Below are 230686 nucleotides of genomic sequence, written 5' to 3'. Positions count from 1 at the left end.
TCGATGGTCATGTTGTCGGTGTTGGCGCCCCAGTAGAGGCACACCATGTGCTCGACCCAGACGTTGTCGATGGTGATGTTCGCGACGTTGGAGAAGTCGAACACCTTCCCCGGGCCGTCGATGCGGGAGGTGTAGTTGCCGAGGTAGGTGAAGCCGGCGAACGTCGAGCCGTTGGCCGTGGAGTCGGCGCGGAAGCCGATGTCCGTGTTCTCCTGCGAGGAGGGTGCGTGGAAGCGGGTGAACCAAGGGCCCGCTCCGACGACCTTGACCGCCTTGCCGTAGACCTGGAACTTGCTCGCGGTGTCGTAGTCGCCGGCGGGCAGATAGACACCGACGAGCTTGCCGGTGGTGTCCATGCGGACCTTGTCCAGGGCGTTCTGCACGTCCTGGTGACCGAAGCCCGTCGGGACCGTGTAGGCGGCCGGATCCGGGTTCGGGATCGCCGTCGCCTGCTCGGTGTTGATGAAGTCGATCGCGTACGTGGAGGAGTTGGCCGCGTCCTTCTGGAGCCGGATCTTGGAGCCGGCCTGGACGGTCTTGCCGAGCTGCAGGCTCGCCTCGTCGTAGATGTGGCGAGGGGCACCGGAGCCGGGCGAGTTGCCGGGCGCGGTCTCACTGCCGTACAACCAGGCGTACTTCGAGGTGAGGTCGATCGCCTTGAGGAACTGGCCGTCCACATAGACGTTGAGCGTCGAGTCGGTGCCGTCCGGGATCGAGAAGCGGGTCACCAGGGTGTTGGTCGCGGCACGGGTGGTCCATTCGACGTACTGGCCGGTTCCGTCGAGGGTCACCGCCTTGCGGCCGCTCGCCTCGCCGGCGATGTCGCCGATGGTCCGGTTCGGGCCGACGACCTTGGCGCCGCCGCCGAGGGTGCCGTCCTCCGCCTCGTACATGTCGTACGGCATGTCGGCGCCGCGTCCGACGAACAGGGCTTGCGTGGTGGTGTTGTTGGTCCGCTTGACGGGCAGTTCGTTCGCGTCGTCGGCGATGACCGACTTCACGGTGTACTTGCCGTTGACCGCCGTCCACGAACCGAGACCGACCGGTGAGGTCGTCTGGCCCGCGGCGATGGCGCCGGAGTAGGAGCCGCTGAGCGTCTTGACCGTAGCGCCCGTCGAGTCCTGGACCGTCAGCGTGACGCCGTGGGCGCCGGAGGCCGAGGCAACCGTTCCCTGGTTCTTGATCGCCACGGTGAACGTGACGTTGTCGCCCGCCGAGGCGCTGGACGGGGTCCAGGCGACCGGTGCGGCAACCAGGTCGGAGCTGGAGACGGGCTTGACGACGAGGGCGTCGGAGCGGGTGAAGACGTTGTTCGCCTCGCTCTGCTCGATGACCTTGTTCGACGGGTCCACCTCGGCGCCGACCGGGTAACTGCCCGCGTCCCGGGTGCCGATGCTCGCGGTGACCGTCGTCGACTGACCGGCCGCGAGGGCCGGGACGTCGGCAGTGGCGGCCTTGGTGCCGCCGAGCGTGAAGTTCAGGTCGGTGGCCTTGGCCGCCTTGCTCCCGCTGTTGGTGACGGTCGCGGTCAGGCTGATGGCGTCCGACTCGACAGGGGCCGCGGGTGTGTTGGTGATGCCGGTGACCTTGAGGTCGGGGTTGGCGGCCGGGGTGCCGATCACCTGGACCTCTGCGACCTGCGCGCCCGGGGCGCCGGTGTTGGAGGCGAACTTGAGCTGGATGTCGGCCGCGGCGCCGGAGACCGGGATGGTCACGCTGTTGCCGCCGGCCGGGTTGAACGTGTAGTCCTTCGCGGCGGCGAGGCTGGTGAAGGCCGTCGCGTCCTGGTCGCGCCCGAGCACCTGGATGTTCTGCGTACGCGTGGACCAGGCGGCATCGGGGTTGAGCTTGACGACGACCTGGCTGAGGTCGGCGTTGGCACCCAGCTTGGTGGTGAGGGTGGCCGGGTAGGCGCCGCCTCCGCTCTCCCAATAGGTGCCGATCTGCCCGTCGTTGGCGTTCGCGGCGACGTAGGTGAAGGTGTACGAGGAGGCCTCGATGGGCTTGCCCTGGGCGAGGTCGGAACCGGCGCCGGATCCGGGCCGGGTGACGCTGTTGCTCGCCACCGACACGTTCCCGGCGGCGTCCTTCGCCTTCACGTAGTAGGTGACCGTGGCCGTCGCCGACGGGGTGTCGGTGTACGTCGTGACGTCACCCGCCACGGATGTGACGAGTTGGTCGTTGGCGTAGACGTCGTAACCGGTGACCTTGACGTTGTCGCTGGACGCCTGCCAGGTGAGCTTCACGTCGCTGCCGGACTGCGTGTAGGCGAGGTTGCCGGGAGCGGTGGGGGCCTGGGTGTCCCCGCCCGATGCCTGGCGGGTGACGCTGTTGCTGTTGGAGGAGACGTTGCCCGCCGCGTCCTTGGCCTGCACGAAGTACGTGATGCCGCTGCCGGCCGGCTGCGTGTCGGTGTACGTCAGAACGTTCCCCGCGACGCTCGCCCGGAGTTGGCCGTTGGCGTAGATGTCGTAACCGGTCACGGCCGTGTCGTCGCTCGCCGCGTTCCAGGTCAGTTTGATCTGCCCGGTGGCCGGTTCGGTGAAGGCCAGGTTGGACGGCGCGGTCGGTGCCTGGGTGTCGCCGGTGGCCGGTCCGTAGACTTCCAGCTCGGACACCTGCCCGGCCGGCCAGCCGGTGTTGGCGGTGATCAGCACCCGCACGTACCGCGTCGTGGTCGTGTCGAGGGCGATGGTCGCCGACTGATCGTCGCCGCTGTCGAAGGTGTACGCCTGCGAGGCCGTCAGGTCCGTGAAATTCTGGTTGTCGGTGGAGCCCTGGATCTTCAGCGTCTGGCTGCGGCTCGGCCATCCGCCGGGCAGCCTCAGCGCCACTTGGTTCACCTTGACCGATGATCCGAGGTCGACCTGGAGCCACTGCGGGAAGGCGTTGTTCGTGCTCTCCCAGTAGGTGGCGCGATTGCCGTCGCCGGCGTTGGCCGCGCCGTACACGTCGGCGTGCCCGCTCTCGCTGAAGGGCTTGCCCTGGGCGAGGTTGGGGGTCGAGGCGGCGGACGTGAGGACCTGCATCTCGGCGAGCTGGGCGGTGGAGGCGACCGAGTTGCGGCTGAAGTCCGCCCGTACGTACCGGGCGAGGGTCGCGGGGAAGGAGACCTTCACCGTGTTGCCGTTGCCGGGGCTGAAGACGTACTGCGCCGACGACTTGAGCGTCGCGAAGCTCTTTCCGTCGGCGCTGCCCTGGAGCGCCAGGGACTGCGTGCGGGTCTGCCAGTGCTCGGGCAGTCGCAGCACGACCTGGCGGACGCGCTCGGTCCGCCCGAGATCGGTCTGCACCCACTGGGCCGACTTCTTTCCGGCCTGCCAATAGGTGTCGGCGTCGCCGTCGGTGATCTTGGCGGCCGTATGCGCGCCGCTGACGCTGCCGGCCCTGGTGGCGGCGCCCGCGGCGGCATCGGGACCACCGGCGGCCTGGGCGCCGACGGCGGGCAGGCCCAGAACCATGACGGTGGAGGCGAGCGCCGCGGTCACGGCGCGGCGTCTCCAGGATCTCGGCTTGTGTGGAGTCATACGGGGTTCACTCCCTGCGGAGGTTCGCGCGCCGGAGGGGGCGGCGAGGTCGGCTCGTTCCTGGGCAGAGCGGTGGCGCGGTACGACAGAACGGACTGCACTGACTGCACTGACTGCACGGACTGCATGGCAAGGGCTGTCTGTGCAGACATGCGTGATCCACGAAAAGGGATCGTGCGCAGTTTCTTGCGTTGTTTCATCGCAATATTGCAGAGCGGTGCCAAGTCGTCTACGGCCAGGACGCCACAAGTTTCACCATCAACACCCGCGTCTCAACGTCGAGAACCTGGCGTGCACTGCCGACGGCCCGACCAACCGGACGACGCGCGAGCCCCGACAGGCCGAGGCAAGCCGGCGGGGCACCCCCGGAGCGCCCTTCTCCGGGGTCAACTTCCTTATGTGGCCTACCGAAAGCCTCGCGCCGCCGCTTGAGGGACGGGCCTCGCCCCGCTCCGGCATCACCCGCCGACAGCACCCGCGCGCGCCGATCCCGACCTTGGACCCTTCCATGCAAGCCGACGAAAATCACGCAATTTTTTGCGCACCCCAGACATCGGCGCAACCGCCGAACATCCCGCAGACCATGTCGCATCCCATGGCCGACCTGGCCCATCGGGATGACCGCCCGGATGCATCACTCGCTCACAGGGGTGCGCAAAGCACGGGAGAAGGCGAGCCGTCCTGCCGGGCCCGGTGGCTACGACGCGCGCGGAAGGACTCCTTCCATGGGTTGACCGGGGCGGCTGCTTAGCGTGACCCCATGACCACTGTCCAAGTCCGGCCCGCTCCCGACAACCGGCGCTGGAAGGCGCTCGCCGTCTGTCTGACGGCGGGCTTCATCTCGCTGCTCGACACCTCGATCGTGAACGTGGCGCTGCCCTCGATGGAGCATGGGGTGGGCGCCTCGGAGGCCGCCCAGTCCTGGGTGGTGTCCGGGTACGCCCTGACCTTCGGGCTGGTGCTCGTGCCGGCGGGCCGACTGGGCGACATGCGCGGGCGGCGCCAGGCCTTCCTGCTGGGGCTGGCCTTGTTCACGCTGGCCTCGGGGGCGTGCGGCCTCGCTCCCAGCGCCTCCTGGCTGGTGGTGTTCCGGCTGATCCAGGGCACGGCCGCGGGAATGGTCGCCCCGCAGACCTCGGGGCTCATCCAGCAGATGTTCCAGGGCGCCGAGCGGGCCAAGGCCTTCGGCCTGCTGGGCAGTGTCATCGGGATCTCGACGGCGGCCGGCCCGCTGGCGGGCGGTCTGCTGATCAACGCCGTGGGCACCGACGACGGCTGGCGCTGGGTGTTCTTCGTCAACCTGCCCATCGGCGTGGCCGCGTTCGCCGCGGGACTGCGGCTGCTCCCCCGATTCCCGGCGACCGGCAAGCGGGAGGAGTTCGACCCGTTCGGCGTGCTGCTCCTCGGCGGCGCCGTACTCGCGCTCATGCTGCCGCTGGTGCAGATGCAGCAGTGGACCGGGCGGCTGAAGTGGGCCATGCTGCCGGTTGCCGCGCTGCTGCTGGTCGCGTTCTGGGCGTGGGAGCGGCGGCAGGGACGGCGCGGGCAGGCTCCTCTGGTCGATCTGGACCTGTTCTCCCTGCGCTCCTTCACGCTCGGCTCCCTGATCAGTCTGACCTACTTCGCGGGCTTCACCACGGTCTTCTTCGTCTACTCCCTGTTCCTGCAGAACACGGCCGGATACAGCGCGCTGGCAGCCGGTCTCTCGGTACTGCCCTTCGCGGCCGCCTCTGCGGTCGGCGCCGCCATCGGGGGCCGGCTGGTGATGCGTCACGGACGCAAGCTGGTCGTCTTCGGCCTCATGGCAGTGGTGGTCGGGCTGCTCGGGGTCGTCGTGGCGGTGCAGCTCGTACCCCTGGACAGTGTCGGGTGGGCCACGGCCCTGCCCATGGTCGTCAGCGGGATCGGCTCGGGCCTCACGGTCTCCCCCAACACGACGCTCACGCTCACCCGCGTTCCCGTGCACCGTGCGGGTGCGGCCGGCGGGGTGCTGCAGACGGGGCAGCGCATCGGGTCGGCGGCCGGAATCGCCGTGGTGGGAGCGGTGTACTTCGCGCATCAGGCCAACCCCGGACGCCCCGTGACGGCCATTCAGCTCGGCCTGCTCACCGCCGTCGGGATGAGCGTCATCGCCATGCTGCTGGCCGTCGCCGACGTGCGCGTACGCCGGACACACCCCGATCCGGAACGGACCGTGGAAACCCTCGGGCGCGGTTTCGAGGAGGGTGACGCTCCCGAGGCGGTCCGGCGCGGCGGCTGAGAGGTCCCGGCTTCCCTCGCGGCTCCCCTCACCGGGCCGGCTCAGCGAAAGTCTGATCGGCAGCGCATCCGAACCCCCTTCCGCACCCGCCTGTACGGGGGAATGAGGGAGGGCACATGAACGCCGACGAGGAACGCCACCTCCGGCTCGACAGCGGCTGGTGATCCGCGGACGCTGTGACCTGGACCGACAACCACTCCGCGAATGTGCGCGGAGCGGAGCCGGACGAATCCCGCGGTTCAGAATCCGATGGCCTCGCGCCGGAGCAGGACTGTGCCGCGTCCGGGCCGGTGTTCCGCGTTGAGGATGAGCAGGCGGTTGACGGCGCTGGGCGTGAGAGCACCTTGCAGGCGCCGTCAGTGCCGAGTGCCCCTTCCCCGGCCGGGACCCTCCTGTCAGAGCCGATCTCCTGTCGGAGCCGATTCACAGCCCGTGCCGGTCAAGGACGGTCATCAGTTTGCGCCTGCGCTTCAACTGCGCCCGCAGATCGGCGAGATATCGGGGGAACGCGTCCGCTGTCCCCAGCGCCAGGTGGCAAGAGCGGACGTCGAACAACAGCCTGGCCATGCACTCGTAGACCCGCTCCCCTGTCGTTTCTTTCAGGAGCTCGACCAGCCGCAGATACACCGCGAGCGCGTCGGCCGGGCGCGTGTCGCGCGAGGTGTCGGCGAGCTGCCGCCACTGCCGGTCGTCGGCACGGCCGGGGGCCTCCCGCCAAGCGGTGTCCAGATCGCCGTCGTCGAGCAACGCGTCGATCAGTACGGGCCCTCGGTACCGACCGCCGCGCTCCTGAGCGGCGTCCTCGCGCAAGGCGGCCAGCGCCGTCGCCCGCTCCGTCTCCCAGCGGTCCGTCGACCGGGCAGCGACGCGCAGTCGCTGGTACGCGGCGAGGGTGCGCTCGGCCAGGAAGCGGACCCGGCGGAGCGCGACGGTCTCGGCCTCTCTGCCCGCCCGGGTGTAGCGGGCGCACACGTAGTCGACCAGGCGCCCGTCGACGTACGCCTCATCGGCCGTGTCCCGAAGTCCCCTTTCCGCCCACGCGAGCGCGTCCTCGGTGCGGCCGGCCGCGTCCAGTTCCTCGGCGATGCGCAGATGCGTCGCGCCGGACGGAACCAGGTCCTTCGCGCACAGGGCGACCAGCGCCTCCACATCGCGTTCCGCCCGGACCAGGCGCTCCATCAGATACTTCTCCGCCCAGCCACGCGGACTGCGCCGCCGAGCCTCGGCCGCCAGTTGCCGCAGGCGAGCCAGCCCAACTGGCCCCAGCACGTGGGCGTAGTCGAGTGGATCGAGGTCCGTCGCGTCGTTCCCGTCACCGAGCACGTGGCCTGCCAGCCACTCGGCCAGCCGCTCCGGGTCGGGGCGCGCGACCGAGCAGGCTTCCAGGTGGGCCTCGGCCACCGCGGTCACGGCCTGACCGACCATGCCGTCCGAGTCGTCGATCTCCCCGTACGCCTCGCCCAGCGCCCGGATCGCCTTCTCAGCCAGGCCGACCGCGAACGCCGCCTGCCCACCCCCGCTAAGGGCGCGCAGCGCCTCGGCCGCCTCCGCCACCTGCCGCGCGTACCCGGGAGCGGCCGCGTACTCGACGTACCCGTAGCGGGCGAAGGACCGTGGATCGAGCAGCGCCGGGACCCGGTCCCGGACCGTGTCCAGGTCCGAGCGCGCGGACGCGGCCCGCAGCTCCAGCCGTCGGCGCACCTCCCGGTCATCGGTGACCTGTTCCCGCACCAGAGCGAGGAGCTCGTCCCGGGACAGCGACGTCAGCCACGCCTGGAGGCCGGAGGCGCGCGCCCGGGCGGCGGCCCGCTGACGCGGGATGCCCTCCGCCTGCCGCAGCACGGTCAGCCCCACGGCCACACAGTGCTTGCAGAAGTTGTCCTCCAGCCCGTACGGGCAGTCGCACCGCCCGGAGAGCCCGGTGCGTCCGCCGAGGGTGAGCTCCACCTCGTAGACGTCCGTACCCTGCACCACGCCGGTGATCGTGTCGTCGCCCACGTCCAGCCCGCTCACCGCGTCCAGATACCCCAGTGCCCGCTCGAAGGACCGGCTCCCGGCCAGGGCCCGCAGGTCGTCTTCTCCGAATCCCACCGCATTTCGTGCCACACCGGCATTCAACCGCTCCCGCGGCGCGCCGGGTGTCAGGATCCGCCCTCCGCCGACGGTCATACGAAGTGAACCTCCGCGACCCGGGTGAGGTGCTCACGGCGGCCTTGGACGCGGCGTAGGCGGCCATGCCGGGGCGGAGCCCGTGGTATCCGATGTTGGAGGCGGTGTTCACGATGACGCCGCCGCCGTGCGCGCGCATGCGCACGATCTCCTGCTGCGTGCTGTACAGGACACCGTTCAGATTGATGTCCAGCACGGAGTGCCACACGGACAGGTCCAGGTCGCCGACCGGAGCGGGCCTGTCGAAGACGCCCGCGTTGTTGTGCGCGACGTGCAGGCCGCCGTGACGCTCCACCGTGGTGCGCACCAGGCCCTCGACGTCCTCGGGCCGGGTGACGTCGGCGACGACGGCGACGGCACTGGCGGTGCCGCCGTCCTCGTCGACGAGTCGCACGGTCTCCTCGATGGACTCGCGCCGGACTCCGGCGGCGACCACGATGGCGCCCCCACGTGCGAAGGCCCTGGCACCGCGGCCCGGCCGATACCGCATCCGGCCCCGGTGACGATGACGACCTTGTCCTTGAAACGGGCGGTCACGAGGTGACTCCTTGCTCGGTGTCGTCAGGGATCGAAACCCAGGGTGCCCGACCGGCCGGGCATGCCCAACCAGCCGCCGGTCCAGGGCCATTCGGCCGCCGATGCGGCGCGGGCGCGTAGGCGGCGGCCGAACTGCACGTGCAGAAGTGACGGCCGGGACCAGCTCGGTGTCGCGGACCGGGCTCCATGTGGCGGTCGTTGCCATACCTTGGACCTATGGCGCTGCATCATCACAGTGACCGTCCGTGGCGCGTGAGGGTGGACGACGAGGAAGGAACACCCTGTGGCGCCGGAGTGCTGCTCGACGACCGGCATGTGCTCACCTGCGCGCATGTGGTCCGCTACGCCGGAGCAGAACCCGGGGGCACCACGCCTCATGTCCGGATCCGCAGTGTGGTGTGCCGCCCGGAGTGGACCCGCACCGCGCAGGTGGCCCCGGGCACGTGGGTGCACGACCGCGGCACGCAACGCGGCGACGTGGCCCTGCTCGAACTCGACGAGCCGGCCGGCTGCGGCACCCGGACCACGCTGTGGAAGGCACCGATCTCCGGCGGCACGGTCCGGGTGTACGGCTTTCCCCACGACGAGCCGTTCGGCATGGGGGCGGACGCGCGGCTGGCGGGATCGGGGCACCGACAGGGCGAGTGGGGCCTGCTGAAGCAGCTCCGCGTGGGCGACCCATGGATCGAGCGGGGGTACTCGGGCGCCGGGGCGATGGCGGTGGGCGGCGAGTTCGACGGCCGCGTCATCGGCATCGTGGTGGCCGACTACGTACACGGCGACGCGAAGGCGGCCTGGATGCTGCCGACCGAGACGATACTGAAGCATCTGCCCCGGATCGAGGAGTTCACCGGAGGCGTCCGCAATAACGAACTGGGGCCCTCGCACGACGAGTTGCGCTGGGACGTGCTGGGCGACCCGCTGCGGCTCGCGCTGACTCAGGAGCTCACCCGGCTGCTCGACAGCGAGTGGTCAGGCACGGTCGTCGTCGGCACCGGCGGAACGACCGCCGTGGGCGACTCCTGGCTCGTCCGTCTGGTGCGGACGGCCGATCCCGCGGCCCGTGTCTCCGTGACCGACGCCGAACTCTCCGACGCCCCTGGGGACACCGTCCTCGGACTCGGCACCATCGACGCGGCCTACGACGCGCGCGGCAAGTCGGTCGCCGACGTCACCGGCTACCTCACGGACCGGTTCGGACTCCACGGCGGCGACCCACACGAGGTGCGGCGACAACTGCTGCGCCGCAAGCCGCCCGCCTGCCTGGTGGTGGGCGGCGTCGACCGGGCCCAGGACCCCGAGGCCCTCGTAGCCGACCTGCTGGGGCAGTTGGCCGCCCGCGCCCGATCACGCGGAATCCGCCTCGTCCTCGGCTTCGAGGGCGTGCCACCGGCCGGCCTCGCCTTCGACGTCTCCCTCGACCCGGAACCGCTGCGCGGGGACGCCGGCCGGCGCGTGACCGCCGCCGAGGTCCGCACGGTCCTCGGCCGGCTCACGGCGGAGGAGGACGCCTCGTCCGCCCTGCAACAGGACTGGGGCTTACGGTTCTTCAACGCGCCCCGGCTGCCGCCCCGCGCCGCACCCCGGCTACGGGTCCGGCTGGCTGTGGCCAGGGCGACGGAACCCAACCCCGAACTCACCGCGATCCACGACCTGGCCGGCGCGGCCCGCGCCGCCCTCGCCCGCTTCGATCACGACCTGCGCCGGCTGATCTCGGCCCACGAGGATCTCACCGCCGACCTGGAGCTGCACCGCCTCCGGGCCGCGCGGCACTTCGGTGCCGAGGACCGACGGCTCGCCGACCGGCACGCCCCCGCCGCGCGCGCTCTGCGCACCGAGCCGGTCGACCTCGGGGCCGCCCGCACGCTGGTCAGGCGCTACATCGACGAGGTCAATCGACGGCTCGAGGAAGGGTGACGCATGGGGACGAGCCGTCAGGAGTGCAACCGCCCCGACTGCGGGCGCGGCACGATCGACGAACAGGGCTTCTGTGACGTGTGCGACCGGCAGCCGCTGCCGCGGGACGCCACGCAGTCGCCGCCCCCCGGCCCCGGCCCGGAACCGGCGACGCGGGTCGGCGCGGACGTGGGCGTGGGCGTGGGCGTGGCGCAGGTACGCCCGGATCCCTGGTACGGCCTCGACCTGGTCGACTCCGATCAGGTCCCGCGGACCCCCGACGCGCCTCTGAGCTCGTCGGACCCTGTCGCCGAGGCACACCGCTTCTGCCGCAATCCCTCGTGCAGGCAGCCGGTCGGCCGTGGCGACAACAGTGAGGAGGGCCGGACCGCCGGTTTCTGCCCGCACTGCGGCACCCGTTTCGACTTCGCCCAGCCCGACCATTTCACCATCGCCGGTCGGTACGACGTCCGACGCGTCCTCGGTGCGGGGGCGTTCGGCGCCGCCTATCTCGCCCACGACCGCAATCTCGCGACCGAGGTCGTCCTCAAGGCCCTGCGCACGTCGGTCGCCGAGACCGCCCTGCACGAACGGGACGTGCTGGTCGGGCTCCGGCACGACAGCATCGTCCGCATCCTGGGCTACGAGGCCGAAGGGCCGTATCTCGTCCTCGAATACGTGCCGGGCGAACCGCTCTCGGCCGGCCACGGCGACCGCCTCGAAACCCTCCTCGCGCACGGCGTCCGCGTCCTCCAGGCACTCGACTACCTGCACGCCCGGGGCCTGTTGCACTGCGACGTCAAGCCCCTGAACATCATCCGCTTCCGGGAGGAGGGCCCGGCGGGCGCCCTCGACCGGGTGCGGCTCATCGACTTCGGCGCGGTGCGCAGCCACGCGAAGGACACCGGGCCGGTCGTGGCGTTCACGAGTGCGTACGCGCCGCCGGAGACCGATCCGGAGCACATGCACCCCAGCTCCGGCTTCGACCTCTACGGACTGGGGATGACCCTGCGCGAGGTCTGCCGCTCTCGTTGGACGGACCGCTCCGCACCGGGCGTCGACTCGCTCCATCTGCTGCTGGACCGGGCCACGGACCCCGAACGGCCGTGGGGTCGGTTCGTGTCGGCACGGCAGTTCGCCGAGCAGCTCAGCGGTGTCATCCGGCAGGTCGTGGCAGCCCCTCCGACGCGTCGTCAGGTGGCGCGTCCCTCCGCCCTGTTCGGCTCGGCGCCCGAGGCACTGGACGGCGGGCTGGGTGCGGCCAGGCCCGTTGCCCATTGGGTCGAGGCTCGGCCGGTCGAGAACGGTCTGCTGCGCATGCCCGCGCCGTTCTCCTCACCGGACCCCGGCGACGTCGCGGCCGCCCTTCCGGCCCCCTTGTCCGATCCCGACGATCCCGATGTTCCCGACGAACCGGGCGTCACCGGCTCGTCCGACAGCGCGCTGGCCGGGTGCCGGCTCGCCCTGCGCAGAAAGGACGCCGTGTCGGCGGCACGACAGCTCGCGGCGGCGGGCCTCCCCGACTGGCACTGGCTGCGTGACTGGTACCGCGGCCTGATCGCGCTGGCCGACGGGGACCCGCAGCGGGCCACCGTCATGATGGCCCAGGCGCGCAGGACGCTCGCCGGTGAGCTGATACCTCAGCTCGCCCTCGGCCTGTGTGCCGAACTCCGCGGGGACCACGCCGTGGCGCGGGCTCACTACGGCACGGTGTTCGACACCACCCCGGCGCTCGGCGCGGCCGGTTTCGGCCTGGCCCGTGTCCATCTCCTGGCCGGCGAGCGCCAGAAGGCGGTGGACGTCGTCGAGCAACTGGCCAAGGAGTTCCGCTACGAGCGCGAGGCCCGCGTGGCAGCCGTACGTCTGCGGGTCATGGTCCTCTCCGAACCGGGCCACCCGGCGCCGACCGAGGACGACGTGGCCCGCGCCAGGGCGGCGCTGCCCGGCCTCGACGTGGACGAGGCGGCGGCCGCCGGACTGTGTGCCGAGATCGAGTACGCGGATTTCCTGCGCACCCACGACCGGCTGAAGCTGTCTAACGCTATCCGCGCCCTCGGCCCCCACACGTCGACCGAGCGCGAGTACGTCGCCCTCGTGGACCTGGCGAACCGGCTGCGTCCGGCCCTGAGATGGAGATGGCCGGGAAAGCGCGGAACGAGTCCTTCCCGTTTCGGCGCAACACCCAGCAGGCTAGGCTCCTGACACGTTCCGTCGAGGAAGCGAGCACGTTCCGTAGGAGAGCAGGCAGCGACACGGACGGGTGGTGCCGGTGGGGGACAGATCACCGTTAGGGCTGACCTTCGCCCTGGAAGTGGACGCACCCTCGGATCTGCCGTACGACGGGCGACGCCTGGACGCCCTGATCACCGTCTCGGCACAGTCCGCCGCGGCCTCGGCCGCCGACACTCCGCGTGCCGAGATCCTGATCATGGACCGCTCGTTGTCCATGTCCGGCTACAAGCTGGGGGAGGCGAAACGCGCTCTGTGCGCGGCCATCGACACACTGCGGGACGGCACCCTCCTGGGCATCGTCGCGGGCAACCACCAGGCCGACGTGATCTTTCCGACGACGGGCGGCCTGGCCCGCGTCGACGCCTGGACCCGGGAGGAAGCCAAGAACCGGGTCGTCGGCCAACTCTCGGAGGGCGGCACGGCGATCGGCCAGTGGCTGGCCCGCGCCCGCCGCCTCTTCGCCACACTGGAATCCCCCGGCACGGTGCGCCACGCCGTGCTCTACACCGACGGCAAGAACGAGCACGAGACACCCGAGCAACTCGACGAGATCCTCAGGACCTGCACCGACCGGTTCATCTGCCACGCAAGGGGCTTGGGCGAAGACTGGCACTACGTCGAACTGCTCCGCGTCACCGAGGCCCTGCACGGCACCGCCGAGGCGATCGTCACCATCTCCGACCTCACGGAGGACTTCACCGGCCTGATACGCGAGGCGCAGCGGATCATCGTACCCCGGGTGTATCTGGGCCTGCGCCTCAACAGCCGTTTCCAGCTTGAGTTCGTACGGCAGACGCGCCCCGTCGAGGCCGAACTGACGGCGCGCCAACAGCGGGACAGCGAGACGCACATCGCGCTGGGCTCCTGGCCCCCGGAGAGCCGCCAGTACCAGATCTCCCTCCGCTTCGAACCCGCCGAGCTGACCGTCGACGAGATCCTGCGCGCCGCCCGCGTCACCCTGCACGCCGAGTTCCCGGACGGAACGCGCCACCCTTGCTCAGAGACCTCAGCCATGATCGTATGCCGCCGCTCGACCCCGGGCTCCGGTATTCCCCGCTCCGCCGACCTCACCCGCGTCGAGGACGAACGCGATCTCGGCATGGCCATGCGCGCCTGCGCCGACGCCCACCGGCTCGGAGAGCTCGACCGCGCCGACGCCGAACTGCGCCTCGCCATCGGCCTCGCGGAATCCATCCCGGACACCCGGCGCCTGCAACTGCTGCGCGAGATCGCGGCCGAGGGCCCCGACGGCCGGCTCGGGGTGCGGCGGAACGTCCCCCGAGGCCAGATCCAGAGACTCGGCCTCGACTCGACGAAGACCACCGGAGGACCGGTCGACCCGCTCGACCTCCCGTCCCACGCCCCCGGGACACCGCGCGTATGCCCACAGTGCGGTACGACGTCGACGCTGCCCACCGCCAAGTTCTGCCAGGAGTGCGGGCGTCGATTCGATGACACGGGTACGGCCGGTGGCCCACTGGACGCGTCGTGACCGGCTTCCGGCCGCGCGTACCCCATCCGATCGTGGTCCTGCGATGGCTCAGAGCGGGCGTGCTGGGCATCGTGGCGGTGACGGCGCTGCTCTACCTGGTGGTGGCGAACCGGGCCGGAGCGCAGGTCGCCGCCGCGCACCGAACGACGACGGCCATCCAGCACATCGGCGCGGCCTATACCGAGACGGGGGAGGCGAACGCCTCGCTCCTCGCCGTCTCGCGGACCGAGGCGGTCAACCTGATCGGCACCGGCGCGGACTTCGCCAACGCCACCGCCCGCGTGAGTTCGCACCTCACCTCGGCGACGCAGGGCAACGCGGCCGGGGAGCAGGGGCTGGGCCATATCCAGTTCGTCCAGGGCCAGTTGGCCACCTGCGTACAGATGGCCAACACGGCGGTCATCGACGGGGCACCGGCTCTGGCAAGGGCGCGCGACGCCCTGGACAGCGCACCGGAGTACGACGGGAAGGACCCGGTTCCCTTCACCGGCGGTCTCAGGCAATCGCTCAGGGATCTCCAGGAGCTGGAGGTCCGAGCCCGCCACGACCAGCTCCGGTCGGGCTGGCGCAGCCCCGATCTCCTTTGGCCCCTGTTCATGGCACCGGTGGCGGTCATGCTGCTGCTGGTCTGCACGACCGGCTACATCGTCGCCCACCACTTCCGGCGGTATCCCGGCCCGGCACTCGTCGTGGCCCTGCTGGCCACCGCGTCGATCGGGGTCGCCATGTGCACGACCGACCCGCTCCCCGCGGTGATCGCGCTGCCCGTTCTCGCCGGCGCCGGTGCGCTGGCGTACCTGGCCTACCGCCCCCGTCTCGCCGAGTACAGGTTCCCTCACTCATGAGAAGACTCACGGCACCACTCCTGCGCTGCGCTCTGGCCCTCGGGCTGCTCCTGGGGCCGGTCGCGTGCGGCAAGCCGGAGAGGGACAAGGTGACGATCATGGTTCCCTGGTCCGGCACCGAGTTCAGGGCGTTCTACGCGGTCGTCAAGGCCTTCGAGCGCGACCACGACATCGACATCGAACCGCAGGTCACCCGTGCCCTGACCCAGCAGCTCGACGCCGCGGTGGCCGCGGACGCGAAACCCGACCTGGCGGTGCTGCCCAGTGTGGGAGCGATCGCCAAGTACCGGAAGGAAGGGGTGCTCCTGAAGCTCGGCGTCGACACGAAGGCGTACGTGCAGCCCTTCCGCGGGCTCGGCATGAACGGCAAGGACGTATACGCCGTCCCCGTCAAGGCCGACGTGAAGAGCCTCGTCTGGTACGACGCGAGGGTCACCCCACGGCCTCCCGAGAGCTGGACCGCGCTGCGTACCCGCTCCCACCGATGGTGCCTGGGGCTGGAATCCGGTCCGACCTCCGGCTGGCCCGGCGCCGACTGGATAGCGGACATCGTGCTCGCCGACAAAGGCGTCGGCCCGTACGCCGCCTGGGCCTCGGGTGACGCGGAGTGGGACAAGGGGGCCGTCAAGGACGCGTGGACCGCGTGGGGGCAGCTCGTGGCAGGTGCTCGCAAGGGCGCGGCCACGTTCAACTTCCGCGCCGCCGCCGAGAAGATGACGAAGAAGGGGTGTTCCCTGAGCCACGGCGCCCTGTCCGCGATGGCTTTCGACTCGGCCCAGGTGAAGGACGACGGGTACACGTACGTACCGTCCTCTCGTGAAGCCCTGCAGGTCTCGGCGGACTTCGTCGGAAAGTTCACCCGGAACAAGAGCGCCGACGAGTTCATCACGTACCTGGCAAGTGCGCAGGCCCAGCAGGGATGGGTGAACGAACCCGGCTTCGCGCTCTCCGCCGACAACAGCGTGACGGAGTACGACAACGCCACACAGGGCCGGATAGCCGGAATGCTCCGCTCCCCCCGCTACACGCTCTGTTTCAGCGCCGCCGACGCGATGGATCCCGACGTGTCCGCCGCCTTCTACCGAGCGGTCCTGGACTCCACGAACGGCAAAGATCTGACCCCGCTGCTCGCGGCACTCAACAGGGTCCAGACGGCACTCGGATACGCGCACCCCGGATCCCCGCCACCACCCGCACCACTCTGCAGCCACCCGAACCACCCCTGATCGATCCAGGAGCCTTCATGCCGGACGCCATCCAGTTCACCCTCGACGACGGCACCGTGGTGCTCGTAGCCCCACCCGCTCGCACGGGCACCGGCGCCGTGGGCCTGGGAACCCGTCTGGAGAGCGCGGGAGGCAGCCTGCGCGCGGCACTGACACCGATCACCTCCGCCGCCTCCGAGGTGATCGGCCAGTTCCGCCGTGTCGCCCAACGGCCCGACGAGGTGGAGATCACCTTCGGCGTCGTCCTCGACGCCAAGCTCGGCGCGGTCCTGACGAGCGCCAACGCGAGCGCACATCTCGACGTCACACTCCGCTGGAGCGGCACGGAACCGGCCCAACCGAACTGATCCCGGACCCGGCGCCCACCCGCCGGCGAGTCGGTTCGTACCGCGCCGTTCGGCTGTTCGCCCGCATCGCGGCGAACGCGTCGGCGCGGGACGGCGCGGTCACGGCTTGCGGGCCACTCCGCCGTAGAAGCCGGCCTGGGCGTCGGTGATGTCGGCCAGCGGCTGGTCCGGCTCCGGGTGCCAGCGATGCGTCACGGCCAGCCCCGGCGGCAGCAGCTCCAACCCGTCGAAGAACCGGGCGATTTGGGTCCCGGACCGCAACTGGATCGGGATGCGGGCACGGACGTACACCTCCTGTGTACGGGCCATGCCCTCCGGGTCGAAGTCGGTGGTGCCGTGGCTGAGGGTCAGAAAGCTGCCGGCCGGCAGCGCGTCGACCAGCTCCCGCGCTATCTCGTACGCGCCGTGCCCGTCCGGCACGAAATGCATCAGGGCACACAGGCTCAGCGCGATCGGCCGGTCGAAGTCGAGCGTCGACCGGGCCTCGTCGGACGCCAGGATGGCCTTCGGTTCCCGCACGTCCGCCTGAAGGTAGGCGACTTGGCCCTCGGGGGTGCCGTGCAGCAGGGCTCGCGCGTGGGCCAGCACGATCGGATCGTTGTCGACGTAGACGACCCGGCACTCCGGGGCCTCCGCCTGGGCGACCTGGTGCAGGTTCGGCTCGGTGGGCACCCCGGTGCCGATGTCGAGGAACTGTCGGACCCCGTGATCGCGGGCCAGCACGCGCACGGCCCGGTGCATGAACGACCGGTTGGCGCGCGCGAAGGTGCGGGCGTCCGGGGTGTGCCCGAGTACCTGCTCAGCCGCCTCCGCGTCCACCGGGTAGTGGTCCTTGCCGCCCAGGTAGTAGTCGTACATGCGGGCAGGGTGCGGCTTGCTGGTGTCGATGGGCGCCGAGCCTCGACCTGACTCAGGTAACAACGTGTTTCTCCTCGGCTACGCGTGACGGGTCTTCGTCCTGGATCAACAGCGGTTCATCGCGACATGAAAAGCCGGTCCGCACCGGCTCCCGTCACGGGGACCTGCGTCGCCGACGCGAGCATCGCCGTGCCGACCTCGCGAGCGTCCGGGGAGCGGCTCCCCGGAACGCCTCGATATTCCGCACGACGACATAGTAGATACGCCGAAACAGCAGGCGGACCCCTTCGCTCGGATTGGGCCGGCCCGGCTGCCCGACGCACAGACGGTCGGCATGCCACCGGGTGGCCGGCCCCCGCGATCCAGCCGTGCCCCGTACGGAATGCCCTTCTTTTGCCTGTCCGCTGCCTCGTTGCCGGGCAGGACCGGTGCGCATACTTCGGGACGCCGGGGCTGGGGAGGATCGCAATGGGCAGGCTGCTCGTCGTACCCGTACATCTGGACGCACTGTGCCTGGCGGGGGAACGCCAGGTCGCTGAGCCTTTCACGGACTTCACGCGGCTGCCGTACACGGACCCCGCGGACGGGCACGACCATCAGGCGGACATGCCGTACGTCAGCGAGACGCTGCTGTCGGTGCCGTTCCAGGACCAGGGCTTCCTCCTGAAGACGGGAGTCCATCTGCACTGGTCGCTGCCGGACGCGCTGACCCGGCTGGCGTCGCGGGGCGGGGCGGGCGCGGTGCCGGTGGTGCCCAACCGGTGGCTGGTGACCCGCGGTTCGGGCGGTGCCGTGGCGCAGCAGTGGGTGGTCGAGAGCGACTTCCTGGCCGAGGACAACGCGGGAGGAGTGCCCTACCCGTACATCGCGGACCAGATGGACGGGCCCGAGCGGCTGCCGTACCGGCTGCTGGGGCGCAGGGTGCCGCTGACCGCCTGGCGGCCTGCGGGACGCACCACCTCGGCCGACCCGGCGGAACGGGCGCGGTACCTGCGGGCGCTGACGGCGGTGGGCTATGGGGAGCCGACCTTCGCGTCGTTCTATCCGCACTGCCACAGCGTGTTCGGGCTGCACGACCCGGCGTTCCCGGGGGTGCCGCCGCAGGACGTGACGTACGACGTGCTGGGCTGGTACGAGGATCCGGGCCAGGACGTACTGACGGCCGCGCTGGAGGCGCCACGGGAGACCGGGACGGGCTGGGCGGACGTGCTGCGCGCCGCCCTCGGCTGGACGGCGGACGACAGCGGCGCCGAGCCGGACCGGATGGTGTGCTGGGGGCGGATCGCGTTCGCGCCCGGAGCGGGGAAACCCCAGGACACCCCGGGTGACGACACCGGGGTGTGGGTCGGCAACACCCCGACCGAGGCATTGGCGGCCCATCTGGGCGCCGTGCTCGCCGACACCGGCCCGGCGCCGGACGACCTGGAGAACCTGCTGGAGGCGCTGGCCTTCGCCGAGGAACTGGAGTCGGCCCCGCTGGACGTCGACCTGAAGCTGCTGGAGGCCCGGCACGCCGACACCTTCGCGGCCGTACCGTCCGGGAACCTGTGGACCGTGACGGACGACCGGTCAGGCCAGGCCGCGGACGCCGACCTGACCGCCCTGCCGCGTGCCGCCGGAGCCGCGCTGAACACCCTGAACGCCGCACAGGCGGCCTGCGACCGGGCGGGCGCCGAACTCACCGGGCTGCGCCAGGAGCTGTACGCCGACTGGTACCGCTACATGCTGTGCGTCTACCCGCCGGACACCAGCCGGGACAGCTATCCGAACCCCGACCAGGTGCTCTTCCATCTGCGTCGCCAGGCCGCCCTCATCACCCGTCGGTCCGCCCGCGTCGATGCCCTGGGCCAGAACCGCGACGCCGCGCGGGCCGCCGCCGAGGCCGTACTGCCCGACGGCTACGTGCTGCGCCCGGGCCCGGGCCCGCAGTACTACCTGCCGAACGAGCCCGTGGTGCTGCTCACCGGCACGGACGCGACCCCCTCCGACCGCTTCGGGCAGGACGGGTTGCTGGGCTGCCAGTCCACCGATGGCGACATCCCCGGCGACGCAGAGGCCGTCCGGACCCTGCGGGACGCGGTGGCCGGCCTCCCCGGCGTGGCCGCGCACACCCGTGCCTGGGAGACGCAGCCCTGGCATCCGCTCATGCTCCAGTGGGAGGCGGAGTTCTTCCCGGTCGGCCCGAACGGCAACCTCGACCGTGCGACGGACCGCGATTTCCGCACCGACTTCGTCACCTCCGCCTACACGCTGCCGGCCGACCAGGCGGAGCTGCGCCCCCGCGCGGCCGGCGGGGCGGTGCTGGCCAAGGCCGCCAACGTCTACACCGGCGCCGCCGTGCTCTCCCCCTCGGCCCGTCCGCTGCTGGCCGCCCGGATCCTGCGCTACCTGGCCAAGCCGGTGCTGGCCGCGCTGGACGGCACCGTCACCGAGGAGGCGTTCAGCGCCGACCCGGATCCGGCCCTGGACCGTTTCCTGGCGTCCGGCGCGGCGGATCAGCGGGCGGTCACCCTGGTCGCGGTCTACCGCCATCTGGCCGCCCACGAACAGAACAACCTCGCCCAGGCGCTCGGCGGCTTCAACGACGCCCTGCTGATGCGCCGGCCGGCCCGCCAGTTGCCGGTCGCCGACCCGCTGGGCTTCCCCGACCACCGTGCGGTGACCGAGACGGAGGTCGCCCCCGCCGTGGCGGGCGAGAGCCGGTACACCCCGCAGCCGCTCAGCGACTTCAACCCCATCAGGGCCGGAGCGATGCGGCTGCTGCGGCTCCGGATGGTCGACACGTTCGGCACGGTACGGGACATTCCCGTGGAAACCGTCGGGACGACCAGCCAGTTGCGGGTCGAGGGGCATCCCGGCTGGGTCGCCCTGCCGCCCCGGCTGGCCCAGCCGGCCCGGCTGTCGCTGCGCTGGCTGGACGCCGACAGCGACCTGGCCGAGATGAACGCCGTCCCCGCCACCTCACCCGTGTGCGGCTGGCTGCTCGCCAACCACCTCGACGGCAGCGTGGCCGTGCACGCCCCCGACGGGAGTGCGGTCGGCTCGGTCTACGCCCTGCCCGGCGACCCCGAGCCGACGGGCGTCCCCGCCCTCTGGCAGCCCGCCCCCGGCCGTGCCCCGGTGCCGGTGGACGGCATCGGCAACCCGCACCTGAGGGCGGTCGTGGCACGGCTGCGCGGCTCGGGGCCGGACGGGGTGGCCGCCTTCCTGGGCACCCTGGACCAGGCGCTGGCCGCCATCGAGCCCGAGGACTACGCCCTGCACCGGAACCGGGCCCTGCTGGTCAGCCGACCGGTGGCGGTGGTCCGGGCGACGGTGAGCCTGGAACTGGCCGGGCGCCCGGCGGTGCACCAGGACTGGAACGTCTTCCGGCAGGACCTGCGCCGCAGCGGCTGCGAGACCAACGGCTTCACCCGGGTACGGTTCCCTGTCCGGCTGGGCGACCACGGACGGCTCGGCGACGGGCTGGTCGGCTACTGGCCCGAGGAACCCGACGGGCGACTCGGTCCGGTGCTGCACTCGGTGACCGACGGCGACGAGACCGAGGACGCGGCGCTGTTCCAGGCGATCGACGCCCCGGCCCGGGCGCTGACCCTGCTGGTCGACCCGCGCGGCGCCGTGCACGCCTGCTGCGGCATCCTCCCGGCGAAGGCGCTGCGCATCCCCGACGCCCACTACCGGGACGCGTTCGCCGCGATGGAGATCGCCTTCCTCACCGCCCCTGTCCTCGGGGACGGCACCGCCGCGGCCCCCGATCTCCCGCTGCCGGCCGAGCCGGGCTTCGTATGGTGCTGGCTGGAGCGTGACGGCCCGTCAGGCACCGGCTGGCTGCGCACCGGCGGCGAGCCGCTGATCGACCGGGCCGCGGTCGAGGCCGCCTTCCCCGGCGAGACGGCCCTGTGGCAGCGACTGTCCGACGCGGGCTGGCTGACGCCGCTGGACGACGACACCGCGCTGGTCACGCCCGCCGAACAGCGTCCCCCGCTGCCCACCACCACGCCGGCCGTCGACGCCGACGCGCTCGCCACGCTGCTGGAACGGCCCGCGCTGACCCAACCGCGCCAGGACGCCTCCTTCGCCGCCCGGCCCACCGCCCGGGAAGGCTGGCTGACCCTGCGGCCCCGCCCGACGACGAACGCCAACCGACAGTAGGGACGCACACCACCCATGCCCGCGACGCCGCCACAGGACACCGCCCCCCGTATCACCCTCACCCTCGGCCTGGACGAGACCAACCTGGTCCTCGAAGCCCTGGGCCAACTGCCCTTCGCCCGCGTCTACCAACTCATCGCCGCCGTACAGGAGCAGGCCCACAAGCAGCTTGTCGACCAACCGTCCGACGGGGGGACCCCGGCATGACGACCGCCGATCTCATCCTGCACTGGCACCTGGACGAGGTCCTTGCCGCCGACGGCGTCATCGACGCCTCCGACAACCACCTCAACGGCACGCCCGAAGGCGCCCCCAAGAGCCTTCCCGACGAGCGCTTCGGCAGCTGCCTGGCCCTGGACGGCGCCGCGGACGCCCTGACCCTGGGCCGGACACCCCGGCTGACGCTCACCACCGGCTACACCGTGGAAGCCTGGATCAACCCCGGCCACTTCCCCGCCACCCGGGCCGGGATCGCCGCGACCGGCGCCCAGGTCTTCTCCCTCGCTCTTGCCGCCGACGGCTCCGTCGACCACGTCAGCGCCGCGGGGGCCGCGACCGCGACCGCCCCGCCCGGCTCCGTACCGCCCGGCGCGTGGACGCACCTCGCCGCGACCTCCGACGGGCAGGCGGTGCGTACGTACATCAACGGCACCCTCGTCACCGAACGCCCGCTGCCCACCGGCACCGCCCCCGGGCCGGCCGCCGACGCCCTGGTCGTCGGGCGCTTCGCCCAGAGCCCGTCCGGCTACTACGACGGGCGTCTGGTCCACGTCAGGCTCTACGACGGCCCGCTGACCGCTGCCGAGATCCGCCTCGACATGGCCGAGGACGAGGCGGAACTGGCCGCGTTCGTCCGCAGTCACCCGGTCGACTTCGAACTCGCCGACCAGGACCAGCACCCGGTTCTGTTCATCGACGACGGACCTTCCGGCCGGCCGATGACGCTGACCGTGACCAACACCTCCCGGCAGGAGTTCACCTTCCGCCCCCTCACCGGTCCCGTCTCGGCCGGCAATCACCACCTGGCGCTCCGGTTCCGCCCGCAGACCCTCGCCGCCACCCCCGAGCCGGCGCTGACCGCCCCCGGCTGGCAGCTGCTGCGCGGCCCCGACATGGGCACCGGCGGCGACACCCTCTACTTCCTGTGCACCGCCCCCGCCCCGCTCGGCCCGGGCGCGAGCCTCACCCTGCCCCTGACGGGGATGAACGCCGACGGCCGCGGCGGTACCCGCGGCACCCGCGTCGAACTCGGCTACCAGCAGCTGTCCTTCAGCGGCGAGACGGACGAACTCAGCGGCTCCCGGCTGCAGTTCCTGGACATCGTCAACCACCGCGGCCGCACCGACATCCCGTTGCGCGCCGGCTTCTCCGGCGGCAACCGGGTACTCAGCGACGGCTCCACCCTCAACACCCTGCGCCTGCGCGTCGCCAACGCCTCCCATGACGAACCCATCACCCTCACCGGCACCGGCGACGGGGTGGACGGGGCCTCTGCCATCGTCGTCGCCCTCGATGTCGAGCATGCCGGTGAGTCCGACGACTGGGCCCTCCTGACGGCCGGTGCCGCGCCCGCCGCCACCCTCGCCGTCCACGGCACCTCGGACGCCGTCGCGCTTCCCCTCGCCGTCTTTCCCCAGCCCCTGCGGGAGATCGGCGCCCAGAGCCTCCAGTGGAAGCTGACGGCGTCCCGCACGGTGACCGTGCCGCCCACGGGCTGGCTCGAACTGTCCCTGGGCGGCCTCGTCGCACCCGCCTCCCTGGGCCAGTCCCAGGTCCAGGTCAGCTACGTCAACGTGCCCGGCTATGCCGACACCTCCACCGCCGTCACCGTGGAGAAGTCGCCCCTGCTGTTCGCCGGGCAGCGGGCCGGACTCGGCACCACGGCCCCGCAGGCCAAGCTGCAACTGGTCGACGCGCCCGGCGCCCCCGACACCGGCTGCCTCATCCTGGGCCCGACCGACGGCTACAACTCCAACCTGCGGATGGGATACAACACCGCCTACAGCTGGATCCAGTCGCACGGCCTCAAACCGCTGGCCCTCAACCCCATCGGCAACAACGTCGGCATCGGCACGACGACGCCGCCCAACCCGCTGACCGTTTCTGCCGCCTCCGCCCACCTGCAACTGCGCCGCGACATCGTGAACGCGCCGGCCGGCAACCTGCTCTTCCTGGAGCTCTTCCAGGCCCAGTCGACCACCCAGACCAACCTCAGCATCCGCTTCCACCAGTCGAACAACTACTGGCACCGCATCGAGGCACGCCCCGAGGGCTTCCACCTCAAGACCGGCGACCTGACCAGCGACGTGCTGGTGGACCTCTACACGTCCACGGTGTACGCCCAGCAACTGAACCTGGACGGACTGCTGTTGCGCCTCCACGACGCGGAGGTCCTCAACCAGTTGTCGTCCGGCGAACTGCAGGTCGAGCTGGACGACATCCCGAACGGCCGGAGCGGGGGCACCTGGACACTGAGGCTGGTGGCGTCATGATGCCGGGGACCAGGTCCCGCAAGCGGGGAGCGCCGCCGTCCGTCACTGTCGCTCGCGACCGCGTCGAGGCGAAGAAGCTGAAGGAGGAGGTGGACACCGCCGAACTGGAGGAAGCCTCCGAGGACGCCGAAACGCTGGTCGCCGAGGCCGAGCCGATCGTGACCGACGCGGTCGTCGACGGGGACCTGAGTGTCCACTGCCTGGACGCGCTCCAGGGCGACTGCACCCTGATCACCACCCCGGCGGGCCACCACGTCATGATCGACTGTGGCCTCTTCGCCACCACCCTCAACGACCCCGGCAACCTTGTCAAAAGAGCCCGGGTCAAGGCCCTTGCGGACGCCGTACGCGGATTCCTCGGAGCCGACAAGCGTCTCGACATCCTCATCCTCACGCACTCGGACAAGGACCACCACAACGAGATCGTGCGCTGCCTCCAGACGGGCATGGAGGTCGGCAGTGTCTATATCAGCGGCACGGACGGCGACTACCAGCGGCAGGCCCGGAACCGCCTGGCCGGCATCATGGAACCGAGCAGCGACGACCCCACCCAGTCGGGACTGCCGAAACAGGTCGCCTGCCGTTGGACCACCACCGACCGTACGGCCACCGAGGTCGTCCTCAGGACCCTCGATGGGGAGACCACCTACGGGGCGGTGAACGGAACCATCGATGTGCGGGACACCGCCAACTGCCTGATCAAGATCCTCGTCGAGCCGAACTGCACCGTGTCCATCCTGGCCGCCGGGGTGCTGCGGGACACCTACCCCAAGGTCCAGGACACCGACGACCTGAAGATCGACGACGGGGACGCGCTGGGCAGCAACTGCGGAAGCATCGTGACGCTCATCGAGGCGTACGGCAAAAGGCTGCTGTTCTGCGGCGACGCGACGGTCAGCACCGAACAGTTCCTGGTCGACAAGCACCAGGCCCGCATAGCAGATCTGGACCTGCTGCGGATCGCCCACCACGGCAGTGGGGAGACCTCGTCGACCAAGAGCCTCATCGAGACGGCGAAGGCCAAGACGGCCGTGATCAGTTCGGGGCGGCAGTACAGCACCTTCCACCACCCGCGCTGGGCGGCCGTGCGCCGGTACCTCAACGAGTTCTCGTCGAGGGTGCCCAGTACGCCGCCGGACGCGCGCGGAACGCTGCCGCTCCAATTCTGGCACGGGTTCTCGGCCGAGGAGAACAACGAGGTGAACGAGCCTCCCGAGGAATCGGAGAACCAGCAGCCACTGGGAATCAACAGCCTCGTCGAGGCGCCCGCCGGCCGCGGCACCCTGTACAACGCGACCCTCGGCTACCCCCTGCGCCAGACCCCGTACACCCACACCGTGACCAAGCCGACCGACGGGCTGCGGGACGCCGCCGTGGCCACGGCCGACGCGATCGAGGAGGGCGTCCGGTGACCCCCGACGACCTGCGGGCCACGGTCGCCGCCGCGCTCCAGGGCGGCCGCCTCGACCTGGACCTGGCCGGACTGCTGCCGACCGCCGCGTCCGGCTACTTCGGCCAACTGCTCGACGGCGGGCGGCTCGTGCTGACCGGAGCCACCGCCACCCCCGCCCCGAACGGCGTCACGCTGACCGGCGCGGGCGCGGCCACGCCGTTCCTGGGCATGCCCACGGTCACCGCCGAACTCTCCGTGGGCACCCCGTCGGACAGCGGCGCGGTCGTGGCCGTGCTGGACGGTCAGGGCGACGACACCTGGGCCTTCGTCGTCAACTTCCCTGTTCTGCGAGGCACGTTCTTCGAGGGCCAGCGGTTCACAGCGCCCCGGCTCCAGGTGGACTCCGCCGCCGTGGCCACGGCCGAACTGGCCGAGGCGGGCAGCGGCTCCGCCGCCTTCACCGGCACTCTCGTCGTGGGCACCCGGCTGGCGGTGCTCGACCTGCTGCTGCCCGGTGCCGTGCACGCGCTGGACGGTGGGATACGCATGGTCTCCGGGCTGCCCGGGTCCAAGGTGCCCACCTCCACCGTGCCGGACATGGTCCTGGACGGGCCGACGGGCGGCCGGGCCGACCTCGGCCTGTTCACCGTGGAGCAACTGCGCTACGAGATCTACGCCAACCCACAGTTCGACTACGCCCGCATCGACCTCGTCGTGCCGACCTTTCTGCGCGTCACCGGAGTCATCCCGTTCACCACCGCCTCCGGGCAGAGCCACCAGGTGCTGGTGTACACGGACATCTCCGGTGACGGAAGGACGATCCGGCTGACCGCCGACTTCAGCGACGTCGGCACCCTCGCACTGTCCGACGTGGCGTCTCTGGCCGGACGCGGGGGCCTTTCCCTGCCGGTCGGGCCCGACATCGTGTCCCCGGTGGTGCTGGCCGAGACGACGGTGACCCTCACCCCCGGCGGCGGCCAACTGGTGGACTCCGTACGGGTTCTGCTGGAGACGCAGGAGGAGTGGACGATCGTCCCGGACCTGCTGACCCTCCAGGCCGTGGACATCGCCTTCCAGGTGGACCGGCCCCTGGCGTCCACCCGCGCGGTGCGGGGTTCCGTGACCGGGCTGGTGGCCATAGGCGAGTACGGAACACTCGAACTCAGCGCCGTCTCCGAATCCCGCACGCTCTCCGGCGGACTGCGCGAGGACGACCCGCCACTCAACGTCCGTGAGGTCTACAAGCACTTCACCCAACAGGACGCGGGGCATCTGCCCGACATCACCGTCCAGACGTTCACCTTCTCCATGACCCTGCCGGACGGCCAGCGGCAACTGGCCTACGAGGGCAAGATCGTGCTCGACGCGGACTGGCAGATCGCCGAGTGGCTGGTGCTTTCCCAGGTCGCCTTCGAGATGCGGCACCAGGACGCGGCCACCACGTTCTCGGCCCTGGCGTACTTCTACGTGGGGTCGACCTCCGTCCTGGTCTCCGCCGCATACGACTCCGACCCCGCCAAGGGCTGGACCTTCGCCGGAGAGACCGGCCCGGGTGTCGCCGCCCCCATCGGCGACCTGGCCGACGACCTTGCCCGCCGCTATGCCGGTCTCGCCCTCCCCGCACCGCTGGCCGGGCTGACCGTGCAGAACCTCGGCGTCCGCTACAGCACCGGCACCAGCGCCCTGTTCGTCACCGCCGAGGTCACCCTCCCCATCGACAAGTCGACCGAACTGGTCCTCACCGTCACCATCGACACCGCCGAACGGCGCTACAGCGGCGACTTCACCGTCACCGTGGACGGCAGGGCCTACGCCTTCACCGTCCGGTTCGCCGACAGCCCCGACGCCCAGCGGTTCGTCGCCACCTACCGCCACGGCACCGGCACCGGCCCGGTGCCCACCCTCGGCCAACTGGTCGGCGCGCTGTCACCGGCGGCCGCCCGGTACATACCCGACGGCATCACCGTCGACCTCAAGGACGCCCTGTTCGCCTTCGACAAGACCGGGCTCACCAACGTCTACGTCCTCGGCGCCGATCTGGCAGCCACCGTCGACCTGGCGAACCTGCCGCTGGTCGGCGAGCGGTTCGCCGGCGGCGGCGGGACCTTCGGCGTGGACCCGCTGCGACTGCTGGCCGTGTCGGGACCGCTGCCGATGGCGGAAACCACCGCGCTGAACGGCCTGCTGCCGCCGGAGGTGGCCCCGCTGCCCGCTGCCGCCGACCTGGCGGCCGGGTTCACCGCCGACGCGGTGCTGAAGCTCGGCGAGATCACCCAGCCACTGAGCCTGCCCGCACCGGGCACCGGCACCACCGGCAAGAGCCCCGCACCCACTCCCACTCCCACTCCCGCTCCCGCTCCCGCTCCCGGGCAGCCGAAGGCCACCGACGACAACGTGCTCTGGTACAAGGTGCAGCGCACCTTCGGACCGGTCACCTTCCAGCGCGTCGGCTTCGCCTACCAGCGCCCGCCCGATGGCTCCGCCAAGCTGGCCTTCCTGCTGGACGCCTCACTGAACGTGGCCGGTCTTGCGCTCACGCTCGACGGCCTCGCGGTCGGCATCGACCTCGCCGACCCGGCCGGCGGGCCGCAGTTCGCGCTGCGCGGGCTCGGGGTGTCGTACAGCTCGGGCGAAGTGGAGATCAGCGGCGCGTTCCTCGCCGACACGATCACCTACCAGGGCCGTGAACTGCCTTCCTACAGCGGCAAGGCGGTGCTGCGGACCAAGGCCTTCTCGCTCGGCGCACTGGGCTCGTACGTCCAACTGCCCGAAGGTCCCTCGCTGTTCGTGTACGCGTTCCTGGACTACCCGATCGGCGGGCCACCGGTCTTCTTCGTCGAGGGACTGGCCGCCGGGTTCGGCTACAACCGGCGCTTCATCGCCCCGGACGTGGCCGCTGTCGCGACCTTCCCGCTGATCGCCGAGGCCGCCGGGACACAGGCCCCGGGGGCGCTGGCCGACGAGTTGAGGGCGCTGCAGGACTATCTGCCGCCCTCACCGGGCGACTTCTTCCTGGCGATCGGCGTGCACTTCAGTTCGTTCCGGATGATCGACTCGGTGCTGCTGCTGTCGGTGGGCTTCGGTCACCGCTTCGAGGTCGACCTGCTGGGGCTGTCCACCCTGGTCCTGCCGTCGCCGGACGCGGTGAAGGCCGGGGCGACACCACTGGCGCAGGTGCAGTTGGCGCTGCGCGCCTCACTCGTGCCCGACGAGGGGTATTTCTCGCTGCGGGCCCAGCTCACCGAGAACTCCTATCTGCTGTCCCGGGACTGCCGGCTGACCGGCGGTTTCGCGTTCCAGGTGTGGTTCGGCGACGACCACAACGGCGACTTCGTGCTCAGCGTCGGCGGCTACCACCCGCGCTTCACCGTCCCCTCCCACTACCCGGCGGTCCCCCGGCTGGGGTTCACCTGGCAGGTCACGCCGCAGCTGTCGATGAAGGGATCGGCGTACTTCGCGCTGACCCCGTCGGCCCTGATGGCGGGCGGCAGTTTCAGCGCGACCTTCGACGACGGCTCGCTCAAGGCGTGGTTCAGCGCGTCGATGGACTTCCTGATCGGCTGGAGCCCGTACCACTACGAGGCGGACTTCTGGGCGAACATCGGGGCGTCGTACACCTTCAGCTTCTTCGGTACGCACACGGTCTCGGCCCAGGTGGGGGCCCAAGTGAGCCTGTGGGGACCGGAGTTCACCGGGCGGGCCGCCATCGACATCGGCATATGCTCCTTCACCCTGGCCTTCGGGACAGGGGACGCCGGCGCGCCCCAGCCGATCGACTGGACGGGCTTCCGGAAGGCGTTCCTGCCGGCGGCAGACGACGCCATGGTCACCGTGGTGCTCCAGGGCGGAGCGAGCGGCCCCGGCGGGGCGGACCCGGGCGACCTGGGTACCGTCAACCCGCTGGAGCTGGTGCTGCGCACCGATTCGGTCATCCCCAGCCGCGACGCCTACCGCGGCCCGGCACAGGGCGGCCAGGCGCTGGACACGACGGGCGCGGCGACCGCCTTCGGGATCGCACCGCTGGGCCGGGACCGGAGCCACCCGGTGGCGGCCACCCAGCGCATCGAGATCCGCCGGGCCGACGGCACCCGGGCCGACGACGGCTTCCGCTACGAGCCGGTGACCAAGAACCTTCCGGCGGCCATGTGGGGGGACCGGCTGCGGCCGTCCGTGACCGATCCGCCGCTGGTCGGCGACCTGCTGACGGGCTATACGATCCGGCCGCTGCCGCCCGCCGAACCGGCCGCGGCACCATATCTGCCGCGCGATGTGCTGCGCGCCGCCACGGCCCTGGAAACCCAGCAGGACGCCTACCGCTGGGTGGTCCGGCAGCAGTTCACCCCGGACGGGCGGGACGCGACGGCCCGACGCCGGGCGATGGCCGACGGCATCACGGCGCCCGGGACGGCCGCGGTGCGGTCGGCCGTGGCGGCGGCGGTTCTGGCCGATGCCACCGGTGACGACGCACTGGACCTCGGTGGGTTCGACGCGGCCGGGTTCCTGGTCGTGCCGCAGGTGGGAATGGAGCCGTGAGCGCGATGTCACCCGACCGGACGCTGTTCGTCGACTACCAACTGGCCTCGCTGGCAGCCGGGGACTACCGGGTCACGGTCACCCAGACCATCGGCGTCGACCCCAAGGCGTACACCTCGACCCGGACCTTCTCCGTCGCCGGGGAGCGGTTCGTGCTGCCGCCGACGCTTGTCGAGGCGGCCTTCCCGCCGGACGGCAGCCTCGGCGACCACAGCCATGTCCTGCCGCACGTGGTGCTCAGCCGTTCCAGCCTTCCGTGGGAGCGCGGTCCGGAGGCGGTCCGCGGCCCTGGCGCGCCGCTGCCATGGCTGGCGTTGCTGCTCTTCGCCGGGAACGAACAGCCCGAGCCGAAGGTCCTGCCGCTGTCGGCGGCGGCGGGCACCTCGGACGCGTATTTCCCGGCGCCCGCTGCCCTTCCGGCCGACGACGACCCCAAGGTGACGGTCATCGACGTGCGCCGGGCGCTGCTGGCCGACCTGCTGCCGACCCGCGCCGAACTGCCGCTGCTGGCACACGTGCGGCGCGGCGACGGGGACACCCCGGACGGCGCGGTGGTGGTCGGCAAACGGCTGCCGCCGGCCGGCACGTCGAGCAGCGTGCATCTGGTCTCGCTGGAGGGGCGGTTCCCCGCGGGCAAGGAATTCGACCTGGGGCCGGGCGGGCCCGACTCCCTGGTCCGCCTGGTCTCGCTGGCCGGCTGGCGGTTCGCCTGCCTGGACGAGGCGGAGACCTTCGGCAGACTGGCGGCCCGGCTCACCGACTCCGGAAGCCCGCTGCGGCTGCCGGACAGCGGCGAGGAGCACGCCGACGCGTATCTGCGGCAGGGTTACGTCCCGATACGGCACCGGCTGCGCGGTGGCGGCCGGTCGGTGGCCTGGTACCGGGGCCCGTTCGCCACGGGCCCGGCCGCCGCGGGGCCCGACCCTGACCAGGGCCCGGCCCGGGCCGCCGACGAGCTGCTGCGCTATCACCCGGGCGTCGGCATGTTCGACGTCAGCCATGCCGCGGCCTGGGAGGCCGGACGGCTGCTCGCACTGCACAGCACGGGCTTCGCCGGGTCGCTGTACGAGTGGAAGCGCCGCCGCGACCAGGCCGGGAAGCGCACCGTGGCGGCCGCGCATCCCCTGGCCGTGGCGCCGATCGACGACGCGCTTCCGGTGGGCGTCATGGAGTGGCTGACGGGTCTCTCCCGGCTCGACGGGGTCCCCTTCGGCTATCTCGTCCCCGACGAGCGATTGCTGCCGGTGGAGACCGTACGGTTCTTCCACCTCGACCAGGAGTGGATGCGCCACCTATTGGACGGCGCCTACAGCCTCGGCCGGGTGGGCTCCGCCGACGCCGAGCTCGACGCCGCGCATCCGCTGCCGTTGGACTATCCGCTGATCACGGGTGCGCTGATCCGTTCGGACGTGGTCTCCGGCTATCCGGGGCTCCTGGTCGACGGCTATGCCGACCCGGCCGGGGTGGATCTGCTGACGCCGGTACGGGTGGAACGGTTGGCGCCGAGCGTCCTGCTCTGCCTGTACCGGGGCGACGTGGGCCGTCTCGACCTCCATCAGCAGCCGGAATCGCTGCACTTCGGGGTCGTGCCACAGCCCGGGGGCAGCTTCACCAAGCGGCTGCGGGGCCTGGCCGACACCGCCCCCGACGCCGGTGAGCTGGAGCCTGTGCCGCTCGGGCCGAGCGGCACGGTGCCGGTGCGGCGACTGGCCGACGCGATGGCGGCGCGGCTGGGCGCGGCCCCGGCGGCGTTCACGGCGGGGGCGCTGGCCCGGCAGATGATCGAGTCCGGCGAGCGGGTCACGTTTCTGCGGGGCTGATCCGGAGAGGTCCTTTCACGGGCGTCGCGTCCGGCGTGGGCGGACGGTGACGAGGTCCTCGATCTCCGGCGCGGACAGCGTTCCCGCGACCTCGTCCGGGCGGAGGTACGAGCAACTCGCGATCTTCGACGCCGCCGATCAGCTCGTCGAGCGGGAGGGTGGGGCATACGGCCTCCCTGCCACCTTCCGGCGGCCCGGCTGGGGACTGCTTCACGGCATCCTCGCCGGGGAGCAGTCCATGGACGGGCGGGCCCGGCGTTCCGTTCTCGCCCGGATCCTGCCGCACGCCTCGCGCCGGGATCCTGGCCGTGATCTCTGAGCGCCCTATCTCAGCTGCGGCCCTGTCCCCCGGGCGTCCGCCGCCACCGGGCCCACATCGACCGCGGACAGCGGAAGCGTCGGGTGCGTCAGGGCGGCCTCGGCGGCGGCGCGCAGCGGGAGCGGCAGCCGGCCGCACCGTTCGGCGAGGGCGGTGGCGCCGTGCCGGTCGGCGCCGACCCGGTCCCCGACGAGGGTGCGCAGCAGGCGCAGCGCGTCAGTGGGCGCGAGCGGGCCGAGCCCTATGCGGTGCGCCCCGTACCGGACGACCAGATCCGCGAGGCGGCCCCGGCCGGTGGCGAGCACGGGGCAGCGCGGGGTGCCGGGGAGCAGCGGCCGTATCTGGTCCGCCGACGCGATGTCGTCCAGCACCACCAGCATCCGGCGCCCGGCGAGCAGGGTCCGGTAGCGGGCGGCCCGCTCGTCCGGTTCCTGAGGCATGTCGTTGCCGGGTACGCCGAGGGCGCGCAGGAAGGCGGCGAGTATGTCGGTGGTGGCCGGGCCCGGGCCCGGTGCGGAGCCGCGCAGGTCGGCGTAGAGCTGCCCGTCGGGGAAGGCGTCGCGCACCCGGTGGCCCCAGTGCACGGCCAGAGCGGTCTTGCCGACTCCGGCGGGACCGCACAGGAGGCAGATCGCGGTGGCGGTGGCCAAGTGCTCGTCCAGGGCGCGCAGTTCGGTGCTACGGCCGGTGAACGCGGGGACATCGGGCAGCAGTTGAGCAGGCACCATCTCAGGAGCCGGGGCCGCCGACGGCTGGAGAGGCAGGTCCGCCAGCGCCATGACGACCAGACGTCGGGTGTGCGCCCGGCCGGCGCGTCCTGCTTCCACGTTACGGATCGTGCGCACCGACACGGCGGCCCGTACGGCGAGTTCCTCCTGGGTCAGCAGGGCGGCCGCGCGGCGCGACCGGACCCACAGGGCGAATTCCTCGTCGGCTAACACGGATTCCCCGGCATCGAACGGCACCGCGCCACCTCCCCGGAATCTCCCCTGAATCTCCCCTGATCCGGTCTTGATCGTACGGACAAGAGCCCCTCCCGCGCGCCTGGTTGGGCCGCGGCGCGGGGCGGGCTACCAGGCCTTTGTCAGGCCTTTGCCGTTCGGTTGACCAGTGACGAACTTCCACACCGCGTGTCCCACGTGACAACCCGGCGCGGATGGTTGACCAGACGTTCGTGCGCCTGGGGTGAGGCTGCCTGCCGGTACTCGTCGATGAGGCCGCCGAGGCGTGAAATGCCGCGGCATGAGGGTCGATGGTGGTGCCGCGACCGGCTTGCCCGACCGTGGCGCACGCAGTCTCCGTGCTGCGCATGTCGCCCGTGCCCCATGGTGGCCGCGTCCTTCCCGCAAGCTGTCCGCCCGTGCGCGGGCAGCTCGTGCGCGGGCAGCTCGTGTCCTACGGCTGGAGCACCAGGTCGCGCTGATACCAGGTGCCCGGTTTACCGCCGAGGTCGGCCGGCCCGACGGGGACGAACCCCGCTTTGGTCAGCACCTTTTGGGAGGCGACATTCTGGCGGGCCGCGGCCGCTCGCACAGTGCGCAGCCCGTGCCGGGACGCAGCCAGCCGGCACACTTCCCGGACGGTCGTCGTTGCCACGCCGCGGCCGGCGACGTGCTGCGCGACCCGGTAGCCGAGTGTTGCGGTGTGGTCCTCGATGTCGATCAGATTGAACCGGCCGAGTACCGAGCCGTCCTCGGCGACGAGCACGTGGAAGGCGCAGATGCCCGCCTCCTGTTCCGCCAGCAAGGCGCGGAACCTCTCGGAGAACTGGGCGAAGAACTTGTCGCCCCGGTCGGGGATCGAGGCGGCGAAGTAGGCCCGATTCGCCAACTCGAAAGCCAGGACCGCCGGGGCATGGCCGATATGCAGCCGCTTCAGCTCGGGCATTGCCCCACCCTACCCAGGCGGCGCGCCGAGGCCGACCGGATTTCCGTCGACGGAGAGGACGGCGCCATGCCGTCCGCGCCGGTCGTGCCGGAGGCGCGGTCGGCGGAGGTCCCTCCGTCTCGTCCTTGTCGCTTCGTCCTGGTCGCGTGCGGTGAGGTGCCCGGCCGGTGGGTTCGCGAGAACCCGGTCCGGTGAGGGCGGTACCGCGCGAGACACCCAGCCCGGTGGCGACGGGCAGCCGTCCTCGCCGTGCACCCGCAGGGAAACGCCCGGCTCGGCTGCCGGACACGCCACGCGTTCTCGGCCGGCCCCGGGATGCCGACCGATTCCTTTTCGGGCCGAGCCCGGTCTCTTCATTCCACAAGGCCGGAACGGCCGGCCCGAGGACGGAGACCATCATGCGCAAGCTCATCGCGGGAGCGTTCGTCACACTCGACGGTGTGGTCGAGGATCCAGGCGGGTTCGGGGAGACCGAACGCGGCGGCTGGGCACTGGAGTACTTCGACGACATCGCACGCCAACGGGCCACCGACGCCTTGCTGGCCGGCGACACCTTCCTGCTGGGCCGGGTGACCTACGAGACCCTCGAGAAAGCCTGGTCCAACAACACCGGACCGTATGCCGAGGCGATGCACAATCTTCCCAAGGCCGTCGTCACGAACACGCTCAGCGGCCCCCTGCCCTGGAACGCCACCGCCCTCACCGGTGAAGCCGCGCAGACCGTCGCGGAACTCAAGCAGGAACCCGGCGGCCCCATCATCATGTACGGCAGCTTCGCCCTGATGCGAACCCTGCTCCAGCACAACCTGATCGACGAACTGAACCTCGGCGTCCACCCCGTCGTCGTCGGCACGGGAAAACGGCTCTTCGACACCGTATCGCCGCGCTCGCTGCGGTTGACGGCCGCAACCCCTGGCTCGACCGGAGTCGTCACGCTCACCTACGCCCCGTAATCGCGAGCGCCAGGCTCGTTGAAGGCGCCTGTTGAAGGCGCCTCAAGAAGCACCGGTTGTGCGGACCCCGAGCCGGTCAGTGTCCGTCGTTGTTCGCCAGGTGCTCACGCAGGACCGAGGAGCCGGCCGTGCAGGACTCGGGACCGGCAGGCGCCGCCCGCGCCCTGCACGCCGCGTTGCCCGAACAGAGCATCCTCAGCGGCGCGGAACAACATCTGCTGAGGGAGTGGCTGGACCACATCGCCTCCGACAGTTGAGGCGCTACGGCTGCGGGGTTGTCGAGGGCTGGGTCCGGCGTAGTGGCCACTCCCCCGGCCCGAAAGCCCGACTACCGAACCGGCGCCCCATGGCCGGGCGCGTTCATCGTGGCGACGGGCCCGTTGCCCCCGCGGGAAACTCCTCGGTACCGATGACCCGTAGCAGTTCCAGCCGCTCGCGGGCCTCGGCGTCCGCCGGTGTGAGCACCAGCAACTGCTGCCCCTGGTCGGGCGTTACCAGGGTCTCGCAGTCCATCACCAGACGGCCGACCTTCGGATGCAGGAAGGTCTTGCGGTCGGCGCGCCTGACCGCCACCTCGTGCTCGGCCCAGAGCCTGCGGAAGTCGGGGCTCGCGGCCTGCAAGCGGTCGACGAGTCCGGCGACCAGGGAGTCGCCGGTGCGGCGGCCGGCGGCCGCACGCAGGTCGGCCACGAGCTGGCGGGCGTGACGTTCCTGTTCCTCGGACGGGCTGAGGGCGCGGGCTGCGGGGTCGGTGAACCAGCGGAACGCCAGGTAGCGCCGGTCGCCGGAGAAGCCGGTGTGGTCACCGGTGAGCAGGAGTGCGGCCCGGTTCTGGGCGAGGATCTCGCCGAGGTCGGACAACACCAGGGCCGGGGTGTCGCCGAGCAGGTCGAGCATCCGGATCAGACCGGCGCGGGCCAGACGGGCCACTCCGTCGGCAGGAGGGGGCTGGTGGCCGGCCAGGTGGAACAGGTGGTCACGCTCGTCCTCGGAGAGGCGCAGTGCCCGGGCCAGCGCACCGAGCAACTGGACCGAGGGCCGGCTGCTGCGGCCCTGCTCCAGGCGTACGACGTAGTCGACCGACATGCCCGCGAGCGCGGCCACCTCTTCCCGGCGCAGGCCCGTGGTACGGCGTCGAGGACCCTCGGCGATGCCGACCTCGGCCGGGCGCATCGCCTCGCGGCGGCGGCGCAGGAAGTCGGCGAGTTCGTCACGTTGCATGCCTCCATGGTCCTCGCGGCGGGCGAGGCGATCCAGGGAGCGGCACTCCCAGGATGAACGCTCCGCTCCCCTGACTCGCGATGCGGGCGCACAGTGGGTGGCAGATCCACAACGAAGGAGACCACGATGCGCACACGAACTCTGGGCACCACGGGCCCTGCCGTTTCCGCCCTCGGCCTGGGCGCCATGGGCATGTCGGGCGTATACGGCACGGCCGACCGCGCGGAGAGTATCGCCACCGTGCACGCCGCGCTGGACAGCGGCGTCACGCTGATCGACACCGGCGACTTCTACGCGATGGGCCACAACGAGCTGCTGATCGCCGAGGCGCTGCGCGGCCGGAATAGGGACAGCTACCGGCTGAGCGTCAAGTTCGGCATGCTGCGAGGGCCGGGCCCCGGCTTCGGCGGGGTGGACGGCCGCCCCGAGGCCGTGAAGAACTTCCTGGCCTACTCACTGACCCGTCTTGGCACCGATCACATCGACATCTACCGCCCCGCCCGGCTGGACCCGGCGGTACCGATCGAAGAGACGGTTGGCGCGATCAAGGAGATGATCGACGCCGGGTACGTCCGGCACCTCGGCCTCTCTGAGGTCGACGCGGCGACGATCCGCCGCGCGCATGCCGTGCATCCGGTCGCCGATCTTCAGATCGAGTACTCGCTGATCTCCCGTGCGGTGGAGGCGGACATTCTGCCCGCGCTGCGGGAGCTCGGCATCGGTCTCACCGCGTACGGCGTCCTCAGCCGTGGGCTCATCTCCGGGCACTGGTCCGCCGACCGTAGCGCCGGCCCTGGCGACAGCCGCGCCTTCAGCCCGCGATTCTCGAGCGGGAACGTGGAGCACAACCTCGCCCTCGTGGAGGCACTGCGCGGGGTCGCCGACAAGAAGGGGTGCACCGTTGCCCAGCTCGCCATCGCCTGGGTGAGCGCACAGGGCGACGACATCGTGCCGCTGGTCGGCGCCCGCACCCGCGAGCGACTGGCCGAGGCACTGCCCGCGATGGAGCTGGACCTCACCGCGGACGACCTCGCCGAGATCGAGAAGGCGGTACCGCCGGGTGCGGCGCGTGGCGACCGTTATCCGTCCGCGTTCATGTCCAGCCTCGGCGCCGGCAACTGAGTCCGGCCGCCCGGTCCGTCGCGCTCCTGGACCGGGTGGACGGTCGGGCCGCCCCGCGAGCGACCCCTCCCACGAGGCGGAGTCGCCCCGCCGCCCGCGGCTGACGCACCGGGAGCGCCGCGCGTCCAGGATCTAGGCTCCTCCCATGACCGACGAAGAAGTGATGACACGCGTCGTCGCGATCCTCACCAAGACACGTGAGTACGTCGGGGACGACGCGCCCGAACCCGACAGCGAAGGCGATGTCCTGCTCAACGAGCTGGTGAAGGACATCTTCCCGAGGAGCGTGGACATCGACGACGACGCCACCCCGCAGGAAGTCGCCGACGCCATCGCCCAAGCGATGAGCGGCCCGATCTTCACAGCCTTCGGGGCATTCGCCGCCGCCTTCCACCAACTCGCCGCGGAGCACGACCGCGGCGACCCCGAAGTCCCCTCCGCCCAGGTGCTGCGCGACCTCGCCCTGCGCGCCAGCAGCGAGTGAAGCGATCCGCAGGCCCACCCGCAGGAAGCTTCCACCGCCTCGGCGATCCATGGCATCAGCACCACTACAGTGCCCGCGCTGAGCACCACTGAGCCTCGTCAAGGACTACATCGAGAACCAGAAGGGCCCGGCATGACCGTCACCCCACAAACGCAGTGACCTCGGCGCTTCGCGCCTCCAGACCAAGGACCGCGTCCCCGCCCGGCCTGAAGGCCGGGATTCCCCGCGAAGAACAAGAGATGGGCATCCTCGGCAGCGGTCGAATGGACCAGACGATCGTCGAGGTCGGCGACGGATCCCGCACGGTCGTGGGCAGCGAGATCGCGGCCGACCCCGAAGCGCTGCGCGCCTTCTGTGCGCAGGAGCGGGAGCGGAACCGGATACTCAAGCAGGAGCGGGACACGCTGAATGGCATAGAGGCCGCTTCCAGCTGACGGGGCGCAGCTCCGGCTCTGTTCTGCGGTTGCGCCGGTGAACGGACAACCCCGGGCACGGGCACGCTGCCTGTGCCGGGACCTGGGCCTGGGCTGGCCTGGGCCTGGGCCTGGGCCTGGTGTCAGCGTTCGTAGACGCCGGTCAGGCGGCCGCGGGCGAGGACGGGTGCGGTGACGGCGGGCAGGAGGGCGCGGGGCCGTACTCGGTCCACCGACGTTGTGCCGGGGGTGCTGTCCACGGGCGTGGAGAGGGCGAACAGTTGGAAGACGTAGCGGTGTGGTCCATGGCCTTTGATGGGTGCGGGACCGTGGTATCCGCGCCCGATGGTGGACCGCAGCGCCTGCACTCCGGGGGCGGACTGCCGTGCGTTGAGGGCGCCGGGGTCAAGGTGCCGGGATGCGGGGTCGATGAGGGCGACGCAGTGCACGGCAGGCTTGGCCATGGGAACGTCGATGTCTTCGACGACCAGGAGGAGTTGGGCGGTGCCGGGAGGCGGCGCGGTCCAGGTCAGATGGGGGGACGTGTCGCCGCCGCCGACGTGCTTCGCGCAGTGCTCCAGCGGCATGACCTCGCCGTCGCCGAAGTGTTTGCTGGTGAGGGTCAAAAGGTCGGGGCCCCGCAGGTTCGGCATGTGCCACGCCGTGCCGGTCTCGCCCGCTCTGCGGTTGTTCAGGAGTCGTCCGAGCAGGGTCATCGTGTTGCCTCGATCATGTCGATGACCTCGGCGGTGGTGGCGGTTTCGCCGAGCTTGGGGAAGACGCGTTCGATGGTGTGACGGTGCGCGTCGCGGTCGGGGTCGCTCATGGCGTCGGTCGACAGGACGATGTGATAGCCGTGGTCGGAGGCCGAGCGTGCGGTCGACTCGACGCCCGAGCTGGTCGAGATGCCCGCGAGCACGACCTGGGTGACGCCCAGGTCCCGCAGAAGGGTGTCGAGACCGGTGTCGTGGAACGCGCTGCGCCGCCGCTTGGTGATCAGGTGATCGGTCGGCTGGACATCGAGTTCGTCGATGAGGTCGGCCCAACCGGCAGGCAGGGCAGTGCCCTTGCCACTGCCCGCCCCTCCCGTATCGGTGCGCCCCGGCGCGCGTCCCGTGACGTTGACCAGCACCACGGGTAGACCGCACCGGCGGAATTCGGTGGCCAGATCGGTCGCCTGCTTGACCGCGGCGGTGGCCGGAGAGTCGGTGTGGGCCGAGACCACGCCCTTCTGAAGGTCGATGACGACGAGCGCCACCGTGGGATCGATCGTTGTCAGTGCCATGCTTGCTTCTCCTGGGGGTGTGGACTGGTTGCCGGGCTCGGGGGCTCGGTGGACTCGACGACGGGCGTCCCTGTCCGGTCGTCGGTGGCGGTGGCGGTGGCGGTGACCAGGTCGTCGCCGGTGGTGGCCGTTCGTGGTCCTGGGGTCTTGGCCGTGGGTCCGGTGCCGCGCAGGAGGGACGCGATGGCGGCGAGGAGGGCGAGGGTGGCGCCGAAGGCGAACACGATGACCAGGCCGGAGTGGAACGGTCCTGCGATCAGGTTGGGGAAGAACTCGCGTCCGGTCAGCGCCTGTTGCTGTGCCGCCGTGAGGTGGGCCAGGACTCCGCTGGGCTCGAGCAGATGCTGGACCGGGTTGACGCCCAGTTGCGCGGCGAACAGGGAGGAGACCGGGGGCAGGCTGCCGATCTGGGTGGCGACGTGGGCCGGTACGCCCTGGTGTTGCAGTCCGCTGGTCAGGCTGTGCGGAAGACTGCCTGCCAGTCCGGCGATCATCAGGGAGAAGAACACCCCGATGGAGACGGCGGTGCCGGAGTTCTGGAAGGTCGCGCGCATCCCCGAGGCGACGCCTCGCAGGTGTGCCGGGACGCTGCCCATGATCGAGGAGGAGTTGGGGGAGGCGAACATGCCGCTGGCTATCCCGTTGAGCGCGATCAGCGCCGCGAAGATCCAGTAACTGAAGTCGATCGGCAGGAGCATCAGGCCCAGGAAGCTGGCACCGAACAGCACGGCACCGCCGGTGGCCAGCCCCCGGGAACCGAGCCGGTCGGACAGATACCCGCAGACGGGTCCGGCGGCGAGGAAACCGGCGGTCAGCGGCAGCATGAAGATGCCGGCCCACAGCGGTGTACTGCCGTAGTCGTAGCCGTGCAACGGAAGCCAGATGCCCTGCAGCCAGATGATCAGCACGAACTGCATCCCGCCTCGGCCGATCGAGATGGCCAGGGCCGCCAGATTGCCGAAGGTGAAGGCCCGCAGGCGAAAGAGACTCAGTTGGATCATCGGCGCGCCGACGCGGTTCTCGATGGCCACGAATGCCGCCAGGAGGAGCAGTCCGCCGACGATCAGCCCGTCGGCCAGCGGGTTGGTCCAGCCCATGGTGTGCCCGCCGTAGGGCTGCAGGCCGAGAGTGACCGCGACCAGGACCGCGCTCAGTCCCACCGCGAAGGTGATGTTTCCCCACCAGTCGATCCGGCCGCCGCCGCGCTGACCGCTCTCGCGCAGGGTGCGGTACGCCCACACCGTGAAGAACACGCCGACGGGCACGTTCACCCAGAACACCGCCCGCCAGTCCCATGCGGCCAGCAGGCCACCGGCGACCAGGCCGATGAACATCCCGGCCAGACCGGCGACCTGGTTGATCCCCAGGGCGAAGCCACGCTGCTCCTCGGGAAAGGCGTCGGTCAGGATCGCGGCCGCGTTCGCGGTGAGCATCGAACCGCCGACGGCCTGCGCCAATCGCCAGGCGATCAGCCACATCGCTCCGTGTCCGCCGTCGAAGGGGTCGAAGGACAGCAGGATCGAGGCGAAGGTGAAGACCGCGAACCCGGAGTTGTAGAGGCGGACCCGGCCGTACATGTCTCCCAGCCGGCCCACCGTGACCACGAGGACGGCTTGGACCAGCCGATACCCCATGATCATCCACAGCAGGTAGGCGATGTTGCCCGGAGCCAGCGGGTCCAGGTGCACGCCCCGGAAGATCGCCGGCAGGGCGATCAGCACGATGGAGCCGTCCAGCGCGGACATGAAGACGCCGGCGGTCGTGTTCGTCAGTGCCGTCCACTTGTACCGGTCGTCGGCGGACGAGCGGCTCGGGTCGCGCGTCCCGGGAGGATCCGTCATCAGCTTGCTTCCTCGTCCTTCTGTCGGCGTCAGATGTTCTGAGCCAGCCGCTCCAGCAGCGGCGCGGCCGCCGCGAGCTGCTCCAGCTCCGTCGGGGTGAACGAGCCACTGGTGAGGGCCCGTGCGATGAGTTCGGTCCGCGCGTTGCGCTTGTTCTTGAGCGCCTGCCGACCAGCGTCGGTGACCGTCAGCACGACGCGTCTGCCGTCCTGCGGATCGGGGCGGCGCTCGACCAGGCCACGAGCCCGGAGCGCGCCGAGCGTCGCCCCCATGGCCTGTGCGGTGATCTGTACTTCCCGGGCCAGCGCCGAGGAGGTCGTGGGGCCCGAGCGGTCCAACCGAGACAGGGCGGTCCGCTCCGGCATCGTGAGCCCGCCGTCGATCGGTACTTGACGTACCCGTCGCACCAGCACGCTGAGACTCGCCAGCAGCGCCGCGGCGACTCCGTCAGGGTCCAGGTCATCACTCATGCACTAAGGCTACTTTATCAATCTGCCTTAGTAAATCGAGGCGGTCGGAGGTCACCGCGATCGCCCGAACACCATTGGCGCCGTCCCCCGCCGTGCGAGCCGCCGTGCGAGCCGCCGATAGGAGCCGGTTCGCGGAAGGTGAGCCGGAATCCGACTGCGCGAGCCGTCCGCCACCGCCACCGCCAGCCATAGGACCGGAATGCCCCGCCCCTGCCTGCATCGGCACTCTCTCCCCGGAAAGGAAGCGAAGGAGAGGCGAATTGCCAGCACCTCCCGGGTTAACCACAGGAAAATCAAGGTTGCCTGCGGAATCGAGCGAAGTTCCGGCACAACCTCCGCTCGCGATGCGGTGTCTAAGCCTGTGATCGGAGACCACTACCCCGCACAGAGCTGCGGGTTCACGACTCGATCGCCGCTCGCTGGCCACCGTGATGACGGTGGCAGCGGTGACGACGAATTCACCGGCGCCTTTCTTCGTCGGTCCTGATCATCACTGATTCCGTGAAGGGTTAATTCCGCATGCGCACGTTAAAAACCATGGCCGCCACCACTTCTCTCGCTCTCGCCCTCGGCGGAGGCGTGTTCGCCGCGTCCACCGCCCAGGCGGCCACGGCGAGTTCTGCCGCGCTCGTCCACGCCGACGGAGAGCTCTGGTACAAGGCCGGCACCGGACAGACCAACAACCTGACGGTCACGGCGAAGGTCGTCGACGTCGACCCCTCGCAGTTCGGTGAGGACTACCTCCTCACCTTCCGCGACAAGTTCAACATCACCATCTCCACCAACGAGTGCAGCTACCCGTCGGCGTCCGACCACAAGGTCGCCCAGTGCACCGTGGCCATCCCGCTGGGCTCCGACGACTCGGACGACTACGACGTCGACCTCGGTGACGGCAACGACACCGCGACGGTCACCGGCTCCGCGTACACCTCGATCCACGGCGGCAAGGGCAACGACGTCCTCAAGGGCAGCCCCGCCGCCGTGTTCTACGGGGACGACGGCAACGACCGCCTCGACGGTGGCGGAGGCGTCTGGGCCGTAGGCCCCTTCGGCGGCGCGGGCAACGACACGATCACCAGCTGCAACGCCGCGTGCCACGGCGGTCCCGGCAACGACACGATCACCGGCACCGCCTCGGGGCAGGAGTTCGGCATGTACGGGGACGACGGCAACGACGTCATCCACGGCGGCTCCGGCGCCGACCTCATCTACGGCGGCAAGGGCAACGACAAGCTGTACGGCGACAACGGCAACGACAAGATCTACGGCAACAGCGGCAACGACCTGCTGCACGGCGGCGCCGGCACGGACACGCTCTCCGGCGGCCCGGGCACCGACAAGGTCTACCAGAACTAGACCAACCAGAGCCCAGGGGCATCAAGACCTTCAGGGGCGTGGGGGAGCGCTGTCTCCCTCACGCCCCTGCCCGGCATCTCGGACGGAGCCCGGCTGAACGGCCCCTACGAAGTGGGTCCGCTGCCCTCCGAACTCACCTGAGATGACACGTAGGGGACTTGGCCACCCGGAGGCCGCGTCGGCCCGTCACGTCGCCGGGTGCCCTTCCAACTCCCGCCGCCTGGCGGCCAGTGCCCTCGCCAGCACCTTCGCCCGGTAGGGATTCGCGGTGCCGAGTGCCGTCGCCACTGTCACCGCCTCCTCCAGCAGGGCCAGCCGTCGCTCGGGCAACTCCCGTACCAGGGGCGAGGCGCCGGCCTCCACCAGGACGTACGCCAGCTTCGACCCGTACACCTCCGGCTCGACCTGTGTCAGAAGGCGGTAGATCCACAAGCCCTCCGCGCCGCGCACCACCCGTCGGTTGGCGCTGAGCAGCTTGACCCTCGCCAGTACGACCATGTCCTGATCCACCGATCCCCCTTCGTTCCCCAACTCCCGATCCGCTCCCGTCCCATGACGAGGCAGCACAGCGAACGCGTCGGCAGCCGAGAACGGATGCCGACACGAACGCCGGAGAGTGGATGACGACGAGTCTGCGGGCGGACCACCACCTGCGACAACCCTGAACGGACGTGCGCTCCGTCCTACCGCACAGGGCCCCCGAGCAGGCATGATGGACCTGACACTCCCCCGGGCTCGGCCCAACCGACGGCCGCCCCTGGGGTACGCGTCCGGCGGAGCACTTCGCACAACCCGAGCTCTCCACCCAAGAGTTGCCCTGTAACTGCTGGTCGCAGTGAGCCCGTAGGGCCGACCGGCCTCGGCCGAAGAGGAAGGACGGGCTACTCGCCTGCGGCGCCGTCGATGGCCTCGCGCAGGAGGTCCGCGTGGCCGACATGGCGGGTGTAGTCCTCGATGCAACCTACCGCGCGCCCCCTTCATGCTGCTCCCCTGGAGGTCCATCGCTCCCAGGAAGGACGTGGCCGTCACGTGCTCACGACACAGGCCGAGTGGAACTCCAGTTACGCCGGGGGTCGGCGCCATGACCGACTCAGCGACCGCGGAAGGTCCTTGCTCGCCGTCCATGCGCCTGCCCCGGCTGTGCGAGGGGCCCTCGACGTCGGGTGCGGAGTCGGTGGACGGCGGCCCATCTGTCCACGCCGGGCTACCGACGGACCCTGCGCGCGCTCGGCCGTCGCCTGCGACCTGGAGGCGCCATCGTGGTCATCAGGCCTCTTGCCTGGTGTCCATTGTCCGAGCCCGGCGGCTGTGCCGGCGGTCGCGCCGTGCGACCGGCCCTTGCCCGTGGCGCGCGCATGACGTGCTGCGAGACGAGCCGCCGTCGTCCATCCGGATGCGGGTTCCGGCACCTCGGTCGTGGGAGACGAGCATGAGGTTTCTGGGTCGCGTACGGATGGCCGAGCCGAAGGTCTCCGATGCGGAGCGGGAGTTGTTCGGCGGTCCGCTTCGTTACGACATGGGCTGGTCCGAACACGAGCGCGCACGACTCGACTTGACCATGATGTCCGCTCTGCGCTCCATGCCGGCGCTGGTCGGTGCCACCCTGCGGATGGCATGGAACGCCGACAGGCGAGCGTTGTCGGCTGTGGCGATCAGTGAAATCGGGCAGGGCATCGCCGCTGCGGTCAGCCTGCTCGCGGTGAACGCCGTCATGCACGCGCTGCTGGGCTCGGGCACGCCGGTCGAGCGCTTGCACGGGGTCCTGCCCGGCCTGCTGACCGCGGCGGGAATCGCGGTGGTCAACTCCGCGCTGGCCGGATGGTCCACCTCACGGGCGGGCCGCCTTGAGCCTCTGGTCGAGCGGATCGCCACCACCCAGTACCTGACCGCGGCCACAGCGGTCGAGCTGGAGGCCATCGAGGACCCGGACTTCCGGCGGCTGATCGACGTCGCCCAGTACGGTGCCCAATCCGCTCGCGACATGATCGGCGCCTGCGTGGCCGCCATGAACGGCACCATCTCCCTGATCGCCACGGCCGGTGTCCTCACGGTCCTGCACCCGGCCCTGCTGCCGATGCTGATCCTCATCGCGGCGCCACGCGGCTGGGGCGCGATGCGGGTGGCGCAGGAGCGCTACGTGTCGGTGATGAGCTGGATCGAGCACGTGCGCGCCAGTCGCCTCATCGGCAACCTGCTGACCGAGCGCACGGCGGCCCAGGAGGTACGTATCCACGCCGTCGGCCCGTTCCTGCTCAGCCGGTATCAAGGGATGGCCGAGAGCGCCGAGGCCGAGCAGGGACGCCTGGCGTCCAGCAAGGCCGTGACCGAGTGGGTCGCCTCCGCGTTGTCGGGGCTCGCGCTGGCCGCCACGTACGGAACGATGTTCTGGCTGGTCATCAGTGGGCACATGAGCCTGGCGGTGGCGGGCACAGCGGTCATCGCCGTCCGTTCCGGCTCGGCGAGCCTGGGCGCGCTGGTGATCAACGTGAACCAGCTGCACGAGGAATCCCTCTACATCCGCGATCACGCTCGTTTTCTGGACGAGGCGGCGAGACGCGCCATCCCCGGCGGGGGCGAGCCCGTTCCGCCACAGGTCGAGCAGGTCGTCCTCGACCAGGTGAGCTACCGCTATCCCGACCGCGAAGACGCTGCCCTGGACAGGGTGTCGCTCACCCTGCCCATGGGCTCGATCACGGCCGTGGTGGGCGAGAACGGCTCGGGCAAGAGCACGTTGGTGAAGGTGCTGTCGGGTCTGCTGCTGCCGCAGAGCGGGAGCGTGCGGTGGGGCGACGCCGAGGTGACCTCCCTGGACCGCTCCCAGGTTTTCGACCGGGTCGCGCTGCTCACCCAGGATTTCCAACGCTGGCCCGTGACAGCCGCGTTGAACATCCGGATCGGCCGGCCCGCACGCGAGGCCACCGAGGAAGAACTGCAACCGTCCGTCGACTACGCGGGAGCCGAGGCGGTCATCGCGAAACTGCCGGACGGCCTGCGGAGCCTGCTGGCACGGATGTTCCGCGGTGCCAGCGAACTCTCGGGCGGGGAGTGGCAGAAGGTCGGCCTGGCCCGTACCCACTGGCGCAGCGCCACGTCCACGGCGGACGGCGTCCTCATCGTGGACGAGCCCACCTCGGCGCTCGATCCGGAAGCCGAGATCGCCGCCTTCAACCGCATCCGCCGTCTCGCCGCCCCCAACAGGGCGGTTGTCCTGGTCACCCACCGCATGTCCGGCGTCCGTCATGCCGACCGCATCTACGTGCTGCACCGGGGCCGACTGGCCGAGTACGGAAACCACGACGAGTTGGTGGCGGCTCAGGGCCGCTACGCCGCGATGTTCGACGCCCAAGCCGCCCAGTACGCCCCTGCCCCTCCCCTTCCGCGCCCGTCTTCGCCCTCCGTCGCAGATCGCACCTGACCGCCGTGCCCCCAAGCCTGCAGCACCGCGCCCGCTGCGGGTCGATTCCCCATCCGGCGTCGGCCCGGGGTACGGCTTCGGAGAATTCTGGGGAGCCTCGCGGTGGAGAGTTTCGCTCGGTGACAGAACTGGTCAGTGGAGCGGGGGCGGTGTGTGGGTTGCGGCGTCGGCGTAGCGGCGGGCCAGGTGGGCGAAGGCGTCCTTGAGCTCGGGTGGGCCGACGACTTCGATATCGGCGTCGAACCTGCCGATGGAGGCGGCCAGGCCGGGCCATGACCACGAGCCCAGGATGAGCCGGCAGCGGTTCGTGCCGAGTTCCTCGACGATGCCGTCGCGGGCGTGGCCGGAGACGGTGGCTGCGGGCAGGTCGAGGATCACCTCGCCGCGACAGGGCCAGTCGCCGGAGCCGTCGGAGCCCCGGAACCTCCCGGCCACGAAGGCGGCCACATCGCGTCCGGGCAGTTCGCGCGGGGTGAAACGGGGCCCCGTAGGGATGCGTGGGGTGATCCGGTCGGCGCGGAAGGTGCGCCAGTCCTCGCGGTCGAGGTCCCACCCGAGGAGGTACCAGCGTCCGCCCCAGGTGACGAGGTGGTGGGGCTGCACCCGGCGGGGTGGGCTTGCGGTGGGCTCGTCGTCGCCGGCTCGCGGCGCGGATGCGGATACGGATGCGGATACGTAGTCGAAGCGCAGCAGCTCTCGGGCGTGGACGGCGGCGCTGAGCGTCATGAGGACAGCGCTGTCGACCTGTGGGTCCGGCCGGATCGCGGGATGCTCGACGGCGGTGACGCGGAGGACGTCGATACGGCTGCGCAGCCGGGCGGGCATGACCTGCCGGACGGTGGTCAGCGCGCGGGCCGCGGCTTCCTCGATGCCTGCACCGGTGGTGGTGGCGATCTGGAGCGCGATCGCGAGGGCGACGGCCTGCTCGTCGTCGAACAGCAGCGGGGGCAGCTCCGTGCCGGCGTCGAGCCGGTATCCACCGTCGGGCCCCTTGAAGGCCACGATGGGATAGCCGAGTTCACGCAGGCGGTCGACGTCGCGGCGCACGGTGCGCGGGCTGATGCCGAGGCGCTCGGCCAGGAGCGCGCCCGGCCAGTCGCGGCGCGCCTGGAGCAGGGACAGCAGGGAGAGCAGTCGCGCCGAGGTCTTCTGCATGACCCCCATGGTGCCCGGAGAAGCGGACACACCCTGACCGCTTCCCCTGCGATCGTCGTCCCGTACCCGAGAGCAACCGGAAGGACCTGAAGACGATGACCACCACGACCGGCACCACCACGTCCCCGACCCTCGACGCCGAGCGGGCCGATCTGCTGGACCAGCTCGGGGCCGCGCGGTCCGCCCTGCTCACCACCGTGCACGGGCTCGGCGACGAGCAGGCGGGCGAGCGCCCGACGGTCAGCGCGCTGTGCCTGGGAGGCCTGGTCAAGCACGTCGCGTCCATGGAGGACGCGTGGATGCGCTTCGTGGCCGAGGGACCGTCGGCCCTGCGCTACGACCTGCCCGAAGGCGTGACCTGGGGAGACTTCGCGGCGGGAACCGCCCGTGAGTACCCGCAGTGGGCGATCGACCACCAGAACGACTTCCGAATGCTGCCCGGCGACACGCTGACCGGCATCCTCGGGCGATACGAGCAGGTCGCCGCCCGGACCGCGGACGTCATCGCTGCCGCACCGGACCTGTCGGCCACCCACCCGCTGCCGGAGGCGCCGTGGAACGAGCCGGGGACGGTACGCAGCGTGCGCCGTGTACTGACGCACCTGATCGCCGAGACCGCCCAGCACGCCGGGCACGCGGACATCCTGCGCGAGACGCTCGACGGGCAGAAGTCGAGCTGACCGGCGGACTCCGCCGCATCGGGGCGGCGACCCGATCCGGCGCAGCGCGCCGAAAGGGTTGGGGCCGGGAGACGGACGACCGGCCCCAACCGGCCCGGTGTGCCGTGCCCGCGATCTCCGCGGTCTCGCTGCGCGCGCACCCGACGATGGCCTTCGGCACCACCCGCCCTCGCATCCGCGCGGCCATCATCGGGCTCGCGCCCTGGAGCAGCTGGAGGACCTCATGGCCCGCGCCGCAACCGTTCTGGACACCCGGGCGCTGAACCGTGCGGCGCTCGCCCGGCAACTCCTGCTCGATCGTTCCGACCTGCCGGTCCTCGACGCGGTCGCGCACCTCGGCGGTCTGCAGGCACAGGAGCCGCAGGAACCGTTCACCGGGCTCTGGTCACGCTTGCGCGCGTTCGACCCGGTGGCACTGGACGGCCTGTTGACCGGGCGGAGCGCGGTGCGGACCCACCTCATGCGCCGCACCGTCCACCTCGTCACCGCCGACGACGCCCTGGCCTGGCGGGCTCGCCATGACACCATGCTGCGCCAACGGGTGATGGGCACGTACCGCGACGAGCTCGGCGGGGTGGACCTCGATGAGCTCGCCGCGTCGGCCCGCGCGGTGCTGTCCGACGGCGAGCCCCGATCGATGACCGAGACGGCGCGGGTACTCGCCGACCGCTGGCCCGGGCCGAGCGCGAGGGCACTGGGCGAGATGGTGATCGCCGCCCTCGTCCCCGTGGTGCAGCTACCGCCGCGCGGGCTGTGGCGCGTGAGGTCGGGGGTGCGCAACACTCCGCTCTCCCACTGGCTGGGGCGCGAGATCGATCCGCCCGCCCCGATGGGCACCGACCCGGTCGGCGAGGCGCTGGTGCGCCGCTACCTGGCCGCGTTCGGCCCCGCCGCCTCGGCCGACCTGCGCGCCTGGTGCGGGCTCGCCGGACTGCCGGCCGCGGTCGCCGCCGTCCGAGGGGAACTGGTCGCCTTCCGCGACGAACGCGGCCGCGAACTGCTCGACCTGCCCGACGCACCGCGCCCTGACCCCGGCACACCTGCCCCGGTGCGGTTCCTGCCGGCGTTCGACAACGCGATCCTCGGCTACCACGACCGCAGCAGGATCATCGACGACGCCCACCGCGGCCTGTCCGTCGCAGGCGCCCGCGTCGTGCTCGTGGACGGACGCGTCGCCGCGACCTGGACCGTCGACACGGGCACCGTCATCGTCACCCCGCTGCGCGCCATCACCAGAGCGGAGCACACCGCCGTCACCGAAGAGGGCCAAGGTCTGGCGTCCTTCCTGTCGGACAACGACAGTTGCCGCGTACGGGTCGCGGCGACTCCCCGCTGAGCGACGCACCCGCGATGCTTGCCACGGCCTCGGACACCCTCGAACTTCGGATACGCCCTCGGTGACCACGCACGCCGAGCTGGCGACGTGGGTGCTGCCGCGGGTCAACCTCCCGGAACCGACGTCGGTTTCGATCTCGGCGGGCGAAGTCCAGCCGTACCTCGCCGGGCGGGAGGCCATTCGTCCGGCATGGGCCGGTGTGCATCTCCCAGCCGCGGGTACGCGCTATGTTGTCGGCTCCAGCAGTCGGCTGCACGGGGGTTGGACCATGTGGGAGGGGCCCGACATGAAGGTGACCGAGGCGACGGCGGAGCTGACGGTGGTGCTGCCGGACATCGCAGACCCGTCACGCGTCACTCCCAGGGACGCCCGCCAGTTGTCCAGGCTGTTCTTCGACCAACTCGCCGTTCTGGAAGAGGGCACGCCCGAGTACCAGTACGCGCGCAACACCCTCATCGAAATGAACATCACCCTCGTCCGCTTCGCGGCCGCGCGCTTCCGCAGCCGCGGCCAGGACGAGTTGGAGGACATCGTCCAGGTCGGCACGATCGGACTGATCAAGGCCATCGACCGGTTCGAGCTCACCCGCGAAGTCGAGTTCACCTCCTTCGCCGTGCCGTACATCGTCGGTGAGATCAAGCGCTTCTTCCGCGACACGAGCTGGGCCGTCCACGTTCCGCGCCGCCTGCAGGAAGCCCGCATCCAGCTCGCCAAGGCCACCGAAGAGCTCCGCAGCCGGCTCGGCCGTACCCCCACCGTCAAGGAACTCTCCGAGCTGATGTGCCTCAGCGAGGAAGAGGTCAACGAAGCACGCCTCGCCTCCAACGGGTACGCCTCCTCCTCCCTCGACGCCACCATCGGCTCCGGCAACGACGGCGAAACCGCGCTGGCCGACTTCATCGGCACCGACGACAACGCCCTCGAACTCGTCGAGGACTTCCACGCGCTGGCCCCCCTGATCGCCGAACTCGACGACCGCGCACGACGCATCATCCACATGCGCTTCGTCGACGAACTCACCCAGGCCCAGATCGGCGAGCACCTCGGCGTCTCCCAGATGCACGTCTCCCGCCTGCTGAACCGCACCCTCACCAAACTGCGCACCGGCATGCTCACCACCGACTGAAAACGCCCACGAGGCAAGGGTCTTCGCGCGCCGCCGCCCCGCCCTCGTACGGCGTCAGCGCCCGCGGCCGGGCAACGAACGGATCGGCCCGCAAGAAAACCGTGCCGGCCTCTCAGGAACGGTCGTGAGGTGGGGTCTGCAGGAAGAGCGAGACGAGTTCCGCCTTCTCGTGCCATGGATTGGTCAGCCGATGAGGTGTCGTCGCGGGGAACGTCAGGGTGTCACCGGGGGAAAGCTCATGACGCTCGGTTCCGACCTCGATGACGAGGCGGCCGGAGACGAGGTAGTTGAACTCGTGGCCGGCATGGCGCACGAACTCGTCGTTGGGCGGCGATGAGGCACCGGGTTCGTAGGTGAGGAGCAGGCAGTTCGCCCCGGGGAGGGACGGGCCGCTGAGCACCCTGAACGACTCTCCGCCGTGCAGGCTGACGGTCCGTTGGGCGCCGTGGGGGATGAACTCGACGGCGTGGCGCAGGTGGACGGCCAGGCCGTCCGGCTCGGGCCCCTGTTGGTCGGGGACGGCCGAGGGCGGCCCTGTCGCGGTGTGCGGCCTGTCCGGATCGGTGGAGAGTTCAGCGAGGGTGACGCCCAGGTTTTGGGCGATCTCGTAGGCGGTCTTGGCGCTCGCGCGGGTCTTGCCGGTCTCGATCTGCGAGAGGGCGCTCGCGCTGATGCCCACACGTCGGGCGAGCTCCCGCAGGGACAGGTCCCGCGCCTGGCGCGCTGCGCGAATGTTGTGCCCCAGGTCGGTGACCGGACTCTCAGAGGTCGGAAACGATCGGTCCGTCATGTCCAGCAGCCTAGCGCGCCACTTAACACTCTGGCCATGATGTAGCTCCTACCTTGCCAAAGAGTGTTAAGCACTGTGCAGTAAGTGCTTGACGGCCCGGCGGGCAGGTTGTTAGCTACCGCACAACGGAATGAAGTTTCCGTGAACCGGAATAACGTGCGCTGGACGCCTCCTTGCCGGGAAGAGAATCCACATGATCCAGTTACACCGACTTCACTGAACGGCAGGGCGCGCGGTCACCCGCCTCACGCTCCCCGCCGACACCTCGCACGGCTGCCGGGCCGGTGGCGCCAGGGGAGCACCGGCGCAGCCCGGTGAACGCCGAACCCCGTAGCGCTCGCCATCGCCGAACCATCCCGCAACGGCGCCGGGCAAACGGGTGAGCGACGAGATCTCCCCCCTCAACACCCCTGTCGGAGAAGGCCACACACCCTCGGCCTCCGCCGATGTCGTCGTGGCCGGAACCGGGACCGACGTGCTCACGTTTCGCAGCCTTCTCCAGACGGGTCCCTGACCCGGCCGATCCGCCTTCCAGTGCCCCGAGGGACTCGACGAAGTCCGTCACGGGCCGCGAACACCAATCGCCATCAGGCGCACCCTCCGGTCAGTCATGACCGCACACAGTCCTAGGGAGTTGCCATGACCGGTAACACCGGGTTTGCCCATTCCTCCGACGCATCCGTAAGCCCCGGCCAGAGCGCATCAGGCGCCGAATCGGCGCAGGACTACACCGACAGCGTGGTTCCGGCCTCCGAGCGCCGCTCCAACTTCCGCATGTTCCTGACGTTCCTCTCCATGCAGGCGACCTTCGGCGCCGCATACGTCGGCTACACCGCGCGCTTCGAGGGACTGAGCTTCACCCAGCTGATCATCGCGATGGCGATAGCCACGGTGGCGATGTCCCTGTACTGCATCGGCTCGGCGAACGCCGGCGCCGCGGTCGGGCAGACCACCTCGCTCATGACACGCAGCGTCTTCGGACGGCTGGGCAGCCGACTGGTCTCCGTGCTGCTGCTGATCAACGGGATGGGCTTCTACATCTTCACCGTGCTGTTCGTGATGTCCCTGCTCGGCGGACTGTTCACGGTACCCGCGGTCCAGGCGGTGACGGTCGGCATCGCCTTCGTCATGATCACCAACACGTACTTCGGTTTCGACGGCGTCCAGAGGTTCGCCCAGTACGTCGCCGTGCCGGTGGTGATGATCTGGGGCCTCTACGCGACGATCCGCGGGCTTGCGACCGTCTCGGGGAGCCAGCTGCACTCACAGCTCCACGTCGCGTCGCCCTCCTCGATACTCTTCGTGACGGGCGCGATGGTGGGCCTGTCGACCTGGGGCAACGAGGCCGATGTCTTCCGATACGCCAAGACCCGCCCGCGGTGGAACCTGCCGACGATCATCGTCTCCTACGCGGTCGGCTCCTTCATGTTCCCGATCATGGGATACGTGGTGGCGGTGCTGGCCAACCAGGCGGACTTCGGCCCGAGCATCAAGTACTTCGTGAACTTCTCCCTGTTCGGGCTGGTGGCCCTGGGGTTCGTCTTCTTCATCGTGAACCAGGCCGCGGTCAACGACGGCAACCTCTACATCGCGGTCAACGGAGTTCAGAACCTGACGTCCGAGCTGCCCCGGTGGCGTCGCAAGTACACCGTCCTGCTGCTCGGCGCCATCGCGGCGGGCCTGACCCTGATCCTGCCGAGCCTCCAGCAGACGTTCAACATCGTCACCGGCATCGGTGCCGTGACGGTGCCGACCGCGAGCACCGTCATGGCGATGGACGTCTTCGTCCTGCCGCGTCTGTTCGGCCTGCGCCGCCCGATGGACCGCGTCGCGCACTGGAGGCACACCGCACGGGCCAACTGGCCCGGCGTGGTCGCGGTGGTCGCGGGCACGGTCGTCGGCACGGTCACCGGCGGCCTGATCCCGGGAACGGCCGGGTTCCAGCACACCTACATCGGCTTCCCCGCCCTGCAGGCGTGGCTCACCGGCGCGGTTGTCTACCTCATCGGGGTGGCGCTGGTCCACAAGCGGGCGAACGCCACGGTCCTGCTCGGCTTCCCGCGCTTCGAGCCGGAGCCCGCCGAGGCGCCGGACGGCAGCCACGAGGTCCCGTCGGAGCTGGTGCCCGAGCTCTCCTGAGCCGGCCGGCAAAACACACACACGTACGGACGAGGGACGAGGAACCGGCATGGAACAAGTGGACACGGTCGTTCGCGCCGAGCGCGTGATGACATCCGAAGGGGAACGAGCCGCCTGCATCGGCATCGTGAACGGGCGGATCCGGTTCATCGAGGACATCGAAGCAGCCGTTCCGGCCCGGGAGGAAGTCCGCGTCGAAGCCGACGTGGTGGTACTCCCCGGGCTGGTCGACACCCACGTGCACCTTCAGGACCCGGGACAGTCCGCCTGGGAGGGCTTCGACTCCGGCACCCGGGCAGCGGCGGCGGGCGGCATCACCACGGTCGTCGACATGCCACTCGACAGTCTCCCGGTGACGGTCGACGTACCGGCCCTGGAGATCAAGCGCAAGGCGGCGAGCGACCGGAGCCATGTCGACGTCGGCTTCTGGGCCGGCGTCACCCCGTCCAACATTCCTCAGCTGGGCGAGCTTCACCGTGCGGGAGTACTCGCGTTCAAGTGCTTCCTCGCCAACACGGGCCTTCCCGAGTTCCCGCCCGTCTCCGTCGACGAGATGAAGGCGGCCCTGGCCGAGCTCAAGAAGTTCGGCGGCGTCCTCGCGGTCCACGCCGAGGACGCCGCCGAAATGGCCGCGATCCCGATGGTTCCCGGCCGCTCGTACCAGGAATTCCTGGCGGTACACCCGCCGCACATCGAGGACCTGGCGGTGAGCGCGGTGATCGAGGCGACGCGCGCCACCGGTGGGCGCAGCCACATCGTTCACATCTCCAGCGCTCGGGCCGCCGATCTCATCCACGCGGCGCGGGCCGACGGGCTCGACATCTCCGCCGAGACCTGCCCGCACTACCTCACCCTCACCTCGGTGGAGGTGCCGGACGGCGACACCTCGTTCAAGGTCTGTCCGCCGATCCGGGACGCGGCCAACGCCGACCGGCTGTGGGCGGCCCTGCGCGGCGACTCCCTCTCGATGATCGTCTCTGACCACTCGCCCTGTGCCATCGAGCACAAGGCCCTGGACAAGGGCGACTTCGCCGAGGCGTTCGGCGGCATCTCCTCGCTCCAGATCGCGCTGCCCGCCGTGTGGACCGAGGCACGGCGCCGCGGCCACTCGCTCGCGGACGTCGCCAACTGGATGGCCCGGCAGCCGGCCGAGCTCGTCGGGCTCGCGCGCAAGGGGGCGATCGCCCCGGGATACGACGCCGACCTGTGCTTCCTGGCACCCGACGACAAGTTCACCGTCGAACCGACAGCCCTGCACCACCGCCAGCCCATCACCCCCTACGCCGGGCGGGAACTGTACGGCGCGGTCCGCCAGACCTGGTTGCGGGGTCAGCGCATCGATTTCTCCCGCCCCCGAGGTCAACTGCTGACGCCGCACGGCGTCGCCCGCTAGCCGCTGTCCACCCACCCGATCTTCGATCGTGAAGGAGTGCCTGATGCGCATTCTGGTCGTCAACCCGAACACCACCGAAGCCATGACCGAGTCGATCGCCCAGAGCGCCCGGGACTGTGCTTCGCCCGGAACCGAGATCGTCCCGCTCACCCCGCTCTACGGGGCCGACGGCATCGACTGCAACTTCGAGAGCCTGCTGTCCGCCGTCGCGGTCATGGACCGCGTCGCCACCTACGACGAGCCCTATGACGCCGTGGTCATGGCCGGGTTCGGCGAGCACGGGCGCGAAGGCCTCCAGGAGCTCACCGACGTCCCCGTCATCGATATCGCCGAGGCGTCGGCCCACGTCGCCCTGATGATCGGCCGCCGCTACTCCGTGGTCACCACCCTCGCCCGCTCGATCGGATCGATCGAGGACCGCCTTCTCACCGCCGGACTCGCCGACCGCTGCGCCTCGGTCCGCTCCGTCGGCATGGGCACTCTGGAGTTCGACCAGAACCCCGAGGCCGGGATGGCCGCCATCGTCGAGGAGGCACGGCGAGCCGTCGAGGACGACCGGGCCGAGGTCATCTGCCTGGGCTGCGGCGGCATGGCCGGACTCGACAAAGCGATCACCGACGCCCTCGGCGTACCGGTGGTCGACCCGGTCGCCGCCGGAATCCGCCTGGCCGAGGCGATCGTGGGCCTGGGCCTGAGCACCAGCAAGGTCAGCACCTACGCGGCACCCGAGTCCAAGACGATCATCGGATGGCCGCTGTCCGAGCGCCTGGCGCTCTGAGCCCCTCGCCCCCGCCGGCCGAGCCGACGGGTTGAGCAACCGACCCTCGCACCCCGTACATCACCGACTCGCGGGCTGATTCCCGCGCCCTTGTTCCACCTGTGGAGGTTGTCCCCCATGTCCACCGATCACCCGTCCTCGACGGACCTGGCATCGCGGCTCGTCGGCGGCAGCGTCATCGCCGCAAGCGACGAGTCCTTCGGCGAGAAGGAGAATCTGCTCGTGCCGGGGGCCGCCGACTTCACTCCCGGCTCCTACGGCCACAAGGGTGAGATCGTCGACGGATGGGAGACCCGCCGCAGGCGCACTCCCGGACACGACTGGGCCCTGATCCGCCTCGGAGCGCCCGGAGTGATCCACTCCATCGACGTGGACACCAGCTTCTTCACCGGGAACTACCCCCCGGAGTGCCGCATCGAAGCCTGCGGTGTGGAGGGCTACCCCTCGCCGGAGGAACTCGCGGGAACCGATGTCACCTGGGAGGAGATCGTCCCGCGTTCCCCGCTCAAGGGCGACTCCCACAACGAGTTCACGGTGACGGAGCGGACCCGCTTCACCCACCTCAGGCTGTCCGTCTACCCCGACGGCGGCGTGGCCCGCCTGCGCGTGCGCGGACAGGCCGTTCCCGACCCCCGCCGCTTCGAGGGCCTCACCCCCGACCTCGCCGCCCGCGAACTGGGCGGCGTGGTGGAGACCAGCAGCGACACCTTCTACTCGTCGGCCGAGGTCCTCAACCAGCCCGGACTCGCCCGGCACATGGGCGACGGCTGGGAGACCCAGCGTCGACGCGGCCCGGGACACGACTGGGCAGTCGTCCGTCTGGCTGCCCCCGGGCGTCTGCGCCAGGTCGAGGTCGACACCTCCTACTACAAGTACAACGCGTCGAACAATTGCGCCTTGTACGGGGCCAACGCCGAGACGACGCCGGAGCCCGACTCGTCCGCCTGGTTCCCCCTGCTGCCCGACACCAGGCTCCAGCCCGACACCAGGCACTACTTCGACGTCACCGGCACCAAAGAAGTCACCCACGTACGCCTCGACGTGTTCCCCGACGGAGGTATCTCCCGCCTGCGCCTCCTCGGTTCGGTCGACGCCGCGGCGCGACTCGCCCTCGCCGTACGGTGGTTCAACTCTCTGCCCGCCGAACAGGCGCGGGCCGTCCTCACCTCAACAGGCACACCGGTGGACGCCGCGGCCGCGCTCACCGCCCGGCGGCCGCTCAGCGAGAATGATCCGGCCCTCGCGGAGATCCCCGCTCTGTTCGGCGAGTGAGGTCGCCCCGGCCGGCGCGGCACGCGCTCCCGCCCGGCCGGGACCCGCACCTGCCGCTCTTCCGTCCGAAGGCGCCCAACCCCCACCGCACGCACGTCGGTCTGCGGCTGCCTGCCTGCTCAGGGACGGCTCCTGCGGGCTGTTTCCCGTCGCGGTGCAGATCTCCAGCCGGACGTCGCCGGGCCGTTCCCCTTTCGACTCGCCGTCGGGTCCCGCGGCAGGATGGGTACCGGCCCTTCGTCCGGACCCAACTCGGCCCGGGCCGAGTTGGGTCCGGGCCGACTTGGGTCCGGGCCGACTTGGGTCCGGGCCGAACCTCCCCGTCCCGGGATCCGGCGAGCCCCGGCAGGGCCTGTTGCGGGCGGCGGCAGCAGGAACCTGTCCGGGGTGGCACGCCGAGCCGTGTTGCCGTAGGCCGGTCAGCAGGAGAGGTTGACTCCCGGCGTGACGCCGAGGATCGACGTGAAGCGCTGGTAGGCGTCCACGCGGCTCTGCACCTGCGCGGGGTTCCTGCCGTCGCACTCCAGCGAGCCGTTGATGCTGCGGATGGTCTGGCCGAAGCCCGCGCTGTTGACCATCGCGTTGTGCGGGGTCATGGTGCCGGGGCCCGACTGGGTGTTCCAGTACCAGAGGCCGGTCTTCCAGGCCACCGCCGAGTCGTTCTGGACGAGCCAGGGATTGCCCAGCAGGTCGATGCCGAGCGCGTCACCCGCGGCCTTGTAGTTGAAGTTCCAGCTGAGCTGGATCGGGCCGCGCCCGTAGTACGCCGCCTGTCCTGCCGGGCAGCCGTAGGACTGGCTCCAGTCGCAGTAGGTGGGGTAGTTGGCGGTGTTCTGCTCCACCACGTAGACCAGTCCGCCGGTCTCGTGGTTGACGTTCGCGAGGAACGCGGCGGCCTCCTGCTTCCTGACCGTGTCGCTGCCGCTGTTGGCGAAGGCGGGGTAGGAACTCAGGGCGGCCTTGAGGCCGTTGTAGGTGTAGAAGGAGTTCCGGTTCGGGAACATCTGGTTGAACTGGGCCTCGGAGACGACGAATCCGTCGGAGGGGTTCGTCGAGCCGCCGTCGCAGGAGTAGGGATCCCAGTACCAGGTGCTGATGACCGGGTCGTAGCCCGGGTTGTCGTGCTCGGCTATGTAGGCCTTGCCGTCCGTGTACCGGACGATGTTGCCGGTGGCGTAGGACTTTCCCGCCACCCAGTTCGGGTAGCTCGAACAGGACGCGGCGGACGCGCTCGCGGCCGGCAGCACTACCGGTGCGGAGGTTCCGATCAGAATCGCGGCCAGGAGGGAAGCGGCGCGAGCTTGTGACACAGGATCAGTCCTTTGCGGAGCAAGGCAGCGCCGGAGGCAGGCAGAGCCATGCGCGCACGTCGGCGGAGGGCCGACGCCGCAGAGTCCGGGCGGCCGTGGTGGGGGGTGTGGGCCACACTCAACCGCTTTGGTCTGTACCAGTCAAGGGTGTAGACCAGTCAGCCCCCGGCGACGGTGGCAGGAAATCGCCGCGGGGCTCCCTTCGGGCCTAAGGCTGTCCGAAGAAGCCAAGTCTTGAATGCGGGGCACGACACGGGCCCCGTCGAGCCGTCGGGGTCCGAAGGCTCCGGGCGATCAGGCGCGGCACAGGAGGCACCAGGCGGTACTCAGCCGTGCCGGACACCCGAACTCCCTCCATTTCGGCTTCAGTTGTTGACGTCTTGAACGTCCGGGGATACAACCCGGAGAGAGCGCTCTCCGTCTGCTGTTGCTCCGCCCCCACACACGCCTACCCGGCACGAGGAGACCCCGCATGCAGTCCTTGACCAGCGCCCCTCCCCATGGACCATCAGGCATGACCGTACGGGCAGGCATGACCGCACGGGCCCGTACGGCTCTCGGCTCGGTCGTCGTCCTGCTCGCCGCCTGTGTCGCCTTCCTGACCTCGTCACCCGCGCACGCCGCCGACCAACTGCTCTCCCAGGGACGGCCCGCCACGGCGTCTTCGGTCGAGAACGGCTCCTTCCCGGCGACGGCCGCGGTCGACGGAAACACCGGGACCCGGTGGTCCTCGGCCTTCTCCGACCCGCAATGGCTGCGCGTCGATCTCGGTTCCGTCCAGCAGCTCACCCGCGTCACCCTGAACTGGGAGGCCGCCTACGCCACGGCCTTCCAGATCCAGACCTCCACCGACGCGAACACCTGGGCCACGGCGTTCTCCACGACGACCGGCACCGGTGGCACCCAGAACATCGGCCTCTCCGGCAGCGCCAGATACGTGCGCGTCCTCGGAACGACGCGAGCGACCCCGTACGGCTACTCCCTGTGGGAGTTCCAGGTGTACGGGCCCGGCAGCACCACCCCGCCGGACGCCTTCTGGGGCACGACCAGCGACATACCCGCCGCGAACAACGCCGTCGAGGTGAAGATCCTCAACCGCACCAACGGCAAGTACCCCGACAGCCAGGTGTACTGGAGCTTCAACGGACAGATCCACTCCATAGCCGAGCAGCCGTACCTCGACATGCCGGCGAACTCCGCGGGCCGCATGTACTTCTACCTCGGTTCGCCGAACGGTCCGTACTACGACTTCATCGAGTTCACCGTCGGCAACAACGTCTTCAACGGCAACACCACCAGGGTCGACGCCTTCGGCCTCAAACTGGCCATGCGTCTGCACACCAAGGACGGGTACGACGCCGAGGTCGGTGAGGACCGGGCGACCTTCGCCGAGGACCGCGCGACCACCTTCCAGCGGTTCACCGCCGCCGTTCCGGACCAGTTCAAGGTGCTGGCCCAGAGCCAGGCCCCGTACCGGATCATCGCGCCCGGCAGCGACCCGAGCTTCCGGGCGGGCGGAGCCAACGCGAACTACTTCACCGCCTACGCCCAGTCCGTGGGCGTCGGCGCGGCCACTTCCGACATCTTCGGCTGCGCGGCGGCTCTGGCGGGCAACCCCGACATGTGCGCCGCCCTCAACCGCCATGTGGCCACCCTTCCGGCCTCCCAACAGGGCGACCCGGCCCAGTACTACAAGGCGGCGCCCGCGAACTACTACGCCAAGTTCTGGCACGACAACGCCATCAACCACCTGGCCTACGGTTTCCCGTACGACGACGTCGCGGGTCAGTCCTCCTTCATCTCCCACGCCAACCCGCAGTGGCTGCTGGTCGCCGTCGGCTGGTAGCCGTCTCGCGGATCACGGGGGCCGTGCCGGCTCGACACCCCCGTATCGGCGAAGGGGATCGATCACGACGCCGGGATTGAGGGTCCCGGACGGGTTCAGCACGGCCCCGCCCGCAGGGCGGCGGCGAAGAGGTCGGGGCGTGCCGGTCGCACCAAGGCCGGTGGTCCCGGCCCAACGTGTGGCGCGGATGGTGGCGCCTTGCGCGGCCAGGACTCCGGACCGTACCGACTCCTACAGGGGGATCTCGTCCAGGAGGTGGGGGCCGTTGTTGCGGACGCTGTTGACGGCCGGGGAGACGGGCCGGGCGTCGAGGTGGCCGTCGGCGGGCTGGGTGAGCAGGGCGCGCAGGTCGTGCGTGTCGTGGTGGTGCGGGTCCAGCCAGGCGTCGTAGTGCTCGGGGGTGAGTGCCAGCGGCATGCGGGGATGGACGCGGCCGGCCGCGTCGGTGGCCTCGGTGGTGAGGATGGTGCAGGTCGTCAGCCAGGCGGCGGGGTCGTCGTCCTGTTTGACCTCGGGATCGCGCCAGTACTCGTACAGCCCCGCGAGTGCCATCACCTGCTCGTCCTCGGGGTGGATGAAGTACGGCTGCTTGCGGGGCTTGCCGCCGGCCTCGTCCTTGATCTGCTGCCACTCGTAGAAGCCGTCGGCCGGGAGCAGGCAGCGGTGTTTCGCGAATGCCCGGCGGTAGGCGGGCTTCTCGTGCACGGTCTCCACCCGCGCGTTGATCATCCGCGCGCCGGCTTTCGGGTCCTTGGCCCAGGACGGCACCAGGCCCCAGCGCAGCGGCCGCAGCTCCCGCTCCGCCACCGCGGCATCGGCCTTCCCGCGGGGGGCGCGTTCGAGGACGGCCCATACGTTGTCGGTGGGGGCGACGTTCCAGTTCGGCGCGAGGGCCTCTTCGGCACGCCAGTCGGTGACCTGGAACAACTGGACCAGGTCCTGAGGACTGCGGGTGGAGGCGTAACGACCGCACATGCCGACCACTCTCCCACCCCTCCCCTGCGGTCCTCGCCGCGCCTGTGCCGTGTCGCGCCGACGAAGCCGGTGACGTCGCCCTGGCCGGGCGGACGAGCGGTCCCTCGACAGGAGAGGGCGCATTCCAGGGGCTTCCCGGCTCCGCGCGGGTGACGTGGGTGGGTCAGTGGCCGGCGGTGAGCTCGCCGCTGAGACGCTGGTGGATCCGGGCACTCGGCTGGTTCAGGCCGATGATCTCGACGCGCTCGGCTGGTTCAGGCCGCTGATCTCGACGGACTTGCCGCGCTGTGCGTACGTGGCCTCGATCGCGTCCAGGGCCGCGACGGAGGAGGCGTCCCCCGCCCGGCGGTCGGTCGCACGACCTCTGGTTCCCCGCTATGGGAGCGGGGACGGCTTGGAGCCGACCCCGACGATCACTTACCTTACCCTAACGTTAGAGTAGGGTTTGGGTCCCGAGGACCGAAGGCCATGGCCTGAGGGCCAACGGCCTTGGCGACAGCAGGGAAGGGCGTCCGCGTGAGCAGCGAGCACATGCAGATCGGCGAAGTCGCCGCGCGGACCGAGCTGTCGTTGCGCACCATCCGGCACTATGAGGAGACCGGCCTGGTCACTCCCTCCGCCCGCTCCCAGGGCGGCTTCCGCCTCTACACCGAGGCCGACGTGGCCCGCCTCATGGTCATCCGCCGGATGAAGCCGCTCGGCTTCACTCTGGACGAGATGCGCGACCTGCTGGACGCCACGGACCGCCTGGACTCCGGCGAGGAACTGCCCGCCGACGAGCGCGAAGCGCTCATGGGCCGCATGAGGGCCTACGAGCGGGCCGCCGCCCAGAAGATCGAGGATCTGCGGGTGCAACTCGCCCGTGCCGAGGACTTCGCCGCCACCCTGCTCACCCGCCTGGATCACCCGGATCCGGCCATCCCCCGTACCCGCTGACCGCGACGCGGTGCACGGAACGTCGTACGACCGTGCCGAGAAAGGTCACTCATCCATGACGAACCCGGACCACCCCGGCATGACGACCGCATGCCGCCCTGACCACGGCCGCCTTCACTCCCCCGTCGACCACCGGACGGCGGTCGCCACGGAGACCGCCCGGTTCGTCGCCGCGGTCAAGAACGCGGACCTGGTCACACCGGTGCCGAGCTGCCCGGGGTGGACGCTCGCCGACCTGGTCAAGCACACCGGCAGTGTCCAGCGCTGGTTCTCCGTGCTCCTGCGGACGCGCATCCAGGACCCCCCGCGCACACGTGAAGTGGACTTGCAGCTCCCGGAGCGGGAGAACGCATACGCGCACTGGCTGAGCGAGAGCGCGACCGTGGCCGCGGACGCGTTCGCGGCCACCGACCCGAACCTGCCGATGTGGGCGTGGGGGGTGGACCAGCACGCTCGCTTCTGGGCACGGAGGATGCTCTTCGAGACACTGCTGCACCGGGCCGACGCCGAACTCGCCCTGGGCGTTCGGCCCGCGATCGACGGACCGGTCGCGGCGGACGGAATCGATGAGTTTCTCGTCAACCTGCCCTTCGCCGCCTCCTTCGCCCCCAAGGTGGCCAACCTGCGCGGTCCCGACCAGAGCATCGTCTTCCGGGCAACGGACCAGGACGGTGCCTGGCTCGTCCGGTTGCGGCCCGACGGCTTCGGCCTCGACACGGCCCGGCCCACCGCGGACACCTCGGATATCGCAGACACCGCGGACGCCACGGTCCGAGGAACCGCGGCGGACTTGCTGCTGCTCGTGTACGGCCGCCTTCCCTACACCGCGCGAGCCCTCACGCACGAAGGGGACGAGCGCCTGCTGGCGCACTGGTTCGCCAACTCCGCGTTCTGACGCTCCACTTGTCCACGACGCCGAGGTGGTCCACGGATCGGGATCGCCGTCGTGCGGGCCGATCGGCAGCGCGTGTCCGCCCGGCCCGCACCACGTGCTCGGCTACGGCTGGTCGGTCACGAACTTGTCGACCACGGCGGTGAGTTCCGCCGGCTTCTCCACGGGCAGTTCGTGGCCGGCGTCCACGATCCGCACCACGGCGTCCGGGTAGGCCTTCGCCATCCGCAGCATCTGCGAGACGGGCAGTTGGATGTCGTGGTAGCCGTGGACCAGGAGGGTGGGGGTGCGGATCTCCCCGAGCCGGTCGAGGACGTCGAAGGACCGCATGGCGCCGTAGCACGTCATCACCACCTCGCGGGGCGTGTCCGCCGAGGCGCTGATGTACTCGCGGATCTTCTCGCGCGGGTAGCCGGGGGCGAAGGCCCGCTGGATGTTGGCGGCCACGAACAGCTTGAACGGCACCCTGGTGGAGACCGCCATCAGCAGGCCCCTCCCCCGGCTGTAGGTCATCCTGCTGATCGAGTTCACCAGCACCAGCCGCTCGACCCGCTCGGGATGGGCGAGCGTCAGGGTCTGCGCGATCATCCCGCCCATCGAGTGGCCGACGAGGACGAACCGGTCGAGCTCCAGGTGGTCGAGGACGGCGAGAACGTCACCGGCCAGCTCCGCCACGGTCCGCCGCCCCGACCCGCCGCTCTCCCCGTGCCCGCGCAGGTCCAGCCGTACCACCCGCCGCTTCTGGGAGAAGTGGTCCATCTGGTGGTCCCAGCGGTGCCGGTTGGCCGTCCAGCCGTGGATGAACACCAGGGGCACACCGTCACCGTCGCGGGGGCCCTCGTCGTCGTAGGTCAGCGCGGCGCCGTCGACTTCGAGCTGCGGCATGGGGCCTCCTGGAGTGCGGTCCGGTTACTCGCGGGTGCGGTTACTGGTCGGTACGGTATCCGGGCGCGGGGCCGCCGTCACCGTCGTTCGCCGAGGAATTCGAGGATGTGCCCGAACACGTCGAGGGCGGCGCCCCGGCCCAGGAACGTGTCCAGGTGGCCGTAGGCGGGGATCTCGGTGTACGACACGTCCAGTTGGGGCTGGCGGTGCGCCAGGACCTCGTGGCAGAGCTTCTGCGAATCCAGCCACAGTCCGTTCTCGCTGCCCGCGAGCAGCAGCACCGGGGCGTCGATCCGGGCGGCCGCGTCCAGCGCGTTGGGCGGCAGCGCCCGGTAGCGGTGATCGGTGTCGTGCCAGCGGACGACACTGCGGGCCAGTTCGATCCGGCGCAGGTGCGGCAGGATCCACAGGGGCGCCGGCCCGAGGAGCTCGGCGAGCCGGTCGTGGGTGGCCTCGGACAGGTTCTCGTGCAGGAACAGCGAGGCACCGGAGCCCCAGGCCGAGTTGTGGAGGATCTGGCAGGTCGGATCGGGGCAGCCCGCCCCGCGGGAGGCCAGCGCGAACAGGGGCGTGTACTTCGACCGGAGACCCACCTTGCGGAAGTCGACCGGGATGTGGTCGATCCGGTTCTTCAGCAGTTCGCCCGCCACCGTCATCCGCAGCGAGGTGCGCCCCGCGAGCTTCGGCGTCAGGAACACGCCCTGGGAGACGACTCCCGCAAGCCCGGGCACCAGCCCCGCCGTCATGCTCAGCGACAGGGTGAGCGAGCCGATGCAGTGGGCGACCACGAACAACGGCCGGTCGCCGATGCGTTCACGGATGCGGGAGACCGCTTCGGGGATGTCGTGGAGAGCGACGTCGTCGTAGGTGTACCGCTGGCCGGTCTCGTTGTACGGGAGCCGGCAACTGCCCCGCCAGTCGAGCAGCCAGGGCTCGTAGCCGTCGTCGAGCAGGACGTCGACGAGGTTGCGGGTCTCGGGCAGCAGGAACATGTCGGCGGACGCGGTGTGCCCGTGCAGGAGCAGCACGGCGGGCCGGTCCCGCTCGCCGCTGTCGATGCGGGTGAGTCCGAGGCGTACACCGTCCCCGGCGTGGAAGGGGATCTCCTCGACCCGTGCCGGGTCGAGGCGGTGGCGCAGCGGCCGTAGGGTCGTGCCCGTCCTGACCTTGCGGATCGCAGGCCTGGTGCGGGAGTTGGTGGTTCTGAGGATCATCGGTGGCGCTCCGAGGGGGTCTTGGTGCGGCGCAGGTCGAGGAGGTCCGCGGCGGCGCGGGCGAAGGGACCGAGCAGTCCGCGGCCCATCTCCACGCCGAACCAGGCGAGCCAGGTCAGCTTGGCGGCGCGCTTCTCCTGGCCGGTGAGTCGCGGGTCCACCTTGATGCCGTCGATCTGGTCGCGTACGTAGCTGTCCGCGGGCACGACCAACTCGCCCGCGAGACCGGCCGGTTCACCCTCGCGGCCGATCTCGACGCTCAGCGCGCGGGTCTGCCGCCATACGTCACGGCGGGCGCGGGCGTACTTGTGGCCCTCCAGCCACCAGCGGCCCCCGTCGGCGTCGCGCAATGTCAGTCGGTAGCGCAGGAGTTGGTGGCGCGTCCCGTGCCGCTGCGGGATGCCCTCCTCGGGGCGGATCCAGACGTCACCGCGTTCCACGAGCAGCGGCGCGGGATGGGCCGCGACGCACACCAGCTCGCCGCCGACGTCCACCCGGCGCTCCTTGACCAGTTGGTACATGCTCGCGATGGAGAGGGTGAGTGCCATCGAGCAGGGGGTGTCGGGGACGGCGCCGACCGGGCCCACGGCGCCCTCGGTCGTCTCGGAGAACCACAGGTACGGCTGGTCGTCCTTGTGCGGCAGCCGGGCCAGGCCGTCCTGGGCGAGCCGCTCGAACGTCCTCAATTGGGCCTGGGCGTCATAACGGGCCGCGGGGCGCAGTCCGAGCGCCTCGACGAGCGCGGCGGTGCGTTCGCCGGTGGCCGCGGGCCCCTTCAGGGTCGCCTCGCACAGTTTCAGGGCGGTGGGACTTCGCAACACCCGTGTGAGGAAGCCGAGTTCGGGAACAGGGTCGGCCTCCAGGCGGGCCAGGGCGTCGGTGCGCCATTCGTCCCAGTCCTGTACGCGCACGTGCATCCCGCCGTACGCCATGTCCTGCACGACGTCGTCGAGGGTGTTGGGTACGCCGGTCAGGTTGTAGTCGAATCCCCAGGCGTCGGGTTCGCAGATGACGCCTGCCGCGACCCGGCTCACCCAGTCCACCGGGGCCGCGTTCAGACAGCGGAAGGCGGGCACGGTGCGGAAGCGGCCGAACGCGGAGATGAGGCCGCTGCTGAGATCCTGCGGGTTGTGGGCACCGGTGCGGGTGTGGCCTCCGATGCCTCCCGGACGCATCGCGGTGACGATCAGGCCGTGGTCGCGGGCCCGCCGCAGGGCGACCTCGGCTGCCCATTTCGTCTGGTCGTAGCCCGCGACGAGGCGGTCGACATGGGCGAGCGGGTCGTCCTCGCCCATGGAGGCGATGCCGACCTCGTTGAAGACCGCGATCGAGGAGATGTGGTGCAGCGGCTTGGGCGGGCCGGTCGCCGCCAGTTCGGCCAGGGTCAGCGCGCCGATGACATTGCTCTGCCGCAACGACTGGTAGCCGCGCAGGAAGTCCACGGCCGCCGCCACGCCCACGACGCTGTCCATTTCGTGGGCGAGCTTGTTCCAGACGTCGTCGGACAGGCCGAGGTGCGGACGCCTGATGTCGCCGGGGACCACGGTCACCCGGCGGCGGATCTCCGACGACCAGGGCAGTCGGTAGCTCTTCAGTGCCTCGCCGAGGCGGGCCGTGGCCGCCTCCTCGTCGGCCGCGCGAACGAGGCAGTGGACGTGCGCGTCACTGTGCCTGAGCAGATCGAGGAGCAGATGGCTGCCGAGGAACCCGGTGGCGCCGGTGAGCAGGATCCGGCGGGGCGGCACGGGCTCGGGCGAGCCGCTCCAGGGCAGGCGGTCGGCGAGAGCGAGGTCGGCCAGGATCTGGTCGAGGTCTTCGGGACGGGCGGAAGGGTGCGGGGTGGCACCACTGGTGGCCCGAGCGGTGACCGTCGCCCCTGGCGGGATGCGGGGCGACGGGATGGACGGGGCGTCGGTGGCGGGGGCCGGACGGGAACCCGGGGCGAGAGCGGGGCTGAAGCCCGCAGCGGGAGCCGGGGCGGGGAACGGGAAGGTGTCCGGGTCCTGCGTGGTGCCGAGCATGTCGGTCGCCGGGACCGGGTCCAGGGTCCGTGCGGCTGTCGGGCTTGCCGCCACACCCGGTGCCGAGAGCGCCGATGTGGCACCAGCGGTCGCCAGCCAGCGCAGGGCGAGGCTGAGCGGCCGGGCGTCGGCGAACACCTCGTCCAGGTCGATCTCCATGCCCAGCTCGTCCTCAAGCGCCGCGACGAGTTCCACGGCGCCTACGGAGGTGCCCCCGGCGTCGAAGAAATCGGTGTCGGGCGACAGATGCCCTCCGGGCACGAGGGGACCGGCCGCCGCGGCGACGACAGCGGCCAGCGCGTCCGCGTCGGGCACGGCCGGTTCGGCAGAGGCGGCGGGTACGCCAGGTACGGCGGGTACGCCAGGTACGGCGGGTACGCCAGGTACGGCGGGTACGCCAGGTACGGCGGGTACGGCGGGTACGGACAGGGCGGCGGCCCCGCCGTCCGCCCCGGTACCGGTGTCGCCGGCAGCACCCGCGCCGGAGGCCACGGCTGTATTGCCCGCATCCGCATCCTGGTCCTCACCGGCGCGGTGGGCGGAGGTGTCTGCCCCCACCCCCACAACCGACTCCGTGCCGGTTCCGGTTCCGGCCGCTGCGGGTGCGGGCGTGGCTGTGGGGGCCTGCCTGATCCTCGCCAGCAGGGCTTCCACGCTCGGCCCGCCGTCACCCCGCTCGATCGCCTCACCGGTCGCCCGCTGTCCGGCGTACGCCGTCGCTTCCTCGTTCACTTCACGCATGAGAGCCCTTCACCCTGTGCACTGTCCTTTCCGCCCTGCCCTTTCGCACCACTTCCGCGGGGCGACCCGCCGGCCCGCTCACTGCCGCCGCCACGAGCGGAAGGCCCGCAGGTGTTCCGGCGTGACCACGGTCTCCAGGTGCTCGTCGTCCTGGTCGCCGCCACCGAGCGCGGCCAGCAGACGCCGGGCCGGTACGTTGCGGTCGGTGCGCTCCGCCGTCAGCCGGACCTTCACGCAGCCCAGTCGGTCGGCCCGGTCCGCGAGCCAGTGCAACAGCCGTTCCTCGACGCCTCGGCCGAGCGCGCGGCAGCTCAACATCCAGGCGAGGACGTCGAGTCGATCGCCGTCCACGCGCAGAGCGAGCAGGCCGATCTGGCCGTAGTCGCCGAAGCGGTCCCGCGCCGCGGCCGTCCACACCTCGCCGTGCTCCCGCCACCGCCCCAGGTCGCCGCCGTCGGCGGACCGAGGACGGAGGGTGAACTGATTGGTGCGGCGGACGAGTTGTTCCGCCCGCTCGACATCGGTCCCGGACAGCGCCCGGATGTCGACCTCCAGCTCCAACCCGGCGAGGAACTCCTCGAAACCGGCCTGCTCACGCACGGCGTCCCGCTCCCGCTCCTGCGCGTAGAACCCTGCCCGCAGTCCGTCCTCGGCCGTCGCCGCCGCTGGGACGAGCGGCCACAACCGGCCGAGGAATTGCTCCAGTTCGTCCGCCGGAGGGCAGGTCACCGACAGCACCTCCGGCAGCGCCGACCGCACCCCCGCGATCTCGACCGGGTTGTCGTCGAGGAACAGGAAGCTGTCAAGACCCAGGTTGAGGACGCGCGCCGCCTCAGCGAGACGGGCCGGCTTCGGGCCCCAGCCGGCGGAGATCACGCTGAAGTGCTCCGCCTTGAGCAGGCTTTCCGGACGGTTCAGGACGGCCCGTACGGTGTCCTCGTCGTTGTTGCTGACCAGCGCGAGCAGCGTGCCCGCGGCACGCCATCGCGCCAGGCTGCGTGCCAGCAGGGCGCGCGGTCCGGTCAGATCGACCGACTCGGGGCCGATCTCACCGGCGACCCCGCCCCACAGGGTCTCGTCGCCGTCCACCGCGATCACCTTCGGCGCGGGGCGCAGTACCGCTCGTACCACCTGGGCCAGCCGCAGGGCCACCGCCGCCTGGAAATGCGGGGTGAAGGGGAGATGGGCCAGCCGTTCGGTCCGTTCGTCGAAGCGTTCCGCGACGGGATGGTGGCGCGTCCAGTCGTCCGGGCCCAGCACCGCGATGCCGGGCGCATCGGCCAGCTCGGCGAGGACGGCGCTCTCCCATCGCGCGAAGCGGTCGTCGTGTCGCGCCGAGGGCAGGACGCCCACGATCAGTGGTCTGCGGGTCCGCTCGGACAGGGCCCGCAGCGCCGCCGGGTAGGCGGTGCCCAGTTCGGTGAGCACCGTGTCGGCCAGCGGGCCGAACCGTTCCAGGTCCGCCGCCCGCAGCAGCACCACGCCCACCGCCGTCGTCGGATCGGTGAAGACTCCCGAGGGATCGCGCAAGGCGGAGAGGACTTGGTGGTACGGCGCTTCCGCGACCGTCGGCCCCTCGTCCCGCTCCCGCTCCCCCTCCCCTTCCCGCGTGCCCTCCTCGAGCGCCGCCTCGCACAGCAGCGGCAGATTGCCGAGCGCGAAGGTCGCGGCGAGAGCGAGTGAGCGGCGCGGGCGGGCACCAGGCGCCCACACGAACGGAGTTGCCGACGCCACCGGTGCCGCAGTCGCACCTGGCGCAATCGGAGCCGCTGTCCTTCCCATCGCGAGGGACGTAAGCGTCGTGTCCGTCGCGGGAGTTGGCGTGCTCCCCGTCGTACGGACCGCCGTCGTCGGGTCCTCGGCCGTCATGGCGAGCAGTCGCAGGAACCCCTCCGCCAGCTCGGTGGAGGTGACCGCGTCCAGGATGTCGAGGTTGTGGTCGAGCCGTACGCGGCCCGCGTCCGGGGTCATCGTGACCATGAGGTCGAGGTCGGAATATCCCGTCCCGGCCGGGAGCACCTCCAGCCGGCCGAGGCGGGCCGCCGAGGAGCGTACGTAGTTGAAGTACACCTCCACGAACGGGGCGTTCGCCCGGTGCAGCCCCTGGCCGGCAAGTGTCGACAGCACGTCCGAGAACATCGCGCCCTTCGCGAGGATCCGGTCCAGGCGGGCGTCCGTCCGGCGCAGCACCTCCTCGATCCGCTCCCCCGCCGCCGCTTGCGCCGGGAACGGCACCGGTACGCCGAAGAATCCCACCGCGTCGTACGCGTCGGCGTGGATGCGCGTGTCGACGGGCACGGCGAGCACGAAGCGCTCCCGCTCCCGCATCCTGGCCAGCAGGACGGTCAGGGTGCCGAGGCAGAAGGCGGCCGGCGTGACGGCCAGCCTGCTCGCGGCCGCCGACACCCGCTCCATCAGCCCGTCGGGTATCGCCACGGTCACGCTCCCGGCCCGGTACGAACGTGTCGAGGGGCGCGGCCGGGCGAGCGTCAGGTCGAGACGCTCGCTGCCGTGGAAGGCCTCGCGCCACTCGGTGGTGGCGGCACCGGGGGCGTCGCCGGTCCGCTGGGCCTCGATCAACAGGTCGATGTCACGGTTGGTGACGGCGGAGCCGAGCGAGGTACCGGACAGTTCGGCGTCGATCTCCCCCGCGACGAGCAGCAGCGACTGCAGATCGCTCACCGCGTGGTGCGCGCCGAACACCAGGATCTGGCCCCGCGCACCGGCGTCGAGCAGCTCGAACCGCCACAGCGGCACCCGCGCCAGGTCGAACGGCGGCTCCAGCAGCCGGGACAACCGGTCGTCGGCGTCGAGTACGGCGTCGGCGGGCACGTCCGTCCAGCGCAGCAAGGGTTCGGTCGACCGCCGCTCCACGCGCAGTTGTCGGCCGCGTCCCTCGCCTGGGGCCATCGCCGTACGCAGGGCCGCGTGCCGTCCGGCGAGCCGGGTGACGATGTCGGTGAGCGCCTCGCGGCTGGTCGGCGCGGTGAGCCGGACGGCCAGGCCGACGGCGTGCGCCGCGTCCGGCATGCCCGGCTGGGCGCTGCGCAGCAGCCGTACGACGTCGCGGGTCGCGGGCCTCAGCTCGCTCTCGGGCACCTCGGCCGGGGCGTCCGGCTGTGGCTCCTCTCCGCGTGCCCCGGTGGCGCGTTCGGGAAGCACCTCGGCCAGGGCCCGCGCGAGGCCCTGGATGTCGGATGCCGAGAAGACGGCCGCGGCAGGGAGTTCCGCACCGAGGTCGCGGGAGAACGCGTTGCGCAACCGGACCAACATAAGTGAGTCCAGGCCCAGTTGCTTCAGGGCCGTGGTCGCGGACAGCTCCACCGCACCGCCGGAGACCTGGCCGACCTTGGCCCGTACGTAGGCTTCGAGGCGAGTGGCCCGGTCCTGGTCCGTCGTCGCCGCGAACACCCGGGCGACGAGGTCGTCCGTGCCCTCCGGAGCCGCGGCGGCGGTGATCAGGTCGCCCAGGATCGGGCGCGTGCGGGCCGCGTCCGGGTCGAGCTCCAGCGCCTCCCGGTCCAGGGCGAGGGGGGCGAGCTGGCGGCGGGAGGTGGCGAGCACCCGCTCGAACAGGTCGCCGCCTTCCGCCGGGGTGAAGGCGATCAGCCCCGAACGGCTGGTCTCGGCGGCCCGGGTGCTCGAACCGGCGACCATGCCGACCTCCGTCCAGGCGCCCCAGTCCAGGCTCAGCGCCCGGCGGTCGGTGCGGGAGAGGTGGTGGGCCCAGGCGTCGAGGAAGGCGTTCGCCGCCGCGTAGGGACTCTGGCCGGCCGAGCCGAGGACACCGGCCGCCGACGCGAAGAGGACGAACCTTTCGGCCTCCGGGGCGAGTTCGGTGAGCAGGGCGGTGCCCAGGACCTTGGGGGCGAGCACGCGCAGGACGCGTTCGTCGGTCAGGTTCGCGACCGTGGCGTCGTCGAGGACACCTGCCGCGTGGACGACCGCGGCGATCGGTCCGGCGTCACGTCGTACGGCGTCCAGGGCGGCCGTGAGCGCGGCGCGGTCGGCCACGTCCGCGCGGGCGAGGTGCACGGTGACACCACGTGCTTCGATCCCCTTGATCCAGCTCTCCGCGGCCGTATCGGGCCCGCCCCGGCTCAACAGGGCCAGTCGGCGGGCACCTTGGCGGACCAGCCGCTCGGCGGCCACCCGGCCGAGGCCGCCCAGACCGCCCGTGACCAGGTGGACGCCGTCCGCGGTGATCCCGCCGTGCCCGCCGTCGTCCGGGCGGGTGCGGGCCAGCCGGGGCACCAGTCGGCCCGATTCCCGCAGTGCGACGAGCCGTTCGTCGTCCGCGTGCCGGAGCTGCGTCCACAGGTCGTCGCCGCCGTCGGTGGCCGGCAGGTCGATCAGCGTGGTGGACAGCTCCGGGTACTCCTGGGCCACCGAGAGTCCGAAGCCCCAGGCGAGGGCCTGCTGAGGGTGCGTCACCTGGGTGCTGTCACCGGCGGCCTGGCTGCCTCGCATCACCACGAACAGGCGCGGAGCGCGGCCCTGGGGACGGTCCGCGAAGGCCTGTACCAGGTGCAGGGTGTTCAGGCAGCAGCAGCGCGCGGCCTCTTCGGCCGTGGTGGCGTCCTCGACGGCCGGAGCGTCGAGGGCGGACAGCTGCACCACGAGCTCCGGTGGGCCGTCGGCGAAGGCCTCGTCGAGCAGACGGGTCAACTGCCGTGGATCGGACGGATCGAGGACATAGCGTCCGGGGCCCTGGGCGCCGAACTCCGTGCCCCTGCGCACGATCACATGGGGCACGGCCGCGGAGGCCAGCCGCGCCGCGAGTGCCTCGGCCACCCCGGTCTCGTCGGCCAGGACGAGCCAGCCGCCGTCGACGGGCCGCTCCTGTGCGGCCGGGCGCGGCTGCCACCGGGTCTCGAAGAGCGCGCCGTCCAGCGGCGAGAGAGCGGCGAGTTCGAACTCCGATGCCTCCAGGACCAGTTGCTCATTCTCGTCCCAGAGCCGTAGGTCCAGGAGCGCGGTGTCGCCCTCGACCGAGCGCAGTCGGCAGGTCGCCCACGCGGGCGCGGAGCGCAGGCCGGTGAAGCGCAGCCGTCCGACACCGGCGGGCACGAAGGGCCGGCCCGCGGGTGCGTCGGCCGGCAGGGCCGCCGTGTGGAAGGCGGCGTCGAGGACCGCGGGGTGCAACAGATGGCCGGCGGCGTGCTGCCGGGCGAGTCGGCCGACGGCCGCGGTATCGGTGCGGTGGCCCTGCTCCAGGAGCCTGAAGGCGGGGCCGTAGTCGATGCCGAGTGCCGTGAGCCCCGCGTAGACGGCGGGCAGGTCGGCCTCCTCGTCGCACCGCTCGCGCAGCACGGCGGGCCCCTCGCCCGCGTCGGGTACGTCGGGCGAGGGTTCGGCAGCGCCGTCGACGACCCGTCCGGTGACATGGTGCTCCCACGCGGCGTGCCGTTCGCCGGTGGCCGCCGAGGCGATGGTGAAGTCCCGTGAGCCGTCCGGTCCGGCGGGCTGCAGAACCAGTTGCAGCCGTGCGGGCTTGTGCGCGTCCAGAGCCAGCGGCCGCAGGAACCTCACGTCGGCCAGTCGTACCTCGCCGCCGTCCCGCAGCGTGGACGCGGCCTCCAGGGCCAGGTCGAGGAAGGCGGCGCCGGGCAGCCAGACCTCGCCGGTGACCCGGTGGTCGGCGAGGTAGGCGAAGCGGCTGTCGCGCAGGTCGATGTCGCTCTGGAAGATGTGCCGGCCTGGTGTGTCGCTGGCCTCGACATGGGTGCCGAGGAGCGGTGAGCTCCCGGTCGTCCCGTTGGCCTGGGCGGGTGCGCGCCAGTGGCGTTCGCGGGTGAAGGCGTACGTGGGCAGGTCGATGCGGCGGCCCTCGGGGAGCATCAGCGGCCAGTCGGGCGTGTGCCCGGCCTCGTACAACTCCCCCAGCCGGCCGAGCAGAACATCCCGTCCGTCCCGTCCACGGCTCAGCGAGCCGACGGCGACCGCGTCGATCCCCGCCTCGGCCGCCACCGCCTCGACCGCCGCGGTGAGCGAGGGGTGCGGGCTCAGTTCGACGAAGTAGCGGTAGCCGTCGTCCAGCATCCGCCGGATCGTGTCCGCGAATCGGACGGGGCGCCCGAGGTTCGCGTACCAGTGGTCGGCGTCCAGTTGGTCGCCGGGCACCGGTTCGGCCGCCACCGTCGAGTACAGCGGGGTCGTCGTGCGCGTGCCCCGGATGCCGGAGAGCCGGTCGAGCAGATCCGCCCGGACCGGGTCCATCAAGGGGGTGTGGGAGGCGAACGGCGTCGACAGTCGCCGTACCGGGATGTCCCGCGCTTCGAGGTGCCCGCGCAGTTCGGCCAGCGCCTCGGTGTCGCCGGAGACGGCTGTGGAGTGCGGGCTGTTGACGGCGGCGACGAACAGCCGGTCCTGGTAGGGCGCGAGGAGCTTCTCGGTCTCCGTGCGCGGCAGTTCCAGGGCCAGCATGCCGCCCTGTCCGACCAGCGGGGCGACCGCTCGGGCGCGCCCGGTCACCACGGACACGGCGTCGTCCAAGGTGAGGGCACCCGCGCTGTACGCGGCGGCGATCTCGCCGAGGCTGTGCCCGATCACGGCGTCCGGGCGAACGCCGAGTGCTCGCCAGGCGACCGCCAGGGCCGCGTTGACCGCGAACAGCGTCGGCTGAAGGAACTCGGTGCGGTCGAACGGGGCGAACTCCTCGGGTGCCGACAGGACGTTGCGCACCGACCAGCCGACGCGGCGGTTCACCGCCGCGTCGATCCGGGCCAGCTCCTCGCGGAATGCCTCTGACTCGGCCGCCAACTCCACGCCCATACCGGGCCATTGGCCACCGTGCCCGGCGAAGACGAAGGCCACCTTGCCGGATTGTTCCGCGCGGGGCGCGGCCAGCGGCATCCGTCCGGCCGCCAACGCGTCGAGCCGTGAGCGCAGTTCGTCCCGGTCGCCGGCCACGATCGCCGCTCTCCGTTCGAAGTGGCTGCGGTGTCGCGCCAGGGTGTGGGCCACGTCGGGCAAGGCGACATCCTGGTCCAGGTATCGGGCCAGCCGTGCGGCCTGCCCCCGTACGGCGGCCTCACCGCGCCCGGAGAGCGCGAACAGTCGTTTGCCCGGGGCGGTTTCGCCCTGCGGCAGGGCCTGGGCCGGTTCGGCCTCCTCGACGATCAGGTGCGCGTTGGTTCCGCTGATCCCGAAGGCGCTCACGCCGGCCCGCCGTACGCGTTCGCCCGAAGGCGGCCAGGCGACCGTCTCCCGCAGCAGGTGCAACCCGCTGTCGTCCCATTCGACATGGCGACTGGGCGTTCCGGCGTGCAGGGTGCGTGGCAGGCAGCCGTGCCGCAGGGACTGCACGACCTTGATCAGACCGGCCACGCCCGAAGCCGCCTGCGCGTGACCGATGTTGGACTTGAGCGAGCCGAGATACAGGGGGCGGCCCTCGGGGCGCGAGGTGCCGAAGACCTCCGCGAGGGCGTTCGCCTCGATCGGGTCACCGAGGGTGGTTCCGGTCCCGTGCGCCTCGACGTGGTCGATGTCGGCGGGTTCAAGACCGGACAGCCCCAACGCCCGCCGGATCACCTGTTCCTGGGCCGGACCGTTCGGCGCGGAGAGGCCCTGACTGCGGCCGTCCTGGTTGACGGCCGTACCGCGCAGCACGGCCAGCACCTCGTCTCCGTCGCGGCGCGCGTCGTCGAGCCGCTTCAGTACGACCATGCCCGCGCCCTCGGCCCAGACGGCACCGTCGGCGTCGTCGGAGAAGGAGCGGCAGCGGCCGGTCGGGGACAGCCCCCGCAGACGGCTGAACTCGACGAAGGTTCCCGGCGTCACCATCAGCGTCACCCCGCCGGCGAGCGCCAGGTCGCACTCGCCCGACCGCAGCGCCTGCGCCGCCAGGTGCACCGCCACCAGGGACGACGAGCACGCGGTGTCCACCGTCAGCGCCGGTCCGTTCAGGCCCAGCGTGTACGCGATCCGGCCCGAGGCCACGCTCGGCGCCGATCCCGTGCCGACGTACCCGTCGAGCTGGTCGAGCCGGGAGCCCGCGAGGTAGTCGCTGCCGAACATCCCGACGTACACACCGGTGCTGCTGCCCGCCAGTTCCGCCGGCACGATCCCGGCGCGCTCCAGTGCCTCCCAGGCCGTCTCCAGCAGCAGCCGTTGCTGCGGGTCCATGGCCGCCGCTTCCATCGCGGTGATACCGAAGAAGCCCGCGTCGAAGGACTCCAGGTCGTCGAGGAAGCCGCCCTCCTTGGCGTACGACGCGCCCAGGGCCTCCGGGTCGGCGTCGTACAGCGACTCCACGTCCCAGCGGTCCGCCGGGAACGGGCCCACCGCGTCGCGGCCCTCGGCGACCAGACGCCACAGGTCCTCGGGATCGCTCACGCCGCCGGGCAGCCGGCAGGCCATGGCCACCAGGGCCAGCGGCTCGTCCGACGCCGGCGCCGGGGTGCGGGGGGACCGTGGATCGGGTGCGTCGCGCCAGGTGGTACGACCGTCCGTGGCGAGGGCGGTGGCCAGCAGGTGGGCGGAGAGCCGAGCCGCGGTGGGGTGGTCGAACAGCAGGGTGGCGGGGAGCCTGGCGCCGATCCGGGTGCCGATGCGGTTGCGGAGCTCCACCGCCGTCACCGAGTCCATGCCGAGCTCCCGCAGCGGCTGATCGGGACGGACGGACTCCGCCGAGCGCAGGCCGAGCGCCCGGGACGCCTCCTCGCGGACCAGGGCCAGGACACGTGCGGCGCGGTCGGCCTCCGGGAGCCGGGCCAGCCGGTCCGCCAGCGAGGCTCCGCCGTCCTGACCGGTGCGGGGCGGGGGCAGCAGCGAGCGCCACAGGGCCGCCGTACCGTCGTGCGCAGTAGCCGTGCTCTCGCGCAGACGGGGCAGGTCCAGGGACCAGGCGATCAGGTGCGGCGCCCCCCGGCGCAGGGCGAGTTCGACGAGGTCGCGGCCCTGGTCGGGGGTGAGGGCGCGGTGGCCGAGCCGGGCCATCCGGTCCAGGTCGGCGTGTTCGGCGGCGAGCCCTTCGCCCGCCCAGGCGCCGAAGGAGACGGAGACCGCGGGCAGGCCCAGGGCCCGCCGGTGGTGGGCCAGTTGGTCGAGGAAGACGTTGGCCGCCGCGTAGTTGCCCTGGCCGGGGCCGCCGAGCACACCGGCCGCCGAGGAGATCAGCAGGAACAGGTCGAGCGGGATGTCGGCGGTGAGCCGGTGCAGATGGGCGGCGCCGTCCACTTTGGGGCGCAGCACCCGCGCGAGGCGTTCGGGCGTCAGCTCGGCGACCACCCCGTCGTCCAGGATTCCGGCGCAGTGCACGACACCGCGCAACGGCAACGCGTCGCCGACCCGGGCGAGTACGCCGCCCAGGGCGGCCGCGTCCGCGACGTCGCACTCCGCGATCTCGACCTCGGCTCCGAGCGCGGTCAGTTCGGCGGCGACCTCGGCGGCTCGCGGATGCGCCAAGCCCTGACGTGAGGTCAGGAGAAGCCGGGGGACGCCGTGTTCGGCGAGAAGCCGGGCGATGTGCCGGCCGACGGCACCGAGCCCGCCGGTGATCAGCACCGTGCCGTCGGTGGGCGCCAGGACTCCGCGGCCGACGAGGTCGAGGACGACAGGAGCGCCCGACGCCGTGCCCCGCCGTATCGCCTCACGGGCGGCGGTGACGGGCAGGACCTGGGGACGGGCAGGACGCGCGGGCCCGGCAACGGCCTCGCGCAGCGTCCGGGCCGCCTCTTCGGGACCGGCGGCGCCGTCCGATGTGAGGGGCAGGGCGGCCGCGGTGGTGAACGGCATGTCCTCCGGGAGCACCGCGACCAGCCGTGCGTGGGCGACCGCCATGGAGCCGGGCGGGGTGTCGGCGAGGGCGACGACCCGCAGGCCGGGGCTCAGGTCCGTCACGTCGGCGGCGGTCTCGCTGACCACACCGGCGCACGCGGTACGCGGCCGCTCGCCGCCGGGCCCGGGGACCGCCACGGCGTGCACCTGGATCCGCACCCGGCCCGAGGTCAGGGCCGGGGACACCGCCGCGCGCAGGGTCGGATCGGCCGCGGGACCGGCCAGTTCGTAGCAGTCACCGGCCGGAATCCGCAGCGCGGCGGCCGCGCGGGCACGCACCAGCCTCGGAACCAGCAAGGGCCCGTCCCGGAAGGCGAGTTCGGGCTCGTCGGCAAGAGCGACGGCGGTCGCCAGGGCGTCGGCATGAGCGACGGCGGTCGCCAGGGCGTCGGCATGAGCGACGGCGGTCGCCAGGGCGTCGGCATGAGCGACGGCGGTCGCCAGGGCGTCGGCATGAGCTTCGGCGGTCGCCAGGGCGTCGGCATGAGCTTCGGCGTCGGCTTCGGCTTCGGCTTCGGCTTCGGCTTCGGCGGGATCGGAGCCGCCGAGGTCGAGGAGGGTCAGGCCGAGGTGCGGGTGTTCGGTCCGCGCGCTGCGAGCGAGGCCCCATAGCACCGACTGGGCCAGCGCAGGCACGGTGTCCCCGTCACCGGTCGCGACCGCGCCGCGGGTCACCCAGACGGTCCGGGCGGGCTGCCGGTCCCCCGCTTGCGCGATCAGAGCGCGCAGCTCGGCCAGCGCCACAGCGGCCAACTCCTTTGCCGCGGCTGCCGGTTCGGCATCGGACTCCGGGTGCGGCCAGAAGCGTACGACGATGTCAGCGCCCGTCTCACGCACCTGGACGCCTGCAGCCGCCAGGCCGCGCAGGACGGCCGCGACCTGCGGGTCCGAACGGTCGCCATGGACGGCCCACGCGGCGGGCTGCGCCGCAGCGGGCTGCTCGGTCACGGCCGTCCACGCCACCTCGTACAGGTGACGACCGTTCTCCGAGGCGCCGTTCAGGTCCGCCGGGTCTGCGGCTCGCAGCCGTACGTCCTCCAGCCGGCCAGCCGGGAGGCCGTCGGTGTCCCACAGGGTCACGTCGAGGGTGAGGTCCGTCCCCGAGCCCCCCGACCGCCGGACGAGCGCCGTGAGGTCGCTCGCGCCGCCGGGCGGCAGGACGCAGCGGCCCACCGCGACCGGCAGCAGCACCCGGCCGTCGGACGCGTCCAGCGCGGCGGCCACGTGCAGTGCGGCGTCCAGCAGCGCCGGGTGGAGAGGGTAGGGATCGGTCGCGTCGCGGGCCACGGACGGCAGCGACAGCCGGGCCAGGAGCTCGCCGTCGGCGGTGGTCGTGACCGCCGACCGGACGCCCTGGAAGGAGGGACCGTAGCCGAGTCCGAGCGCGGCCAGCCGTTCGTACGTCCCAGCGCTCCAGGCTGACTCTGCGGCCTTCGGCCACACCGGCGGCCGCTCCGGCGTCACCGGGGCGGGGGCGGCAGCCGACGCGGTGGCGTGCAGGGTCCATCCCGGGGCCTCCCGGCCGCGCGGGCGGCTGTGCACGGTGACCTCGGGCGCGGAACCGGTGGTGACCACTTCGACCGACACCTCGACCGTGCCGGTCTCCGGCAGCACGAGGGGCGCGAGCAGGAGCAGACCGGTCACTTCACCGGGAGCGTCCGGGCGGGCCACGGCGAGCGCGGCGCGGCACAGCTCCAGCACGGTCGTGCCCGACACCACGGTCCGCCCGAACACGGTGTGGTCGGGCAGCCAGTCGGCGGTGGCCGGGGACCATTCGTTGCGGAAGGTCCAGCGGGTCTCGTCCACCGACTGCAGTTGAACGCCCAGCAACGGGTGCGCGGCGCGGTCGAAGAGGCCGGAGGCCACGGTCCCCGACGCGGCTTCGGGCTCGATCCAGTAGGACTGCGGATCCCAGGCGTACGTGGGCAGGTCGGCCACCGGCGCGTCGGGAACGAGCCGGCGCCAGTCGATCCGCCGTCCGTGGACGTGGAGTTCGGCGGCGCCCCGGTCCAGACAGGCGGGCCCGTCCTCGTCGCGGCGCAGCGATCCGACGGCGACCAGGTCCTCGTGGCCGCCGTCCTCGGCGACCGTGCGCACGGCGGTGACGAGGGAGGGGTGAGGGCTGAGTTCGACGAAGTGGCGGTAGCCGTCGGCCGCCATACGTTCCACGGTGGGCGCGAAGCGCACGGGTTCCCGGAGGTTCGTGTACCAGTAGTCCGCCTCCAGCTCCTGCGTGACCGGCTCGCCGGTGACCGTGGAGTACCAGGCGACGGAGGTCGGGGAGGTGGTGACGCCGTCGAGTTCGTCGAGGATCGTCGCGCGCAGCGGCTCGACCCGGGCACTGTGGGAGGCGTAGTCGACGTCGAGGCGGCGGACGAACACCTGCTCGCGGTCGAGGTCGGCGAGCAGGGCGTCGAGCGGCTCCACGTCACCGGCGATCACCGTCGAGCGGCCGCTGTTCACGGCGGCGACGGACACCCGGCCGCCGAGAGAGGCCAGGCGCGCCTCGACCTCGGTGTGCGGCAGGGCGACGACGGCCATGGTGCCGGTGCCGGACACCTCGGTCAGGGCCTGGCTGCGCAGGGCGACCACCGCGGCGGCGTCGTTGAGGCTCAGCGCCCCGGCGACACAGGCCGCGGCGACCTCGCCCTGACTGTGCCCGATCACCGCGTCCGGCCGTACGCCACGGGCCCGCCACACCGCGGCCAGGGAGACCATCACGGCGAAGAGGACCGGCTGGACGACGTCGACCCGTTCCAGGGAAGGGGCGCCCTCGTCGCCGCGCAGGACGGCCGCCACCGACCAGACGGTGTAGGGGCGCAGCGCGGCGTCGCAGCGGTCGAGTTCGTCGGCGAACACCGGTGACCGGTCGAGGAGTTCGCGGGCCATGCCGGACCACTGGGCACCCTGGCCGGGGAAGACGAAGGCCAACTTGCCGGGTGGGAGGGTCTGTTGCGGGCCCACGACCAGGTCCGGGTCCGGCTTCCCCTCGACGAGGCCGCGAAGCGCGGTGAGCAGTTCGTCGTGGTCTCCCGCCCGGACGACGGCGCGGTGCTCGAAGTGGGTGCGGTGGTGGGTCAGCGTTGCGGCCACGTCGGGCAGTGTCGGCCGCGGTTGTGCGGCGAGCATGTCGAGCAGGCGGGCCGCCTGTCCCTGGAGGGCCGGGAGGGTGCGGGCGGAGAGCGGGAAGAGGGCCGGCTCCCCGGTACGGGGGTGCTGGGCGGGCGTCGGGGTGAGAGCCGATGTTGGTGTCGCGCCGGCGGCATGGGGGTGCGGGGCGGCAGTCGCAGGGGGAGCCGAAGTCGGTGCCGGTGCCGGGGCCTGTTCCGGTTCCGGTGCCAATGTCGGTGCCGGTTCCCGTTCCGATGTCGGTGCCGGTGTCGATGCCGCGGCCGGTGTTGGCGTCACGGCCGGTCGTGTCAGGTCCTCCGGTGACTCCTCCAGCACCACGTGCGCGTTGGTGCCGCTGATCCCGAACGCGCTCACCCCGGCCCGCCGCACCCGGTCGCCGCGCCGCGGCCACGCCTCGTCGCCGCTGTGCACGCGCAGACCGCCGTCCGCCCAGTCGACGTGCTCGGTCGGGTTCTCGGCGTGCAGCGACGCCGGGAGCCGTTCGTGGCCCAGGGACAGGACCGTCTTGATGACGCCGCCGATGCCCGCCGCGGCCTGCGTGTGACCGAGGTTGGACTTCAGGGAGCCGACACCCAGGGGCCGGTCCGTCGGACGTCCCGGCCCGAAGACCGACGCGAGCGCCCGGCCCTCGATGGGGTCGCCGAGCCGCGTGCCCGTGCCGTGCGCCTCCACGTAGTCCAGGTCCTCCGGCCGGAGCCCCGCGTCCGCGAGGGCTGCGCGCAACACCCGTTCCTGCGCCGGACCGTTCGGCGCGCTCAGTCCCTGGCTGCGGCCGTCCTGGTTGATCGCCGATCCCTTGACCACCGCGAGGACGCGGTCGCCGTCCCGGCGCGCGTCCGTGAGCCGCTTGAGGAGCACCAGACCGCAGCCCTCGGCCCATACCACCCCGTCCGCCTCGCTGGAGAACGGGCTGCACCGCCCGGACGGCGACAGCCCTCGCAGCCGGCTGAACTCGACGTGCCCGCGCGGTGTCACGAGGAGCGTCGCGCCACCGGCCAGCGCGAGGTCGCACTCGCCGCCGGCCAGTGCCCGCGCCGCCAGGTGCAGGGCCACGAGAGAGGAGGAGCAGGCCGTGTCGACCGTGACGGCCGGCCCCTGGAGTCCGAGGGTGTAGGCGATGCGCCCGGACGCCACGCTGGACGCCGAGCCCGTGCCGACGTGCCCGTCGAGCCGGTCCAGCGGGACCGAGGCCAGGTATCCGCTGTCGTACAGGCCGACGTAGACGCCCGTCCGGCTGCCGTTCAGCGTCTCCGGGACGATCCCGGCACGCTCGATCGCCTCCCAGCCGGTCTGCAGCAGCAGCCGTTGCTGCGGGTCCATGGTGGCTGCCTCGCGCGGCGAGATCCCGAAGAAGGCCGCGTCGAAACGGTCGATGCCGGTCAGGAAGCCGCCGCGCAGGGTGTACGCCTTGCCGGTGGCCTCCGGGTCGGGGTCGTAGAGCCCCTGGGTGTCCCAACGGCCCGCGGGCACCTCGCCGACGACGTCCTCGCCTGCGGCCAGCAGCCGCCAGAGGGCCTCCGGGTCATCGGCGCCGCCGGGGAACCGGCAGGCCATGGAGATGATCGCGATGTCGTCGTCCCGCCGCGCGGAGGGGCCGACGGCCACGAGGGCCGAGGCCGGATCGACCGTGCCCAGGGGCTGTTCGTCGAAGACGGCCTCGGCGATCCCCGCGATCGTGGGGTGGTCGAAGACGAGGGACGGCTCAACGGGCCGTCCGGTCCACTCGGACAGGCCGACGGCCAACGTCACCAACTGCCGTGATCCCAGACCGAATTCAGCGATCGGGCGCTCCGGCGCGACGGCCGACGGGGCAAGCCCGGCCACTTCGGCGACGGCCGACGTCAACCAGGCCCGCACCCCCTCGGAGGTGGTCGGGGTCGTCTCGGGGAACTGCTTCGGGGACTCGTTCGCTGGCATCTGGGCTGGTGTCCTCGTGAACTTGGGCTCAGGTGGATTCCGTACGGCCTACGCGACGGGCACGCGCGGCGTACGACAGACGCGACGGGTAGGCACGGCGTACGGCAGAAGGGCAACGGACAACGGGCAACGACTCAAGGCGAATTCGGGTGGAGTGCGGCGGATTCCGGTGGCTGTACGAGCGCGTACACCCCCTCGCACGGACGCACGACCGCCGTACCGACGACCGACGACCGACGACCTGCGACTCCGACCTCCGACTGAGTAACAGACCTACCCGGGGCCGCCGTTGAGCCGCCGACGGCGCGTGGGCACGGCTCCGGAGAGGGAGGTCATCTCGTCGCGGGCCCGCCGACCAGCGAGAGAGTCCCGTCGAGATACGCCGCCCGGGAGGCACGGCGCTGGATCTTCCCGCTGGACGTCTTGGGGATGGTGCCGGGGTGGACGAGCACGACGTCGCGCACCGGCAGGCCGTGCGCCTCGCCGATCGCGCCGCGGATCAGATCGATGATCTTCTCGGACTCACCCGCCGCCTCCGGTGCCGTCTCGGCGACGACGACGGGCTGCTCGCCCTCCCCTCCCCCGTCCACGGAGAAGGCGGCGGTGCAGCCCGGCCGCAGCGCCCAGTGGGACATCTCGGCGGACAGTTCCAGGTCCTGCGGGTAGTGGTTGCGTCCGTCGATGACCATCAGGTCCTTTAGCCGACCGGTGACGAAGAGTTCGCCGTCCCGCAGGAATCCGAGATCGCCGGTACGCAGGAAACGGCCCTCGCGGCCCTTGAGGGTGGCCCGGAAGGTCTCCCGGGTGGCCAGCGCGTTGCGCCAGTACCCCTTGGCGACACTCGCGCCGGTCACCCAGATCTCGCCGACCTCGCCCTCAAGCAGTTCCTCCTGCCGCTCGGGGTCGGCGATCACCACGGTGATACCGGGGCCGGGCCGGCCGGAGCCTACCGCCGCCGCGTCCGCCGACCTGGCCTCCGCCGCGCCCGCGTGCGGCCCGCCCCCGGCGCCGTCAGTGGTGCCGTCGGTGGCGATCGCAGGGGCAGCGGCCGCGACCAGGGTGGGCGGGGCCTGCACCGAGCTGCCGGTGACGATCAGCGTGGCCTCGGCCAGGCCGTAGCACGGATACAGGGCCTCACGGCGGAAGCCGGCCGCGCCGAAAGTCTCGGTGAACCGGCGCAGGGTCGCCGCCCGCACCGGTTCGGCGCCGTTGAAGGCGACCTTCCACCGGCTCAGGTCGAGGCCGTCGAGAACGTCCGGTGTGGCGTTCTTCAGGCACAGCTCGTAGGCGAAGTTGGGGCCGCCGCTGGTGTGCGGGCGGTACCGGCTGATGGCGGTCAGCCAGCGCTCGGGCCGCTGCAGGAAGTGCAGCGGGGAGAAGAGAGTGGCGGTCACGCCGAGGTAGGTCGCGTTCAGGACCGGGCCGATGAGGCCCATGTCGTGGTACACGGGCAGCCAGCTGACGAAGAGTTCATGGCCGTACTCCTCGATCACGTCGGGAGTGTGGCCCATCCGCTCCGTGATGACCCGCTCGTTGTCCAGCAGATTCCCGTGGGTCACCATCACCCCGCGCGGGGCGGAGGTGGACCCGGAGGTGTACTGGAGGAAGGCGATCGAGTCTGCGGTGATGTCGGGTTCGCGCCAGGATCCGGCCGCTTCGTCGGGGATGTCCTCGGTGGCGACGCAGGTGATCTCGGCCAGTTCGGGCAGGTGCTCCGCCATGGTGGCGAGGGTCGCGATCACCTCGCGACCGCCCAGGATCACCTTGGCATCTGCGTCGGCGATCAGGCGCTTCATCCGGAGCAGGGCCCGGTGGTTCTGCGACCGCCCCTGCGGTGGCAGGCCCGGCACGGCGACGACCCCGGCCGAAAGACAGCCGAGGTAGCCGCAGATGAACTCGATGCCGGGCGGATACAGCAGCATGGCGCGGGAACCGGCCAGGCCGCGCTCCTGCAGCCAGGCGGCGACGGCCCGGGACCGCTCGGCGAGCCGACCGTAGGAGATGTCCTGGATCTCTCCGTCGCAGTCACCCGTGACGAGGTACCGGTAGGCGGTCCGGTCGGGCTGTCGGGAGGCGTGCGCGGTCAGTAGATCGACCAGGGAACGAGCCATAAGAGGAGTCTCACCTGTTCGGATAAGTGAGCGAGAAGACGGAAGTTCAGAGGCCGCGTCATAGGTACGCGCAGATGCCGTGTCCGCCTGGCCCCCTTGCCAGAACGTCCTTCTCGACCAATCCGCCCGGGAAGCGGCGGCGATGCTCGCGCCGGCTCCCCGTGGCCCCCTACGGATTGCTACCAACGAGTAACACCCTAGCAAGTCCGGCCGATCCCACGACTGTAACTCCGGGTACTAAATGGGGAATTGGGCGATCTGACGCTCAGTCACCACACGTGAACCGGGTGAAGTGGCTGGTACGCGGGACGCCGCAGTGGGACACGTGTGCCGCGTCACACGCTCCGAACAACGTTCGGGCCACCCGGCCATCACGGCCACTCCTTCGCCGTCCGGCCATTCCCTCGCCGTCCCGTCACTCCCTCGCCGTCGCGTCACTCCCTCGCCGTTCGCTCACTCCGTCGCCGTCCCGTGCCGCCCGGATTCCTGGCAGGGACGAATCAGCTCAGGAACGGTCGAACTGGCTGGCGGCAGCGGCCAGCAGTGTGTAGGGGTTCCCGTACGCCGCATACCGTTCCATCATCCGGCCGACGAGGTCGGCGACGGAGCTACTGTGGGCTACCGCCTTGTCGAAGTCCTCGATGTAGTGCCGACTCTGGTCGAGAACGCGTTGCGCGTCGTCGTCCGGTGCGTCCGGGTCCCTGTGACCGGCGATGATCGTCTCCGGTCGAAGAGCCGCGAGAGCGTCGAGCGTGGCGAGCCACTCGGTTCGGGTTTCCGGTGTGGAGCGCCACAGCCACATGTGGATGTTGTTGTAGGCGACGTCGCCGGAGACGACCGTGGCCAGGTCCGGAACGTGGACCACGGTGTTGAGGACGCCGTCGCTCCGTCCGAGGGCAAGCGGGCGCACAGCATGGCCGTCGATCTCCAGTTCGTCGGAGGTGAGGACGGTGGGAATGGCCGCCTTCTCGTCGAACTGCCCCCCGAGCCACGCTCTCCAGCTCTCCAGCGATCGGGCTGACCGCTGCGCGTCGCTCACCACTTCGGGAAGGGCCACCAACTGCGCCTGCGGAAACGCCGCCAGTGTGGGCCCGGCGCCGAAGAAGTGGTCGGGGTGCCCGTGAGTGATGTAGACCGTCGAGAGGTCCTTGCCCGAGGCCTGTACCCAGGCGGCCAGTCGTTCACCCTCGGACGTGGTGATCAGGGCGTCGACGAGCAAGGCGTCCGTGGTGCCGGAGATGAGGGTCGCCGTGGTGGCCGGCCATGTGGCCTGGCGGGGTGAAGTCCACCCGGGTGGATTCGGAATGGGCTTGTAGCCACTGTTGAACACATCAATGGACACCGACATTGTGTCTCCCTCGTCCGAGACGTTCCCGCGTGTGCCGAAACCAGTGAAGCGGGAGGTGGTGAACGGCCCCGGTTCACCACACAGCGTGGTGAACGGCCTCGGTTCACCACACAGCGCGTGATCGGCTGAGCGGGGCTGCCGGCCAGCGGCCCGGCGTCCGCGCCGAGCATGACCAGCTCGCCCTGGCGGAAAGGTCCACGGTGGGGCCAGAACCGTCCTGCCCACCACCGCCGGCTCGGACGCGCTCGCGCCGACCCCTCGCAACCAGCACACCAACATCGGCCCGATCACGCATGTCGAAACAGACCCGATCACGCATGTCGAGACGGATGAGGACCGATGCGGCGGCTCGTCCCTGCCGTCTGACGCTCGCCTCGGCATCGCGTGATCGCGGTGGCACCTAGGAGGTCGGTCAAAGGCGCCTGGACCCAGACACCGGACCACAGTGGCTCTCCTCGCACTGAACCGCAAATCCTTCGAGGCGACCTGATTGGGCGAGGCGATTCGCTCATGTGCTTCGCCGCGCATGCGCGCTCGGCGCACGGCGGACAGGCTGACGAGCATCCCGTCCGCCTTCCGAAGGAGAGCAACCATGACGTCGTCCCCCTTGCCGCCGCCTCACCTGCGCCGAATAAAGGCGGCCGCAGCCGTTGCCACGCTGGTGACCGCGGCGGCTTTGTCGGCGTCGGTGCCGGCCGTCGCCGACGGAGGGTCCACGTCCCCCGGCAGCGGCACCGGCAACGCCGGCGGCAAACCGACCATCGTGCTGGTGCACGGAGCGTACGTCGACGCGTCCAGTTGGAACGGAGTCGTGGGACGCCTCCAGAGCGAGGGCTACCGTGTCATCGCTCCCGCCAATCCGCTGCGTGGTCTGCCTACCGACTCTGCCTACATCGCCAGTGTCCTACGGAGCGTCAAGGGCCCCATCGTCCTGGTCGGCCATTCGTACGCCGGCGCGGTGATCACCGAGGCGGCGGCCGGCAACCCCCAGGTCAAGTCGCTCGTGTATGTGGCCGCCTTCATGCCCGACAAGGGCGAGACCCTCGGCCAACTCGCCGCCAAATTCCCGGGCAGCGAGCTCAACCCCGCCTTGGTACAAGTACCGTTCACGAACGCGGACGGCTCCACGGGAACGGATCTCTACGTCTCCCCGGACAAGTTCCGCGCCGTCGCCGCCGCGGACCTGCCGCAGACGGCCACATCGGTGGCGGCCGCGGCCCAACGTCCCATCGCAGCCACGGCCTTCACCGACAAGGCGACTTCCGCCGCGTGGCGGACCATCCCCTCCTGGGCCGCCGTCGCCACCAACGACAAGGCCATCGCGCCCGACCTGGAGCGCTTCGAAGCCAAGCGCGCCGGCTCCCACACCGTCGAGATCAACGCCTCCCACAGCGTGATGATCTCCCACCCCGACGCCATCACCGATCTCATTCGCGACGCCGCCGGCGCGCATGCCCCCAGCCCTGCCCTCGCCGACACAGGACTCACCACGCTCGGTCTCGTCGGCGCCGCGGCCGCCGGCGGGATGGTCGTCACCGGAGTGGGACTCATCGTGGTCAGCCGCAAACGGTCGCCCCGTACGCGGTGATCGGGCCGGCCCCTGGTGGCGCTTTCCAGAGGACGTCGCCGCACAGGGTCGTATGGATCAGGTGGATCAGGCCGTGAGCTGTCTCTGCAATCGCTCGGCTGGGGTTCCCCGGCCGAGCGATTCGCGTAGGCGACCGTTGCGCCCGGTGACGCCCGCGTCCAGGTCGCCCAGGGGATGCGCACCCGGCAGCGATGAGCGACGATGTCCGCCGGCCTGCGCGGCCACGAAGAGAGGCGCATGCTTACGAGTGGGGTGGACTGCTTCGCTCGCGGAATTGGGGTGGCAACGGGTTCCCCGCAACGGGTCCCCAAGGACGGCAGGGCGACGCAGCGTGGTCAGTCATGCGGCCGCGGCCGCATGAACCGTCCGTCTCGACAGAGGGAGCAGGTCATGTCAGTCCTGCGATTTCACGTGGACTCCTCATTGAGCCCGTCGGAGGTGATGGGGGTCCTGACCGACTTCAGCCCGGCGCGGGCGCAGGAATGGCCCACGATCGACGCGGAGCACTTCAAGGTCCACGAACGGGGAGACACCTGGGCCGAGGTGACCGAGGGAACGGAAAGCGGGTGGGAGCGGGCCCGCTACGAATGGGATCCGTCGGGTAACAAGGTCACCGTCACCACGCTCGACTCGAAGGTGTTCGGGCCAGGCGGGGGCTGGCTGTTCGAGATGACCCCCGAGGACAAAGGCACCCGCGTCGACATCCAACTGGACCGGGAGCACCCCACCACCCTCAAGGGCAAGGTGCTGGCCACCATTCTCCCCTTGGCCGGGCCGGTGTTCCGCAAGAATTTCAAGGAGCCTCTGAAGACCACATAGTCCTCGTGATGGTGGCCGGACCACTGACGAGGTCGCGTGTCGCTGCCCCGGCCGGGTGGTTCTCGTAGCGCATACGACATCAACTGCCGCCGAGGGCAAGGACGTTACAGTGCAAGTCGCCCGTGGTGAATGGCGGCACATGCGCACAGCGGAGTCGTGAGCCGCACCTCGAAGCCCCAGCACCTTCCCGACGGCCGCGCCAACCTCCGATCCGGCCGCGGGGCCGGTAGGCCGACAGCCGCTTCCGGCTCGAAGTCGGAGGAGGCCGTGACCGCCCCCATCAGCAGCAGGCCGACGAGGGCGGCCGCCTGCAGCAGAAGCAAGGGGCCATACGGGGCGGCACCTGGTCTCGGATCAGGCGCGGGGCGAGGCTCGCGGTGCGTACCGCTTCCTGGGGACGCAGGGTCAGGGCGTCGCCGAGCAGGACTCCGCCCACCGCGCACAGGCCGAAGGCGGTGATGGCGAACACGAGACAACGATGCAGGTGGCGGGTGGAGGGGTGGCAGTTCGATGTCGTGCTCACGATCAGGGCATCATGGTGTGGGTGAACCTGGCCCACAGCTCCGAGGTCTTCGACACGAGCGGCAACCCCGCACCCTGCGGGTCGTATCGAGTTCCCACGGCCCGCCGCCGCGTCAGCCGGTTGATCGTCGAGCCTTCCCCGCTCCCGAGACGCTTCATCTGGGCCGGCCGCTCCCGCGCACGGTGCCGCGCGGCGGCATCGCGTACGAGCTGATGGAGCGTGCGTGGCTCGGCCATGTCCCCCTGCGCCGGATCACCGGCACATGCCGCACCCCCCGATTCGAGAAGGAACTGCCATGTCGGACAGCTTGCTCTTCAACCCGCGCACCTACGACCCGGCGCACTTCGACCCGGAGACCCGCCGCCTCCTGAGGGCCACCGTCGACTGGTTCGAGGCGCGCGGCAAGAAGGCACTGCTGCGCGACTACATCGACCGCGCCTGGTACGCGGACTTTCTGGAATTCGCTGCCAAGGAGGGCCTGTTCGCCACCTTCCTGACCCCGTCCGCCGATGCCGCCGGCGACGGGAACAAGCGCTGGGACACCGCCCGCAACGCGGCACTGAACGAGATCTTCGGCTTCTACGGCCTCAACTACTGGTACACCTGGCAGGTCACCATCCTCGGCCTCGGCCCGGTGTGGCAGAGCGCGAACCCCGAGACGCGCGGCCGCGCGGCGCAGTTGCTCTCCGAGGGGCATGTGATGGCCTTCGCCCTGTCCGAGAAGAGCCACGGCGCCGACATCTACCAGACGGACATGGTCCTCACCCCCGACGGCGAGGGCGGCTTCCGCGCCAACGGTTCCAAGTACTACATCGGCAACGGCAACGTCGCCGGACTGGTCTCCGTCTTCGGCCGCCGCTCCGACGTCGAGGGTCCTGAGGGCTACGTCTTCTTCGCGGCCGACAGCCGGCACCCGGACTACCACCTGGCACAGAACGTCGTGAACTCGCAGATGTTCGTCAGCGAGTTCAGCCTGGAGGACTACCCGGTGCGCGCCGCGGACGTGATGCACACCGGCCAGGCCGCCTTCGACGCCGCCCTCAACACCGTCAACATCGGCAAGTTCAACCTGTGCACGGCGGGTGTCGGCATCTGCGAGCACGCCATGTACGAGGCGGTCACCCACGCCCACAACCGCATCCTGTACGGCAACCCGGTCACCGACTTCCCCCACGTGCGCCGCGAGTTCACCGACGCCTACGTCCGGCTGGCCGCGATGAAGCTCTTCAGCGACCGGGCAGTCGACTACTTCCGCTCCGCCGGTCCCGACGACCGCCGCTACCTGCTCTTCAACCCGATGACCAAGATGAAGGTCACCACCGAGAGCGAAAAGGTCATCGACCTGCTGTGGGACGTCATCGCGGCCAAGGGCTTCGAGAAGGACACCTACTTCGACAAGGCGTGCCGGGACATTCGCGGACTGCCCAAGCTGGAAGGCACGGTCCACGTCAACCTCGCCCTCATCCAGAAGTTCATGGGCAACTACCTGTTCCAGCCCGCCGATTACGAGCCCGTGCCCACCCGCCTCGACGCGGCCGACGACACGTTCCTGTTCGGGCAGGGCCCGGCTCGCGGCCTGGGTGCCATCCGCTTCCAGGACTGGCGCGTCGCCTACGACCGGTTCGCCGAGCTGCCCAACGTCGCCCGCTTCCGCGAGCAGGCCGACGGGCTGTGCGAACTGCTCTCCCAGCACGCCCCGGACAAGGCCCAGTTGCGCGATCTCGACTTCTCCCTCGCCCTCGGTCACCTCTTCGCCCTGGTGGTCTACGGCCAGCTGGTGCTGGAGCAGGCCGAGTTGACCGGCCTGGACGAGGACCTGCTGGACGAGATCTTCGCCGTCCTGGTGCGCGACTTCTCCGGCTACGCGACCGATCTGCACGGCAAGGCCGCCGCCACCGAGGCCCAGGCCGCGTGGGCACTGGCCCACATCCGCCGCCCGGTCGCCGACCCGGAGCGTCTGGCCCGTGTCTGGTCCCAGGTCGAGGCGCTGTCCGGCGCCTACGAGATGCAGCCCTGACGCCGGGGGTCTCGCGGCCGCGAGAAGAACCCGCGGCCGCGGACCCCGAGGGTGCTACGGACTGTTCGAAGCCCGTGAACGACGGCAGGACGGCAGGACGGCGCCCGGATACCTCCATGAACGCGAACGCGCACTGCATGCGGTGGGCCTCGGCGGCGTCCGCCCGTCGCGGCCCGCCTCCCGCTGCCGCGATGTCGTACGACGGGTGTCCCGTCGTACGGGGGCCGCCGCTCGACCCGCGGCGCGGATGCCGTCCGGTCGCACGGGTGACAGACTGAGAGCCGAATCGGCGGTGTGTGCCGGACGGCTTGGGGCGTGCCGCGGCCGGCGCGAAAACCCCAGCCCAGGGTTGTGGCGAGCGCGGTGCGCAGGTGGTCGAACAGGCTGGTGCCATCCACCACGTCCTTCGGCAGGGACGGACGCCGGCGTGCGTAGGCGCGAGCGGGGAACGTCGCTCGCGGGGAACGTCGCTCGCGGGGAACGTACGGAAACCGTGTTCTTAGGGTGGTGACCCCCTGTGAGTGGGACCGATGGAGAAGCCGGTGGAGCACGCGGAGGTTTCGCCGGGCAGACGGTCGTGGTGGTGGGAGGCAGCGCCGGCATCGGTCTGGAGACCGCGCGGCAGGTGCGTGCGGCCGGCGGCGAGCTGCTTCTCGTGGCGCGCGACCCCGGACGCCTCCAGCGGGCCGCCGACGAACTGAACCCGCTGAGCACGGCCGCGTTCGACGCCCGGGACGTCGAACGCCTGGAGCGCTTCATCGCGGAACTGCCTCGGCCGGTCGACCATGTGCTGGTCACGGCGGGCAGCCCGTCGTACACCCCCATGGCCGAACTCGACCTGGCCAGGGCCGGGTACGACTTCGGAGGGCGCATCGCGATGATGCTGGCCGTGGCGCGGGCGAGCCGGGAGAAGGTCAGAGCGGGGGGCACCCTGCTGTTCATCGGAGGCACCGGCGGCCGGAGGCCCGCGCTCGGGATGGCCGTGACGGGCGCTCTCACCGCGGCACTGCCGGCTCTGACCGCCAACCTGGCGCTGGAGGTCGCCCCCGTCCGGGTCAACCTCATCGCGGCCGGGTTCGTGGACACACCTCTGTCGGCCTCCCTCCTCGGTGACCAACTCGACTCACGGCGCGAGGAGTTGAGGAGGACGCTGCCCATCGGCCGGGTGGTCGGACCTGGGGATGTCGCCGCCCTCGCGCTGCACATCATGGCCAACGGCGCTCTCACCGGCGCCACATACGACATCGACGGCGGCCAGCAGCTCGTCGCGCACTGACCGTTCGCTACCCCAGGCCCAAGGCGCGGTGGGCCGTCGAGCGTTCCCGAGGCCACGCGCGGATCAGGTCGCCGCCGGTGTCCCGTCCGGTCCGAGACAAGAGGAACAAGCCATGGAGATGAAACTCGAGGTCGTCGTGGTACCGGTGTCCGACGTCGACCGGGCCAAGGACTTCTACACCGGGCTGAGCTGGAGACTCGACGCGGACGTAGCCACCGACGGGGACTTCCGGGTGGTGCAGATGACCCCTCCGGGTTCCCCGGCCTCGGTCATCTTCGGTAGTTCGGTCACCGAACAGACCCCGGGCTCAGCTCGCGGACTGCACCTGGTCGTCGACGACATCGAGGCCGCCCGCGACGAGCTGAGACGAGGCGGCGCCGACCCGAGCGACGTGTTCCACGACGCGGGCGGCGTCTTCCACCACGCCGGCACCGATGCCCGGGTGCCCGGCCCCGATCCTCAACGCAGCAGCTACGGCTCCTTCGTGTCGTTCAGCGACCCGGACGGCAACGGCTGGATCCTGCAGGAGATCACCACCCGGCTTCCGGGACGGCTGGACCCCGCGACCACCTCGTTCGCCTCGGCCGAGGACCTGGCGAGCGCCTTGCGGCGGGCGGCGGCAGCCCACGGTGAGCACGAGGCACGCATCGGCGCGGAGGACCCGAACTGGCCGGACTGGTACGCGCGGTACATGGTGAGCGAACAGGCCGGGACAGAACCGCCGTCGTGAGCGGGCGTTCGGCCGCCGGATCCAACGGCGCTCGCCGAGTCGCGTCGTCGTTCGCCCTCGGCATCCGGGCGGCCGTGCGGCCATGCGGCCATGCGGCCATGCGTAGTCTGACGGCGTGACCCGCCATACACCGCCGCGCCCGGTGGACGTCGCGAAACACTTCCCCGAGTTGGTACCCCTGCGGAGGGAGTCCGTGCGGCTTCACCCGCGCGCGGGTGAACCGACCCACCGGGACAGCTCGATGGGCGGTCCTCTGATGTGGCCGGCTCAGGAGCCGTGGCCGCGCTGTCCCGAACACGAGGGGGCGCCGATGGTGCCGGTCGTACAGATCTACCGAGCCGATGTTCCTGCCATCCTCCCGTTTCCCGACGGTTGCGATCTGCTGCAAGTCCTTTGGTGCCCGCGAAAGCACAGCGGCTACCGCTGGGCCGTTCCGCACGTCCGATGGCGAGAGGCCGCAGCGGTCCGGACCTTGCTGAAGGCAGCGCCCAGCCCGGCTCGGACGTGGGAGAACTACGTCCCCCGTCCTTGCGTGGTACATCCGGAGCTCGTGGAGGAGTACCCCTGCGGGGACCTGCAGGACGACCTGTGGGACCAGTTGGAGTTCCGATTCATGGACCTGGAGGAGGAGACCGGCTGGGACTATCAGAGCCACCTCTCCACCGCGCCCGGCACGAAGCTGGCCGGATATCCCGGCTGGTGCCAGGAGCCGGAGTGGCCGGAATGCGCCGGCTGCGGGAATCGCATGGAGCACCTGCTGACCGTGGCGAGCACCGAAGCCGAATCCGGGGGCCGGCATGCCTGGACCCCGGTCGAGGACGGCCGTACGCCCTTCGAAGGACCGGGCCTGGTACTGGGTGATCTGGGTGGTGTGTACCTCTTCGAGTGCCACACCTGCCCGGGGCGTCCGTTCACACACCGCTACGACTGCCCGTAGTGAACGAGGGCCGGGGGGGCCTGCCCCACCGGGCTCCAGCGATACGGCACCCACGTGGTCGTGTTCCGCACCGAGCGGCCGGCACCTGCGCGAAGGCGGCATCCGGACGGTCACGCCTCGGTCGCCATCGGGGTGGACCGACCCACCGGAATCGGGTCCGGCTACCCGACGGTCAGGGCGTTGTGCACCGTCCGCGGGCGTCCCGCGCGATGGGAGGGGTGGCGGTGACCTGACGCCGTGGACGGTCCCGGCTACCGCGCGGGGACCCGTCCCGCATGGTCAGACCCGCCCAGTGGTGCGACGCTGGAGGGAAGAGGTATTCGTGGGGCCACCCGGGAGGGCCGATGGGACGCGACGTTCCGGCGCTGGTCTTCACCCGCGAGGACCGTCGCCGGTACCGGATCAAGATGCAGGAATGTCTCGACGCGTTCGCGCAGATGCTGCGCGAGTCACGGTTCGACGCGGAGCGCCCTCAGGTGGGCCTGGAGATCGAGCTGAACCTGACCGATACCGAGGCCGAGCCCACGATGCGGAACGAAGACGTACTCGACGCCATCGCGGATCCCGCCTGGGACACCGAGCTGGGCCGGTTCAACCTGGAGATCAACATTCCGCCCCGGCGGCTCGTCGCGGGCGGCCCCGACGACTGGGAGGAAGAGATCCGCGCCGCGCTGAACCACGCGGACGAACGCGCCAGGACGATCGGCGTCCATCTGATCATGATCGGCATCCTGCCCACCCTGCAGGAGGCGGACATCGGCCCGGATGCCCTGTCGGAGAACGCCCGCTACCGCCTGATCAACGAGCAGGTCTTCGCGGCGCGCGGTGAGGATCTGCTCATCGAGGTGGACGGGGTCGACCGGCTGCGGACCTACGCGGACACCATCACGCCCGAGGCCGCGTGCACCAGCACGCAGTTCCATCTCCAGGTGTCACCGGAGGAGTTCGCCGACTACTGGAACGCCGCGCAGGCGATCGCCGGAGTCCAGGTCGCCCTGGCGGCCAACTCTCCCTTCCTGTTCGGCAAGGAGCTGGCGCACGAGACCCGCATCCCGCTCTTCGAGCAGGCGACGGACACGCGCCCGCAGGAGATCAAGGCGCAGGGAGTGCGGCCCCGGGTCTGGTTCGGGGAGCGGTGGATCAACAGCGTCTTCGATCTCTTCGAGGAGAACGTCCGCTACTTCCCGGCCCTGCTGCCGCTGTGCGAGGACCAGGACCCCACGCAGACGCTGGACCGCGGCGACACACCGGACCTGTCCGAACTCACCCTGCACAACGGCACGATCTACCGTTGGAACCGTCCCGTCTACGCCGTCGCCCAGGGCAGACCGCACCTGCGTGTGGAGAACCGCGTGCTGCCCGCGGGCCCGACGGTCGCCGACACGCTCGCCAACGGGGCCTTCTACTACGGCCTCACCCGCGCCCTGGTGGACGAGGACCGGCCGGTGTGGTCACGGATGTCCTTCTCGGCCGCCGAGGACAACCTGCACGCCGCGGCACGGCACGGCATCGACGCCCTCCTGTACTGGCCCGGAACGGGCGAGGTGCCGGTGCCCGAACTCGTCCTGCGCCGGCTGCTGCCGCTCGCGCACGAGGGCCTGGAGCGCTCGGGCATGGACGCGGCCTGGCGGGAACCGCTGCTCGGCATCATCGAGCAGCGCTGCGTCACCGCGCGCAACGGCGCGGTCTGGCAGAAGGAGATGCTCCACCGCTTCGAAGCGTCGGAGCACTGCGGCCGTCACGAGGCCCTGCGGCGCATGACCCGGCAGTACATCGACTACATGCACCTCAACGCGCCGGTCCACACATGGCCGGTGGACTGAAGAAAGCTCCTGCGGGTCTACCCCAGTTGGTCACGGCGGCGGGTGAGGTAGGCGATCTCGGCGGTGTTGCCCGCCAGTTCGACGGCTTTGTCGTAGGCCTCGCGCGCCTGCCGACCGCGGCCCAGCCGACGCAGAAGGTCGGCGCGGGTCGCGTGGTAGGCGTGATAGCCGGCCAACTCGTCAGCCAGACCGTCGACGAGCGCCAGTGCCACGTGCGGGCCGTCGAGCTCGGCGACCGCGATGGCTCGGTTGAGGGCGACGATCGGCGAGGGGTCGAGGCGGACGAGCTGGTCGTAGAGGGCGAGGACCTGCGACCAGTCGGTGTCGCGTGCGTCCCGGGCGGAGGTGTGGACGGCGTTGACCGCCGCGAGGATCTGGTAGCACCCCGGAGCCACACCGCTGGCCAGGCGCTCGCGTACGAGCCGATGGCCCTCGGCGATCAGCGCCGCGTCCCACGCCCCACGGTCCTGCTCGACGAGGGCGACCAGTTCGCCGCTCGCCGACACCCGGGCGGTACGGCGGGCCTCGGTGAGAAGCATCAGCGCCAGCAACCCGGCCACCTCACCGTCCTGCGGCATGAGGGCACGGATGAGACGAGTGAGCCGGATCGCCTCGGTGGTCAGGTCGTGGCGTACGGGATCGGTGTCGGGGCCCGTCGCCAGGTAGCCCTCGTTGAAGACGAGGTAGAGGACGGCGAGCACGCCCGAGACGCGTCCCGGCAGATCCTCCGCGGACGGTACCCGGTAGGGGATGCGAGCCTTCTTGATCTTGGCCTTGGCGCGGGTGATCCGCTGCCCCATGGCACTCTCCTGCACCAGGAAGGCACGGGCGATCTCGGTCATGGTCAGGCCGCCGACCATGCGCAGCGTCAGCGCCACACGGGCCTCCATCGCGAGCGCCGGATGGCAACAGGTGAAGATCAGCCGGAGCCGGTCGTCGTCGATGGGCCCGTGAGGCTCGGGCGGGTCGTCGTACGACATCTGAGCCTCCTTCTGCTTGTCGTCGCGTTTGTTCTCGCGCCGGATCCGGTCGATGGCCCTCCGGTTGGCGGTCACCGTCAGCCAGGCGCCCGGGTTGGGCGGTACGCCGTCGGCCGGCCACCGTTCGACGGCGGTCGCGAACGCGTCGGCCGCCGCCTCCTCGGCGATGTCGAGGTCACCGAATCGTCTGGCCAGGGTGGCGACCACCCGCGCCCACTCCTCGTGGTGGGCGCGGGTGATCGCCTCTCGGACGTCGATCACGCTCACAGGAACGGGCGCACCTCGACCTTGCGATTGCAGGCCTTCGATCCCTCGGTCGCGAGTTTGAGCGCCACGTCGAGGTCGGGAGCCTCGATGATCCAGAAGCCGGCGAGGAACTCCTTCGACTCCACGAAGGGCCCGTCGACGAACAGCGCCTCCCCTCGACGGTTGTCGATCACCGTGGCCGCGTCGGGCGCTCCGAGGCCACCGGCGAAGACCCAGTGCCCCTCGGCCACGAGCCGGTCGTTGAACACGTCGATCGCGGCCATCTCGTCCTGGGTGGCGAGGTCCGCCTGGTCATAGATCACGGAAAGCAGGTACTGCATCGCGGATCTTCTCCTGTGCTTCGGGGACGCCCCTCGCGGGCGACCGCTCACCACTGCTACGAACGCCTCCGCCCCGATCCGACACCGTCCCGACTTCTTCTTCGAGGAATTTCCGGTGCGCCGGTTGTGAGCGATCCGACACCGACGGTATCCAGTCCGGATCGTCCCAGGACGTGAAAACGCCGTCCGTGATCTCGTGCGGCGAGATCAGGGACGGCGTTCGTGGCGGTCATCCGGCACGGGGAAACGACCATGGGGTCGCGCGGCATGCCGCCTGGCGGAGCCAACGGCCCTGTGGGCTCAGTGACTTGCTGTCTCGGACATGGTCTCGCGCACGATCCGCACCGCGCGTTCCGTGTCGGCGCGGGTCACATCCAGGTGGAACACGAAGCGCAACTGGCCCGGGTACCCCCCACACAGCAGGCCACGACGCGCCAGCCGGTCGCTCACCTCGTCGGTCTCGACGCCGGGAGCGGACTTCGCGAAGACCATGTTGGTCCCGCTGGGCTCGACGGTCAGGCCCTCCACGTCCGCAATGCCCTCGGTGAACAGCGCCGCGTGCGCGTGGTCGTCCGCGAGGCGCGTCACCTGATGGTCGAGCGCGTACCGTGCCGCGGCCGCCAGTACGCCGGCCTGCCGCATTCCGCCGCCCAGAACCTTGCGCCAGCGCCGTGCGCCGGCCACGAACTCCCGTGATCCCACGAGCGCCGAGCCGACCGGCGCGCCCAGGCCCTTGCTGAAGCAGACCGAGACGCTGTCGAAGTGGCCGCCGATCAGCCGTGCCTGCTCGTACGGATCGCCCCCGGCGGCCACCGCGGCGTTGAACAGCCGCGCCCCGTCGAGGTGCGTGGCGAGTCCGTGGTCGTGGGCGACCTGTGTGGCGGTCTTGATGTAGTCCAACGACACGGCCCGGCCACCGATGGTGTTCTCCAGGCAGAGCAGCCGCGTGCGGGCGAAGTGCGGGTCGTCCGGCTTCACGGCCGCCGCGATGTCCAGCGGGTCCAGCGTCCCGTCCGCCCGATGCGCCAGCGGCTGGGGCTGGATGCCCCCGAGCACGGCGGCGCCACCGCCCTCCCACCGGTACATGTGGGCCATCTGGCCGGCGATGTACTCGTCCCCGCGGCCGCAGTGGGTCAGCAGGGCGCACAGATTGCTCTGCGTCCCCGAGGAGACGAACAGCGCGGACTCGAATCCGAGCAGCCCGGCGATCCGCTCCTGCAGCGCGTTGACGGTGGGATCGTCACCGAAGACGTCATCGCCCACCTCGGCCTCGGCCATCGCCCGGCGCATCGCCTCGCCGGGCCGGGTGACGGTGTCACTGCGCAGATCGATGAGGTGGCCGGGCTCTTCGTGGGCCGCATCGGTCCTGTTCACGGCACGGGAGACATCGGCGGTGTCGGGGGTACGGGCAGCATCAGTGGTCGGCACACGCACACTCTGCCACGCCGGAAGAGGCCTCGACCGCCGGGGTGGCCGACGAGCCCGGGAGGGTGGCCCACAGCCGCGACCAGTGACTTTGCGCCTTTCGAGTTCTTCAGATCCCGGGCCGGCCCGACCGTCTGCCTCCTCGCAGACGGTCAGCGCCGTAACCACGGGTTGACGGCGAGGTGACGGTCAGGGCGAGCGGCAAGAGGGCCCCCGGTCGGAGCCACCACGACCCCGGGGGCTGTCCGCAGCGGATAGTCCAGGGCTGCGTCGGTCCCACGTCCTACGCTGGAGCGATGGACAACGACATCGACCTCCGCTTCGCCCTCCAGATCGCCGGTGCCGAGCCGGCCGAGACACCTCCGGCCGCCGACTCCCCGCTCGGCCGGCTGCGTATCTTCGCCGCTGCCAACCCTGGTGTGGAGCTGACCGCCGGTCACGTCCGCGAGGCCATCGCCGGCACTCTGTGCCCCGGCGAGCACTGACGCGCCGCCTGGAGGCGGGCCTGGCCCGCCCGGCACACGGCCAGGACAGTGGGGCTCAGTCGACCAGGACGAGGAGGACTTCGTCGACTTCCTCGCCTCGTGCGTTCGCGAAACCCCGGTCACTGCCGGAGACCGCGAACCCGCAGTTCTTCAGGACCTGGATCGAACCGAGGTTGTCCGCCACGGCGCGGGCGTGCACCGGGCGCTCCGGCGCGATGACGAGAAGCTCGCGCAGCGCGGCGGTCGCTGCTCCTCGCCCCCAGAACTGCCGCCCGATCCAGTACGTGACCTCGCGCTCCTCGGGAGGTCCGAACACGGCAACATGCCCGACAACCTCGTCGCTGTCACCGACGACGGTGCGCATGATGACCGCTGGGTCCTGGCGGTTACGTGCCCAGTGAGCACGGAACAGGGCCGTGTCCGACGGGTCCTTGGCAGTGAAGGCCGCCATCCGGAGCCCCTCCGGCTCGTTCATCTGAGCGAAGAAGGTGGGCAGGTCGACGTCTCTCACGTCTCGCAGCGTTACCTCCACCAGAGCCTCCCGGCAGGTGATCGTGAGCGGTCAGCGGTACCGCTCACCTGCGGTTCCCTGCTGTCAGGCAGGCCGCGAGATCTGCTCCGCGCTCATAGGATTTACCGTGGCTCCTCTCTACACCAGGTCGACCCCGCTCGGCACCACATTCACTTCAGCCGGGCCGTCCAAGGCAACACCTGCTTCACCTCGAACAGCCCAACTCATGTCGAGCGCATCCGGAACCGGGTGCGGCCTGGGGCCGGCGGACCCTGCGAACCCTCCCTCGGCGCCCGCGTGGACGGGGAGATGTCGCCGGTACCGTCGTGTCAGCCGACCCCGATCCCGATGAGCAGCGTGCCGATGGACGCCAGTGTGAGGCCCAGCGGGATCAGGCTCACCGCGATGCCCACGCCGAGGCTCTTCCGCTTCGCCGGGTACCACGGCACGCCCAGCGAGAGCAGCGCCAGCAGGAACAGCACCAGGGCGCCGCCGATCGCGGCCTCCGTGCGCCCGCAGGGGTTGGCGGCGCTGCACGAGTCCAACGCCATGGGGGACACCAGCAGCAGGAGGGCGGCGACGAGTTGGACTCCCAGCGCCACCAGCACGCCGACCAGCGGGGCGATCCACCAGTTCCGTCGCGGCTGCGTCCGGTCGGCGGGGAGGGATCCGGGCGCGGACGGCGACGGTGGGAAAGGGGGCTGCGTGGAGACCTGCGGTCTGGCGGGTGTGCTCATGGGCACAGTATGACGTCCCGGTGAAGGTCCGGTGAAGGCCGGTATTCCCGGGGTCTGCTCCACTTTCCCGCTGGGTCGAGCGGTGGATGTCGAGGCCGGGGCCGCGCCCCGGACCGCCCTGGCTCAGCTCAACGCGTCCATGAGGGCGGTGACATAGGCATCGAGCCGCTCCTCGACGGTTCGCGTCGTCAGCTCGGTCCTCCCTGCCTCCCACCATGCCCGCACCACCAACCGCACGGCCTCTGAGAACGCCAGCCCGTCCTGGACCCGCCAGTACAGCCGGTCGCTCGCGGCCGCGGCCGGCACCCCGCCGGCCTCCTCGTACGCCTCAGCGAACCGCAGACCCCAGGCCGGGCCATGCAACAGCGCGAGATTGGTGGAGCAGTGCGCCACATCGAGATCCACCGGGCCCCAGGAGGTAGCCGCCCAGTCGACGACGCCGGTGACCCGGGGACCTGCCGACTCTGTGGGCGGCACGTCGAACAGCACGTTGCCGGGGTGGAAGTCCCGGTGCAGGAATCGTCCTTCATAGAGCGGCACGGGCCGGCGGAGCACATCGATCGCCGCCGCCCATGCCGTCGCGTCGGCACCCTGCGGAATCACGACGGTGTCGGCGGTCGTCCACGCCACATACTCCCGGGGCCGCTCGACGGGTCTCACCGCGTGGATCGCCACGAGTTGACGGGCCAGCAGAGGAACGCGCGCCTCCAATCCATCGTCGTCGAGGACCGTCCGACCCGGCAGATGTGTCATGAGGAGCGATGGATGCTCGCAATGCGCCGCGGTCGGATCCACCGCGACCAGTCCAGGAGCCGGCACGCCTGACCCCGGGAGCAGGGTCAGGGCGCCGGCCTCCCTGTGCAGCCAGTCCTCGGCGTGCTCCACGTCGACGAAGGTCCGCAGCACCAGATCACGGGTGCCTCCGTCCCGCTCACCGATGGTCAGCCTCCGCATTTCGGCCGTGATGCCGCCGTACAACACCTCGGTTCCGATGATCCGTTCGCCGACCTCCAGGTGCCGGCTCACCCAATCCAGGGTCAACGGTCGGACAGCCGCCGCCTCGTCGTGGTTGGTCACCGTGCCACCTCATCATCCGGACGGCGGCACACGCGACGGCTTTACCGGAGGCGATGGCCGCAATGCTCACTCAGCATCTCCACCGGCACCAGGTACGGCGGCGCTGTCGCCCGCTTCTAAGGCCGGCCGTTGAGCCCCTGGGCGGCCTGGGCGATGACGGCGGCCACGACGGCCGGGCGGGAGACGTAGACGGCGTGACTGCCGGGCGTCTCGGAGACGATCGCTCCGGCGCGCTCGGACATACCGCGTTGGGCGGGCGGCGGGATCATGTGGTCGTCGGTGGCGACCAGATACCACGACGGCTTGGTCTGCCAGGCCGGTTCGGAGACCGCCCCTTCGAGGGCCTCGACCCCCCAGGGGACCTGGGAGTCGGCCATGAACGCCGCCAGCTTCTCGGGGACGTCGGCGGCGAAGGCGGCCGCGAACTCGGCCCGGTCCAGGAACAGGAACCCGTCCTTGGGCGGCAGGATCGGCGGAACCGGCGCGCCGGGCGGCGGGTCGGCGATCAGGGAGCTGACCGACTCGCCCTTGTCCGGAGCGAACGCGGCGATATAGGCGAGCGCCGCGACCGCGGGATGACTGCCGGCCTCGGTGATGACGACACCGCCGTAGGAGTGGCCGACCAGCACGGCCGGGCCGTCGAGGCTGTCGAGAACCTGGTGGGTGGCGGCGACGTCGCCGGCCAGCGACAGGGTCGGGTTCTGTACGACGGTCACCCGGTAACCGTCGGCGGTCAGGTGGTCGTACACCCCCTGCCAGCCCGATCCGTCCACGAAGCCGCCGTGCACGAGCACGATGTTCCTGATGGTTGCCATGGCCGCGTCCGATCTGGTGGGGCAGGCCCCACGCCCGCCCGGTGCGCTCCATCCAAGCCGTCCGAGAGGCAGGAGAACACGCAGAACAGCACGCAGAGTTCGACGGACAGCGGCCGGTTCTACGGGAGTCAGGGTGCGCCGGTGGCCAGGGCCTGGCAGCGGCTGCTCGCCTCGGCGTCGCCGATCTCCTCGAACACCCGCGCCGCCAGCGCGTAGGTACGACGGCTCTCGCCGGCGCGGCCGTCCTCGGACAGCAGGACGGCCAGGACCTCCAGGGCCCCGGCACGTCGGAAGTCGGACACCTGGAGCGTGTCCAGGAGGGCGATGCCCTCGCTGAGCGTGTTGATCGCCTCGCCGAGGCGGCCGAGCTGTCCCAGGCACTGGCCGATGCGGATCAGCGCGAAGGGCCTGCTGTGCGTCGCGACGCTCGGTGTCATCCCCGAGCCCTCGCCGTCCATCAGGGCGAGCGCTGTGCGGAATTGCTCCAGCGCCTCGGCGTGACGTCCTTCGTTGCGAAGGCAGTTGGCGACGTTGGCCAGGGTCTGGACGTAGCTGTCGATGTCGCCGAGGGTCTTGAACGTCTCCGCCGCACGGAACGAGAGCGGAATCGCCTCGTCGGACCGTCCGAGCAGGAGCAGCGCTCCCGCGGTGTACTCGTGCGACCAGGCGATCTGCGCCTCGGCACCGGCCCGGGTGGCCAACTCCCATGCCTCGGCCGCGTACCGCAGCATGGCCTGCGGATCTGCCGGCGGCACCGAGTGGACCCAGGCCAGATAGTTCAGCTGGGTCGCCTGCTGCTCCAGGTCGCCGAGGGCGGCGGCGGACTCCGCTCCGAGCGTGAACACCTCGTGCCAGTGCGGGCCGTGCACCCACCGTTCGGAGAACCAGTGCATCGACTCGGCACAGTCGAGGACCAGGGTGTGCGGGCCTCTGCCGGCCGCAGCCCGCATCGCGCCCAGCCAGTTGTCCACATTCACCCGGAGCCAGCCGTCGGCCTCCTCCTCGGCGGACGGGACGGAAAGGTCGGGGTCGATCCGGCCCGGGGGGCCGTAGCCGGGTTCGAACCACCGCCCGGAGACCGTGGCCATCCGCAGCAGCCACGACGTCACCCGCCCCGCCACGGCCTCCTGCCCGGCCGGGGTCTCCTCCTCCTGGAGACGCTCACGGGCGAACAGGCGGACCAGGTCGTGGAAGCGGTACCGGCCCGCGGAGCTGTCCTGGAGCAGGCCGAGATCGACGAGGTCGTCCAGGGCGTCCCAGGCGTCCTCGATCGGCACGGCGCCCGCGACGGCCGTCAGAGCGGCGTCGAAGTCCCGGCCGGGTATGACGGCGAGGCGCCGGAACAGCCGCCGTGCCGAGTCCGCGAGCTGTTCGTACGACATGCCGAACGCATTCGCGATCTTGAGGTCGCCGGCCGTGAACTGCTCCAGCCTGCGCTCCTCGTTCGCCAGCCGGGCGGCGAGTTCGGCGACAGGCCATTCGGGCCGGCTCACCAGCCGGTTGCCGATGATCCGCAGCGCCAGGGGCAGACCCCCGCACAGCTCGACGAGCCGGGCGAGGGCCGAATCCTCGTCGGACGCGGAGCGTTCGCCCAGAATCCCGGTCAGCAGGTCCAGGGAGTCCGGCACCGGCAACGGCCCCAGGACGAGTCTGCGGACGCCCTCCAGTCCTGCGAGCAGCCGCCGGGTGGTGATCAGTGTCCTGCTCGCGCCCCCTCCCGACAGCAGCGGGCGCACCTGATCCTCCGACGCGGCGTTGTCCAGGACGACCAGGACCCGCTTGTCCCGCAGCAGCGACCGGTACATGGAGGCACGTTCCTGGATGTCGACCGGGATGCGCTGGTCCGTGACACCGAGCGCGCGCAGCAGGAACCGAAGCGCGTCACCGCTACCCAGGGGCCGCTGGGACATGCCGAACAGGTCGAGGAAGAGCACGCCGTCGGGAAAGCTCGGCCGCACGGAATGAGCGGCACGGACAGCGAACGTGGTCTTCCCCAGGCCGGCGGAACCGGTGATGAGCCCCACCACACCGACACCCGGCGAGCTCTCCGCGTACAGCAGTTCGCTCATCCAGACCAGTTCCGCGCCACGGCCGGTGAAGTCCTCAACCGATCTGGGCAGTTCACACAGGCCGCTCGGACGCGTCCAGTGGTCCCGCAGGCGGCCGTCGCGTGCCAGCTCGACCAACTCCTCGCGGGCATCAGCCTCCAGGGCGAGCGCGTCCGCCAAAGCTGTCACGGTGCGATGCTGAGGCCCTTTGCTGCGCCCGCGCTCCATGTCCGACAAGGTCCGAGCACTGACCCCCGACACCTCGGCCAATTGCTCCAACGTCCAGCGTGCCGCACGCCGATGACCACGCAGCACCTCCCCGAAACCGAGATACCCGCTGATGGAACCACACTCCCTCTCAGCCCTGCCGAACTCGTCGCCATACCTATGGGCGCTATGAGCCCTTTCCGACCAGGCTATGGTGTCCGGGTGTTGGCGAGAAGACGGGCTCGCTCCCGGCTCCGTACCGATCCTGCGCGTGGTGACACCGTTGTGCAGTCGCAGGTTGCCCTGACGTCCGTATGAAGAGGGACGCCGAGACCGTCTTCCAGGCGCGTGACGCGCCGCCCGGGCGAACAGTCCAGCGGCCGACAACTCGCTTGCAAACAAGGACAGTCGTCGGCATCGGATCGAGGGGGCGGGCGGTTTACCGAGGCGCGCACGCTGTGCATGGTGAGCCCTTCGTGCGTCCGAGCAAGGCGGGCGCGGAGGGGAAAATTCCGTGAGGCGTTACGTGCACGATCAGTTGACGGGTGCGGTTGAGGCGGGAGTCGCCCTGATCATCACCGCGCCAGTGGTCTTCGGCATGCGCGGGCTGCCGAAGACCTATGACACCACGACGGCTTGGGTGTGCCTGTATTTCACCGGGGCCGGCGCGTTCTTCGGCCTGTTGGCAGCGTCGACCCGGTCGCGCCGGCTGGGCGGCGAGAAGCACCAGTTCGAGGGCGCGGTCCCCCTGACGAACCCAGAGGCGACAGTCCCCGCCTCGCGGGAATCTCTGCGCCGCAGTTTCGACGGAGGTTTCATCGTCATCGTCGCGCTGCCGAGCCTGGTCTGCGGCCTGCTATGGGGTCCCTGGGCCCTCCTCTGCTCGCAGAGCCTCTTTCGCGCCGGAGCGGATCGCCAAGGGCGTGGGCGCGTTCTTCTGGGAGCGGCGCCACGGTGTGGTCCTGTGGCGTGGCCGGGTCGAGGAACAGCCCCTCGGCAAGGGCCGGTACCTCTGTTCCTCGCCACGGATGGCGACCGCCGACTGACTGCGGTCCATCCGTCATCGCGCGTCATGGCCTGCCCAAGTCGATGCTCACCTGAGAAGGGGGAGACGTCCCGTCCCTGGCAGGCGTGGCTTGTAGGACCGGGACGCGTTGGGTGGGGGTGAGGCCCGGGCGGGTGGCTGGATCGGTCCGCGAGTCTTGATCGCCGCCGAAGCCCGCTGATTGGCTTGCCGGCATGACCGACCTAGGACCCGTCGCCTGGCCACCTGCCCCGATCAAGACCGAGCGGCTCGTGCTCCGCGCGCCCGAGGCCCGGGACCGTGCGGCGTTCATCGAGTTGCTCGCGTCGCCGGAGGTGCACACCTACCTCGGCGGCCCCCGGCCGCGTGAAGAGCTTGACCGTGATACGCCTGAGGTACCCGAGCGGTGGCCCGGCAGCTTCGTCGTTGATCTCGACGGGTCGATGATCGGCCAGATCCTGCTCAGGAGAGCACCGGGGCATCGTCGCCCGGCCGGCGCGGGGAAGGTCGATCTCGGCTACCTGTTCCTGCCGCGGGCCTGGGGATTCGGCTACGCCGCCGAGGCGTACGCGGCGGCACTCGACTGGTTCGCCGGCGTACGTCCCGGCGAGCCGGTGGTGCTCGCCACCCAGACCGCCAACGTCGGCTCGATGCGACTCGCGGCGAAGCTGGGGTTCCTTGAGGTGGAGCGGTTCGATGCCTGGGGCGCCGAGCAGTGGCTCGGCATGTGGTCCCCGGTGACGCCGTCCGACTGAGCTCGGTCCCGATCCCGACAGTGAGGATCCCAACTCGGCAGCGCTGCTGGGACGGAGCCCTGCGCGGTGGAAAGCCCTGAACATCTCACCCGGCGGAGGCGGCCGAACTCCTCCCGAACCATGCGTTGGACGGTGGCCCCCGGGTCGTAGGGCGACCCCGCAGACCTCCCTGCGAGCTCAGCCGGAGTGAAGGATCCGAAAGCGACCGAGTTCCGCCGGGTCTCGATCGGCGACGTGGATCGGCGGCCAAGCCCACTGCCAAACGCTGATACCCGGCGTGCGGGAGAGCCGGATCTGCCCGCGGGTGCCTTCGACGGCGACGTGCGGCCAGGATGCGGCCGTGCGCGCCCGGACCGTGCCGTGAGAACGCAGCACGTCGGCGAGGACGGTGACCGTGTCGTAGCCCTCGAACGCGACGAAGGAGGGTGCTTCGGCCAGCCGCTCGCGCAGAGCTGTCGCGACGCGTACGCCCAGAGGGCTCAGGCGCTCGGGCAGGTAGCGCAAGAACGGAATCGCGGCACCGTCCTCGCCCAGCAGCCTCGCCCATTCGGCGAACTCCGGTTGCCCGGCCGGAGCCCCGATCATGAGCTCGGCGAGGCGCCGGTCACGGCGGACAGACGTGACGATCGACACGGCCGGCTCCGGGTTGCCGACCAGAAGAAGGAGGACTGTCGCACGATGGTCCACGAGTGCGTCGCACACGGCCGCGGGGGTGAGGCCGCGCATGTCGAGTTCGATGACGGTGCCCCCGCGTGGAGCGAGGTGGTCCCGCAGGACGCGAGCCCCGGATGCCCAGTAGACACTCGGCTCGGCCGCTACGGCGATTCGGTTGTGGCCCGCGCCGCGAAGGAAGTCCGCGTAGATCTTCCAGCCTTGGGACTGCGCCGGGGCGAGGCGGGCGACCCATTCCGTCGGCTCTTCGGTGAGCGCGTCGAGAACCGCTGACGAGCAGAGGAACGGCAGGCCGAGGGCGTCCGCCCTGGCGGCAGCGGCGCGGGCGACGACGCTGTGATACTCCCCCGCCAAGGCAGCCACGCCCAGGCGAGCCAATTCGTCTACGGCCGCCACGGCCCTGTTCGGATCAGCCGCGGTGTCCCGGACCACCAGTTCAAGTGGTCTTCCGGCGATCCCGCCGGCGTCGTTGACTTCGCGAACGGCCAACTCGAGTCCGGCCAGCAGGTGTCGGCCCGCCTCGACCCAGCCGGGCCGAGTCAGTGGAACGAGAGCGCCGATCCGGACGGATGATCCCTCAGTCCGCCCCGCTGCAGGCGACGTTGGTGGCGTATTCATGTGGTGGTGTCTCCCATGTGACGATCAGGTGGCAGTCTGCCCGGTTCGCAGGGGGGGGCATGGCCCAGCGGTGCACGTGCAATCCGTCCACTCATCCGGCCGTGACGGCCGGCCATTGCGAAGAAGAAGATCGGCTGCGCGGATCCCCTTCCGGCTCCCAGGAGCGAGTGAGCTGCCGGAGAGGCTGCGCGCGGTGCTCGGCGTGATCCATCTGCTCTTCACCGCCGGTCACACGGCGCCGTCCGGAGCGGAGCTGATGCGTACGGATCTGGTGGACCAGTCGCTGCGGCTGACCCGGATGCTGCGGGAGCTGATGCCCGACGAGCGGGAGGTGCGGGGGCTGCTCGCCCTGCTCCTGGTCACCGACGCCCGGCGCGCCACCCGGGTCGACGCGGACGGGCGTCTGCTGCGGCTGGAGGACCAGGATCGATCACGCTGGGACCGCTCCGCGATGGCCGAGGCGCACGACCTGATCATGGACGGGCTGCACGGCGGGCGACCGGGCCGCTACGTCCTTCAGGCGGCGATCGCCTCGCTCCACGCCGAGGCGCCGTCGTACGACCGTACGAACTGGCCACAGATCGTGATCCTGTACGACGAGTTGCTGTCGGTGTGGCCGTCGCCGGTGGTGGCGTTGAACCGCACGGTGGCGGTGTCGATGGTCTCCGGTCCGGCACGGGCGCTGGAAGAGGTCGCGGAGCTGGAGAAGACGGCCGACTCGCTGCATACCAGTACCTACCGGCGATCAAGGCGGACCTCCTGGATCGGCTGGGCCGCTCGGAGGAGGCCTCGATCGCCTGCCTTCAGGCACTGGAGTTGGCCGGAAACGACGCCGAGCGCGCCTTCCTGGCCGAACGCCTCACCGCTGTGAATCGGCCATGACCGATCATTTCGGAAGGGGAACGCCGCGTCGTCCGAGGGTCGCGGGCCAGTGACGCGACGCCCGCCGCCTCGGCTGCCCGGATCGCGGCTGCTGGACGTGGTGGGCTGGGTCACAGTCGCCGCAGACCTGCGGCCTGGGACCCGGCGTAGTAGGCCATGGCAGTGCGCCGCAACGTACACCTCGCGGCCATGCCCCTGCCAACGGCAGAACCCACACCGTCGTCGCGCCCGGGCCACTGATAGAGGTCGCCGACACCGGGCCGACCCACCGGGCCACCGTGCCCTGACACCGTACGACCGGGCGCCAGGGGCGCGAGGCTGAGGCCGCGGACCGTCGCCCGCCTCGCTGCTCGTCTCTGAGCGAGGTACGCGTGCCACGGTACGGGCGACCGTGCTGGTACAACAGACGCTTGCGGCTCGCCGCCGGGTCGGTGGTTTGATCGTCCCGCTTCGGCGTTGATGTGATGCACAGCGACAGCGATCGAACGGCGTGTCGTGTCAGTACGAGAGAAGGGTGCGAGGGTTGATAGCGCGGCGATCCCTGGGGCGGCGGTTCGGCTGGCTGTGGGCGGCCTATGCGGTGAGCGCCTACGGGTCCGGGCTGGGGTTCGGGGCATTCCCGCTGATCGCCGTGCTGGCGTTGCACGCCGGCCCCGCCGAGGTGTCCGCGTTGTCCGCCGTGGGACCCGCGGTGGGCGCGCTGATCGCGCTGCCCCTCGCGCCATGGGTGGAGTTTCGGCGCAAGCGTCCGGTCATGATCGCGATGGACCTGGCCCGGTTCGGGGTGATGGCGACGATCCCGGTCGCCTACGCCTTCGGCCGGCTCAGTTTTGTCCAGTTGCTCGTCGTCTCGGCCGTGGTCGCCGCGGCCAAGATCGCCTTCAACGCGGCCAGCGGCGCCTACCTCAAGGCCCTCGTCAAGCCGGACGACCTGCTCGTGGCCAACGCGCGGTTCGAGTCCACGAACTGGAGCTCCATCGCGGTGGGGCCACCGCTGGGCGGGGCGGCGATCGGCCTGTTCGGCCCGGTCGTCACTGTGGTGGCCGACGCAGTCAGCTACCTGCTCTCCGCGCTCGGCATCGCCGCGATCCGCGGCCGAGACGAGGCACCGGAGACAGAAGTACCGCTGACGACCGACAAAAGCCCGGTACGGGCGGGCGCATTGCTCGACGGCTGGCGACACATCCTGGGTGAACCCGATCTGCGGGCGCTCTACCTCAACAACATGCTCGTCTCCGGTCTGATCATGGCCACCGAACCGCTGCTGGCGGTGCTCCTGCTCCGCCAGCTCGGGTTCCCGCCCTGGCAGTACGCCCTCGCCTTCGCCGCTCCCTGTTTCGGCGGACTCATCGGCTCCCGGCTGGCCCGCCGTGTCGTGGCCCGCTACGGCCGGCACGCGGTCTTCCGGACCGTCGGCACCCTGCGTGCCATCTGGCTGATCGGCCTGGCCTTCGTCCGTCCCGGCGTCGTCGGTCTGGTCACCGTGATAGTCGTCGAGCTGGCGATCATCATCAACATGAGCCTGTACACGCCGGTGCTCGCCACCTACCGCCTCGAACGCACCCCCAAGCATCTCGTCGCCCGTACCCTGTCGGCCTGGTCGATCGGCCAGCAGGCCTCCATCGCCGCCCTCACCGCGCTCGGCGGTCTCCTCGCCGACGCCACCGGCCCACGCACCGCTCTCACCGTCGCGGGCCTGCTCATCCTCACCAGCCCCCTGCTCCTGCCCCGCCGCCACCCCACACCCGTAGATGATCGCGAACCAGCCACATCATCCGACCCAGACGCTCGACAACCGATCCAGGGCACTACGCCGGCACAGCCCTGACCGCAAGATCGTCAGGTTCAGGATGTCGGGGTCCGCGTCAGGTGCTGCGCCTCCTGGCCCGGTGATGACAGCGCGCGCACCGGTGGGCCCGCGGGAGGCGGAATGTCGAGGGCGCGTGGGAAACGACTGTGGCGCCCGTCGGCTCGCCCCACCTCAACTGCCTTGGCGGGCACCGGAATTCCGGGTTCCCAACTGGCAACGGCCCAGCCCTTGAGGGGCTGGGCAGCGACTGCTTCAGTGACGGTTGACACTCACCCGCACGAGTTGGCGTGGCTGAAGTCCAGGACCACGCGTTCGGGGCTGTGCAGCTTGGAGACCTTGTACGTGGGCTTGGTCTGGAACGCGGTCGCGAAGGTGACCACCCCTTCGAAGTCCCCCGTCAGGGCGAGACCCTTCAGCTTGGGCAACTGGATCTTCACCAGTCGAGGCCCTCGGTACACGGACCTGCCCGCGCTGTCGTGGGCGGCCGCGGGAGAGAGCCTGGTCTCCAGGAAGTACTTCCCGGCGAGCGGGACCTTCTTCCCCGACGGGTCGTAGTGGAGCGTATTGACCGACTTCACGCTGACGGACGGGGTGCTGCCCTGGACGTCGATGACGAGCCGGTCGTAGGTGCAGTGCCCGGCCCACCGGGCGTTGACGATGCGGGCGGGCGGCGAAGTCTTCGCGGTTGCCTTCGTCTGCGTGGCCGCGGAGGCGGGGACCGTGGCTCCGACGGCGGTGAGAAGGACGCCCGCGACGATGGCTGTGCGGGATGGGTGATGGTGCATGACGCCCCCAGAGGCTCATGGTGAAGGGGACAGACGATTTCACTGTGGGAGACATGTTCGGGGTCCGGATGGTTGCACGGCAAGAGGCATGCTGTTCCGTCCCCACGGATGCGCTGTGCCCTCGGGGCTGGTCAAAGCCCGGCCTCCTCGATTCGACCGCCGCCCTGAGCCCGGCCCCGCCGCAACGGATCATGCCGCGCCGGGCACCTGGGATCCGGCAGTTCCCTGCTAGCGACCGCCCTGATCGGGTGCCACGGCGGGAACGGCGTGCTTGAGTTCGATCTCGACGAAGGCAAGATGTGCCGCGCCGATGTTGACGACGTCGTGGGCCCCTCCGGCCGGGCGCGCGTAGGACTGACCCGCTTCGAGTACGGAATCGGTCCCGGCCCCGTCGGGGCCGAGTGCGCGAATGTGACCGTCGGTCACGGGGACGACGACGTAGTCGTATGCGTGGACGTGGTACCCGGTGGCGGTTCCGGGCTCGAAGTCCCAGCGGGTGACGCGAACCTGAGCGTCCTCGTACTGAAGGGTCGGCCGCGCCGTCGTCGTCATGGAAGTACCTCGTCCCGGTCTGTGGTTCCGTCTTCCGCACGCAATAACGGCCGGTCGGTGCGGGCGGCGGCCCGCGTCAGGGCGTCCGTCCGCATGATCGGCCTTGCGAGCCAGACCCTATGTCGCGGCCTGCGGCTTGTCCCCCGTCGGCGGGTGTGCCGGCCGACTCCCGAGCGGGCGCCTCGGCGGCCTGTCCGGACAGGTGTTGGCGTGCAGCAGTGCGGCGTCGACGAGGGTGACCGGGGTGGGCCGGCCGAAGACCGAGGGCACCAGGAGCAGGCCGCGCCCCGCGAGGTGGAGGTCACGGTCGACCGGGTCGGGCGCGGTCAGCACCGAAGGGGACCAGTCGACTGTGGGACGCAGGCTGTGCAGGAGTCCGTCGACGCCGTGCCGGAGCAGGGCGCGACTGCGGGCGGTCCGGTCGGCGTCGACCAGGGCCCGGATCAAGGGCCGGGGCAACTTGACGCCCTCCGTTCCCGAGGGCGCGAGGGAGGTCGGAGAGAGGTCTACCGCGTCCGCCGGGCGGCCCGGTACTGGCGCGCCAACACGCCCAGGAGCGCCGCCACGGACGGACGTGCGCCACCGTCCGCCAGGCCGCCGCCCTTCCGGCTGATCGCACGCAACCGCAGCTCCTGCACCTGGAGCAGGGCGGTGATGAAGGGGCGTGTCTGTCGTGGCACCAGGCTCACCAGAGGCCTGCTTGCGGACAGCCGCCGGTGGGCCAATTCCACCTGTTCTCCGACCAGTTGGTCCAGGCCGGCCCGGACCGCCTTCGTGGGGGCCCGGAGATCTTCGACGGACAGGCCGTGACGCTCCAGGTCCTTGCCCGGGATGCCGACCTGTCCCCGCGCCGCGTCCTCGGCGAGATCGTCGAGAAAGTCGACGCGCTGCATCGCCTCGATGAGATCCCGGCACCGTTGCTCAAACACCTCGGCGTCCGCCGTGTCGCTCAGCTCCAGCAGACAGGCGAGGAGCATGAAAGCGGGCAGCGAGTACCCGTCGATGTAGGCCTGCAGTTCGTCCTCGGTGTCGAAACCGTCGTACTCGACCTCCTGACGCGCTCCCCGCAGGAAGTCCTCGACACGAACCTTTAGTTGCGGGTGCCGTGTGGCCGCATCCCCCAGTGTCCTGAGAGTCGCGTCCGTAGGGGTCGCGCCGTCGAGTACCGCCCGAGTGGCGGCCGCCCACTCCCCCAACGCCTTGCCGCGGACTTCACGCGGGCCGGTGTCGACACGCTGGTCCGTCTCGTGCATGAAGGCAACTGCGGCGATGACCGGCGGGTGCAGGCGCGTCGGCAACAGAAGCCGGACGGTCAGAAACTCCTCAGGCTTGAAGCGCCGGACAAAGATGCGCTGTTGGCCGTACGCGGTCCGCAGGTCCGACTCGGTGATGCCGGTCTGGCGCAGCGTGCGGGTCCACGTGGGCATGTCGCGTTCCTTAAGGAGCATGTGGTTGTCACTGGGTCAGCAGCGTGCGCGTCCCGGTCGACCTGCGTCGCCACCTCGCACCAGCAGGGGCGAGCGAACGCACCGGTAAGCAGGATCAACGGACCACCGTACGATGCCATGTGTGATCAAGGAAATGCCCCTTCGTCCGGTCGAAGCCCCATGGCCGTCCGATGATTCTCCCCGTGGCCGCGCCGGCCGCGCAGGACCCCATCGGTGGTGGCGATGAAGCCCGTGTCACACCCCCATGGCCGTTGGACGTCGTCTCGGTCTTTCCGGAGCTCGCAGAACATGCGAGAACATGCGTCCGGCGAATCCCGGGCCTCGTGACAGTTCGGTGGGCGGACCCTTGGCCTCGCCGGTGGACGAGGCATGGCCGACCTGCCCAGGTGGCAGGCATCTGATGCACACACAGCCCCACCGCCCCGCGAACGTACGGGGCGAGCGATCGACGAGGTTCGCCTACCACGGTGAAATCACCTGGGCCGACATACCCGCCGACACCGGGTGGCCCCTGCTGCCCGTCATGCAGGTGTACGCCATGACGTTCCCTGGTGCGACGGCTTTCCTAGGGGTACGGACGTCCTGCAGATCCTGTGGTGCCCGTTCCAGCATTTCTACGTCGACGGGTCGGTCCCCTACAACGGCATCGCCGGTCCGTGGGTCCAGATCCGCTACCGCAGCGTCGGCGACCTGGGCGACCGCTTCCTCCCGCCACCGGAGCCGCCGGCTGTCGGCGAGGCCGGCTATCTGCCCACCCCGTGCCTGCTGAGGCCGGAGCCGGTGACCGAGTATCCGCATCCCGGCGCCTTGGGCGAAGAGTTCGAGACGAGCGTCGAGGATTGGGAGCAGGCGACCTTCCCCCACCCCGACTACCCGAGGAGTGCGAAGCCCGCTGCTCCTGGGACCTGTCGACAGCCCCGGGCTGGAAGCTCGGCGGCCATGAGCCGTGGAACCACCAGGGCTATGACGGGCCGGTACGGTGCGGCACATGCGGCAGCGAGATGCGCTTCGTGGCCGCGATCGCCAGCCAGGAGTGGAACGGCGGCAGGGAGAGCTGGGCGCCCGTCGGCTCTCTCGACGCAAGTCCGGACGTTCTGCGTCGGCATCGGGAGGCGACAGATGTCGTACTCGGGAATCGGGAGACCATGCGTGTCTTCGCTTGCCCGCTCGACGTGGACCACCCGGTCATCAGCGACCTGATGTAGCGGCCGCAGCGCCCGGCCTTGTCACTGCTTCTCCAGGCCGCGGCCTGCTGCGGCGCGCTCGACCAGTCGGCCGCGTCCGAAGCGGGATCCGGCACGCGTGCGCTGGACGAGGTGAGCGCCGTTCACGGTCCGGTGGCGAGCCCCGGGCGGACTCGACGAGCTCGATGACTCCGGGGAGCGCGGCGGCGCGGAAGCCTGCACCCGTAGGACGGCGGGAGCCGGCGCCCTTGACGAGGGCAGGAGCCGGAACGCCTGGGTGACGGCACGAGCCGGACCCCCTTGGTGACCTTGGTCGATGACTTGCCGGCCCACACACCTGTCATCGGGTTCGTACCCTGGGGACATGCGAATGCGCCCCACTCTGACTTGGACCCCTGCCGAGGACCTGCCGCCGGGCACCACGGATCTGGAGCCGGTCTCCGACGCACTGAGCACCGGCGGTGTTCTTGTGCTCAGCGGAGCGGGAATCTCCACGGAATCAGGCATCCCCGACTATCGGGGCCCGGGCGGAAGCCTGAGTCGGCACACCCCGATGACCTACCAGGACTTCACAGCGAGCGCCCAGGCCCGTCGGCGGTACTGGGCGCGCAGCCACCTCGGCTGGCGGACCTTCGGCCGGGCCCGTCCCAACGACGGGCACCGGGCCGTGGCCGCGTTCGGGCGGCACGGCCTGCTCTCCGGGGTGATCACCCAGAACGTCGACGGTCTGCACCAGGCCGTCGGCAGCCAGGGCGTCGTGGAACTCCACGGAGGCCTGGACCGGGTCGTCTGCCTTTCCTGCGGCACCTCCAGCCAGCGCCGCGAACTCGCCCGGCTGCTGGAGAAGGCCAATCCGGGCTTCGCACCGGCGGCCGCCGCGATCAACCCGGACGGCGACGCCGACCTCACCGACGAACAGGTCGGGGACTTCCGCGTGGTGCCGTGCACGGCCTGCGGAGGCATCCTCAAACCAGACGTGGTGTTCTTCGGCGAAACCGTTCCGCCGTCGCGGGTCGAGCACTGCCGCCGACTGGTTCGTGAGGCGACTTCGCTCCTGGTCCTGGGTTCCTCACTGACGGTGATGTCTGGGCTACGGTTCGTCCGCCAGGCGGCTCAGGCCGGGACGCCGGTGGTGATCGTCAACCGGGACCCGACCCGGGGCGACCAGCACGCCCTCACTCGAATCGCACTCCCGCTGGGAACAGCCCTCACCACCGTGGCCGACCGGTTGGGCATCCCCCTCGACGAAGCGGCGACGGCCGCCTCACCGGCACAGGACGGCCCGCCAGCGCGCCCATGAGTGCGACGGCGCTCGAGCGCGACGGCTGACGGCTGACGGCTGACGGCTGACGGCTGACGGCTGACGGCTGACGGCTGACGGCTGACGGCTGACGGCTGACGGCTGACGGCTGACGGCACCACTGTGCCGCCTTTCCCACGGGAAAAATGTCACCACCGTTGGCATAAGCCTCGGAGTCAGGGCTTTCGGGTGCTTGCGGCGTGCGGGTATCGCCGGGCGCGGGCCCAGACGAGTTGCTCCGCCGCGCTGTTCAGCAGCGTGTCCAGGACGACGGGATAGGCGCTGTGGGTCATCCGCCCGGCCAGGAGCCGCGCGGTGGCCGCGATGTGCGGGTGCGTGTCGGCGGGCAGCTGGGCGTACGTGGAGTTCCACATCTCCTCGTCCGCCGCGCGGGCCTCGTCCGTCAGCGCCAGCGACCCGGCGTCCAGGGCCGCGAAGGCCAGCGTGAGGTCGATGAACGCGTGGTAGACGACGACCGCGTCCGCGTCCGGGAACCCCGCGGTGCGGAGGGTGCCCAGGATCGTCTCGTCCACCGCGATCTCCCGTGGCCGGCCGGTGACTCGGCTGGCGGTCAGCACAGCGGCCTGGGGATGGGCGAGGTAGGAGGCGTGAATCGCCTGGCCGAGGGCCCGCAGGTCGGACCGCCACTCTCCGGTGGCCTTCCAGGTGTCCAGCGCCCGCCCCATCAGCTCCTCGCCGATGGCCCTGGTCAGGTCGTCCAGACCGGCGAAGTACCGGTAGAGCGTGCTGGGGTCGGCACCGAGGACCGCGCCCAGCCTGCGTGCCGTCAGCCCGGTACTGCCGTGCTCTCGCAGCATCCGCAGCGCCGTCTCCACGATCAGCTTCTCGGACAGCACGGTGCCCTGCCTCGTCGGCCGGCGCCTGCGCCGTGCCGCCTCCGGCACCACTTGTTTCGCCACGCCTGCTCTCCCTGCCGACCCCGCACCAACTCTTATGCCAACATCGTTGACCTTAACCCAGGGCATCCCGTTGCATCTGTCCAAGCCCGGAGGCGTTCGTCTCCGGCAACGAAAGGTGTGTGACATGCGAGTTCTTCTCGTGGGCGCGGGCGGTGTGGGCACGGCCGTCACACGGATCGCGGCCCGTCGCGACTTCCTGACCCACATGGTCGTAGCGGACTACGACCTCGCACGCGCCGAGGCGGCCGTCGCGGCGCTGAAGGAACACGGGGACCGCTTCAGCGCGAGACGCCTGGACGCCTCCGACGAGGACGCGGTACGTCGGGCGCTCACCGAGGAGAGGTGCGACGCCCTGCTCAACGCGACCGATCCGCGGTTCGTGATGCCACTGTTCAACGCGGCCCTCGCGGCGGGCACGCACTATCTCGACATGGCGATGTCCCTGTCCGCGCCGCACGCCACCCACCCGTACGAGCGATGCGGGGTCAAGCTCGGCGACGCGCAGTTCGAACAGGCCGAAGCGTGGGAGCGGTCCGGGCGGCTGGCCCTGGTCGGCATGGGCGTGGAGCCGGGCCTGTCGGACGTCTTCGCCCGGTACGCGGCCGATGAACTCTTCGACCAGATCGAGGAGATCGGCGTCCGCGACGGCGCCAACCTGACGGTCGAAGGCTACGACTTCGCCCCGTCGTTCAGTATCTGGACGACCATCGAGGAGTGCCTGAATCCCCCGGTGGTCTACGAGAAGGATCGCGGCTGGTTCACCACCGAACCCTTCAGCGAACCTGAGGTCTTCGACTTCCCCGAGGGCATCGGCCCGGTGGAGTGCGTCAACGTCGAGCACGAGGAGGTCCTGCTCATCCCCCGCTGGGTCGACGCCCGCCGGGTGACGTTCAAGTACGGCCTCGGCGACGACTTCATCGACAAGCTGAAGACCCTCCACGAGCTGGGCCTGGACGCCACCAAGAAGGTCACCGTCCCCTCGGAGAACGGGCCGGTGGCGGTCTCCCCGCGCGACGTGGTCGCCGCCTGCCTGCCCGACCCGGCCACGCTGGGCGACCGTATGACCGGCAAGACGTGCGCGGGCACCTGGGTCAAGGGCACCAAGGACGGCGCGGCCCGCGAGGTCTACCTCTATCACGTGGTCGACAACCAGTGGTCGATGCGTGAGTACGGATCGCAGGCGGTGGTGTGGCAGACCGCCGTCAACCCTGTCATCGCCCTCGAACTCGTCGCGGGTGGTGCCTGGTCGGCCGGTGGCGTCCTCGGCCCGGAAGCCCTGCCACCGCGCCCCTTCCTCGACCTGCTCACCGAGTACGGCTCGCCCTGGGGGCTGCGCGAGGAGGGCTGACGACCGGCGCGGGCCACGAGCCGAGGAGCGGCCGGCCGGCTCCTCGGCAGGGGTCCCGGCCGTTCGCCCGAGGCCTACCAGCGGTTCGCTGAGGGCCGCTTCGAGGTTCCCGTGGACGGGGAGCTCAGCGCGCTGGAGCGCGGCGGAATCGGTGTCGGCGCTGTCAGGCAGGTTGCCACAGCTCGACCCGATTGCCCTCGGGATCGATGACCCAGCCGAAACGACCGACACCGTCCATGTCCTGCGTCTCCGGCGCCACCTCGGCTCCCTTCGCACGCAATTGCGCGAGCATCGCGTCCAGGTCGCGAACCCGGAAGTTGAGCATGGTCCGCTGGGCGAGGGACCCGAAGTAGTCACTCTCGGACTCGAACGTCGCGAACACGGTCGGCCCCGCTCCCTGACGCCACAGGCCGTTCTCATCGGCGTCGAGGCCCAGGCAATCGCGATACCACGCGCCCAGGGCCGTCGGGTCGGCAGCCCGCAGGAAGTATCCACCGATTCCAAGCACTCGTTCCATGCCGCCATGGTGCCAGGACGGCGCTCGGGCATGGTGGCACCACACCAACGCCCGCTTCCCACGGTCGTCTCCATCGCTCGGGACCTCGCAACCCGCGTCGAGCCGACAGGACGAGTGGACAACGGCATCCCAACTGCCCTACCACCGGCGGCACAGGCCCTGCTCGACGCCTGCGCCGCAGAGCTGGACCCATGCACCCGCCTGCGTACGGCCGGAAGCCATCCCGCGGCACGGTCACGACCACGAAGATGAGGACCGCAACCCGACGAAGGAGTAGTGCACGTGGTCAGTTCATCGGCTTCGGCGACCCCGACGACAACGAGTTCGCCTTCCTCCGCAAGCTCGACGATCTGGCCGTACCCAGACATCGCGTCGTCGACAACGCGCTTCTTCCACGCCGGCCCTGATCCGCGCACCGTGCCTGACGATCTGCTCTACGACCGGCTTCTGCAAGAGTTCCCCGACTGGCTCTTGTCCGCGCGTACCGCTCAGGTCCTACGGTGAGAGCCTGACCCGATCCGCCCCGCATGGCCGACTCCTCCACCCCAGGTCGATACTCGCCCGGCTGCCCGTTCTCATGTCCGTACGGAGGAGTTCGACAGCATCTCCTCGCTCCGGCGGGAAGCCCGACGGCTGCTTGACCTGGGGCCGGTCTGCCATGGCGAAGGGCCGGGGCGCCATCAGAGATGGCAGGTGCGGTATGAAGTCTGGTGTGAACGATCAGACCCAGACCGCGACCGTTCGCGTGTTCATCGCTCTTGCTCCGCCTGACCACGCGAAAGAAGAACTGGCCCGGGAGCTGCGCCCCGCCTACGCAACGCACCCTCGCATGCGGTGGAACCGGATCGAGGACTGGCACATCACCCTGGCGTTCCTGGGAGAACTGCCGGTCGAGACGGTTCCACTCCTGCGTCCGCCCCTCGCCGATCTCGCGGCGGACCACCCACGACTCGCCTTGGCACTGCGCGGCAGCGGTAACTTCGACGACCGCGTGCTGTGGAGCGGAATCGACGGGGACCTCGATGAGCTGCACAAACTCGCCGCCGATGTGCGTACCGTCGTCAAGGATTGCGGGATCTCTTTCGAAGACCGCCCGTTTCGCCCCCATCTGACGTTGGCCCGCGCCCGCAGAGGAGACCGGTCCTCGACCGAGGAAATCGCCCAAGGGTTCGCCGAGTTCACCGGCCGCCCGTGGCCTGCCGAACGTCTGCACCTGGTCGGCAGCAACATCGGCCGTAGCAGCGGACCGATCCACTACCGCGACATCGAGGCCTGGCCCCTCGGCGACGAGAGTTCCACTTCCCCTTGAACGACACCAACCGCGCCTGGGGCGACGGGCAAACCCTGAGGTGACCGCCGTCGGCAGAACTCTGGTGGCCTCGCATGCGCAAGCCGCTGCCCGTCCATCGGCAGGCGATGGACGGGCAGCGGTGTCGACGATGTTCAGGAGGTGCGGGCCGACGGCCTGTGTCCATCGGCCCGGCGGAGCGCGTCACCTCCTGGGGGGTGCCTTCCTACTGGAAAGTGACGGTGATCGGCGTGTGCACGCTGTGGCGTGGGAGTGTGATGGTCAGAACCTTCGAGGTGCTGTCCCAGTGGTACGCGTGCGGGGACAGTTGCACGCCGGTCGCCGAGACCTTGGTGGGTGCCTGCGTCCCCAGGAGGGAGAGGGTCCACTGGCGGGTCTGCACCTGACCGGGGAAGGAACCCCGCGTCGGACGGATCGACACAGTGCGGCGCGTGCCGTGCTGCCTGTATTGGATGGTCGTCGTGGCGCTCTGGTTCTTGTGTTTGGTGGTGCCGTTGTCCTCGTAGAGGTGGAACGAGCCCGACGCACCTGCGGCCACGGTGAGCGTGACGTCGGTCAGCGGGTTTCGGTCGTTGCTGGACACATTGTGCGTGCGGGTGGGCAGGATGCCGCCCGCCTTGATGAATACCGGCATCGAGTTCAGGTCGGTGGTCACCTCCTGGGTGCGGCCGCCGGTGTAGGTCTCGCCGGTGAAGTAGTCGGTCCACTGGCCGGGCGGGAGCCATACCGAGGTGGTGGCCGAGGCGCCCGGCGTCGTCACGGGGGCGACCAGGATGTCGGAGCCGTAGAAGTACTCGCTGTTCGCGGCGGCGTACGCCTGGGGCTCGTCGGGGTACTCCAGGTAGGTGGGGCGGACGATGGGCACGCCGGTGCGGTTCGCCTCCTCGGCGAGCGTGTAGGTGTAAGGCACCAGGTTCTCGCGGAGATTGAGGAACTTGTCGGCCGACTGCCGGGCCGCCGCGCCGTACTGCCAGGGCAGTCGGTCGCTGTGGTTGCTGTGCAGGCGGTCGATGGGCTGGAAGGCGCCGAACTGGACCCAGCGGGCGTACAGGTCGTCGGGCAGTTTGTGGGTCGTGCGGGTCTGCCCGCCTTCGGTGTACGTCTCCGAACCGGTCAGCCCTGTCGTGTCGTTGTGCCCGCCGATGTCGTGGGTGATGGCCGCCATCCCGGTCGCGGCGGACTCCCCCGGGGTGTATCCGACCTCCAGCTTCAATGTGCCCCAGGTCGAGGAGGTGTCGCCGGTGAAGTGGACGGTGGAGCGCTTGTCCGCCCATGGCCCGGTCGGCAGGCCCTGCTGGCCGCTGTACCCGGCCGCCTGCAACGAGCCGTACGCACGCGAGAGGACGAATCCGCGGCCGAGGGTCTCGGCGTCGGCGGTGGCGTACTGCTGGTTGATCCACGCGTCCGGGGTCACGCCCTGCAGTGACGACTGCGATGCGTCGCAGCACCAGTCGAGCCACCAGAAGTCGTTGCCTTGCCGGTCCATGGTCCGGTGCAGGTCCATGTACGCCTTGAGCTGGTCCGGGTCGCCGAAGTCGAAGGTGTAGCAGTTGTTCTCGACGTCGGCGCCCGAGGCGCAACCGCCCTTCGTCAGCCTGCCCTTGGCGGTGGCCTGCGCCTGGGCGAACTGGGGGTCGGACGCGAGGATGCTGGGGTGCACATTGAGGGTGTTGTGCAGGCCCTGGGAAGCCGACCAGTCGAAGAAGCCCTGGGGATCGGGGAACTTGGCGGGATCCATCTCCCAACCGCTCCAGTTGTTCACGGCTTTGAAGTCCGTGTCGGTCACCAGGACGTCCAGCGGGGTGCCTTCGGAGCGGAACGCCGGGAGGATGGTGTTCCGGTAGTCCGCCGCGGTGCGGTCGATGTACTCCGAGTACCAGACGCCGTAAGCCCACTGCGGCAACAGTGCGGGCGGTCCGGTCAGCGTGGCCAGATCGCTGAGTCCCCGCTTGTAGTCGTGTCCGTAGCCGAAGACATAGCCGTCCTGGTAGGGCGTGCCACCGTGGTCGGGGCGGGGCACCGCCTTCTGCGTCGTGGTGTCGTACAGCGCCGAGGGTGTGTCGTCGAGCAGATACCAACCGTCCTGGTTGAGCAGGCCGGGCGTGGTGACGACGGAGTTCTCGTTGCCGGTGACACCGTCGAGGCCTCGGCGGTATCCGCCCAGCGCGAGGTGCGGCGGGGGCGCGGCGGCCCCGGGGGCGGCCACCGAGACGGTGTCGGCGTTGATGTGACAGCTGGCCGCGTCGGGGCAGTTGAGGGTGATGTCGTTCGCACCCGCGGTGAGGGTCACGGGCAGCGACGCCGTCTGCCAGTCGTCCCAGTCCTTAGTCGTGGGGAACGACAAGGTGCCGTTGGTGCCGCCGGCGGACACCGTGGCGGTGCGCTCCTGGTGGAGGCCGTCGCCGCCGATTCCGTTGGCGTAACGCACCCGGAGGGCGTAGACGCCATCGGCGGGCACGCCGACCACATGGGTCGTCAGGCTCGATCCCTGGTGGAGGTCACCGACGAAGCCACTGCCGGCATATCCCTTGTGATCGGTGGCGTCGACCGCCGTGCCGCCGATGCGTCCGGCCTCCGCCTCGCAGCTCACGCCGTACAAGCAGTCGGTGATCGCGGTGCTGGAGACCGGCGGGTACGCGTCGCCGGGACGGACGAGCGCGACGCTGTCGACATTGACATCGCCGGAGTCCGAGGCGGTTCGGGTCAGGGCGAGGGTGTGGTGACCCGCGCCGAGTCGGACACTCGCCGTGGTGACATTCCACGTGTCCCAGTTCGCTGTGGCCGGCAGGGACAGCGTCTGCTGCGCGCCGCCGTCCACGGAGAGCGTCAGGGTGCGGGTCCGGGTCTGGCCGTCACCGCCACGGGAGTTGGCGTACCGCAGGTCGAACTGATACGTCCCAGCGTCTTTGACATCGATGTCAGCGGACGCCGAGCTGCCCGTGCCCTCGAATCCCGCGGCGAAGCCGGTCCCGGTGTGGCCGCCATGGTCGGAGGCGACGGAAAGCCCGTTGAGACGCAGGTTCTCGGCCTCGCACAGTGTGCCGAGCGTGCAGGTCAGACGCTGCCAGGGGGCTGCGGTCACGGGAGCACTGCCCGCAGCCAACTGCACCGAAAGGTTCTGCGCGTTGAACGGCCCGGAGTCGACCTTGTAGCGCAGGCTCATCGCGCTGGTTTGTATGGTGAGCCAGCCGTCGGACGTCCTGGCACTGTAGGCGGCCGGCTCGAACCCGTCGCGGCCGATGGCGTTGAACGTCGGATCGTCGGTGAACTTGCCGTCGCCCGCGTATTCGGTACGGATCAGCGTGGGCGAGAGGATCTCGAAGCGGGCGTCTCCCGAGGAGAGTTCTGGGATTCGCCGGCCGTACGCACCGTCGGCCGACGGTAGGTCAGCGCCTGTCAGTGTCATGGTGGCGGCCACGGCGAGGGCGGCGGCGACGCTTGTCTGCCGCCGTACGGATCTCAGCCGTCGCCTCTTTGAAGCAGTCCTCATGCGCAACATCCGTTCTGCTGGCTGTGAGGGAACCCCGTCTCCGTATGCCGGTTGAGGCCCGGAGCCGGGTTTCCCGCTTGCGGGCGATGTTCGGGCTGCGGCGTCCTCCGGGGGTGCGGCGGTGCGGGAGGAAACCCTGCTCAGACCCCGCCCACGGAGATCAGCACTTGGCATCAGAGCACGCCCGCTCTCGCGGTGTCCATATGGCCAACCGCGCGGTTCCGGCCGTAAATGCGCGCCTACGACGATCACCGCACCGCGCCGGTCACGGGTGGGGTACCTCCGGCTTCGGGCCTCAGGGACAGGGAGTTGTCAGGACTGCGGCCTCAAGGGCACGGCGCTCAGCAGGACTTGGCGGTCGTGCGAAGGCGGCGTACGGCCAGGACCAGGCCACCGCCGAGGGCGGCCGTGGCAGCCGCGGCGCCGGCGATGAGCGGGGTGCCGTCGGAGCCGGTGCTGGCCAAACTGCCGTCGCCGGAACCGGTGGTGGAGCCGTCCGTCGAAGTGCCGGCCGACGTGGAACCGGTCGACGTGGAACCGGTCGACGTGGAACCGGTGCTGCCCGTGCTGCCCGAACCGCCGGTGGACTGGCCCTCGGGGTCGTTCCCGCCGCCGCCCGCTGTGGCGCCCCCGCCTGTCGAACCGCCTCCGGTGGACGCCCCACCGGAGGTGGCCGGTACGGGTTCGTTGTCGGTGGGGATGGCGATGTGGATCTGGGCCTTGCCATCCGGTCACGTCCTGGACGCCTGAAAGGTGTCGAGGGTTGTGCTGCCGTCCAAGGGGAGGGAGTGGAGGGACCGGTGGCAGGAGCCGGGTCGCCTGCCGGTCGTCGCACTCTTCATCGCTCTCGGTTCCGGGCCGACCGCACCGCCATGAGGAGCCCGCTCCCCCAGGCCATGCGGACGGAGCGGAAGTCCTCTCGTGACTCCAGGTCGGTCAGGAGCCGTTCGACCGCGGCCTCGTGGTCCGTCGGCCAGTCGGGCCGCGGGTCGAGGTCGTCGATCAGATACGTTCCGCCGGGGGCCACGAGTCGCAGGGCGCGTTCCAGGTGGCTGAACTTGCCGGGCCAGGTGTCCGCGAACACCAGGTCGAACGGTTCTCCTTCGTAGTTCCGCAGCCATGCGCCGCCGTCTCCGGTCACGAAGGTCACCCGGGGATCGGACCTCAACTCCTGGCGGGCTACCTGCTGCACGGCCTGGTCACGTTCGACCGTGACCAGGCGAGAAGCGCTGTCCATTCCACTGAGGAGCCAGGCGGTGCCTTCCCCCACACCCGTGCCGAGTTCGAGGATGCGGCCACCGGGACAGGCTGCCGCGAGGACGGCCAGCAGGCTGCCGGTGCGCTCCTCGCAGGACCTGGTGAAGTCGGCTTCGCGCGCCGCGGCACGCAGGGCCGGCAAACATTCCGGGAGTCGGTTCGGCATGTCGTCCATCCGGGGATGATGCGGCCGCCGCGCCTGCCCCGCAACACGTTTCCCGCTCTCTCAGCGCCTCCCCGGCCCGTCCCTGACACCATGCTGTCCCAGGTCGGATGATCGACGACGCGGGTCGCGACCGGTTCGACCCACCGCCCAAGTTGGCTGCCTGTCATCCCGGCCGCGAGCCGGCATCATGCCGTGGTCTGCTCGCCGATCGGGTCGGCGACGGGCGTGTCCGCTTGGCCGTCCGCGGCACTCCGCGCGCGGAGCATCGCCCACCCGACCAGCGCCGCGGCCACGACGGTGAGAACGAGACCAGCGGTGGTGACCGCCTCCTGGAATTCCGCGGACTGCCGCCTGCTCCAGTTCGCTGTGGCGATGTTGCCGGTGAAGAGCGCGGCGAGGATGGTGCCGGTGACGGCGATACCGACGCCGGAGGTGACTTCGGTCGCGGTGTCGGTGAGCGCCGCGCCGATCGACGTCCGGTCCTTCGGCAGGCCACCGAGCACGTTGACCGCGGCGACGACACCGGCCACGCGCAGACCGGCGGCTACGAGTACGAGCGCGAGCGCGACCCATACGTACCCGAAACGGCTCAGCAGACTGTAGATGGCGAGCCCGAACACGACCGCCGCGGCACCGAGCCATGCGGCGCGGCCGATACCGACGCGTCGCACGAGCGGATTGATGAACGGGCCGGCCGCGAGGAGGACGACGACCTGCGGCAGCATTCCGATCGCCGCGAGCGCGGGCGTCCACCCCCAGTCGAGCTGCAGTTGCAGCGTCACCATGTAGCCGAGGCCGGCGGTCGCGAGACCCGCGGCGGCCTTGTAGGCCAGACCGCTGGAGACGAGCGGGCGGGCGACGAGCTTCGGATCGAGAAGCGGATGGCGGGTCGAGCGCTGGCGGAGGAAGAAGGAGATCGCCCCCGCAACGGCCGCGGCGGTGGCCGTCCATGGTCCCCATGAGCGGGTGCCTTCGTTCACGAACAGCGTCGGTGCGACGAGCGCGAGCACGATCGTCGCCGTGCCCAGCACCGCTCCCAGGACGTCCACCGGGTCGCGGTGGAGGTCAGCAGCTTCGTCCGCGGCGACGCCGACCCGTACACCGATGATCGCGAGCACGGCGATCGGCACGTTCACCAGCAGCAGGACTTGCCAGGGCGCGATGGCGAGCACGAAGCCTCCCGTCGTCGGGCCGATCGCGAGCCCGATCAGACCAACGGTCGAGATGAGCGTTATCGCACGGACGCGCAGGCCCTCCTCATCGAACAGCCGGAAGGCCAGGGCCATCGACCCCGGAGTCGTCATCGCCGCCGCGACGCCCATCACCGCCCGGACGGCGATCAGTTGCTCCGCGGTGGTGACGAAGGCGGTCGCCAGGCTCGCGATGCCGAGCAGCGTCAGCCCGATGAGCATGATCCGTCGTCGGCCGTACCGGTCGGCCACCGCGCCGAACACCAGCATCAGACCGCCGAACACGACTCCGTACGCGCCTGTCACCCATTGCAGCGCGATCGTCGAAGCATGCAGCTCGCGTCCGATCGTGGGCAACGCGACGTTCAAGATCGAATCGTCCAGCATCTCGAACAGGAACACCGCGGACAGTCCGGCCAGGGCCACCCAGGCCTCGCGCAACGACCGGGGTGCGCCAGGAGAGGGGTCCGCCGCCGCGAGTACGGGTCCGGTCTTGTTGGGAGTTCTCACGAGCAGCCACCTAAGATAGAGAGTCCTGTCTTACGACGGCCAGAGTAGGGCGCTAGAATAAGATAGGCAAATCTATCCAAGGGAGGTTCGGATGCCCGAGCGGCGCCGCGGGGCGGCACTGGAGCAGGCGCTCCTCGATGCGGCCTGGGAAGAACTCACGGACACCGGCTACGCCAGGTTCACGATGGACGCCGTCGTTCGGCGGGCGGGCACCAGCCCTCCCGTTCTGTACCGCCGCTGGTCCGACCGTGACGAACTCGTGCGGGCGGCCATCGTCCACACCCTGGAGAAGCACCGCCTCGACGTTCCCGACACGGGAAGCCTGCGGGGGGATGTCCTCGCCCTCATGCGGGAGATCAACGCCACCCGGGTCCAGTTCGTCACCCTCATGACCGTGCACCTGGCCGGCTACTACCAGGAGACCGGCACCGGCCCCGGCGACCTCCGCACGACAGGGCGCGAGAAAGGGCTCGACGTACTGTTCGACCGGGCCATCGACCGCGGCGAGGCCCAACCGGAACGCCTCACCGAACGCATCAGGACGCTCCCCTTCGACCTGCTGCGCCACGAAATCCTCACGACCTTCGCCCCCGTGCCCGACCACGTCCTCGAGGAGATCGTCGACACGGTCTTCCTCCCTTTGGTGCGCTGACGGCGGCATCGGACCTCTCGCGAACGGTCGGGCTCGTCCTGGAGGTGCCGGTCGCGGGGTCGCCGCCATCACCGCGCGGCTTTCGAGCGTCGCGCCCGGCGATCAGTGTTCGCGGGAAACGGGCGAGGTTCGCCCTTGTCGCTGTCCGGCGCCGGTGTCGGAAACAAGGGTGCTCCTCGCCGGCGTGCGCGCGGTGAACCAGGCCTGCATCAGGCGCCGTTCGCCCCGCCGTAGGGTCGGAATTCACTGACGAGCCTGTCGGCGTCCGCCAGAATCGGCGCATGCCGAGAATCGGCTCCATGGTGATGGGCGTCTCCGACGTGCCGCGCGCTGCGGCGGCCAGCCCGCTCCGCGTGCTGGCCGCCTGCCCGCTGATCGAGCCGGAACGGTAGGAAGACGCCGAGGCACACCGCCCACACCGAAGAGGCTGGGCCGCTCGACGTGCCGCAGCCGGGACGGCGTCCATCCGCCGAGGACGGAACACACCCCGCCAAGTCCAAGCCTCCGACAGCGCCGGACAGCTGATCAGCAGCGGGTCGTGAGACTGCCCGAGCCGCCCGGGCCCACCGGCGGCCGCCCACCGTCCGGGGCGAGCCGGGCCTGCGTCGATCAGTCCTGGAGCGCAGCGCACGAACCGGCCGAGTGACTGTTCGGCACGACCGGGTGATCGGCGCCGGGGTGATACCGAGGCCCAAGTGGAGCCCACGAGTGGTGGGCGTCTCGCCACCGACCCAGGCTGGCGTACGCAGTCCCCGCCCCGGCCATACGGAGGCGGGCGAAGCCACATGGCGTCGTTCCGGTCGAGACGGCCGGGGCCGTCGGAGAGACGGGATCACATGACGGAACAGGGCATCAGTCCCGGCTGCCTGCCGTCCGTTCACGGGAACGGCGGGACCGTACGAAAAAGGATGCAGCACCGGTACGCACGGCGACGCTCCCGGCGCGCGCGCACCACCATGGCGCTCGTCGCGGCCTCTCTGGCCTTCATGGGAGCGGCCGGCGCGGCACCGGGCCCTGCCGTCTCACCACCGGTCGGTGAGGCCGGGTCAGGATCTGCGGCACGGTTCGTGCCCGGTCCATGCCCGAACACACCCGAACCGATCCCCGGCCGATGCGGGGTTCTGGAGGCGCCCGAGAACCGCGCCCACCGTCGGGGGCGGACCGTCCGGCTGACCGTCGCGATCATTCCGGCCGCGTCGGCGACACCGGCAAAGGACCCGGTGGTGTTCATGAGCGGAGGCCCCGGTGGCGACACGATGGCGGACATTCCCTTCCTGATCGACGCCGGTGTGAACCGGGACCGCGATCTCATCGTCATGGCTCAGCGCGGAACGCTGCATTCGCGGCCGAACCTCGCCTGCCCGGAAATCGACCGGTTCAACGCCCGGTCCGTGGGCCTGCGCTACGACGCGCCGTCGACCGGGCGCCTTCTGGTGCGCGCGGCGAAGAAGTGCCGGGACCGTCTGACGGCCGACGGAATCGACCTGAGCGCCTACAACACCACCGAGAACGCCGCCGACTTCGCCGACCTGCGCAAGGCGCTGGGCATCCGCAGATGGGACGTCTACGGGTACTCCTACGGCACCGATCTGGCCCTCACCTTCCTGCGCCGCCACCCGCAAGGTATCCGCTCGGTGGCCATCGACTCCGTCGTACCGCCGCAGATCGTGAGCCTGCCGTGGACCTGGGACAGCGCCCAGGAGGGGATCGGCGCGATCTTCGCGGCGTGCGCGGCCCAGCCCCTGTGCGACCGCCGCTACCCGGATCTCCCGCGCACACTGACCCGGCAGATCCGGCGGCTGGAGGCGCGTCCCCTCACGACGACCGCGCGGCCGCCGGGCGGCGGCGACCCGGTGAAGGTCGTCCTCGACGGGGGTGCGCTGGCGAACCTGCTGGTCGCCAACGCGGTCCCGGCCGTCGACGTCCCCGCGGCCCTCGACGAACTCGCCCACGGAAACCCTGAGCGCTTCGCGCGGGCCGCCGCCGCCGGCGCGCATCCCGTCATCGGCGAGTTCGCCCACGGCCTGACCCAGTCGGTGGCCTGCAGCGAGTGGGTACCGGGCTATTCGCAGGCCGACCTGCTGAGAGCCGGTCGCAGGGCGTTCCCCGGGTGGCCGGACTCGGTCCTGGCCCAGGCTCCGCAACTTCCCTTCGAGCACGACGTGTGCCGCGTCTGGAACGTCCCGGACCGCACCCCCGTCCAGCGGATCGCGACCGTCAGCGACGTGCCGACGCTCATCGTCTCCGGCAGCTTCGACGCGAAGACCGGAGCGCGCTGGGGACCGTACACGGGCCGTACCCTGTCCCGTTCGACGGCCGTGCTGATTCCCGGCATCGGCCACTGGGTGGTTGCGCAGTCGCCCTGCGCGCAAAGCGTCCTGGCGTCCTTCCTCACCCAGCCGGGCTCGCCCGACACGGCCTGTGTGGCGGGGCTCGCACCGAAACCGTTCACCATCACCCCCGACCCGGAGAGCTCATGATGTCCAGCCGTCCACCCCACCACCGGAGCACCCCGCGACGGCTCCCGGCCGTGCTGGCCGGAGCAACGGCCGGCGTCCTCGCCCTCGGCCTCACCGTGACACCCGCGCGAGCCGAGGCCGGCCCGGCAGCGCCTCTCGGGACAGTCGCCCGGACGGTGGGCGACGCCCGCTTCGTGCCGGGTGACTGCCCGAGGACGGCGGACCCTGCCCCGGCTCTCGAAGGGGCCCGCTGTGGAACGCTCACGGTGCCCGAGAACCGTTCCCGTCACAGGGGACGGAAGATCACCCTCGGGGTCGCGATCGTTCCGGCGCTCGCAAGCAGACCGGCACGCGATCCGATCGTGTGGTTCGCCGGCGGACCGGGCGACGACGCGGTCTCCGAGGCCCAACTGGCGGTCGACGGAGGCCTGAACCGCGACCGGGACGTGATCCTCATGTCCCAGCGGGGGACCTACTCGGCCGACCCCGTGCTCACCTGCCCGAACATCGACGAGTTCAACGCGCGGGCGTTGGGCCTCGTCTACGGTGCGCCGTCCACCGGGCGCCTGCACGTCGACGCGACGCGGACCTGCCGCGAGCAGTCGGCGAGGCGCGGCGACCTCAGCGCCTACGACAGCACCGAGAGCGCCACCGACTACGCCGACCTGCGCGTCGCACTGGGCATCAGGCGATGGAACGTCTTCGGTATCTCCTACGGCACCGACCTGGCCCTCATCTACATGCGCGACCACCCCCAGGGCATCCGGTCGGTCGGCATCGACGGCGTCCTGCCGCCGTCCCTGGCAGGAGGGGCCGTGACCTGGAGCGCCGCACGGCAGGGCTTCGACGGCCTGTTCACGGCCTGTGCCGAGCAGCCCTCCTGCAACCGTCGCTACCCGCACCTGTCGGACACGTTCGAACGCCTCGTCCGCCGGCTCGAAGCCCGGCCGCTCACCACCATGGTCACCGTGCCGGGCCAACCGGCGCCGGTGAAGGTCGTACTGGACGGCGGCGTCCTGGTGAACTGGCTGACCTCGGCCACCCACGTGGCGGCCGGAGTGCCCCGCTCCATCGACGAGTTGGCCCACGGCAACCCGCAGCGCGTCGCGGAGCAGTGGGCGGGGGGCAAACTCAGCCCGCAAGCCGTGGGCAGGATTGCCCACGGGCTCGCCTACGGGGTCTTCTGCCGCGAGTGGACACCCTTCGAGAGCGAGGCCGACGTCATCCGGGGAGGGCGGCGCGCGTTCCCCTCCTTCCCCCTCTCGGTGCTCGCCAACGCTCCGCAACTTCCCTTCCTCCACGCGGACTGCCGAGCCTGGGACGTCCCGGCGGCACCCCGCTCGGTGCGTGACGTGACGCGGAGCGACATCCCGACCCTCGTCCTGTCGGGCGGGTTCGACGCCCAGACCGCGCCGAGCAACGGTGCGTATGTCGCCCGTACGTTGAGCCGGTCCACCACCATCACGGTCCCCTACGTCGCCCATGTCACCTTCGCCGAGTCGCCGTGCGCCCAGGCGATCACCAACTCGTTCTTCGACAGCCCGACAGCGCCGAACACGAGGTGCCTCGCAGGTCTCCAGCCGCCGGAGTTCGACACCGGACCGTAGGACCCGGGCTGTATTCCCGGGCCGTCGACCCGTACGACCGGACCGCGCAACCGTTGGACCGGACCGTGGAACTGATGGCGGCCGTCCCGACCGGTCTGGTGAAACTGGGAGTTCAGACCACACGGGAGGCACGGCACCGGCTCCCGACGGCTACGCCCTTCGGTACCGTGTCGCATGATCGAAGCGCGCCCCGGCCCGTGCTTGTCCCAGGACAGCACGGGCCGGGGCGCAGTGCGGTGGCAGTAACGGCGCGTCCCGAGCAACCGGTGTGCCGGCCGGACGAGTTCGCCGTTCACGGCGGAAGCCGCTCGACGAGGAGGCTGAGTGTCAGGGGCGGTTCAGACCCCACGTCTGCAGGGCGTAGGGCCGCCCCTTCTCCTCTCCTGTGATCAAGGGCACGTCGAGCAGGCTGAAGCCCGACTGGGTGGCCACGGCGACGCTGGCCGCGTTCTCGGCCTCCAGTTCCAGGATCACCTGCCCAGCGTCCAACTGCTCGAAGGCGTAGGCGGCCATCACCTTTACCGCCCGCGTCGCGAGCCCCTGGCCGCGGTGCGCGGGACCGACCACGTAGCCGAGCTCCGTGCCCTCGGGGGCGCGCCGCAGCATCACCTCGCCGAGCGGTGCGCCGCCGTCGACCGTGATGGCGAGCAGGACGCTCGTGCCCTCAGCCCTCATCCGCCGGTCCCGTTCCAGGCGTGCGCGGGCGGCCGCCTCGTCGAAGGGGGAGACGAGCGGTGTCCAGTAGGCGATGTCGGGGTGGTCGAACAGCTCCGGCATCGCCGTGAGGTCCGCCTCCGTCCAGTCACGGAGAACGAGACCCTCCCCCGAGAGCTCGATCCGCTCGGGAAAGGACGACATGGTGCTGTTCATGGTGCGGAACCTCTCTGGCCTGTTCAGGACGAAGCAGGATAGCCGGGAGCAGGTGAAGGAGCCCACCTGCGTCGTGCGAAGACGCCCGGCCCGGGTTCGCCGACAGCACCGCTCCCCCTCGTGGACATCTATAGAGCGTGATGCAGCCAGCGCTGGAGCACGTCGTTGACGTCTGCCGGGAGGGCGCTGATCTGGTCAATGACGGCACGGTCTTCAGGCATCGGCGGGATACCGGCGGCGGTGAGTGTCGCGTGCAGGGCGAGGCGTCGCTGGTCGTGCGGGTCGAGGGTGTAGCTGAGGCGGCGGGCGGGGTCGGGCGGCGGCAGGTAGGAGTCGATCTCATCGCGGGGCTGGTCCGGAGTCGGCCAGGCGGCGTCCCGGGAAGATGCGGCATAGGGGTCGACGAAGGCGCAGGAACCGAGGGTCTCGCTGTTCCAGGGGGTCATCTCTGTCTCCTCACCAGGTGAGCTGCGGCGGTTACTGGTCCAGAGCTCGGAAGGGCCCACTTCGGTTGCGTCCGGGACCGCGACATCACACTGACGGCGCCTTCGGCGGCTGATCACCTCGTGTGACGACCAGACGGCAGCCGTCGCTGCGAAGCCACTGAGCAAGAGGAACCGTTCCGGTGACCCGGACGAGGTGGCCCGTCGTCCCGGTGCCGCCGGTCCAGCCGTAACGGCCGGGCCATCAAGGGGCCGACCTCGGCGTCGACGGATCCGACGGCCAGGACATCGACCCGGTCGCCGCGGGCCACCAGGAAGAAGGTGCGGGCCGCTGTCGATCCGGGCACGTCCCGTTCGACGTCCTGGATGGGGGCGCTTCGCGACACGAGGTTGCGACCAGGACCTGAAGAGGAAACACATGGATCAGCTACTGAGAGTCATGAACTTCAACGTCTCAAGTGACGGCATCGGAGCCGGTGAGCACCAGAGCTTCGAGAGTCCGTTCGGCCACGCCCATCCCGAGAGGCTGTTCGCCTGGGCCGGCGCCACGGCGAGCTGGCCCATGCGCAGCGACCCCGGAGGGAGCCGAGGCCTCGACGACTACTTCACGCGGGACTTCGCACGCAACATCGGCGCCGAGATCATGGGCCGCAACAAGTTCGGCCCGCAGCGCGGTCCCTGGACCGACCATGACTGGCGCGGCTGGTGGGGTGACGAACCCCCGTTTCGCACCCCGGTGTTCGTCATGACGCACCACAAGCGTCCCTCGATCACGCTCTCCGACACCACGTTCCACTTTGTCGACGGCAGCCCGATCTCGGTCCTCGACCGGGCACGGGAGGCAGCGCGGGGCAAGGACGTCCGACTCGGCGGCGGGATCGCCACCGTCCGGCAGTTCCTTGATGCCGACCTCGTCGACACCCTGCACGTGGCGGTCTCGCCGGTGAAGCTCGGGTCCGGCCTACGGCTCTGGGAGTCGCCCGACGACCTGCTCGACCGGTTCCGTCTCGACGTCGTCCCCAGCCCGAGCGGCGTGACGCACCACCTGTTCTGGCGAAAATGACACGAGCGACCACTCGGGAATCCGACCACGGCCCATCCCTTTCCGATCCGCCAGGACCTGTGGGATCGGCCGGCGGGCGGCTCGCGGCCGGGGAACGGGGACGACGGATACCGATCGGGCTGACAGGCTGTCGCACATGACATCGCCACCCTCCGCGAGACGACGACTTGCCGCTCTGCCCCGTTATGCGGCCGTGAACGGCGAGAACTTCAGCGCCAGGATCTAGCCTCCGCTCGCACCTCGCACCTGCGGTTCACTCGCTGCTCGTTCACCGGGGCCGATCTGCGTCACGCCACCTTGGACGGGTGTTCGTTCACGCTGTGCGATTTCAGCGGCGCAGACCTGCGCGGGGCTTCGCTACGCGGGGCATGCCTGGCCGGATGCGATCTACGGGCCGCCGACCTGCGCGACACCGACCTGACCGACGCCACACTCGGAAGCGTGAACACCGGCATGCCCCCGCTCGGGCTGACCGACGTCACCGGGGCCCGGTTCGAGGGAGCCTCTCTGCGCAACGTTCAAGCGGCAGGCATCACCGGACGGCCATCAGGGGGCGGCGGGAACGACTGGTAGTCCTTGTCGAACACGGCCAGGGCCTCTGGAACTCGCCGAGGCCCTGGCCGCGCCGGCCGCGACCGGGGTTCATGTCGGCAGTCGACTCATGGGTCAGAGAATCGGCTGCCGGGCTCGGGCCGCCTCGATGTCCGGGACATGCTCCTCGGCCCAGAGTCGTACGGCGCGGAGCGGGATGAGCAAAGAGCGGCCCAGCGGTGTCAGGGCGTACTCGACGCGGGGCGGGTTCTCGTCGTACTCGTGGCGGCTGACCAGACCGTCGGCTTCCAGGGAGCGCAGGGTCTCGGTCAGGACCTTCGGGGTGATGCCCCGGATATGGCCCTTCAGTTCGGTGAAGCGGCGAGGTCCGTCGTCGAGGGCGTTGACGACGAACACGGTCCAGCGGGCGCCGATACGGTGCAGCACCGTGCGGCTCGGGCAGGTCGCTGCCATCACGTTGTACGCCTTGCCCATCGCTGCTCCCAGTTTCGTTGAAGATACCGGTATCAAAACCATACCGTGGCACTCGATCCTACGAAAGGGAGTCGAGACACATGGAACGGATCCTTGTCATCGGTGGCGCACGGGCGCTCGGCGCGGCCGTCGCGAGGCGTGCGGCGAAGGACGGGTACGACGTTGTTGTCGGTGCCCGCGAACTGGCGGCGGCCGACGGGCTGGCGCGCGAGATCGGAGGCACAGCGGTACGGGTCGATCTGCAGGACGAGTCGACGCTCGCGGCCGCGGCGGCACGGCTGAAGGACGGAATCGACCACATCGTGACGACCGGTTCGGCGCCGCACGACGTTCGCGCGACCGAGCTGGATCGCGACAAGCTGCTGGCGGCGTTCACGGCGAAGGTGGTCGGCCCGATGCTGGTGGCCAAGCACTTCGCGCCGGTCCTGCGGCCGACCGGGTCGATGGTGCTGTTCTCCGGTGTGGTCGCCTGGCGCCCTGGGCCGGGATCACTCGTCAAGGGCGTCACGAACGGTGCGGTCGAGTACGCCGCGCGCCACCTGGCGGCGGATCTGGCGCCGGTACGGGTCAATGCCGTCTCGCCCGGCGTCGTGGACTCGGGCGCATGGGATCGCCTGGGTGACAAGAAGACCGCCTTGTTGAGCAAGAGCGCGGACGGCACCTTGGTCGGACGCCACGGCGAGGCCGACGACGTCGTCGACACGGTGATGTGGCTCCTGCGCGCGGGCTTCGCCTCCGGCGAGACGATCCACGTCGAGGGCGGCGCCCGGCACAAGTCCGCCTGATCGGCAACGGCGTCCATCAAGCCGCGTGAGGCAGCGCTCGCGATCTCGAAAGCCCTCGCCGTCCAGGCGGCGATGGACGCCGTTCTCGGCATGAGGGCACCCGAGCACACGCCATCACCCGGAGTCGGAGGGACAGTCACTTGGACACCAGGAGCCGGCACCGGCGAAACGAACCGACCGAGACGGCGGCCGGGAAGGGCACCGGGGGTGGGTTACCGGCCTGACCGGTGGCCTGTGGTCTCACATCCGAGACGAGCCCGAACGCGCCTTCTCCGCCGCTACCTTCATCTCCACATGCTCGACATCGTCCGGGCTACCACAGGCGGGTCGGCGCCGCGCACGCCGGCCCGACCAACTCTTCCCCATCGAAGGGGAATCGGAGCGGGAGTACGTCTACTACGACCACGCCATCCATGGCATCACCCGCCGGGGCGGCCTTGCCCTCGCAGGGCGGAAAACGAAGTCACACCTGTCCCAACCGGCTGATAACCTGCGATGACTTGAACACGTCAACATGTGTCGGCGCGCCCAAAGCCGATCGGTGCGCCGTCGTCGGGTGAACGCCAGGGGGCACACCATGAGCACCACAACTGTCGGCGACAGACCGGGGTCTCCGGGGCCGCGTTTCGACGAGCACGACCACGTTCCTGAACTCGTCCCGTTGCGCAAGGCCACCGGGAAGGCCGACTGGGACGCCGTGCAAGCCTGCTTCGAGGCCCTCGACTCGGCGGAGAAGGCCTCCTTCGCCTCGGGCATCGTCGCCGGGACCGACGGCATCGAGGGCTTTCTGCGCCGCGCGGCCGCACGTCTCCCGGGCGAGCCGCTGCCGCGCACCCTGCTCGCCGACCACTACGTCCGCGTCGGATGGGGTATCCGCGGCAGAGCCCAGGCCGCGCATGTCTCCCGCGAGCAGTTCGACCGGTTTCACGGCTGCCTGGAGCGGGCCGAGCAGATCCTGATCGAGGTGTGCGGCGAGCATCCGTCGTACGCCCACGCCTGGACCGTACGACTGATCACCGCCCGTGGCCTGGAGCTGGGCCGGGCCGAAGCACGCCGACGCTACGACCGGCTCTGCGCCCACCACCCGCACCACTACCCGGCGCAGGCACAACTCCTGCAGCAGTTGTGCCCGAAGTGGGGCGGTTCCTGGGAAGCCGCGCACGGATTCGCCCAGGAGGCCGTGGCCGCAGCGCCCGCCGGTTCGCACTCCGGTGCCCTGGTCGCGCACGCTCATCTGGAACACTGGCTGGTGCTGGACGGCGCGAGTGCCGCCACATATCTGCGGGACGTGGCCGTCCGCAACGACTTGCGTCGGGCCGCCCAGGCCTCCGTACTGCACCCCGACCACCGGCCCGGCTGGTACGGGCTCGGCGCCCACAACGCGTTCGCGATGGCGTTCTCGCTGGGCGGCCACCACGCCGACGCGGCGCCGCACTTCCGTGAACTCGGCGACCGGCCGACGGAGTTCCCCTGGCACTACCTGCCGCATCGGACGGAAGCGTTCGTCACGTACCGCAACAAGGCGCTGGCGAAGGGCTGAGGGGACGCACCGACATGACCACCGAATCGAAGGCCGACAGCTCCCTGCGAGACCCTGGCCTCGACGCCCTCGAAGGCTTCGTCTCGCACACCACCACCCAGGCCATCCCGACCCTTTACGCGCCGCGCCGGGGCGAGATCACGGCCGGTCTCTTCTTCCGCGTGGGCCGCGCCGACGAGACCCTGGCCACGGCCGGGATCACCCATCTCGTCGAACACCTCGCCCTGCACGGCCTGGGCTTGTCGGATCTGCACTACAACGGCACGACGGCGGACGCGTACACGCTGTTCCACGTCACCGGCGACGAGGACGAGATCGTCACCTATCTCAACGGTCTTTGCGCCGCCCTGCGTGACCTACCGCTGGACCGTCTGGAAACGGAGAAGGAGATCCTGCGCACGGAGGCCACAAGCCGCGGGAACGGTCCCGACTCCCAGCTGCCACTGTGGCGTTACGGCGCCCAGGGCTACGGTCTCTCCAGCTTCGAGGAATTCGGAACCCGAAGTCTGACAGCCGACCAGGTACGGCGCTGGGCCGAGACACGCTTCACCCGGGACAACGCGGTGCTGTGGATCACCAGCGATCGGGTACCAGCCGGCCTGGACCTCACTCTGCCCGCGGGCGGTCGCATCCCGGCACCGGCCGCGTCCAGTGCGCTGCCCGTCACGCCCGCCTACTTCCGGGGTCACAACGGCCACGTCGTCTTCAACTCCGTGCTGCGCCGGTCCACTTCGGCCGCCGTCTTCGCCGAGGTCCTGAGCCGTGCCCTGTTCCAGGACCTGCGCCATGAAGGAGGCTACTCGTATTCGGCGGAGGCCCACTACAGCCCGCGCGACGCCGACTTCGCCACCGTCACCGCGTACGCCGACGCGCTGCCGCAGAAACAGGACGCCGTGGTCGGCGGGTTCGTCGACACATTGGCCCGGCTGCGCGCCGGCACCATCGAGCAGAGCGAACTCGAGTCCGCGCGCGGCAAGTTGAACAAGGCGTACGACGCTCCCGACCTCGGCGCCGGGATGCTGGCGTCGTACGCCCTCAGCCTCCTGCTCGGGCACCCGATCCTGACCCCCGAGCAGCACAAGGCCGACTTGCACGCGGTCACCGTGGCGGACCTGCGCGAGGTCGCCCGCGAGGCGTGGAACGGCGGGCTGCTCCAGGTGCCGACCCGCGGCGCCGACTGGGCCGGCCTCACTCCGGCCCCGCACCACTCCTCGTCGGCGGTCACGGGCACCCGGCATCCGTCGCTCGAGGACGAGGACGTCACGCTGGTCATCGGTACCGAAGGGGTGAGTCTGCTGACGCCCGGCGGCCCCAGCAGCGTGCGGTACGAGGCGTGCGCCGCCATGACGACGCGCCCCGACGGGGCCCGGGAACTGACCGGCGTCGACGGCTTCAGCGTAACCGTCGAACCGACCCTGTTCCGGGACGTCACGCCCGAGCGACTCGCGGTGCTGGACGCGGCCGTGCCCGCCGCCGCGGTCGTCCCCCTGCCCGCCCGCACCGCGGGGCAGATTCCACAGCCGCGCGAACGGACGGCCCCTGGCCCGCAGGCCGCGGCCGGCAGAGGGAAGAAGTCGGGGGGCAGGACGGCCGGAGGCAGGACGGCCCTGACGAGCCGATTCGTCGTCCTGGCGGCGATGGCCGGCCTGTTGCCCCTGCTCCTCCTCGCTCTCGTCATCAACGCGGCCGACGGGGCACACCCGTCCGGCTTCCCCTGGGTCGCCGGGATCGTGCTGGAATACGCACTGATCCGCGCCGCCCGCAGGCTGTACCGGGCACGGAAACGCGGCTGACCACCCGGGAAACGCCGCAACCGGGGCCTGCGATGTACGGGCCCCGGGGCGGTGGTCAGCGGTACCAGTAGCGGACGCCACGGTGGTGGCTGCAGGTGCCGGAGAAGTGGGCGGCATAGCTGTAGGTGCCGTCCTTGCACTTCGCGGTCGCGCCGCGTGGGTGCGGGCTGTTGGCCTTGCACACCCCGACGGTGTGGTGGGCGCAGCCGGCGGCCGCGGCCGGTCCGGCGGCTGCCAGCGGCGTCAGGAGGGCGGCAGCCACGGTGAAGGCGGCGGCGCCGGTGCGCAGGCGGGTCAGCATCAAGGGTCCCCCAGGTGATGGATTCGGTGAGGGGCCCAGCCTGGTGGGGCGGGTGCTGCGGTGCGGGGATCCCCCGAGGCTGAGACGGGATCCGGACATAAGAGATGATTCTGTGACTTTATGTTCGATGGTGTGCGATGCCATGCCGCTGCCGCGCCCCCTTGAAGGGAGGCCCACCGGCCACCTCAGGGACCGTGCATGGTTCGAGACAGTCAGCACTGGACCATGCGGTTGCCGTCTCGAACTTCCGGCACCCCCGACACCAAGATCACTCACCCGAACGCGCCTTGAACCGCGCCGACTTGCCCCCTTCACCTCTTCCCGCTTCCACGAAATGCCGTGCGCCGACGACACGACCGGGTGGACGGTCATGCGGGGGCCCCGCCCTCTCGCCAGGAGGAGGCCAGCGAGGTGACTCGAAGGGCCGTCCGTCAGAAGGCGTGGGTGCCGAAGCGGCCCCAGGTCAAGGGCCGGCTCCGCCGCACTCCCGACCCCGCTGACGGCCGGTACAGCCTCGCCATCCTGACCGACGCGGGCTGGGACAAGGTCGAGGCAACCGCGCCCGGGCACGTCGCCGAGGTCCGCCGCCTCCTGATCGACCCCCTGACCAGGACCCGCTACAAGCACAGTTGCGAGAGATCAGCCGCCGGGTCAACGGCGCCATAGGCCCCATCGGAACCTGTCCCCAGAACCACACGACCTGACGACCTGCCCACCTGCCCACCTGCCCACCGCAACAGCTTCGCGGGATACGACCCGACGCGGAAGGCGAGCGTCGTCGTCCAGGTGGATCTCAACCGGTCAGACCCCGTCCAAGGCCGCCAGCAACTGCGGCCATGTGCCCGCGAATCCGGGGTGGAGAGGGAGCGAGACGATCTCGGCGGGGGTGCACCACCGGTAGGCGACGCCTTCGCCGTCGCCACGTCGCGGGGCAAACGGCTCCGTGAGGTCCATGACGAGGGTGTGGTAGGCCCATCCGCCGTGGTCGTCCACGAAGATGCGGACGGGACGCAGTGCCGGAACCGGGCCGAGTTCCTCCTCGAACTCGCGACGCGCCCCCTCCAACGGGTCTTCACCGGCTTTGAGCGCTCCGCCGGGAATGCTCCAGGTGCGGCCATGGTGAACCCGCCAGGAGCGGCGCTGGAGCAGGAAACGGCTGTCCTGGCGCAGGAGCAGTCCCGCGGCGCCGTGCGGGCCCCAATGGCGGCATCCACGCCGGTCCCTGACGTATCCGCGACTGCTGTCGGCCATGCTGCCTCCCGTGCGTGCAGCCTGCCCGCGTCGGGGAGGCTGATCAGACTTCGGTCGTCGGACCCGTCGACGTGGGTGAGGTGTCCGGGCCGTGGCTAACGGGGAACGTGGTCGTCGCGCTCGTGCCGCCGCGGCTCGCGGCGCTGCTGTCCCGGCAAGGTGGCCGCCAACTCGCCCACCAGGGAGACGTCGTGGCACTCGCAGTCCCCGCTGCCCCGGCACCACCACACCGGCGGGCCGGCCGAGTCCGTCTCGCCGTGGCACCCGCGCCCCGTGGTTCCCGCGGGGCGCGGGTGCATTCCGATCCTGTGGTCCCGGCAGACGGGCCAGACCTGCCAGAGCAGTTCTACGACGGTCTCCTGTGCCGCACCCGCGACCACGGCCAGGACCGTCGTCGCATCGTCCGGCTCCGGCGGATCACCCTCCTCCAGATCACACGCGTTCACCGCATTGCCGTGCCAACGGCCGTCCGGCAGCGCCACGTAGACCTGGTCCACGTCGATCGCGCCCCGGGGCGCGGGCTCCCAAGGCGGCACGACCATCAGTACCAGCGCGTCCTGACCCGGCAGTGTTGCCGTCAGGTCGGAATTGACCACCGTGAGCGCAGCTTCCAACTTCGGCCACCGGCCGGGCTCGGCTCGCCTGGGCTGCGGGTGGCAGTACCGGCCCTGACCAGGACGGGTGCTGAAAGACGAGGAGTGGCTCACCAGGCCATCGTCCCACCCGTGCCATGACCACCGATGATCGAGGGCGGACCTGCCTGCATGCGTGCGGGCCCCGGCCGCTCCGGCGTGGGCCGGTCCGGCTGCGACACCGACGCGCCTCTGCGGTTGACGGCCGGGGCGCCCACGGCGACCGTAAGGAGGTGGAGCCCCTGCGGCGGCGGGCGGATCACCCGCGTCGGCGGCGGCCCTCCGCGGTGGCGTCGCGGGCGGGCGGGACACCCTGAACCCGGTGGGCGGCACCCTCGACCGCACGGCACGACCTCGCGCGAGCGCAAAGGACCACAGCCCATGACCGAGGCCCGACCCGGCCGCTCAGGAGCAGACCCGCAGGACCGTTCGTCCACCACCGACCCCGTCGCGTATCCGCCCCATGCCGTGGACGGCCGCCTCCGGGACCTGCCCGGTCCGGTCCCGGACCTGCGGCGGATCGGTATCTCCCCGGACCACTGGTATCCGGTGGCGACCTCCCGGAACGTGCGGCGCAACCGGACGTTCGCGGCCGTGTTCGCGGGCGAGCGGATCGCGCTGTACCGGGGCCGCAGCGGCACCGTCCACGCGCTGGAGGACCGCTGCGCGCACCGGCAGGTACCGCTCAGCATGGGTGTGGTGGAAGGGGACATTCTGCGCTGCTGCTACCACGCCTGGGCCTACCGCGGTGACGGCCGTATCTCGCAGATCCCCTACTTGCCCAAGGGCTGCGAACGTCCTCCGCGCGGGGTGCGTTCCTACCCGGTCCGCGAAGCGTACGGCCTGGTGTTCGTGTTCCCCGGGGACCCGGCTCTGGCCCCGGCGGCGCCGTTCCCGTTGCTGCCCGAATACCATTCGGGCGCCCACCGGACCATGACGTTCTCCCGTACCGTGCGCTGCCACTACTCGTTCATGCACGAGAACCTGCTCGACATGAACCACCAGTTCCTGCACCGGAGCGTGCTCGGCAGGATCCGGCCGGAGCTGCTCGGCTACGAGACCGGCCCACGCCACGTCGAGGCCCGGTACCTCTTCGTCCCCGCCGGAGGGCGCAAGGACCGGGGCGCGGGCCTGCTGTCCGCGGAGGGGCTCGGTGGCCGGGACAGGCCCGACGTCATCACCATCCGCACCGAGTACCCGTACCAGACCCTGCGGGACGTCCCGGAAGGCAGCGACCTCCCGGTGTTCTCCCTCTGGGCCGCCTACGTACCGGAGGACGCGGAACAGCGCGTCAACCACGCCTACGGCCTGCTGACGATCGCGAAACCGTCGGTGCCCGGGGCACTGCACGTCGCCTGGCCGCTCATCCGCCGCTTCACCGAGCGCGTCTTCACCCAGGACCGCACGGCCGTCGAGGCGGAACAGCGTGCCTGGGACGAACAGCGCGAGGACCGCAACCACGAGGTCTTCCCGCTCATCCTGGACCTCCGCGACGTACTGCGGAGCAACGGCGTACCGCTGAGCGCGGACCGGGTATCCGGTTGTACGCCGTGCGGGCTCGCCACCGCGAAGCACACCACCGGCGTCACGGAGCATGCCGGGTCGACGCAGTCCGCCGGCCCGGCCGCGGACGGCGGAGTCAGGTCCGAGTAGTCCCGGCGCCCCATCGTCCGCGCAGCCACAGCACCCTGCCGAAGGTCGATCAAGGGCCGGCCGAAGGCCGAAGCGTCAGTCCGCTGTGCGGACGCGCGTCCCTGGTTCGACCGCGGGCGACGCTTGCGCGATCACCTCGGAGCGTCGGTCGCCCCGTTCCATGAGGCCGCCCGTGAAGGCGAGGCCGAGACCGGCCAGGGCGAGAGCCGCGCCGACCAGGTTGGGGGAGGCCCAGCCCCAGCCCGCCGAGATGACCAGGCCGCCGAGCCAGGCACCCCCCGCGTTGGCCAGATTGAAGGCGGAGTGGTTGGAGGCCGCCGCCATCGTCGGGGCGTTCTTCGCCTTGGACATGAGCAGCATCTGGATCGGGGTGGTGATGAGGGAACCCATCGCGCCGATGAAGGTGATGGTGACCAGGGCTCCCACGGTGCTGTGGACGGTGAAGTAGAACGTCGTCAGCGCCGCGGCGAGCAGAACGAGCCCCCAGTACATCGTCGGCCGCAGCGCGCGGTCCGTGAGCGGTCCGGCGACCAGGGTGCCGAGCGTCATGCCGACGCCGTACAGCGCGAGGACCCAGGTGGTCGAGGAGTCCGCGAGGCCGGTGAGGTGCGTGAGCATGGGTACGAGATAGCTGTAGACCGCGAAGAATCCGCCGAACCCGATGACGGCCGTGGCCAGGCCGATGCCGACCTGCTTGTTGCCCATGGCCCGCAGTTCGTGCCGGACGCCGGACGCCTGCCCGCGCGGCTGGTGCGGGACGAAGGCGGCCACGCCGGCCAGTGCTATGACTCCGATGACGGCGACCGCGCCGTAGGCGGACCGCCAGCCCAGTTGCTGCCCGAGGGCCGTACAGGCCGGAACCCCGATGATGTTGGCGATGGTGAGACCGAGGAACATCTTCGACACGGCGCGTGCCGCGCGCTCCGGGGCGACCAGTCGTGAGGCGACGACGGCACCCACGCCGAACAGCGCGCCGTGCGGCAGACCCGCGAGGAAGCGCGCGGCGAAGAGCGTGCCGAAGTCGGGGGCGAGCGCGGACGCTATGTTGCCGATCACGAACAGTCCGGTCAGGAGCAGCAGCAAGCGCTTGTGCGGGACGCGCGCGCCGATGCCCGTCAGCAACGGCGCGCCGACGACGACACCGAGCGCGTAGGCCGACACGACGTTGCCGGCGTGCGGAACGGACACGCCGATCCCGTGGGCGATCTGGGGCAGCAGCCCCATCGTGGCGAACTCGGTCGTGCCGATACCGAACGCGACGACAGCCAGGGCCAGCAGAGCCAAAGGCATGGTGCAGGAAAACCTTTCGAAGACAGCGGGCCGGGGACAAGGGAGCGGACGCGATCGAGATCGTCGGCCGTTCTCGTGTCCCGTCGTGCCGGGCACCGTCGCCCGGGGCACCCCTGGAACAGGGCGAGCCCCCGGCGGGTGCAGCAACGGCGAACGGCCGTCCATTCCAAGATCGACCCGCGGCTTGCCTCATCCGGCCGAACCGGGTTCCCCCGAGGCTGTGGCGGTGGGCCCCGGCCGGTGAGAAGGATAGCCGCTGTGGCCACGGCACCGTGCTCGGCGTTGCGGCCGCCTCGCCACCCCTGTTCAGGGCCGGTCGGTGTCGTGCGGGGACGACGACGCGTCATCCCCGCCCGCCGTGCCAGCGGACGGCGGCGCCGCCGGCGAAGTCGCCGGCGTGGGCGAATCCCCCCAGGACCACCAGGTCACCGTCCTTCACCCGGCCCGAGCGGATCGCGTGGTCCAGGGTGACCGGGATCGCCGCCCCGAAGAGGTTGCCGTACTGGTCGAAGGTGTTCAGGTGCCGTTCTGCGGGCAGTTGCAGCGCCTCCCGCCAGTTGCGCAGGAAGGTGCGGTTCGGCTGGTTGGTGACGAGGACGTCGATGTCCCCGGTCGCCACTCCCAGCCGCCGGCACAGGTCCGTGATCACCTCGGGGACGAGCCGGTTGCCGCGTGCCAGGACCTTGGCGACGCTGGCGTCGGTGAACCCGATCCGCAGCTGGGACTCGCCCGGCTCCCAGTACTTGCGGCCGTCGTCGACCGCCACGGTCATGTCCCCGGCGTGGGCGCCGATGTGCCGCGTCTCCACATCGAGGACCGGGGCGCCGGCCGAGGTCGTCACCCATCCCACGCCGCAGCCGTCGCCCGGGATCGCCGCCTGCGCGAGCCTTCGCACTTCGGACTGGGTGAACCACTGGCCGGCGGCGCTCTGCGCGTTGCAGATCAGCGCGGTCTTCGCATCGGTGGTACTGAGGATCTGCCGGGCCAGCTTCAGCATGTACACGAAAGAGGCGCAGCCGGCGTTGGCCACATCGATGAGCCACTCCGGGTTCAGGCCCAGACGGCGTGCCACCTCTGTACCGGCGCCCACGAACGGCAGATCCGGCAGTTGGCTGTGCACCAACAGCACGTCGACGCCCCGGATCTCGTCCCGGCCGTGCCGTTCGATCAGGGGCTGCACCGCGCGCTCGACCATGTCGGCGTTGGTCTCGTCCGCGGCCACGTGGTGCCGTGACGGCGGGACCTTGAACATGGGGTGGCCGCGGAGCTTGTCCTCCGCTCCGGGGTAGTCGGTGTAGAACTCCGCGGGGACCGGTTCGCCGGGGAGGTAGCTCGCGACATCGGTGAGGCTGACCGTGGTCACGGTGCCACCGCCGTCGCCGGAGCCACACTGACCGGCAGTCCGTTGCGGTGACGGTGTTCCAGGATCGCCTTGAGGTTGTTCATCTCCACGGTGTGGCCCGCGTAGAAGAGGTCCCAGTAGTCGCCCACCCAGGGCCGGTCCGGGCGGGGGGCCAGGCCGGGGTGCGGGTTCTCGTCGTAGTAGGGATGCCGGCAGTTGGTCCAGGTGATCACCGATCCCGGCTTGTCGAGCACTCGGCGGGCCGGTACGACGCGCATCAGGTAGATCATCCACAGCTTGTCGCCCTGGTCCCAGGAACAGTGGTAGTCCACGGTCATGGCCTCGGGGTTGGCGACCACCTCGCAGTAGATCCTGGTGTCGTCCTCGAGCCGGTCGTGGCCGACCCACAGCCCGGGTGTGCCGGAGGGTGCGAAGTCCCGCAGGCTGCAGGTCCACTCCTCCAGATGGTGGCCCTGTCGCAGGTAGTCGTAGGTCTGTTCCGGAGGGCAGTCGACGTACTCGTGGATGGTGCAGTACTGGCCGTAGACCTGGTGGTGCGGGTAGACGGCGTGGGTGAGCTCCATGCAGTGGGCGGTCAGCTCGTCCCTGCCGGGGTTCTCAATCCGCATCAGGCCGGGGATGTCAGCCAACCCGGACGACTTGTCGCTCATCTGAATTCTCCTTGCTGTGGGCCTGTCGCGCGGTGCCTGTGGCCTCGGCGAAGGACTGGAAGGGGAGGAACGGAGGGATCTCGGCCGGGTCGCAGTCCAGCGCGACGAACGCCGGGCCACCGCCCTCGTTGCCGCGCAGCAGTGCGCCGCGCAACTGCGCCGCGTTCTCGGCTCCGGTGACATCGAGGGACGGGAAGGCGGCGGCCACCCCGGCGGCGATGTCGGTCCGGCCGAACAGGTCGTCGTCGCGGACGCCGCCCTGGAGGAACTCCTCGCGCAGCACGCACATGGCGTGGGCGTTGTTGTTGAAGATGACGAAGGTCACGGGTGCGGCGTGCTCCACGGCGGTGTGCACTTCCATGCCGTGCATGAGGAAGGAACCGTCACCGGCCAGTACGTAGGTACGGCGCCCGGTGGCGAGCGCGGCGCCGATGCCGGCACCGAAGGTGTAACCCATGCCTCCCATGCCGAGCGCCACCACGAAGCGGCCGTGGCGCGGTGCCGGGAGGAGATGGATCGCGCTGGCGCCCGCGTTGCCGGCGTCCACGAAGACGTGCGCGTCCTGAGGCAGTGCCGCCTCCACCGCGGCCACCGCCTGGGCGTAGGGAACGCTTCGCCCCGGGGTGGCCGAGGCCGGGGCCGCCGTGACGGTGGGGACGGGGCCGGAGTGCTCGGGACAGTCGTGCGGGCGTGACGGGATCCGGCCGGTCACCGCGCGCAGCGCGCGGCGCAGGTCCCCGCCCAGCACGGCGGCCGGGACGAACGGCCGTTCGGGGCCGAGGCTGACGACATCGGTGTCGGCCAGTGCCCGCTCCAGGCCGCCGCGTGCCAGGAGCGGCAGCCGGGTACCGACCAGCAGGAGGACGTCGGCCCGCCGGAGACAGTCCTCGACGTTGGCGTGGCCCATCACCCCGGCCACGCCGGCGAACTGCGGATCGCGGTTGTCGAAGACGTCCTTGGCGTCCGGGGTGACCGCCACCCACGCCCCCAGCTTCCGGGCCAGTTCGGCCAGTTCCGCCCGCGCGTCGGCGGCGGCGACATCCTCACCGGCGATGACGAGGACCGTCTTCGCCCTGCGAAGGATGTCCGACACCTCGGCGAGAGCCGCGCTGTCGAGCGGCGTCGCGGTGGCCGTCGGCGCCGGTGTCCGCATGTCCTGTGCGGGTGCCGGTACCGGGCCGCCGGGTGCCGGCGCCGCTGCCGGCCCGCCTCGACTCGGCGCCGGTAGCGGCGCGTCCGGTGCCGGCGCCGCTGTGACACCGCCTCGTGTCGGTGCCGGTGTCGGCCCGGTCGATGTCGGCGCCGGGCCGCGGCCGGGCAACCGGATCCGTGCCTGCTGCACGTCCTTGGGCAGCAGCAGAACCGCCGGCCCGCGCGGATCGGCCAGTGCCGCCGCCATCGCCCGCGGCAGCAGATCGATGAGCGAGTCCGCGTCCGGGACCCGGGCACAGAAACGGGAGATCGGCGCGAAGACCGCTGCCGCGTCGAACGAGTCCGCCTTGCCGCTGGTGTCCTGGAACGCTCCCTGGCCTTCCTGGGCCGTCGGCGCCTGGCCCACCAGGGCCAGCACGGGCACGCGGGAGGCGTACGCCTCCGCCAGACCCGGTACCAGGTTCATCGCGCCGCCGCCCGAGGTGGCGGCGACCACGCCCAGGCGCCCGGTGGTCCGGGCGTAACCGTCGGCCATCGTGACGGCCGAGAACTCGTGCTTGGCGACGACACCGCGGACGGTGCCCCCGCGGTGGACGGCGTCGTACAGGTCCTCGATGTTCGCGCCGCCGACACCGAACAGGTGGGTGACGCCCGCCCTCGCGAGTTCGTCGGCCAGATGGTCGACCAGGCGTATCGTTCCTGCCTCGGGTTCACCCGAGGTGGTGGTGGTCATGCGGGGCTCCTGTCCGTCTCGTGGCGCCGGTCGACGAGGCCGGACGGCGTGATGACCTGGAAGCGGTGCCGGTACTCCTTCGGCGTGAGTCCCAGCGTTCGCCCGAAGCAGCGGAACAAGGTCTCGGGGGCGCCGTATCCGCAGCGACCCGCTATTTGACCGATGGACAGATCAGTGGTCTCCAGCAGCTCGCGCGCACGCGCGATCCGCGTGCGCTGGACATACTGGCCAGGGGTCGTGCCCACTTCGCGCCGGAAGACCCGGGCGAAGTTGCGCAGGCTCATGTTCGCCCGCTGGGCCATCTCGGCCACGGGTAACGGGTTGTGCAGGTTCTCCAGAATCCACTCCTGGGCGGTGCGGATCGGCGGATGGTCGGCCAACTGGGCGTCGAGCATCGCGCTGAACTGGGACTGCCCTCCGTGCCGCTTGAGGAAGAGCACCAGAAACCGTGCCGTCTCCAGTGCGAGTGCCGCACCGTGATCGGCCTCCACCAGGGCCAGCGCCATGTCGATGCCGGTCGACACGCCCGCGGAGGTCACGAAGGGACCGTCCCAGACGAAGATCGGCTCGGCGTCCACCGTCACGGCCGGATAGCGGCAGGCCATCGACTCGGTGTACGCCCAGTGCGTGGTGGCGCGTCTGCCGTCCAGAAGGCCCGCCTCGGCCAGCAGGAAGGCTCCGCCGCAGACGGAGGCCACCCTGCGCGACCGGGCCGCCGCCGCGCCGATCCACGAGACCAGCTCCCGGTCCCCGAGCGCCTCTCCGACACTCCATCCGCCCGGGACGAGGAGGGTGTCGACCGGCCCCTGCCCCGCCTCCAGGGGCAAGGCCCCCACGACCACTCCTGAACTCGTGCGCACCAGTGGGGCGTCGGCGGACACCAGGTCGATCCGATAGGGGGCGGCCGCCGGGGCCAGGAGCCGGTTGGCGACATCGAACACTTCAATCGGTCCGGTGATGTCCAGCGCCATGGCGCCCGGGTACACCACCACAACAACTCGTCGCTCTGCCACGGTCACAGCCTGTATCGATCATCACACCGACTGCAATGACAAGTTACTGACGCATCCGGCCACCCAACGGTCGCCGGATGAGCAAGAAGGGCTGCTGGCCAGGCAGTTCGCGTGCAGGAACTGATCGTGGCGGGTGAGGCAACTCACAGACGATCACCGTGTCAGGGCGTCGCGCCGAGCGACCGGCGCGGCCCGGGTGCGGAGCCCTGGCCGTCGTGGCCGTTCGGCCGCGGCCCTCGACAGTCCTGCCCGGCGGGCCGCGCATCGGCGTCGGCCCCCAAGAGGACCAACTCCCCCTGCGGCTCTCGCTCCACGAGGACCCCCGACGTCACGATGGCGGGCCTGCGCCGCCGCCTCGCCGACGCCTCACCCACGCCTCCTCGGCCTCGTCCGGCACCGCGCTCCGGCTGCCGCGCGTCACCACCCTGCGGGGCCACGGATACCGGCTCGGACCCTACGCGGTGGCCTGAACCAGGCATGGGTGGACGCAAGGACGGGATCTACGGCCTGTGCCGGGGGCATTCACAGGGCGGCCCGGTCGGGTGCGAGACCGACACGGCACACTGGGCTCGTTGGGCGTCGTCGAGCATGTCGTCGCTGTCGGCCGCCGCGTTGGCCAGGCCTCCACAGCAGAGGACCAGGAGCAGCCCTCCGGCTGCGATGGGAAGTACGCGACGAGGCGGGGGCGGCGCGAGCAGGGCCCGTACCCGCTGGGGCACGGCGCCGCCGGTCGCGGCGAGTGCCCCGGCCTTCGGTGCGCGGGGCGTGGACGCGAGAGCCGCGCGCCCGACCGCCCGAGCCACCACCCCGCGGTCGCCGACCGTCGCCGCCGCGTCCTCGTCGGCCCAGCGCTCCAGGGCGAAGCCACCGGCGTCGGCGACCGGCCGCAGCAAGGGGTTCGCGGCCGCCGTGAGCTGCCACAGGGTCTGGAAGTGGTGGTGGCGGTGGCGGAGATGGGCTCTCTCGTGCGCGAGCAGGGCCTCGCGTTCATCGGAGGCGAGGCACTGGAGCATTCCGCGGGTGACCACGATCCGGCCGGGCGAGCCGGGGAGGGCGAACGCCTGCGGCCTGTCGTCGTCGATGACGGACAGCTCGTTCTCGTGGGGCATACAGGCACACTCGCGCCGTGCCCACAGGATGTGGCGCGTGCGCCGTACGAGCGCCAGGCCCAGGGAGACGACTTCCGCCGTCAAAATCAGGGCGCTGACGACCGCGACGGTGAGATGGACCGGGTCCTCGGCACGCAGCGCGGGTACGGACCAGCGTCCCTCGGCGGCCACCTGCGGGATCTGCGCGACCGCGGTGAACGCGAGCAGGGCCATCGATCCCATCCAGCCGACGGTGGTCACCAAGGCCGCGCAGGCCAGGGCCCAGACCGCGGGGCGAGGAGCGAGCAGCCGGGCCACCCGTGGCGCGACCACGGTCAGCACGGCTGTGACGACGAGCGGAACGTAGACGCTGATCAGCACCGGTTCACTTCCTGCCGTCGTCGGCGCCGGCGCCGTGGTGACTCTCGTGCGCGGACAGCAGATCGTGCAGCAACTGCTCGTCCTGCTCGGACAGTTCGGAGACGAAGCGGCTCAGCACCGCCTCCCGGTCGGAGCCCTCTTCCAGCAGCGATTTCATGCGCTGTGCCGTGTAGGACGCCTCGTCGCGAACCGGTCCGTAGGCGTACCCGCGGCCTTCTCGGTGCCGGACGAGCATGCCCTTGTCGTACAGCCGGGACAGGATCGTCAGGACCGTCGTGTAGGCCAGGCCGCCCGGTAGCCGCTGAAGCACCTGACGGGCGGTCAGCGGGCCCTCGGCCGACCAGAGGGCGGCGAGTACGGAGCCCTCGAGTTCGCCACGGGCGCGCCTTCCGGATGCACCGCCGCCCCCACCCTTGAGGTCGTTCACCGTTCACCCTTCCGTCGCTGCAACGTCAAGTAAGAATACCCGGCGACCTCCTACTAGATGTAGAAGGTATGCTCCCGTCCCAACCACGATCTACTACATCTTGTAGTTGTGCGGCCTCCCCACCTATGCAGAGGAAAGCCCATGGCCAAACGCGGACGAACACACCCGGCAGCAGCGGTCACGGGTGTGCCGCCGACATGGGTGGCGGCGGCACACCCGGGCCGCGTCGCGATCATCTCGGCGAGCGTCGGCGCCGGTCACGACGGTGCCGCCACCGAACTCGAGCGCCGCCTCACGGCGGACGGACTCGTCGTCGACCGGTTCGACCTGCTGGATCTTCTCCCTGCTCGTCTCGGCCGGGCCGCCAGGGACGCCTACCACTTGATGCTCGTCCGTGCGCCCTGGCTCTACCAGAAGATCTACTCCAGCACCGAGCGCGCCGGTGGCGGCGGCCGCGGCGCGCGCGCCCTGCTGAGGTCCGCCGAGAACCGCGTCCTGAAAGCCCTGCACCCGGACACCGGCGCCGTCGTCTCCACCTACCCGGGAGCGAGTCGCGTCCTGGGGAACCTCCGCCTCGGCGGACGCCTGAACATCCCCGTCCTCACCTACCTGACCGACTTCTCCGTGCACCCCCTGTGGGTGGCGGACGGTGTGGACGTCCATCTCGCCGCCCACGCCATACCCGCCGCCCAGGCGCGGGCGGCGGGAGCCCAGGACGTACGGGTCTGCGGGCCCTTGGCCGATCCCCGGTTCCACCCCTGCGACACGGAGCAACGCGGCCTGGCGCGGAAGAGGTTCGGACTGCCCGCCACGGCCCCGCTCGCCCTGCTGGTCGCCGGATCGTGGGGTGTCGGTCCCGTCCGGGAGGTCGCCCGGGAGCTGCGCGACTGCGGCGCCGTCGTCCCGGTCGTGGTGTGCGGCCGTAACGAAGCACTGGCCGCGCAGTTGCGCGCCGACGGCATCGAGCACGTCCACGGCTGGGTCGACGACATGCCCGCCCTGATGCACGCGGCCGACGTCCTGGTCCAGAACGCCGGCGGTCTCACCACCCTCGAGGCGTTCTCCGCGGGGCTGCCCGTGGCGAGCCACGGCTGCATACCCGGCCATGGCCTGACCAACGCCGACGCGCTGGACGAGGCCGGCGTAGCGGTCTGGATACGCGACCCGGTCCAGCTCAAGAGCGTCCTCGACGACCTGGTCGACGGACCGCGCGGCGTGCGTCAGCGCGCGGAGGGGCTCGCGCTGTTCGCGGATTCCCCGGACCATGGCCCGGCGGCGGAGATAGCCCGCGTTCTGCGCTCCGGGCAGCCGCCCGTGGTCCCGCCGCCCGCCCCCCGGCGACGCACCCGGGCCCGGCGGCTCACCGCCACGACCGCGGTGGCCTGCGCCGTGTGGGCGTGCGCCGTCGCCACCGGGGTCGCCACGAGCTTCGAGGGCACCACCCTGATGCACACACTGAGCCATGGTCTCGACCTCGATCTCGTCTCCGGCCACGGCCCGGAAGGACACCAGCCGTGACGAGACCGCTCAGCAGGACGTCCCTGCTCTCTGCCGCCGCGACAGCCCTGCCGGCCGTTCTGGCCACCGCCCACTGCGCCCCCGTCGTCTCCACCTTCGGCCCTTTGCGCAACCGCGTGATGCCACGCCTCGCGGGGAAGGGCCGCGCGGATCACGTCGCTCTCACCTTCGACGACGGACCGGACCCCAAGTCGACGCCGTCGTTCCTGGAACTCCTGGCCGCGCGGGGCGTGCTGGCCACCTTCTTCCTTCTCGGAAGCGAGGCACACCGCTCCCCGGGGCTGGTCCGCGAGATCGCCGCGGCGGGCCACGAGATCGGGGTGCACGGCTGGCTGCACCGTCCGCTGCTGCTGCGCGGCCCGCGCGCGACCTACGACGACCTCGCCCGCGCACGCGACACGGTCGCCGAGATCACGGGCACGCGGCCCACGCTCTTCCGGCCCCCGTACGGCGTCATGTCGGGATCGGCCCACCTGGCGGCCCGCCGCCTCGCGCTCTCCCCCGTGCTGTGGACATGCTGGGGCGAGGACTGGACCGCCAAGGCCACACCGGAGTCGGTGCACCGCACCGTGGTCGCCGACCTGTACGGCGGGGGCACCGTGTTGCTCCACGACTCGGACTGCACCTCCGCGCCCGGAGCGTGGCGGTCCGCGCTGGGCGCTCTTCCCCGCATTCTCGACACCTGCGAGCAGCGAGGCTACGAGGTCGGTCCGCTCCGCGACCACGGGTCCCCTGGCGCCGGCCCGGAGCGACCGGCCCCCGCCCGCGCCCGCGAGGCCACGCGAAGTCCCGTGACACCGACGTACGAAGTCCCGGGATGAGACCGGTGGCCGACGGCCGCCTCGCACCCCGGTAGAGGCTGACCCCGTCGTCTCCTGTCCGGATCCATCGCCGACCGGCCGGGCCCCAGCCCGGCCGGTCGGCAGGACGGATGGCCTCTCGGGTCAGTCGGCCGTTCGCAGCCGGTCCAGTTCACCGCCGATCGTGTCTCGCAGCGCATCGTGCTGCGGACCGAGACCGAACCGCTCGTCGCTCCACCGCTCCTGCGGATAGAGCCACACCGGCTTGCCCACCAGCTCGGGCGGCTCCCACGCGAATCGCGGCCAGACGTGGGCATGCAGAAACGGGTCGGTGTTCCCCAGGATCTCCAGGTTCACCCGGCGGAAATCCGGGTCCCGTTGCCGACAGGTCCGCTCGACCGCTTCTCCGAGTCGGTCCATGTCGGCCAGGAACGCCAGCCGCTTGCGCCTCGGGAGGTCGGACAGCCGCTGCACCCGCGGTTCGTCCACGAGGAGAACCGCGTAGCCCGGCAGGAACTGCACGTCGCCGATCACCGCGAACCCCGAGTCGAGCCGCCGCAAAACCGTCGGGTTCTCACCCCGCAGAGCAGCCCCGATCCGATCTCTCCGCCAGTCATGAGTCATGGCCCGAAGCTACCCGCGGGTGATCGGGATCAGCTCCGGCCCCGCTCCTGGTGCTGCGACGGCTGCGGGCGCTGCGCCCTCCGCGCCCTGCGATTCCCTCCGCCCGTACCCGTACGCGTACGGGCATCGTGCGGGGCATCCTCCGAGCGATCTGTCACCGTGCGTCGCGGAGTTGAAGAAGATACGCGGCGGTCAGCGAGACGGCACGGTCCTCGTCGTGCGACAGCTCCACGAGGGCACGTGACGCCGTCGTCCCCGGAATCCCCGCCAGTGCTTGGGTCAGCCGTCCTCGCGCAGGAGCTTCATTCGTGGCGTGGGCGAGGCGGTCGACGAACGTGGCCGCGATCTGATCGGCCGTCACGGTGTCGGTCGCCAGTTCGCTCAGGGCGTCGGCCGCGTCGGTGTCGTTCCTTCCCTCCACGACCATGTCGATCAGCGTCGGAACCGCTTCGGCCACTCCCCGTGTCCCGAGCGCCAGAGCGGCATGCCCGCGGACCGCCGCATCGGCGTCGGTGAGAGCGTCCCGCAGGTGCGCGGTCGCCGCACCACCGGGCATCGCGGCGAGGGACTGAACGGCACGTCTCCGCACCGCGGCCACCGGGGAGCCGAGGCCCTCCGCCAGCAGTGCCGGGGCGCCTTCGCCCGATCGCGCCAGCGCCCATCGAAGAGCTCCGGCGACGTTCGGCTCCGTCTCGCTCAGTACCGCCTCGACCAAGGCCTCCACCGGCACCGGAACCCCGTCACCCGAGGAGAGGGCCGCGCGCTGGCGGGCGTCGGCGCTCTGCGAGCCCAGTGCCTGGAGGAGCGCGACGACCTGGAGGACGTCCTCCCAGCCGGCGGGATCCGCGGCCTCGATCCGGCGCAGCCGCGTGAGCAACTCGGTCTCGGCCGCGATGCGGTCGCGTGTCTGACGGACGAGGTCGCCGACGAGCGCCGAGGGCGCGAACCCGGGATCGTCCAGCGCGCGCCCGATCTCGCGCAGCGACAGACCCAGCGACCGCAGGCTCTCGATGTGGAAGATCCGCCGGATGTCGTCCGCGCGGTACTCCCGATATCCCGAGCCCGTACGCTCCGAAGGCCGCACCAGGCCGAGCGATTCGTAGTGCCGGAGCATGCGGGCACTGACCCCGGACCGTCGCGCCACCTCACCGATCAGCACCGATCTATCGTCCGTCCTGGGGGGTCCCGGTGAGGGCCACGACGCGTTTGGCCTCCTCGACCGCCGACTCGAATCCGGCGTCCGGGTCTCGCAGCAGCCGTTGTGTGGCGAGCGCGTGGGCGCGCACGCGCGGGTCGGAGGCCGTCGTCGCCGCGTGCAGAGCCGGCGTGATCACTTCGCCCAGAGCCACCAGCGCCCGGCTGAGACTCAGCAGTGTCTCCCGCTCACCACGTCCGAGCTGTGTGGCCAGCACCGTGGCCAGGGCAGATTCCTCGCCTTCCGGCACGAGCACGACCGCAGCCCGCCAGGCGCTCCGCGCCACCTCGTCGTCGGCGTCGGACAACAGCGCCCGAGTGATCGCGGGCCACGCCCGCCGGTCCCCGATCTTGGACAGCGTGTGCAGCGCCTGGCTCCGTGCCTGCGTACGCTCCGAACGGACTTCGCGGACCAGTGCGGGGAGCGTCACGGAGACCGGGTGGCGGGTGAGCGCCCAGGTCAGCATGTCGCGGACGAAGAACTCGGGTTCGATCGCGCATCGCTCGATGAGCTCGTCGACGAAGCACGGGGCGGGCGCCGTACCGACCGCCAGAGCCGCCCGCAGCCGCACGGACGAACGGCCGTCCGCCAGCCCCTGGAGCGCTCGTGTCGCATCGGTGTCCTGTCGCGTCATGGTCATCGGGACCACCTCCTCGGGAAGCAGTGAACGGGTTGTCACCGTGTCAAGGTCAAATACGGCGGGGCCGTCACTCGGTGTGCAGGACCCGGGCGATGGTCTGCCGCGCCGCGACCCGCGCCGGTATCACCGCGCCCAGCGCGGCGATCGCCACCCCGGCCAGCGCCAGCAGGGTCATCTCCCCGGGGTGCCACACGTCCAGCATCCGTGCGGGGAAGGCGAGATGGGCGCTGTGCTCGGTCATCGGGATCACCACGCGGTAGGCCGCGACTCCCAGCGGCAGCCCGAGGAGCCCGCCGACCAGACCCAGCCCGGCCATGGACACCACCATCATCGTGGTGACCTGCCGTGGCGTCATGCCGATCGATTTCAGCATCCCCAGGTCGCGCCGCCGTTCCCGGCTGCTCAGCACGACGGTGTTGAACACTCCCATCGCGGCGACCACCGTCAGCATCAGGGTCAGCACGGACGCGGAACTGATCACCGTCACCGCCCCGGCGTTCACCGATGTCTTCGCGTCAGGGTAGAGCCCGGGATCGGCGGCCCGGACGGCCTTCATATAAGCACTGACATCGGCTCCGGGGGTGAGCCGTACCCAGTACTGGTTCGCCTGCGCGCGCGGTGCCAGGGCGGTCACCGTCGCCCAGTCCGCGCGCAGCCAGTCCGCCGGCCCGGACATGACCTCCCCGACCAGGGTGACGCGCTCCTGCCGGCCGGCCGCCGCGCCCAGTACGAAGGAGTCACCGAGCCGCAGACCGTACTTGGACAGGAACCTGCCGGAGGCCACCACCTCGCCGGGCCCGCGCGTCCAGCGGCCCCTCGCCAGATCGTCCTGGAGAGGCGACCGGCCCCCGCGATCGCCCTCGAGCGACAGGTTCTGGCTCTGGCCGAGCAGCCGTACCCCGACGTAGCCCACGGCGGACACGTCCGCCGCGTGCGGCAGTCCGCGCAACAGCGTCTGGGTCGCGGCGTCATCGTGCTCGGGGGCGGTCTGCCCGAACCTGGTCTCCCCGCGCCCGACGATGACCTGAACCTTCCCCGCGCCCTCGACAGCGTCGCCGTAGGAGACCATGGTGGCCGACAGGCCGGTCGCGAAGGTCACCGTCGCCACCCCGAGCAGGACCGCGGAGACGGTGAGCAGGGCCCGCCCGGGCCGTGCGAAGGGCAGGCCGAGGCCCAGGCTCACCGGGCGCGGCAGCCGCACCCCGGTCAGCCACCGCTGCACCACGAGCCCCCGTCCGCCTGCGGGCGCGCTGCCGGCGCTGATCGCCCGGGCCGCGGACAGCCGGTGCGCGCGCAGCGCCGGGATCAACGCGGCCGGCAACACCACGGCCGGCATGCCGAGCGCCGTGGTCGCGTACACCCAGGAGCCGATCGTCGGCGTGACGTTCACCGTGCTGAGGTCCGCGCCGTGGAAGACCTGGTGGAGCAATGGCCGCGCGACCACCGCGCCCAGGGCTGTGCCGGCCAGCGCTCCCGCGGCCGCCGGGACGGAGACCATCACCAGGTAGACCGCGACCACCTGGTTGGGCGTGAATCCAAGGGACTTGAGCACCCCGATGTGCCGGAAGCCGGACACCACGGCACCGCTCACCACATTGGCCACGATGAGGACCGCGACCAGCAGGCCGAGGATGCCGAAGGCCATGAGGAAGGGCACGAAGGCATCGGGAGCGGCCGCGAGCTGCGCCTTCAGCGTCAGATACGACTGGCTCGCGACCAGCGATCCGGACGGCAGGCCGGCGGACACCACCGCGGTGTCCGCTGTGATCTGACGGGCCGTCTCGGCTCGGTCGAACCGGTACAGCATCTGGTACGTCGTGGGGTGCAGGGCCGCGATCTGCTGCGGGGAGACCCATGCCTGCGCTGTTCCGCTCACGCTGGACGCGAGGCCGACGACGGTCAGCGGCCGCACTCCTGGCAGGTGGATCCGTTTGCCGATCGGGGAGTGCGGGCCCCTGCCCATCCCGGGTGCGTCCGGCAACGCCAGGACGATCTGGCCGGGGCCGGTGGCCCAGTGTCCGGCGAAGAGGTCGAGGCGGTCGACCGGACCACCGGGCTCCGCCCGCCCCACCACGGTCAGGGGGCCGGACCCCAGCCCGGGCAGCGCGGAGGCCGCGTTCTGCCGCAGGTCGACCACCGCCTGCGGGAACGGCCCGGCCGAGGTCCGCACGCCCGGACGGTGCGCGGTCCGTGCCAGTTGGGCGCCGGAGACCTTCGCCGCGTCGAAGGTGGCGATGACGTGCGCGCCGTGCGCCTGGCCGAAGACCCTGTCGAACGGTCCGGACGCGACATCCAGCAGGCCCAGGGCGACCACGAGGGCCATGCTGGACACGAGGACCACCACCCCGATCAGGGACGTCTGCAGCCGGCGGCGCCGCACGGCCGCGCGCGAGGCGCTCCACACCGCGCTCATGCCGACCGCTCCAGGGCCCGCTCGCCGGTGATCCGGCCGTCGGCCATCGTCACCAGGCGGCTCGCGCAGCGCGTCGCCAGCCGCTGGTCGTGCGTCACCAGCAACAGGGTCTGGCCCAGTTCGTTCAGGTCGAGGAGCAGGTCCATCACTTGCTCGCCCGCGTGGCTGTCCAGCGCGCCGGTCGGCTCGTCGGCGAGCAGCAGTGCGGGACGGTTCATCAGCGCGCGGGCCACCGCGACCCGCTGGCGCTCGCCGCCGCTCAGCGCGGCGGGGTAGACGTTCCTGCGGTCGGCGATGCCGAGTTCGTCCAGCAACTCCAGGGCCCGGCGCCGGGCCTGACGGGCCGGTGTTCCGGTGAGCTGGGCGGCCAGGGCGACGTTGTCGATCGCGGGCAGGTCGTCGATGAGGTTGAAGAACTGGAAGATCATGCCGATCCGGCGGCGCCGGAAGAGCGCGAGCCCGGTCTCGCTGACCCGGCCCAGTTCCTCGCCGTGCACACGGACCGAGCCCGCGGTCGGCCGGTCGAGGCCGGCGATCATGTTCAACAGGGTGGACTTGCCGCAGCCGGACGGCCCCATCACCGCCACCGCCTCTCCGGCGCCGATCTCCAGCGACACCCCGTTCAGGGCGACGGTGTCGCCGTATTCCTTGCGCAGGCCGCTCACCCGCACGATTTCCTCGTCGCGCACGACGAAGGCGTCGGCGCCCGGGGCCGTGTCGCTGATGTCTTCGGTGGTCATGGCAGGGACGGTAGGCGGCGCGGACGGTACGGGCGTCAGCCCCTGGAGGTAACCCGGGTTGGTGGTCATCCTGGGGATGTACGGGGTGGACCCGCAGGTGGACGTCCGCTCGCCGGGTGCCTGGCACGATGGACGTGTGTGGACATCGGGGACGGGCCGGCTGCTCATCGCCCTCGCGACGGTGGGCCCGGCGGTGGCCGTGGGCTGTTGCGTGCTCCTGGCGCGGGCCCGCAGCCGCTACCGCGGGGTCATGGAGGACAGGGGCTGGCTGCTGGAGCGCGAACGGGAGACCGCCGCCCGCACGGCGGTGGCGGCCGAGCGCGCCCGCATCGCCCGCGAACTGCATGACATCGTCAGCCACAAGGTCAGCCTGATGGTGGTTCAGGCGAGCGCCGCGCGTGAGGTGCTGGCCACCCTGCCGGGCGAGGCGGAGACCGCGCTGCGGGCCGTCGAGGGTGCCGGACGCGACGCGATGACCGAACTGCGCCATCTGCTGGGCCTGTTGGCCCCCTCGCCCGACGGCGACGACGATGACGGGGCCGAACGGTACGGCGAGGGAGACCACTTCGGGCTCGCGCCGCAGCCGAGTCTGAGTCACCTGGGCACCCTCGTCGACAGGATCGCGTTCGCGGGTCTCCCGGTCGAGGTGCGGATCTCCGGTGAGCCGCGCCCGCTGCCGCCCGGCGTCGACGTCACCGCCTACCGGATCATCCAGGAGGCGCTGACCAACGCGCTCAAGTACGGCGACGGCGGGAAGGCTGCGGTGACGGTGCGCCATGCCGACCACAGTCTGCGGGTCGAGGTGCTCAACAGCGGGCCGAGCGTGCTGACCGCCGGCGAGCGGAGCACTCGTGCCCGATCGGATGCCCGCGAGCACCGGGGTGACGGCGCCGGGCGCGGGCTGATCGGTCTCCGGGAGCGTGTCGCCGTCTACGGCGGGCACTTCGACGCCCGGCGCCGTCTCGGCGGCGGCTACCGCGTCCGCGCCCGCATCCCCCTGGAGCGACCGTGACCGATTCCACCGCCGGCCCCCGCGCCCACCACGCCCCGGAATCGGACCGGAGCGGAGACCCCGGTGCGCCGCGCGTCCTCATCGCCGACGACGAGGAACTCATCCGGACCGGCTTCCGCCTCATCCTCACCTCGCGCGGCATCGACGTCGTCGGCGAGGCCGCCGACGGCATGCAGGCCGTTACGGAAGCCGAACGACTGCGCCCGGACGTCGTCCTGATGGACATCCGAATGCCTCACCTGGACGGCCTTCAGGCCGCCAAGCGCGTCCTCGGGCTGCTCCCGCACTGCCGGGTGCTCATGCTCACCACCTTCGACCTCGACCACTACGTCTACGCGGCGCTCGCCGCCGGAGCCAGCGGCTTTCTTCTCAAGGACGTCACCGCCGCCCATCTCGCGGCGGCCGTGCGACTGGTGAACACCGGAGACGCGCTGCTCGCCCCCTCGATCACCCGCCGCCTCGTCGAGCGCTGTGCGACGCCCCCCGGCGCCGGCCGGACCGGCACGGCACACAGCCCCGCCGCGGCGGCCGCGGCTCGCACCCCCGCGATCCACCGCGACCTGGCTCCGCTGACCCCCCGTGAACTCGAGGTGCTGGCCCTGATGGGCCGTGGCCTGTCGAACACCGAACTCGCCGAGGCCCTCACCCTCAGCGAGTCCACCGTGAAGACCCACGTCGCCCGGATCTTCGCCAAGGTCGCCCTCCGCGACCGCGCCCAGGCCGTCGTCCTCGCCTACGAGACAGGACTGATCGCCCCCGGCGACCCGACCGCCGACTGACATCCCGGGCGGTTTCCAGATTCTGGGCGATGTGGCCGTGGGTGCCACGTTCCGACTTCCGAGTCGGAAGCCATGGCCGGGCCTTCTCGGTGGGGTCGGTCAGGGCAGGATCTCGACGTACCCGTCGGTTCCGTGCAAGCGGATCCGCTGCCCGTCCCTGATCAGCCGGGTGGCCCGCTCCACGCCCACGACGGCCGGAAGGCCGTACTCCCGGGCGATCACCGCGCCATGGGTCATCTGGCCTCCCACCTCCGTGACCAGGCCCGCGATGCCGACGAACAACGGCGACCAGCTCGGGTCCGTGAAAGGGGTGACGAGGATGTCGCCCGCTTCGAGATCGGCATCGGCCATGTCAAGGATGACGCGGGCCCTCCCCTCGATGGTCCCGGCGGAGACCGGCAGGCCGATCAGGGCACCGGCCGGTACATCGTCGCGCCGGTACGCCCCGGTGACGGCCTCACCGTCCGATGTGAGCACCCGGGGCGGGGTGAGCGCGTGGTAGGACCGGAACGCGTCCTTGCGCCGCTGGATGATCCGGTCGTCCGCCTGGTGCGAGCGCACGACGTCATGGAGTTCCTGGAACGTGAGGTAGAAGATGTCCTCCTTCTCGGGCAGCACGCCGGCCTGCACCAGGCGCTCGGCCTCCTCCAGCAGGGCCTGCTTGTAGACGAAGGAGCGGCTGACGATGCCGTACTTCGGGTACTCCCGGTACCCGATGAAGGTTCTGACCCGGTCGATCATCCGCTGGGCCTCGTCGGCCTTCCGGTCCCCGTCCGGCAGGGCCCGAAGGCGTGACAGCACGTCCTGTTCCTTCTTGAGCGCCTTCTGCCGCCCTTGCTCGAAGCGCCGCTCGGCGGCGCCCGGCTCGAAGTTCCTGACGTTGTCGAGGATCACGGGCACGAGCGTGCTGGGGCGCTCGCGCCAACGTGGCCGCGTGATGTCGATCTCTCCGACACAGCGCATGCCGTACCGGTCGAGATAGGCCTCGATGGCGTCGCGCGCCTCGGTCCCGCCCGCGAGCTTCGCCAGCTCGTCCAGGAAGCCCTCGTCCTCGACGCCCCGCAGGAACTCCACCACCTCCGGCTGCGGGCGGATCACGTCCGCGACGTCGAGCAGCGCCAGTCCCATCTGGGACGTGACGTTGTCGGGGGCGGACAGCGTCAGGGTGTCCGCCGCGTTCTTTTCGCCCAGCCACTCCCACAGCTTGTCGTTGAGCCACCACGTGGCCTCCATCCCCGCCATGATCGCCTGAATGTTCAGCGGATCAGCGAGGACGCGTTTGTGTTCCTCGAAGGCCTCCAGCAGGAAGTCGAACAGCGCCGGTCCGCTCTTCGTCCGGATGTCGCGCTCCAGGGCGGCGATGGACACCCGGCTGCGCTCGATCAGCTCGGCGACGACGGCCGGATCGGTCGCGATCGGGGCGGGCGCACCCCTGGCCGGCGGCCGGCCGGGAGCGGCGTCCGGGAGCGACGGGACGAAATCGTCGCGATCGAGGACGGTCTCCAGCGCGTCCCTGATCAGCGGATCGCCCCTTCCCATGACTTCGAGGAGGGCGGCGCGACTCGCGGGCGAGGCCAGCCGCCGGGCGACGTCGACGAACAGCCTCCCGCCGGCCGCGTGCATCGGCACCATGGCGGTGAGCTGCCACATGGAGAGTCCCAGGGGCCTCATGGGGTCGGTCATCATCTGCTGGTGGCCGACGGAGACGTAGACGTGGTTCTCCTGGTCGTCGGCCTCGGGGACGGGGAACAGCGTCGTGATCGGCCGGCTCTGAACGATCTCGAAGCCATCATCGGCCAGGCACCATTCGATGTCCTGCGGGCGGCCGAAGTGTGCCTCGATCCGCCGCCCGAGCCGCGCGAGCCGCACGACCTGCGCATCCGTCAGCGCCGGCTCCTCCTGCCGCCGTGAGTCGATCCCCACTTCTCGCGTACCGCCGCCCGGCAGAGCGTGAACGGCACGCTGTTTGGCGGCGATCGCCTTGGCGACCACCGCGCCGTCCCGCACCTTGAAGACGTCCGGGTTCACCAGGCCGGAGACCATGGCCTCGCCGAGGCCGAAGCCCGCGTCCACGGTGGCGACCTTCCGGTTGCCCGTGACGGGGTCGGCCGTGAAGAGGATGCCGGCCGCCTGCGGGAAGACTATCCGCTGCACGACCACGGCCATGTGGACCGTACGGTGGTCGATGCCGTTCCGCTGACGGTAGGTCACGGCCCGTTCGGTGAAGAGCGAGGCCCAGCACCGGCTGACATGCTGAAGGATCGCCGCCGACCCCACGACGTTCAGGTACGTGTCCTGCTGCCCCGCGAAGGAGGCCGTCGGCAGGTCCTCCGCGGTCGCGCTGGACCGGACGGCCCAGGCGGCTCCCTCGCCGAACCGGGCGAGCGCGCGGGTGATCTCCGCCTCCAGATCGCCCGGGACGGCGACTCCTTCGATGCTCCGGCGAATCCGCGCGCCGAGCGTGCGGATCGCCTCCCGGTCGTCCGGGTTCAGGCGCGACAACTCATCGAGCCGATCGTCGATCGCCGGCGCTTCCGCCATGATCCGCCGGAAGGCGTCCGTCGTCACACAGAAGCCACCCGGCACGCGGATGCCCTCGATCCGCGACAGCTCGCCCAGGTGCGCGCCCTTGCCGCCGACGACCGCGACCTGCGTCGCGTCGACCTCCTGAAGATCCAGCACGTACTGCTCCATCATGGCGATACCTCCGAGGCAGCCGTGTTCCCGCGTACTGGGGTGGCCGATCGCATCACCGGCGCCTCCAACTCTGTCGGACCTCTTGTCGAGCACGTCCTCATCCCTGCTTGTGTTCCCTCTGACGGGTCGGTCGGCCGCTCCGCCGGCCGGGCGGCGCGCACCGCCCACGCCCCCCACGCCCCCACGCATCCGCGCAGGTTGTGGCATCGGCCGACGATTCTGCGCCGTGACCCGGGCCTTGCGGCAAGCCCCCCGGTGCGCTATACGTTGAGAGCGGCGAGGAGAGAGTTCTCCTCGCCTTCGCCTTGTACGGCCACGGGTGCGGATACGGGTACGGGTAATTGGCCCGGGTCGTTGGTCCCTGCGTTGCTAGCGTGATGGCATGGGACGTCGTCGATATCGGCATCTGATCATTGGCCCCGAGCGCTACCGCTGGTGGGTCAGCCATCAGCATGTGCCGGATCCGGAGCCCGGCAGTGTGGCCGGATACTCATGCCGAGAAGTCCTCACTTTCGCGCGCGAGGGCTCGCCCGGTGTCATCCGCGTCGTCTTCGCTTCCGGTCCCGATCGCGTGGTGGGCGGCGGTGGTTGGGGTGCTCACGAGGGAGGCGTCAGCCGGATCGGGGGCGGATACCTCAATCTCCACAGGCCGGCGACCGTGAGGGCGGTCATCGATGAGGTCTTGGCCGACGGGCGGCCCTTCGCGCACGACACCCATGTTGATGGGTGGCTGTTCTTCGAGGCCGCGCTCATTCGTCTGCCTCCGGAACGGCAGGAAGCGTCACACACTTCATCCGGGTAAGGCTGTCCATGTGTCCGCACAGGTTGACTACTCCCTGTACGGACAGGCGAGTTGAGCGCGACGGCGACCTTCGGAACCGGCGCGCGTCTTCAGCCAGCCGCGGTTCGGGCCGAAAAGCGTGTGCCCCTTGCGGATGGATGCGGTGATCAGCGGCGTCGAGGCGACGGGGTGTAGCGGCGGAGTGCCGGAAAGCTGCTGGCCCGAGAGGATGCCCGGGCTGACCTGGCGGGCATCGTGGCAGTGGCCCCCGCGACGATCGGCGCCCGTCGCCCGACCGGTGCGGCCACTCGAAACGGGCCACGGTGGCGATCCACTTCACAGGACAACCGGGCATCCCGACGACCAGGCTTACGATTGTTTCGACGGACAAGCCATACCATCCGTAAGGGCCCCGACGCACCGGGACGACGTACGGGAACGACTGGCTTGCCCCTCACCGCCGATCCGGCCCTCCTGACGAGGCAGTGGCGCGATGAGCCGCACATGCCCGCCGAGGCAGGCCAAGACGCGAAAGGCAGCGACGTGGTGCAGTGGCAGGGGACCAACTTCACCGTGGACGGACACGAGCCGACCAGTGCCGACGAGTACTACCGGATCGGCCTGCACTGCTGGAACAGCGCGCAGCACCCAGGTGCCGACGTCCACTTCCTGGAAGCCGCGGCGGCCACCGGACACAGTGCCGCGATCGAGCTTCTGGGGCACATCGACTACGTGCAGGGCCGATACGCGAGCGCTGTGCCGAGGCTGCGGCGCAGCAGCGGTTCGCCGCGAGCGGCCTACTACCTCGCGGCCCTCTACCACCAGGGCTGTCCCCAGGCGGGCATCGTCCAGTCGTTGGACGAGGCGGGCCGCTGGTACCACGCCTCGGCCGAACTGGGCGAGCCGGAAGCGATGCTCGCCCTGGGCGACCTGTACCTGGAGCGGTTGCTGCCTCTCCGCCGGACCCCCGCCGAACATGCCCTGGAGCAATTCCTCGCCGCCGCCGCACGCAGCCATCCCTACGCCCAGTACCGTGCCGCGGAGGTCTACCGCACGCTCTACCAGGACGCCGAGCGGGCCGCCGTGATGTATCAGTCCTGCGTGGACAACCCGATGACCGGACGGCACGCACTGGGGTCGATGATGATGCTTCAGAGTCAGGCGCACCTGCGGGAGATATCAGCCCTGCGGACAGCGCGCCTGCAGCAGCAGCGGCGTGACACGGTCAACCCCGCGCAGCGCCGGGACAACTTCTACTGAGTCCCGCCGCTCGATCCGGTCAGCCGCACGCCAGGACCCACAGGAAGACGGCCACCGCCCGCATCAGGTGTTCCGTCTCCTCCGTCTGGACCAGCAGCGCGCCCGGCACATGGGTACGTTCCCAGGAATCCCGGTCCGCGGGCTCGTGCGGCTCCGCAGCCCACAGCCACCTGATCTCCTCGGTGCCGGCCCGCAGCCTGGCGCACGCGTCGCTCGTGGCGCCAAGGACCTGGGCCAGCGGGCCGGCGCCGCCCCGCCCGTCGCTCGGCAGCGTGTCGGCGGCGACGGCCAACTCGGTGGCCGTATCCGCCAGGCGCGATGCCCGCTCCAGCCAACTCGACGCCGGGCGCCCGAACGCGGAAGGCGTGTCGGCCGGTGGTTCGCAGTCCCGGCTGATCCGTGCGCCGACAGACCGTTCCCGGTCGGTCGGATGCCAAGTCCCCCGCTCCCGCAGATCGTCCGCCCGCCCGATGGCCTGCCGGGCCACGGTAAGGGCGGCCGGCCAGTCGCCGAGCTCCCGGTCGGGCGTCGCCCGCAGTTCCCGGACGCGGTAGCCGAGCGTCAATCGCACCTCGGTCGGGCGCGGACTCGCAGGATCGGGCTCGACATGGGCCTGCAGTACGTGCCTGATTCCGGCCACCGACTCCGCGCTGCCGACTCCGATCCCGGCCTTGCGGGCGGCATCGGGCATGGGACCCGTGTCCAGCGGGTCGGCGCCTTCGACGCAATAGCGCAGGACATCGTCCAGGGCTACCTCGTCGACGAGGATCCCGGCCTCGTACGCGGCCCTCCACAGCAACAGACCCACCGTGCTGTGCCTGGCGCTCCCCCACGGCCACTTCACCCGCGGGCCGGGGTCCGCGGGGAACCGCCGGGGCACGGGCATGCCGAAGCCGGGATCCCGTTCTTCGTGCCAGGCGACCAACAGGCGTGCCTGGTGGCAGGCCCGCTCCCACGCCCCGCAGCCGTAGGCGACCTGGTGCCCCGACTCCCACCCGTCCATGTCGACGTCCCCGTTCACGGGGCGAACCGTACCCGGCCCCGACCGGCGCACGCCCTCTCGCGCACAACGGCGCATACGGATTTCGCATTTCCTCAGTGTGCGTGAGTGACACCGACATACGGGGGCGAAGCATCCGATGTTCCGCGAAAGCCTCATCTAATCTGGATGACACCTGTGCGACTCCCCAGTCCGCTGCGGACGAGCGAGGAATTCGACGAGGGAGCCATTCATGAGTGACAACATCTGGGGCTACCACCCGGCCGCCGGGCACATCGTGGGCACCGATCTGATCGGGTACAAGGTCCAGGCCACCGACGGCGCCATCGGGAAGGTCGACAAGCATGCGGACGACGTCGGCTCCTCGTACCTCGTCGTCGACCTCGGTGTGTGGATCTTCGGCAGGCACGTCATGCTGCCCGCCGGCACCGTGAAGAGGGTCGACCGGGACGAGCGGAAGATCTACGTGGCGCTCACCCAGGAACAGATCAGGGAATCGCCCCCGTTCGACCGGGCCAAGCACGTCGGCGACGCCGACTACCACCAGCAGGTCGGCGGCTATTACCAGAGCCACCGCGCCTGACCTTCCGGCGACCGGCCTTCCCGCGCCTGCCCGCCCCCGGCGAGGGGCCGAAGACGCGGGACCGGAGGAGAGGGGGCAACCGGAGGCACTCCGGTTGCCCCCTCTCTCGGCTCGGACGGGGTCTGGGCCCGTGCTCCGCGTCGAGTCGGACGCTGCTCAGCCCTGGGCCAGTTCCGCCACCGGCTGCCACTTCTCCCATGACGCCAGACGCTGCTCGTAGTCGGCCTTGGCGATACCCAGCGGCGCCGAACCGAAGAAGCAGCGCAGCGGCGGCTCTTCGGCGTCCACGATCTCCAGCACCGCGGCCGCGGACGCGCTCGGGTCGCCGGGGGTGCCGACACGCTTGCTTCGCTGTTCCTGTACTTCCTTGTGGAAATCGGCGTACGCCGGCAACGGCTGCGACGTACTCGACGAGGAACCGGCCCAGTCGGTGGCGAATCCGCCGGGCTCGATCAGTGTGACCTTGATACCGAACGGGGCGACTTCCTGAGCCAGCGCCTGGCTCATTCCCTCGAGTGCCCATTTCGACGCGTGGTAGATGCCCACCAGCGGGAAAGCGCTGATCCCGCCGATGGAGGAAACCTGCAGAATGTGGCCGCTGCCCTGTTCGCGCAGGAACGGCAGGGCCGCCTGGGTGACCCACAGCGCCCCGAACAGGTTGGTCTCCAGCTGGGCGCGAGCCTCCGCCTCGGTGATTTCCTCGACCATCCCGAAGTGGCCGTAGCCGGCGTTGTTGACCACCACGTCGAGCCGCCCGAACCGCTCGTGCGCCAGCCGTACGGCGGCGAAGTCGGCATCGCGGTCCGTGACGTCGAGTTGGAGGGGCAGCAGCCGCTCTCCGTAGGTCTCGCGAAGATCGCCCAACGTGGACAGGTCGCGCGCCGTCGCGGCCACCGAGTCGCCGCGTTCCAGTGCGGCGATCGCCCACTCCCGCCCGAAGCCGCGTGAGGCGCCGGTGATGAACCAGATCTTCTGTGTCATGGAGTGCCTCTCATGAAACCCGTCGTCCGCTCGGTCACCACGTGACATCGCGGTGCCTTTCCCCCACCCAACACCTTTGAGTGGGCTCCAAGGCAACTCCGGATGTCCCCGGCGCGGCCCGACTCCGGGCCTACAGCGCCCCCCGCGCCCGGGCCCGGAAGACCTCCGCGGCCGGGTCCAGGGCTTGCGTGGAGGGCTGTGGGCGCACAGGTGTCACGCCCGTACGAGTTGCGGTTCCGGTTGCTGAGCCGGTTCGGCCCGCGGACTCCACAGCTTGTCGGTCCGTACGTAGCCGTAGACCACCGAGGACATCGCCAGCAGGAGGCCGGGGCCGAACGCCCAGGGATGTCTGGCCATCTCCAGCGGCAGATAGCGATACGACACCAAGAGCACGACGAACACCGCCCCGCCGTAGCTGACCAGCCGGATTCCCGCCCGGTCCCATCCTCGGTCGAGCGAGCGCATCGCCGCCTCGACCGTGAGCGCGAACACCACGCCGGCGACGAGATCCGCGCCGTAGTGGTAACCGAATCCCAGCGTTGCCGTGAGTGTCCCGACCAGCCAGAACGTCCCCGCGTAGCGAAGAATCCGTGAGGCCTCACGCGAATGGATGAAGAGCGTGGTGGCCCAGGCCGTGTGCAGGCTGGGCATGCAGTTGCGAGGGGTGATCTCGTCGAACAAGATCTTGTGCGGGGCACCGATCGGCGGCGCCGTGTGCGGCCACAGGTTGGCCGCCGCCCACTGCCCGCCGTCGGCCCCGTAGGCGAAGACCGGCCCGGCCACCGGGAAGATCATGTAGATGGCCGGCCCGAGCAGGCCGATGACCAGAAAGGTGCGCACCAGATGATGGCCCGGGAATCGACGCTCGACCGCCACGTTCCGCAGCTGGTACAGCGCGAAGACGGCCGCTGCCAGCGGGAGCTGACCGTAGACGAGGTGGAGGACATGGGTGCCGACCGGGCCGGTGGCCGCGACGATCCGGCCCGCCACCCATGACGGGTTGCCCAGCGCGTGATCGGCTGTCGCCACGTACGGGTCGAGGACGGCCGGGCGGGTCTTCGATGTGATGAGAAGCCAGGTGTCGCCCGTCTTGTGCCCGGCCACCAGGAGCAGGCCCAGCCCGACACCCTTCAGCAGCAGGACCCGTTCACGACCGGTGCGCCGCGTGACGGCGATGAACGCGTAGCCGAGAATCACCCAGAGCGCACCGTTGCCGAAACTCATCCTGGCGTCGAGCACCCACCGCGCCAGCAGGAAGACGACGTCGATGCCGAGCGCGGCAGCCACCGCGATGAACCGTTCCCGCCAGGTGAGCACCACCATCATCAGCGCCAGACCGGCGTACAACAGGGGTCCGGACGCGGGGGCGAGTACCACCTCCCGCACCTGGTTGGTGATCGGTCCCGGCAGGCCGTAGTGACGCGCGACGATCTCCATCGTGACCAGGAATCCGAAGGTCACCACGCCCGCCGCGGCCCACAGCATCGCCCGCGGTCGGTGTCGCACAAGGAACGCAATTCTGTTGTTTATTCGCGAAAACACTCGCGATGCTATAGATATCAACTATTTGCCGATGTGTTAGATGTTGGTCAAATGGCTCACCCTTCGCGCTAGACGGCGTGTTCTTCTAGTGAAGGACGGACGATCAGGGCAATCGTCGTGAGTTCGATCATGCTATGAGCGTTACAGGCGGGTTTCAAGGGTCACAGGTGGTGCAAAGGTGAACCTATCCTGTGATCATCGATCTGCCGTGCGGCCCGAAAGCTGTCACCCTGGGTTCAGCCGATCTTCAATGCTCAGGAGTTTCCATGGCGCGGACGGTCAGAACGGGTACGGGCGGACCGCGTCCGGAGTGCCGGCCATGACGGGCCCTCCAGCGTCCGGCGGCCACTACGGACAGGACCTGTTCGAGCCGGAACACCCCCAGGAAGCCGAGCGCATCGACGCGGCGGCACTGGTCTACGACCCGGTCACCACGGGTCGTCTGCGCGCTCTGGGCACAGGGCCGGGCAGCCGCTGCCTGGAAGTGGGAGCAGGAACCGGGACCGTGGTCCGCTGGCTGCTGGAGGAGGCGGGCGCGGCCGAGGTGGTCGCGCTGGACCGGGACACCGGGGGCCTGGTCGGCCTCGCGGATCCACGGCTGCGGGTGGTCACCGCCGACCTGCGGGACGAGAGCCTGGACCTCGGCGGCTTCGACCTCATCCACGCCAGGTTCGTTCTCATGCACCTCCCCGAACGCCGTCAGCTCGTCTCACATCTCGCACCATGGCTGAACCCGGGCGGCCGGCTGGTACTCGGTGATGCCCTGGAGGTGCCGAACCCCCTGGACACCGCATCGGCCTACCGGCGGACCATGGATGCCATGTGGCAGGCGCTGCGGTCCACCATCGGCACCGACACGTCGGACGTGCCGGCGTATCCGCACTGGATGAGGGAGGAAGGTCTCCAGGAGGTCGCCGGTGAGCTGTTCTGCCCACCGCTCGTCGCGGGCGGCCCCCTGGCTCGCTTCTGGTCCGAGACGTGGAACCGGATGCGGCCGGCCCTGGAGGAAACCGGGCGCGTGGACTCCGCCGCCATCGACGACGCACTCGCCTACCTGGCCTCACCCCGGCTCGCCGAACTCGGACCCGGCCTGATGATGGCCTGGGGGCGGCGACCCTGAACCCTCGACACCGGCAGGCGTCACCGCAGGCCGTCCGTCGTCCTCACGTCTGCCGCGACGGCTCGTACGTCTCGGCGGCGAGGCCGAACGTCCACGCCACTCCCTCACGGGCCGTGCGGGTCGTCGGCGGGACACGCAGCCAGTACGTTCGGCTCGTGCCGTCGGGCTCCGGTGTGGAGTTGACGACCTCCACCATCACCACGTCCTCGTCTCCGGCCCGTTCGACCCGCCACAGCACCCCCGCCTCGTCGCGGTGGACGGGGACCGCCCCCGACTCGTCCAGGTACCGCGCGGTCCCTCGCTTCGTCCGCTCCTGAGAGCCGAACAACGCTGGGATGCTGTGCCGCGTTTCGTCGTTCACTCAATGACGGGGCTGGGAGGCGCCATCGCGCTTTCGGGCGACGTAGACGGTGTTGGCCGCGGTCCCGCCTTGGAGCGGGTTGTCGAAATTCACCACATGCGCGGCCGTCTCGGCGAAGACCTCCGCGAGGACCGAGCCGAACTCCTTGTCCGGCGGATCGTTCGACCACAGCGCGAACACACCGTCGGGATAAAGCAGTTCGGCCAGAGCCGTCAGGCCGGCCCTGGTGTAAAGAACGGCATGGTCGGGGTGCAGCACATGACGCGGCGAGTGGTCGACGTCCAGCAGGATCGCGTGGAAACGGCGGCCAGGAGCTTCGGGGTCCAGACCGTGCGGGGCCGTACCGGCGCCGTCGGCAGCCTTGTCCCCCGCCGGCCTCGGCTGCTCCGCTCCCGCGTCATCGGCAGACTCCGTTCCGCCCGCCGCGCTCCCAGCGGTCATCGCGAAGAAGTCCCCGAGTACCAGGCGGCATCGGGGGTCCGATGCCAGTCCCGCGCCCAGCGGCACGAGCCCGCGCCGATGCCAGTCGATCACTTCGGCCAGGGTGTCGACGACGATGAGCGAGCGCACGCGCGGATCGTCCAGCGCGGTCCTGGCCGTATATCCGAGGCCGAGTCCACCCACAACGACGTCGAGCGGGCCCTCGGACAGCTCCGCCAGGCCGAGTCGGGCCAGCTCGACCTCGCCCGTGGTGAAGAGACTGGACATCAGGTACTCGTCACCGAGCTTCACCTCGTAGACGTCCTCGCCCGACAGCGGATCTCGCCGACGACGCAGGCTGATCTCGCCCATGGCCGTCGGCCGCCAGTCGATCTCCTCGAAACGTGCGCTCATCCGATGCCCTTCTCCCCAGCCTCGTCCCACCACCGCGGGCCGAGGGACAGCCACCAGCGCCGACTGCCACGGCCGGACGGAGGTGCCGCACAAAGGGGCACCGCACCGTCCGGCTCGGGCCCGATGCTTGGGAGGATCTTCACACGGAGCGCTGCTGACGATGCGGTCAAACGGCCGTACGGCACCGGATCGAGTCGTCCGCCCGCTCCGGCGTCACGCGACGCGCATCGCACGTCGCACCAGATCCGACGGCGCCAACGCCTCAGGGCGTAGCGACGTAACGACAACGCCCCTGGGCTACGGAGGGGCGGTCACGCGTCCCTGAGCGCTACCGCGTCAGGAGCGCGGGGCGGCCTCGGTGATGTCCTGGCGCATATGGCCCATGAGTTCGCCCATCTCGCGGACGTCGTCGCTCGGGTTGTCGGCGTTCCGCGCCGCACCGCGCAGCCAGTCGGCGGTCGCGAGGGCGAGGGCGGTGGCGTCGTCCTCGCGGTTGTCACCGAGCAGCTCCTCGATCCGGAAGGCGAGACTGCCCAGGGTTTCGTCGTTGGTCTCCGGCGTCAGGTAACCGCGCAGGCCGACGGGGTACGGGTCCTCGGCTCTGGCGTGCCGCACAGCGGCAAGGACCGCGGGGTCGTCGCTGTACTGGTCGAGATGGCCCAGGAGGACGTAGATCCTCGCGATCAGTCGAGGACGCCCGGGGTGGCGGTCCAGCCAGGCCATCAACTCCTGCTGGCCACCGAGGTGGTCGACGACCGGAGTCAGCGCCTCCACCGACTTCGTGGGGAGATCCCAGTGGTGGGGAAGGAGTTGGGCCACTTCGTCGGCGAGCCGCGCCTCGTCCTCGGTGCTGAGCGTTCCGGCGATGAACCCGCTGACCTTCAGACTGTCCAGGGCGAACCCGCCGGGCCCTGCCTGCCCGGCGCGGCTCGAGGCGCCGTGCCTTCGGCGCAGCAGTTCACCGACGCTCTTGAGGAGCGGCTTGTCGTGCACGAAACCTCCTGATGAACGCGCTCAAGGACCCCTTGTCCGGGACAGGAACGCCGGACGACATCGCGGTCCGGAGGGCGACTCCCGTCGGTGCTCTCCGACATCGGCATCACTACCCTGCGGCGCGGCCGCGCCGTCCGCGCGTCCGGTGAGCCGGACGAGTGCGGCTGCCGGCCGCGGAACGAGGCATCCTTCCTCAGACGCGGGAGCCCGACGGCACCGGCTGGGAACGCGTCCACGAACCGGTCGGCCCGACGTGGTCCGGTGCAGGCTCGCAACAGCAGCCATGTCGGCTTGTGGCCGTAGCCGCCGCACGCCGACCCTGTGGCGCGCAACCCGTTCCTCATTGAGGAAGCTCGCCCGGCTCACGGCCCCCGGTCAGTCGCAGTGTCGCAAGAGCCGCTGTCCCCGCCACGCTGCCGAAGGTGAGCGCAGCCGGGATGCCCTCACCGAGCCTGGAGAAAAGGTGCACAGGCCCCCATACGGCGACGTCGCTGCTCACCGCCGTGTACAGGACTTGGCTCACCAGCAGTCCCCCTACGGTCGCGCAGACCGCGCCCACCGCCATCGCCGGCACCGTGGTCCGGGTGAGCAGGCCGGGTAGCAGCCGCAGCGCCCACCACACCGCGACCAGCATGACCACGTCCACGGCTCGGTACAGCAGCCAGTCGCCCAGCGGTGTGCCCGCCGGGCCCGACCAACCACCGAGCAACAGCCACTCGCGCAGCAGGTCACCCGGCTCCGACAGCAGGCCTCCACCGCCGAACGCCGTCTGGATCCAGGCCGCCACCGATTCGTACGACAGGATCACCAGGGACAGCGCGATCACCGCGGTCCCGGCGCTCGCGGCCAGGCGGGCGGCGCGCGGCGACACACTCTGGCGAGGCAGGGGATCCTCGCCCTTGGCGGTGACCCGCGCGACGAGCACCGTCAGCAGTGCGGTCAACAGCGCCGCGAGCACCACGATCGGCCCGCTCGACGCGATCACGAACGCCAACTGCGGCAGGACCCGGTAGCTGCCGTGCCCCCCGGACGCGATCAGCCACGGCGCGGACACGGTGACGGCCAGCGTTCCGGCCACCGGACCCCAGGCCCACAGCGCGAGCACGGTCGCCGGCGTACGGCCCTGCGTCGGCGGAATCCTGCGGATCAAGAACAGTGCACCGGCCAGGTAGAACACGAAGACCGCAACGAATCTGATCTGCATCGCGGTGCTGTACAGACCCGCGTACTGGGTGCCTCCGCTCAGGGCCGATTCCCCGCCCGTGCCGGCGCCCGCGGGCGCGTCGGCCAGCGCCCCCGCCGGGGGATCGTACGACCAGGGGGCGAGCCACCGCCGGAGTTCGCTCACGGACTGGGCGTCGAACACGCTTGTGGCACCGCGCAGTTGCAGTGCCTGTGCGCTCGCCCCCGCCCACCACAGCAACATCGTGATCAGCAGGCCGCCGACCAGTGCCGGTATCGCCGCGCGCCGATAGGTCATGTGTGCCGTCCCCCGTCTTGGCCCTGCGTCCGTGTGTCCCGACCACCGAAAGCGTAGGGGGTGATGATCACTTGCGGCAGCTATCCGGCCGCTCGGCGGCCTGTTCCCCGGAGCGACCCCATGTCTCTCCCGGCCGGCTACCGCGACGCCATCGACTCCCGGCTCCCCGGCATTCCCGGCCACGCCATCCCGCCCGCTCGGCGAAGAACGAACCGGAGCCAGCCGACGCGACCACTCCGCAATCCCGGATGTTGCACAACTACTTGAAGGTAACCTCACCTGCGGGAGCCATGGTGAACCGGGAGGTCGTGGGGATGCGGGAGCAAGGCCGAGTCGAACGGGCGCGGGAACTCTACGAGTTGGCGATGTTCGGCGGAGACACATCCGCTCTGGACGCCGCCGATCAGGAGCTGGACGCCGTCGAGGCTTCGGTCTCGTTGGAACGCGGAAAAGTGCTGCACGTACGCTTCCTCAACGATCGTCGTGAGGACCCGCAGGAACTGCTTTTGTTCGAGCGTGCGGCCGAGTTGCACCACCGCCTCAACGATGCGAGCGGTGAAGCCGACGCGCTGTTCTGGATCGGCTGCTGGCACCAGGTGGTACGTGACGACGGTGCCACCAGCGGACCGTACTTCGAAAGGTCGTATGCGCTGGCGCAGTCCGTCGGTGACCGGAAGACCATGTCGTACGCGGTACGCCATCTCGGCTTTGCCGAGCAGGAGGCGGGGCGGCTCGACCGAGCCCACACGCTGCTGGCCGAATCGGTGACCCTGCGACGCGAGATCGGGTTCATGGCCGGGGTGGCGGCGGGCTTGGTGGCGCTTGGTCACCTGTCAGCCGAGACCGGCGACCGCGAGGCGGCCATCGGGTACCTCGACGAGGCGCAGACCACCGCCGAACAGTGCGACGCCGAGGCCGTGTTGGGATGGGTTGAACGGGCGCGCACTGAAATCTGACCCGAGTACCGCCGCAGGGCCGTGCCCCGTGCCGTGCCGTGCCGCGAGGGCATGCCCGCGGCCACGTCCTGCCGCTGTTGGGCGTCCAGGTAATCACTCCTGACGACCAGCGCGTCGAATCAGCCAAAGGGTGGCGGTCCGCGCATCGGTCAGTGGCCGCCGGGCGTTCGGGTGCCGTACAGATGCCTGTAGGTGTCGTGTACGGCGGTGCGCCCGGCTTCCAGTGCGGTTTCGAGGAGATCGCCCTCGCGCGCCAGACGGCCGACCGGCGGCGAGTCGGGGGCCGGCCGGATGGAGACGATGGCCGAGTGGCCGGTCAGGCGGGCGTCGTCCTCGGCCAGGCGTGCTTCGCGGTCGAGGAACACCTGGCGCAGAGCCATGGGTTCCCGGCGCAGCACCGTCTTCGCGATGAGCGGGGCGGACCGCGACGGCCGCGCGACATCGATCGCACGCCGGGAGCGCAGCACCATGACATGGGTCGCGCCCTGAGCCAGCGCGGTTCGGTACGGCACGGATTCGGAGACGCCCGCGTCGTAGAACCGGCGCCCGCGCACCATCACCGGGTCGCCCGCCAGGAGCGGCAGGGCGGCGCTGGCCCGCAGCGCCAGGCGCAACTCCGCGGCGTCGGCTATGAAGGGCCGCAGGTCGGTGGATTCCCCGGTCTCGGCGTCGGTGGCCAGCGGGTGGTACTCGACATCGCTGGCGAGGATCGAGTCGAAGTCCATCGGCGCGCAGTCCTGGTCGCCGTAGCGGTAGAGCACCTCGTAGAAGGCGTGCAGATCCACGAGCGGTCGCCCGCGCAGCGGGTTCGAGCGCCGGATCAGCGTTCTGGCGTACTTGGGGACCGCCCAGAAGCGCAGCGACTGCGGGCTCGTGCTCAGCAGCCACGCGCCGGAGGCTGCGCCGGCGGAAGCGCCGTAGACGGCGTCGAAGCTGTTGGTCAGTCCGAGCTCGTGCAACGCCAGGGCCATCCCGCCCGCGATGATGCCGCGCATCCCGCCGCCCTCGATGGCCAGCGCGACACGGTGCCCGTCGGCGCGTGCGCCGGGGCGGCTGCCGGCCCGCGCGCGCTCGGTGAGCACGCGCCAGACCGGGTGCGGCTGCTCGGGCTCGGGCGTCGGGGCAGGGGTTGTGGCGGGCGTGGTCGTCATCGTGGTCAGGGCTCCAGGAGACTGCTCGGCGGGGGAAAATCTGCGCGCAGGGTTTGAGGGCGGCGCGACACGTGCGCGCTCAACCGCGGATCATCACTCGGCTGCCATACGGCGGGGCCCACCTGGCGTGCGGGCGACGGCTTCCTCGGCCGAGCGCCACATCGTGCGGCGCCGCCTTCGACCTGGATGGGGACCCGCCGTCCGGGCGGCGATCACCGGGCTCGTGGTCCTGCCGTACGGCAGAAGCCCCACAGGGTCCGCCGCGAGCGACGGGACGTTCACGACTGCGGAGATCGTGGTGCTGAACGAGTACGGCCAGCATCGCCCCGCCGCCCTTCGATCTCCGTCATCCGCGATCACAGTCCGACGACCACTTTACCAGCGTCCAGCCCCTCACTAGCCAGCGGCTAGCGAATAGGCAACCCTGTCGTGAAAGGTACTGAACGGGCACAAAGGGTGATATCGCAGGCGCCCACTCACGCCTCGTCGGCCTCGGCGTCGCTCGGGACGGCGAGAAGACCGCGGACGGTCAGCAGAAGGGTGGCCCTCAGATCGCCGTCCGAGAGGTCGGACAGTTCGCCGAGCCCTTCCAGCATCCACACGCACATCACGTAGGCCATGCGTTCCGCCGGCGTGGGCGAGTTACCGAACAGCACCCGCAGGACGCGGCGCCTTCGTCCGTCGTTTTCCGCGTAGATGCTGGCGGCCCGGATCTCGGGATCGTGCAGGAGCATGGTTCCGAGTTCGCGGTTGCGCACCAGGAAGTCGACCCAGCCGACCGCGTAGGCCTCCAGCTTCTCCTGGCGTGACGGCATGCCGGCCAACTCGTCCAGGAGCACCGTCATCTCCTCCACCGCCGGATCGAGCGAGGCCTGGAGGATCTGCGCCTTGGTTCGGAAGTGGTAGTACACCGCCGCCTTGGTGAGGCCCATCTCGTTCGCGATGGCCTGCAGCGAGGTCGCTTGGTAGCCGCGGCCGGCGAAGAGCCGCTGAGCCGTCTCGACGATCTGCTGCCGCGTCGCCGCGGCCTGGGCGGCTCGGCCCAGCACCGGGACGTCCGGCTCTCGCTCGCTGAGCACGCTCGCTCCCGTACGTGTCGTGGCTTCACGGGTCCCTGGTGACCCCACGCTGAACGCCCACTTTACCCGCACCGTCCGCTGACCGGCCACCGGCTGGTCAGCGGGGACGCCGGCCGTGCCGACGCGCCTCGTGGGTCCGACGCGACCTCTACGACTTCCGGGCGACGCCCACGTACAAGGGGATCTGTTCCCCCTGCGTGTCCCGGTTCCCGGTCTCGGGGTCCCAGCGCGCGGCGAGTTCGATGCCGGGGTCGAGAAGCTCAAGTCCGTCGAAGAACCTGGCGAATTCACCGCGTGATCGGACTCGTGTCGAGGTTCCGCCCTTGCGGTAGACCTCGACGACTCGCTCCCAGGCTTCGGGGTCGAAGTCCCCTGTCGCGTGGGACAGCGCCAAGTGGCTTCCGGGGGAAAGGGACTTGAGGAGTTCCGCCACGATGCCATGGGGGTTGTCCTCGTCCCCGACCAAGTGCAGGAGCGCCACCATTCGGAGGTGCCGGGCAAGGGACTTGGGCCTCAGGTGATGAGGAAGTCGGCCCGTCCCTCTTTGGCGGCGCCGACGAACTCGGCGATGACGGAGGAGGAACAGATGAGGGCAGGGCCGTCGGGGTCCGTCGACTGCCTGACGGCCACGACGCCGCCACCGAGTTTCTTCATTTCTACGCAGTCGCCGTCGGTGTCGGCGCTCCACGGCCTGCGCCACTCGTGGGGCCCCAGCTCCTCGGCGGCGTTCATGGCGTGCTTCATCGTTCTGTCTCCTTGCGGACGTCAGCCAGGAGGTCCCTGGCACGTCGTCTGGACATGGACTGGGCACTCATCCGGTCGAACACCTCGCGGTGCAGGGCGACTTCCTCGCCGTCCTGGCTACGACCGGGCGCCGCTGAGGCTGTCCGTACGCACGATGTCCGGGCGTACGGCGCCGAAGGCACAAGAGAGTGAAAGGGCCGAAGGCGCCCAGGGACGGCCGGGTTGAGACCTGGGGTGCGGCGTCGCGGATCAGTGTGGCCGAGTTCTCCGGATGACACGGCCGTCCGGGGACATCCTGAGCCAACAGGCCGTTCGCCCGCCCCAAATGCCGACGGCGTCTGCCCGGCACGATCTAAGGAACGGTCGGAGCAGACCGTGGTGTGCACACATCTCACGCCTCATCGACCCCCTGGACGCGGAGCAGTCTGCCATGCCCCTCCCCCTCACGGACAGACCTGGCGATCACCACAACGCACCGCGGCCGCGGCTCCTCCGTCGCGCGGACGAACGCCCGCCGACCGGTTGAAGACAACCGGCCGGCGGGCGAACGGGCAGGCCTCCCCGGCCGGCTCGGCCAGGACAGGCGGCCCATCGCGTCGATCAGGTTGGAGAGCTCTCGCACCCGACGAACCCGACGCCGCCCCTCATCGCGGCCACCAGTCGGCGACGAGGGCCTCCACCTGGGCCGGAGTAGCGACCGAGCGGACCGGGATCTCCTCGGGCAGGACTCTGCGGGCCAGGTTGGCGAGCGTGGAGCCGGGGCCGACTTCGACGAGGCGGAGCCTGCCCCGCACCACGGCGGTGAGGGAGCGCATGGAGCCCGCCCAGCGCACCGGCATGACGAGCTGGCGGAGCATCATCACACGCCATCGCTCGTGGTGGTGGAGATGGGCGCGGGCGTCGACGTTCGCGATCACCGGGCAGTGCGCGGGGTGAAGCGGAGTACGGGCGACGGCTTCTGCCAGACGCGGGGCGGCCGGAGCCATCAGAGGCGTGTGGAACGCTCCGCCGACCGGGATGCGGATCGCCCGTGCGCCGTCGCGTGCGACCGCTTCGGCCAGCGTCTCCACGGCGTCGACGGCACCGGAGATCACGACCTGTTCGGCGCCGTTGATGTTGGCGACCCACACCTGGGCCTGCCGCACGGCACGCATCCGGGCGGCGAGCCTCTGCGCTCTCGGCACGATGTCCGTTCCGACGAGGACCGCCATCGTGCCGGGCGTCAGCCGGTTCGCCTCCGCCATGGCCGCCCCGCGCTCGGCGACCAGCCGAGCGCCGTCCTCCGGCTCCAGGACCCCCGCGGCGGTGAGGGCGGCGTACTCGCCGAGGCTGTGCCCGGCGCACACTGCGGGCCGCAGGTCGTCCACGGCCGTGCGCAAGGCGTCGAGGACCACCATCTCGAAGGCGAAGGTGGCCAGTTGAGCGGTGTCGGTGCGGGTCAGCTGATCGGCTCCGGCGTGCAGCAACAGCCGGCCGATATCCCGTTCGCAGACCTCGGAGAGAGAGGTGACGACCTTCCAGTGCGGGGTGTCGCGCCAGGGCTCGCCCATCCCGGGCCGCTGGGCTCCCTGACCGGGGAAGAGCAGACCGACGCCGAAGGGCACGCCCTCCGGGCGGCGATTCGTCCTCAGGGGTGACACCTGTGACATGGGTGCGGACAACGTTCCCATCCTTCCCGGTACGGGTGCGGGTACAGGTGCGGCCTCGGGCCCCCTGTCGTCCCGGACCTCGGCCGAGCCCCGGGTTTCCGGAACCGGGAGAGGGATACCGGCTCCGGAAACCCGGGCAGGGCGGGGCGCATGCCGGGTTCCCCGGTCAGTGCGCCCGTGCTGCCGGTCCTGGCCCGGGGACCTGCGGCACGTGGACGTCCAGGACGTCACTGAGGTAGGCGGGCAGCGACGCTCGCACTCCGGCGAACGGCTCGTGTCCGCCGGGATAGCGCTGCCAAGTCACCGGGTGTCCCCAACCGGTGAGCAGGTCCCTCAGTCCGGCACCACTGCGTTCGGGGACGACCCAGTCCCGTGCCCCATGGCCGATCCACACCGGCAGGCCGCTGTTGGCGGACGACGGCCGGCCGGCCGGGAGCAGTGCGGGCAGGTCGGGAGGCATGAAGGGCGCGTAGAGGGCCACACCCGCCAGCCGTTCGGTGTATGTCAGTGCCAGGGTCAAGGCGACCGTGGCGCCCTGGGAGAAGCCCGCCAGCACGATCCGTCCCGCGCCGATCCGGAGCGCCTCCTCCTCCAGCAGCGTCGAGAGCGGCCGATGCACCGCCAGGAGGCCGTCGACGTCGATCCGGTCGATCGCGAGGAGGTTCTGCGGGAACCAGCACGGCACCGACAGACCGCTCAGCAGGCTCGGGGCCGCGACGGGCGCACGCGGGAACACCCCGCGCACCCCCGCCTCGGCCAGTCGGAACCGCTGGGTGACGGCCATCAGATCGCCCGGTGCCTGACCGATGCCGTGCAGCCACACGACGGTGCCACGGTGCGGTCCGGCGGGATCGGTCGTCTCGTGTTCCAGCCGGTCCATCGCGCTCACACCGGCTGGGGTGCCGGCCGTGGCGTGGCCGGACGGCGGAAGAGCATCGAGGCGTACTGGCCGCCGAAACCGAAGGAGTTCTTCAGCACGGTGCCGACCGGTCGCCGGACCGGGGTCAGGGACGTACGCACGGCGCAGGCGGGGTCGGGCTCGGTGCAGGTGGTGACGGGCGGGATGATTCCGCGGCACATCGTGAGGGCCGCGACCGCCGTTTCCACCACACCGGACGCCGCGGAGCCGTGCCCGGTGAGTGACTTCACGGCGCTGACGTCGAGGTCCGCCATCCGTTCACCGAAGAGCCGGTGCAGTGCGCGGGCTTCGGTGACGTCGTTGAGGCGGGTGGAGGTGCCGTGGGCATTGATGGTGTCGACGTCGTCCGGGTGCGCGTCGGCCTGTTCGAGGGCGGTCCGCATGACCCGTTCGATCATCTCCACGCTGGGAGCGGTCATATGGCGGGTGTCCACCGCCAGCCCCCAGCCACCGATGACGGCGTAGGTCTGCGCCAGGCCGCGCCGGGCGGCGTGCTCGGCGGTCTCCAGGACGAGCGCGCCGGCGGACTCGTTGATGACCATGCCCGTGCGGCGTTCGTCGAAGGGCATGGAGGCCTGGGCGGGGTCGCCCTTCCAGCGCGACAGCGCCATGAGCTGACCGTACTGGGAGAGCACGTACGGTGTGTTGCGGGAGACGGCCGCCGACACCACCGCGTACTGCGCGCGTCCCGAGCGCAGGAGCCGGGCGGCTTCCGCGATGGCACGCAGGCCTCCGGAGCAGGTGGCTTCCAGCCGTACGGGGATGACGGGCGTCCCGAGGCGTTCGGTGATCTCGGTCGGGTAGGCGGACAAGTCGCGTGTCTCGGGCGGGAGATGCTTGCCCCGCAGGTGTTCCAGGACGGCCGAGGGTTCGTTGCCGATCCTGTCGTAGCGATCGGCGAGGTCTTCCATGTGCGTGACGTAGTCCTGCGGAAACGATCCCGTGGGGCCCGGCCACACGCGCGCGTAGACCAGGGCGGCCGGCCCGTCCTCCGCGGGCAGTTCACCGAGGCGGGCGTCGGCAAGGGCCTGGTCCACCGCGGCGAGCATGAGGGAGTCTCCCCAGGACCGGTCGGGTGCGCCGTAGTCGGCGGCGACCTTCGCCTTGACGTCCTCGGGAATCAGCCCGGCCGTCCAGCCGCAGGGCAGTCCGCCGGTGTCCATCCGTTCTTCCAGGACCACTCCGGAGCGGCCTTCGAGGTTGGCCGACCAGAAGGTCTCGACGTCCCCGCCGATGGGGGTGATCACCCCCATGCCGGTGATGACGATGTCGCCGCTCATGTGCGTGCCTTCCCGTCGTCGGCCGAAGCCCCGTGCGCCGATGCGACGACGAGGGCTCCCGCCGCTGTCGAGTGGTGTCCCTGGTTGAACGCCGTGATCAGCGCTGTCGGGGCCGGGCCCAGCGGACGGGTCTCCCCCATGACCGGATCGACACCGCCGAGTCCGGGGTCCGGGCGACGCAGCAGGCCCACGGGAGGAAGTTCGCCGCGCCCGAGGCTCTCCACGACCAGCGCGGTGTCGATGAGTGCCGAGCACTCGAAGGCGTTGCCGATGGTGCCCTTCGACCCGGTGACGGGAAGGCTGCCCACGCGCGGCAGTACCGCCTGGGTCTCCACGCGGTCGAGGCGGGCCGAGCCGGCGCCGTGTGCCCACCACACCGTGGGCGTGGTGGGCGCGTCGCCGAGTACGGTGTCGACGACAAGCCCCGCCGAGGCCTCGATGTCGGGGGCGACCATTACCTCGCAGCCGGCCAGCCGGGCCAGCGCCGTTCCGCGCGCGCTGTCGGCGCGCTCCAGCAGGATGGCGGCGGCACCTTGACCGACCAGGGTCCCCGCCCTGTCGGCGTCGAAGGGTCCGGCACCGGCGGTGGCACGCGTGCCGAGCGGTTCGTCCTGGTCGAACGCGGCCATCGCGGTGATCGTCAGCGGCGCTCCCACGCCGACGACGAGCATCCGGTCGAGTTCGCCGCTCTCCAACAGCCTTACGGCCAGGGCGAGTGCGCCCGTGCCGCCCGCCGCGGCCTCGCCGTAGGCCGCGACGTTCGATCCCCGGAATCCGCTGGCCATGGAGACGAACTGGCCGAGCTGGGAGGGGATTCCGCGTATGTAGGAGTAGTCGGGCACCTCGTCGTGCAGGAACTTCGCGAGTGGCCTGGGGTCGTTGCGGAAGCGGGAGGCGAGCTGCGGGATGACGTCGCTCAGTTCGTCGCTGCTGCTGCCCACCGCCATCACGGTCCCGCCGCGTACGTCCTCCGTGTCTCCGGTGATCCCGGCCTGTTCCAGCGCCTGACGGGCGACGGCGACCGCCCAACGGGCCGACTGGTTCGCGTACTTGCCGGCGTTGGCCCAGTCACGGCCGGCGGGCCAGGTGATCTCCGCGGTGTCGACGGCGGCCGACGGCCACGGCAGTGCGGGGGCCGGTCCGTCCTGGCCGCCGGTGTCGAAGAACGTCTTGCCGGCGGCCATGGCCTCCCACAGCCGGGCCGGGCCGATGCCCGCCGGGGAGATCACACCGATGCCGGTGACCACGATGCCGTGACGGTCCTGCCGCCCGGCGCGTTCACTCGCCACGCCGGCCTCCACCGCTGATGCCGCCCCACAGGCGGTATCCGCCGTCCACCGTGATGGTCTGCCCGGCGATCCAGGACGCCTCCTCCAGGCAGAGCAGGGCCACCACGTCGGCACTGTTCTCCGGCGTCGTCATGCGGTCGCCCGGCCATGGGGAGACGGACAGTTCCTTGGTGACGCCGTGGGCGAAGTCGGGCCGGACCTTGAAGACCCCGGTCTGTACGAGTCCGGGACGCACGCAGTTGGCGACGATGCCGTACGGCGCCAGCTCGTAGGAGAGGTAGTCGGTCAGCGCCTCGAGTCCCGCCTTGGCCGCGGCGAAGAGACCCGCGCGCGGGATGATGCGCGTGGTCGTGGAGTTGGTGATGGTGATGAAGCGGGCTCCCGCGCGGTCCCGCATCAACGGGAGCGCGTGCTTGGCGAGCAGCCAGGTGGCCCGGGAGTTGGTGTCCTGCACGAACTGCCAGTCGCCGAGGGAGGCTTCGGCGAGCCGGGCGAACTTGGTGGCGGCCGCGTTCTGCACGAGGATGTGGAGGTCCTGGTGGATCTCGCCGATCTCGGTGATCAGGTTCTCGATCTCCGCGGGCTCGCTCAGATCGGCGCGGTGCAGGGTCACTTCCGTACCTTGCTCGCCGAGTTCCGCGGCGAGTTCCTTGGCCGGGCCCTCCCGGTCGACGTAGTTGATCGCCAGGGTCGCTCCCCAGGCCGCGAGTTTACGGGTGATGCCCGCGCCGATGCCCCGCGAGCCGCCGGTCACCAGGGCCACCCGCCCCTTGAGCGGCTGATACTGACTGTCCATCACTGAACCCTTCCTGCCGCTGCCGTCCGCTGCGCGGCGTGCCGCAGCAGTACGACGCTCATGCGTCCGATGGCGTACGTCCGGTCGTTCTCGTCGAACACCCGGCGTGTGGTTTCGACCAGGCCGAGCCGGTCGTCGATCTCCTCCGCCCGGTCGGTGGAGGTGGTGAACCAGAACGGGGTGTCGGGGTACAGCGGTCTGACGAAGTCCCAGCTCAGCCTGCGCATACCGACGATGGCGGCCGGGGAGCCGTGCTGGACCACCCAGCCCGAGGTGATGGAGTGGATGAAGCCCCCGGGCACGATGCGCTGCCGGCGGTCGGTGCCCTGGGCGAAGTCGTCGCTGTCGTGCACCGGGTGCTTCTCCCCCATCAGATCGAGGAGTTGGTCAAGGAGCGCGCCGCCGAAAACCACCGGCCCGAACCTGCGCACCGGTGCGTGCGCCAGGTCCTCCCAGTACTTCACTGCCCCCACGGCTGTGCCTCCGTTCGCCCCGGGTTCACCGGGCTCGCCGACCCGGGCTGCGCATGATCATGCGGCCGCCGTCCACCGTGAACGTCTGGCCCTGGATGTAGTCCGCCTCGTCACGGGCGAGGAAGGCGATCAGTCCGCTGATGTCCTCGGGCAGCCCCCAGCGGGTGCCGTCACTGTCCGAGCCGAGCTGATCGGCGACGGCCGCGGTCATCTCGGTGCGGACCTTGCCGGGAGCCACGCAGTTGACCCGGATGCCCTTGCGTCCGACCTCGACGGCCAGGGCGCGGGTGAGGGCCTCGATGCCGCCCTTGGAGGCCGCGTAGGCGCTCTGGCCCGGTCCTGGTGTGCGCGCCGAGTTGGAGGAGATGTTGATGATGCGGCCCCAGCCCTGGTCGAGCATCGCCGGCAGAACCGCCCGGCTGGTCAGGAAGGGGCCGGTGAGATTGGTCCGCAGAACGTTCTCCCAGCGGTCGGTACGGGTCACCGCGAGGAGTTGGTCGTCGATCACCGCCGCGTTGTTGACCAGGACGTGCAGCGCCCCCTCCTGCGCGGTCACCTGCTCGACCAGGTCCTCGACCTGTGCCTCGTCGCCCACGTCCGCCTGGTGCAGTGCGGCGCGACCGCCGGCGGCCTCGATCTCCTTCACCACGCGGCGTCCGGCGTCCAGGGCGCTGCGGCAGACGAGGTGCACGGTGAGTCCGTCGGCGGCGAGCCGGTGGGAGACAGCGGCACCGATCCCCCGCGAACCACCCGTGACGAGAGCGACGCGCGTGGTCGCGGCCGCCTCAGGCACGACTGCCGGCGGCTACGACGGCCACGATCGAGGCGATGCTGCGGTGGTGCTCGTCGGCTTCGGCGTTCCACTGGTCGAGGTCGAACTCGACGCCGAAGTGCCGGTTGATGCGTCGGGCGAGCTGCAGCAGGTCCAGCGAGTCGAGGCCCAGGTCCTCGACCACGGAGTGTCCCGGCTCGACGGTCTGATCGGCTGTGCCCGGCTTGACTTCCTTGATCAGTTCGATGATTTCGCTCAGAGCGGCGTTGGACACGGTTGTCATTGCATTCCTCCGCGGATTTGACAGGAGCAGGAGTGCCCGGCACCTCTGGCCGGGCAATCCATGTCAGCAGAGCGGCGAATGAGCCAGCAAGGCCGTTATGCAGCGTGATTCAGGACACCAACTGGGCCGCTTAGGCGGCGCCGACACAAAACCCCATGTGGATGCGCGGATCTCACCACTCCACTTCTCGGACAAAATGAACCAAACATCCCTGGAGAGGAAAGGGATCCCCATGCAGAGTAAAGTAAAGTAAAGCCTCCTTGACTCTTCATCGACGCCATCCATAGCGTCGATATACGTGAGCCCAAGTAAAGACCAAAACGGGCCCTCCTAGTGGTACGCAATCCTCGGGTCCCGGCATCGACCGAATCAGTGGGCGTCATCGATCGACATACCATCGGACGCATCACGCAACCGGCAGTCTCGATATCCAGGGGGCAGTGGTGGGGCGGAGCAGAACGCCGATCCCGCAATCCGCGCAGTGCTACGAACTGGCTCAGTGGCTACGCTCGCTGCGTCAACAGTCCGGACTCACCTACCGACAGATGGCGGAGCTGACCGAGGGCCTCCGGATCGCGGATCCGGCGTGTTCCGCCGTCACCCTGTCCCGGGCGGACCGCGGCACCTTCCTGCCCCGTCGCCATGTCGTGGAAGCATATGCGCAGGTCTGCGGCGCCACGCGGCGCGAGGCCCGACTGCGCTGGGAGCAGGCGGCGCGGCAATCCGGCCACACTCCCGACGGCCGCGAGGTTCCCTCCGCGCCGCGCGTCGGACGCAAACTCGAACTCGTATACCACCCGGCCCATCTCCTGGAGGCGATGCACCAGGCACGGCTCGCCGCTGGCCAGCCGTCCTTGCGCGAAATGGAGAAGAAGGCCCGCGACCTGGGCGCGGGACCATTGCCGCGCAGCACGGTCGCAGACATTCTGGCCGGTTTTCGCATGCCTTCGGAGGAACTCCTCGTCGCCTATGTCCAGGCATGCGGACAGCACGGGCGCCGGCTTACTCTCTGGCGCAATGCATGGGCTCGCGCATTCAGCGCCGACGCCGCGTGAAGCAAGTGTCCGAAATCGACTTCTGAGGAAATTTAAACAAGGCGAGGATTACCAGGCAATTAACACGGTGGAAGCGTTTCCCGACAGGACTGATTTGAGGCATCGACCGTTTTCACGGACGTACCGTCATGACCGACGCTCCATCCCCTGCCCTCGCCCTGGCCGATGTCCGAAAAATTGAGGGCTCGGCGGCGAGGAATCAATTATGGCTTCCCGATGTCGTGGCGATGAACCAGCCCATGGGTGGAAGCGAGACGGAACCCGTCATGGAATCGACGGAAGCGTCACCCGCGACCGGTGTCCATGACGCGGCCGGAATACCGGCGGTGGCCGGAGCCGGGCCGAAGTTCAGGGCGACCACGAGGGTGGAGCCGGCGTCGGGCGCGGCCAGGGTGTAGCTGAGGACGTTGTTGTCGAGGGAGTGGATCCTGGTCTGAGCACGTACAAGCCAGGGATGGCGGCGACGCATGCCCACCAGGGTCTGGTGAAGCCGCTGGACGGCCAGCCCGTCGGGGCCGAGATCCGACGGGGAGACGGGAAACACGGGACGGATGGCATCGTCGCCGCCCGCGCGGTCCTCCTTGACGCCCTCCCAGGCACGCTCGTCTCCCGCGTAGATGGACGGTGTCCCCCCGACGGTGAACAGCACGGTGAGCGCGTGCGCCAGGTGACGGGGCTCGCCCAGCCGGCTGGCGACGCGCGTGACGTCGTGGTTGCCGACGAATGTCTGGGGCGCGAAGGTGTCGACCATGGCGTTGTGGCGCTTGAGCGCCCAGGCCAGTTCATGCGGGTTGCCGTCGTTGAGCGAGCTCCAGATCGCCTTCCACAGCTCGTACTGCGTCACGGTGTCCAGTCCGCCCTCGGTGACGTACGCCGCGTAGTCGCCGTGGATCACCTCACCGCTGAACCAGACACCGGGATGGCGAGCCCTGACCCGATCCGTGACCGTGCGCCAGAACGGCCGCGGAACCGCGTAGGCGGCATCCAGCCGCCAGCCGGCGATTCCCCGGTCGAGCCAGTGGTCGAGGACCTCGACGACATGCTCGGCGACCGCGGGGGACGCGTGGTTCAGGGCGACGAGATGACGGTGCCCCTCGAAGGTCCGGAAGTCGTCGCCCTCGGGGACGAACCAGTCCGCGTACGGGGAGGCGGTGCCGCGCCGCGCCACATCGGCGAAGGGGGCGAAGGACCTGCCGACATGGTTGAAGACGCCGTCGAGCAGGACGCGGACCCCGCGCGACGCGGCGCGGTCGACCAGTTCGAGCAGGTCGCCCTCCGTGCCCAGGCGGGGATCGACACGGAAGTAGTCGGTCGTGTCGTAGCCGTGGGTCTCGGCGGCGAAGACGGGCCCCAGGGCGAGGCCGTTGCAGCCGAGCCCGACCAGATGGTCCAGCCAGTCGACGAGAACCGGCAGGCGGTGCCGCACGGGTGCGCCGTCAGGCAGTGCGGTCGGCTCCGCTCCCAGAAAGCTCAGGGGATGGACGTGCCACCAGATGGCGTGGTCGGGCCAGGACACGGGAGCCTCCGTCAGTGGGGTCGGGTCGTGGAGCCGGGCACGGTTTTCGAGGAGTCGGCGAGGCGGTTCATCAGGCGGGCGGCGAGCAGCAGGACCTGACGCTCCGTCTCGGTGAGGTCGACGAGTGCGATGTCGAGCCATGCGTCGCGCTGCGCCATGTCACGGGCGAGGGCTTCACGGCCTGCTTCCGTCAGCTGCACCACGCGCTGCCGACCGTCGTGCATGTCGCGCGTCCGGCTGATCAGACCCTCCTGCTCAAGGTCCGCGAAAACCCGCGTCAGCGACTGCGGCTGCTGGTGGTCGGCGGCGGCCAGCGCTCCGGCCGGCATCGGTCCGTTGCGCCGCAGGTGGCCGAGGACGCTGCTCTTGTTCAGGCTGAGCCCGTCCGCGGGGCGCTCCGCGCTCAGCCGGCGGGCGAGCCGGATGACACCCTGCCGGATCTCGGCGGACGCCCGGCCGTCCCGCGGCTCGCGCTCGGATCGCTCCGCGTTCTCGCGCTCTGTTCGCTCTCCCATCACATTGCTAAGGTATCACTTACGATACGACTGGAGGGTGAATCTCCAGATGGCTTGTTCCAGGGGTTTTCCGGGCGGTGGTTCTACGTGTTGCGTAGCTTTTTGAGGTCGACGCGCCGTGCGCTGCACTTCGATCCACGAGGGATGTACCTGCGTACGACGGCCGTGAGCATGGCCACCGTGCTGGGCACGTACGGCTGGGCGCTGCTCGTCGAGCACGAGGCGGGGCTGCACGTGGACAGCGTGGTGCAGGCGGTGGTGATCGCCTCGGCGCTCGGCCGTGTGCAACGCCTTTTCGACCGAACCGACCGACTGGTGGCCTGCGTCGTGCTGCCCTGCGCGGCGGCGGCGGGCGCGGAGCTGAGCACGTTGATCCAGCGGCACCCCGACACGGGGGACGCGGCGTTCGTCCTGGGAGTCGTGGCGGCGATCTGGGTACGCCGATTCGGAGCGCGCGCCACCCGGGCGGGCACGCTCGTCGTTCTGCCGCTGATAGCGGTCCTGGTGGTGCCCGCCGGAGCGGTGCCCGTGAGCGGGCACGAGCGCACCGCCTGGGCGGCCGTGACGGCACTGGCCGCGGTCGCCTGGGGAACCGTCGTGACGTGGACGGCACAGCGCACCGGTCTGGTGCCGCGGCCACCGTCCGCGAAGGTGACCACGGCGCCCCGCGCCCCGCGCCGGTGGCTGCCCGCCAGTACGCGGATGGCTCTGCAGATGGCGACGGCGTTGGCCGCCGCGTTCGCCGTCGGCCGGAATCTGTGGCCGGACCACTGGGCGTGGGTGGTACTCACCGCGTTCCTGGTGTGCAGCGGGGCGCGCAGCCGCGGGGACGTGCTGGTCAAGGGAGCCTGGCGAACGCTCGGCGCGGCGGCCGGCACGGTGGTGGCCACCGCTGTATCCGGACAGTTCGGGCCGCGGTCGGACACCGCGGTCGTCGTGATCTTCGTCGTGCTGGCCGTGGCCACATGGCTGCGCGAACTCAGCTACGCGTACTGGGCGGGCTGCGTCACCGCCGTGCTCTCGCTGCTCTACGACTGGTTCGGGCAGAGCCCCGGAGACCTTCTGCACACCCGGTTGGCGGGCATCGCGGTCGGCGCGGTTCTCGGCGTGGCGGCTTCCTGGCTCGTCCTGCCCATCCGTACCGAGGCGGTCGTACGGGCCCGTACCGCGGCGGCGCTGTCGGGGCTGGGCGAGTTGATGGAGGCCGACTGGCGCAGCGGTCCGGCCGTGCGTACGGCGCAGGCTCGATTCGCCTATCGCGTCGAGCAGTTGGGGGTCGTGACGGCTCCGATGCGGATCCTGGCCGCTGTGCCCGTACCCCGGGCGGTGTCCGTTGGGTGGCATCCGGACCGCTTCACGCTCCGGTCCGTGGCGGCGCTCCGGCGCTGCGGCGACCCCGTCGACGACCTCGCCGACGCCGTCGGGGCGGCACCGGACGCGCTCACCGCCGACCCTGCCGTGCTGCGACGGCGTACTCAGGTCGCGGCGCACGCACTCTCCGTGCGCCGGGCGATCGGCCGCCGTCCGGACCCGCCCGCCGCGGTGGAGACGGCGCCGTCGGAGCAATCCCCGACGGCTGGGGCCGCGGCCCCGGTCAGCCGATCCGCCCCCGCCGCCCTCATCGCCCTCGATGCGATCGACGCCCAACTCGACCTACTCAGCACGTTGTTCGGGTCGCCGTCGACTGTGCCCCCATCCGAGACGACCGCCGCCGCGGCCAACTGAACGACCGGCAGCGGCGGCCGAACCCCGATCGACGGCACGCTCATGGATACGGGTCGGAGTCGGCCGCGAGCGCCTCGAAGACGGCCGGTGTTCCGGATCCGGCGATGCCGTCGATCGGACCTGTGCAGCCGTGGTGCTCCTTGAGATCATGTTGGCGGCTCGGGACAGGCCCTCAGCTCGGTGGACGCGAGGTTCGCGGGCCGCCCGGCTGTGTCGACAGGTCGGCATGGCGTTATTTCCCCTGCCCTGGCCAGGTGTCGGTCTAGGTTGGCCGCCATGGACACCCCTGGCCTTGAATATCGCTATGTCGGACCCAGTGACCTGAAGGCACTTGTCCGGCCGGGCGGAGAAGGTGCGGGCATCCGCTCGGCGGCGGACTTCGCTCAGTGGGTTTCGGCCCGCAGCGCGGAAGAGTCGGCCGAGCCGTTCACGTTCGTGGTCGACACCGAGGGTGTACTCCGGTTGGCGCCGCGTCGAAGCGAGCATGTGGTCTGCGCGGGCGGGGAAACGGTGCTCAGTGCTGGTGAGGTGAGCTTCAGCGAGGAGTCCGGCCGGTGGGTGGTCGACGAGGTCAGCAACCAGTCGACCGGATACTGCCCCGACGTCGGCTCGTGGCCCGCTGTTGCGGATGCTCTGCGGCGAGCCGGGTTCGACCGCCCCGACGGGTTCACCCACCCGGTGGTGTTCCGTCGGTGTGTGTCATGCCAAGAGGTCAACGTCGTGCGCGAGGACGACTTCGTGTGCGTGTTCTGTGGCGAGGCCCTGCCGGCTTCCTGGAACATCGACCACCAAAGGTGCCAGGTCGTCACAGCGACCGATGACTTTCGTCGCTCCCGGCGGTCTACGTCTTGAGCTGACACAGGCGGAGGCGAGGATGAGCGTGTTTGTCTTGGTTCCCGGGGCCGGGGGTTCGGCCTGGTACTGGCATCGGGTGGTGTCCGAGTTGCGGGCAAGGGGGCATGAGGCGCTCGCCGTCGATCTGCCGGGCGCCGACGAGTCCTCGGGGCTGCCCGAGTACACCGACGCGGTGGTCGCCGCGATCGGCGACCGCGACGATGTCGTGCTGGTGGCCCAGTCGATGGGCGGCTTCACCGCGCCGATGGCATGCGCCCGTGTTCCCGTAGGACTCCTGGTGCTCGTCAATGCGATGGTGCCGCTGCCGGGCGAGACTCCCGGGCAGTGGTGGGGCAACACCGGCTCGGAGCCGGCCCGCCTCGCGGCGTCGGAAGCAGGCGGATACGGAGCCGAGTTCGACCTGGACACCTACTTCCTGCACGACGTACCGGCCGAGGTCGCCGCCGCCGGAGCGGACCACGAACGGCCCGAGGCCGACATCGCCTTCGGCCAGCCCTGTGACATCGAGCGATGGCCCGACGTCACCACGCGCGTGCTCGCCGCGACCGGGGACCGCTTCTTCCCCCTGGAGTTCCAACGCCGGGTGGCCCGCGACCGCCTCGGGATCGAGGCCGAAACCGTTCCCGGTGGGCACCTGGCCGCACTGTCACACCCGGCTCCCCTGGTCGACCGGATGGTCGAGCGGCTGCCGTGAGTCGCCCGGGAGCCGGGTGCGACATGGCTTCCGGTGTCCGGTGACACCACGCGGGTCGGGAACGCGGCCGTCGGAGCTCGACCGGACAACGGGCAGGTCTACGAGGCCGGTTGCCGCCGCCCGGGACGCACAGAGGGTTCCTATAGGTTCGATCACATCCCGTTGGAGAACGGGCCCGACCTACGCGTGAGGAAGCTCGCATGGCCGAAATCCACCACACCACCATGACGCCCACCAAGCTAGAACTGCTCACCGCCTGGCTGCCGAAGCAGAGTTGGTACGTGGGCGACACGGACGCGCCTGAACTGGTCAAGGTCGGCGGGTTCCGTCTGGACGATCCCGAGGGCGCGGTGGGCATCGAGTTCATGGTCGTGGTCGACGCCGGCGCGCGGGAACCGGTGGCGTATCTGGTGCCGATGGGCTACCGGGGCGAGGTGCTGCGAGATGCGCCCGCCGAGGCGTTGATCGGCACCTCCGAGCACGGGGTGCTGGGCACCCGATGGCTCTACGACGGCGTCCACGACCCGGTGGTGACGGCACAGTTGGGCGCGCTCCTGCGCGGTGAGGCGGCAGCGCAGCAGCAGAGCCGGAGCGACACCCCTGACCCGACCGTCACTGTGCACGGAGCCGGCCCTGGGGACGTGTTCGACGTTCAGGTGAACCGCGTCCTGAAGTCGGAGGAGGCCGCGCCGGGGTCGTACGGACGCCTCGTCGCCGGATGGGCCTGGCCGGACGGAACAGCCGTACGGGGAGTGCTCGCGACCGTGGAGCCACGGCCAGAGGTCGCGCGCACGCGGTAGGCGTGTGCTCTCCGATCCCTGCCGGGCGACAGATCGTATCCCCCCGGCACGAAGCTCGTTGAAGTGGTCATCGCGCAAACGCCCCCGACGGATGCGCGGCATGTGAGGGCCCGAATCCCTGCCCGGTCTCGGGCCCTCACTCTTACCCCCCGTCGCCCACCGGCGGAGGATCCACCGGGTCCGTGCCATGATCCGCCCTCATGAAGACGCCGAATCAGTCCCTGGTCCGGGCCGCCGCCCACAACAACGCCGAGTGGTGCGCGGCGATCAGCCGGTCCCACGGTGTGGCGGGCGAGTTCGGGGAACAGGCGTGGGCCGCCCCGTCCCGCACTCCGCTGTACTACCCGGACGCGGTGACGCTGGTACCCGGTGCGGATCCGGCCGCGCTGGTGGACCGGATCGACACCGCCGCGCCGGGCGCCTCCGTCAAGGACAGCTTCGCCGACCTCGACCTGGCGACGGCCGGTTTCCAGGTTCTGTTCGACGCCCGGTGGATCCACCGCCCGGCGAACGAACCCGTCGGTCCCTCGGGTCTCGCGTGGGACGTTGCGGGTGACGCGGAGACACTGCGCGACTGGGCGACGGCCTGGGACGACGGGAACGGCAACGCGGACCTGTTCCGCCCCGAGCTGCTCGACGACCCGGCCACCTTCGTGCTCGCCGGACACTCCGCCGACGGTCGGGTGGTCGCCGGAGCGGTGGCGAGCCGCAGCGACCAGGTCATCGGAGTCTCCAACGTCTTCGCACTCGACGGTGGGCCCGACACGGCCTGGCCGGTCGTCCTGGACGCCGTCCACCGACTGTGTCCCACCCTGCCGGTCGTCGGCTACGAGCACGGCGACGCCCTCGCGGCCGCCGTGCGGCACGGCTTCGAGCCGGTCGGCCCCCTGCGGATCTGGACCCACCCGGGCAGGACCGACACGGGGCAGGGCTGATGGTCCGGAGTCGGAGGGACACACGGACGGGACCCAGCCGGCCGGTGTGAGGGCTGGTCGGCGGGGTCCCGGCGTCGAGGGCTCTCGCGGGGCTGTACGTCGCTCACGGCACGGCACGGTGCGACTCGGGCGGACCTTCTGCCCGGCGCACGGACCGCGTCCGTTCCGGTCGAACGGTGATCAGTTCAGTTTGCGGCACAGCAGGGCGGCCGGACCCTGGCCGGCGCCCACGCGAGTTGTGAAGGCGATCCCCGCTGCGTACTCGTCGTCGGCGCACTGGCCCTTGTAGTCGCCGTTCGCGAAGTCACCGCCTGCCGCGTTGACGGGCCGGTTGTCGGAACGGTCGAACCACACGGTGCGTCCGGCGCCCGCCGGTGAGGAGCCGGCGGGAACGCACAGGGCCGCCGATGTCCGGCCGCCGCGGCGGCTGTAGCCGATGAGGAAGTTACCTGCCGGACACTGCAACTTGGTGTATCCGGAGGCCCAGTCGCCGCCCGCCGGGACATAGCGCTCGTCGGTGACGACGGTCTGGGTGTCGGCCGCGGAGCGCAGGTCGCCGGTGGAGACGTCGGTGCACAACGCGCGGACGCCGCTGTGGCCGAGACCGATCAGCCGCTCGCCGTCGGGACAAGCGGCTTTGGACGCACCCGAGTTCCAGTCCCCGCCGGCCCGCACCCGGAGCGACTGCACATAGTCGCCGTGGTCGGTGGCCAGCATGCGCCAGCTCGGTACCGCCGTGACGGACCCGGTGCGGGTCGGGGCGGTCATGAGCCGGTTCCAGGCGGTCCCGCGCCAGTCGGACTGGTCGAGGATGCCGTACCGGTTGCCGGCGGTGTCGTAGCGCAGCAGGGACCAGTCGTCGTGGCCCTCCCAGCCGACGAGCGGCCAGTAGGCGAAGTCGACGTCGTGGTCGGCGAAGTAGTCGGTGATGTTGCCGAACCAGGTGCGGGCGGCCGTGTTCGTCTCACCCGCCCCGATGCCGAACTCACTGATCCACACCGGCGCGGTGAAGTGCTGGTTCTCCTCCGAGGAGACGAAGAAGGCCTCGTCGTCGAGGACTTGGTAGAGCTGGTCGCGTGTGAGGTCCTGGTAGCGGGCGTCGTGGGTTTCGCCGATCCCGGTGGCGCCGCTGTGGTTGGGGCCGGTGTAACCGTAGAAGTGGGCGGAGTACACGAGCTTGTGGGCGGCGACGAGGGTGTGCGAGAGCATGCGCGCGGGGGTGAGGGTGGGGCGCCCGTGCGGCAGCCCGTCGACCGGCAGGCCCGTCCAGTTGATCCCCTCGATGACGATGAGGAGGTTGGGGTTGGCCTCGGAGAGGATGCGGTCCGCGGCGAGCTGGGCGGCCGCGTACCAGTCGTGGGCGTCGCCCAGGCCCCAGTTGGGGTCGTCCAGTACGTCACGGCGTACCTCGTTGTAGAGGTCGGCGCCCACCACCCCCGGATCACCGGCGTAGCGACGGGCCATGAAGACCCAGTCGTCCGCCCACTGCTGGGTCGACTGCCCGCTGTTCCAGCGTTCGTTGCCGTCGACGCCGCAGCACCATCGTGAGGTGTTCGTGTGGTTGTTGAGGATGACCGCGAACCCGTCCTGGGTGAGCGCGGCGACCACGGCGTCGTAGACCTGCAGGGGTGTCTTGCCGCGCAACCCCGGGTTGGCCGTGACGGCGGCGTCCGGCACCGGCGTCGTCGTGTGGATCATCTCGTTGGAGAAGGGGAGCCGGATGCTGTTGATGCCCAGCCGATGGAAATCGCCCAGCAGTTGGGGCAGGGTGGCGCGGTCCAGGCCGAGGGGGATGCCGTAGGAGTCCTGGCCGGCGTGGTGGTTGGCCGGGTCGTCGATGCTGCCGCTGCCCGTCCAGGAGCCCTGCGCTCCGTCCCAGTTGGCCGACTTCAGCCGGAAACGGTTGCCGTTGGCGTCCACGATGTACCGCCCGCGGGTGGACAGCGGCGGTTGCCAGGTCTCGGCCGCCGGAGCGGCGGCGGAGGCCGCCTGCGCGTTGCCCACAGGATCCGCGGTGGCGGCCACGGCTCCGGGAGCCGCGGCCAGCAGCAGAAGGGCCGCGGCCGCTAATGTCAGGTACTTGCCAAATCTGAGGGTGGGCATCGGACCTCTATGAGTGGATGTCGATACGCGGACGGAAGGATCTCTGCCGGTCGGCGCCCAAGGAGCGGTGCCGGCCGGTGTGTTCCGGTGTGACGGGCCGAGTCGGCTCTTGCGCGAGCGGCGGCCCGCCGGTCTGCGGACGCCCGCTGCCGCCTCGGCGGCCGGGTCGCGCCGCCGTGCTCGTAGAAACGGGGTGGTGATGGACGAGTCGCTCGTGACCGGCACGTCGGCCGCGTCACGTGCGCTTCGCCCTCCCCGCTGACCACAGGTATGGACCTGAGCCTAGCGGGAGGGCGGAGCCCGGGCGACGGTTCCGGTCAGGCGTGACACTCGGCACGCAAAGGTGTGCCCGCGGACGCCGTGGTCGAGACGTCAACGCGTCCGGCGGCGCACCCTCAGCGGCCGCTTCACCATCGCGCGGACCCGCCACCACGACTTGCGTGCCGCGGAGGTCTCGGTGGAGTAGGTGACGGACACCGTCAACTCCCCTTCGGGGTCGCGGCCCAGGGACGTGCCCTCGGGCGGGTGTTTCTCGTGCGGAGTCCGCGCCATTCGCTCTCCTATGAAGGTTGCGTGCCGCGGTTGACGCGGAAGCCGTTGCCGGGCCCGGCCGTCGGAAGGAGCAGCCCGCCGGAGCTGAGCGCGCGGCGGGACCGGATCAACTGCCGGCGGATCGTGACCCGCAACATCCTCGCCCTGGCCGCCGGCGTCGGCCGCACGGCGTGCTGGAACCTCGCCCCGGAGATCCCCGGCTATCGCGACCGGCTCAACCTGATGGGATTCCTCTTCGGCAAACTGGCACTGCTCGACTACGACGGTACCGAGCTGTCGGTCCGCCACCCGTCGGCCGACACGTTCGCGCTCCTGGCCGCACAGCTGAAGGATGTCGAGCGTGTGCGCCGCGTCGCCGCCGGGCAGGACCCCGACCTCTACGTTTACGCGGTGGAGCGGCACGGGCGCGGCGCTCTGGAGGTCATCTGGACCGCCGGTGACGTGTTCGCGGGCGAGGAACTGGCGGCCACGCCCGTCGCCCGCTCCTGGCCGCACACGCAGGCGCACGCCGTCGACGCCTTCGGCACTCCCGTGCCGGTGACGCACGACGGAGGGGTCGTCACCTTGCCGGTCTCGGTGACGCCGGTGTTCCTCTCCACCGAACCGATGTCCGAGCCGACGCCCTGGCCGGTACCCGAACCGGCACCCGGGTCGGCCACGGCGCGACCGGAGGGCCGGTGCGGACGTTCCGGCGGCTGACAGGCCGTGATCCATCCGGTGGTGAGGGATGGATCACGGCCCTGCCGGGTCAGCCGACCGGTCGGTCCGGCCCGCCGGCGGGCCAGTCGTCCGGTTGGTCAGCGGACGCGGATGAACAGCACGTCGTATCCGCTGTTCGTGCCGCGGGTCTTGACGTAGACGCCGTCCGAACCGCCGTTGGGGTTGCCCGTGTTGCCCTCGACGGTGGTGAAGCTGGAGCCTCCGCTCACCGTCCGCACGATGCCTATGTGCTCGTGGCCGCCGGTGTAGTTGTTGCCACCGTCCCAGTCGAAGGCCACGATGTCGCCCGGCTGGGGGTCGGTCGTCACCGAGAGGTGGTAGTTGCCGGCCCGTGCCTGGTTGACCCAGCCCGAGACATAGGTGTTGCGGTAGGAGGTGGCACCCGTCTGCTTCGCCACCCAGCTCACGAAGGTCGCGCACCAGGCGTAGTTGCTGGTGGACATCGAGAGGCCCACGGCCGAACCGTAGCTGTTCGCCCGAGCGCTGCCCTCGACCGTGCCGGCCTCGGCCGCGGCCACATCGAGGATCTTGCTGTACCCGCCACCGGGCGGGGGCGACGTCGGCGGGGTGACCGCGCCGTACAGAGCGGCCTTGGTGTTCGAGCCCACCTGGCCGTCGACCGACAGGCCCTTCTCGGCCTGGAAGTCCCGGACCGCGCTGTCGGTCATCGACCCGAAGTCGCCGTCAACGGCGAGATCGGCCCCGTGGTGGTTGAGCAGGCTCTGCAGCTCGGTGACGCAGCCGCTCTTCTGGCCCTTCACGATGTTGCTCGGGCACGAGCTGGAGTTCAGGTTGATCGGGGCCGGCGCGCCGCTGCCACCGCCCGTGCTGATGTTCGCGTAGAGGGCGGTCTTGGTGTTCGGGCCGACCTCGCCATCGACGGAAAGACCCGCCGAGGACTGGAACGACCTCACGGCCGTCAGGGTCAGGGGCCCGAACTGGCCGTCCACGTCAAGGTGTTGTCCCTTGCCGTTGAGCAGGGCCTGCAGCGTGGCGACGCAACCGCCGCTCTCCCCCTCCACGATGTTCGAGGGGCAGGACGCCGATCGCAGGTCCAACGCCGTCGACGCCGACTCGTCGGTGTTGTACAGCTCCCGCTTGGTGTTCGTACCGACCTGGCCGTCGACCGACAGACCGTGCGAGGACTGGAAGCTGCGGACCGCGCTGTTCGTTCCCGACCCGAAGTCGCCGTCCACGTCGATCTCGTAGCCGAAGTGGCGGAGCAACCGCTGCAGTTCGGTGACGCATCCGCTCTTGTTGCCCTGGACGATGTTCGCCGGGCACGACGAGGACATGAGATTGATCGGTGCGGGCGCCGAGCCCCCGGTCGCGTACAGCTTGCCCTTGGTCTGGGGGCCCACCTGCCCGTCCACGGCGATCGCGACGGAGGACTGGTACTCGCGCACCGCGTAGAGCGTGTTCGCCCCGAAGTCGCCGTCCACCACCAGACCGGCACCGTGCGCGTTGAGGAGGTTCTGCAACTCCGTGACGCAGCCGCTCACCTGACCCTGCAGGATCACGCTGGGACAGGACGAGGAGGTCAGCTTGATGGCCGCGGGCGCCGCCGACGCCGGATTGGCACCGAGCAGGGTGCCCGCCGAGAGGAGCGCCGTCGTGGCGGCGAAGACCCCGATCCGGACCCTCCAGCCCGGTCTCGCGTTCATGATGCCCCCGCGCTGGACGCGCGCCGTGTCGGAGTGAACTGAAAATGAACTCTTTCTCATGACTGCGAAACATCTCCTTCTATGGATCTGCGGATTACCGTCGGGCGGGTCGACCGACGCGAAACCGCACAGTGCCGGGATTTGTTGTTCATGGAAGGTGACGGCCGCCCGGCATACGCTGCCTCAGGGCTGGATCCGGGAAATGGCGGAGAAATTGGCATTTTGACCGCGGCGGCACATTTGCGAGCCAACAGCCTTACGCAGCAAGGGAGTTGAGGTAGTCGAAAGTCATGATCGGGTTGTCGTTCCGCGCACGACGGTGACAGTTCACGCCCCTGCGCACAATGTCGCACCACACAACTGGCTGGATTTCACCGATGCCAGTGTCCGGTAAAAGACGCACATGGGACAGCCCTTGGAAATTCGATCCTTTTCGGCAGTCCGTCTCATTGAGCCGCTTCCCACCTCATTTCGCGCAGGCCGAGCGGAAGACGAAGATCGGCTGACCGAGGTCGGCACTGCGTGCGGAATCCGCGCGCAGTGCCGCGGCGGAGATCGCGGAGGATTCGCGGCGCCATGGGCGTGGCCATGGTTCGCTCGCCCTTGGCCTCATCGTGCGTGGGAGAGGCCGACAGGGCCGGAAGGTGGCCGCGCGTCCGGTGTCCGGTCAGGCGTCCCAGGCGCGAGGACGGCTCAACGCTTCCCATTCGGGGCGGAGCAGTGAGAACACAGCGACGTCGTGGCGCCGGCCGCGATGGAGACAGGCGGCGCGGCTGACGCCCTCCCGCACGAAGCCGGATTTGGCGAGCACCGCGAGGGCGGGGGCGTTAACGGTGTGAGTCTCCGCGGTGAGCCGGTACAGCGGGAGTTCACCGAACGCAAGGTCCACGAGAGCGTCGAGCGCGTCGGTGCCGTGACCGTGGCCCCGATGCCGCGGGTCGAGCATCAGCTCGACCTCCGCGGTTCCATCGGTCATGTTCTGGCAGCTCAGAGCGATGTGGCCGATGGGAGTGCCGTCCGGGAGCAGAACGAGGAAGTCGTCGCGATCGTCGTCGTCGCTGTCGCGTTCGATGCGCTCCCGCGTCGCGGTGAGTGAGCGCGGCCAGGTGCCGAATTGGTAGGCGTTCACCGGATCGGATCGCCAGCTCTGCAGAAGCTCGGTGTCCTCCACGTCGACAACGGCGAGACCAACAGCCTTGGCACGCCAGGAGAGTTGTCTGTCCGGCTCCGCAGCACGCTCGTCGTCCGTGCTCCCGGCGTCTTCGATCATGACCGGATGCTACGGGTGGCTCCAGGCCGGAGCCACCGGATTTCCCTGAGCACGGCAGGGCCTGCCGCTAGGCCCTGCCGTCCGGACACCACGCCGTTCCACGGTCCGCCGACGAGCCGGAAGCCCCGGCGCGCACATGGGTATGCGGGAGCGTCAACTCGCCCTCTGGGCGACCGCCGTGGCCTCGTGGGTGCGTTCGTGTTCCACTCGGGCCGTTTCCAGGAGGTGCAGCCAGGAGGTGACCGTCGGACGGCGGCGGAGCAGGGCACGGCGCTCACGCTCGGTCATGCCTCCCCAGACGCCGTGCTCGATGCGATGGTCCAGCGCATAGGCGAGGCACTCGGTGAGTACGGGGCAGCCGACGCACAGTATTTTGGCCCGGTTCTGCGCTGCGCCCTCGACGAACAGGTCGTCGGGATCGGCCGTACGGCACAATCCTCGGTCGCTCCAGTCGGTGCTCGTCATCTCGTGATGCCGTCCTCTCCCCTGGCCCCCGCCTGCGAGTTACCCGCCTGCCCTGGGCAACAGGCATATGACACTACGCCTTTCGAGGACCGTCACTCTATCTGCCGTACGCACCACACCTTCGAGTGAGCGCCGCTTGCCTCCCGCGCACAGCAGCGCTATGGAGGTGCCTGGACGGTCTACGGTCCGGGTCAGGACCTCCGGAGAGCGATACAGCCGTCCTTGCACCCTTCTTCGCGCAGGAAAGCAGGAGCCATGTCCCGGAACAAGCAGACCGTCGAGACCTATCTGGACGGCTTCCGCAAGAACGATCACGCACAGATCCTGAGCTGCCTGACCGACGACATCGAGTGGACGGTGTTCGGCGGCTTCCATCTGACCGGCAAGGAGGCGTACGACGCCGCCATCGAGGGCCCCGGCTTCGTCCCGCCTCCCCAACTGGAGGTCGTACGCATGGTCGAGGAGGACGACGTGGTCATGGCCGAACTCACCGGAACGGTGATGCGCGACACCGGAGAGGTGATGCGCATGTCGATGGCCGAGGTGTTCCGCATGCGCGACGGGAGGATCTGCGAACGCCGCGCCTGGGTGATCGACCTCAAGAAGAACGACTACGTCTGAGATCGTCGGCGGGGCAGCCCGCTGAGGCTTCCACATCCCTGCGCGAGCCGCCGTTCCCGTGAGAATCCAGATCCAGATTCCCGTGAATGCGCGAGGCCGCCCGCCTGTCGGCCGTGCCGGCGGCCGGGGTCAGCCCGCCCGCAGGGTCGCCGCGGCCTTGTAGGTGCGCAACACCGGCGCGGTCTCGATCCGCGTGACGGCGTCCCAGGCCACCCGCCGCGTCAGATAGTGGTGCAGGGCCTCCGCGTCGCGGCACAGCGCGTGGGCGACGAGGTTGGTCGGTCCTGTCGTCGCGGCGACCACCGCGAGTTCGTCGTGGCCGGCCAGCGCTGTCGCCACCGCATCCAGGTGTGCGGGGGCCACCTGCATCCACAGCAGCGAGGACACCGTCACACCCAGCAGTCCCGGATCGATGTCGACGTCGAAGAACAGCGCGCCGCGTGCCCGTAGTTCGGCCAGCCGGCGGGCGGCGGTGGACGCGGTGGTGCCGGTGGCGGCGGCCAGTTCCGCGTAGCTGAGGCGCGCGTCCTCGCGCAGCGCGGACACCAGCAGGCGGTCGGCGTCCGTGAGGAGGTGGGCGGGGGCGTCGGAGGTCGCCGGGTCAGCGGGGTTCGACGTGTCCGCCCTACCGGTCGCGGCGCGCAGCCGCGCCTCCTGGTCCGCGTCCAGGGCGTCGACCCGGCCGCGCCAGGCCGTCGGGCCGCCCAGGTAGGTGTGCAGCAGGTAGTGGGCGGACACCGCGGTGATCCCCGCGGTGCGGGGGATGTCGCGCAGCAGCAACGCGTGCGCGTCCGGTCCCGCGGGCGCGGTGTGGATGATCGCGACGATCTCGGTGCCTCCGGAGGTCAGTCGTACCCAGGAGGTGTCGGGGCGGCGGGCGAGCGCCAGCGCGATGTCGTGCGCGCTGCGCGTCGCGGCGGTCAGCCGCACGAACCACTGGTGGGTGCCGGAGCTGCCGGGCGTGGGCAGGGCGACCACGCGCAGCCCGGCCTGCGCGTACAGCCTGCGGTAGCGGCGGACCACTGTCTGGGTCGAGGAGCCGAGGACATCGGCGACGAGCGTGAACGGCGCCCGGGCGTCCACATGCAGCGCGTGGATCAATCCCCGGTCCAGTTCATCCAGTACGAGCATATTCACCAAATTAGCCGACCACGACGGAAGTAATCACTGAAGAACTTCGGAGAAATGGAAGCACGTGGGGACGGGACGGCACGCTGGTCACCGGCCGCCCGCCGTGCGGCGACCGTCCCGTCCGCGGTCCGGCCACCACCGACACACCCGTGCAGTCCCCGGGGGGAGACCCATGTCCCGCACCACGCAGCGCACCGCCGGCCCCGGCCGTCCCGTCACCGTCGCCCCGCCTGGCTCCGGCCGCCGTGGGCTCGCCCTCGCCGCGGTGCTGACCGCCGAGGCGATGAACCTCCTCGACGCCACGATCGTCCAGGTCGCCGGCCCCGTCATCCACACCGACCTCGGCGGGGTACGGGCCACGATCCCGTGGTTCAGCGCCGCATACACCCTCGCGTTCGCCCTCGGCCTGCTGACCGGCGCCCGGCTCGGCGACATCGCCGGGCGCAGGCGCGTCTTCCGCGTCGGGGTCGTCGTGTTCGCCGCCACCTCGCTGGCCTGCGCGCTCGCGCCGGGCGCCGTGACGCTGATCGCGCTGCGTGCCGTGCAGGGTGCGGCGGCGGCCGCGATCATCCCGCAGACCTTCGGGCTGATCCGGGCCATGTACAAGGGCGACGAACTCACCCGGGCCCTCGGCATGATCGGTCCGGTCATGGGCCTGTCCGCGGTCCTCGGCCCGGTCCTCGGCGGCGTCCTGACCCACGCCGACCTGTTCGGCTCCTCGTGGCGCGCGGTCTTCCTCGTCAACCTCCCGCCGGCCGCCGCCGTCCTGGCTGCGTCCCGGTACCTGACCGAGGACCGGGCGCCGGCACGGCCCCGTCTCGACCCGGCCGGCACCGTCCTCGCCATGCTCGGCACCGCCCTGGTCGTGTGCCCGCCGGCCTCCGGCGGTCCCGGGCCCGCGGGGTGGGCCTTCGCGGCTGCGGGAGCCGTGGTTCTGGGTTTGTTCGTGGTCCATCAGCGCCGCGCCGGGCGCCGCGGCCACGCGCCGCTGATCGAGCCGGCCCTGCTGCGCGGCCGGGCGTTTCCCGCCGCGCTGGCCACGTCGACACTGTTCTTCGCGGTGATGAACGGCGTCATGATCACCGTGGTCCTGCACCTCGAACTCGGCCTGCACGACGGCCCGCTCACCGCGGGACTCACTCTGCTGCCCTGGTCGGCCGGTCTCGCGTTCGGCTCCTGGACCGCGGGCACGCATCTGGTCACGCGGTACGGGACGCGCGTCATGCACACCGGTATCGCCGTCCTGGCGATCGGCCTGGCGGCCGCCGTCCTGGCGTACCGCTGCGCGGACCCGGGCGGCTATCCGGCCGCACTGCCCGTGGCGCTCGCCGTCGCCGGGCTGGGTACCGGCCTGTTCACCCCGCCGTTCTTCAGTACGGCGCTCAGCGGCGTCGGCCCGCAGGAGACCGGCTCGGCCGCCGGTTTGCTCAACGCCGTACAGCAACTCGGCGGCACACTCGGTGTCGCGGTCGTCGGCGGCATCTACCTGGGGGCGGCCGGCAACGCGCGCACCGCGGCCCAGCACGCGCTGGGGGTCGCCGCGGTGATCCTGGCCGCGACGGCGGTGGCGGCCAGGGTCATGACCGCGCGGCCCGGCGCCCGCTGACGACCCGCTGCCGCCGGCCCACCGCCGTCCTCGTACGGCCGGGACATCCCGGACGCGGTCGGGAAGGGCCGGGCCACCGCCCCTGACCGGGAACGGCCCGGCCGGCCTCGGCGGCGTACGCATGGGAACCACGGGGTGGCGGGCGGGCCACCCGTAACGGGCACCCGCACCCGCACATGGCGCCCGTCAGTGACCGAAACGGGGACGACGCCACAGCCCGCAAGCGGCGCGGGCGTGGGGCGTCAGGCCCGGCTCAGGACTCCGCGCGCCTCGGCAGCCGCCAGTTCGGACGTACGAAGTGGCAGGTGTAGCCGTCGGGGTAGCGCTGCAGGTAGTCCTGGTGTTCCGGCTCCGCCTCCCAGAACGGACCGGCCGGGGCCACCTCGGTGACCACCTTCCCCGGCCACAGCCCGGAGGCGTCGACATCGGCGATGGTCTCCTCGGCGACACGCTTCTGCTCGTCGTCGACGTAGAAGATGGCGGACCGGTAGCTGAGACCGATGTCGTTGCCCTGGCGGTTCTTCGTCGACGGGTCGTGGATCTGGAAGAAGTACTCCAGGATCGTCCGGTAGTCGGTCTTCGTGGGATCGAACGTGATCTCGATCGCCTCGGCATGCGTTCCATGGTTGCGATACGTCGCGTTCGCCACGTCACCGCCGCTGTATCCCACCCGGGTGTCCAGCACGCCCGGGAACGTCCTGATCAGATCCTGCACGCCCCAGAAGCAGCCGCCCGCCAGCAGCGCCTTCTCCTTGTTCCGGCTCATCGCACGCACCCTTCTTCCTCGTCTTCGTCGGACTCGCACAGGCGCCACCGCACGCGCTCCCGGCGATCCGTCTCCCCCGCCGTCGCAGCAACGTGGCTCCGAACTGCACAAGGCCGGAAGGACCCGTCGAAATTCCCGGTCCGGCCCCCGGGACGTAAGAGAGGCCGGTGCGGGGCCGGAGCCCGGTCGGCCCTGGTCCCCGACCGGCCGGACCGACCGCGCGCTCGACACCGATAACGATCGCGCAAGTTTCAACCAACATCGGCCTGAGAATTTGCTATCGCTACCAGTAAAAGGGCTCAATGTCCTTGCTATGTCAGCAGAAAAGCGTTAGGGAGCGGATGAACGGCACGATCGACGGCTTCAGCTACGGGCTGGTCACCCCGGTGGCCGCCTACGTCATGGCCTGTGTGGGCTCGGCGTTGGGGCTGCGCTGTGTGGTGCGGACGGTGCACCATGAGCCCGGCTGGAGGCTGGGCTGGCTCGCGCTGGGAGCCAGTGCTCTCGGCTGTGGCATCTGGACGATGCACTTCATCGCCATGACCGGCTTTTCCGTGGCGGAGACACCCATTACCTACAACGTCCCGCTGACCGTGCTCAGCCTGGTCGTGGCCATCGTGGTGGTCTCCGCGGGCGTGTTCATCGTCGGGCACCGCGGTGCCACGCGCGCAGCCCTCACCGTGGGCGGCTCCATCACCGGTCTCGGCGTCGCGACGATGCACTACCTCGGCATGTTCGCGATGCATCTCAACGGAGAGCTCCGCTACAACGCGTTCACCGTAACCCTGTCGGTCATCATCGCCCTCGTCGCGGCGACCGCCGCGCTGTGGGCCGCCGTCTCCGTGCAGGGCTTCCTCCGCACCCTCGGCGCCAGCCTCGTCATGGGCCTGGCCGTCACCGGCATGCACTACACGGGCATGGCCGCGGTGAGCGTCCATCTCCACAACGGCATCGGCGCGACCAGCGGCGGCAAGGACAGCGCCTCGCTCCTGCTGCCCATGCTCCTGGGCCCGATCATCTTCCTCATCCTCGCCGCGGCCATCGTCATGTTCGACCCGGTCCTGATCCTCGGCGACGGCGACTGGGACAAGTCGGCCCAGGGCCGTTCCAAGGTCGTGGCGCGCGGAAACCTGATGCAGGTGCGGGTGTCCGGGGCCGAGACCTCCTCGGCGCCGATGGCACACGCCGGCCGGCAGGCCGACGGCTGGTCGTCTGCGGCACCCCAGTGGCCCGCCGCCGCCGAGAGCGCGCCCAACTACAGCGACACGGGCGCCGGTGACCCCTACGGAGCCCGGTACGAGGCGGAGTAGTCCCACCCCACCCCGTCGATGGCCCGGTCGGCGCGCTCACCTTCGCGCTCCTGCCGGGCCATCGCCGCATCACCGCATCACCGCATCACCGCATCACCGCATCACCGCATCACCGCATCACCGCATCACCGCATCACCGCATCTGGCGGACGGTTTCAGCTCGGATCCACGGCAGAGCGTGCCCGGCAGGCGGTGCGGTCGTACCCGATTCCCGCAGCGGCGCGGACCGTGCCGCGCGTCGGCGCTTGGGATGATCTTGAGACCACGGGACAGCCCATAGGGTGCCTGGCATGACCTCCATAGCCTTACGCGGGACGACGCTCCACTACGACGACGCAGGGCCCTCGGCCGGGCTGCCCGTCCTGCTGATCCACGGGCACCCCTTCAACCGGACCCTGTGGGCACCGCAGGTCGAGGCACTGGTCGCGGCCGGGCACCGTGTCATCACCCCTGACCTGCGCGGTTACGGCGCCAGCGCCGTGCAACCCGGGACCGTGTATCTCGCGGACTTCGCCGACGACCTCGTCGGGCTCCTGGATCACCTGGGCATCGACCAGGCCGTCGTGGGCGGCGTCTCGATGGGCGGCCAGATCGCCATGGACCTGCAGCGCGGCCACGCCCGGCGCGTACGCGCCCTCGTCCTGTCGGACACCTCCGCGCCGGCCGAGACGAACGAGGGCAAGGCTTTCCGCAACCGGCTGGCCGACCGCCTCCTGGCCGAGGGGATGGACGGCTACGCGGACGAGGTCATCGGCAAGATGCTCGCCGACTACAACGTCACCGCGATGCCGGACGTCGCCGAGCGCGTCCTGCGCATGATGCGCGCCACCGATCCCCGCGGTGCGGCGGCAGCCCTGCGCGGCCGGGCGGAACGTCCCGACTACCGGGACACGCTCGCCGCCGTGCGGTGCCCCGTGCTGATCGTCGTCGGCGCCGACGACGTGTTCACGCCGGTCGCCGACGCCGAGGCCCTCCACGAACTCGTCCCGCACGCGAACCTGACCGTCATCGACGGGGCCGGTCACCTCCCCGGTGCGGAACAGCCCGGACGGTTCAACACGGCGCTGCTGGACTTCCTGGCCGCCCACGTGGCCACCCGTACCTGAGCGCGCCGACCGGTCGTCGTCGCCGGGTCGGCCGGAGCGGGGCCGCCGGGGTGGTCGTCGACTTCGGGCGTGCCGTGGCGCCGTACGGGATTCCTCGTGGGATCGGAGGCGGGCTCGGTTTCGTCGCGTACGAACTGGTCCGCCACCACTCGCCCGGGGGCGCGCGCTCGGGTGGGCTGCTGCTCGGGGCGGTCGTGGCGGGGGCTCTCGGCGCCCGGATTCCGGTGCGGGGAGCGTCGGCGTCGGGCGGTCGCTCTCCGCCACCGGATCGACGGGGCTGGAGCGGTCACGCGGGACGAGGCACGGCGGGAGGGGTAACCGCAGGAGCCGGCACGGCGGGAGGGGTAACCGCAGGAGCGGGCACTGCAGGAGCAAGCACGGCGGGACAGGGCACCGCAGGAATTACGTCGGGGTCTGTGTCGGCATTTCGAACCACATGGTCTTGCCGGTGGGCGTGCACGTGCTGCCCCAGCTTTCGGCGAGCAGATCGAGCAGTTCGGTGCCGCGTCCGCCTTCCGCCTCGGCGTCGGCCTCGCGGCGCACGGGGCGGGCGGGCTCCGTGTCCTCGACCTCGCACAGCAAGCGGTCGCCACGCACGCACAGGTTCAGCCGCAGCGGGCCGCGCGTGTGCCGCAGGGCGTTGGTGACCAGCTCGCTGACCAGGAGCTCGGCGGTTTCCGCCAGGTCTTCCAGATTCCACTCGTCCAGTTGCGCGACCACGAGGCGGCGGGCCCGGCGGGCCGAGGTCAGCTCCCGGGACAGGGGCCAGGAGGCGTCCCAGGGGGTGGCACGGGCGCGGGGCGCGTCGAACGGCCGAATCGGTTCGAGCGCACGCGACCACAGGGCCCGGTTGCGGGCAAGCCACGAGGTGGGTGCGGCCACGGCGGACCCTTCCGGCTCCTCGGCTGGTTTCGCGGCGTCCCTGCGGCCCGATCCCTCAGGCCGGCGGTAGAGCCGGGTGAAGCGCCCCCGGCGAGATATCGCCATGAGGTCGATGGCCCCCGGGGCCATGGGAATCAGTCCCTTCTGCACTGCTGGCGACCAGTGTGCCGGTGCGGCGTGGACCCGTCGGCGACCGGTCCGAGCATGTGCCAGGTCACGCGTTCACGTAACGCCCGTCACGATAACAAACTTACATGTAGCACTCGCTACGGTAAATTTTCTTGCCAAGCGTACCGATCCGGACATATGGGATGTGTTTGGTGTCACGTCATCCCACCGTAGCGACACCGCAGCCACGAGGGGAGCCCTCATGCCACGGACGCCCGATCAGGCCAAACGCCGCGATCTCGTCGACCGGGTCCGGGCGTATTTGATTCGCAACGGCCTGGCCGACCTGTCGCTGCGTCCTCTCGCCCGAGCGCTGGGGACCAGCGACCGCATGCTCCTGTACTACTTCGGGACCAAGGAACGCATGGTCGCCGAGGCGCTCGCCCTGGACGAGAGGCGCCCGCTCCTGCGAGCCCGGGGCGTGCTCGACCCCGCCGAGTCACCGCGGGACCCGGCCGGACTGCGCCGCTTCATGGAGGAGACCTGGCAGCAGTTCAGCGCCCCCGACCTGCGGCCCGCGCTCCCCCTCTACCTCGAGATCATGACCGCCAGCCTGCTCCATCCCGACCGGTACGGGCCCGTCATGCACGACACGCTGACCGAGTGGACCGGCCTGCTCACCTCCGCCTTCCGTGGCCTCGGCATGACCGAGGCCCGAGCCCGTACGGAGGCCACCCTGCTGGTCGACGCGACCTTCGGCCTGGTCGTCGCCTCTCTCGCCGAGGCCGGCCGGGGGCGGGCCGACGCGGCCTTCCATGCTCTTCTCGACCGCCTCGAACCCGGCTGGCACGTCACCTGAGGGGTTGTCCGGACCGATTACCCGCACCGATTGCCCGGACCCCGGACGCATCCGGACCCGCGTGTACGGCAAGAAGGTGATCAGCGGGTTTCCCGCTCGGGCAGGACCACCGGGAGTCACAGCTTCGCCCCGAAATCCTGTGTCCACCACGGGCCTCCCGACCCCTTGTGCACACCGACTCCGATGTTCTTGAACGAACAGTTGAGGATGTTCGCGCGGTGCCCCGGGCTGTTCATCCAGGAGTCCATCACCGCCTGTGGAGTCTGCTGGCCCATGGCGATGTTCTCGCCGTAGGTGGACCAGCGGTAGCCCGCTGCGGTGATGCGCTCACCGGGGTCGGCGCCGTCGGGGTTGGTGTGGTCGAAGAAGCCGCGGGCGGCCATGTCGTCGGAGTGCGCCTGGGCGGCGTCCTCGAGCTGCGCGTCCTCCGTGAGAGGACCGCAACCGGCGGCGGCCCGCTCCTTGTTCACCAGCGACACCACCTGCGCGACGGTGGTCGTCGGGGCCGACTGGGTCTGGGGTATGCCGGACACCTGCCGAGTCGGCCGAGCCGAGGACGCGGCGGCCCGCGCACTCGGTTCGGCGGGACCGGGTGTCCCGGAGGCTTTCGGCTTTGCCTTCGCCTTCTCCGATGCGGACGCCGACGAGGACGGAGATGCCGAGGAGGTGGCGGAGGCCGTGGCCGGTGAAGGGGTGCCGGTGGCGCCGGGTACCGAGAGGTCCATGACGGGGTCTCCCGCGGTCCGCGCGGGAGCCGCCCTGTCGGTGGATGTTCCCGGCCCGGTACCGAGGTACCAGAGGCCGCCGCCCGCCACACAGGCCGCCACGAGAGCGCCGCCCAGGGCCCGGCGCCTGACGCGTCGGCGCCGCCGGGCCTCGCCGCGCGAGACCGCTCTGCCGCGGGGCGCCCGATGCCCGGCCCCCGGACCCCCTTCTCCTTGGCCCGCGACGGCCGCGGTCCGCGATGCCGAGCCTGCGGCGGCCATCCCGCCGGTGGCGGTCCGCAGCGCCGCGGTCAGCGCGGGTGTGACGGCTATCAGCGCCAGGCCGACCAGCAGTCCCTCGGCGGGCACCAATCCGGTCCACAGGCCGGAACAGCGGACACAGTCCCGGGCGTGCCGGGCGATCCGCTTGCGCCACAAGGCCGAGGGCCGGCCGTTCCACGAGGCGAGGACACCACGGAGTTCCCCGCAGGGCGGGCGCGCGTCGAGGGCCCGTACCACTACGCGGGCCGTCTCCAACTGCGCCTTCATGCGCTGGACTTGGACCGCTGCGTGTTGAGGCGACAGTTCCAGGGCCTCGGCGACCTCGGTCCGGGTCAGTTCACCGGCGCATTCCAGCCACCACAGCGAGAGCACGCCTCGGTCGTCGGGTTCGAGCCAGCGGGTGGCCAGCGCGGTCTCCCGGCGCTGGCCGGAGAGCTGGAGCCGCACCATGGTGAGGTCCACGAAGTCGGCGCCGGGGTCCGCGAGGTCCTCGGCCTCCTCGACGGCACCCGGGGCGAGCTGCCGGTCCCGCCAGTGCGCCCGTATCTGGTTCATCGCGATCGCCACGAGCCAGGAGCGGAAACTCGCCGGAGTGCGCAGGCCCTCCAGCCCGTCCAGGGCTCGGAGCATGGTGTTCTGCACGACGTCGTCGACATCGACGGAGCCGTTCAGAGCGCGCCCGACGATGTTGTAGACCAACGGGAGAAACGCGCTGACCAGGGCGTCCTGAGCCGCCGAGTCGCCGGCTCGGGCGGCGGTCACCAGCGCCGCCGGCTCCACCGCGTGCTGTCTCCTCATGAAAACTTCCCTGTCCTCGACTCCGAACGATGCTGCCGTTGTCTGGGAGACCGCCTGCGGAACGTCGGATAACAGTTCTTCGGAGACTCGTTGCGGAGAGACTGGCCACACTGGGCCGCCGCTCGCAATGGAGCAGGTCACATCGGGGGCCGGTTCCCGGCCCACCCGGCGCACCCTTCGCGGCCACCGGCCCGCCCGTCCAAGCCACCGACCCGCGCTTCCGGGCCTCCGACCCACCTGTCCCGGCCTCCGGCCCGTCCTTCCCGGACACCGGCCGACGGGCGCCGGTCACCGGACCGGTGGGCGCCCGAGTGCCCGCTGGTAAAATGGGGGCACGCTTCGAAGTCGCCGGGGCCCGTGCCGAGAGGCACGGGCCCCGGGGCGTTCCGGGCGTCAGACTGAGGAAGGTTCCCCATGAACGCGAAGCCGCCGGCTCCTGGACTCTCCGACGCCGGCGAGCACCGGCCGACGCCGGCGCCGCAGGACGACGTCTCGACACCGCAGAGCCTCTCCACCGGCCTGCCTCCGGCCGCGGCGTTCGACGCGCTCGGCCTGCCGCCGGAACTGGTGGCCAAGATGACCGGTCTCGGGGTGACGGAGCCCTTCCCGATCCAGGCGGCGACGCTGCCCAACGCGCTGGCCGGGCACGACGTCCTCGGCAGGGCACGGACCGGCTCCGGCAAGACGTTGGCCTTCGGGCTGGCCCTGCTGACCCGGACGGCGGGCCGCCGAGCGGAGTCGAAGCGGCCGCTGGCGCTGGTGCTGGTACCGACCCGGGAGCTCGCCCAGCAGGTGAGCGACGCGCTGGAACCGTACGCGCAGACGATGAACGTCCGACTGGCGACGGTGGTGGGCGGTCTGTCGATCAACCGCCAGCAGGCGCTGCTGCGGACCGGCGTCGAAGTGCTCATCGCGACGCCGGGCCGGCTGACCGACCTGGTGTCACGCAGGGACTGCGTCCTGAACCATGTGCGGATCACGGTGCTGGACGAGGCGGACCAGATGTGCGACCTGGGCTTCCTGCCGCAGGTCTCGGAACTCCTCGACCAGATCCCGGCGGACGGGCAGCGCCTGCTCTTCTCCGCCACGCTCGACCACAACGTCGACCAGCTCGTACAGAAGTACCTTCACGACCCGGTGCTCGCCTCGGTCGACCGGGTGGCGGGCTCGGTCACCACGATGGAACACCACGTGCTGAACGTCCACGGCGCCGACAAGTACGCGACGGCGACCGAGATCGCCGCACGGGACGGCCGGGTGCTGATGTTCCTGGACACCAAGGCCGGCGTGGACCAGTTCACCCGTCATCTGCGGGCCAGCGGCATTCGGGCCTCCGCGCTGCACAGCGGGAAGTCGCAGCCGCAGCGGATGCACACGCTCGCCCAGTTCAAGAACGATGAGATCAACGTGCTGGTGGCCACGAACGTCGCCGCGCGGGGCATTCACATCGACGCGCTCGACCTCGTCGTCAACGTCGACCCGCCCGCCGACGCCAAGGACTATCTGCACCGGGCCGGGCGCACGGCGCGCGCCGGGGAGTCCGGGAGCGTGGTCACCCTGGTCACCCACGGCCAACGGCGGGATGTGAACCGGCTGATGTCCGACGCCGGCATCCGGCCGACCGTCACCCAGGTGCGCTCGGGCGAGGCGGCGCTGACCGCCATCACCGGGGCCAAGCGGCCGCCGACCGGGCCGCAGCCCACCGGCAACGCGCCCTTCCGCAGCATCGGCACCCGTCCGGGGCGTCCCGGCAAGGAGTCCCGCAAGACCGCGGACGCCCGGAAGGCCGCGGAGGCGCGTGCGGCGGCCCGGGTGCGCAAGGGCCGCTGACGCCGAGCTGACGCCGAACGGAGTCGCCCCGCCCCCGCGTCGAGTTCCACGACGCCGGCGTACGGTGTCCCCGGGGCGATTCCTCGTCGTGCGAATGACAACCAGCCCCGCATCAGGCGGCGTTGGCCGTCTTCGGTATGGCCCTCTGCTGGGCGGGGGCAAGGGCACGGACACCCACGCGCACGCGCAACGGGTCAGGGGACGACACTGGCCGCGTCCCACACGATGAGGGTGCCCTCGCGGTCCATGGTCAGCAGGTATCTCCGGTCGGGTGACATGTGGCACTCGTGGACGTTGTCGTTGTGGACTTCGAGCGTGCGGAGAAGGTCGCCGGTGCGGATGGACCGGATCTGCACCCGGCCGAAGTCGGGCACGGCCAGCCAGTCGTCGGTGGTGACGAAATCGGTGCCTCTCTGCGGCAGTGTGAAACGCTCGTCCCCACTGGGGAGTTCGAGAACCCGGATCCCGTACACGTCACCGATCGCGATCCACGAACCGTCCACTGCCATGCCGAGCCGGTTGACCGCGTGCGGATGGTCGGGCAGCTCCGCGATCCGGCGGCCGGTACGCGGGTCCCAGAGCCCGAGTTGGCCACGCGCGTTCCCCATGGCCAGAACCGAACCGTCGGCGGCGAGAGCCAGATGTCCGACCTGCCGTGCCAGCGGCTTCGTTCGCCGGCGTTCGCCCGTGAACGGGTTGACGAGGTCGCCGGTCGCCGCGTCGTAGGCGAGCCACATGTCGTCCGGGCCGTACACGGAATCCGCCACATGGCCGGCCTCGAAGGGGATCCGTTCCTCGCCGTCGGCCGCGTCCCACGCCCGCGCTCCCTCACCGGCGCACCGGGTCATGACGAAGCTGCCGTCCGGCGCGACGGCGCAGTGACAGCCCACCTCGGGAAGGGCCGGGATCACCAGGCGCACGGACCTCGTCGCCACGTCGTAGATCCTGATGTGCTTGTCCCGGCCGACCGCGACCAGCCAGGTGTTGTCCGGTGACATGGCGAAGTCCTGGGTGAACCGCGGTAGTTGCAGGACCGCGTGCAGCCCCGTCGGCTGCCGGACGGCGAGGGCGGCGACCTGCCCCGCGTGACCCAGTGCTCGCAGCAGCTCGTGGGCCAGTTCTCCCGGATCGCGGAGTGCCGCGGGATCCTGTCTGCCGATGACCTTGTTGATCGCCGAAGTCGTGGCCCTGGACTCCGGGGAGTCGACAAGGGCCAGGTCGGCCAGCAGTCCCCGCACCTCGAACCGCTGGATCCTGGCGATCTGCCACCGCGGATCCGCGAGCAGCGCCGCGGCCTTCTCGGGATCGCAGTGCCACAGGTGCCACACCAGGTTCCGCCACCAGTACCCGGCCAGAAGCGGCAGATCCAACCATGTGCCGCCGGGCTGCGCCGACAAGCGTGCGTGGTCCAGGAGTTGCTCGTGCCACTCGGCCTCCTCGTCCGCGGGCCAGCGTGACCTCAGGCGGTCGTGCAGTCCTTCGGGGACGGTGAGCCGCATCCTGCCGTCGTCGGCCGGGGCGATGCTGACGAGTCGCGCGGCGCGGAGACGTTCGAGGAGGCCGAGCGTGAACGCGTAGGGTCCTCCGTCCATCCCGGCCCAGGCCTCTTCGACCTCCGTCACGCCCAGTTCGACGCCGGGGCGGAGTGCCGACAGGCGCCGGGCCTCCAGAGACTCACGCAGGGTGAGTACGGCCGTCAGCGCGGTGCCGATCCGGTCGTCTCCCCAGTCCTTGTGGCCGGTCGCCCGCTCCCACTCCTCGGCATCGCGCATCCTGCGCCGGGCCTCGTACCGGCGTAACCGCCATTCGTCCCAGATCGCCCGCGGTGTTCTCATGGCCCGTGCCCCCGCCCGCAGATGGAACCTCAGTGAGACCGCTCGAACGCCTGCGCGTAGGCATTCCCCTGGGCTCCCCGCACGAACCCGACCGAAACCCGTCTGTCCCGAACCGGTCAGGCGGACGTGCTGATGAGCTCGTCGGCGACCCACTGTGCGACCTCGGCCGGGTAGGGCGCCGAAAGACCGAGGACGATGTGTCCGAAGCCCGCCGCCAGCGCCTCACCGATCGCGTGCCGGGTCATCTCGGGCCGGTCGTAGGAGACGGGCACGAACATCGAGCGGACGACGGCGGCGGGGTCGCGGCCGATCTCCGCGCAGTAGCGGTCGAGGAGCGCGCCACGGCCGACGGCGTCCTCGATGTCCCCGCCGGGGAAGTTCCACAGGTCGGCGTGTTCGGCGACCACGCGCAGCGTCGCGGACGAGCGTCCGCCGATGAGGATCGGCGGGTGGGGGCGCTGGACGGGCTTGGGGTTGCCGAACGCTCCGGTGAGTTGGTGGTAGGTGCCGTGGAAGTCGAACGGTTCCTCCTCGGTCCACAACCGCCGGATCACCGTGCAGGCCTCGGCGAGGCTCCCCACGGCGTACCCGGAGTCGTGGAAGGGCAGGCCGTGAGCCTCGTACTCGCGCCGGGCCAGGGGATGACCGGGTCGTGAGCCGGCGCCGATACCGAAGTCGAGCCGTCCGCCGGAGACGATGTCGACGGTCGCGGCGATCTTCGCGAGAATCGCGGGAGGCCGGAACCGGTTGCTGGTCACCATCACGCCGAGCCGTAGCCGTCGGGTCTGCGCGGCCAGGGCGGAGAGCAGCGTCCAGCCTTCGTAGGCCGGTCCGCCGGGATCGCCGAAGATCGGCATGAGGTGGTCGAACAACCAGGCGTGCTCGATCTGCGGAAGGGCGTCCGCCTCGCGCCAGACGCGGAGGAGGTCGTGGTAGTCGACCTGCGAGGGGGCGGTCATGATTCCGAAACTGGTCCGGGGTGTGTGCGGCATGGGGTCGGATCCTTTCGACACCGGGCACGCCGACCGGGCGCGCCGGCTGGATGGAGAAGGGGCAGTCCCCGTGGGGCCTCCGCGCGTCCGCGGTCTCGGGAGCCACGGGGTCCGGGTGAGGGGCCGGCCTCCTGGACGTTCAGCGGCGTCGCAGTGACGGGTCCAGGAGGGAGGGCGGAGTGTCGAACTTCTCGTGCGCGGCGAGGTCCGTGCCAGGGGCGACGATCGTGTCGATGGCGTCGAGTACGTCGCCGGGGAGCACGGTGTCGGCCGCGGCGAGCTGCGCGTGCAGATGGTCCGGCGTGCGGGGGCCGATGAGTGCGCTCGTCACGGCGGGATGCGCCGTCACGAATCCGAGTGCGAGCTGGATCATGGTCAGGCCGGCCCCGTCGGCGACTTCGGCCAGTTTCTCGACGGCGTCGAGCCTGGCCCGGTTGGAGGGAAGAGTGAGGTCGAAGCGTTGCGGCAGGATGGTCGAGCGGCTGGTGGTGATCTCCCGGCCCTCCCGGACGGCGCCCGACAGCCAGCCCGAGGCCAGCGGACTCCACGCGAGAACACCGAGCCCGTACTCCTCGGTCACGGGAAGCACATGGGTCTCGATGCCCCGTTGCAGGATCGAGTAGCTGGGCTGTTCGGTGGCGTAGGCCCTCAAGTGGTATTCGCGGGCGGCCCATTGGGCCTGCACGATGCGGTGGGCGGGGTAGGTCGAGGAGCCGAAGGAGCGGATCTTTCCCGCGCGTTGCAGGTCGGTCAGGGCCGACAGGGTCTCCTCGTCGCCGGTGCTCGGGTCCCAGCGGTGGATCTGGTAGAGATCGACGTGGTCCACACCGAGACGGCGCAGACTGTTGTCCAGCTCGGTGAACAGCCAGCGGCGCGAAGCGCCCCGGTGGTTGCGCTCCTCGCCCATGGGCATGCCCGCCTTCGTGGCCAGCACGATGTCGTCGCGGCGGCCGGCGATGGCTTTGCCGACCATCTCCTCCGACTCTCCCTGGCCGTACATGTCGGCCGTGTCGATGAGGTTGATCCCGCCGTCGAGAGCGGCGTCGACGATGGCGGTCGCCTCGTCCTGAGTGGTGCGCCCGATGCTGCCGAAGTTCATGGCGCCGAGCGCGAGCGAGCTGACCTGCACACCGGTGCGGCCCAAGGTGCGGTACTGCATGACCGTGTCTCCTCCATCGAGGGTGCAGCGTGGATTGGTCGCCGGGTCCGTGATCTGCCATCATGAGCAAACGGGACACCGTCCCGTTTGACGATACGGAACACGGTCCCACTTAGCAAGGCGATGCGGAACGATGTTCCGTTTGACTGTCCGGCCACGGAGGGAAGGGCGCGATGAGCGACAGCGACGAGACCGCCGCAGGGCAGGCGGCCCGGCCCAGACGGGCCGACGCCCGGCGCAATCAGGAGACGTTGCTCGACGCGGCCGCCGCGGTCTTCGCCACGTCGGGCGTGGAGGCACCCGTGCGCGACATCGCGGCCAGGGCCGGTGTCGGGACGGCCACGATCTACCGGCACTTCCCGACGCGGGCGGATCTCATCGTCGCCGTCTACCGGCACCAGGTCGAAGCCTGCGCCGAGGCGGGGCCGGTCCTGCTGAGGGACTGCGGCTCCCCTCATGCCGCGCTGGCCCGGTGGATCGACCTCTTCGTCGACTTCCTCGTCACGAAGCACGGACTCGCCGCCGTCCTGCAGCCCGACAACACGGCCTTCGACGCCCTGCACACGTACTTCATCGACCGCCTCGTCCCCGTGTGCGCCCAACTCCTGGGCGCGGCGGCCGACTCCGGCGAGATCCGCCCCGGCCTGACGGCGTACGAACTGATGCGGGGCGTCGGCAATCTCTGCATCGGCGCCCACAACGACCCTCACTACGACGCGCGGCGCCTGGTCGAACTCCTCATCGCGGGCCTGCGCCGCCCCCGCTGACCACCCGACCCGGACCCGTCGATCACCTTGAACTCCCCTTCCAGACAAGCGAGTTCAAGGCGGATCAGCCCGCCGAGCAGCGCGCTCCCCGGCCACCGCGCACTCGGGCCCCGGCTGGATTTGCCTGTCGACCTCACCGCCGAGTTCGAGGCCGATCTCGCCGACATCCGGCGGCTTGTCGAGGCCGCCGCGCGGCGACGGGAGTGAGCGGCGCGTCCGGTGCGCGTTGCCCCGGGGTGCCACCGGCGGGTGGTGGGACGAGACCGCTCACGGGCGCTCCCGGGTCCGATCAGTCGGTGAGGCCCAGGGCTCCCGCCGCCTGGATCGCCAGCCAGACCTCGGCCAGGGCGCCCGTCGACGTCAGATCGCGGTCGGCGAGCGTGCCGAAGCGGCGCAGCCGGTAGGCGAGTGTGTTGGGGTGGATATGGAGTGCCGCCGCGGCCGTCTCGGTGCGGCGGTCGCGCTCCATCCAGGTGCGGGCGGAGACCAGGAGCTGTGAGTCATGGGTCTCGTCGTAGCGCAGGACGCCGCCGAGCACATGCTCGACCAGCGCGCTCAGGACGGCGGGGTCGTCGGGCAGCCAGCGGCCCGCCCCGTCGTCGCCGTAGTGCACGACGGGCCGGCCCGACTCGACGGCCTTGGACACCGCCCAGAGCGCCTCGCGCTGGGCGACCTTCAACGCGGCGCCGGGCAGGAAGGGACGACTGGCCCCGGCTGCCACGGCCGGGAGTTCACCGACGGCCGCCGCCAGCTCCGGCGCCCCGAGGACGTAACGGTCCTCGCCCCGGGTGAGCAGCAGATGGGGCCGGTCCTCCAGACAGCGCAGCAGCACCTCGTCGGTGGTGCGGCGCACGATGAGCAGCACGGTGTCGCCCTCGATCGCGTGCCGGGCGAGCCGGCGGCGCGCGGCCTCCGGGTCGAGCACCTCCTGCAGCAGTTCGGCGAACGTCTCCGCTCCCTCGCGGCGCAGCGTCTCGCGCTGGTTGCGGACCATCGCCAGCCGGAGCGCCGCGACGGTGGCGATGTGCTGGACGACGGCGAGTCCCGCGGGCCGGGCGCCCGCACGCTCGTACGCGACGAGAAAGCCCGCGGGGCCGCCGGGCGCGGGCACGGGAAGCACGAAACCGCCCGGGATCGTCGGCGGGGCGTCGACGGAGGCGGGCAGGACGGCTGCATCCGGCACGGGGACTCCGGGCAGGAGCGGGCGGCCCTGGGGTGTGCAAAGGAACACGTCGTAACCCGACAGACCTTCGAGACGGCGTAGGAGTGTCGGTGTGTCGAGGTTCTCGGTGACCAGCCAGCGCAGCGCGCCGAAGACCTGGAGCTGCGCGCCCAGCCGGTGCCGGGCGTCCTCCTGGGCCCCGGCCGCGACCTCCTGGGCGACCGCGATGAAGGGGACCGCGAGCGGCACTTCGAGGACCGGGAACCCGCGCTCCTCGGCCGCCTCGAAGAACGCGTCGTGCAGCGGCGGCATGTGCAGCTGCGCGGAGAGCGCGAGACCGGACGCCCCGGCATCGTCCAGCCGCTCCAGGTACGCGCGCTGTTCGGCGGCGGCACGGGGTATCGCCAGGCCGGCCGTCATGATCACCTCGGCTCCCAGGAGCCAGGGCGTCGGGTCGACGAGCTCGCTGGCGTGCGCCCAGGAAACGGACCGGTCCAGACCCCCGCCGCCGGCCTTCAGCGAGAGCTGGAGTGCCGGGGAGGAGAGCAGATGTCCGATGGTGAGTTTGTCGCTGGCCACAAAAGACATCGTACGCATCTGTGATGGACACCATTGTCGCAGGTCACCGGGCGCCTCACACTGTGGAGGCCACCGTTTGAACGGTGCACTAACTGACATTGGAGGGCCCGTGACGACCTCGGTCACCGAAATCGAGACATATGGCGTCGAGCGAATTCCTGACGAGGACCGCACGGCCCGGCCGATCGACTTGTTCCGGCTCGCCTTCGGCGGCGCCAACACCTTCGCGACCTGTGTGCTGGGCGCGTTCCCGATCCTCTTCGGGCTCTCCTTCTGGCAGGGGCTCGCGGCGACCGTCCTCGGCCTGGTCGCGGGCGCGCTGCTGCTGGCCCCGATGGCACTGTTCGGCCCCGCCAACGGCACGAACAACGCGGTCTCCTCCTCCGCGCACCTGGGCGTGCACGGTCGGGTCGTCGGCTCCTTCCTCTCCCTGCTCACCGCCATCGCGTTCTTCTCGATCTCCGTGTGGTCCTCGGGAGACGCGCTCGTCGGCGGCGCGCACCGACTGGTCCACGTCCCCGAGTCGGACGTCACCTACGGCATCGCGTACGCGATCTTCGGCGGACTCGTGCTCGTCGTCTGCATCTACGGCTTCCGCTTCATGCTGCTGGTCAACAAGATCGCGGTGCTGGCGGCCTCGGCCCTCTTCGTGCTCGGTGCCTTCGCCTTCGCCGGTGACTTCGACCCCGGTTACGCGGGCGCCTTCGCCTCGACGCACGACGCGCTGTTCTGGCCGTCGTTCATCGGCGCCGCTCTGATCGTGCTCTCCAACCCGGTCTCCTTCGGCGCGTTCCTCGGTGACTGGTCCCGCTACATCCCCGCGAACACCCCGCGCCGCCGGGTGATGGGCGCCGCGTTCCTCGCCCAGATCGCCACCCTGCTGCCCTTCGTCTTCGGCCTGGCCACGGCGTCGATCATCGCGACGAAGGCCGCGAAGTACGTCGACCCGGCCGCCCCGAACTACGTGGGCGGACTGCTGGCCATCTCCCCCGGCTGGTACTTCCTGCCGCTCTGCCTGATCGCCCTGATCGGCGGCCTGTCGACCGGCACGACGTCCCTCTACGGAACGGGGCTGGACTTCGCCAGCGTCTTCCCGCGCTTCAACCGCGTCCAGGCCACCTTCTTCATCGGTGTCCTGTCCATCGGATTCATCTTCCTCGGCCGCTTCGCGCTCAACCTCACGCAGTCCATCTCCACCTTCGCCACGCTGATCATCACCTGCACCGCGCCGTGGATGGTCGTCATGGCGCTCGGCTACGTCACCCGGCGCGGCTGGTACGACGCCGAGGCGCTGCAGGTCTTCAACCGGCGTCAGCGCGGTGGCCGCTACTGGTTCGCGCACGGCTGGAACTGGCGCGGCATGGGCACCTGGGTCGTCAGCGCTGTCGTGGCGCTCCTCTTCACCAACCTGCCGGGCCAGTTCGTCGGCCCGCTGGGCAACCTCGCGAACGGCGCGGACATCTCGCTGCCGGTCGGCCTCGCCCTGGCGGTCGTGCTCTACCTCGCCTCACTCGCCCTGTTCCCCGAACCGCGCGCCGTGTTCGGTCCGGCCGGACCCCGCTTCGTCCGGGCGTCCGACGCCGAGATCGCGCCGATCACCGGTGGCGTCGAGGAGAAGACCCCCGAGCCCGCCGCGGCTCGCTGATCCCTCACCGTCACCGACACCCCCGACCGGGCGCCCGGTCCTGACCGCCGGGCGCCCCTGACCAGGAGCAGCGCATGAGCACCACCACCGTCCAGGAAGTCCGGTCCGCCGCGGACGCGCTCGTCGCCGCGTTCGCCGAGAGCCGCCTCGACGACTACTTCGGCGCCTTCGCCCCGGACGCGACGTTCGTCTTCCACACCACCCCGCAGCGGCTCGGCTCCACGGCCGAATACCGCGCCCTGTGGCAGCAGTGGGTGGAGGAGGACGGTTTCCGCATCCTCGGCTGTACCTCGTCCGCACAGCTGATCCAGCCCTTCGGCGACACGGCTGTGTTCAGCCACGACGTGGAGACCCGGGTCGCCACCAACGCCGGCGAGGAGACGCTGCACGAGCGGGAGACCATTGTTTTCGCCCGCTCCGAGGACGGCACCTGGCTCGCCGTCCACGAGCACCTGTCCCCCCGTACCGCCGCCTGACCAGGAGAGACGTTCCATGAGCAGCACGTTCCGCAACTACATCGACGGTGCGTTCGCGGACGCCTCCGACGGCCGGACGCTCGATGTGGTGGACCCCACCACCGGTGACGTCTACGCGACCTCCCCGCTCTCGGGCACGGCCGATGTCGACGCGGCGATGGCCGCCGCGGCCGCGGCCTTCCCCGTCTGGCGCGACGCGACCCCGTCCGTGCGGCAGCGCGTCCTGCTGAAGATCGCCGACGCGATGGAGGCACGCGCCGAGGAACTGGTCGCCGCGGAGAGCCGGGACACCGGCAAGCCGCTGCACCTCACCCTCAGCGAGGAGCTCGGCCCGGCGATCGACCAGGTCCGCTTCTTCGCGGGCGCGGCCCGCATGCTGGAGGGCCGCTCGGCCGGCGAGTACATGGAGGGGATGACCTCGATCATCCGCCGTGAGCCGGTCGGTGTGTGCGCTCAGGTCGCTCCCTGGAACTACCCGCTGCTGATGGCGGTGTGGAAGTTCGCCCCGGCGCTCGCGGCGGGCAACGCGGTGGTCCTCAAGCCCTCGGACACCACCCCGGCCTCCACGGTGCTGATCGCTGAGATCATCGGCGGCGTCCTGGAGGAGCTGGACCTGCCCCGGGGCATCTTCAACGTCGTCTGCGGCGACCGCGAGACCGGCCGGCTCATGGTGGAGCACCCGACCCCGGCGATGGCCTCCATCACGGGTTCGGTGCGCGCGGGCATCCAGGTCGCGCAGAGCGCGGCCAAGGACGTCAAGCGCGTCCACCTGGAGCTCGGCGGCAAAGCCCCGGCCGTGGTCTTCGAGGACGCCGACCTGGCGAAGGCGGTCGAGGACCTGGTGGTCGGCGGCTTCTTCAACGCCGGCCAGGACTGCACGGCCGCCACCCGCGTGCTGGTCCACGTGTCGGTCCACGACGAGTTCGTCGCCGCCCTCGCCAAGGCCGCCGCCGAGACGAGGACCGGGCTGCCGGACGACGAGGACGTACTGTACGGGCCGCTCAACAACGCCAACCAGCTCGCCCAGGTCAGCGGCTTCATCGAGCGTCTGCCCGAGCACGCGAGGGTCGAGGCGGGCGGCCACCGGGTGGGCGACAAGGGCTACTTCTACGCCCCGACCGTGGTCTCGGGCCTGAAGCAGGACGACGAGATCATCCAGAACGAGGTCTTCGGCCCGGTCATGACCGTGCAGTCGTTCACGGACGAGGCCCAGGCCGTCGCGTACGCCAACGGCGTCGACTACGCGCTGGCCTCCTCGGTGTGGACCAGGGACCACGCGCGGGCGATGCGGATGTCGAAGAACCTCGACTTCGGCTGTGTGTGGATCAACACCCACATGGCGCTGGTCGCCGAGATGCCGCACGGCGGGTTCAAGCGGTCCGGCTACGGCAAGGACCTCTCCGCGTACGGCTTCGAGGACTACACCCGGATCAAGCACGTCATGACGTCGCTCTGACCGGACGTTCCACCGGCTGAGGGGTGAGCGCGGCGCCTTCGCCGCGTTCACCCCTCTCTCGCGCGCGACGACCTCTCAGCCGTGCGAGACGTTCAGGCCGTAGAAGGCGACGCGCGCCCCCTTCGTGGTGCTGTCGGAGGACGACTGGTTGTACGAGCCGGCCTTGAAGTACTGCTTGTACGGGAAGAACGACGACGGAATCGCGTAGTGCGTGGTGCTGCCGTTGACGGTCAGGTCGATGGTGTTGCCGCCGGAGACGGCGATCGTGTAGGTCCACGTCTTGCCGACCGCCACATGTCCCACCGTGTGGGTCGTCTGTCCGCCGGACGGCGAGTTCTCGGTGCCGGCGACGATGTCGCCGCTGGAGCGGTAGTACAGCTCCACCAGCGGTTTGGTGGACGATCCGCCGGAGCCGAGGTGGATCTGGCCGACACACACGTTGGACGTCACCGACACCACCCGCAGCGTCGCGCTCAGCCGGTGGGTCCCGCTCAGTGACCAGTCCGCCGCGCTGCCGCTGCGGTTCATCTCGCGCAGTTCGGAGCGTGCGTAGGAGGAGTTCGGCGTCGTGACGCCCTTCTCGGGCGCCCAGAAGGTCATGGCGCCGTCGCGGGTGTCGGTGTAGAAGTACGCGTCCTGGTAGCCGTTCGCCCCCTGCAGGCGGGCGGAGGAGATGGTGGTGGGCGAGCCCGGGGAGCCCACCGGCTCCTGGAGCTGCCAGACGGACAGGTCGAAGTTGCCGCCGGGCGCGACCTTCGGGTCGGCGGCGCCGGCGCTGGAGGTTCCCAGGACGGTGGCCACGGCGATGACGCCCGCGACGGTGGCCGTCGTCAGAAGCCTCCCGCCTCGTTCGGCCGATGTTCGGGTACGTGGTCGACTCTTCAGCATGACGGTCACGGCCTTTCGTCTGGTGGAGCGGATGCAGACGGTGGGGAAGGTGATGTTCATGTAGGTGAACGATGAGCTCACCTGTGAACTCGCGTGCCGTGACGCTAAAGGTCTGAACCAACCCCGTCAAGGGGTCGCGCGGGGACTCGGGAAGAGCGACCCGTCCCGCCTGACCGTCCGTCAGCGTCCGTGCTGTGTAGCCTGAAAAGCGTGTATACGACGCGTGTCTCGCGGTGGGTGAACGCCCCGCGAGCAGAGGTCTACCGGGCACTGCTGGACGCGACCGCTGTCGCGAAGTGGCGGGTGCCGACCGGCATGAGCGGCGAGGTGCACGCGTTCGACGCCCGCGAGGGTGGTGCCTTCCGGGTCTCACTCACGTACGAAGCACGGAACGGGACGGGCAAGTCCCACGCGCGCACCGACACGTACCACGGCCGCTTCGTGGAGCTCGTCCCGGACGAGCGGGTGGTCGAGCTGGTCGAGTTCGAGACGGCCGATCCCGGCCTCCGCGGAGAGATGACCATGACGACGGAGCTGATCGACGCGGACGGCGGCACCGAGGTGGTGATCGTGCACGAGGGTGTCCCGGACGCGGTGCCCGCCGCCGACAACGAGACCGGAACACGCATGGCGTTGGACCATCTGGCCCGGCTGGTCGAGCGGGGACAGGGCGTCAACCCCGGTGGCGCTCACCGGGGTTGACGCCACGTGAGTGCGGCCGGTACGCGAAACCGTCGCCGAGCCGCTTCGCGGCGTTCTTGCCCCGGGCGACCACGCTCGCGCCGTCGAGGACGGCGAGACCCGAGCCGGAGGTGGTGCAGCCTCAAGGTGATGTGCGGCAGGCAGGCGGCGCTGACCAGGAGGGCGGCCTCGAAGCTCCCGCACCGAGGCGTTGAGCCGGGTCCGCGAGGCCCACGCGGAGTTCCTCGACGCCCATCGGTCCGCCGAGGACGCGGCCGGAGGCATGGCATCAGCCGCACGGTGCCGCGTCCAGGTCACGGCGGGTTCGGCAGGCGGGTGCACGACGGTCGTGGGGTGGGCCTGTGCGAGGGCGCACCGCGTTGGTCCATTGGAATGATTCACCGGCGCCGCAGGGTGAACGAGGGTCGGTACGCCCCGCGTGGGCAGCCGCCGGTCCCCCGCGGTCACTAGCGTGGCTCCTTGTGTCGATGAGCTATGCCTTTGTGAACCTGAAACCCGGTGTGGGCAAGACGACGAGCGCGGTGTGGTTGGCTCACGCACTGCACGAGTCGGGCTTCTCACCGCTGTTGGTGGACAGCGACCCCGCGTCCTCGGCGCTGCGGTGGAGCGAGCTGGCCGGGGGCTTCCCCTTCCCCGTGTTCTCCCTTCCGGTGGGCGACGTGCACCGGCGGGTGAACGACTTCCTCGGCGACCGGCAGGCCGTGGTGTTCGACGCCCCGCAGATGGAGGACCACGCCCACATCGCCCGCAGCGTCATGCGCTACGCGAGCGAGTGGATCGTTCCGGTGACCCCGTCCCCCATCGAGCTGGACCGCATGGCACCGATCGGCGGCGAGATGGGCGACGTCCAGTCCCTGCGGGCCCGGCCGGCCCGCTCCGCCGTACTGCTGAACCGTACGAACCGTCCCGACGCCACGCGTACCGGTCCCGACGCCGACGCCCGCGAAGCGCTCACCGAGCGCGGCTTCGACGTGCTGTCCACCCACATTCCCCGACTCGACCTGTACTCCCAGTCGTTCGGCAGCCCTGTCGTGGTCAAGAGATCGGCGTACATGGATCTCGCGGACGAGCTCATCAAGCGTCAGGACACGATGTGAATCAGCGCAAGGACACCTACCGAGCCGCCCTGCAGCGGGAACCGGATGTCGTCGCACCGCGCCACGCCAAGGTCGCGCGGCTCCACACGCGGTACGTCCGCGTGACGATCGAACTGGACCCCGCGCTGCCGCGTGAACTGACCCGGTGGGTGGGACCCCCCGTCTCCGCGATCCTGCGCGTCGGCGCAACCGTACTGCGCCCGCTGACGGGCGCCCCGTAGGCGCGGTGCCCCGCGCCCGCGGGGGGACGAGGGAACGGGAGGCACGGGGACGGAGGGACACGGGGGCCGATTCGACGACCGGGCCGGCTCCTGCGGGTGCCATGCCGTGCCATGGCGGAAACTCAGGTCTCCATCGGATGGCCGCCGTCGCCCTCGACCACGACCCGGTCGACGCCCGGTTCGTCGGCACGTTCGACCATCGTCAGGTCGATCTCCCCGTCACCGGTGGTGTCGAACTGGTAGAGATCGGCCTTGCCGTCACCTGTGGTGTCGGTCATCCAGATGTCGGTCCTTCCGTCGCCGTTGGTATCGGCGCTGAGGACGACGTGGTGCTCGTCCCCCTGGGTCTCGATCACTTCGTCCGTGCCGTCATTCGTCTCCATGACGGCCGGTTGCCCCGGCCGACCCGTCCAAAACAAGGGCCCGTTCCGAGGGAAGGGAGTGTGTGTGCCCTGATCCACCTACTGGACGCCGGGCGGGCGGACACGTCCGCGACCCCGGGGTGGCTCGGTGCGCGGCTCGGGGTGAACGCGGCGTCGACCACGGCTCCGATCGACCGGCTGGAACGCCTGGGGCCCACGTCCGCCGGGACCGCGACCCCCGGCCACCAGCCAGTACGTCACCGGTAGGGCAGGATGGGTCTCATGACCGAGATCCGCACCCCCCGCCTCCTCCTCCGCCGCTGGTACGACGACGACCTCGCCCCCATGGCGGACATCAACGCGGACGCCGATGTCATGCGCTGGGTCGACGACGGGTCGGTCCTCGACCTTGACGCCACGGCCGAGGCGATCGAGCGGTGGGAAGACGAATGGGACGAGGAAGGCTTCGGTCTCTTCGCCGTCGAACTGCTGGCCTCGGGCGAGATGGCCGGCTTCGCGGGACTGTCCGTGCCCGACTACCTGCCCGAGGTCATGCCCGCCGTGGCGATCAGCTGGCGGTTCGGCTCACAGTTCTGGGGCCAGGGCTACGCCTCCGAAGCGGCCCACGCCACACTGGAGTTCGCGCTCCAGGACCGCGGCCTCGACCGTGTCATCAGCATCAACCGGATGGGCAACGAGGCCTCGGAGAACGTGATCCGCAAGCTCGGCATGAAGCCGGAGGGCGAGACGGCGCACCCGGTGTACGGCTTCCCGCTGAGCATCCACGCCATCGATCTCACCGAGTTCCAGGCGTGAGTCCTCGGCTCGATGCCGTGCGCCCGCTTCGGTGGGTCTCAGCCGGACTCCGGTGAGTCCGCCGTGCCCTCCGGCCCCGTGGGACGGGCGGGCACGGTACGGCGAAGGGTTTCGGCCACCGCCGTGTTCGCGGCCACGACGAACGCCATGAACACGGCGGCGACGGGATGCCCCACCCCGTACAGGGCCGCCACGCCACCTCCCAGTACCACCGCCTTGACGAGGAGCACGAGGGGCAACCCGGGCCGCAGGCGCGCCTTCGGCGCCGCGAACAGCGACCAGAGCACGATCGCCGACAGGGGCGTCCCCACACCGAGCAGGATGTGCGGCAACAGGCCGTGACCGGTGGTGAATCCCCACCACGTCAGACAGGCCAGCGCGACAAGCTCCACCACGAACGCCAGGAGTTCGTTGGCCGCGAACCACGGCCGCTCGGCGAACAGGGCTGTGTCGCGGTCGGTTGACATGGAGTCCTCTCGGTGTGCCGGACGCCCAGCATGACAGCGCGGCACCACCTGTCGGGCCCGTTCGACGAACCCGTGGCCAGAGCCTCTTGGAAGGCCGGTGAACACATCCTCTGAGCGTCGTCCTTGGGAACACAACTCCGTCCCTCAGCTGTTGTGTGCCGTGGCACGGTCGATGTGCGGCCGTTGCGAGGCGTGGCTGTCCCAGGCTTGCCCGAACGAGGAAGAGCGGTGATCACGCGATGAAGGCGGTGCGGTTCCACGAGTACGGCGGGATCGATGTGCTGCGGGTGGAGGAGGTGGAGCGGCCGACACCCGGCCCCGGGGAGCTGCTGGTCGCGGTCCGCGCGGCCGGGATCCAGCCCGGTGAGGCGATGATCCGCGAGGGCGCCCGGCACGGACGCTGGCCGGCGACGTTCCCTTCCGGGCAGGGCAGCGATCTGGCCGGTGTCGTGGTCGAGGTGGGTCCGCAGGTGCGTGGCTTCGCGGTGGGCGACGAGGTCTTGGGCTTCACCCACAACAGAGCGAGCCACGCGGAGTTCGTCGTGGTCGAGGACGTGAAACTGACCTCGCGCCCGGAGGGCCTTTCCTGGGACGTGGCCGGGTCGTTGTACGTGGCCGGTACGACCGCGTACGCCACCGTGTTCGCGGTGGACCCCGGACCGGCCGACACGCTCGTCGTGTCCGGTGCGGCGGGTGGCGTCGGGTCCCTCGCCGTGCAGCTCGCGCGGCGGCACGGCGCCACGGTGATCGGGCTGGCGAGCGAGCGGAACCACGCCTGGCTGAAGGATCGCGGTGTCGTCCCGGTCGCGTACGGGGAGGGTGTGGCCGAACGGATCCGGCAGGCTTCCGGCGGGAAGGTCGACGCGTTCATCGACACCTTCGGCGACGGATACGTCGAGCTGGCAGTGGAGTTGGGCGTGCGGCCCGAGCGGATCAACACGATCCGCGACTGGCAGGCCGCCGCCGAGGTCGGTGCGCGAACGTACGGAGAAGGCGCGGCGGCCAGCGCGGTCACGGTCGGCGAGCTGGCCCGGCTTGCCGCGCGGGGAGAGCTGGAGGTGCCGATCGCCCGCACCTATCCGCTGGAGCGGGTGCGAGACGCGTTCCGCGAGCTGGAACAGCGGCAGACGCACGGCAAAATCGTGCTCCGGCCCTGAGGGCCGGCGAGGTACCACCGGTCGCGCCCGCCCGCCGTGGACTCAGCGCACGGATGAGGGGCGCCGACTCGCGGTTCGGTCCGACGGGACCATGAACTACCGGACACCGGACCCGACTTCGAGCCGTCCGGGATCGGAAGTCCGGATCCGGAGTCCTGAGTGTGCGTATGAGTCCTGAGCCCGAGTGCTGAATCCGGGTACTGAGTCCGGGTCGGATCGGAGTCCGGGTCGGGAGTCACTCGTCCGTGGTCACTGCCCTCAGGCCGGCCAACGACTCCGCGATGAACGTGGACAGTTCGCGGTCCCCGGTCCGCTCGACCCAGCGGCGGAACGCGACCTTGAAAACGGCGACGCCCACCTCCGCGGCAAGGCCCGCCGAGGCGTCGTCGACACCGCGCCGGCGCAAGGCGTCCGCGAGCGCCGTGGACAGCGAGGCGAGTTTGATCAACTCGCGTTCCTGCAGCTCTGTGTTGGCGTCGATCACGGACTGCCGTAGGCGAGCGTGCTCCTGGCGTTCCTGCAGCAGACCCGCGGCAGCCTCGAAGGCCGCCGCCACGGCGTCCATCGGGGTGGCGGTCTCGGGAGCACGTGCGACGGCGTCCACGAGCAGTTCCTGCAGCACGCTCGAACCAGAGAACAGCACTTCGCGCTTGTCCGCGTAGTGCCGGAAGAACGTCCGCTCCGTCAGCCCCGCCCGTTCGGCGATCTCCGCCACCGAGGTGCGCTCGAAGCCGCGCTCCACGTAGAGCTCCAGCGCCGCCCGTTCCAGGCGGCCGCGCGCGTCCGGCTGCCATCGACCCATGCCCGGCATCGTACTCGATGACAGTCCCTGACATCGAGAGCCACCCTTTGATGACAGTGCCTGACATCGAGTGCTACGTTTGATGACAGTGACTGACATCGCCCGATCGTCCCACGCGCCTTCCCGGCGCCGGGGCGATCACCCAACGCTGGAGGCTTTCTCATGCGCGTTTTCGTCACCGGGGCATCCGGGTGGATCGGCTCCGCACTCGTCCCCGAACTCATCGACGCGGGCGACCAGGTCGTCGGGCTCGCCCGCTCGGACGCCTCCGCAGCGGCCCTCACGAAGGCCGGTGCCGACGTGGTGCGCGGCACGCTCGACGACCTCGACGTCCTGCGCGACGCCGCCGGGGCGTCGGACGGCGTGGTCCACCTCGCGTTCAAGCACGACACCGCCTTCTCCGGAGGTTTCCAGGACGCCGCCGACGCGGACCGCCGTGCCGTCGAGACGTTCGGTGAGGCGCTCGCGGGTTCCGGACGCCCGTTCGTCCTCGCCTCGGGACTGCTCGGACTGGCCCCGGGTCGCCTGAGCACCGAAGCGGACGGACGGACGCCGGACCAGTTGCCCGAGCACCTGCCGAGCGGCCCGCGGACCCGGATGGGCACTGCCCACCTGACCCTCACCCTGGCCGACCGGAACATCCGCTCCTCCGTACTACGGCTCCCCCCGACCGTGCACGGCGAGGGCGACCACGGGTTCATGGCGGCCCTGGTCGGCATCGCCCGCGACAAGGGCGTCGCCGGGTACGTCGGCGACGGCTCGCAGCGCTGGCCGGCCGCGCACCGCGACGACGTCGGCCACCTCTTCCGGCTCGCCCTGGAAGGCGCACCGGCCGGATCGGTCCTGCACGCGGCCGCGGAGGAAGGCGTACCGATCCGTTCGGTCGCCGAGGTCATCGGCCGCCACCTCGACGTGCCCACCCGTTCCGTCCCCGCCGAGGAAGCGGCCGAGCACTTCACCTGGCTGGCGGGATTCATCGGCCTCGACAGCCCGGCCTCCAGTGGGCCGACCCGCGAGCTGCTGGGGTGGCGACCGACTCGGCCGGGCCTGATCGAAGACCTCGACAAGGGGCACTACTTCCGCACCGACGCGCGGTAGTCGGCCCTCGCGCCCACCTCCGGGGGCCGGGCGCCACCGGTCGTCCGGCGGGGTCGTAAGAACCCCTCCGCCGGATGCCGTCCGGGCGGAATCAGGGCACATTGACCGATATGCCCCTTGCGTTGCATCACATCGTCATCGACGCGCACGACCTCCCCTCCCTGGCCCGTTTCTGGGCCGAGGTGCTGGGGTGGCGGGTCCTTTCCGAGCGGGAGCGGGAGGTCGTGATCGGGCCGGACGAGACGGCGCCGGTGGGCATCTGCTTCATGCCGGTGACGGGGCACAAGGTCGTCAAGAACCGTCTGCACCTTGATCTGACGTCCGCGGCCGAGGACCGGGAGGCGGAGATCGAGCGCATCCTCGCGCTCGGCGCCCGCAGGGCGGACGTCGGGCAGAGCGGCGAGGAGTCATGGACCGTGCTGGCCGATCCGGAGGGGAACGAGTTCTGCGTGGTCCGCCCGAAGGCGACCCTCATCGGCTAGTGAGCTGGTTGTGAGTTGGTTCGGCACCACGTGGGTTGCTTTCCGTACCACTTCACGGGTTCGCATACCTGGTGCCGATTGGCTGCGGTCT

Annotated in this window: 188 protein-coding genes and 4 pseudogenes (1 of these 192 cut by a window edge); 92 read left to right on the top strand and 100 right to left on the bottom strand. The window is 70.7% G+C overall.

Going from position 1 to position 230686, the window contains the following annotated elements:
- On the bottom strand, positions 1-3527 hold the 5' portion of the coding sequence (locus ACIQRL_RS32200; protein ID WP_401338147.1) for a discoidin domain-containing protein. The gene continues 745 nt to the left of window position 1, outside the view; the window shows 3527 of its 4272 coding nt (coding positions 1-3527); the start codon lies at positions 3525-3527; its stop codon lies off the left edge, out of view.
- A gap of 760 nt (positions 3528-4287) precedes the next feature.
- On the opposite strand from ACIQRL_RS32200, the gene ACIQRL_RS32195 reads away from it, so the two are divergent.
- Positions 4288-5787, top strand: a complete 1500-nt coding sequence (locus tag ACIQRL_RS32195) for an MFS transporter (protein ID WP_401338145.1) — start codon at positions 4288-4290, stop codon at positions 5785-5787.
- A gap of 423 nt (positions 5788-6210) precedes the next feature.
- On the opposite strand, the gene ACIQRL_RS32190 is transcribed toward ACIQRL_RS32195, so the two are convergent.
- Together ACIQRL_RS32190 and ACIQRL_RS32185 are read right to left on the bottom strand one after the other, a co-directional pair.
- Positions 6211-7893 (bottom strand): SWIM zinc finger domain-containing protein, encoded by a 1683-nt coding sequence (locus ACIQRL_RS32190; RefSeq protein WP_401338143.1) that lies wholly within the window; start codon positions 7891-7893, stop codon positions 6211-6213.
- Between the two features lie 151 nt (positions 7894-8044).
- Positions 8045-8446, bottom strand: a pseudogene (locus tag ACIQRL_RS32185) (SDR family NAD(P)-dependent oxidoreductase); the annotation flags it as partial.
- Positions 8447-8709: 263 nt separating this feature from the next.
- Here ACIQRL_RS32185 and ACIQRL_RS32180 point away from each other — a divergent pair.
- From ACIQRL_RS32180 to ACIQRL_RS32155, 6 genes are all read left to right on the top strand, one after another.
- The gene (locus ACIQRL_RS32180; RefSeq protein ID WP_401338141.1) at positions 8710-10410 is read left to right on the top strand and encodes a trypsin-like peptidase domain-containing protein; all 1701 of its coding nucleotides are present in this window, start codon (positions 8710-8712) and stop codon (positions 10408-10410) included.
- A gap of 3 nt (positions 10411-10413) precedes the next feature.
- The gene (locus tag ACIQRL_RS32175) at positions 10414-12591 is read left to right on the top strand and encodes a tetratricopeptide repeat protein (RefSeq protein ID WP_401338139.1); all 2178 of its coding nucleotides are present in this window, start codon (positions 10414-10416) and stop codon (positions 12589-12591) included.
- A gap of 109 nt (positions 12592-12700) precedes the next feature.
- Complete coding sequence (locus ACIQRL_RS32170) at positions 12701-14113, top strand: VWA domain-containing protein (RefSeq protein ID WP_401338137.1); 1413 nt, start codon at positions 12701-12703, stop codon at positions 14111-14113.
- Entirely contained in the window at positions 14110-14958 is an 849-nt protein-coding gene (locus tag ACIQRL_RS32165; RefSeq protein WP_401338135.1) for a hypothetical protein, read from the top strand. The genes ACIQRL_RS32170 and ACIQRL_RS32165 overlap by 4 nt, the downstream gene beginning before the upstream one ends.
- Positions 14955-16184, top strand: a complete 1230-nt coding sequence (locus ACIQRL_RS32160) for an extracellular solute-binding protein (protein ID WP_401338133.1) — start codon at positions 14955-14957, stop codon at positions 16182-16184. Before ACIQRL_RS32165 ends, ACIQRL_RS32160 begins: the two co-directional genes overlap by 4 nt.
- Positions 16185-16201: 17 nt before the next feature.
- On the top strand, positions 16202-16531 hold the full coding sequence (locus tag ACIQRL_RS32155; RefSeq protein ID WP_401338131.1) for a CU044_2847 family protein: 330 nt from the start codon (positions 16202-16204) through the stop codon (positions 16529-16531).
- A 99-nt stretch (positions 16532-16630) separates the two neighbouring features.
- On the opposite strand, the gene ACIQRL_RS32150 is transcribed toward ACIQRL_RS32155, so the two are convergent.
- Positions 16631-17452: an SAM-dependent methyltransferase gene (locus ACIQRL_RS32150; RefSeq protein WP_401338128.1), complete on the bottom strand. Its 822-nt coding sequence runs from the start codon at positions 17450-17452 to the stop codon at positions 16631-16633.
- Positions 17453-17857: 405 nt separating this feature from the next.
- Between ACIQRL_RS32150 and ACIQRL_RS32145 the strand changes: the two genes are divergently transcribed.
- Genes ACIQRL_RS32145 through ACIQRL_RS32115 form a run of 7 tightly spaced genes read left to right on the top strand, consistent with a single transcriptional unit; the run spans position 17858 to position 32098 of the window.
- Positions 17858-21541, top strand: coding sequence for a hypothetical protein (locus tag ACIQRL_RS32145; protein ID WP_401338126.1), 3684 nt, complete (start codon positions 17858-17860; stop codon positions 21539-21541).
- Positions 21542-21556: 15 nt separating this feature from the next.
- Positions 21557-21748, top strand: a complete 192-nt coding sequence (locus ACIQRL_RS32140) for a hypothetical protein (protein WP_401338124.1) — start codon at positions 21557-21559, stop codon at positions 21746-21748.
- Complete coding sequence (locus ACIQRL_RS32135) at positions 21745-24033, top strand: LamG domain-containing protein (protein ID WP_401338122.1); 2289 nt, start codon at positions 21745-21747, stop codon at positions 24031-24033. The genes ACIQRL_RS32140 and ACIQRL_RS32135 overlap by 4 nt, the downstream gene beginning before the upstream one ends.
- Entirely contained in the window at positions 24030-25445 is a 1416-nt protein-coding gene (locus ACIQRL_RS32130) for a ComEC/Rec2 family competence protein (RefSeq protein WP_401338120.1), read from the top strand. The genes ACIQRL_RS32135 and ACIQRL_RS32130 overlap by 4 nt, the downstream gene beginning before the upstream one ends.
- Positions 25442-29959 (top strand): DUF6603 domain-containing protein, encoded by a 4518-nt coding sequence (locus tag ACIQRL_RS32125; protein WP_401338118.1) that lies wholly within the window; start codon positions 25442-25444, stop codon positions 29957-29959. Before ACIQRL_RS32130 ends, ACIQRL_RS32125 begins: the two co-directional genes overlap by 4 nt.
- Entirely contained in the window at positions 29956-31779 is a 1824-nt protein-coding gene (locus ACIQRL_RS32120) for a hypothetical protein (protein WP_401338116.1), read from the top strand. Before ACIQRL_RS32125 ends, ACIQRL_RS32120 begins: the two co-directional genes overlap by 4 nt.
- A gap of 46 nt (positions 31780-31825) precedes the next feature.
- A complete protein-coding gene (locus ACIQRL_RS32115; protein WP_401338113.1) occupies positions 31826-32098 on the top strand; it encodes a hypothetical protein in 273 nt (90 codons plus the stop codon).
- A 5-nt stretch (positions 32099-32103) separates the two neighbouring features.
- Here ACIQRL_RS32115 and ACIQRL_RS32110 read toward each other — a convergent pair whose 3' ends face one another.
- Both ACIQRL_RS32110 and ACIQRL_RS32105 read right to left on the bottom strand, forming a co-directional pair.
- The gene (locus ACIQRL_RS32110) at positions 32104-33063 is read right to left on the bottom strand and encodes an NB-ARC domain-containing protein (RefSeq protein WP_401338111.1); all 960 of its coding nucleotides are present in this window, start codon (positions 33061-33063) and stop codon (positions 32104-32106) included.
- 430 nt (positions 33064-33493) lie between these two features.
- The gene (locus tag ACIQRL_RS32105) at positions 33494-33985 is read right to left on the bottom strand and encodes a GNAT family N-acetyltransferase (protein WP_401338109.1); all 492 of its coding nucleotides are present in this window, start codon (positions 33983-33985) and stop codon (positions 33494-33496) included.
- Between the two features lie 398 nt (positions 33986-34383).
- Between ACIQRL_RS32105 and ACIQRL_RS32100 the strand changes: the two genes are divergently transcribed.
- Both ACIQRL_RS32100 and ACIQRL_RS32095 read left to right on the top strand, forming a co-directional pair.
- Positions 34384-34938: a dihydrofolate reductase family protein gene (locus ACIQRL_RS32100; RefSeq protein WP_401338107.1), complete on the top strand. Its 555-nt coding sequence runs from the start codon at positions 34384-34386 to the stop codon at positions 34936-34938.
- Between the two features lie 128 nt (positions 34939-35066).
- Positions 35067-35195 carry a hypothetical protein gene (locus tag ACIQRL_RS32095; protein WP_401338105.1) on the top strand — a complete coding sequence of 43 codons (129 nt, stop codon included), beginning with the start codon at positions 35067-35069 and terminating at the stop codon, positions 35193-35195.
- Positions 35196-35298: 103 nt separating this feature from the next.
- On the opposite strand, the gene ACIQRL_RS32090 is transcribed toward ACIQRL_RS32095, so the two are convergent.
- Positions 35299-36159 (bottom strand): helix-turn-helix transcriptional regulator, encoded by an 861-nt coding sequence (locus ACIQRL_RS32090; protein WP_401338103.1) that lies wholly within the window; start codon positions 36157-36159, stop codon positions 35299-35301.
- Positions 36160-36285: 126 nt separating this feature from the next.
- On the opposite strand from ACIQRL_RS32090, the gene ACIQRL_RS32085 reads away from it, so the two are divergent.
- The 3 genes from ACIQRL_RS32085 (at position 36286) to ACIQRL_RS32075 (ending at position 38199) form a co-directional block, all read left to right on the top strand.
- Positions 36286-37281, top strand: a complete 996-nt coding sequence (locus tag ACIQRL_RS32085; protein ID WP_401338101.1) for an aldo/keto reductase — start codon at positions 36286-36288, stop codon at positions 37279-37281.
- 145 nt (positions 37282-37426) lie between these two features.
- Positions 37427-37765: a hypothetical protein gene (locus ACIQRL_RS32080; RefSeq protein WP_401338099.1), complete on the top strand. Its 339-nt coding sequence runs from the start codon at positions 37427-37429 to the stop codon at positions 37763-37765.
- 263 nt (positions 37766-38028) lie between these two features.
- Positions 38029-38199: a hypothetical protein gene (locus ACIQRL_RS32075; RefSeq protein WP_401338097.1), complete on the top strand. Its 171-nt coding sequence runs from the start codon at positions 38029-38031 to the stop codon at positions 38197-38199.
- A gap of 122 nt (positions 38200-38321) precedes the next feature.
- Here ACIQRL_RS32075 and ACIQRL_RS32070 read toward each other — a convergent pair whose 3' ends face one another.
- From ACIQRL_RS32070 to ACIQRL_RS32055, 4 genes are read right to left on the bottom strand one after another with little or no spacing between them, the layout of a single operon-like run.
- Positions 38322-38894 carry a YbhB/YbcL family Raf kinase inhibitor-like protein gene (locus ACIQRL_RS32070; protein WP_401338095.1) on the bottom strand — a complete coding sequence of 191 codons (573 nt, stop codon included), beginning with the start codon at positions 38892-38894 and terminating at the stop codon, positions 38322-38324.
- Positions 38891-39463 (bottom strand): cysteine hydrolase family protein, encoded by a 573-nt coding sequence (locus ACIQRL_RS32065; protein WP_401338093.1) that lies wholly within the window; start codon positions 39461-39463, stop codon positions 38891-38893. Before ACIQRL_RS32065 ends, ACIQRL_RS32070 begins: the two co-directional genes overlap by 4 nt.
- Positions 39454-41304 (bottom strand): MFS transporter, encoded by a 1851-nt coding sequence (locus tag ACIQRL_RS32060; RefSeq protein WP_401338091.1) that lies wholly within the window; start codon positions 41302-41304, stop codon positions 39454-39456. The genes ACIQRL_RS32065 and ACIQRL_RS32060 overlap by 10 nt, the downstream gene beginning before the upstream one ends.
- Positions 41305-41333: 29 nt before the next feature.
- A complete protein-coding gene (locus tag ACIQRL_RS32055) occupies positions 41334-41774 on the bottom strand; it encodes a MarR family winged helix-turn-helix transcriptional regulator (protein WP_401338089.1) in 441 nt (146 codons plus the stop codon).
- Positions 41775-42293: 519 nt separating this feature from the next.
- On the opposite strand from ACIQRL_RS32055, the gene ACIQRL_RS32050 reads away from it, so the two are divergent.
- A complete protein-coding gene (locus ACIQRL_RS32050; RefSeq protein WP_401338087.1) occupies positions 42294-43130 on the top strand; it encodes a calcium-binding protein in 837 nt (278 codons plus the stop codon).
- A 186-nt stretch (positions 43131-43316) separates the two neighbouring features.
- Here ACIQRL_RS32050 and ACIQRL_RS32045 read toward each other — a convergent pair whose 3' ends face one another.
- Positions 43317-43640: a hypothetical protein gene (locus ACIQRL_RS32045; RefSeq protein WP_401338085.1), complete on the bottom strand. Its 324-nt coding sequence runs from the start codon at positions 43638-43640 to the stop codon at positions 43317-43319.
- A gap of 371 nt (positions 43641-44011) precedes the next feature.
- Positions 44012-44092: pseudogene (locus tag ACIQRL_RS32040) on the bottom strand (DUF664 domain-containing protein); the annotation flags it as partial.
- 467 nt (positions 44093-44559) lie between these two features.
- On the opposite strand from ACIQRL_RS32040, the gene ACIQRL_RS32035 reads away from it, so the two are divergent.
- On the top strand, positions 44560-46545 hold the full coding sequence (locus ACIQRL_RS32035) for an ABC transporter ATP-binding protein (RefSeq protein ID WP_401338083.1): 1986 nt from the start codon (positions 44560-44562) through the stop codon (positions 46543-46545).
- 132 nt (positions 46546-46677) lie between these two features.
- On the opposite strand, the gene ACIQRL_RS32030 is transcribed toward ACIQRL_RS32035, so the two are convergent.
- Positions 46678-47700 carry a helix-turn-helix transcriptional regulator gene (locus ACIQRL_RS32030; protein WP_401338081.1) on the bottom strand — a complete coding sequence of 341 codons (1023 nt, stop codon included), beginning with the start codon at positions 47698-47700 and terminating at the stop codon, positions 46678-46680.
- 95 nt (positions 47701-47795) lie between these two features.
- Between ACIQRL_RS32030 and ACIQRL_RS32025 the strand changes: the two genes are divergently transcribed.
- The 3 genes from ACIQRL_RS32025 to ACIQRL_RS32015 all read left to right on the top strand — a co-directional run bounded on the left by ACIQRL_RS32025 (position 47796) and on the right by ACIQRL_RS32015 (position 50842).
- Complete coding sequence (locus tag ACIQRL_RS32025; protein ID WP_401338079.1) at positions 47796-48380, top strand: DinB family protein; 585 nt, start codon at positions 47796-47798, stop codon at positions 48378-48380.
- Between the two features lie 223 nt (positions 48381-48603).
- Positions 48604-49716, top strand: coding sequence for a winged helix DNA-binding domain-containing protein (locus tag ACIQRL_RS32020; protein ID WP_401338077.1), 1113 nt, complete (start codon positions 48604-48606; stop codon positions 49714-49716).
- 286 nt (positions 49717-50002) lie between these two features.
- Positions 50003-50842: an RNA polymerase sigma factor SigF gene (locus tag ACIQRL_RS32015; RefSeq protein ID WP_401338237.1), complete on the top strand. Its 840-nt coding sequence runs from the start codon at positions 50003-50005 to the stop codon at positions 50840-50842.
- 112 nt (positions 50843-50954) lie between these two features.
- Here ACIQRL_RS32015 and ACIQRL_RS32010 read toward each other — a convergent pair whose 3' ends face one another.
- Positions 50955-51632: a helix-turn-helix domain-containing protein gene (locus ACIQRL_RS32010; protein ID WP_401338075.1), complete on the bottom strand. Its 678-nt coding sequence runs from the start codon at positions 51630-51632 to the stop codon at positions 50955-50957.
- A gap of 639 nt (positions 51633-52271) precedes the next feature.
- Here ACIQRL_RS32010 and ACIQRL_RS32005 point away from each other — a divergent pair.
- The 4 genes from ACIQRL_RS32005 (at position 52272) to alc (ending at position 57214) form a co-directional block, all read left to right on the top strand.
- Positions 52272-53771: a cytosine permease gene (locus ACIQRL_RS32005; protein ID WP_401338073.1), complete on the top strand. Its 1500-nt coding sequence runs from the start codon at positions 52272-52274 to the stop codon at positions 53769-53771.
- A gap of 49 nt (positions 53772-53820) precedes the next feature.
- Complete coding sequence (allB, locus tag ACIQRL_RS32000; RefSeq protein WP_401338071.1) at positions 53821-55164, top strand: allantoinase AllB; 1344 nt, start codon at positions 53821-53823, stop codon at positions 55162-55164.
- A gap of 43 nt (positions 55165-55207) precedes the next feature.
- The gene (locus ACIQRL_RS31995; protein WP_401338069.1) at positions 55208-55942 is read left to right on the top strand and encodes an aspartate/glutamate racemase family protein; all 735 of its coding nucleotides are present in this window, start codon (positions 55208-55210) and stop codon (positions 55940-55942) included.
- A gap of 117 nt (positions 55943-56059) precedes the next feature.
- The gene (gene alc, locus ACIQRL_RS31990; protein WP_401338067.1) at positions 56060-57214 is read left to right on the top strand and encodes an allantoicase; all 1155 of its coding nucleotides are present in this window, start codon (positions 56060-56062) and stop codon (positions 57212-57214) included.
- Positions 57215-57633: 419 nt separating this feature from the next.
- Here alc and ACIQRL_RS31985 read toward each other — a convergent pair whose 3' ends face one another.
- Positions 57634-58497, bottom strand: a complete 864-nt coding sequence (locus ACIQRL_RS31985; protein ID WP_401338235.1) for a glycoside hydrolase family 19 protein — start codon at positions 58495-58497, stop codon at positions 57634-57636.
- Between the two features lie 541 nt (positions 58498-59038).
- Here ACIQRL_RS31985 and ACIQRL_RS31980 point away from each other — a divergent pair.
- Positions 59039-60370, top strand: coding sequence for a beta-1,3-glucanase family protein (locus ACIQRL_RS31980; protein WP_401338065.1), 1332 nt, complete (start codon positions 59039-59041; stop codon positions 60368-60370).
- A gap of 231 nt (positions 60371-60601) precedes the next feature.
- Here the strand turns inward: ACIQRL_RS31980 and ACIQRL_RS31975 are convergent, their stop codons facing one another.
- Positions 60602-61345 (bottom strand): SOS response-associated peptidase, encoded by a 744-nt coding sequence (locus tag ACIQRL_RS31975; RefSeq protein ID WP_401338063.1) that lies wholly within the window; start codon positions 61343-61345, stop codon positions 60602-60604.
- Positions 61346-61861: 516 nt separating this feature from the next.
- Here ACIQRL_RS31975 and ACIQRL_RS31970 point away from each other — a divergent pair.
- Complete coding sequence (locus ACIQRL_RS31970) at positions 61862-62281, top strand: MerR family transcriptional regulator (RefSeq protein WP_401338061.1); 420 nt, start codon at positions 61862-61864, stop codon at positions 62279-62281.
- A 55-nt stretch (positions 62282-62336) separates the two neighbouring features.
- A complete protein-coding gene (locus tag ACIQRL_RS31965) occupies positions 62337-63176 on the top strand; it encodes a maleylpyruvate isomerase family mycothiol-dependent enzyme (RefSeq protein ID WP_401338059.1) in 840 nt (279 codons plus the stop codon).
- 102 nt (positions 63177-63278) lie between these two features.
- Here ACIQRL_RS31965 and ACIQRL_RS31960 read toward each other — a convergent pair whose 3' ends face one another.
- The 6 genes from ACIQRL_RS31960 to ACIQRL_RS31935 all read right to left on the bottom strand — a co-directional run bounded on the left by ACIQRL_RS31960 (position 63279) and on the right by ACIQRL_RS31935 (position 86322).
- Positions 63279-64058: an alpha/beta fold hydrolase gene (locus ACIQRL_RS31960; protein ID WP_401338057.1), complete on the bottom strand. Its 780-nt coding sequence runs from the start codon at positions 64056-64058 to the stop codon at positions 63279-63281.
- A gap of 77 nt (positions 64059-64135) precedes the next feature.
- Positions 64136-65272: an alpha/beta hydrolase gene (locus ACIQRL_RS31955; RefSeq protein WP_401338055.1), complete on the bottom strand. Its 1137-nt coding sequence runs from the start codon at positions 65270-65272 to the stop codon at positions 64136-64138.
- Entirely contained in the window at positions 65269-68034 is a 2766-nt protein-coding gene (locus tag ACIQRL_RS31950) for a thioester reductase domain-containing protein (RefSeq protein ID WP_401338053.1), read from the bottom strand. The genes ACIQRL_RS31955 and ACIQRL_RS31950 overlap by 4 nt, the downstream gene beginning before the upstream one ends.
- A 78-nt stretch (positions 68035-68112) precedes the next feature.
- Positions 68113-82863, bottom strand: coding sequence for an SDR family NAD(P)-dependent oxidoreductase (locus tag ACIQRL_RS31945; RefSeq protein ID WP_401338051.1), 14751 nt, complete (start codon positions 82861-82863; stop codon positions 68113-68115).
- Between the two features lie 332 nt (positions 82864-83195).
- On the bottom strand, positions 83196-84974 hold the full coding sequence (locus tag ACIQRL_RS31940; RefSeq protein ID WP_401338049.1) for a fatty acyl-AMP ligase: 1779 nt from the start codon (positions 84972-84974) through the stop codon (positions 83196-83198).
- A 505-nt stretch (positions 84975-85479) separates the two neighbouring features.
- A complete protein-coding gene (locus ACIQRL_RS31935) occupies positions 85480-86322 on the bottom strand; it encodes an MBL fold metallo-hydrolase (protein ID WP_401338047.1) in 843 nt (280 codons plus the stop codon).
- 592 nt (positions 86323-86914) lie between these two features.
- Between ACIQRL_RS31935 and ACIQRL_RS31930 the strand changes: the two genes are divergently transcribed.
- On the top strand, positions 86915-87910 hold the full coding sequence (locus ACIQRL_RS31930) for an alpha/beta fold hydrolase (RefSeq protein ID WP_401338046.1): 996 nt from the start codon (positions 86915-86917) through the stop codon (positions 87908-87910).
- 390 nt (positions 87911-88300) lie between these two features.
- Positions 88301-88729: a hypothetical protein gene (locus tag ACIQRL_RS31925; RefSeq protein ID WP_401338044.1), complete on the top strand. Its 429-nt coding sequence runs from the start codon at positions 88301-88303 to the stop codon at positions 88727-88729.
- Positions 88730-89009: 280 nt separating this feature from the next.
- Here the strand turns inward: ACIQRL_RS31925 and ACIQRL_RS31920 are convergent, their stop codons facing one another.
- Both ACIQRL_RS31920 and ACIQRL_RS31915 read right to left on the bottom strand, forming a co-directional pair.
- Complete coding sequence (locus ACIQRL_RS31920) at positions 89010-89252, bottom strand: hypothetical protein (protein WP_401338043.1); 243 nt, start codon at positions 89250-89252, stop codon at positions 89010-89012.
- 2 nt (positions 89253-89254) lie between these two features.
- A complete protein-coding gene (locus ACIQRL_RS31915) occupies positions 89255-89488 on the bottom strand; it encodes a hypothetical protein (RefSeq protein ID WP_401338041.1) in 234 nt (77 codons plus the stop codon).
- 59 nt (positions 89489-89547) lie between these two features.
- Here ACIQRL_RS31915 and ACIQRL_RS31910 point away from each other — a divergent pair, with 59 nt between their 5' ends.
- The 5 genes from ACIQRL_RS31910 (at position 89548) to ACIQRL_RS31890 (ending at position 96035) form a co-directional block, all read left to right on the top strand.
- On the top strand, positions 89548-91269 hold the full coding sequence (locus ACIQRL_RS31910) for an acyl-CoA dehydrogenase (RefSeq protein WP_401338039.1): 1722 nt from the start codon (positions 89548-89550) through the stop codon (positions 91267-91269).
- A gap of 517 nt (positions 91270-91786) precedes the next feature.
- Positions 91787-92545: an SDR family oxidoreductase gene (locus ACIQRL_RS31905; protein WP_401338037.1), complete on the top strand. Its 759-nt coding sequence runs from the start codon at positions 91787-91789 to the stop codon at positions 92543-92545.
- Positions 92546-92657: 112 nt separating this feature from the next.
- Positions 92658-93275: a VOC family protein gene (locus tag ACIQRL_RS31900; protein WP_401338036.1), complete on the top strand. Its 618-nt coding sequence runs from the start codon at positions 92658-92660 to the stop codon at positions 93273-93275.
- Positions 93276-93807: 532 nt separating this feature from the next.
- Positions 93808-94212 (top strand): hypothetical protein, encoded by a 405-nt coding sequence (locus tag ACIQRL_RS31895; RefSeq protein WP_401338034.1) that lies wholly within the window; start codon positions 93808-93810, stop codon positions 94210-94212.
- 344 nt (positions 94213-94556) lie between these two features.
- Complete coding sequence (locus tag ACIQRL_RS31890; protein ID WP_401338032.1) at positions 94557-96035, top strand: glutamate--cysteine ligase; 1479 nt, start codon at positions 94557-94559, stop codon at positions 96033-96035.
- A gap of 17 nt (positions 96036-96052) precedes the next feature.
- On the opposite strand, the gene ACIQRL_RS31885 is transcribed toward ACIQRL_RS31890, so the two are convergent.
- From ACIQRL_RS31885 to ltaE, 3 genes are all read right to left on the bottom strand, one after another.
- Positions 96053-97282, bottom strand: coding sequence for an RNA polymerase sigma factor (locus ACIQRL_RS31885; protein ID WP_401338030.1), 1230 nt, complete (start codon positions 97280-97282; stop codon positions 96053-96055).
- On the bottom strand, positions 97279-97602 hold the full coding sequence (locus ACIQRL_RS31880) for a YciI family protein (RefSeq protein WP_401338028.1): 324 nt from the start codon (positions 97600-97602) through the stop codon (positions 97279-97281). The genes ACIQRL_RS31885 and ACIQRL_RS31880 overlap by 4 nt, the downstream gene beginning before the upstream one ends.
- Before the next feature lie 300 nt (positions 97603-97902).
- Entirely contained in the window at positions 97903-99030 is a 1128-nt protein-coding gene (gene ltaE, locus ACIQRL_RS31875) for a low-specificity L-threonine aldolase (protein ID WP_401338026.1), read from the bottom strand.
- 293 nt (positions 99031-99323) lie between these two features.
- On the opposite strand from ltaE, the gene ACIQRL_RS31870 reads away from it, so the two are divergent.
- Entirely contained in the window at positions 99324-99512 is a 189-nt protein-coding gene (locus ACIQRL_RS31870) for a hypothetical protein (RefSeq protein WP_401338024.1), read from the top strand.
- Between the two features lie 55 nt (positions 99513-99567).
- Here the strand turns inward: ACIQRL_RS31870 and ACIQRL_RS31865 are convergent, their stop codons facing one another.
- From ACIQRL_RS31865 to ACIQRL_RS31845, 5 genes are all read right to left on the bottom strand, one after another.
- Positions 99568-100044: a GNAT family N-acetyltransferase gene (locus ACIQRL_RS31865; RefSeq protein ID WP_401338022.1), complete on the bottom strand. Its 477-nt coding sequence runs from the start codon at positions 100042-100044 to the stop codon at positions 99568-99570.
- A 308-nt stretch (positions 100045-100352) separates the two neighbouring features.
- Entirely contained in the window at positions 100353-100760 is a 408-nt protein-coding gene (locus ACIQRL_RS31860; protein WP_401338020.1) for a hypothetical protein, read from the bottom strand.
- A gap of 123 nt (positions 100761-100883) precedes the next feature.
- Entirely contained in the window at positions 100884-101837 is a 954-nt protein-coding gene (locus tag ACIQRL_RS31855) for a phosphotransferase family protein (protein WP_401338018.1), read from the bottom strand.
- Between the two features lie 116 nt (positions 101838-101953).
- On the bottom strand, positions 101954-102652 hold the full coding sequence (locus ACIQRL_RS31850) for an alpha/beta fold hydrolase (protein WP_401338016.1): 699 nt from the start codon (positions 102650-102652) through the stop codon (positions 101954-101956).
- Between the two features lie 128 nt (positions 102653-102780).
- A complete protein-coding gene (locus ACIQRL_RS31845; protein ID WP_401338014.1) occupies positions 102781-105015 on the bottom strand; it encodes an NB-ARC domain-containing protein in 2235 nt (744 codons plus the stop codon).
- Between the two features lie 815 nt (positions 105016-105830).
- On the opposite strand from ACIQRL_RS31845, the gene ACIQRL_RS31840 reads away from it, so the two are divergent.
- Positions 105831-105953, top strand: coding sequence for a hypothetical protein (locus tag ACIQRL_RS31840; protein ID WP_401338012.1), 123 nt, complete (start codon positions 105831-105833; stop codon positions 105951-105953).
- Between the two features lie 193 nt (positions 105954-106146).
- The gene (locus ACIQRL_RS31835) at positions 106147-106686 is read left to right on the top strand and encodes a GNAT family N-acetyltransferase (RefSeq protein ID WP_401338010.1); all 540 of its coding nucleotides are present in this window, start codon (positions 106147-106149) and stop codon (positions 106684-106686) included.
- Positions 106687-106863: 177 nt separating this feature from the next.
- Here the strand turns inward: ACIQRL_RS31835 and ACIQRL_RS31830 are convergent, their stop codons facing one another.
- Positions 106864-107976 carry an ABC transporter substrate-binding protein gene (locus ACIQRL_RS31830; RefSeq protein ID WP_401338008.1) on the bottom strand — a complete coding sequence of 371 codons (1113 nt, stop codon included), beginning with the start codon at positions 107974-107976 and terminating at the stop codon, positions 106864-106866.
- 193 nt (positions 107977-108169) lie between these two features.
- Here ACIQRL_RS31830 and ACIQRL_RS31825 point away from each other — a divergent pair, with 193 nt between their 5' ends.
- Together ACIQRL_RS31825 and ACIQRL_RS31820 are read left to right on the top strand one after the other, a co-directional pair.
- Positions 108170-108847, top strand: coding sequence for an RNA polymerase sigma factor (locus tag ACIQRL_RS31825; protein WP_401338006.1), 678 nt, complete (start codon positions 108170-108172; stop codon positions 108845-108847).
- A gap of 534 nt (positions 108848-109381) precedes the next feature.
- Entirely contained in the window at positions 109382-110686 is a 1305-nt protein-coding gene (locus ACIQRL_RS31820; protein ID WP_401338004.1) for an MFS transporter, read from the top strand.
- 251 nt (positions 110687-110937) lie between these two features.
- Here the strand turns inward: ACIQRL_RS31820 and ACIQRL_RS31815 are convergent, their stop codons facing one another.
- The 4 genes from ACIQRL_RS31815 to ACIQRL_RS31800 all read right to left on the bottom strand — a co-directional run bounded on the left by ACIQRL_RS31815 (position 110938) and on the right by ACIQRL_RS31800 (position 113432).
- Positions 110938-111453: a hypothetical protein gene (locus ACIQRL_RS31815; RefSeq protein WP_401338003.1), complete on the bottom strand. Its 516-nt coding sequence runs from the start codon at positions 111451-111453 to the stop codon at positions 110938-110940.
- A gap of 228 nt (positions 111454-111681) precedes the next feature.
- Positions 111682-112005 carry a cupin domain-containing protein gene (locus ACIQRL_RS31810; protein WP_401338001.1) on the bottom strand — a complete coding sequence of 108 codons (324 nt, stop codon included), beginning with the start codon at positions 112003-112005 and terminating at the stop codon, positions 111682-111684.
- Positions 112006-112122: 117 nt separating this feature from the next.
- The gene (locus tag ACIQRL_RS31805) at positions 112123-112464 is read right to left on the bottom strand and encodes a hypothetical protein (protein WP_401337999.1); all 342 of its coding nucleotides are present in this window, start codon (positions 112462-112464) and stop codon (positions 112123-112125) included.
- A gap of 47 nt (positions 112465-112511) precedes the next feature.
- Positions 112512-113432, bottom strand: coding sequence for a phytoene/squalene synthase family protein (locus ACIQRL_RS31800; RefSeq protein ID WP_401337997.1), 921 nt, complete (start codon positions 113430-113432; stop codon positions 112512-112514).
- An 860-nt stretch (positions 113433-114292) separates the two neighbouring features.
- On the opposite strand from ACIQRL_RS31800, the gene ACIQRL_RS31795 reads away from it, so the two are divergent.
- Entirely contained in the window at positions 114293-114658 is a 366-nt protein-coding gene (locus ACIQRL_RS31795; RefSeq protein ID WP_401337995.1) for a hypothetical protein, read from the top strand.
- 343 nt (positions 114659-115001) lie between these two features.
- Positions 115002-115937: an NAD-dependent protein deacetylase gene (locus tag ACIQRL_RS31790; RefSeq protein ID WP_401337993.1), complete on the top strand. Its 936-nt coding sequence runs from the start codon at positions 115002-115004 to the stop codon at positions 115935-115937.
- Positions 115938-116113: 176 nt separating this feature from the next.
- Here the strand turns inward: ACIQRL_RS31790 and ACIQRL_RS31785 are convergent, their stop codons facing one another.
- The gene (locus tag ACIQRL_RS31785; protein WP_401337991.1) at positions 116114-116857 is read right to left on the bottom strand and encodes a TetR/AcrR family transcriptional regulator; all 744 of its coding nucleotides are present in this window, start codon (positions 116855-116857) and stop codon (positions 116114-116116) included.
- Positions 116858-116981: 124 nt separating this feature from the next.
- Between ACIQRL_RS31785 and ACIQRL_RS31780 the strand changes: the two genes are divergently transcribed.
- A complete protein-coding gene (locus ACIQRL_RS31780) occupies positions 116982-118205 on the top strand; it encodes a saccharopine dehydrogenase family protein (RefSeq protein WP_401337989.1) in 1224 nt (407 codons plus the stop codon).
- Between the two features lie 163 nt (positions 118206-118368).
- Here the strand turns inward: ACIQRL_RS31780 and ACIQRL_RS31775 are convergent, their stop codons facing one another.
- Positions 118369-118722: a VOC family protein gene (locus ACIQRL_RS31775; protein ID WP_401337987.1), complete on the bottom strand. Its 354-nt coding sequence runs from the start codon at positions 118720-118722 to the stop codon at positions 118369-118371.
- 287 nt (positions 118723-119009) lie between these two features.
- On the opposite strand from ACIQRL_RS31775, the pseudogene ACIQRL_RS31770 reads away from it, so the two are divergent.
- A pseudogene (locus ACIQRL_RS31770) lies at positions 119010-119226 on the top strand (VWA domain-containing protein); the annotation flags it as partial.
- A 196-nt stretch (positions 119227-119422) separates the two neighbouring features.
- The gene (thpR, locus tag ACIQRL_RS31765; protein WP_401337985.1) at positions 119423-120031 is read left to right on the top strand and encodes an RNA 2',3'-cyclic phosphodiesterase; all 609 of its coding nucleotides are present in this window, start codon (positions 119423-119425) and stop codon (positions 120029-120031) included.
- Positions 120032-120236: 205 nt separating this feature from the next.
- On the opposite strand, the gene ACIQRL_RS31760 is transcribed toward thpR, so the two are convergent.
- Complete coding sequence (locus ACIQRL_RS31760) at positions 120237-123437, bottom strand: TIM-barrel domain-containing protein (protein ID WP_401338232.1); 3201 nt, start codon at positions 123435-123437, stop codon at positions 120237-120239.
- Positions 123438-123929: 492 nt separating this feature from the next.
- Between ACIQRL_RS31760 and ACIQRL_RS31755 the strand changes: the two genes are divergently transcribed.
- Positions 123930-124271: a hypothetical protein gene (locus ACIQRL_RS31755; RefSeq protein ID WP_401337983.1), complete on the top strand. Its 342-nt coding sequence runs from the start codon at positions 123930-123932 to the stop codon at positions 124269-124271.
- An 88-nt stretch (positions 124272-124359) separates the two neighbouring features.
- On the opposite strand, the gene ACIQRL_RS31750 is transcribed toward ACIQRL_RS31755, so the two are convergent.
- Together ACIQRL_RS31750 and ACIQRL_RS31745 are read right to left on the bottom strand one after the other, a co-directional pair.
- Complete coding sequence (locus tag ACIQRL_RS31750) at positions 124360-124920, bottom strand: O-methyltransferase (RefSeq protein WP_401337981.1); 561 nt, start codon at positions 124918-124920, stop codon at positions 124360-124362.
- A 209-nt stretch (positions 124921-125129) separates the two neighbouring features.
- Positions 125130-126644, bottom strand: coding sequence for an MFS transporter (locus ACIQRL_RS31745; RefSeq protein WP_401337979.1), 1515 nt, complete (start codon positions 126642-126644; stop codon positions 125130-125132).
- Positions 126645-126735: 91 nt separating this feature from the next.
- On the opposite strand from ACIQRL_RS31745, the gene ACIQRL_RS31740 reads away from it, so the two are divergent.
- The 3 genes from ACIQRL_RS31740 (at position 126736) to ACIQRL_RS31730 (ending at position 131362) form a co-directional block, all read left to right on the top strand.
- Entirely contained in the window at positions 126736-127296 is a 561-nt protein-coding gene (locus tag ACIQRL_RS31740; RefSeq protein ID WP_401337977.1) for a TetR/AcrR family transcriptional regulator, read from the top strand.
- A 1229-nt stretch (positions 127297-128525) separates the two neighbouring features.
- On the top strand, positions 128526-129776 hold the full coding sequence (locus tag ACIQRL_RS31735) for an alpha/beta fold hydrolase (RefSeq protein ID WP_401337975.1): 1251 nt from the start codon (positions 128526-128528) through the stop codon (positions 129774-129776).
- Entirely contained in the window at positions 129773-131362 is a 1590-nt protein-coding gene (locus ACIQRL_RS31730; RefSeq protein WP_401337973.1) for an alpha/beta fold hydrolase, read from the top strand. The genes ACIQRL_RS31735 and ACIQRL_RS31730 overlap by 4 nt, the downstream gene beginning before the upstream one ends.
- Positions 131363-131689: 327 nt before the next feature.
- Here the strand turns inward: ACIQRL_RS31730 and ACIQRL_RS31725 are convergent, their stop codons facing one another.
- Both ACIQRL_RS31725 and ACIQRL_RS31720 read right to left on the bottom strand, forming a co-directional pair.
- Entirely contained in the window at positions 131690-132232 is a 543-nt protein-coding gene (locus ACIQRL_RS31725) for a GNAT family N-acetyltransferase (protein ID WP_401337971.1), read from the bottom strand.
- Between the two features lie 128 nt (positions 132233-132360).
- Positions 132361-132678, bottom strand: coding sequence for a hypothetical protein (locus ACIQRL_RS31720; protein WP_401337969.1), 318 nt, complete (start codon positions 132676-132678; stop codon positions 132361-132363).
- Positions 132679-133093: 415 nt separating this feature from the next.
- On the opposite strand from ACIQRL_RS31720, the gene ACIQRL_RS31715 reads away from it, so the two are divergent.
- Both ACIQRL_RS31715 and ACIQRL_RS31710 read left to right on the top strand, forming a co-directional pair.
- Entirely contained in the window at positions 133094-133738 is a 645-nt protein-coding gene (locus tag ACIQRL_RS31715; RefSeq protein WP_401337967.1) for a dihydrofolate reductase family protein, read from the top strand.
- A 141-nt stretch (positions 133739-133879) separates the two neighbouring features.
- Positions 133880-134311 (top strand): pentapeptide repeat-containing protein, encoded by a 432-nt coding sequence (locus ACIQRL_RS31710; RefSeq protein ID WP_401338230.1) that lies wholly within the window; start codon positions 133880-133882, stop codon positions 134309-134311.
- 93 nt (positions 134312-134404) lie between these two features.
- On the opposite strand, the gene ACIQRL_RS31705 is transcribed toward ACIQRL_RS31710, so the two are convergent.
- Positions 134405-134764 carry a helix-turn-helix domain-containing protein gene (locus ACIQRL_RS31705; protein WP_355855098.1) on the bottom strand — a complete coding sequence of 120 codons (360 nt, stop codon included), beginning with the start codon at positions 134762-134764 and terminating at the stop codon, positions 134405-134407.
- Between the two features lie 80 nt (positions 134765-134844).
- Here ACIQRL_RS31705 and ACIQRL_RS31700 point away from each other — a divergent pair, with 80 nt between their 5' ends.
- The 3 genes from ACIQRL_RS31700 to ACIQRL_RS31690 all read left to right on the top strand — a co-directional run bounded on the left by ACIQRL_RS31700 (position 134845) and on the right by ACIQRL_RS31690 (position 138882).
- Positions 134845-135549, top strand: coding sequence for an SDR family oxidoreductase (locus ACIQRL_RS31700; RefSeq protein ID WP_401337966.1), 705 nt, complete (start codon positions 134845-134847; stop codon positions 135547-135549).
- Positions 135550-136126: 577 nt separating this feature from the next.
- Complete coding sequence (locus tag ACIQRL_RS31695; RefSeq protein WP_401337965.1) at positions 136127-137089, top strand: hypothetical protein; 963 nt, start codon at positions 136127-136129, stop codon at positions 137087-137089.
- Positions 137090-137103: 14 nt separating this feature from the next.
- Positions 137104-138882, top strand: a complete 1779-nt coding sequence (locus tag ACIQRL_RS31690; RefSeq protein ID WP_401337963.1) for a M16 family metallopeptidase — start codon at positions 137104-137106, stop codon at positions 138880-138882.
- Between the two features lie 55 nt (positions 138883-138937).
- Here the strand turns inward: ACIQRL_RS31690 and ACIQRL_RS31685 are convergent, their stop codons facing one another.
- Positions 138938-139183, bottom strand: a complete 246-nt coding sequence (locus ACIQRL_RS31685) for a DUF3761 domain-containing protein (protein ID WP_401337961.1) — start codon at positions 139181-139183, stop codon at positions 138938-138940.
- Between the two features lie 411 nt (positions 139184-139594).
- On the opposite strand from ACIQRL_RS31685, the gene ACIQRL_RS31680 reads away from it, so the two are divergent.
- A complete protein-coding gene (locus ACIQRL_RS31680; protein WP_401337959.1) occupies positions 139595-139849 on the top strand; it encodes a hypothetical protein in 255 nt (84 codons plus the stop codon).
- Between the two features lie 135 nt (positions 139850-139984).
- Here ACIQRL_RS31680 and ACIQRL_RS31675 read toward each other — a convergent pair whose 3' ends face one another.
- Positions 139985-140434: an NUDIX domain-containing protein gene (locus ACIQRL_RS31675; RefSeq protein WP_401337957.1), complete on the bottom strand. Its 450-nt coding sequence runs from the start codon at positions 140432-140434 to the stop codon at positions 139985-139987.
- A 95-nt stretch (positions 140435-140529) separates the two neighbouring features.
- Positions 140530-141030 carry a hypothetical protein gene (locus tag ACIQRL_RS31670; protein WP_401337955.1) on the bottom strand — a complete coding sequence of 167 codons (501 nt, stop codon included), beginning with the start codon at positions 141028-141030 and terminating at the stop codon, positions 140530-140532.
- Positions 141031-141447: 417 nt separating this feature from the next.
- On the opposite strand from ACIQRL_RS31670, the gene ACIQRL_RS31665 reads away from it, so the two are divergent.
- The gene (locus ACIQRL_RS31665) at positions 141448-142719 is read left to right on the top strand and encodes a Rieske 2Fe-2S domain-containing protein (protein WP_401337953.1); all 1272 of its coding nucleotides are present in this window, start codon (positions 141448-141450) and stop codon (positions 142717-142719) included.
- Between the two features lie 75 nt (positions 142720-142794).
- Here the strand turns inward: ACIQRL_RS31665 and ACIQRL_RS31660 are convergent, their stop codons facing one another.
- From ACIQRL_RS31660 to ACIQRL_RS31630, 7 genes are all read right to left on the bottom strand, one after another.
- A complete protein-coding gene (locus ACIQRL_RS31660; RefSeq protein WP_401337951.1) occupies positions 142795-144009 on the bottom strand; it encodes an MFS transporter in 1215 nt (404 codons plus the stop codon).
- A 343-nt stretch (positions 144010-144352) separates the two neighbouring features.
- Complete coding sequence (locus ACIQRL_RS31655; RefSeq protein ID WP_401337949.1) at positions 144353-145372, bottom strand: 3-oxoacyl-ACP synthase III family protein; 1020 nt, start codon at positions 145370-145372, stop codon at positions 144353-144355.
- Positions 145369-146022: an SRPBCC family protein gene (locus tag ACIQRL_RS31650; RefSeq protein WP_401337947.1), complete on the bottom strand. Its 654-nt coding sequence runs from the start codon at positions 146020-146022 to the stop codon at positions 145369-145371. The genes ACIQRL_RS31655 and ACIQRL_RS31650 overlap by 4 nt, the downstream gene beginning before the upstream one ends.
- The gene (locus ACIQRL_RS31645; protein WP_401337945.1) at positions 145994-147907 is read right to left on the bottom strand and encodes a thiamine pyrophosphate-binding protein; all 1914 of its coding nucleotides are present in this window, start codon (positions 147905-147907) and stop codon (positions 145994-145996) included. The genes ACIQRL_RS31650 and ACIQRL_RS31645 overlap by 29 nt, the downstream gene beginning before the upstream one ends.
- Positions 147904-148920: a GlxA family transcriptional regulator gene (locus tag ACIQRL_RS31640; RefSeq protein WP_401337943.1), complete on the bottom strand. Its 1017-nt coding sequence runs from the start codon at positions 148918-148920 to the stop codon at positions 147904-147906. Before ACIQRL_RS31640 ends, ACIQRL_RS31645 begins: the two co-directional genes overlap by 4 nt.
- A gap of 500 nt (positions 148921-149420) precedes the next feature.
- Positions 149421-150389, bottom strand: coding sequence for a M48 family metalloprotease (locus ACIQRL_RS31635; protein ID WP_401337941.1), 969 nt, complete (start codon positions 150387-150389; stop codon positions 149421-149423).
- A 4-nt stretch (positions 150390-150393) separates the two neighbouring features.
- Complete coding sequence (locus tag ACIQRL_RS31630) at positions 150394-150816, bottom strand: BlaI/MecI/CopY family transcriptional regulator (RefSeq protein ID WP_401337939.1); 423 nt, start codon at positions 150814-150816, stop codon at positions 150394-150396.
- A 141-nt stretch (positions 150817-150957) separates the two neighbouring features.
- Here ACIQRL_RS31630 and ACIQRL_RS31625 point away from each other — a divergent pair, with 141 nt between their 5' ends.
- Together ACIQRL_RS31625 and ACIQRL_RS31620 are read left to right on the top strand one after the other, a co-directional pair.
- Complete coding sequence (locus tag ACIQRL_RS31625) at positions 150958-152334, top strand: glycosyltransferase (RefSeq protein WP_401337937.1); 1377 nt, start codon at positions 150958-150960, stop codon at positions 152332-152334.
- A complete protein-coding gene (locus tag ACIQRL_RS31620; protein ID WP_401337935.1) occupies positions 152331-153155 on the top strand; it encodes a polysaccharide deacetylase family protein in 825 nt (274 codons plus the stop codon). The genes ACIQRL_RS31625 and ACIQRL_RS31620 overlap by 4 nt, the downstream gene beginning before the upstream one ends.
- A gap of 123 nt (positions 153156-153278) precedes the next feature.
- Here the strand turns inward: ACIQRL_RS31620 and ACIQRL_RS31615 are convergent, their stop codons facing one another.
- From ACIQRL_RS31615 to ACIQRL_RS31595, 5 genes are all read right to left on the bottom strand, one after another.
- Complete coding sequence (locus ACIQRL_RS31615; RefSeq protein WP_401337934.1) at positions 153279-153758, bottom strand: HIT family protein; 480 nt, start codon at positions 153756-153758, stop codon at positions 153279-153281.
- A gap of 154 nt (positions 153759-153912) precedes the next feature.
- Positions 153913-154917 carry a MerR family transcriptional regulator gene (locus tag ACIQRL_RS31610; protein ID WP_401337932.1) on the bottom strand — a complete coding sequence of 335 codons (1005 nt, stop codon included), beginning with the start codon at positions 154915-154917 and terminating at the stop codon, positions 153913-153915.
- A 4-nt stretch (positions 154918-154921) separates the two neighbouring features.
- Positions 154922-155593, bottom strand: a complete 672-nt coding sequence (locus ACIQRL_RS31605; protein ID WP_401337930.1) for a HEAT repeat domain-containing protein — start codon at positions 155591-155593, stop codon at positions 154922-154924.
- Between the two features lie 67 nt (positions 155594-155660).
- Positions 155661-158006: an FtsX-like permease family protein gene (locus tag ACIQRL_RS31600; protein WP_401337928.1), complete on the bottom strand. Its 2346-nt coding sequence runs from the start codon at positions 158004-158006 to the stop codon at positions 155661-155663.
- Positions 158003-158746, bottom strand: coding sequence for an ABC transporter ATP-binding protein (locus tag ACIQRL_RS31595; protein ID WP_401337926.1), 744 nt, complete (start codon positions 158744-158746; stop codon positions 158003-158005). The genes ACIQRL_RS31600 and ACIQRL_RS31595 overlap by 4 nt, the downstream gene beginning before the upstream one ends.
- Positions 158747-158807: 61 nt before the next feature.
- Between ACIQRL_RS31595 and ACIQRL_RS31590 the strand changes: the two genes are divergently transcribed.
- Positions 158808-159758, top strand: coding sequence for a sensor histidine kinase (locus tag ACIQRL_RS31590; RefSeq protein ID WP_401337924.1), 951 nt, complete (start codon positions 158808-158810; stop codon positions 159756-159758).
- Between the two features lie 80 nt (positions 159759-159838).
- Positions 159839-160537: a response regulator gene (locus tag ACIQRL_RS31585; RefSeq protein ID WP_401338228.1), complete on the top strand. Its 699-nt coding sequence runs from the start codon at positions 159839-159841 to the stop codon at positions 160535-160537.
- Positions 160538-160636: 99 nt separating this feature from the next.
- On the opposite strand, the gene rph is transcribed toward ACIQRL_RS31585, so the two are convergent.
- The gene (gene rph, locus ACIQRL_RS31580; protein WP_401337922.1) at positions 160637-163234 is read right to left on the bottom strand and encodes a rifamycin-inactivating phosphotransferase; all 2598 of its coding nucleotides are present in this window, start codon (positions 163232-163234) and stop codon (positions 160637-160639) included.
- Between the two features lie 382 nt (positions 163235-163616).
- Here rph and ACIQRL_RS31575 point away from each other — a divergent pair, with 382 nt between their 5' ends.
- Positions 163617-164036, top strand: a complete 420-nt coding sequence (locus ACIQRL_RS31575) for a hypothetical protein (RefSeq protein ID WP_401337920.1) — start codon at positions 163617-163619, stop codon at positions 164034-164036.
- 483 nt (positions 164037-164519) lie between these two features.
- Positions 164520-165275 (top strand): tetratricopeptide repeat protein, encoded by a 756-nt coding sequence (locus tag ACIQRL_RS31570; protein WP_401337918.1) that lies wholly within the window; start codon positions 164520-164522, stop codon positions 165273-165275.
- A 19-nt stretch (positions 165276-165294) separates the two neighbouring features.
- On the opposite strand, the gene ACIQRL_RS31565 is transcribed toward ACIQRL_RS31570, so the two are convergent.
- Entirely contained in the window at positions 165295-166296 is a 1002-nt protein-coding gene (locus tag ACIQRL_RS31565; RefSeq protein ID WP_401337916.1) for a hypothetical protein, read from the bottom strand.
- A 211-nt stretch (positions 166297-166507) separates the two neighbouring features.
- Between ACIQRL_RS31565 and ACIQRL_RS31560 the strand changes: the two genes are divergently transcribed.
- The gene (locus ACIQRL_RS31560) at positions 166508-166858 is read left to right on the top strand and encodes a PRC-barrel domain-containing protein (protein WP_401337914.1); all 351 of its coding nucleotides are present in this window, start codon (positions 166508-166510) and stop codon (positions 166856-166858) included.
- 156 nt (positions 166859-167014) lie between these two features.
- Here ACIQRL_RS31560 and ACIQRL_RS31555 read toward each other — a convergent pair whose 3' ends face one another.
- The gene (locus tag ACIQRL_RS31555) at positions 167015-167839 is read right to left on the bottom strand and encodes an SDR family oxidoreductase (protein ID WP_401337912.1); all 825 of its coding nucleotides are present in this window, start codon (positions 167837-167839) and stop codon (positions 167015-167017) included.
- A 213-nt stretch (positions 167840-168052) separates the two neighbouring features.
- Positions 168053-169324 carry a phosphatase PAP2 family protein gene (locus ACIQRL_RS31550; RefSeq protein ID WP_401338226.1) on the bottom strand — a complete coding sequence of 424 codons (1272 nt, stop codon included), beginning with the start codon at positions 169322-169324 and terminating at the stop codon, positions 168053-168055.
- A 376-nt stretch (positions 169325-169700) separates the two neighbouring features.
- Between ACIQRL_RS31550 and ACIQRL_RS31545 the strand changes: the two genes are divergently transcribed.
- Positions 169701-170501, top strand: a complete 801-nt coding sequence (locus tag ACIQRL_RS31545) for a class I SAM-dependent methyltransferase (RefSeq protein WP_401337910.1) — start codon at positions 169701-169703, stop codon at positions 170499-170501.
- A 43-nt stretch (positions 170502-170544) separates the two neighbouring features.
- On the opposite strand, the pseudogene ACIQRL_RS31540 reads toward ACIQRL_RS31545, so the two are convergent.
- From ACIQRL_RS31540 to ACIQRL_RS31525, 4 genes and pseudogenes are all read right to left on the bottom strand, one after another.
- Positions 170545-170799 (bottom strand): annotated as a pseudogene (locus ACIQRL_RS31540) (DUF6745 domain-containing protein); the annotation flags it as partial.
- 63 nt (positions 170800-170862) lie between these two features.
- On the bottom strand, positions 170863-171696 hold the full coding sequence (locus tag ACIQRL_RS31535) for a spermidine synthase (RefSeq protein WP_401337908.1): 834 nt from the start codon (positions 171694-171696) through the stop codon (positions 170863-170865).
- A 336-nt stretch (positions 171697-172032) separates the two neighbouring features.
- Positions 172033-172689, bottom strand: coding sequence for a hypothetical protein (locus ACIQRL_RS31530; protein WP_401337906.1), 657 nt, complete (start codon positions 172687-172689; stop codon positions 172033-172035).
- 340 nt (positions 172690-173029) lie between these two features.
- Positions 173030-174169 carry a hypothetical protein gene (locus ACIQRL_RS31525; protein ID WP_401337904.1) on the bottom strand — a complete coding sequence of 380 codons (1140 nt, stop codon included), beginning with the start codon at positions 174167-174169 and terminating at the stop codon, positions 173030-173032.
- Between the two features lie 290 nt (positions 174170-174459).
- Here ACIQRL_RS31525 and ACIQRL_RS31520 point away from each other — a divergent pair, with 290 nt between their 5' ends.
- Positions 174460-175125, top strand: a complete 666-nt coding sequence (locus tag ACIQRL_RS31520) for a tetratricopeptide repeat protein (RefSeq protein ID WP_401337902.1) — start codon at positions 174460-174462, stop codon at positions 175123-175125.
- 149 nt (positions 175126-175274) lie between these two features.
- Here the strand turns inward: ACIQRL_RS31520 and ACIQRL_RS31515 are convergent, their stop codons facing one another.
- From ACIQRL_RS31515 to ACIQRL_RS31460, 12 genes are all read right to left on the bottom strand, one after another.
- On the bottom strand, positions 175275-176276 hold the full coding sequence (locus ACIQRL_RS31515; protein ID WP_401337900.1) for a patatin-like phospholipase family protein: 1002 nt from the start codon (positions 176274-176276) through the stop codon (positions 175275-175277).
- Between the two features lie 476 nt (positions 176277-176752).
- Entirely contained in the window at positions 176753-177355 is a 603-nt protein-coding gene (locus ACIQRL_RS31510; protein WP_401337898.1) for a TetR/AcrR family transcriptional regulator, read from the bottom strand.
- 148 nt (positions 177356-177503) lie between these two features.
- Complete coding sequence (locus ACIQRL_RS31505; RefSeq protein WP_401337896.1) at positions 177504-177839, bottom strand: SAM-dependent methyltransferase; 336 nt, start codon at positions 177837-177839, stop codon at positions 177504-177506.
- Between the two features lie 29 nt (positions 177840-177868).
- Entirely contained in the window at positions 177869-178099 is a 231-nt protein-coding gene (locus ACIQRL_RS31500) for a DUF397 domain-containing protein (protein WP_401337894.1), read from the bottom strand.
- Positions 178100-178743: 644 nt separating this feature from the next.
- Positions 178744-179760, bottom strand: a complete 1017-nt coding sequence (locus tag ACIQRL_RS31495; protein WP_401337892.1) for an ACP S-malonyltransferase — start codon at positions 179758-179760, stop codon at positions 178744-178746.
- A 154-nt stretch (positions 179761-179914) separates the two neighbouring features.
- Entirely contained in the window at positions 179915-180628 is a 714-nt protein-coding gene (locus ACIQRL_RS31490) for an alpha/beta hydrolase (RefSeq protein WP_401338224.1), read from the bottom strand.
- Positions 180629-180633: 5 nt separating this feature from the next.
- Complete coding sequence (locus ACIQRL_RS31485) at positions 180634-181947, bottom strand: beta-ketoacyl-[acyl-carrier-protein] synthase family protein (protein ID WP_401337890.1); 1314 nt, start codon at positions 181945-181947, stop codon at positions 180634-180636.
- Positions 181944-183236: a beta-ketoacyl synthase N-terminal-like domain-containing protein gene (locus ACIQRL_RS31480; RefSeq protein ID WP_401337888.1), complete on the bottom strand. Its 1293-nt coding sequence runs from the start codon at positions 183234-183236 to the stop codon at positions 181944-181946. Before ACIQRL_RS31480 ends, ACIQRL_RS31485 begins: the two co-directional genes overlap by 4 nt.
- Entirely contained in the window at positions 183226-184032 is an 807-nt protein-coding gene (locus ACIQRL_RS31475) for an SDR family NAD(P)-dependent oxidoreductase (protein WP_401337886.1), read from the bottom strand. Before ACIQRL_RS31475 ends, ACIQRL_RS31480 begins: the two co-directional genes overlap by 11 nt.
- Entirely contained in the window at positions 184032-184505 is a 474-nt protein-coding gene (locus ACIQRL_RS31470) for a hypothetical protein (RefSeq protein ID WP_401337884.1), read from the bottom strand. The genes ACIQRL_RS31475 and ACIQRL_RS31470 overlap by 1 nt, the downstream gene beginning before the upstream one ends.
- A gap of 25 nt (positions 184506-184530) precedes the next feature.
- Positions 184531-185298 carry an SDR family NAD(P)-dependent oxidoreductase gene (locus ACIQRL_RS31465; RefSeq protein WP_401337882.1) on the bottom strand — a complete coding sequence of 256 codons (768 nt, stop codon included), beginning with the start codon at positions 185296-185298 and terminating at the stop codon, positions 184531-184533.
- On the bottom strand, positions 185291-185560 hold the full coding sequence (locus tag ACIQRL_RS31460; protein WP_401337880.1) for a phosphopantetheine-binding protein: 270 nt from the start codon (positions 185558-185560) through the stop codon (positions 185291-185293). Before ACIQRL_RS31460 ends, ACIQRL_RS31465 begins: the two co-directional genes overlap by 8 nt.
- A gap of 440 nt (positions 185561-186000) precedes the next feature.
- On the opposite strand from ACIQRL_RS31460, the gene ACIQRL_RS31455 reads away from it, so the two are divergent.
- Positions 186001-186615: a helix-turn-helix domain-containing protein gene (locus ACIQRL_RS31455; RefSeq protein WP_401337878.1), complete on the top strand. Its 615-nt coding sequence runs from the start codon at positions 186001-186003 to the stop codon at positions 186613-186615.
- A gap of 199 nt (positions 186616-186814) precedes the next feature.
- Here the strand turns inward: ACIQRL_RS31455 and ACIQRL_RS31450 are convergent, their stop codons facing one another.
- Positions 186815-188131: an alpha-amylase family protein gene (locus tag ACIQRL_RS31450; RefSeq protein WP_401337876.1), complete on the bottom strand. Its 1317-nt coding sequence runs from the start codon at positions 188129-188131 to the stop codon at positions 186815-186817.
- Between the two features lie 11 nt (positions 188132-188142).
- Positions 188143-188646 (bottom strand): MarR family winged helix-turn-helix transcriptional regulator, encoded by a 504-nt coding sequence (locus tag ACIQRL_RS31445; RefSeq protein ID WP_401337874.1) that lies wholly within the window; start codon positions 188644-188646, stop codon positions 188143-188145.
- Positions 188647-188790: 144 nt separating this feature from the next.
- On the opposite strand from ACIQRL_RS31445, the gene ACIQRL_RS31440 reads away from it, so the two are divergent.
- The 5 genes from ACIQRL_RS31440 (at position 188791) to ACIQRL_RS31420 (ending at position 193655) form a co-directional block, all read left to right on the top strand.
- Positions 188791-190371, top strand: a complete 1581-nt coding sequence (locus tag ACIQRL_RS31440) for an FUSC family protein (protein ID WP_401337872.1) — start codon at positions 188791-188793, stop codon at positions 190369-190371.
- A gap of 276 nt (positions 190372-190647) precedes the next feature.
- Positions 190648-191223, top strand: a complete 576-nt coding sequence (locus ACIQRL_RS31435; protein WP_401337870.1) for a hypothetical protein — start codon at positions 190648-190650, stop codon at positions 191221-191223.
- A 22-nt stretch (positions 191224-191245) separates the two neighbouring features.
- A complete protein-coding gene (locus tag ACIQRL_RS31430) occupies positions 191246-191920 on the top strand; it encodes an alpha/beta fold hydrolase (protein ID WP_401337868.1) in 675 nt (224 codons plus the stop codon).
- Between the two features lie 200 nt (positions 191921-192120).
- Positions 192121-192720: a 1,4-alpha-glucan branching protein gene (locus ACIQRL_RS31425; protein ID WP_401337866.1), complete on the top strand. Its 600-nt coding sequence runs from the start codon at positions 192121-192123 to the stop codon at positions 192718-192720.
- A gap of 200 nt (positions 192721-192920) precedes the next feature.
- A complete protein-coding gene (locus tag ACIQRL_RS31420; protein WP_401337864.1) occupies positions 192921-193655 on the top strand; it encodes a hypothetical protein in 735 nt (244 codons plus the stop codon).
- A gap of 180 nt (positions 193656-193835) precedes the next feature.
- Here ACIQRL_RS31420 and ACIQRL_RS31415 read toward each other — a convergent pair whose 3' ends face one another.
- Both ACIQRL_RS31415 and ACIQRL_RS31410 read right to left on the bottom strand, forming a co-directional pair.
- Entirely contained in the window at positions 193836-195758 is a 1923-nt protein-coding gene (locus ACIQRL_RS31415; protein WP_401337863.1) for a glycoside hydrolase family 5 protein, read from the bottom strand.
- A 372-nt stretch (positions 195759-196130) separates the two neighbouring features.
- The gene (locus ACIQRL_RS31410; protein WP_401337861.1) at positions 196131-196310 is read right to left on the bottom strand and encodes a hypothetical protein; all 180 of its coding nucleotides are present in this window, start codon (positions 196308-196310) and stop codon (positions 196131-196133) included.
- Positions 196311-196331: 21 nt separating this feature from the next.
- Between ACIQRL_RS31410 and ACIQRL_RS31405 the strand changes: the two genes are divergently transcribed.
- A complete protein-coding gene (locus ACIQRL_RS31405; RefSeq protein WP_401337860.1) occupies positions 196332-197009 on the top strand; it encodes a hypothetical protein in 678 nt (225 codons plus the stop codon).
- 98 nt (positions 197010-197107) lie between these two features.
- On the opposite strand, the gene ACIQRL_RS31400 is transcribed toward ACIQRL_RS31405, so the two are convergent.
- The 3 genes from ACIQRL_RS31400 to ACIQRL_RS31390 all read right to left on the bottom strand — a co-directional run bounded on the left by ACIQRL_RS31400 (position 197108) and on the right by ACIQRL_RS31390 (position 200429).
- A complete protein-coding gene (locus tag ACIQRL_RS31400) occupies positions 197108-198694 on the bottom strand; it encodes a peptidoglycan-binding protein (protein ID WP_401337859.1) in 1587 nt (528 codons plus the stop codon).
- Positions 198695-199361: 667 nt separating this feature from the next.
- Complete coding sequence (locus tag ACIQRL_RS31395) at positions 199362-199964, bottom strand: GNAT family N-acetyltransferase (RefSeq protein ID WP_401337857.1); 603 nt, start codon at positions 199962-199964, stop codon at positions 199362-199364.
- A 153-nt stretch (positions 199965-200117) separates the two neighbouring features.
- The gene (locus ACIQRL_RS31390; RefSeq protein ID WP_401337855.1) at positions 200118-200429 is read right to left on the bottom strand and encodes a WhiB family transcriptional regulator; all 312 of its coding nucleotides are present in this window, start codon (positions 200427-200429) and stop codon (positions 200118-200120) included.
- Positions 200430-200684: 255 nt separating this feature from the next.
- On the opposite strand from ACIQRL_RS31390, the gene ACIQRL_RS31385 reads away from it, so the two are divergent.
- Complete coding sequence (locus tag ACIQRL_RS31385) at positions 200685-201050, top strand: nuclear transport factor 2 family protein (RefSeq protein ID WP_401337853.1); 366 nt, start codon at positions 200685-200687, stop codon at positions 201048-201050.
- Positions 201051-201179: 129 nt separating this feature from the next.
- Here the strand turns inward: ACIQRL_RS31385 and ACIQRL_RS31380 are convergent, their stop codons facing one another.
- A complete protein-coding gene (locus ACIQRL_RS31380) occupies positions 201180-202181 on the bottom strand; it encodes an Lrp/AsnC family transcriptional regulator (protein WP_401337852.1) in 1002 nt (333 codons plus the stop codon).
- A 172-nt stretch (positions 202182-202353) separates the two neighbouring features.
- On the opposite strand from ACIQRL_RS31380, the gene ACIQRL_RS31375 reads away from it, so the two are divergent.
- The gene (locus ACIQRL_RS31375) at positions 202354-203787 is read left to right on the top strand and encodes an MFS transporter (RefSeq protein ID WP_401337850.1); all 1434 of its coding nucleotides are present in this window, start codon (positions 202354-202356) and stop codon (positions 203785-203787) included.
- A gap of 253 nt (positions 203788-204040) precedes the next feature.
- Here the strand turns inward: ACIQRL_RS31375 and msrA are convergent, their stop codons facing one another.
- Entirely contained in the window at positions 204041-204553 is a 513-nt protein-coding gene (msrA, locus tag ACIQRL_RS31370; protein WP_401337848.1) for a peptide-methionine (S)-S-oxide reductase MsrA, read from the bottom strand.
- 341 nt (positions 204554-204894) lie between these two features.
- Here msrA and ACIQRL_RS31365 point away from each other — a divergent pair, with 341 nt between their 5' ends.
- Complete coding sequence (locus ACIQRL_RS31365) at positions 204895-205863, top strand: MHYT domain-containing protein (RefSeq protein ID WP_401337847.1); 969 nt, start codon at positions 204895-204897, stop codon at positions 205861-205863.
- A gap of 290 nt (positions 205864-206153) precedes the next feature.
- Positions 206154-206969, top strand: a complete 816-nt coding sequence (locus ACIQRL_RS31360; RefSeq protein ID WP_401337845.1) for an alpha/beta fold hydrolase — start codon at positions 206154-206156, stop codon at positions 206967-206969.
- Between the two features lie 402 nt (positions 206970-207371).
- On the opposite strand, the gene ACIQRL_RS31355 is transcribed toward ACIQRL_RS31360, so the two are convergent.
- Positions 207372-207980, bottom strand: coding sequence for an ATP-binding protein (locus ACIQRL_RS31355; protein ID WP_401337843.1), 609 nt, complete (start codon positions 207978-207980; stop codon positions 207372-207374).
- A gap of 241 nt (positions 207981-208221) precedes the next feature.
- On the opposite strand from ACIQRL_RS31355, the gene ACIQRL_RS31350 reads away from it, so the two are divergent.
- A complete protein-coding gene (locus ACIQRL_RS31350; RefSeq protein ID WP_401337841.1) occupies positions 208222-208818 on the top strand; it encodes a TetR/AcrR family transcriptional regulator in 597 nt (198 codons plus the stop codon).
- A gap of 116 nt (positions 208819-208934) precedes the next feature.
- Here ACIQRL_RS31350 and ACIQRL_RS31345 read toward each other — a convergent pair whose 3' ends face one another.
- Positions 208935-210602 carry a sigma-70 family RNA polymerase sigma factor gene (locus ACIQRL_RS31345; protein WP_401337840.1) on the bottom strand — a complete coding sequence of 556 codons (1668 nt, stop codon included), beginning with the start codon at positions 210600-210602 and terminating at the stop codon, positions 208935-208937.
- 414 nt (positions 210603-211016) lie between these two features.
- Here ACIQRL_RS31345 and ACIQRL_RS31340 point away from each other — a divergent pair, with 414 nt between their 5' ends.
- Positions 211017-212432: a DEAD/DEAH box helicase gene (locus tag ACIQRL_RS31340; protein WP_401337838.1), complete on the top strand. Its 1416-nt coding sequence runs from the start codon at positions 211017-211019 to the stop codon at positions 212430-212432.
- 194 nt (positions 212433-212626) lie between these two features.
- On the opposite strand, the gene ACIQRL_RS31335 is transcribed toward ACIQRL_RS31340, so the two are convergent.
- The 3 genes from ACIQRL_RS31335 to ACIQRL_RS31325 form a co-directional block, all read right to left on the bottom strand.
- A complete protein-coding gene (locus tag ACIQRL_RS31335; protein ID WP_401337837.1) occupies positions 212627-214267 on the bottom strand; it encodes a WD40 repeat domain-containing protein in 1641 nt (546 codons plus the stop codon).
- Positions 214268-214383: 116 nt separating this feature from the next.
- Entirely contained in the window at positions 214384-215259 is an 876-nt protein-coding gene (locus ACIQRL_RS31330; RefSeq protein ID WP_401337835.1) for an LLM class flavin-dependent oxidoreductase, read from the bottom strand.
- A gap of 139 nt (positions 215260-215398) precedes the next feature.
- Complete coding sequence (locus ACIQRL_RS31325) at positions 215399-216418, bottom strand: aldo/keto reductase (protein ID WP_401337833.1); 1020 nt, start codon at positions 216416-216418, stop codon at positions 215399-215401.
- A 173-nt stretch (positions 216419-216591) separates the two neighbouring features.
- On the opposite strand from ACIQRL_RS31325, the gene ACIQRL_RS31320 reads away from it, so the two are divergent.
- The gene (locus ACIQRL_RS31320; protein ID WP_401337831.1) at positions 216592-217185 is read left to right on the top strand and encodes a TetR/AcrR family transcriptional regulator; all 594 of its coding nucleotides are present in this window, start codon (positions 216592-216594) and stop codon (positions 217183-217185) included.
- A gap of 289 nt (positions 217186-217474) precedes the next feature.
- On the opposite strand, the gene ACIQRL_RS31315 is transcribed toward ACIQRL_RS31320, so the two are convergent.
- The gene (locus ACIQRL_RS31315) at positions 217475-218935 is read right to left on the bottom strand and encodes a PucR family transcriptional regulator (RefSeq protein WP_401338222.1); all 1461 of its coding nucleotides are present in this window, start codon (positions 218933-218935) and stop codon (positions 217475-217477) included.
- 100 nt (positions 218936-219035) lie between these two features.
- Between ACIQRL_RS31315 and ACIQRL_RS31310 the strand changes: the two genes are divergently transcribed.
- The 3 genes from ACIQRL_RS31310 (at position 219036) to ACIQRL_RS31300 (ending at position 222503) form a co-directional block, all read left to right on the top strand.
- On the top strand, positions 219036-220571 hold the full coding sequence (locus ACIQRL_RS31310) for a purine-cytosine permease family protein (RefSeq protein WP_401337829.1): 1536 nt from the start codon (positions 219036-219038) through the stop codon (positions 220569-220571).
- A 74-nt stretch (positions 220572-220645) separates the two neighbouring features.
- On the top strand, positions 220646-221047 hold the full coding sequence (locus tag ACIQRL_RS31305; RefSeq protein WP_401337827.1) for a YybH family protein: 402 nt from the start codon (positions 220646-220648) through the stop codon (positions 221045-221047).
- 16 nt (positions 221048-221063) lie between these two features.
- Positions 221064-222503 carry a gamma-aminobutyraldehyde dehydrogenase gene (locus ACIQRL_RS31300; RefSeq protein ID WP_401337825.1) on the top strand — a complete coding sequence of 480 codons (1440 nt, stop codon included), beginning with the start codon at positions 221064-221066 and terminating at the stop codon, positions 222501-222503.
- A gap of 75 nt (positions 222504-222578) precedes the next feature.
- On the opposite strand, the gene ACIQRL_RS31295 is transcribed toward ACIQRL_RS31300, so the two are convergent.
- Positions 222579-223391 (bottom strand): polysaccharide lyase family 7 protein, encoded by an 813-nt coding sequence (locus ACIQRL_RS31295; protein WP_401338220.1) that lies wholly within the window; start codon positions 223389-223391, stop codon positions 222579-222581.
- Positions 223392-223601: 210 nt separating this feature from the next.
- Here ACIQRL_RS31295 and ACIQRL_RS31290 point away from each other — a divergent pair, with 210 nt between their 5' ends.
- The 3 genes from ACIQRL_RS31290 to ACIQRL_RS31280 all read left to right on the top strand — a co-directional run bounded on the left by ACIQRL_RS31290 (position 223602) and on the right by ACIQRL_RS31280 (position 225411).
- The gene (locus ACIQRL_RS31290) at positions 223602-224093 is read left to right on the top strand and encodes an SRPBCC family protein (protein WP_401337823.1); all 492 of its coding nucleotides are present in this window, start codon (positions 223602-223604) and stop codon (positions 224091-224093) included.
- A 467-nt stretch (positions 224094-224560) separates the two neighbouring features.
- Positions 224561-225190, top strand: a complete 630-nt coding sequence (locus tag ACIQRL_RS31285; protein WP_401337822.1) for an AAA family ATPase — start codon at positions 224561-224563, stop codon at positions 225188-225190.
- Positions 225187-225411 (top strand): hypothetical protein, encoded by a 225-nt coding sequence (locus ACIQRL_RS31280; RefSeq protein ID WP_401337820.1) that lies wholly within the window; start codon positions 225187-225189, stop codon positions 225409-225411. Before ACIQRL_RS31285 ends, ACIQRL_RS31280 begins: the two co-directional genes overlap by 4 nt.
- A 122-nt stretch (positions 225412-225533) precedes the next feature.
- Here ACIQRL_RS31280 and ACIQRL_RS31275 read toward each other — a convergent pair whose 3' ends face one another.
- The gene (locus tag ACIQRL_RS31275; protein ID WP_401337818.1) at positions 225534-225794 is read right to left on the bottom strand and encodes a hypothetical protein; all 261 of its coding nucleotides are present in this window, start codon (positions 225792-225794) and stop codon (positions 225534-225536) included.
- A 261-nt stretch (positions 225795-226055) separates the two neighbouring features.
- Between ACIQRL_RS31275 and ACIQRL_RS31270 the strand changes: the two genes are divergently transcribed.
- Positions 226056-226589, top strand: coding sequence for a GNAT family N-acetyltransferase (locus tag ACIQRL_RS31270; protein WP_401337817.1), 534 nt, complete (start codon positions 226056-226058; stop codon positions 226587-226589).
- 38 nt (positions 226590-226627) lie between these two features.
- Here ACIQRL_RS31270 and ACIQRL_RS31265 read toward each other — a convergent pair whose 3' ends face one another.
- Positions 226628-227056, bottom strand: a complete 429-nt coding sequence (locus ACIQRL_RS31265; protein WP_401337816.1) for a YrdB family protein — start codon at positions 227054-227056, stop codon at positions 226628-226630.
- Positions 227057-227295: 239 nt separating this feature from the next.
- On the opposite strand from ACIQRL_RS31265, the gene ACIQRL_RS31260 reads away from it, so the two are divergent.
- Positions 227296-228213: an NADP-dependent oxidoreductase gene (locus tag ACIQRL_RS31260; protein ID WP_401337814.1), complete on the top strand. Its 918-nt coding sequence runs from the start codon at positions 227296-227298 to the stop codon at positions 228211-228213.
- A gap of 235 nt (positions 228214-228448) precedes the next feature.
- Here the strand turns inward: ACIQRL_RS31260 and ACIQRL_RS31255 are convergent, their stop codons facing one another.
- Positions 228449-229015, bottom strand: a complete 567-nt coding sequence (locus ACIQRL_RS31255) for a TetR family transcriptional regulator (protein WP_401337813.1) — start codon at positions 229013-229015, stop codon at positions 228449-228451.
- 162 nt (positions 229016-229177) lie between these two features.
- Between ACIQRL_RS31255 and ACIQRL_RS31250 the strand changes: the two genes are divergently transcribed.
- On the top strand, positions 229178-230113 hold the full coding sequence (locus ACIQRL_RS31250; RefSeq protein WP_401337811.1) for an SDR family oxidoreductase: 936 nt from the start codon (positions 229178-229180) through the stop codon (positions 230111-230113).
- A gap of 110 nt (positions 230114-230223) precedes the next feature.
- A complete protein-coding gene (locus tag ACIQRL_RS31245; RefSeq protein WP_401337809.1) occupies positions 230224-230595 on the top strand; it encodes a VOC family protein in 372 nt (123 codons plus the stop codon).
- Positions 230596-230686: the final 91 nt, after the last annotated feature.

This window comes from Streptomyces sp. NPDC091209 (assembly GCF_044757755.1).
Classification (GTDB): domain Bacteria; phylum Actinomycetota; class Actinomycetes; order Streptomycetales; family Streptomycetaceae; genus Streptomyces.
The sequence above is the reverse complement of the archived record's forward strand: the minus strand, read 5'-3'. Positions and strand labels throughout refer to the sequence as shown.

Coding starts and splice junctions, on each gene's coding strand:
- ACIQRL_RS32195 (WP_401338145.1), top strand. CDS start 4,288: ATGACCACTGTCCAAGTCCGGCCCGCTCCCGACAACCGGCGCTGGAAG.
- ACIQRL_RS32180 (WP_401338141.1), top strand. CDS start 8,710: ATGGCGCTGCATCATCACAGTGACCGTCCGTGGCGCGTGAGGGTGGAC.
- ACIQRL_RS32175 (WP_401338139.1), top strand. CDS start 10,414: ATGGGGACGAGCCGTCAGGAGTGCAACCGCCCCGACTGCGGGCGCGGC.
- ACIQRL_RS32160 (WP_401338133.1), top strand. CDS start 14,955: ATGAGAAGACTCACGGCACCACTCCTGCGCTGCGCTCTGGCCCTCGGG.
- ACIQRL_RS32155 (WP_401338131.1), top strand. CDS start 16,202: ATGCCGGACGCCATCCAGTTCACCCTCGACGACGGCACCGTGGTGCTC.
- ACIQRL_RS32145 (WP_401338126.1), top strand. CDS start 17,858: ATGGGCAGGCTGCTCGTCGTACCCGTACATCTGGACGCACTGTGCCTG.
- ACIQRL_RS32140 (WP_401338124.1), top strand. CDS start 21,557: ATGCCCGCGACGCCGCCACAGGACACCGCCCCCCGTATCACCCTCACC.
- ACIQRL_RS32135 (WP_401338122.1), top strand. CDS start 21,745: ATGACGACCGCCGATCTCATCCTGCACTGGCACCTGGACGAGGTCCTT.
- ACIQRL_RS32130 (WP_401338120.1), top strand. CDS start 24,030: ATGATGCCGGGGACCAGGTCCCGCAAGCGGGGAGCGCCGCCGTCCGTC.
- ACIQRL_RS32105 (WP_401338109.1), bottom strand. CDS start 33,985: ATGCCCGAGCTGAAGCGGCTGCATATCGGCCATGCCCCGGCGGTCCTG.
- ACIQRL_RS32100 (WP_401338107.1), top strand. CDS start 34,384: ATGCGCAAGCTCATCGCGGGAGCGTTCGTCACACTCGACGGTGTGGTC.
- ACIQRL_RS32090 (WP_401338103.1), bottom strand. CDS start 36,159: ATGCAACGTGACGAACTCGCCGACTTCCTGCGCCGCCGCCGCGAGGCG.
- ACIQRL_RS32085 (WP_401338101.1), top strand. CDS start 36,286: ATGCGCACACGAACTCTGGGCACCACGGGCCCTGCCGTTTCCGCCCTC.
- ACIQRL_RS32080 (WP_401338099.1), top strand. CDS start 37,427: ATGACCGACGAAGAAGTGATGACACGCGTCGTCGCGATCCTCACCAAG.
- ACIQRL_RS32075 (WP_401338097.1), top strand. CDS start 38,029: ATGGACCAGACGATCGTCGAGGTCGGCGACGGATCCCGCACGGTCGTG.
- ACIQRL_RS32070 (WP_401338095.1), bottom strand. CDS start 38,894: ATGACCCTGCTCGGACGACTCCTGAACAACCGCAGAGCGGGCGAGACC.
- ACIQRL_RS32065 (WP_401338093.1), bottom strand. CDS start 39,463: ATGGCACTGACAACGATCGATCCCACGGTGGCGCTCGTCGTCATCGAC.
- ACIQRL_RS32060 (WP_401338091.1), bottom strand. CDS start 41,304: ATGACGGATCCTCCCGGGACGCGCGACCCGAGCCGCTCGTCCGCCGAC.
- ACIQRL_RS32055 (WP_401338089.1), bottom strand. CDS start 41,774: ATGAGTGATGACCTGGACCCTGACGGAGTCGCCGCGGCGCTGCTGGCG.
- ACIQRL_RS32050 (WP_401338087.1), top strand. CDS start 42,294: ATGCGCACGTTAAAAACCATGGCCGCCACCACTTCTCTCGCTCTCGCC.
- ACIQRL_RS32035 (WP_401338083.1), top strand. CDS start 44,560: ATGAGGTTTCTGGGTCGCGTACGGATGGCCGAGCCGAAGGTCTCCGAT.
- ACIQRL_RS32030 (WP_401338081.1), bottom strand. CDS start 47,700: ATGCAGAAGACCTCGGCGCGACTGCTCTCCCTGCTGTCCCTGCTCCAG.
- ACIQRL_RS32025 (WP_401338079.1), top strand. CDS start 47,796: ATGACCACCACGACCGGCACCACCACGTCCCCGACCCTCGACGCCGAG.
- ACIQRL_RS32020 (WP_401338077.1), top strand. CDS start 48,604: ATGGCCCGCGCCGCAACCGTTCTGGACACCCGGGCGCTGAACCGTGCG.
- ACIQRL_RS32015 (WP_401338237.1), top strand. CDS start 50,003: ATGAAGGTGACCGAGGCGACGGCGGAGCTGACGGTGGTGCTGCCGGAC.
- ACIQRL_RS32010 (WP_401338075.1), bottom strand. CDS start 51,632: ATGACGGACCGATCGTTTCCGACCTCTGAGAGTCCGGTCACCGACCTG.
- ACIQRL_RS32005 (WP_401338073.1), top strand. CDS start 52,272: ATGACCGGTAACACCGGGTTTGCCCATTCCTCCGACGCATCCGTAAGC.
- allB (WP_401338071.1), top strand. CDS start 53,821: ATGGAACAAGTGGACACGGTCGTTCGCGCCGAGCGCGTGATGACATCC.
- ACIQRL_RS31995 (WP_401338069.1), top strand. CDS start 55,208: ATGCGCATTCTGGTCGTCAACCCGAACACCACCGAAGCCATGACCGAG.
- alc (WP_401338067.1), top strand. CDS start 56,060: ATGTCCACCGATCACCCGTCCTCGACGGACCTGGCATCGCGGCTCGTC.
- ACIQRL_RS31980 (WP_401338065.1), top strand. CDS start 59,039: ATGACCGTACGGGCAGGCATGACCGCACGGGCCCGTACGGCTCTCGGC.
- ACIQRL_RS31975 (WP_401338063.1), bottom strand. CDS start 61,345: ATGTGCGGTCGTTACGCCTCCACCCGCAGTCCTCAGGACCTGGTCCAG.
- ACIQRL_RS31965 (WP_401338059.1), top strand. CDS start 62,337: ATGACGAACCCGGACCACCCCGGCATGACGACCGCATGCCGCCCTGAC.
- ACIQRL_RS31960 (WP_401338057.1), bottom strand. CDS start 64,058: ATGCCGCAGCTCGAAGTCGACGGCGCCGCGCTGACCTACGACGACGAG.
- ACIQRL_RS31955 (WP_401338055.1), bottom strand. CDS start 65,272: ATGATCCTCAGAACCACCAACTCCCGCACCAGGCCTGCGATCCGCAAG.
- ACIQRL_RS31950 (WP_401338053.1), bottom strand. CDS start 68,034: ATGCGTGAAGTGAACGAGGAAGCGACGGCGTACGCCGGACAGCGGGCG.
- ACIQRL_RS31945 (WP_401338051.1), bottom strand. CDS start 82,863: ATGCCAGCGAACGAGTCCCCGAAGCAGTTCCCCGAGACGACCCCGACC.
- ACIQRL_RS31940 (WP_401338049.1), bottom strand. CDS start 84,974: ATGGCTCGTTCCCTGGTCGATCTACTGACCGCGCACGCCTCCCGACAG.
- ACIQRL_RS31935 (WP_401338047.1), bottom strand. CDS start 86,322: ATGTCGGTGTCCATTGATGTGTTCAACAGTGGCTACAAGCCCATTCCG.
- ACIQRL_RS31930 (WP_401338046.1), top strand. CDS start 86,915: ATGACGTCGTCCCCCTTGCCGCCGCCTCACCTGCGCCGAATAAAGGCG.
- ACIQRL_RS31925 (WP_401338044.1), top strand. CDS start 88,301: ATGTCAGTCCTGCGATTTCACGTGGACTCCTCATTGAGCCCGTCGGAG.
- ACIQRL_RS31915 (WP_401338041.1), bottom strand. CDS start 89,488: ATGGCCGAGCCACGCACGCTCCATCAGCTCGTACGCGATGCCGCCGCG.
- ACIQRL_RS31910 (WP_401338039.1), top strand. CDS start 89,548: ATGTCGGACAGCTTGCTCTTCAACCCGCGCACCTACGACCCGGCGCAC.
- ACIQRL_RS31900 (WP_401338036.1), top strand. CDS start 92,658: ATGGAGATGAAACTCGAGGTCGTCGTGGTACCGGTGTCCGACGTCGAC.
- ACIQRL_RS31890 (WP_401338032.1), top strand. CDS start 94,557: ATGGGACGCGACGTTCCGGCGCTGGTCTTCACCCGCGAGGACCGTCGC.
- ACIQRL_RS31880 (WP_401338028.1), bottom strand. CDS start 97,602: ATGCAGTACCTGCTTTCCGTGATCTATGACCAGGCGGACCTCGCCACC.
- ACIQRL_RS31870 (WP_401338024.1), top strand. CDS start 99,324: ATGGACAACGACATCGACCTCCGCTTCGCCCTCCAGATCGCCGGTGCC.
- ACIQRL_RS31860 (WP_401338020.1), bottom strand. CDS start 100,760: ATGAGCACACCCGCCAGACCGCAGGTCTCCACGCAGCCCCCTTTCCCA.
- ACIQRL_RS31850 (WP_401338016.1), bottom strand. CDS start 102,652: ATGGCAACCATCAGGAACATCGTGCTCGTGCACGGCGGCTTCGTGGAC.
- ACIQRL_RS31835 (WP_401338010.1), top strand. CDS start 106,147: ATGACCGACCTAGGACCCGTCGCCTGGCCACCTGCCCCGATCAAGACC.
- ACIQRL_RS31830 (WP_401338008.1), bottom strand. CDS start 107,976: ATGAATACGCCACCAACGTCGCCTGCAGCGGGGCGGACTGAGGGATCA.
- ACIQRL_RS31815 (WP_401338003.1), bottom strand. CDS start 111,453: ATGCACCATCACCCATCCCGCACAGCCATCGTCGCGGGCGTCCTTCTC.
- ACIQRL_RS31810 (WP_401338001.1), bottom strand. CDS start 112,005: ATGACGACGACGGCGCGGCCGACCCTTCAGTACGAGGACGCTCAGGTT.
- ACIQRL_RS31800 (WP_401337997.1), bottom strand. CDS start 113,432: ATGCCCACGTGGACCCGCACGCTGCGCCAGACCGGCATCACCGAGTCG.
- ACIQRL_RS31790 (WP_401337993.1), top strand. CDS start 115,002: ATGCGAATGCGCCCCACTCTGACTTGGACCCCTGCCGAGGACCTGCCG.
- ACIQRL_RS31780 (WP_401337989.1), top strand. CDS start 116,982: ATGCGAGTTCTTCTCGTGGGCGCGGGCGGTGTGGGCACGGCCGTCACA.
- ACIQRL_RS31775 (WP_401337987.1), bottom strand. CDS start 118,722: ATGGAACGAGTGCTTGGAATCGGTGGATACTTCCTGCGGGCTGCCGAC.
- thpR (WP_401337985.1), top strand. CDS start 119,423: ATGAAGTCTGGTGTGAACGATCAGACCCAGACCGCGACCGTTCGCGTG.
- ACIQRL_RS31760 (WP_401338232.1), bottom strand. CDS start 123,437: ATGACACTGACAGGCGCTGACCTACCGTCGGCCGACGGTGCGTACGGC.
- ACIQRL_RS31740 (WP_401337977.1), top strand. CDS start 126,736: ATGCCCGAGCGGCGCCGCGGGGCGGCACTGGAGCAGGCGCTCCTCGAT.
- ACIQRL_RS31735 (WP_401337975.1), top strand. CDS start 128,526: ATGAGCGGAGGCCCCGGTGGCGACACGATGGCGGACATTCCCTTCCTG.
- ACIQRL_RS31730 (WP_401337973.1), top strand. CDS start 129,773: ATGATGTCCAGCCGTCCACCCCACCACCGGAGCACCCCGCGACGGCTC.
- ACIQRL_RS31725 (WP_401337971.1), bottom strand. CDS start 132,232: ATGAACAGCACCATGTCGTCCTTTCCCGAGCGGATCGAGCTCTCGGGG.
- ACIQRL_RS31720 (WP_401337969.1), bottom strand. CDS start 132,678: ATGACCCCCTGGAACAGCGAGACCCTCGGTTCCTGCGCCTTCGTCGAC.
- ACIQRL_RS31715 (WP_401337967.1), top strand. CDS start 133,094: ATGGATCAGCTACTGAGAGTCATGAACTTCAACGTCTCAAGTGACGGC.
- ACIQRL_RS31705 (WP_355855098.1), bottom strand. CDS start 134,764: ATGGGCAAGGCGTACAACGTGATGGCAGCGACCTGCCCGAGCCGCACG.
- ACIQRL_RS31700 (WP_401337966.1), top strand. CDS start 134,845: ATGGAACGGATCCTTGTCATCGGTGGCGCACGGGCGCTCGGCGCGGCC.
- ACIQRL_RS31695 (WP_401337965.1), top strand. CDS start 136,127: ATGAGCACCACAACTGTCGGCGACAGACCGGGGTCTCCGGGGCCGCGT.
- ACIQRL_RS31690 (WP_401337963.1), top strand. CDS start 137,104: ATGACCACCGAATCGAAGGCCGACAGCTCCCTGCGAGACCCTGGCCTC.
- ACIQRL_RS31685 (WP_401337961.1), bottom strand. CDS start 139,183: ATGCTGACCCGCCTGCGCACCGGCGCCGCCGCCTTCACCGTGGCTGCC.
- ACIQRL_RS31675 (WP_401337957.1), bottom strand. CDS start 140,434: ATGGCCGACAGCAGTCGCGGATACGTCAGGGACCGGCGTGGATGCCGC.
- ACIQRL_RS31665 (WP_401337953.1), top strand. CDS start 141,448: ATGACCGAGGCCCGACCCGGCCGCTCAGGAGCAGACCCGCAGGACCGT.
- ACIQRL_RS31660 (WP_401337951.1), bottom strand. CDS start 144,009: ATGCCTTTGGCTCTGCTGGCCCTGGCTGTCGTCGCGTTCGGTATCGGC.
- ACIQRL_RS31650 (WP_401337947.1), bottom strand. CDS start 146,022: ATGAGCGACAAGTCGTCCGGGTTGGCTGACATCCCCGGCCTGATGCGG.
- ACIQRL_RS31645 (WP_401337945.1), bottom strand. CDS start 147,907: ATGACCACCACCACCTCGGGTGAACCCGAGGCAGGAACGATACGCCTG.
- ACIQRL_RS31625 (WP_401337937.1), top strand. CDS start 150,958: ATGGCCAAACGCGGACGAACACACCCGGCAGCAGCGGTCACGGGTGTG.
- ACIQRL_RS31615 (WP_401337934.1), bottom strand. CDS start 153,758: ATGACTCATGACTGGCGGAGAGATCGGATCGGGGCTGCTCTGCGGGGT.
- ACIQRL_RS31605 (WP_401337930.1), bottom strand. CDS start 155,593: ATGACCATGACGCGACAGGACACCGATGCGACACGAGCGCTCCAGGGG.
- ACIQRL_RS31600 (WP_401337928.1), bottom strand. CDS start 158,006: ATGAGCGCGGTGTGGAGCGCCTCGCGCGCGGCCGTGCGGCGCCGCCGG.
- ACIQRL_RS31595 (WP_401337926.1), bottom strand. CDS start 158,746: ATGACCACCGAAGACATCAGCGACACGGCCCCGGGCGCCGACGCCTTC.
- rph (WP_401337922.1), bottom strand. CDS start 163,234: ATGATGGAGCAGTACGTGCTGGATCTTCAGGAGGTCGACGCGACGCAG.
- ACIQRL_RS31575 (WP_401337920.1), top strand. CDS start 163,617: ATGGGACGTCGTCGATATCGGCATCTGATCATTGGCCCCGAGCGCTAC.
- ACIQRL_RS31570 (WP_401337918.1), top strand. CDS start 164,520: ATGCCCGCCGAGGCAGGCCAAGACGCGAAAGGCAGCGACGTGGTGCAG.
- ACIQRL_RS31560 (WP_401337914.1), top strand. CDS start 166,508: ATGAGTGACAACATCTGGGGCTACCACCCGGCCGCCGGGCACATCGTG.
- ACIQRL_RS31555 (WP_401337912.1), bottom strand. CDS start 167,839: ATGACACAGAAGATCTGGTTCATCACCGGCGCCTCACGCGGCTTCGGG.
- ACIQRL_RS31550 (WP_401338226.1), bottom strand. CDS start 169,324: ATGCTGTGGGCCGCGGCGGGCGTGGTGACCTTCGGATTCCTGGTCACG.
- ACIQRL_RS31545 (WP_401337910.1), top strand. CDS start 169,701: ATGACGGGCCCTCCAGCGTCCGGCGGCCACTACGGACAGGACCTGTTC.
- ACIQRL_RS31535 (WP_401337908.1), bottom strand. CDS start 171,696: ATGAGCGCACGTTTCGAGGAGATCGACTGGCGGCCGACGGCCATGGGC.
- ACIQRL_RS31525 (WP_401337904.1), bottom strand. CDS start 174,169: ATGACCTATCGGCGCGCGGCGATACCGGCACTGGTCGGCGGCCTGCTG.
- ACIQRL_RS31520 (WP_401337902.1), top strand. CDS start 174,460: ATGGTGAACCGGGAGGTCGTGGGGATGCGGGAGCAAGGCCGAGTCGAA.
- ACIQRL_RS31515 (WP_401337900.1), bottom strand. CDS start 176,276: ATGACGACCACGCCCGCCACAACCCCTGCCCCGACGCCCGAGCCCGAG.
- ACIQRL_RS31505 (WP_401337896.1), bottom strand. CDS start 177,839: ATGGTGGCGCTCCTGCACTTGGTCGGGGACGAGGACAACCCCCATGGC.
- ACIQRL_RS31500 (WP_401337894.1), bottom strand. CDS start 178,099: ATGAAGCACGCCATGAACGCCGCCGAGGAGCTGGGGCCCCACGAGTGG.
- ACIQRL_RS31490 (WP_401338224.1), bottom strand. CDS start 180,628: ATGGACCGGCTGGAACACGAGACGACCGATCCCGCCGGACCGCACCGT.
- ACIQRL_RS31485 (WP_401337890.1), bottom strand. CDS start 181,947: ATGAGCGGCGACATCGTCATCACCGGCATGGGGGTGATCACCCCCATC.
- ACIQRL_RS31475 (WP_401337886.1), bottom strand. CDS start 184,032: ATGGACAGTCAGTATCAGCCGCTCAAGGGGCGGGTGGCCCTGGTGACC.
- ACIQRL_RS31460 (WP_401337880.1), bottom strand. CDS start 185,560: ATGACAACCGTGTCCAACGCCGCTCTGAGCGAAATCATCGAACTGATC.
- ACIQRL_RS31445 (WP_401337874.1), bottom strand. CDS start 188,646: ATGGGAGAGCGAACAGAGCGCGAGAACGCGGAGCGATCCGAGCGCGAG.
- ACIQRL_RS31440 (WP_401337872.1), top strand. CDS start 188,791: ATGTACCTGCGTACGACGGCCGTGAGCATGGCCACCGTGCTGGGCACG.
- ACIQRL_RS31435 (WP_401337870.1), top strand. CDS start 190,648: ATGGACACCCCTGGCCTTGAATATCGCTATGTCGGACCCAGTGACCTG.
- ACIQRL_RS31430 (WP_401337868.1), top strand. CDS start 191,246: ATGAGCGTGTTTGTCTTGGTTCCCGGGGCCGGGGGTTCGGCCTGGTAC.
- ACIQRL_RS31425 (WP_401337866.1), top strand. CDS start 192,121: ATGGCCGAAATCCACCACACCACCATGACGCCCACCAAGCTAGAACTG.
- ACIQRL_RS31420 (WP_401337864.1), top strand. CDS start 192,921: ATGAAGACGCCGAATCAGTCCCTGGTCCGGGCCGCCGCCCACAACAAC.
- ACIQRL_RS31415 (WP_401337863.1), bottom strand. CDS start 195,758: ATGCCCACCCTCAGATTTGGCAAGTACCTGACATTAGCGGCCGCGGCC.
- ACIQRL_RS31410 (WP_401337861.1), bottom strand. CDS start 196,310: ATGGCGCGGACTCCGCACGAGAAACACCCGCCCGAGGGCACGTCCCTG.
- ACIQRL_RS31400 (WP_401337859.1), bottom strand. CDS start 198,694: ATGAACGCGAGACCGGGCTGGAGGGTCCGGATCGGGGTCTTCGCCGCC.
- ACIQRL_RS31395 (WP_401337857.1), bottom strand. CDS start 199,964: ATGATCGAAGACGCCGGGAGCACGGACGACGAGCGTGCTGCGGAGCCG.
- ACIQRL_RS31390 (WP_401337855.1), bottom strand. CDS start 200,429: ATGACGAGCACCGACTGGAGCGACCGAGGATTGTGCCGTACGGCCGAT.
- ACIQRL_RS31385 (WP_401337853.1), top strand. CDS start 200,685: ATGTCCCGGAACAAGCAGACCGTCGAGACCTATCTGGACGGCTTCCGC.
- ACIQRL_RS31380 (WP_401337852.1), bottom strand. CDS start 202,181: ATGCTCGTACTGGATGAACTGGACCGGGGATTGATCCACGCGCTGCAT.
- ACIQRL_RS31375 (WP_401337850.1), top strand. CDS start 202,354: ATGTCCCGCACCACGCAGCGCACCGCCGGCCCCGGCCGTCCCGTCACC.
- msrA (WP_401337848.1), bottom strand. CDS start 204,553: ATGAGCCGGAACAAGGAGAAGGCGCTGCTGGCGGGCGGCTGCTTCTGG.
- ACIQRL_RS31365 (WP_401337847.1), top strand. CDS start 204,895: ATGAACGGCACGATCGACGGCTTCAGCTACGGGCTGGTCACCCCGGTG.
- ACIQRL_RS31360 (WP_401337845.1), top strand. CDS start 206,154: ATGACCTCCATAGCCTTACGCGGGACGACGCTCCACTACGACGACGCA.
- ACIQRL_RS31355 (WP_401337843.1), bottom strand. CDS start 207,980: ATGGCCCCGGGGGCCATCGACCTCATGGCGATATCTCGCCGGGGGCGC.
- ACIQRL_RS31350 (WP_401337841.1), top strand. CDS start 208,222: ATGCCACGGACGCCCGATCAGGCCAAACGCCGCGATCTCGTCGACCGG.
- ACIQRL_RS31345 (WP_401337840.1), bottom strand. CDS start 210,602: ATGAGGAGACAGCACGCGGTGGAGCCGGCGGCGCTGGTGACCGCCGCC.
- ACIQRL_RS31340 (WP_401337838.1), top strand. CDS start 211,017: ATGAACGCGAAGCCGCCGGCTCCTGGACTCTCCGACGCCGGCGAGCAC.
- ACIQRL_RS31335 (WP_401337837.1), bottom strand. CDS start 214,267: ATGAGAACACCGCGGGCGATCTGGGACGAATGGCGGTTACGCCGGTAC.
- ACIQRL_RS31330 (WP_401337835.1), bottom strand. CDS start 215,259: ATGCCGCACACACCCCGGACCAGTTTCGGAATCATGACCGCCCCCTCG.
- ACIQRL_RS31325 (WP_401337833.1), bottom strand. CDS start 216,418: ATGCAGTACCGCACCTTGGGCCGCACCGGTGTGCAGGTCAGCTCGCTC.
- ACIQRL_RS31320 (WP_401337831.1), top strand. CDS start 216,592: ATGAGCGACAGCGACGAGACCGCCGCAGGGCAGGCGGCCCGGCCCAGA.
- ACIQRL_RS31315 (WP_401338222.1), bottom strand. CDS start 218,935: ATGTCTTTTGTGGCCAGCGACAAACTCACCATCGGACATCTGCTCTCC.
- ACIQRL_RS31305 (WP_401337827.1), top strand. CDS start 220,646: ATGAGCACCACCACCGTCCAGGAAGTCCGGTCCGCCGCGGACGCGCTC.
- ACIQRL_RS31300 (WP_401337825.1), top strand. CDS start 221,064: ATGAGCAGCACGTTCCGCAACTACATCGACGGTGCGTTCGCGGACGCC.
- ACIQRL_RS31295 (WP_401338220.1), bottom strand. CDS start 223,391: ATGCTGAAGAGTCGACCACGTACCCGAACATCGGCCGAACGAGGCGGG.
- ACIQRL_RS31285 (WP_401337822.1), top strand. CDS start 224,561: ATGAGCTATGCCTTTGTGAACCTGAAACCCGGTGTGGGCAAGACGACG.
- ACIQRL_RS31275 (WP_401337818.1), bottom strand. CDS start 225,794: ATGGAGACGAATGACGGCACGGACGAAGTGATCGAGACCCAGGGGGAC.
- ACIQRL_RS31270 (WP_401337817.1), top strand. CDS start 226,056: ATGACCGAGATCCGCACCCCCCGCCTCCTCCTCCGCCGCTGGTACGAC.
- ACIQRL_RS31265 (WP_401337816.1), bottom strand. CDS start 227,056: ATGTCAACCGACCGCGACACAGCCCTGTTCGCCGAGCGGCCGTGGTTC.
- ACIQRL_RS31260 (WP_401337814.1), top strand. CDS start 227,296: ATGAAGGCGGTGCGGTTCCACGAGTACGGCGGGATCGATGTGCTGCGG.
- ACIQRL_RS31255 (WP_401337813.1), bottom strand. CDS start 229,015: ATGGGTCGATGGCAGCCGGACGCGCGCGGCCGCCTGGAACGGGCGGCG.
- ACIQRL_RS31250 (WP_401337811.1), top strand. CDS start 229,178: ATGCGCGTTTTCGTCACCGGGGCATCCGGGTGGATCGGCTCCGCACTC.
- ACIQRL_RS31245 (WP_401337809.1), top strand. CDS start 230,224: ATGCCCCTTGCGTTGCATCACATCGTCATCGACGCGCACGACCTCCCC.